This is a genomic window from Arthrobacter sp. 8AJ (assembly GCF_902506025.1).
Classification (GTDB): Bacteria; Actinomycetota; Actinomycetes; order Actinomycetales; family Micrococcaceae; genus Arthrobacter.
In genome coordinates this window covers 57,672-284,310 of sequence record NZ_LR733289.1, presented here as the reverse complement: position 1 = coordinate 284,310, position 226,639 = coordinate 57,672, and the positions used below count along the sequence as shown (strand labels likewise).

Annotated in this window: 210 protein-coding genes, 5 pseudogenes and 1 riboswitch (2 of these 216 only partly in view); of the genes and pseudogenes, 99 read left to right on the top strand and 116 right to left on the bottom strand. The window is 66.7% G+C overall.

The window, feature by feature from the left end; all coding sequences use genetic code 11:
- The 6 genes from BACI349Y_RS01335 to BACI349Y_RS01310 form a co-directional block, all read right to left on the bottom strand.
- A protein-coding gene (locus BACI349Y_RS01335) for an SGNH/GDSL hydrolase family protein (RefSeq protein ID WP_159629761.1) crosses the window boundary here: on the bottom strand, positions 1–509 show its 5' portion. Its footprint begins 355 nt before the window's first position; the window shows 509 of its 864 coding nt (coding positions 1–509); the start codon lies at positions 507–509; the stop codon falls past the left edge of the window.
- Positions 510–644: 135 nt separating this feature from the next.
- Positions 645–1,697 (bottom strand): siderophore-interacting protein, encoded by a 1,053-nt coding sequence (locus tag BACI349Y_RS01330; protein ID WP_159629759.1) that lies wholly within the window; start codon positions 1,695–1,697, stop codon positions 645–647.
- Positions 1,694–2,509, bottom strand: coding sequence for an ABC transporter ATP-binding protein (locus BACI349Y_RS01325; protein WP_236560685.1), 816 nt, complete (start codon positions 2,507–2,509; stop codon positions 1,694–1,696). Before BACI349Y_RS01325 ends, BACI349Y_RS01330 begins: the two co-directional genes overlap by 4 nt.
- 1 nt (position 2,510) lies before the next feature.
- The gene (locus tag BACI349Y_RS01320) at positions 2,511–3,548 is read right to left on the bottom strand and encodes a FecCD family ABC transporter permease (protein WP_159635024.1); all 1,038 of its coding nucleotides are present in this window, start codon (positions 3,546–3,548) and stop codon (positions 2,511–2,513) included.
- 56 nt (positions 3,549–3,604) lie between these two features.
- On the bottom strand, positions 3,605–4,687 hold the full coding sequence (locus BACI349Y_RS01315) for a FecCD family ABC transporter permease (protein ID WP_159629755.1): 1,083 nt from the start codon (positions 4,685–4,687) through the stop codon (positions 3,605–3,607).
- 10 nt (positions 4,688–4,697) lie between these two features.
- Complete coding sequence (locus tag BACI349Y_RS01310) at positions 4,698–5,786, bottom strand: iron-siderophore ABC transporter substrate-binding protein (protein ID WP_159629753.1); 1,089 nt, start codon at positions 5,784–5,786, stop codon at positions 4,698–4,700.
- A 357-nt stretch (positions 5,787–6,143) separates the two neighbouring features.
- Here BACI349Y_RS01310 and BACI349Y_RS01305 point away from each other — a divergent pair, with 357 nt between their 5' ends.
- Positions 6,144–6,638, top strand: coding sequence for an FBP domain-containing protein (locus tag BACI349Y_RS01305; RefSeq protein ID WP_159629751.1), 495 nt, complete (start codon positions 6,144–6,146; stop codon positions 6,636–6,638).
- A gap of 67 nt (positions 6,639–6,705) precedes the next feature.
- On the opposite strand, the gene BACI349Y_RS01300 is transcribed toward BACI349Y_RS01305, so the two are convergent.
- The 4 genes from BACI349Y_RS01300 to BACI349Y_RS01285 form a co-directional block, all read right to left on the bottom strand.
- Entirely contained in the window at positions 6,706–7,383 is a 678-nt protein-coding gene (locus tag BACI349Y_RS01300) for a hypothetical protein (protein ID WP_159629749.1), read from the bottom strand.
- Between the two features lie 185 nt (positions 7,384–7,568).
- Entirely contained in the window at positions 7,569–11,030 is a 3,462-nt protein-coding gene (locus BACI349Y_RS01295) for an ATP-binding protein (protein ID WP_159629747.1), read from the bottom strand.
- Positions 11,027–11,980, bottom strand: coding sequence for a DUF4194 domain-containing protein (locus tag BACI349Y_RS01290; protein WP_236560684.1), 954 nt, complete (start codon positions 11,978–11,980; stop codon positions 11,027–11,029). Before BACI349Y_RS01290 ends, BACI349Y_RS01295 begins: the two co-directional genes overlap by 4 nt.
- A complete protein-coding gene (locus tag BACI349Y_RS01285; protein WP_159629745.1) occupies positions 11,973–13,430 on the bottom strand; it encodes a DUF3375 family protein in 1,458 nt (485 codons plus the stop codon). The genes BACI349Y_RS01290 and BACI349Y_RS01285 overlap by 8 nt, the downstream gene beginning before the upstream one ends.
- 260 nt (positions 13,431–13,690) lie before the next feature.
- Here BACI349Y_RS01285 and BACI349Y_RS01280 point away from each other — a divergent pair, with 260 nt between their 5' ends.
- The 3 genes from BACI349Y_RS01280 to BACI349Y_RS01270 all read left to right on the top strand — a co-directional run bounded on the left by BACI349Y_RS01280 (position 13,691) and on the right by BACI349Y_RS01270 (position 16,968).
- The gene (locus BACI349Y_RS01280) at positions 13,691–13,993 is read left to right on the top strand and encodes a hypothetical protein (protein ID WP_159629743.1); all 303 of its coding nucleotides are present in this window, start codon (positions 13,691–13,693) and stop codon (positions 13,991–13,993) included.
- A 61-nt stretch (positions 13,994–14,054) separates the two neighbouring features.
- Complete coding sequence (locus BACI349Y_RS01275; RefSeq protein ID WP_159629741.1) at positions 14,055–16,055, top strand: acyl-CoA dehydrogenase family protein; 2,001 nt, start codon at positions 14,055–14,057, stop codon at positions 16,053–16,055.
- 64 nt (positions 16,056–16,119) lie between these two features.
- Positions 16,120–16,968 carry a hypothetical protein gene (locus tag BACI349Y_RS01270; RefSeq protein ID WP_159629739.1) on the top strand — a complete coding sequence of 283 codons (849 nt, stop codon included), beginning with the start codon at positions 16,120–16,122 and terminating at the stop codon, positions 16,966–16,968.
- Here BACI349Y_RS01270 and BACI349Y_RS01265 read toward each other — a convergent pair whose 3' ends face one another.
- A complete protein-coding gene (locus tag BACI349Y_RS01265) occupies positions 16,969–17,367 on the bottom strand; it encodes a YchJ family protein (RefSeq protein ID WP_236560683.1) in 399 nt (132 codons plus the stop codon).
- A 163-nt stretch (positions 17,368–17,530) separates the two neighbouring features.
- Here BACI349Y_RS01265 and BACI349Y_RS01260 point away from each other — a divergent pair, with 163 nt between their 5' ends.
- The 5 genes from BACI349Y_RS01260 (at position 17,531) to BACI349Y_RS01240 (ending at position 21,729) form a co-directional block, all read left to right on the top strand.
- Entirely contained in the window at positions 17,531–18,184 is a 654-nt protein-coding gene (locus tag BACI349Y_RS01260; RefSeq protein ID WP_159629737.1) for a hypothetical protein, read from the top strand.
- 39 nt (positions 18,185–18,223) lie between these two features.
- A complete protein-coding gene (locus BACI349Y_RS01255) occupies positions 18,224–19,228 on the top strand; it encodes an aldo/keto reductase family protein (RefSeq protein WP_159629735.1) in 1,005 nt (334 codons plus the stop codon).
- Positions 19,229–20,089 (top strand): SDR family oxidoreductase, encoded by an 861-nt coding sequence (locus tag BACI349Y_RS01250; RefSeq protein ID WP_159629733.1) that lies wholly within the window; start codon positions 19,229–19,231, stop codon positions 20,087–20,089.
- A gap of 86 nt (positions 20,090–20,175) precedes the next feature.
- On the top strand, positions 20,176–21,291 hold the full coding sequence (locus BACI349Y_RS01245) for a sulfite oxidase (RefSeq protein WP_159629731.1): 1,116 nt from the start codon (positions 20,176–20,178) through the stop codon (positions 21,289–21,291).
- Positions 21,292–21,345: 54 nt separating this feature from the next.
- A complete protein-coding gene (locus BACI349Y_RS01240) occupies positions 21,346–21,729 on the top strand; it encodes an RNA-binding S4 domain-containing protein (protein ID WP_142070227.1) in 384 nt (127 codons plus the stop codon).
- 16 nt (positions 21,730–21,745) lie between these two features.
- Here the strand turns inward: BACI349Y_RS01240 and BACI349Y_RS01235 are convergent, their stop codons facing one another.
- Positions 21,746–22,258, bottom strand: coding sequence for a hypothetical protein (locus tag BACI349Y_RS01235; RefSeq protein WP_159629729.1), 513 nt, complete (start codon positions 22,256–22,258; stop codon positions 21,746–21,748).
- A gap of 258 nt (positions 22,259–22,516) precedes the next feature.
- Between BACI349Y_RS01235 and BACI349Y_RS01230 the strand changes: the two genes are divergently transcribed.
- The 11 genes and pseudogenes from BACI349Y_RS01230 to BACI349Y_RS01185 form a co-directional block, all read left to right on the top strand.
- On the top strand, positions 22,517–23,692 hold the full coding sequence (locus BACI349Y_RS01230) for an HNH endonuclease (RefSeq protein ID WP_236560951.1): 1,176 nt from the start codon (positions 22,517–22,519) through the stop codon (positions 23,690–23,692).
- 46 nt (positions 23,693–23,738) lie between these two features.
- Positions 23,739–24,620, top strand: coding sequence for a cytochrome c oxidase assembly protein (locus BACI349Y_RS01225; RefSeq protein ID WP_159629725.1), 882 nt, complete (start codon positions 23,739–23,741; stop codon positions 24,618–24,620).
- A 209-nt stretch (positions 24,621–24,829) separates the two neighbouring features.
- The gene (locus BACI349Y_RS01220) at positions 24,830–25,366 is read left to right on the top strand and encodes a uracil-DNA glycosylase (RefSeq protein ID WP_236560681.1); all 537 of its coding nucleotides are present in this window, start codon (positions 24,830–24,832) and stop codon (positions 25,364–25,366) included.
- A 79-nt stretch (positions 25,367–25,445) separates the two neighbouring features.
- The gene (locus BACI349Y_RS01215; RefSeq protein ID WP_236560679.1) at positions 25,446–26,204 is read left to right on the top strand and encodes a phosphatase PAP2 family protein; all 759 of its coding nucleotides are present in this window, start codon (positions 25,446–25,448) and stop codon (positions 26,202–26,204) included.
- Positions 26,205–26,213: 9 nt separating this feature from the next.
- Entirely contained in the window at positions 26,214–26,864 is a 651-nt protein-coding gene (locus tag BACI349Y_RS01210) for a DedA family protein (RefSeq protein WP_159629721.1), read from the top strand.
- A gap of 41 nt (positions 26,865–26,905) precedes the next feature.
- Positions 26,906–27,616, top strand: coding sequence for a FadR/GntR family transcriptional regulator (locus tag BACI349Y_RS01205; RefSeq protein ID WP_159629719.1), 711 nt, complete (start codon positions 26,906–26,908; stop codon positions 27,614–27,616).
- A 30-nt stretch (positions 27,617–27,646) separates the two neighbouring features.
- Positions 27,647–28,693, top strand: a complete 1,047-nt coding sequence (locus tag BACI349Y_RS01200) for an asparaginase (protein ID WP_159629717.1) — start codon at positions 27,647–27,649, stop codon at positions 28,691–28,693.
- Positions 28,694–28,700: 7 nt separating this feature from the next.
- Entirely contained in the window at positions 28,701–30,122 is a 1,422-nt protein-coding gene (locus tag BACI349Y_RS01195) for an aspartate ammonia-lyase (protein ID WP_159629715.1), read from the top strand.
- 30 nt (positions 30,123–30,152) lie between these two features.
- Positions 30,153–30,350: pseudogene (locus BACI349Y_RS20475) on the top strand (amino acid permease); the annotation flags it as partial.
- A pseudogene (locus BACI349Y_RS01190) lies at positions 30,346–31,502 on the top strand (amino acid permease); the annotation flags it as partial. The pseudogenes BACI349Y_RS20475 and BACI349Y_RS01190, both read left to right, overlap by 5 nt.
- Position 31,503: 1 nt before the next feature.
- Positions 31,504–32,022 (top strand): annotated as a pseudogene (locus tag BACI349Y_RS01185) (amino acid permease); the annotation flags it as partial.
- Positions 32,023–32,109: 87 nt separating this feature from the next.
- On the opposite strand, the gene ggt reads toward BACI349Y_RS01185, so the two are convergent.
- Positions 32,110–33,942 carry a gamma-glutamyltransferase gene (gene ggt, locus BACI349Y_RS01180; protein WP_159629713.1) on the bottom strand — a complete coding sequence of 611 codons (1,833 nt, stop codon included), beginning with the start codon at positions 33,940–33,942 and terminating at the stop codon, positions 32,110–32,112.
- A gap of 88 nt (positions 33,943–34,030) precedes the next feature.
- Here ggt and BACI349Y_RS01175 point away from each other — a divergent pair, with 88 nt between their 5' ends.
- The 3 genes from BACI349Y_RS01175 to BACI349Y_RS01165 all read left to right on the top strand — a co-directional run bounded on the left by BACI349Y_RS01175 (position 34,031) and on the right by BACI349Y_RS01165 (position 37,043).
- Complete coding sequence (locus BACI349Y_RS01175; protein ID WP_159629711.1) at positions 34,031–34,978, top strand: L-lactate dehydrogenase; 948 nt, start codon at positions 34,031–34,033, stop codon at positions 34,976–34,978.
- A 122-nt stretch (positions 34,979–35,100) separates the two neighbouring features.
- A complete protein-coding gene (locus BACI349Y_RS01170) occupies positions 35,101–36,417 on the top strand; it encodes an ATP-binding protein (RefSeq protein ID WP_159629709.1) in 1,317 nt (438 codons plus the stop codon).
- A 77-nt stretch (positions 36,418–36,494) separates the two neighbouring features.
- The gene (locus BACI349Y_RS01165) at positions 36,495–37,043 is read left to right on the top strand and encodes a flavodoxin domain-containing protein (RefSeq protein WP_159629707.1); all 549 of its coding nucleotides are present in this window, start codon (positions 36,495–36,497) and stop codon (positions 37,041–37,043) included.
- On the opposite strand, the gene BACI349Y_RS01160 is transcribed toward BACI349Y_RS01165, so the two are convergent.
- Both BACI349Y_RS01160 and gluQRS read right to left on the bottom strand, forming a co-directional pair.
- On the bottom strand, positions 37,010–37,633 hold the full coding sequence (locus tag BACI349Y_RS01160) for an HD domain-containing protein (protein WP_159629705.1): 624 nt from the start codon (positions 37,631–37,633) through the stop codon (positions 37,010–37,012). The two genes, BACI349Y_RS01165 and BACI349Y_RS01160, sit on opposite strands and share 34 nt — an antisense overlap.
- Positions 37,634–37,642: 9 nt before the next feature.
- On the bottom strand, positions 37,643–38,542 hold the full coding sequence (gene gluQRS, locus BACI349Y_RS01155; protein ID WP_159629703.1) for a tRNA glutamyl-Q(34) synthetase GluQRS: 900 nt from the start codon (positions 38,540–38,542) through the stop codon (positions 37,643–37,645).
- A 327-nt stretch (positions 38,543–38,869) separates the two neighbouring features.
- On the opposite strand from gluQRS, the gene BACI349Y_RS01150 reads away from it, so the two are divergent.
- The 3 genes from BACI349Y_RS01150 (at position 38,870) to BACI349Y_RS01140 (ending at position 41,609) form a co-directional block, all read left to right on the top strand.
- Entirely contained in the window at positions 38,870–39,337 is a 468-nt protein-coding gene (locus BACI349Y_RS01150; RefSeq protein WP_201302486.1) for an Lrp/AsnC family transcriptional regulator, read from the top strand.
- Between the two features lie 482 nt (positions 39,338–39,819).
- Positions 39,820–40,950 (top strand): WXG100 family type VII secretion target, encoded by a 1,131-nt coding sequence (locus tag BACI349Y_RS01145; RefSeq protein WP_328699833.1) that lies wholly within the window; start codon positions 39,820–39,822, stop codon positions 40,948–40,950.
- A 56-nt stretch (positions 40,951–41,006) separates the two neighbouring features.
- Positions 41,007–41,609, top strand: coding sequence for a hypothetical protein (locus BACI349Y_RS01140; RefSeq protein WP_224027235.1), 603 nt, complete (start codon positions 41,007–41,009; stop codon positions 41,607–41,609).
- A 15-nt stretch (positions 41,610–41,624) separates the two neighbouring features.
- On the opposite strand, the gene BACI349Y_RS01135 is transcribed toward BACI349Y_RS01140, so the two are convergent.
- The gene (locus BACI349Y_RS01135; protein ID WP_082006995.1) at positions 41,625–42,080 is read right to left on the bottom strand and encodes an Lrp/AsnC family transcriptional regulator; all 456 of its coding nucleotides are present in this window, start codon (positions 42,078–42,080) and stop codon (positions 41,625–41,627) included.
- A 106-nt stretch (positions 42,081–42,186) separates the two neighbouring features.
- Between BACI349Y_RS01135 and BACI349Y_RS01130 the strand changes: the two genes are divergently transcribed.
- A complete protein-coding gene (locus tag BACI349Y_RS01130; RefSeq protein WP_159629697.1) occupies positions 42,187–42,828 on the top strand; it encodes a LysE family translocator in 642 nt (213 codons plus the stop codon).
- Positions 42,829–42,839: 11 nt separating this feature from the next.
- Here BACI349Y_RS01130 and BACI349Y_RS01125 read toward each other — a convergent pair whose 3' ends face one another.
- From BACI349Y_RS01125 to BACI349Y_RS01100, 6 genes and pseudogenes are all read right to left on the bottom strand, one after another.
- Positions 42,840–43,817, bottom strand: a complete 978-nt coding sequence (locus tag BACI349Y_RS01125) for a hypothetical protein (RefSeq protein ID WP_159629695.1) — start codon at positions 43,815–43,817, stop codon at positions 42,840–42,842.
- Positions 43,818–43,876: 59 nt separating this feature from the next.
- Entirely contained in the window at positions 43,877–44,269 is a 393-nt protein-coding gene (locus BACI349Y_RS01120) for a nuclear transport factor 2 family protein (protein WP_159629693.1), read from the bottom strand.
- Positions 44,270–44,309: 40 nt separating this feature from the next.
- A complete protein-coding gene (locus BACI349Y_RS01115; RefSeq protein ID WP_159629691.1) occupies positions 44,310–44,813 on the bottom strand; it encodes a DUF456 domain-containing protein in 504 nt (167 codons plus the stop codon).
- A gap of 103 nt (positions 44,814–44,916) precedes the next feature.
- Entirely contained in the window at positions 44,917–46,116 is a 1,200-nt protein-coding gene (locus BACI349Y_RS01110) for an NAD(P)-dependent malic enzyme (RefSeq protein ID WP_159629689.1), read from the bottom strand.
- Positions 46,117–46,405: 289 nt separating this feature from the next.
- Positions 46,406–47,014, bottom strand: a complete 609-nt coding sequence (locus BACI349Y_RS01105; protein WP_159629687.1) for a TetR/AcrR family transcriptional regulator — start codon at positions 47,012–47,014, stop codon at positions 46,406–46,408.
- A gap of 138 nt (positions 47,015–47,152) precedes the next feature.
- A pseudogene (locus tag BACI349Y_RS01100) lies at positions 47,153–48,435 on the bottom strand (MFS transporter).
- Between the two features lie 156 nt (positions 48,436–48,591).
- On the opposite strand from BACI349Y_RS01100, the gene rraA reads away from it, so the two are divergent.
- From rraA to BACI349Y_RS01085, 3 genes are all read left to right on the top strand, one after another.
- Complete coding sequence (rraA, locus tag BACI349Y_RS01095; RefSeq protein ID WP_159635009.1) at positions 48,592–49,053, top strand: ribonuclease E activity regulator RraA; 462 nt, start codon at positions 48,592–48,594, stop codon at positions 49,051–49,053.
- Between the two features lie 120 nt (positions 49,054–49,173).
- On the top strand, positions 49,174–50,838 hold the full coding sequence (locus tag BACI349Y_RS01090; RefSeq protein ID WP_159629685.1) for an MDR family MFS transporter: 1,665 nt from the start codon (positions 49,174–49,176) through the stop codon (positions 50,836–50,838).
- A gap of 230 nt (positions 50,839–51,068) precedes the next feature.
- Complete coding sequence (locus BACI349Y_RS01085) at positions 51,069–52,511, top strand: sugar porter family MFS transporter (RefSeq protein ID WP_159629683.1); 1,443 nt, start codon at positions 51,069–51,071, stop codon at positions 52,509–52,511.
- Positions 52,512–52,631: 120 nt separating this feature from the next.
- On the opposite strand, the gene BACI349Y_RS01080 is transcribed toward BACI349Y_RS01085, so the two are convergent.
- From BACI349Y_RS01080 to BACI349Y_RS01055, 6 genes are all read right to left on the bottom strand, one after another.
- Positions 52,632–53,858, bottom strand: a complete 1,227-nt coding sequence (locus tag BACI349Y_RS01080) for an MFS transporter (protein WP_159629681.1) — start codon at positions 53,856–53,858, stop codon at positions 52,632–52,634.
- Between the two features lie 46 nt (positions 53,859–53,904).
- Positions 53,905–54,345, bottom strand: coding sequence for a MarR family winged helix-turn-helix transcriptional regulator (locus tag BACI349Y_RS01075; RefSeq protein WP_159629679.1), 441 nt, complete (start codon positions 54,343–54,345; stop codon positions 53,905–53,907).
- A 41-nt stretch (positions 54,346–54,386) separates the two neighbouring features.
- A complete protein-coding gene (locus BACI349Y_RS01070; RefSeq protein WP_159635006.1) occupies positions 54,387–54,878 on the bottom strand; it encodes a GNAT family N-acetyltransferase in 492 nt (163 codons plus the stop codon).
- A 179-nt stretch (positions 54,879–55,057) separates the two neighbouring features.
- Complete coding sequence (locus BACI349Y_RS01065) at positions 55,058–56,221, bottom strand: mannitol-1-phosphate 5-dehydrogenase (RefSeq protein ID WP_159629677.1); 1,164 nt, start codon at positions 56,219–56,221, stop codon at positions 55,058–55,060.
- The gene (locus tag BACI349Y_RS01060; protein ID WP_159629675.1) at positions 56,221–58,281 is read right to left on the bottom strand and encodes a PTS mannitol transporter subunit IICBA; all 2,061 of its coding nucleotides are present in this window, start codon (positions 58,279–58,281) and stop codon (positions 56,221–56,223) included. The genes BACI349Y_RS01065 and BACI349Y_RS01060 overlap by 1 nt, the downstream gene beginning before the upstream one ends.
- A gap of 88 nt (positions 58,282–58,369) precedes the next feature.
- Positions 58,370–59,098: a TetR/AcrR family transcriptional regulator gene (locus BACI349Y_RS01055; RefSeq protein ID WP_159629673.1), complete on the bottom strand. Its 729-nt coding sequence runs from the start codon at positions 59,096–59,098 to the stop codon at positions 58,370–58,372.
- A gap of 161 nt (positions 59,099–59,259) precedes the next feature.
- Between BACI349Y_RS01055 and ptsP the strand changes: the two genes are divergently transcribed.
- The 3 genes from ptsP to BACI349Y_RS01040 are packed head-to-tail and all read left to right on the top strand — an operon-like array spanning position 59,260 to position 62,240.
- Positions 59,260–60,945, top strand: a complete 1,686-nt coding sequence (gene ptsP, locus BACI349Y_RS01050; protein WP_159629671.1) for a phosphoenolpyruvate--protein phosphotransferase — start codon at positions 59,260–59,262, stop codon at positions 60,943–60,945.
- Between the two features lie 42 nt (positions 60,946–60,987).
- Entirely contained in the window at positions 60,988–61,410 is a 423-nt protein-coding gene (locus BACI349Y_RS01045; protein ID WP_159629669.1) for a helix-turn-helix domain-containing protein, read from the top strand.
- An 11-nt stretch (positions 61,411–61,421) separates the two neighbouring features.
- On the top strand, positions 61,422–62,240 hold the full coding sequence (locus BACI349Y_RS01040; RefSeq protein WP_159629668.1) for an alpha/beta fold hydrolase: 819 nt from the start codon (positions 61,422–61,424) through the stop codon (positions 62,238–62,240).
- Here BACI349Y_RS01040 and BACI349Y_RS01035 read toward each other — a convergent pair.
- Positions 62,203–63,423, bottom strand: coding sequence for a PucR family transcriptional regulator (locus tag BACI349Y_RS01035; protein WP_159629666.1), 1,221 nt, complete (start codon positions 63,421–63,423; stop codon positions 62,203–62,205). The genes BACI349Y_RS01040 and BACI349Y_RS01035 overlap by 38 nt on opposite strands.
- 233 nt (positions 63,424–63,656) lie before the next feature.
- Between BACI349Y_RS01035 and ald the strand changes: the two genes are divergently transcribed.
- Positions 63,657–64,775 carry an alanine dehydrogenase gene (ald, locus tag BACI349Y_RS01030; protein WP_159635003.1) on the top strand — a complete coding sequence of 373 codons (1,119 nt, stop codon included), beginning with the start codon at positions 63,657–63,659 and terminating at the stop codon, positions 64,773–64,775.
- A gap of 79 nt (positions 64,776–64,854) precedes the next feature.
- Here ald and BACI349Y_RS01025 read toward each other — a convergent pair whose 3' ends face one another.
- From BACI349Y_RS01025 to BACI349Y_RS01000, 6 genes are all read right to left on the bottom strand, one after another.
- The gene (locus tag BACI349Y_RS01025; RefSeq protein WP_159629664.1) at positions 64,855–65,916 is read right to left on the bottom strand and encodes a Gfo/Idh/MocA family protein; all 1,062 of its coding nucleotides are present in this window, start codon (positions 65,914–65,916) and stop codon (positions 64,855–64,857) included.
- Positions 65,917–66,024: 108 nt separating this feature from the next.
- Entirely contained in the window at positions 66,025–67,740 is a 1,716-nt protein-coding gene (locus BACI349Y_RS01020) for an ABC transporter family substrate-binding protein (RefSeq protein WP_159629662.1), read from the bottom strand.
- A 49-nt stretch (positions 67,741–67,789) separates the two neighbouring features.
- A complete protein-coding gene (locus BACI349Y_RS01015) occupies positions 67,790–69,988 on the bottom strand; it encodes a dipeptide ABC transporter ATP-binding protein (protein ID WP_159629660.1) in 2,199 nt (732 codons plus the stop codon).
- Positions 69,985–70,974, bottom strand: a complete 990-nt coding sequence (locus tag BACI349Y_RS01010) for an ABC transporter permease (protein WP_159629658.1) — start codon at positions 70,972–70,974, stop codon at positions 69,985–69,987. Before BACI349Y_RS01010 ends, BACI349Y_RS01015 begins: the two co-directional genes overlap by 4 nt.
- A gap of 2 nt (positions 70,975–70,976) precedes the next feature.
- The gene (locus tag BACI349Y_RS01005) at positions 70,977–71,960 is read right to left on the bottom strand and encodes an ABC transporter permease (protein ID WP_159629656.1); all 984 of its coding nucleotides are present in this window, start codon (positions 71,958–71,960) and stop codon (positions 70,977–70,979) included.
- A 267-nt stretch (positions 71,961–72,227) separates the two neighbouring features.
- A complete protein-coding gene (locus BACI349Y_RS01000; protein ID WP_374114974.1) occupies positions 72,228–72,839 on the bottom strand; it encodes a TetR/AcrR family transcriptional regulator in 612 nt (203 codons plus the stop codon).
- 120 nt (positions 72,840–72,959) lie between these two features.
- Here BACI349Y_RS01000 and BACI349Y_RS00995 point away from each other — a divergent pair, with 120 nt between their 5' ends.
- The 5 genes from BACI349Y_RS00995 to BACI349Y_RS00975 all read left to right on the top strand — a co-directional run bounded on the left by BACI349Y_RS00995 (position 72,960) and on the right by BACI349Y_RS00975 (position 76,676).
- The gene (locus BACI349Y_RS00995; protein WP_159629654.1) at positions 72,960–73,517 is read left to right on the top strand and encodes an NAD(P)H-dependent oxidoreductase; all 558 of its coding nucleotides are present in this window, start codon (positions 72,960–72,962) and stop codon (positions 73,515–73,517) included.
- Between the two features lie 166 nt (positions 73,518–73,683).
- Complete coding sequence (locus BACI349Y_RS20205) at positions 73,684–74,325, top strand: GerMN domain-containing protein (RefSeq protein ID WP_236560677.1); 642 nt, start codon at positions 73,684–73,686, stop codon at positions 74,323–74,325.
- A gap of 72 nt (positions 74,326–74,397) precedes the next feature.
- Positions 74,398–75,690: an aminotransferase-like domain-containing protein gene (locus BACI349Y_RS00985; RefSeq protein ID WP_159629652.1), complete on the top strand. Its 1,293-nt coding sequence runs from the start codon at positions 74,398–74,400 to the stop codon at positions 75,688–75,690.
- 44 nt (positions 75,691–75,734) lie between these two features.
- The gene (locus BACI349Y_RS00980) at positions 75,735–76,163 is read left to right on the top strand and encodes a universal stress protein (RefSeq protein WP_159629650.1); all 429 of its coding nucleotides are present in this window, start codon (positions 75,735–75,737) and stop codon (positions 76,161–76,163) included.
- Positions 76,164–76,340: 177 nt separating this feature from the next.
- Positions 76,341–76,676, top strand: coding sequence for a hypothetical protein (locus tag BACI349Y_RS00975; protein ID WP_159629648.1), 336 nt, complete (start codon positions 76,341–76,343; stop codon positions 76,674–76,676).
- 22 nt (positions 76,677–76,698) lie between these two features.
- Here the strand turns inward: BACI349Y_RS00975 and BACI349Y_RS00970 are convergent, their stop codons facing one another.
- The 5 genes from BACI349Y_RS00970 to BACI349Y_RS00950 form a co-directional block, all read right to left on the bottom strand.
- Positions 76,699–77,316, bottom strand: a complete 618-nt coding sequence (locus tag BACI349Y_RS00970) for a phosphatase PAP2 family protein (protein WP_159629646.1) — start codon at positions 77,314–77,316, stop codon at positions 76,699–76,701.
- Positions 77,317–77,332: 16 nt separating this feature from the next.
- Positions 77,333–78,811, bottom strand: coding sequence for a dihydrolipoamide acetyltransferase family protein (locus BACI349Y_RS00965; RefSeq protein ID WP_159629644.1), 1,479 nt, complete (start codon positions 78,809–78,811; stop codon positions 77,333–77,335).
- A gap of 7 nt (positions 78,812–78,818) precedes the next feature.
- Positions 78,819–79,799, bottom strand: a complete 981-nt coding sequence (locus tag BACI349Y_RS00960) for an alpha-ketoacid dehydrogenase subunit beta (RefSeq protein ID WP_159629642.1) — start codon at positions 79,797–79,799, stop codon at positions 78,819–78,821.
- Positions 79,799–81,031 (bottom strand): pyruvate dehydrogenase (acetyl-transferring) E1 component subunit alpha, encoded by a 1,233-nt coding sequence (gene pdhA, locus BACI349Y_RS00955; RefSeq protein ID WP_159629640.1) that lies wholly within the window; start codon positions 81,029–81,031, stop codon positions 79,799–79,801. The genes BACI349Y_RS00960 and pdhA overlap by 1 nt, the downstream gene beginning before the upstream one ends.
- Positions 81,032–81,180: 149 nt before the next feature.
- Positions 81,181–82,299: a histidinol-phosphate transaminase gene (locus BACI349Y_RS00950; RefSeq protein WP_201302371.1), complete on the bottom strand. Its 1,119-nt coding sequence runs from the start codon at positions 82,297–82,299 to the stop codon at positions 81,181–81,183.
- A 107-nt stretch (positions 82,300–82,406) separates the two neighbouring features.
- Here BACI349Y_RS00950 and BACI349Y_RS00945 point away from each other — a divergent pair, with 107 nt between their 5' ends.
- A complete protein-coding gene (locus BACI349Y_RS00945; protein WP_159629638.1) occupies positions 82,407–82,832 on the top strand; it encodes a phage holin family protein in 426 nt (141 codons plus the stop codon).
- Positions 82,833–83,096: 264 nt separating this feature from the next.
- Complete coding sequence (locus BACI349Y_RS00940; RefSeq protein WP_236560675.1) at positions 83,097–83,996, top strand: hypothetical protein; 900 nt, start codon at positions 83,097–83,099, stop codon at positions 83,994–83,996.
- A gap of 29 nt (positions 83,997–84,025) precedes the next feature.
- Here the strand turns inward: BACI349Y_RS00940 and BACI349Y_RS00935 are convergent, their stop codons facing one another.
- Together BACI349Y_RS00935 and BACI349Y_RS00930 are read right to left on the bottom strand one after the other, a co-directional pair.
- Positions 84,026–85,285: a hypothetical protein gene (locus tag BACI349Y_RS00935; protein ID WP_159629634.1), complete on the bottom strand. Its 1,260-nt coding sequence runs from the start codon at positions 85,283–85,285 to the stop codon at positions 84,026–84,028.
- 86 nt (positions 85,286–85,371) lie between these two features.
- Positions 85,372–85,659: a hypothetical protein gene (locus BACI349Y_RS00930; protein WP_159629632.1), complete on the bottom strand. Its 288-nt coding sequence runs from the start codon at positions 85,657–85,659 to the stop codon at positions 85,372–85,374.
- A 203-nt stretch (positions 85,660–85,862) separates the two neighbouring features.
- On the opposite strand from BACI349Y_RS00930, the gene purB reads away from it, so the two are divergent.
- Positions 85,863–87,305 carry an adenylosuccinate lyase gene (purB, locus tag BACI349Y_RS00925; RefSeq protein ID WP_159629630.1) on the top strand — a complete coding sequence of 481 codons (1,443 nt, stop codon included), beginning with the start codon at positions 85,863–85,865 and terminating at the stop codon, positions 87,303–87,305.
- A 149-nt stretch (positions 87,306–87,454) separates the two neighbouring features.
- Complete coding sequence (locus tag BACI349Y_RS00920; protein ID WP_159629628.1) at positions 87,455–88,132, top strand: histidine phosphatase family protein; 678 nt, start codon at positions 87,455–87,457, stop codon at positions 88,130–88,132.
- Here BACI349Y_RS00920 and BACI349Y_RS00915 read toward each other — a convergent pair.
- The 3 genes from BACI349Y_RS00915 to BACI349Y_RS00905 all read right to left on the bottom strand — a co-directional run bounded on the left by BACI349Y_RS00915 (position 88,129) and on the right by BACI349Y_RS00905 (position 90,003).
- The gene (locus BACI349Y_RS00915; protein WP_159629626.1) at positions 88,129–89,097 is read right to left on the bottom strand and encodes a serine/threonine-protein kinase; all 969 of its coding nucleotides are present in this window, start codon (positions 89,095–89,097) and stop codon (positions 88,129–88,131) included. The two genes, BACI349Y_RS00920 and BACI349Y_RS00915, sit on opposite strands and share 4 nt — an antisense overlap.
- On the bottom strand, positions 89,094–89,369 hold the full coding sequence (locus tag BACI349Y_RS00910) for a hypothetical protein (protein WP_236560674.1): 276 nt from the start codon (positions 89,367–89,369) through the stop codon (positions 89,094–89,096). Before BACI349Y_RS00910 ends, BACI349Y_RS00915 begins: the two co-directional genes overlap by 4 nt.
- A 118-nt stretch (positions 89,370–89,487) precedes the next feature.
- Entirely contained in the window at positions 89,488–90,003 is a 516-nt protein-coding gene (locus BACI349Y_RS00905) for a MarR family winged helix-turn-helix transcriptional regulator (protein WP_159629622.1), read from the bottom strand.
- A 155-nt stretch (positions 90,004–90,158) separates the two neighbouring features.
- Here BACI349Y_RS00905 and BACI349Y_RS00900 point away from each other — a divergent pair, with 155 nt between their 5' ends.
- The 5 genes from BACI349Y_RS00900 to BACI349Y_RS00880 all read left to right on the top strand — a co-directional run bounded on the left by BACI349Y_RS00900 (position 90,159) and on the right by BACI349Y_RS00880 (position 95,343).
- Positions 90,159–90,662 carry a GNAT family N-acetyltransferase gene (locus tag BACI349Y_RS00900; protein WP_159629620.1) on the top strand — a complete coding sequence of 168 codons (504 nt, stop codon included), beginning with the start codon at positions 90,159–90,161 and terminating at the stop codon, positions 90,660–90,662.
- Positions 90,663–90,716: 54 nt separating this feature from the next.
- Entirely contained in the window at positions 90,717–91,151 is a 435-nt protein-coding gene (locus tag BACI349Y_RS00895) for an acyl-CoA thioesterase (RefSeq protein WP_159629618.1), read from the top strand.
- Positions 91,152–91,335: 184 nt separating this feature from the next.
- The gene (locus BACI349Y_RS00890) at positions 91,336–92,412 is read left to right on the top strand and encodes an extracellular solute-binding protein (RefSeq protein WP_159629617.1); all 1,077 of its coding nucleotides are present in this window, start codon (positions 91,336–91,338) and stop codon (positions 92,410–92,412) included.
- Positions 92,413–92,458: 46 nt separating this feature from the next.
- Complete coding sequence (locus BACI349Y_RS00885) at positions 92,459–93,523, top strand: ABC transporter ATP-binding protein (RefSeq protein WP_159629614.1); 1,065 nt, start codon at positions 92,459–92,461, stop codon at positions 93,521–93,523.
- On the top strand, positions 93,520–95,343 hold the full coding sequence (locus tag BACI349Y_RS00880; RefSeq protein ID WP_159629612.1) for an ABC transporter permease: 1,824 nt from the start codon (positions 93,520–93,522) through the stop codon (positions 95,341–95,343). The genes BACI349Y_RS00885 and BACI349Y_RS00880 overlap by 4 nt, the downstream gene beginning before the upstream one ends.
- Here BACI349Y_RS00880 and BACI349Y_RS00875 read toward each other — a convergent pair whose 3' ends face one another.
- Positions 95,344–96,405 carry an FAD-dependent monooxygenase gene (locus tag BACI349Y_RS00875; protein ID WP_159629611.1) on the bottom strand — a complete coding sequence of 354 codons (1,062 nt, stop codon included), beginning with the start codon at positions 96,403–96,405 and terminating at the stop codon, positions 95,344–95,346.
- Positions 96,406–96,462: 57 nt separating this feature from the next.
- Here BACI349Y_RS00875 and BACI349Y_RS00870 point away from each other — a divergent pair, with 57 nt between their 5' ends.
- The gene (locus tag BACI349Y_RS00870; protein WP_159629609.1) at positions 96,463–97,002 is read left to right on the top strand and encodes a TetR/AcrR family transcriptional regulator; all 540 of its coding nucleotides are present in this window, start codon (positions 96,463–96,465) and stop codon (positions 97,000–97,002) included.
- Between the two features lie 40 nt (positions 97,003–97,042).
- On the opposite strand, the gene BACI349Y_RS00865 is transcribed toward BACI349Y_RS00870, so the two are convergent.
- The 3 genes from BACI349Y_RS00865 to BACI349Y_RS00855 form a co-directional block, all read right to left on the bottom strand.
- Positions 97,043–98,230 (bottom strand): 4-hydroxybenzoate 3-monooxygenase, encoded by a 1,188-nt coding sequence (locus BACI349Y_RS00865; protein ID WP_159629608.1) that lies wholly within the window; start codon positions 98,228–98,230, stop codon positions 97,043–97,045.
- Positions 98,231–98,365: 135 nt separating this feature from the next.
- Positions 98,366–99,109, bottom strand: coding sequence for an IclR family transcriptional regulator (locus BACI349Y_RS00860; protein ID WP_159629606.1), 744 nt, complete (start codon positions 99,107–99,109; stop codon positions 98,366–98,368).
- A 110-nt stretch (positions 99,110–99,219) separates the two neighbouring features.
- Positions 99,220–100,296, bottom strand: a complete 1,077-nt coding sequence (locus BACI349Y_RS00855; RefSeq protein ID WP_159634991.1) for an FUSC family protein — start codon at positions 100,294–100,296, stop codon at positions 99,220–99,222.
- A 158-nt stretch (positions 100,297–100,454) separates the two neighbouring features.
- On the opposite strand from BACI349Y_RS00855, the gene BACI349Y_RS00850 reads away from it, so the two are divergent.
- The 6 genes from BACI349Y_RS00850 to BACI349Y_RS00825 all read left to right on the top strand — a co-directional run bounded on the left by BACI349Y_RS00850 (position 100,455) and on the right by BACI349Y_RS00825 (position 106,646).
- Positions 100,455–101,291, top strand: coding sequence for an amino acid-binding protein (locus BACI349Y_RS00850; RefSeq protein WP_159629604.1), 837 nt, complete (start codon positions 100,455–100,457; stop codon positions 101,289–101,291).
- Positions 101,292–101,543: 252 nt separating this feature from the next.
- On the top strand, positions 101,544–102,902 hold the full coding sequence (locus tag BACI349Y_RS00845) for an MFS transporter (RefSeq protein ID WP_159629602.1): 1,359 nt from the start codon (positions 101,544–101,546) through the stop codon (positions 102,900–102,902).
- A gap of 79 nt (positions 102,903–102,981) precedes the next feature.
- Entirely contained in the window at positions 102,982–103,665 is a 684-nt protein-coding gene (locus tag BACI349Y_RS00840; RefSeq protein WP_159629601.1) for a GntR family transcriptional regulator, read from the top strand.
- Positions 103,662–104,450, top strand: a complete 789-nt coding sequence (locus BACI349Y_RS00835) for an aspartate/glutamate racemase family protein (RefSeq protein ID WP_159629600.1) — start codon at positions 103,662–103,664, stop codon at positions 104,448–104,450. Before BACI349Y_RS00840 ends, BACI349Y_RS00835 begins: the two co-directional genes overlap by 4 nt.
- A 31-nt stretch (positions 104,451–104,481) precedes the next feature.
- Complete coding sequence (locus tag BACI349Y_RS00830; protein ID WP_159629599.1) at positions 104,482–105,912, top strand: amidohydrolase family protein; 1,431 nt, start codon at positions 104,482–104,484, stop codon at positions 105,910–105,912.
- An 8-nt stretch (positions 105,913–105,920) separates the two neighbouring features.
- Positions 105,921–106,646, top strand: a complete 726-nt coding sequence (locus tag BACI349Y_RS00825) for a maleate cis-trans isomerase family protein (protein WP_159629598.1) — start codon at positions 105,921–105,923, stop codon at positions 106,644–106,646.
- A gap of 6 nt (positions 106,647–106,652) precedes the next feature.
- On the opposite strand, the gene BACI349Y_RS00820 is transcribed toward BACI349Y_RS00825, so the two are convergent.
- The 5 genes from BACI349Y_RS00820 to BACI349Y_RS00800 all read right to left on the bottom strand — a co-directional run bounded on the left by BACI349Y_RS00820 (position 106,653) and on the right by BACI349Y_RS00800 (position 111,355).
- Positions 106,653–107,573, bottom strand: coding sequence for a diacylglycerol/lipid kinase family protein (locus BACI349Y_RS00820; protein ID WP_159629597.1), 921 nt, complete (start codon positions 107,571–107,573; stop codon positions 106,653–106,655).
- Between the two features lie 83 nt (positions 107,574–107,656).
- Entirely contained in the window at positions 107,657–109,030 is a 1,374-nt protein-coding gene (locus BACI349Y_RS00815; protein WP_159629595.1) for an NAD(P)(+) transhydrogenase (Re/Si-specific) subunit beta, read from the bottom strand.
- Positions 109,027–109,347, bottom strand: coding sequence for an NAD(P) transhydrogenase subunit alpha (locus BACI349Y_RS00810; RefSeq protein WP_159629594.1), 321 nt, complete (start codon positions 109,345–109,347; stop codon positions 109,027–109,029). The genes BACI349Y_RS00815 and BACI349Y_RS00810 overlap by 4 nt, the downstream gene beginning before the upstream one ends.
- On the bottom strand, positions 109,347–110,525 hold the full coding sequence (locus BACI349Y_RS00805) for a Re/Si-specific NAD(P)(+) transhydrogenase subunit alpha (protein ID WP_159629592.1): 1,179 nt from the start codon (positions 110,523–110,525) through the stop codon (positions 109,347–109,349). Before BACI349Y_RS00805 ends, BACI349Y_RS00810 begins: the two co-directional genes overlap by 1 nt.
- Positions 110,526–110,698: 173 nt before the next feature.
- On the bottom strand, positions 110,699–111,355 hold the full coding sequence (locus BACI349Y_RS00800) for a GntR family transcriptional regulator (RefSeq protein WP_159629591.1): 657 nt from the start codon (positions 111,353–111,355) through the stop codon (positions 110,699–110,701).
- A gap of 193 nt (positions 111,356–111,548) precedes the next feature.
- On the opposite strand from BACI349Y_RS00800, the gene BACI349Y_RS00795 reads away from it, so the two are divergent.
- On the top strand, positions 111,549–112,574 hold the full coding sequence (locus tag BACI349Y_RS00795) for an amidohydrolase family protein (RefSeq protein WP_159629589.1): 1,026 nt from the start codon (positions 111,549–111,551) through the stop codon (positions 112,572–112,574).
- Positions 112,575–112,596: 22 nt separating this feature from the next.
- Positions 112,597–113,280: a 4-carboxy-4-hydroxy-2-oxoadipate aldolase/oxaloacetate decarboxylase gene (gene ligK / locus BACI349Y_RS00790; RefSeq protein ID WP_159634988.1), complete on the top strand. Its 684-nt coding sequence runs from the start codon at positions 112,597–112,599 to the stop codon at positions 113,278–113,280.
- Here the strand turns inward: ligK and BACI349Y_RS00785 are convergent.
- Both BACI349Y_RS00785 and BACI349Y_RS00780 read right to left on the bottom strand, forming a co-directional pair.
- Positions 113,277–114,056, bottom strand: a complete 780-nt coding sequence (locus BACI349Y_RS00785; RefSeq protein WP_159629588.1) for an IclR family transcriptional regulator domain-containing protein — start codon at positions 114,054–114,056, stop codon at positions 113,277–113,279. The two genes, ligK and BACI349Y_RS00785, sit on opposite strands and share 4 nt — an antisense overlap.
- A gap of 95 nt (positions 114,057–114,151) precedes the next feature.
- Positions 114,152–114,991 (bottom strand): shikimate dehydrogenase family protein, encoded by an 840-nt coding sequence (locus tag BACI349Y_RS00780; protein WP_159629586.1) that lies wholly within the window; start codon positions 114,989–114,991, stop codon positions 114,152–114,154.
- Positions 114,992–115,126: 135 nt separating this feature from the next.
- Here BACI349Y_RS00780 and BACI349Y_RS00775 point away from each other — a divergent pair, with 135 nt between their 5' ends.
- Complete coding sequence (locus tag BACI349Y_RS00775) at positions 115,127–116,464, top strand: MFS transporter (RefSeq protein ID WP_159629585.1); 1,338 nt, start codon at positions 115,127–115,129, stop codon at positions 116,462–116,464.
- Between the two features lie 87 nt (positions 116,465–116,551).
- On the opposite strand, the gene BACI349Y_RS00770 is transcribed toward BACI349Y_RS00775, so the two are convergent.
- From BACI349Y_RS00770 to BACI349Y_RS00715, 12 genes are all read right to left on the bottom strand, one after another.
- Positions 116,552–117,364, bottom strand: a complete 813-nt coding sequence (locus tag BACI349Y_RS00770; protein ID WP_159629584.1) for an IclR family transcriptional regulator domain-containing protein — start codon at positions 117,362–117,364, stop codon at positions 116,552–116,554.
- A 35-nt stretch (positions 117,365–117,399) separates the two neighbouring features.
- On the bottom strand, positions 117,400–118,077 hold the full coding sequence (locus tag BACI349Y_RS00765) for a 3-oxoacid CoA-transferase subunit B (RefSeq protein ID WP_159629583.1): 678 nt from the start codon (positions 118,075–118,077) through the stop codon (positions 117,400–117,402).
- Position 118,078: 1 nt separating this feature from the next.
- Positions 118,079–118,765: a 3-oxoacid CoA-transferase subunit A gene (locus BACI349Y_RS00760; RefSeq protein WP_159629582.1), complete on the bottom strand. Its 687-nt coding sequence runs from the start codon at positions 118,763–118,765 to the stop codon at positions 118,079–118,081.
- Entirely contained in the window at positions 118,765–119,979 is a 1,215-nt protein-coding gene (locus tag BACI349Y_RS00755; RefSeq protein WP_159629580.1) for a thiolase family protein, read from the bottom strand. The genes BACI349Y_RS00760 and BACI349Y_RS00755 overlap by 1 nt, the downstream gene beginning before the upstream one ends.
- Positions 119,976–120,416, bottom strand: coding sequence for a 4-carboxymuconolactone decarboxylase (gene pcaC, locus BACI349Y_RS00750; RefSeq protein WP_159629579.1), 441 nt, complete (start codon positions 120,414–120,416; stop codon positions 119,976–119,978). Before pcaC ends, BACI349Y_RS00755 begins: the two co-directional genes overlap by 4 nt.
- Positions 120,413–121,231: an alpha/beta fold hydrolase gene (locus BACI349Y_RS00745; RefSeq protein WP_159629577.1), complete on the bottom strand. Its 819-nt coding sequence runs from the start codon at positions 121,229–121,231 to the stop codon at positions 120,413–120,415. Before BACI349Y_RS00745 ends, pcaC begins: the two co-directional genes overlap by 4 nt.
- A complete protein-coding gene (locus BACI349Y_RS00740; RefSeq protein WP_159629575.1) occupies positions 121,224–122,702 on the bottom strand; it encodes a lyase family protein in 1,479 nt (492 codons plus the stop codon). Before BACI349Y_RS00740 ends, BACI349Y_RS00745 begins: the two co-directional genes overlap by 8 nt.
- Positions 122,699–123,256 (bottom strand): protocatechuate 3,4-dioxygenase subunit alpha, encoded by a 558-nt coding sequence (pcaG, locus tag BACI349Y_RS00735; protein WP_159629573.1) that lies wholly within the window; start codon positions 123,254–123,256, stop codon positions 122,699–122,701. The genes BACI349Y_RS00740 and pcaG overlap by 4 nt, the downstream gene beginning before the upstream one ends.
- Positions 123,257–123,261: 5 nt before the next feature.
- Positions 123,262–124,134 (bottom strand): protocatechuate 3,4-dioxygenase subunit beta, encoded by an 873-nt coding sequence (gene pcaH, locus BACI349Y_RS00730; protein WP_159629571.1) that lies wholly within the window; start codon positions 124,132–124,134, stop codon positions 123,262–123,264.
- 58 nt (positions 124,135–124,192) lie between these two features.
- Positions 124,193–126,064, bottom strand: a complete 1,872-nt coding sequence (locus BACI349Y_RS00725; RefSeq protein WP_159629570.1) for a bifunctional sugar phosphate isomerase/epimerase/4-hydroxyphenylpyruvate dioxygenase family protein — start codon at positions 126,062–126,064, stop codon at positions 124,193–124,195.
- Positions 126,064–126,945 (bottom strand): shikimate dehydrogenase, encoded by an 882-nt coding sequence (locus BACI349Y_RS00720; protein WP_159629568.1) that lies wholly within the window; start codon positions 126,943–126,945, stop codon positions 126,064–126,066. The genes BACI349Y_RS00725 and BACI349Y_RS00720 overlap by 1 nt, the downstream gene beginning before the upstream one ends.
- Before the next feature lie 155 nt (positions 126,946–127,100).
- A complete protein-coding gene (locus tag BACI349Y_RS00715; protein WP_201302370.1) occupies positions 127,101–127,964 on the bottom strand; it encodes an IclR family transcriptional regulator in 864 nt (287 codons plus the stop codon).
- Positions 127,965–128,197: 233 nt separating this feature from the next.
- Here BACI349Y_RS00715 and BACI349Y_RS00710 point away from each other — a divergent pair, with 233 nt between their 5' ends.
- On the top strand, positions 128,198–129,517 hold the full coding sequence (locus BACI349Y_RS00710; protein WP_159629566.1) for an MFS transporter: 1,320 nt from the start codon (positions 128,198–128,200) through the stop codon (positions 129,515–129,517).
- Between the two features lie 119 nt (positions 129,518–129,636).
- Here the strand turns inward: BACI349Y_RS00710 and BACI349Y_RS00705 are convergent, their stop codons facing one another.
- The gene (locus BACI349Y_RS00705) at positions 129,637–130,722 is read right to left on the bottom strand and encodes an ATP-dependent DNA ligase (RefSeq protein WP_159629564.1); all 1,086 of its coding nucleotides are present in this window, start codon (positions 130,720–130,722) and stop codon (positions 129,637–129,639) included.
- Between the two features lie 52 nt (positions 130,723–130,774).
- Complete coding sequence (locus tag BACI349Y_RS00700; RefSeq protein WP_159629562.1) at positions 130,775–131,698, bottom strand: AEC family transporter; 924 nt, start codon at positions 131,696–131,698, stop codon at positions 130,775–130,777.
- 152 nt (positions 131,699–131,850) lie between these two features.
- On the opposite strand from BACI349Y_RS00700, the gene BACI349Y_RS00695 reads away from it, so the two are divergent.
- Positions 131,851–133,077, top strand: coding sequence for a pyridoxal phosphate-dependent aminotransferase (locus tag BACI349Y_RS00695; protein ID WP_159629560.1), 1,227 nt, complete (start codon positions 131,851–131,853; stop codon positions 133,075–133,077).
- Positions 133,078–133,201: 124 nt separating this feature from the next.
- Entirely contained in the window at positions 133,202–133,438 is a 237-nt protein-coding gene (locus BACI349Y_RS00690) for a hypothetical protein (RefSeq protein ID WP_141158887.1), read from the top strand.
- 28 nt (positions 133,439–133,466) lie between these two features.
- On the opposite strand, the gene BACI349Y_RS00685 is transcribed toward BACI349Y_RS00690, so the two are convergent.
- The 3 genes from BACI349Y_RS00685 to BACI349Y_RS00675 are packed head-to-tail and all read right to left on the bottom strand — an operon-like array spanning position 133,467 to position 137,089.
- On the bottom strand, positions 133,467–134,303 hold the full coding sequence (locus BACI349Y_RS00685) for an NAD(P)-dependent oxidoreductase (protein WP_159629558.1): 837 nt from the start codon (positions 134,301–134,303) through the stop codon (positions 133,467–133,469).
- The gene (gene ligM / locus BACI349Y_RS00680; RefSeq protein WP_159629556.1) at positions 134,293–135,705 is read right to left on the bottom strand and encodes a vanillate/3-O-methylgallate O-demethylase; all 1,413 of its coding nucleotides are present in this window, start codon (positions 135,703–135,705) and stop codon (positions 134,293–134,295) included. Before ligM (BACI349Y_RS00680) ends, BACI349Y_RS00685 begins: the two co-directional genes overlap by 11 nt.
- Positions 135,706–135,739: 34 nt before the next feature.
- Positions 135,740–137,089, bottom strand: coding sequence for an aminomethyl transferase family protein (locus tag BACI349Y_RS00675; protein ID WP_159629554.1), 1,350 nt, complete (start codon positions 137,087–137,089; stop codon positions 135,740–135,742).
- Positions 137,090–137,295: 206 nt separating this feature from the next.
- On the opposite strand from BACI349Y_RS00675, the gene BACI349Y_RS00670 reads away from it, so the two are divergent.
- The 7 genes from BACI349Y_RS00670 (at position 137,296) to BACI349Y_RS00640 (ending at position 144,975) form a co-directional block, all read left to right on the top strand.
- A complete protein-coding gene (locus BACI349Y_RS00670) occupies positions 137,296–138,393 on the top strand; it encodes a 4-oxalomesaconate tautomerase (protein WP_159629552.1) in 1,098 nt (365 codons plus the stop codon).
- 36 nt (positions 138,394–138,429) lie between these two features.
- Entirely contained in the window at positions 138,430–139,395 is a 966-nt protein-coding gene (locus tag BACI349Y_RS00665; protein ID WP_159629550.1) for a VOC family protein, read from the top strand.
- 46 nt (positions 139,396–139,441) lie between these two features.
- On the top strand, positions 139,442–140,932 hold the full coding sequence (locus tag BACI349Y_RS00660) for an aldehyde dehydrogenase family protein (RefSeq protein ID WP_159629548.1): 1,491 nt from the start codon (positions 139,442–139,444) through the stop codon (positions 140,930–140,932).
- A 120-nt stretch (positions 140,933–141,052) separates the two neighbouring features.
- The gene (locus tag BACI349Y_RS00655) at positions 141,053–141,949 is read left to right on the top strand and encodes a methylenetetrahydrofolate reductase (RefSeq protein ID WP_159629546.1); all 897 of its coding nucleotides are present in this window, start codon (positions 141,053–141,055) and stop codon (positions 141,947–141,949) included.
- 11 nt (positions 141,950–141,960) lie between these two features.
- Positions 141,961–142,833 carry a formyltetrahydrofolate deformylase gene (gene purU, locus BACI349Y_RS00650; RefSeq protein WP_159629544.1) on the top strand — a complete coding sequence of 291 codons (873 nt, stop codon included), beginning with the start codon at positions 141,961–141,963 and terminating at the stop codon, positions 142,831–142,833.
- A 39-nt stretch (positions 142,834–142,872) separates the two neighbouring features.
- Entirely contained in the window at positions 142,873–144,285 is a 1,413-nt protein-coding gene (ligM, locus tag BACI349Y_RS00645; RefSeq protein WP_159629542.1) for a vanillate/3-O-methylgallate O-demethylase, read from the top strand.
- Positions 144,286–144,354: 69 nt separating this feature from the next.
- Entirely contained in the window at positions 144,355–144,975 is a 621-nt protein-coding gene (locus BACI349Y_RS00640; protein WP_159629540.1) for a PadR family transcriptional regulator, read from the top strand.
- Between the two features lie 16 nt (positions 144,976–144,991).
- Here BACI349Y_RS00640 and BACI349Y_RS00635 read toward each other — a convergent pair whose 3' ends face one another.
- The 8 genes from BACI349Y_RS00635 to BACI349Y_RS00600 form a co-directional block, all read right to left on the bottom strand.
- Positions 144,992–146,248: an ABC transporter substrate-binding protein gene (locus BACI349Y_RS00635; protein ID WP_224023830.1), complete on the bottom strand. Its 1,257-nt coding sequence runs from the start codon at positions 146,246–146,248 to the stop codon at positions 144,992–144,994.
- Positions 146,245–147,351, bottom strand: coding sequence for a branched-chain amino acid ABC transporter permease (locus tag BACI349Y_RS00630; protein ID WP_159629538.1), 1,107 nt, complete (start codon positions 147,349–147,351; stop codon positions 146,245–146,247). Before BACI349Y_RS00630 ends, BACI349Y_RS00635 begins: the two co-directional genes overlap by 4 nt.
- Positions 147,351–148,232 (bottom strand): branched-chain amino acid ABC transporter permease, encoded by an 882-nt coding sequence (locus BACI349Y_RS00625; RefSeq protein ID WP_159629536.1) that lies wholly within the window; start codon positions 148,230–148,232, stop codon positions 147,351–147,353. The genes BACI349Y_RS00630 and BACI349Y_RS00625 overlap by 1 nt, the downstream gene beginning before the upstream one ends.
- Before the next feature lie 4 nt (positions 148,233–148,236).
- Complete coding sequence (locus BACI349Y_RS00620; protein WP_159629534.1) at positions 148,237–148,947, bottom strand: ABC transporter ATP-binding protein; 711 nt, start codon at positions 148,945–148,947, stop codon at positions 148,237–148,239.
- The gene (locus tag BACI349Y_RS00615) at positions 148,934–149,716 is read right to left on the bottom strand and encodes an ABC transporter ATP-binding protein (protein WP_159629532.1); all 783 of its coding nucleotides are present in this window, start codon (positions 149,714–149,716) and stop codon (positions 148,934–148,936) included. The genes BACI349Y_RS00620 and BACI349Y_RS00615 overlap by 14 nt, the downstream gene beginning before the upstream one ends.
- Before the next feature lie 134 nt (positions 149,717–149,850).
- On the bottom strand, positions 149,851–150,138 hold the full coding sequence (locus tag BACI349Y_RS00610; RefSeq protein WP_159629530.1) for a MoaD/ThiS family protein: 288 nt from the start codon (positions 150,136–150,138) through the stop codon (positions 149,851–149,853).
- Positions 150,131–151,240, bottom strand: a complete 1,110-nt coding sequence (locus BACI349Y_RS00605; protein WP_159629528.1) for a WD40/YVTN/BNR-like repeat-containing protein — start codon at positions 151,238–151,240, stop codon at positions 150,131–150,133. Before BACI349Y_RS00605 ends, BACI349Y_RS00610 begins: the two co-directional genes overlap by 8 nt.
- A 72-nt stretch (positions 151,241–151,312) precedes the next feature.
- Positions 151,313–151,513: a hypothetical protein gene (locus BACI349Y_RS00600; protein WP_159629526.1), complete on the bottom strand. Its 201-nt coding sequence runs from the start codon at positions 151,511–151,513 to the stop codon at positions 151,313–151,315.
- A 277-nt stretch (positions 151,514–151,790) separates the two neighbouring features.
- Here BACI349Y_RS00600 and BACI349Y_RS00595 point away from each other — a divergent pair, with 277 nt between their 5' ends.
- The 6 genes from BACI349Y_RS00595 (at position 151,791) to BACI349Y_RS00570 (ending at position 157,252) form a co-directional block, all read left to right on the top strand.
- The gene (locus BACI349Y_RS00595) at positions 151,791–152,540 is read left to right on the top strand and encodes a hypothetical protein (RefSeq protein ID WP_159629524.1); all 750 of its coding nucleotides are present in this window, start codon (positions 151,791–151,793) and stop codon (positions 152,538–152,540) included.
- Positions 152,541–152,645: 105 nt separating this feature from the next.
- The gene (locus BACI349Y_RS00590; RefSeq protein WP_159629522.1) at positions 152,646–153,401 is read left to right on the top strand and encodes a class F sortase; all 756 of its coding nucleotides are present in this window, start codon (positions 152,646–152,648) and stop codon (positions 153,399–153,401) included.
- Positions 153,402–153,481: 80 nt separating this feature from the next.
- Positions 153,482–153,991, top strand: coding sequence for a universal stress protein (locus BACI349Y_RS00585; RefSeq protein WP_159629520.1), 510 nt, complete (start codon positions 153,482–153,484; stop codon positions 153,989–153,991).
- Between the two features lie 298 nt (positions 153,992–154,289).
- Positions 154,290–154,649, top strand: coding sequence for a metal-sensitive transcriptional regulator (locus BACI349Y_RS00580; RefSeq protein ID WP_159629518.1), 360 nt, complete (start codon positions 154,290–154,292; stop codon positions 154,647–154,649).
- A 52-nt stretch (positions 154,650–154,701) separates the two neighbouring features.
- The gene (locus BACI349Y_RS00575) at positions 154,702–154,941 is read left to right on the top strand and encodes a heavy-metal-associated domain-containing protein (RefSeq protein WP_159629516.1); all 240 of its coding nucleotides are present in this window, start codon (positions 154,702–154,704) and stop codon (positions 154,939–154,941) included.
- A gap of 28 nt (positions 154,942–154,969) precedes the next feature.
- Positions 154,970–157,252 carry a heavy metal translocating P-type ATPase gene (locus BACI349Y_RS00570; RefSeq protein WP_159629514.1) on the top strand — a complete coding sequence of 761 codons (2,283 nt, stop codon included), beginning with the start codon at positions 154,970–154,972 and terminating at the stop codon, positions 157,250–157,252.
- 23 nt (positions 157,253–157,275) lie between these two features.
- Here the strand turns inward: BACI349Y_RS00570 and BACI349Y_RS00565 are convergent, their stop codons facing one another.
- Positions 157,276–157,548 (bottom strand): DUF2277 domain-containing protein, encoded by a 273-nt coding sequence (locus BACI349Y_RS00565; RefSeq protein WP_159629512.1) that lies wholly within the window; start codon positions 157,546–157,548, stop codon positions 157,276–157,278.
- A gap of 212 nt (positions 157,549–157,760) precedes the next feature.
- Between BACI349Y_RS00565 and BACI349Y_RS00560 the strand changes: the two genes are divergently transcribed.
- The gene (locus tag BACI349Y_RS00560; protein WP_110545130.1) at positions 157,761–158,024 is read left to right on the top strand and encodes a WXG100 family type VII secretion target; all 264 of its coding nucleotides are present in this window, start codon (positions 157,761–157,763) and stop codon (positions 158,022–158,024) included.
- Between the two features lie 104 nt (positions 158,025–158,128).
- On the opposite strand, the gene BACI349Y_RS00555 is transcribed toward BACI349Y_RS00560, so the two are convergent.
- The gene (locus tag BACI349Y_RS00555; protein WP_159629510.1) at positions 158,129–159,163 is read right to left on the bottom strand and encodes an EamA family transporter; all 1,035 of its coding nucleotides are present in this window, start codon (positions 159,161–159,163) and stop codon (positions 158,129–158,131) included.
- Positions 159,164–159,234: 71 nt separating this feature from the next.
- Between BACI349Y_RS00555 and BACI349Y_RS00550 the strand changes: the two genes are divergently transcribed.
- Positions 159,235–159,780, top strand: coding sequence for a CGNR zinc finger domain-containing protein (locus BACI349Y_RS00550; protein WP_159629508.1), 546 nt, complete (start codon positions 159,235–159,237; stop codon positions 159,778–159,780).
- Positions 159,781–159,822: 42 nt separating this feature from the next.
- On the opposite strand, the gene BACI349Y_RS00545 is transcribed toward BACI349Y_RS00550, so the two are convergent.
- The 3 genes from BACI349Y_RS00545 to BACI349Y_RS00535 all read right to left on the bottom strand — a co-directional run bounded on the left by BACI349Y_RS00545 (position 159,823) and on the right by BACI349Y_RS00535 (position 162,310).
- A complete protein-coding gene (locus BACI349Y_RS00545) occupies positions 159,823–160,200 on the bottom strand; it encodes a hypothetical protein (protein WP_159629506.1) in 378 nt (125 codons plus the stop codon).
- A gap of 99 nt (positions 160,201–160,299) precedes the next feature.
- Complete coding sequence (locus BACI349Y_RS00540; RefSeq protein ID WP_159629504.1) at positions 160,300–160,890, bottom strand: hypothetical protein; 591 nt, start codon at positions 160,888–160,890, stop codon at positions 160,300–160,302.
- 67 nt (positions 160,891–160,957) lie between these two features.
- A complete protein-coding gene (locus BACI349Y_RS00535; RefSeq protein WP_159629502.1) occupies positions 160,958–162,310 on the bottom strand; it encodes an MATE family efflux transporter in 1,353 nt (450 codons plus the stop codon).
- Positions 162,311–162,419: 109 nt separating this feature from the next.
- Here BACI349Y_RS00535 and BACI349Y_RS00530 point away from each other — a divergent pair, with 109 nt between their 5' ends.
- Positions 162,420–162,857 carry a DoxX family protein gene (locus tag BACI349Y_RS00530; RefSeq protein ID WP_159629500.1) on the top strand — a complete coding sequence of 146 codons (438 nt, stop codon included), beginning with the start codon at positions 162,420–162,422 and terminating at the stop codon, positions 162,855–162,857.
- Positions 162,858–162,989: 132 nt separating this feature from the next.
- Complete coding sequence (locus BACI349Y_RS00525; RefSeq protein WP_159629498.1) at positions 162,990–164,006, top strand: acyl-CoA thioesterase; 1,017 nt, start codon at positions 162,990–162,992, stop codon at positions 164,004–164,006.
- Here BACI349Y_RS00525 and dnaB read toward each other — a convergent pair.
- On the bottom strand, positions 164,003–165,388 hold the full coding sequence (dnaB, locus tag BACI349Y_RS00520) for a replicative DNA helicase (protein WP_159629496.1): 1,386 nt from the start codon (positions 165,386–165,388) through the stop codon (positions 164,003–164,005). The two genes, BACI349Y_RS00525 and dnaB, sit on opposite strands and share 4 nt — an antisense overlap.
- A 643-nt stretch (positions 165,389–166,031) precedes the next feature.
- Between dnaB and BACI349Y_RS00515 the strand changes: the two genes are divergently transcribed.
- Both BACI349Y_RS00515 and BACI349Y_RS00510 read left to right on the top strand, forming a co-directional pair.
- A complete protein-coding gene (locus BACI349Y_RS00515; RefSeq protein WP_159629494.1) occupies positions 166,032–166,349 on the top strand; it encodes a hypothetical protein in 318 nt (105 codons plus the stop codon).
- A 2-nt stretch (positions 166,350–166,351) separates the two neighbouring features.
- Positions 166,352–166,918 (top strand): hypothetical protein, encoded by a 567-nt coding sequence (locus BACI349Y_RS00510; protein ID WP_159634979.1) that lies wholly within the window; start codon positions 166,352–166,354, stop codon positions 166,916–166,918.
- Here BACI349Y_RS00510 and BACI349Y_RS00505 read toward each other — a convergent pair.
- The 6 genes and pseudogenes from BACI349Y_RS00505 to rpsF form a co-directional block, all read right to left on the bottom strand.
- Positions 166,915–167,541, bottom strand: coding sequence for an FMN reductase (locus BACI349Y_RS00505; protein WP_159634976.1), 627 nt, complete (start codon positions 167,539–167,541; stop codon positions 166,915–166,917). The genes BACI349Y_RS00510 and BACI349Y_RS00505 overlap by 4 nt on opposite strands.
- Positions 167,542–167,646: 105 nt before the next feature.
- Positions 167,647–168,494: pseudogene (locus tag BACI349Y_RS00500) on the bottom strand (PhzF family phenazine biosynthesis protein).
- An 81-nt stretch (positions 168,495–168,575) separates the two neighbouring features.
- The gene (rplI, locus tag BACI349Y_RS00495; protein ID WP_018769834.1) at positions 168,576–169,028 is read right to left on the bottom strand and encodes a 50S ribosomal protein L9; all 453 of its coding nucleotides are present in this window, start codon (positions 169,026–169,028) and stop codon (positions 168,576–168,578) included.
- Positions 169,029–169,045: 17 nt separating this feature from the next.
- Positions 169,046–169,285 carry a 30S ribosomal protein S18 gene (gene rpsR, locus BACI349Y_RS00490; protein ID WP_003800144.1) on the bottom strand — a complete coding sequence of 80 codons (240 nt, stop codon included), beginning with the start codon at positions 169,283–169,285 and terminating at the stop codon, positions 169,046–169,048.
- Positions 169,286–169,410: 125 nt separating this feature from the next.
- Positions 169,411–169,986 (bottom strand): single-stranded DNA-binding protein, encoded by a 576-nt coding sequence (locus BACI349Y_RS00485; RefSeq protein ID WP_141158852.1) that lies wholly within the window; start codon positions 169,984–169,986, stop codon positions 169,411–169,413.
- 72 nt (positions 169,987–170,058) lie between these two features.
- Positions 170,059–170,364, bottom strand: a complete 306-nt coding sequence (rpsF, locus tag BACI349Y_RS00480) for a 30S ribosomal protein S6 (protein WP_015939036.1) — start codon at positions 170,362–170,364, stop codon at positions 170,059–170,061.
- A gap of 386 nt (positions 170,365–170,750) precedes the next feature.
- Positions 170,751–170,902, top strand: a riboswitch (cyclic di-AMP (ydaO/yuaA leader).
- Between the two features lie 3 nt (positions 170,903–170,905).
- On the opposite strand from rpsF, the gene BACI349Y_RS00475 reads away from it, so the two are divergent.
- The 3 genes from BACI349Y_RS00475 (at position 170,906) to BACI349Y_RS00465 (ending at position 174,808) form a co-directional block, all read left to right on the top strand.
- Positions 170,906–172,009, top strand: a complete 1,104-nt coding sequence (locus BACI349Y_RS00475) for a glycoside hydrolase family 16 protein (protein WP_159629492.1) — start codon at positions 170,906–170,908, stop codon at positions 172,007–172,009.
- Positions 172,010–172,130: 121 nt separating this feature from the next.
- The gene (locus BACI349Y_RS00470; protein WP_159629490.1) at positions 172,131–173,324 is read left to right on the top strand and encodes a glycosyltransferase; all 1,194 of its coding nucleotides are present in this window, start codon (positions 172,131–172,133) and stop codon (positions 173,322–173,324) included.
- The gene (locus BACI349Y_RS00465; RefSeq protein WP_159629489.1) at positions 173,321–174,808 is read left to right on the top strand and encodes an oligosaccharide flippase family protein; all 1,488 of its coding nucleotides are present in this window, start codon (positions 173,321–173,323) and stop codon (positions 174,806–174,808) included. The genes BACI349Y_RS00470 and BACI349Y_RS00465 overlap by 4 nt, the downstream gene beginning before the upstream one ends.
- 12 nt (positions 174,809–174,820) lie before the next feature.
- On the opposite strand, the gene BACI349Y_RS00460 is transcribed toward BACI349Y_RS00465, so the two are convergent.
- The 7 genes from BACI349Y_RS00460 to BACI349Y_RS00430 all read right to left on the bottom strand — a co-directional run bounded on the left by BACI349Y_RS00460 (position 174,821) and on the right by BACI349Y_RS00430 (position 184,068).
- Positions 174,821–175,834, bottom strand: coding sequence for an aminoglycoside phosphotransferase family protein (locus BACI349Y_RS00460; protein WP_159629487.1), 1,014 nt, complete (start codon positions 175,832–175,834; stop codon positions 174,821–174,823).
- Positions 175,831–177,807, bottom strand: coding sequence for a dTMP kinase (locus tag BACI349Y_RS00455; RefSeq protein WP_159629485.1), 1,977 nt, complete (start codon positions 177,805–177,807; stop codon positions 175,831–175,833). Before BACI349Y_RS00455 ends, BACI349Y_RS00460 begins: the two co-directional genes overlap by 4 nt.
- A gap of 50 nt (positions 177,808–177,857) precedes the next feature.
- Positions 177,858–178,661: a glycoside hydrolase family 16 protein gene (locus BACI349Y_RS00450; protein WP_159629483.1), complete on the bottom strand. Its 804-nt coding sequence runs from the start codon at positions 178,659–178,661 to the stop codon at positions 177,858–177,860.
- 7 nt (positions 178,662–178,668) lie between these two features.
- Positions 178,669–180,882, bottom strand: a complete 2,214-nt coding sequence (locus BACI349Y_RS00445; protein WP_159629481.1) for a hypothetical protein — start codon at positions 180,880–180,882, stop codon at positions 178,669–178,671.
- Positions 180,883–180,957: 75 nt separating this feature from the next.
- On the bottom strand, positions 180,958–182,259 hold the full coding sequence (locus tag BACI349Y_RS00440; RefSeq protein ID WP_159629479.1) for a glycosyltransferase: 1,302 nt from the start codon (positions 182,257–182,259) through the stop codon (positions 180,958–180,960).
- Entirely contained in the window at positions 182,256–183,260 is a 1,005-nt protein-coding gene (locus tag BACI349Y_RS00435; protein ID WP_201302369.1) for a glycosyltransferase family 2 protein, read from the bottom strand. Before BACI349Y_RS00435 ends, BACI349Y_RS00440 begins: the two co-directional genes overlap by 4 nt.
- Positions 183,253–184,068 carry a glycosyltransferase family 2 protein gene (locus tag BACI349Y_RS00430; protein ID WP_236560671.1) on the bottom strand — a complete coding sequence of 272 codons (816 nt, stop codon included), beginning with the start codon at positions 184,066–184,068 and terminating at the stop codon, positions 183,253–183,255. The genes BACI349Y_RS00435 and BACI349Y_RS00430 overlap by 8 nt, the downstream gene beginning before the upstream one ends.
- A gap of 516 nt (positions 184,069–184,584) precedes the next feature.
- Here BACI349Y_RS00430 and BACI349Y_RS20430 point away from each other — a divergent pair.
- From BACI349Y_RS20430 to BACI349Y_RS00350, 16 genes are all read left to right on the top strand, one after another.
- Positions 184,585–186,828: a PKD domain-containing protein gene (locus tag BACI349Y_RS20430; RefSeq protein WP_201302368.1), complete on the top strand. Its 2,244-nt coding sequence runs from the start codon at positions 184,585–184,587 to the stop codon at positions 186,826–186,828.
- Positions 186,829–187,521: 693 nt separating this feature from the next.
- Complete coding sequence (locus BACI349Y_RS00420; RefSeq protein ID WP_159629477.1) at positions 187,522–190,209, top strand: helix-turn-helix transcriptional regulator; 2,688 nt, start codon at positions 187,522–187,524, stop codon at positions 190,207–190,209.
- Positions 190,210–190,359: 150 nt separating this feature from the next.
- On the top strand, positions 190,360–191,952 hold the full coding sequence (locus BACI349Y_RS00415; RefSeq protein WP_159629475.1) for a sugar transferase: 1,593 nt from the start codon (positions 190,360–190,362) through the stop codon (positions 191,950–191,952).
- 28 nt (positions 191,953–191,980) lie between these two features.
- Positions 191,981–193,123, top strand: coding sequence for a Gfo/Idh/MocA family protein (locus tag BACI349Y_RS00410; protein WP_159629473.1), 1,143 nt, complete (start codon positions 191,981–191,983; stop codon positions 193,121–193,123).
- Positions 193,120–194,112 (top strand): NAD-dependent epimerase/dehydratase family protein, encoded by a 993-nt coding sequence (locus tag BACI349Y_RS00405; protein WP_159629471.1) that lies wholly within the window; start codon positions 193,120–193,122, stop codon positions 194,110–194,112. Before BACI349Y_RS00410 ends, BACI349Y_RS00405 begins: the two co-directional genes overlap by 4 nt.
- A complete protein-coding gene (locus BACI349Y_RS00400) occupies positions 194,112–195,278 on the top strand; it encodes a DegT/DnrJ/EryC1/StrS family aminotransferase (RefSeq protein WP_201302367.1) in 1,167 nt (388 codons plus the stop codon). Before BACI349Y_RS00405 ends, BACI349Y_RS00400 begins: the two co-directional genes overlap by 1 nt.
- Positions 195,275–195,934, top strand: coding sequence for an acetyltransferase (locus BACI349Y_RS00395; protein WP_159629469.1), 660 nt, complete (start codon positions 195,275–195,277; stop codon positions 195,932–195,934). Before BACI349Y_RS00400 ends, BACI349Y_RS00395 begins: the two co-directional genes overlap by 4 nt.
- Positions 195,931–197,055 (top strand): DegT/DnrJ/EryC1/StrS family aminotransferase, encoded by a 1,125-nt coding sequence (locus BACI349Y_RS00390; RefSeq protein ID WP_159629467.1) that lies wholly within the window; start codon positions 195,931–195,933, stop codon positions 197,053–197,055. Before BACI349Y_RS00395 ends, BACI349Y_RS00390 begins: the two co-directional genes overlap by 4 nt.
- Positions 197,052–198,509 carry an oligosaccharide flippase family protein gene (locus BACI349Y_RS00385; protein ID WP_236560669.1) on the top strand — a complete coding sequence of 486 codons (1,458 nt, stop codon included), beginning with the start codon at positions 197,052–197,054 and terminating at the stop codon, positions 198,507–198,509. Before BACI349Y_RS00390 ends, BACI349Y_RS00385 begins: the two co-directional genes overlap by 4 nt.
- Entirely contained in the window at positions 198,506–199,774 is a 1,269-nt protein-coding gene (locus BACI349Y_RS00380) for a glycosyltransferase (protein WP_159629465.1), read from the top strand. The genes BACI349Y_RS00385 and BACI349Y_RS00380 overlap by 4 nt, the downstream gene beginning before the upstream one ends.
- Before the next feature lie 635 nt (positions 199,775–200,409).
- A complete protein-coding gene (locus BACI349Y_RS00375; protein WP_159629463.1) occupies positions 200,410–200,925 on the top strand; it encodes a glycosyltransferase in 516 nt (171 codons plus the stop codon).
- Positions 200,906–202,180 carry a hypothetical protein gene (locus tag BACI349Y_RS00370; RefSeq protein ID WP_159629461.1) on the top strand — a complete coding sequence of 425 codons (1,275 nt, stop codon included), beginning with the start codon at positions 200,906–200,908 and terminating at the stop codon, positions 202,178–202,180. The genes BACI349Y_RS00375 and BACI349Y_RS00370 overlap by 20 nt, the downstream gene beginning before the upstream one ends.
- Positions 202,177–203,058, top strand: coding sequence for a glycosyltransferase (locus BACI349Y_RS00365; protein WP_159629459.1), 882 nt, complete (start codon positions 202,177–202,179; stop codon positions 203,056–203,058). Before BACI349Y_RS00370 ends, BACI349Y_RS00365 begins: the two co-directional genes overlap by 4 nt.
- Positions 203,059–203,297: 239 nt before the next feature.
- Positions 203,298–203,906: a hypothetical protein gene (locus BACI349Y_RS00360; RefSeq protein WP_159629457.1), complete on the top strand. Its 609-nt coding sequence runs from the start codon at positions 203,298–203,300 to the stop codon at positions 203,904–203,906.
- Positions 203,907–204,015: 109 nt separating this feature from the next.
- Positions 204,016–205,239 carry an O-antigen ligase family protein gene (locus tag BACI349Y_RS00355; RefSeq protein ID WP_159629455.1) on the top strand — a complete coding sequence of 408 codons (1,224 nt, stop codon included), beginning with the start codon at positions 204,016–204,018 and terminating at the stop codon, positions 205,237–205,239.
- Between the two features lie 73 nt (positions 205,240–205,312).
- Positions 205,313–205,915 carry a hypothetical protein gene (locus BACI349Y_RS00350; protein ID WP_159629453.1) on the top strand — a complete coding sequence of 201 codons (603 nt, stop codon included), beginning with the start codon at positions 205,313–205,315 and terminating at the stop codon, positions 205,913–205,915.
- Positions 205,916–205,976: 61 nt separating this feature from the next.
- On the opposite strand, the gene BACI349Y_RS00345 is transcribed toward BACI349Y_RS00350, so the two are convergent.
- From BACI349Y_RS00345 to BACI349Y_RS00275, 16 genes are all read right to left on the bottom strand, one after another.
- Entirely contained in the window at positions 205,977–208,544 is a 2,568-nt protein-coding gene (locus BACI349Y_RS00345) for a WecB/TagA/CpsF family glycosyltransferase (protein WP_236560667.1), read from the bottom strand.
- 440 nt (positions 208,545–208,984) lie between these two features.
- Positions 208,985–210,286, bottom strand: coding sequence for a M18 family aminopeptidase (locus tag BACI349Y_RS00340; RefSeq protein ID WP_159629449.1), 1,302 nt, complete (start codon positions 210,284–210,286; stop codon positions 208,985–208,987).
- Between the two features lie 22 nt (positions 210,287–210,308).
- Positions 210,309–211,715 (bottom strand): amino acid permease, encoded by a 1,407-nt coding sequence (locus BACI349Y_RS00335; RefSeq protein WP_159629447.1) that lies wholly within the window; start codon positions 211,713–211,715, stop codon positions 210,309–210,311.
- A 271-nt stretch (positions 211,716–211,986) separates the two neighbouring features.
- Positions 211,987–212,880 carry an ABC transporter permease gene (locus BACI349Y_RS00330; protein ID WP_159629445.1) on the bottom strand — a complete coding sequence of 298 codons (894 nt, stop codon included), beginning with the start codon at positions 212,878–212,880 and terminating at the stop codon, positions 211,987–211,989.
- On the bottom strand, positions 212,877–213,803 hold the full coding sequence (locus tag BACI349Y_RS00325; RefSeq protein WP_159629443.1) for an ABC transporter ATP-binding protein: 927 nt from the start codon (positions 213,801–213,803) through the stop codon (positions 212,877–212,879). Before BACI349Y_RS00325 ends, BACI349Y_RS00330 begins: the two co-directional genes overlap by 4 nt.
- 144 nt (positions 213,804–213,947) lie before the next feature.
- Positions 213,948–215,444, bottom strand: coding sequence for a bifunctional phosphatase PAP2/diacylglycerol kinase family protein (locus tag BACI349Y_RS00320; protein ID WP_159629441.1), 1,497 nt, complete (start codon positions 215,442–215,444; stop codon positions 213,948–213,950).
- 22 nt (positions 215,445–215,466) lie between these two features.
- Positions 215,467–216,681: an MFS transporter gene (locus BACI349Y_RS00315; protein ID WP_159629439.1), complete on the bottom strand. Its 1,215-nt coding sequence runs from the start codon at positions 216,679–216,681 to the stop codon at positions 215,467–215,469.
- Positions 216,678–217,451 (bottom strand): DeoR/GlpR family DNA-binding transcription regulator, encoded by a 774-nt coding sequence (locus BACI349Y_RS00310; protein ID WP_159629437.1) that lies wholly within the window; start codon positions 217,449–217,451, stop codon positions 216,678–216,680. The genes BACI349Y_RS00315 and BACI349Y_RS00310 overlap by 4 nt, the downstream gene beginning before the upstream one ends.
- A gap of 49 nt (positions 217,452–217,500) precedes the next feature.
- Entirely contained in the window at positions 217,501–219,183 is a 1,683-nt protein-coding gene (locus tag BACI349Y_RS00305) for an ABC-F family ATP-binding cassette domain-containing protein (protein WP_159629435.1), read from the bottom strand.
- Between the two features lie 24 nt (positions 219,184–219,207).
- Positions 219,208–221,196 (bottom strand): penicillin-binding transpeptidase domain-containing protein, encoded by a 1,989-nt coding sequence (locus BACI349Y_RS00300; protein WP_159629422.1) that lies wholly within the window; start codon positions 221,194–221,196, stop codon positions 219,208–219,210.
- A gap of 72 nt (positions 221,197–221,268) precedes the next feature.
- Complete coding sequence (locus tag BACI349Y_RS00295; protein WP_159629420.1) at positions 221,269–222,711, bottom strand: phytoene desaturase family protein; 1,443 nt, start codon at positions 222,709–222,711, stop codon at positions 221,269–221,271.
- Complete coding sequence (locus BACI349Y_RS00290; protein ID WP_159629418.1) at positions 222,704–224,167, bottom strand: glycosyltransferase family 87 protein; 1,464 nt, start codon at positions 224,165–224,167, stop codon at positions 222,704–222,706. Before BACI349Y_RS00290 ends, BACI349Y_RS00295 begins: the two co-directional genes overlap by 8 nt.
- Positions 224,168–224,214: 47 nt before the next feature.
- A complete protein-coding gene (locus tag BACI349Y_RS00285; RefSeq protein ID WP_159629416.1) occupies positions 224,215–224,355 on the bottom strand; it encodes a hypothetical protein in 141 nt (46 codons plus the stop codon).
- Between the two features lie 336 nt (positions 224,356–224,691).
- On the bottom strand, positions 224,692–224,829 hold the full coding sequence (locus BACI349Y_RS20195) for a hypothetical protein (RefSeq protein ID WP_236560666.1): 138 nt from the start codon (positions 224,827–224,829) through the stop codon (positions 224,692–224,694).
- 152 nt (positions 224,830–224,981) lie between these two features.
- Complete coding sequence (locus BACI349Y_RS00280; protein ID WP_159629414.1) at positions 224,982–225,566, bottom strand: histidine phosphatase family protein; 585 nt, start codon at positions 225,564–225,566, stop codon at positions 224,982–224,984.
- Positions 225,563–226,639, bottom strand: the 3' portion of a protein-coding gene (locus tag BACI349Y_RS00275; RefSeq protein ID WP_159629412.1) for a CCA tRNA nucleotidyltransferase. The gene runs 432 nt beyond the window's last position; the window shows 1,077 of its 1,509 coding nt (coding positions 433–1,509); its start codon lies beyond the right edge, outside the window; it ends in the stop codon at positions 225,563–225,565. The genes BACI349Y_RS00280 and BACI349Y_RS00275 overlap by 4 nt, the downstream gene beginning before the upstream one ends.

Below are 226,639 nucleotides of genomic sequence, written 5' to 3'. Positions count from 1 at the left end.
GCGTCCAGGCACCAGTAGTCCACCAGCACGGCCCCGTATTTATCCGCGATGTCCCGGACCCGCTGGTTGTAATAGGTGTTGCGCTTCTTCAGTGGCTCCAGCAGAGCGGACACCTTGACGTCGAACCCCGTGAAGAGGACCAGCGTGGCCCCGGTACCGGCCAGCCGGGCCACCAGCTGTTCGTAGTCCGCCATGAGCGCCGGCATGTCGGTCTTCAGGTCCAGGATGTCGTTGCCGCCGGCGTAGAGCGTGACAAGCGTTGGCCGCATCTGCAGCGCCGGTTCCAGCTGTTCGTCGACGATGTGCCGCAGTCGTTTGCTCCTGATGGCCAGGTTGGCATATTTCCACCCTGGCTGCGCCTTGGCGAGTTTCTCGGCCACCCGGTCGGCCCACCCCCGCACCCCGTTGGGCAGCCGCTCATCCCGATCCCCCACCCCTTCGGTAAAGGAATCCCCAAGGGCAACAAACACCCGCCGCCCGGAGTCAGGAAGCAAGGGATCAGAGGGCACGCCACGAAAGTACCGGGACAAGTCAAAGGAATCACGACTCCGGGATGAACAGTAAGTGATGGCGCGTCCCGGAAATACCGGCAGGATCTGATGGGGCGTCCCGGAAAAGCCGGGAGGATCTGATGGGGCGTTTGGCTAGCCTTCGGCTTTGCCCTGCCGCCAGTACCCCATGAACGCCACCTGTTTCCGGTCGATGCCCACGTCCCGGACAAGGTACCGCCGCAGTTCCTTCATGACCCCTGCTTCGCCCGCCATCCAAGCGTAGAAGGGCAGGGCGCCGGCGGGCAGGTGCGGGTTCCTGGAGCCGCTGATAACGGAGGATTCCAGGCGCCCGGGCGTCTCCCACAGGATGTCTTCATCCACGTTGACGTCATCGGGCTCAGGCCCGGCGCCGCCGTCGTCCGCCGTGATGCCCACCCAGCCCGGCACGGGGACGGCTTTGCGCACGGCCTCATGCAGCAGCTGCCCGTGTGGCCGGGACCGCCCGATGGCGGCGCCGCGGGCGAGCCAGGTGATTTCGATGTCCGCCGGGGAGCTGAGTTCCAGGAAGTCGCCTGCCTGCGGGACTTCTAGGAGGGCGTGGCCACTCATGTATGGCGGGAGCGTTTCCAGGATCGCGGAGATGGCGGGGACGGCGGTTTCGTCGCCGGCGAGCAGGACGCGCTGGGCCATGCCGGGGCGCCACTCGATACCGGAATAGGTTTCGGCGGTGACGCAGTGCGCGGCGCGGTTGTTCGGGCCGATGAGGGTGAGCGGGTCCCCGGGTTTGGCCTTGGATGCCCAGTCCGCTGCCGGCCCGGCGTGCCCATCCTCGTCGGCGTGCATCACGAAGTCGACGTCGATCTCGGGGTACACCGCATCCAGCCGCGCCTCCCGGACCGTATAGGTGCGCATGGAGCCGCGCACGGCCGGGTCCATGGCCAACCAGTCCCGGTACCAGCCGGCGTGGGCGGTGTCGAAGGCGGGGACCGGCAGGACCGACCCGTCGGGGGCCTGCGATGGAATGACGAGCTTCACCCGCAGGTCCAGGGTGTGGCCGTGGACGCCGAAGTCACGCAAGGAGTAGCCGCCGAAGGTGATCCTGCGGAACGTGGGGCTCAGTTGCTGGACAGCTGAGACGGTCACCTCGAAGGCAAGGCTCATCGGCTGGGTTGCCGGCTGGGTTGCGGCGCTTTCCCGGGTCTTCATGAAACGAGCTCCAGTTCGGTGGTTGTGGCGTGGTGGCGGCCGATGGGAAGGATCAGCGGGGTACCGGAGACGGGGTCCGGGATGACGCGGCTCTCCAGGCCGAAGACGTCTTTGACCAAGTCCTCCGTCACCACGTCCTGCGGGGAGCCCAAGGCCGCCACGGCGCCGTCTTTCATGGCGATGACGTGGTCCGCGTAGCGGGCGGCCAGGTTGAGGTCGTGCAGGACGATGGCCACGGTGGTGCCGCGCGTGCGGTTCAGGTCCGTCACCAGGTCCAGGACCTCCACCTGGTGGGCCAGGTCCAGGTAGGTGGTGGGTTCGTCCAGCAGCAGGACGTCGGTTTCCTGGGCAAGGGCCATGGCGATCCAGGCCCGCTGCCGCTGGCCGCCGGACAGTTCGTCAACGTCCCGCCCGGCGAGCTCCAGCGTTCCGGTGGCTTCCAGCGCGCGCTGCACCGCGGCGTCGTCCTTGACACTCCAGCTGCGGAAGAAGCCCTGGTGCGGGTAGCGTCCCCGCCCCACCAGGTCGCGGACGGTGATCCCGTCCGGGGCGCTGGGGTGCTGGGGCAGCAGGCCCAGGGTGCGGGCCAGTTCGCGTGCCGGGCGGGAATGGATGTCCTTGCCGTCCAGGGTCACGGCGCCGCGGACGGGTTTCAGGAGCCGGGACAGGCCTCGCAGCAGGGTCGACTTTCCGCAGGCGTTGGCGCCCACGATCATGGTTACCCTGCCTTCGGGAATCCGGACGCTGAGCCCGTCCACCACGCAGCGCTGGTGGTAGCTGAGGGTCAGGTCCTTGGCTTGGAGAACTGCCACGTCAGGCATCCTTTCGGTTGGCCGTGACCAGGAGCCACAGCAGGAACGGGGCGCCGAGCGCGCCGGTGACCACGCCCACCGGCAGCACGGTGCCGCCCAGGAGCAAGGGGGCCAGGTTGGCGGCGAAGTAGTCGGCCGCCAGGACAATCAGGGCGCCCACCATGGCCGACGCCGGCAGGCTGTCTTTGCCTGTGAAGCGTCGGGCGATGGGACCGGCCAGGAAGGCGACGAACGAGACCGGTCCGGCAGCCGCCGTCGCCACTGCTGCCAGCGATACCGCGACGACCACCAGTGCCAGGCGCGCGGTGTTGACCCGGACGCCCAGGCCGGCGGCTGCGTCATCCCCCAGTTCCAGGATGCGGAGCGGCCCGGCGATAAGCCCGGTGGCGGGAACCAGGGCGGCGAGCGCAAGGAAGAGGATCCCGGCGCGGTCCCAGTTGGCGGAGTTCAGGGATCCGTTCAGCCAGACCAGGGCGTCGGCGGCCGTACGGATGTCGGCCCGTGTCATCAGGAAGCTGACCACGGCCTGGAGGGCTGCCGCGGTCCCCACACCGGCCAGGACCAGCCTGTTTCCGGCAGCGGTTCCCCTTCCGGATCGGCGGGCGCCGCGGGAGATCACGTAAATCAGGGCCGCCACGGCAAGGGCACCCGCCAGCGCCGCCCCGGACACCGCGGCACCGGACGCGCCGAAAACAACGATCGCAACAACCGCGGCCGCGCTGGCCCCCGAGCTGATGCCGATGACGTCCGGGCTGGCGAGGGGGTTCCGCAGCATGGTCTGGAACAGGCCGCCGGCCAGGCCGAACGCGATCCCGATCAGGGTGCCGATGACGGCACGGGGAAGCTTGTTCTCCATCACGATGAAGCTGGCGCCCGGAATCTTCGCGCCGCCAGTGAGGTGGTTGAGGACGATGGTGAAGAAATCCGGGATGGTCACCGTGTAGCTGCCCAGCAGGACGGATGCGAAGAACAGGAGCACGACGGCGGCAGCCAGCATTCCAGTCCGGTGCAGCCGCCTCCGTCCCCCGCGCTGCTCCATCACTTTTGGTCCTTTAGGACCGGTTTTGGCAGCCCTATCTGATAGCGCAACGCCGGTCACAGGCCTGCCCCTTTCCCGCGGCGGACCAGCCACACGAATACGGGTGCGCCAATCAGGGCGGTCATAATGCCCGCCGGGATTTCACCGGGAAGCAGCACCACCCGGCCAACGATGTCCGCGCCCAGCAGCAGCACCGGGGCGGCCACCAGGGACAACGGCAGGATCCAGCGGTAGTCCGGGCCGGTGAGGAAGCGGACCGCATGCGGGATGACCAGGCCGACGAAGCCGATGGGACCTGCCAGCGCGGTGGCCGTGCCGCACAGCAGGACCAACCCCAGGGCCACCACGGCGCGGGCCAGGCCCACCCGTTGGCCCAGCCCGCGGGCAACGTCGTCCCCCAAGGCAAGGCTGTTGAGGGTCCGCCCGGCCAGCAGCACAACCAGCGCACCCGCCGCCAGGAACGGCAAACCCGGCAGGAGTACCGGCCAGTCACGGCCCGCGATGCCGCCCACCTGCCAGAAACGGAACCGGTCGAGGGTGTCCTGGCTGGAGACCAAGATGACGTTCATGAGCGATGACAGCCCGGCGCTCAATGCTGCTCCCGCCAGCGCGAGCTTCACCGGCGTTGCACCCTCCCGGCCCAGCGAGGCGATGAGGTACACCACGACGGCGGCCGCGGCGGCCCCGGTGAACGCGAACCAGATGTAGCCGGTGAAGGTGGTGACGCCGAACAGGTAGATTCCGGCCACTACCGCCAGGGCAGCCCCGGCGTTGACACCGATGATGCCGGGATCGGCCAGGGGATTGCGGGCAACACCCTGCATCGCCGCACCGGCAAGGCCCAGCGCACCGCCGGCCAGCAGGCCCAGGACGGTCCGCGGGATACGGGCGTGCACCACGGCATGGTCCCCGTTTGCGGGATCGAACGCTGTGAGCGCCTGCCACACAGTGCCGAGGGGAACGTCACGGGCGCCCACGGCCAGCGATGTGCCGGCCAGGAGGACCAGAACGACGACGGCGGCCAGCAGCCAGGCAGCAGGTTTCCTTCCCCGAGCATCACCCCGGAGGGTGCCCGGGGCTGCCGTGACCGGCACCTGGGTGCCGTTGTCCGCTGCCGGAGGCACCGTCGTCGTACTCATGGAGGTGCGCCTACTTCACTGCGTCCGCTGCTGTGGCAAGCTGCGGGAGGAACGTGTCCAGGGACCACGGCAGGCTCAGCGGCGACGATGCCGAGATGGAAAGGGTCAGCATGTTGTCCGAATCGGCCACCAGGGCACCATTCTTGATGGCCGGGATCTGGCCGAGGAGCGGGTCCGCCTTGATGGCGTCGGTTGTGGAGGCATCCGGAACCCAGGTGACGAAGATGTCCGACTGCAGTTCATTGGCTTTTTCGGCGGACCACGGAATGTAGAACTCCTTGGAGCCCTTGGAGTTGTCCGCCACCACCGGGGCGAGGGTCATGCCGATCTCGCTGAGGAAGCGGGGGCGGTTGTCGTTGGCGGTGTAGACGTTCACGCCGTCGCCCTTGGCAGGCTCCAGGTTGCCGTAGATGAAGCTCTTGCCTTGGATCTGGGGGTACTGGGCCACCTTGTCCTTGACCGTCGACTCGGTGTCGGAAACCAGCTTGGCGGCTTCGGCGTCCTTGCCCAGGGCCTTGCCGATGATGGTGGTGGAGTCCTGCCAGGACGTCCCATAAGCCACCTCGGGGTGCGCCACCACGGGGGCGATTTCGCTGAGCTTCTTGTAGTCCTCTTCCGTCAGGCCCGAGTAGGCGGCGAGGATGACGTCCGGGCTGAGCTTGGCAATCTCCGTGAAGTTGATCCCGTCTGCTTCCGAGTACTGGGCGGGAGCCTTGGCCGAACCGAAGCCCGCGCCCAGTTTTTCCAGCGCGGCGTCCTTCCAGGGGGTGGAGCCCTTGTCATTGCCGCCCCACTCGTTCCTGGGGACGCCCACCGGAACCACGCCCAGCGCGATGGCGACGTCGTCGTTCACCCAGGAAACGGTGGCAACCCGGGTGGGCTGCTTCTCGATGGTGGTACTGCCGTACACGTGCTCGATGGTGACCGGGAACGCGGTGCTGCTGCTGGAACTGCCGGCATCCGCAACGGTGGTGGCGGGACCTGTGCTGCACGCCGACAGCGTGAAGGCCGCCGCAGCCAGCACTGCGGCAGCCTTTCCGGCCGAGGAAAACAGCGTTCGGCGGGTGGGCGCTGGTACGGGAAAGAGGGGGAACGACACGGGGCTCCTTGAATCGGACTGGTCAAAACTTAAGTAAGGCTAACCTATGTAAATGCGCATTACGCAACACTTTCATCACCTAATCCACCATCGTGATGAAAACCACATTCTGCGATTGGCTGCTTGGACAGGACCCGCATCCTTTGGCAGGATGGCCCTTGCTGGTCCGGCTTTTGAGACACCGGACGGCTGAACAGGAAAAGGACAACGGGAACGATGCGCACGCAGAGGGCCAACTGGGCCGCCGCTGCCGTGGAGAGCGGGGTGGCCGCTTTGGCCTGCACCGCGGAGACTGACTGACTCCCCCGTTACCCTTGGCCCGGCTCCGGGCTGCCCACCGTCACGAAAGTTTCAGCCATGCAATCAGTCACGTCCCAGCAAATCCGTTCATCCTTCGTCAACGCCAGCCGCTCGGAAGCTGCAAAGCTCACCCTGCCCAAAAACTTCGACTCGCTCGACTGGGGCAGCCTGGAATTCCTCGGCTGGCGGGACGAGAAGATGCCGCTGCGCGGCTACCTCGTGGTCCCGGGGCAAAAGGGCCTCACCGGGATCATGCTCCGGGCACCCGAAGGAGGGGCCAAGAAGAACCGGTCGGTGCTGTGTGAGCTCTGCCGGGATGTGTTATCCAAGGACGACGTCTTGTTGTGGGTCGCCAAGCGGGCGGGGCAGTCGGGACGGAACGGCAATACCGTCGGCACCCTGATCTGCGCCGACTTCGTGTGCTGCGGCAACGTCCGCAGGGAGCCGCCCGTCAATGAGATCAACCCTGATCCCGCCGCCGTGGTGGAACGCCAGATCAAGGGCCTGCAGGACCGCACGGCGCAGTTCCTGGCGCGCGTTCAGGCCAAGTAGGACTCCAGGCCACGTTGGCTGGCGAAGCCCCGATCACAGCCGTGATCGGGGCTTCCCTGCCTGCCGGTCAGCGGTAGGAGAAGCTCATCAGCACAGCCTTCAGCGCCTGGCCTTCGGCGCCCCAGTACCAGGCCTTCGCCGCGTCATCGTTGGCGAACGGCTGCGCGTCGAACAGGACGTCCGCGCTCACGACCCGGTCGCCAAGCAGCACCGGACCTTCCAGCATCTGTCCGTCCGGGGAAACAGGCAATCCAGCCGTGAGTTCCATGCGGTATCTTTCGGCGCCTTCACTGCGGTCTACAAAGAACGATGCATGCGGCGTGGGAACAGAATGGTCCCGGAGGCCCAGGACAGGGTCTGTTTCGATGACGGTCCGGGTGGCAGAGCTGGCGACGACGTCGGCGATTTGACCGTAGTAGATGTTGATGCGGCTGCTTCCTTCGGCATCGTGAACCGTGGCCGTTCCCACATACGGAGTTTTCGACGGCTCGAAAAGCTCCACCGTCCAGTCCGCCGGATGGCTGAAGGACAGCCGGCCATCGGGAAAGGTGAAGACGGCCGGCCCCGGGGGAACCGGGGAAGATGTGGCGGCGGGAACTATTGCCCGGCCAGGGTCCGGGGCCACGGTGGAAATGGCGGCGGACCCCGTGGATGAACCGCCATTCGCCGGGGTCCCCTCCGCACAAGCCGCGAGAGGGAGCAGCGCAGCAGCGAGCGCGAGCGGTGCACATTGCAGAAGGCGCATGGGAAGGCCTTTCAAGAGGACGCCATTGTTCTCTCTTGGAACAGCGCGGACCCAGCTTCCCGCAGTACCGATGGGATTTCTTCAGGCGAGGTGTGGTTGGTCATCCCAGAGTGGCACAACGAAAACACCGGCCACCATGGCGCGGCCAATAAGTCCACCAATTTGTTATTTGGCGTGGTGTCCGGTTACCGCAGGACGATGTCCACCGGGTTCGCCTCCGACCGCCATGCGCCCTCCTCGCCGGGGCGGGGACGGATCACCGGCGCCGTGAGGACACCGGAGCGGTTGGTGCGCCGGTCGCGGAGGATCTCCGTAACCGAGCCCAGGTGCCGGGACAGGTCGATCACGTTCTCCGGAGCCGCGAGCAGCAGCTGGAATCCAAATTCGTGCAGCGCCTTGATTCCGGCGCCGGCGAACTCCTCCGACGCGAGCACGAAGGCCTCGTCCATCATCACGGTGCCGTAGGTGGTGAAGCCCTGCTCGGCGATGCCCAGCTGGTAGCTCAGGGCCGCGGCCATGATGAAGGCGGTGAACCGCTGCCGCTCGCCGCCGGACATGGAGCCGGTGTCAGCGTGCATGAACACTTCGGTCTTCTTACCGCCACGGGGGCCGGTGACTTCCCGGTGCTCCTTGCACTGGATGAACAGGTGCCCGCGCACGTCCAGCACCTCGGCCCGCCACCTCCGGTCCTCGGGTGCCTGGGAGCCAAGCCGCTTCACCAGCGTCTCCAGGGATTTGTAGCGGGCGGTGAGCTCGCCGTCGTCGTCCCCTTCAGCGCCGGAACCCTCCGCCCGGCCAGCCTCCGTTTTGGCCGGCCGGCTGTGCCGGGCCTTCAACGCGTTCTGGATGGCATCCTTGAACTGCTTGGCCGTGGGTGGCAGCGTCTGCTTGATGTCCAGTTCCAGGTAGCTGCCCTCGTGGAAGTTCACCTGCGACAGGATGCCGTTCAGGGGCAGGATGCGGCTGGTGATGGAGCGGCGTTCCTCGTCCAGCAGGTGCAGCAAGGTACTGAAGGACTCGTGCGTGCGCTGATTGAAGAACTGGCGGAACTCCGCCTCCTGCGCGGGCAGGCCGTCGTTCACGATCGCGTGGTAGCGCGCCTCGAACTCGCTCGCGGCGCCGATGCTGGTGCCGTGGTCCGCAGAGATGGCGCTGCCCCACTCACGCACGAAGCCCTCGAAAATGCGGGTAAGCCGCTCCGCCGTCGCCTGCCCCCGCGACTCCGCGGTGTGCAGTTCGCCCAGCAGCGCGGTCCGCACCCGGTTGGCCAGGTTGTCCAGCTCGTGCATTTCCGTGATCTCGCCGAAGTCGGCGAAGTAGGGTTCCAGGGCTTTGACGGTGGCGTCCGACGGCGGCGCCTGGGCCAGGCGGTCGCGCGCGGCTTCCAGCAGGCTGTCGGCAGCCGTCAGCTGGCGGTCGAGTGCCTTGTATTCGCTTTGCAGGACCGCTGCGGACTCGGTGCTGGACTGGTGCTTGTGCCGGACTTCCTCGATGGTGGCACGCAGCGGCTCCAGGTCCGCCTGTGCCGCCAGGGCATCCTTGAGCCGCTGCTCGATCCGCGCCAGCTCATCGGCCGCCACCGCGGCAGACACCTGTTCCCAGGGACGGTCGTCTTCCGCGATCCGGCGCAGTGCGTCAAGCTGCCGGCTCATGCCCTGGTGCGAATCCTCGCGGCTTTGCGCCAGTTCGGCGGCTTTGGCCACTTCCTGCCGGAGGTCCTCCACCTGCCCGGCCACGAGCTCCAGCTTGGCCGCATTATCGAAGCCCAGGACGTAATCCTGGCGGCTGGTGAACCGGTCGTCCTTTTCCACCGTGTGCCGGTTGCGCTTGACCACGCCGCCCAGGCTGAGGCCCTTGTCCAGGGCGGCCAGTTCGTCAGGATCCTCCACGCAGGGGTAGGCGAAGTCGAGGGCGATCCGCTCGCGGACCCATTCGCCGGCTTGAGCAGCCGCACCTGAGGCGAGGATGTCCAGCTTGGTGAGCAGGTCGCCGTCGCGCGCGTCCTCCACGGCGAGCGCGCCACCGGCGAGCGGCTTGGAGACATCCACGGCCCGCAGCGCGCCGCGGACGTTGTGGTCGTTGAGGTAGCGGGTCACGGCGCCGAAGTGCTCGCCGGGAACCAGCAGGGTGGTGGCCAGGTTGCGGAGCGCCCGTTCGGCAGCGGGGCGCCACCGTTCCTCCCCTTCGGCGAGGTCCATGAGCTCGCCGGCGAAGGGCATGCGGTCCTCGGGGATGCCGGTTGCCGCGGCAATGGCGGCGCGGTTTTCAATGCTCGACGGCGGCAGCAACGATTTGCGCGTCTTCAGTGAGACGAGTTCCTGCTCAGCCGCGGCCAGTTCGCGTTTCCGGCTGGCGTGCGCGTCGAACGCCTCGAACCGCAGCTCCTGCAGGGCCTGCGAATCATCCTTCAGCTCGGCGGACCGGGCCGCCGCCTGCTCGTGTGCCTGCTCCCAGCCGGCGGCGCTCCACTCGAGCTGCAGGCCGGCGTCGGCCAGTGCCTGCTGGGCTGCCTCCTCCACCTGCTGGCGGAGTTTCAGGCCAACCCGGGCGTTCTCCAGCGACTGCTCAATGGCCGAGATCGCGTTGCCGCCCTGGTTGTTGTAGTCGGCCTCCAGCTCCCGTAATTCCTTGGCCAGGCCGTCGCGGACCGCACGCTCGGCGCCGAGTTCCTTGGCCTTGGCCTGCGCCAGCTCACGGAAACGGACCAGCGTCTTCTCGTGGACCGTTACTGACAGCTGCTGCTTGTACGCCTCGAATTCACCGCCCACCAGCTCCCGGAGCCGGTTCGCGTCCAGCAGCGACTGCGCGTATTCGCGGTTCAGCCCAGGGACAGGGGCCAACTGGTCGCGCTGCTGCCGGACATCTTCCAGCCGCTGGCGGATGGACATCAGGTTGCTGAACTCCTCCACCACGTCGTCCGCGGCGGTCAGCGTTGCCGGCGCGTCCAGGACCTGGTCGCGGAAGAAAGTGTTGACGCTGCCGCCAAGGCCCTTGCCTGCCTGGATCACACGCAGCAGGGGCAGCGCCTGGTCCGAGCTGATCCCCAGCAGCCGCCGGAACCGCTCCGCGAAGGCCTTGTGCACGTCGAAGACCTGGGCGTGCGGGAAGAGCGTCTCCAAGACGCCCTTGGTGAAGCGCTTGTCCGCGATACCCTCTACCGCTTCAAGGTCCAGGGGCACGTTGTCGATCAGGTAGAACCGGCCCACGCTGGACTCGGTGCCGTTCTTGGGCAGGTCGAACAGTGCCGAGACCGTCACCCGTGTGCCGGCGGCGTTGTCGAACGTCAGCGCGACGGCGGACCAGGTGGCACCCGGGCGCTGGAAGGCACTCGCTGAGCCCTCGCCCACGGCCTTGTCCCCCACCTTGCCGCGCATGTACGTGAAAGTGGTCCGCTTGTCCTCCACGGCACCCGAACGCTGCGCGGCGGCCTCATTCGACCTCGGCCGGGCATCGAACACCCGCAGCATTGCATCGAACAGCGTGGACTTGCCCACGCCGGAGTTACCCGTCAGCAGGGTGCCGTTCCGGTCCACGTGCATCGTGTGCGCGCCGTGGAACGTCCCCCAGTTGACCACCTGCACCAGCGCCAGGCGCATCTGCCCGGGGTTGGTCACGTCCCCCAACGGAAGCATGCTCGCGATCGTCACTGCCCTGCCTCCTTAGCTGTGGTTGGGAACGACGACAGCGCTGCCGCCCCCGCCCCTTCGCCGGGCGGCATTGGTCCTGCGGACCATGCGCCCGGCTCCGACAGGCCCGATGCCACTCCCGGGGCGGCAGCGCCGTCGTCGTCATTCTCGTCCCCACCTTGGGCGTCAAACTCCAACAGTGCTTCCGTGCCCGTGGCGTCGGCCGAAGCCGCTACCAAGGCCTCGATGTGGGCCGGGATGTCGCCGATGTTTTCGAACGGGAGGGCCAGGGGCAGGGCGTTGGAGATGGTGTAGACGTCGTCCAGTCCGGTGGGGAGCAGGAGTTGGCGGGCCAGGAGCTTGGTGATGGCGCGGGTGACCACGTCCGAATCCCGCAGGGCGTCCTGCTGGCCGGCGGGCTGGTAGTGCGCCACCAGGTCCGTGATTTCCTCGCGGGTGATGGTGGGGTCCGTCTGTGCCGTGACGTGCCGGTCCAGCAGCAGGCGCAGCCGGAGCAGCACGATGGTTTCCACCCGGCTGAGGGCGCGCTGCTGGCGCAGGATGCTGGACCGCGTGTTGCCGCCGATCACCTCCGGATCCACGGGGCGCAGGACGGCGATCTTCCGCTCATGGTCCAGCTGCAGGGTCAGGAACAGCTCGGACAGGCGGCTGCGCAGGATCACCTGGTTGTCCAGCAGCACCGTCCAGAGCTTTTCGTCCCGGCCGCCGTCAATGTAGGGGCCCTTGAGGAGCTTCACCAGGGCCTGCCGCACCTTCATCGACAGGACTCCGGTGTCGCCGGGGAACAAGGCGGCGCCGTCGACGAAGGTGTCGCGGGGTGAGACTGCAAAGGGGTACTCAGCGCCCGATGCCGCCTTGGTGTCAGCCTGCTCAACCAACGACTCCTCCAGGTGTTCTCCAGCCGGCGTTTCCGCGGACTCAACTACCGGCGTCGTGCTTTCCTCAGTCATCTGAATCCTTTGCGAGCGTGACCACCGGCAGGTAGGCCTTGCGGGTGGAGCCGTCTATCTGTTCGAAGTCCAGGCCATCCCAGGCGCCGCGGTTGAAGTCCGCCCCGGCGTGGAGGGCTTCCGACAGGAGGGCGCGGATGGTGTTGATGTGCTGCTCTTCGGGCGGCAGCTGGTGCCAGGCATCGGCAAGGGTTGCAGCTCCTGCCATGGCCGCCCGGACCACCGCCGGTTTGGCCTTGCCGGTCCTCGGCGAGCGCACCCGGTCCGAGTCCGTGAAGGCGATGGGATCGGCCAGGCGGGGCGGTGCCGCGAACTCGTCGGGATCGAAAAGCTTCACCATGGACAGGGACTCAAAGCCGGCGTTGTAGAGGACCGGCCCGGGGACCAGCCCAGGGCGTTCCCGCTCGTACGGCAGGGAACGGATGGCCTGCTCCGCTTCGCGCAGGACCTGCCGCAGCCGGACCGACTGGCGGAAGTCGTCGCTCTGGACGTAGGTGTTGAGGCTTTCGCTCAGCTTGCCGTAGATGCGCTGGATCTGGCTGTGCTGCTGGCGGAGTTCGGCCACCAGGTTCTTCAGCGTTTCCCGGTCGTCCGGCGAGAGGTCGTCGGCGAACTGTCGGCTCAGCACCTCGCCGATCGCCGACCGGAACCGCAGCTGCTGCTGCGGATCCTCCAGGAATGCCGTGAAGGACCGGAACGTCCTGCCCTCGGGACTTTGGCGGAGCCGCTTGTCGGCTTCCAGGACCTGCGCCATGGTGGCGCCCTTGGTCAGGGACTCCTCGATGATCTGGTTGCGGAGGCCGCCCACCAGTTCCTCGATCCGGTCACGCATCTTCTTGTAGTCCGCGGGCAGGCTGGCCGCCAGGTCCAGGATGTTTCCGGCGGCCTCCACCGCTTCATCGTCGTCCAGCAGGCCGTCGAACTCGCCGGTACTGATGTCCTGGATGAGCTGCTGCCGCTCTTCGATTTCCTCTTCGAGGGCTTCGAGCCGGGCGCTCTGGTCCGGGTTGGTTTCGTTGGCGAGCTTTTCCACGTCTCCCAGCAGGGTGCCCAGGCGGGACCCGTTCAGGGTGGACCGCTCGCTGGAGAGGCTGTCCAGGAAGGCGAGCACACGGGCCGCCGGCTCGGTTGCCTCGTAAACGATCTGGCCTGACTGGTTGCGGCGGGTCAGGAACTGCCGCCGGGTCCATTCGTCGCCAAAAGCCTTTCCGTTGGCCCCTCCTCCCAGCCCGGGATCCTGGCGGCGGAGCTCCTCAAGGAAGGAGTCGACGTCGGCATGGAATTCCTCGAGCGGAACCTGCGGCCGGGTGCGGGTGAAGGAAGCCTGGAGCACGGCAATCACCCACGGCGCCGAACGCGTCAGGGCCCAGGCAGGTCCCTTGGTGAGGAGTTCGAGGTCCCGGAGCCGGGCGCTGATGGCGTCAGCGGATGACCTGGCGGAGCGGGGCACACACTCTCCTTGGGCTGGTGGGCGGGGGCTGGGCAGGAGGTGGCCCGAAGTGGACCGACCGGAAAACTGCCAACTACAAGGTTAACGCAGGCCGCCGCGACCGCTTCGTGACCTACCTGCGGGTAGTGTTTCAATCCCGTATCAACAGTCACATCTGCCCCATCCAGCACTGGCTGGGCGTGCGGCCGTCCCCCTACGCTTCTGCTACTGGTCTTCGCCACCGCAGTCTTTTGCACAGCAACGTCGCAGCAGGGGGATTCATGCAGTTCGATTTAAGCTCAGTGGAAACAGCCACCTTGGTCTTCATCGGGACCCTGGTCTTTGGCGCATTATTGGCCGCCTTCGTCCTCACGGCCGGACTGGTTGCCCTGGTAGCGCTGGGGGCCGGCAAGCTCACCTGGATGGTGGTGGTCAATACCCTGATGGCGGTAGTCCACGGGATCAACTCCGGCTGGGACAGGCTGGTCCACCGCGCCTCGGCCGTCGAGCTTCCCGGCGATTTCCAGCCCCAGCCATCCCCTAGCACCGGAACCTACCCGCGGGTAATCTTGAGGGACAGCTGAAGGGTTCTCCAACCCGGCGGATCCATGGCTACACCGGCCAATCCGGCCAAGGAGATAACCCATGACCTCCGCAACTGACAGCCAGGCCAAAGACGCCCCGGCTGAAGAAACCCCCGTCCCCGCCGGAAACATCGGCGCCGGAGCTACCGCCGAAGATGCGCGGGCCGTCGCCGAGGCCGCCCGGGAAACAGGCTGGGACCGCCCCAGCTTCGCCAAGGGCCTCTACCTGGGCAATTTCGACCTGGACCTGGTCCACCCATGGCCCGCCGCGGACCCCGCCTCCGTGGACCGGGGCGAGGAGTTCATGTCCCGCCTCACCGAGTTCGCAAAAACCATGTCCGGGCGGGTCATCGAACGGGATGCGAAGATTCCGGACGACTACATCAAGGGCCTGGCGGACCTGGGTGTCTTCGGGATGAAGATCCCGGAGGAGTACGGGGGGCTGGGCCTCTCCCTGGTGTATTACGGCCGGGCCCTCGCCCTGCTGGGCAGCGTGCACCCCAGTCTGGGCGCCCTCATCTCCGCCCACCAGTCCATCGGCGTGCCGGAGCCCGTCAAGGTCTTCGGCACGCCCGAACAAAAGCGCGAGTACCTGCCGCGGTGTGCCGCAGGCGCCGTCACGGCCTTCCTCCTCACCGAACCCGACGTCGGGAGCGACCCCGCCCGCCTGGGCAGCACGGCAACGCCAACGGACGACGGCGACGCGTACCTTTTGGACGGCGTGAAGCTTTGGACCACCAACGGCGTGATCGCCGAACTGGTGGTGGTGATGGCCGTGGTTCCGGCGCACACCGACGCGCACGGCACCCGGCACAAGGGCGGCATCAGCGCCTTCGTGGTGGAGATGGATTCGCCCGGCATCACGGTGGAGAACCGCAACGCGTTCATGGGCCTGCGCGGCATCGAGAACGGCGTGACCCGCTTCCACCAGGTGCGCGTGCCGGCCGCCAACCGGCTGGGCCGCGAGGGCCAGGGCCTGAAGATCGCGCTCACCACACTCAACACCGGCCGCCTTGCGCTCCCGGCACTGTGCGTGGCCTCCGGGCGATGGAGCCTGAAGATTGCCCGCGAATGGTCCAATGCGCGCACCCAGTGGGGCAGGCCCGTGGGTGAACACGAGGCCGTGGGCAAGAAGATTGCGTTCATCGCGGCCTCGGCCTTTGCCCTGGACGCGGTGTTTGAACTGTCCGCCGAACTTGCCGATGCGGGGCAGAAGGACGTCCGCATCGAAGCGGCGCTCGCAAAGCTTTGGGCCACGGAGATCAGCTGCCGGATCGCGGACGAGCTGGTCCAGATCCGGGGCGGGCGGGGGTTCGAAACAGCCGAGTCGCTGGCCGCCCGCGGGGAACGCGCAGTACCGGCGGAGCAGCAGCTGCGGGACCTCCGCATCAACAGGATCTTCGAAGGGTCCTCCGAAATCATGCGGCTGCTGATTGCGCGGGAAGCTGTGGACGCGCACCTTGCCGCCGCGGGCGACCTCGCCTCCCTCGACGCGAGCCTGGCCGACAAAGCGAAAGCCGCCGTCGGCGCTTCCGGCTTCTACGCCAAGTGGCTCCCCAAGCTGGTGGCGGGCGCCGGCATGGACCCCCGCTCGTATGGCGAGTTCGGCAGGCTGGCCAGGCACCTTCGCTTCGTTGAACGCTCATCGCGGCGCCTGGCGCGGCAAACTTTTTACGGCATGGGCCGGTGGCAGGCCAAGCTTGAGCGCAAGCAGGCGTTCCTGGGCCGCGTGGTGGACATCGGCGCGGAACTGTTTGCCATGACTGCCTGCTGCTCCCGGGCCGAGATGCTCCTCAAGTCCTCCCCTGGCAAGGCCGCCGGCGCCTACGAGCTCGCCGACGCCTATTGCGAGCAGGCAAGGGTGCGCGTGGACGAATACTTCGACCAGCTGTGGCGGAACACGGACGACGCCGACCAGTCACTGACGCGCAAGGTCCTCGCCGGCGATTATGAATGGCTGGAAGTGGGGGTCCTGGACCAATCCGAGGGCACGGGCCCGTGGATCGCCGACGCTTCGCCCGGGCCTTCCGCCAAGGAGGACCTCCACCGGAAGTACCGGTAAAACTGCAGGTCACAAAATAGTAAGCACGCTTGCTATCACTCCGGGCGGGTGGTTGAGTTGAGCCATGAGCAGCTCAACGGACCCAGAGAACCTGCCTCCCCGCCGTGCCCGGGAGGACGAAACCACCCGGGGCGGAGGCCACCGGGAAGCAGCCGCGGACGATGCCGCCACGCGCTCGATGGACCAGGCACCGATCCGCCCCAGGGACCGCGACCGGGCCGTGGACCGGGACTATGCGGCGCCGACGGCCGAGCGGACGTACGCTCCTGCCCCGACCACGGCGACACCCGTGGTGGCACCCGCGGCGGACCCAACCCTGGCAGACAGGGAAACTGCCGTGGCGCGCCAGAAGGAGCGGTTCGGCGGCATCAAGGTTGGCTCTGCCTTCTTTGGCTGGCTGACCGCCACCGGAATGGCCGTCCTGCTGACCGCACTGGTGGCAGCGGCCGGGACCGCCGTGGGCCTCGCCAGCAACACCGACGTCAACCAGGCCGTAAACCAGGCCGCCCAGAACAGCGGCACGGTCGGTTTGGTGGGGATCATCGTCCTGCTGGTGATCCTGTTCCTCTCCTATTACTGCGGCGGCTACGTGGCAGGCCGCATGGCCCGCTTCAACGGCGTCAAGCAGGGGATCATGGTGTGGATCTGGGCCCTGATCGCGGCCGTTGTGGTGGCCATCCTGGGGCTCGTGGCAGGGCAGCAGTTCAACGTCCTGGCCAACCTGAACAGCTTTCCGCGCATCCCCATCAATGAAGGGCAGCTGACCACCACCAGCATTATCGCCGCGGTAGTGGTTGCGGCGGTGGCGCTCGTGGGTGCGGTGCTCGGCGGCCTGGCAGGCATGCGGTTCCACCGGAAGGTTGACCGTGCCGGATTCACCCCGGACAGCGAGTTTTACGACGACGAGGAGTAGTCAGGCGAGGATGTCGCCGTCCACGTACAGCCAGTGCCCGCCCTCCCGGACGAACCGGCTGTTCTCGTGAAGGACGCCGCGGTCCTTGCCGTGCCGGTAGAACGCCTTGAATTCCACGGTTCCCTCCGTGTCGAAGGGGCCCCCGTTCCCGGTGGCCACAATGTCCAGGCGGCGCCATTCCATGGCTGGGTCCAGGTCCAGGGCTGCCGGCGCGGTGGACGGATGGTGGGTGCGCAGAAGGTAAGCCTCGTCGAGCAGGGCAAAGGCGCTGTACCGGGACCGCATCAGCTGTTCCGCCGTGGCGGCCTCCGCCCGGCCGGAATGGAACCGGCCACAGCACGCCGCGTACGGATCTCCGGACAGACATATGCAGTTTGCGGAATCTATTGATGCGGTCACCCGGTGATGCTGTCATATCGGGTAACAGCTTCGCTACAACCTGGCACCGGGCCCTGCCCGCCCGGGCACGGCCGGACAAAAATCCGTATGGTGGAGAAGGAGCTTTGCGCCCGGCCTTATGCGCCGCACGCGGGCCCAGGATGTTGGCCAGAGAGGAGAAGACGTGGAGAACCCGGACACTCTCGTCCTCAACCTGACCTTCCTGGGCACGATGGGCGTGGCTCTCCTGATGTTCCTGGTCCTCTTCCTGCTCGGGGTTATTACCCTGGTCCTCGCGGGTCTGGGGCGCCTCACGGCCGTCGTGCTGATGACCCTGCTCGGGCGGGCGCCCGGCAAACGGGACTCCGCCGGTTCCGCCGGCGCACCCGCCCGGCAGCCCCGCCCGCGAACGACGTTCCGGGAACGTGCCGCCGCGCTGAAGCCGGGCCGGCTGAAGGAGTCGCTGCGCACCGCCGTCGTACGCCACCCGAAACTTGCCGCAGCCCGCCCTGAACCGCAGGTCCTCGCCGAAGACTGGGCCTCCGCCGTCGCGGAAGCCGACAAGCGCGCCCAGGCCAGGGCGCGGGCGGCTGCGCCGGAAATCAAACTGTACGTGCGGGATCTTCCGGATCCGGCCGTCCCCGCGGACAAGGTCTCCGAGGTAGCCCCGCTGGTGGAGTCCGCCCTGCACAACCACCGGCCGCCCCATGAGATGCCGCGGTCCTTCAAGAAGCCCCAGCCGCTGCATCCGCTGCCGCCGCTGGATACTGGGTCCCTCGTTTCGCTGGCCGGCCCGCAACAGGTACTCAAGGAGCAGCAGGCCAAGGAGAATGGCTAAGCCCTTACCCTGAGCAACCATGTGGGTTAGCGTGAACACATGGAATTCAGATACCTCGGAAACAGCGGCTTCAAAGTCTCGGAAATCACGTTCGGCAACTGGCTGACCCACGGTTCACAGGTGGAAAACGACGTCGCAACCCAGTGTGTGCGCGCCGCCCTCGATGCCGGCATCAGCACCTTCGACACGGCGGACGTCTACGCGAACACAGCAGCGGAAACCGTCCTGGGCCAGGCCCTGAAGGATGAGCGCCGCGAGTCCCTGGAAATCTTCACCAAAGTCTTTGGCCCCACCGGCCCCAAGGGCAAGAACGATCTTGGCCTGTCGCGCAAGCACATCATGGAATCCATCAACGGTTCGCTGCGCCGGCTGCAGACGGACTACGTGGACCTCTACCAGGCCCACCGCTACGACTTCGAAACGCCGCTGGAAGAAACCATGCAGGCGTTCGCGGACATCGTCCGGCAGGGCAAGGCGCTGTACATCGGTGTAAGCGAATGGACAGCGGAACAGCTCCGCGAAGGCCACAAGCTGTCCAGGGAACTGGGCTTCCAGCTCATCTCCAACCAGCCGCAGTACTCCATGCTCTGGCGCGTGATCGAGGCCGAGGTGGTCCCGGCGTCGGAAGAGCTGGGCGTGTCCCAGATAGTGTGGTCGCCCATGGCCCAGGGTGTCCTCAGCGGCAAGTACCTGCCCGGCCAGCCCGCCCCCGAAGGCACTCGCGCCACGGATGAAAAGGGCGGTGCCAAAATGATCCAGCGGTGGATGCGCGACGACGTCCTGGCAGCCGTGCAGGAACTGAAGCCGATCGCCCAGGAGGCCGGCCTCACCATGCCGCAGCTCGCTGTGGCATGGGTGCTGCAGAACCCCAACGTTGCATCCGCCATCGTGGGCGCCTCCCGTCCCGAGCAGATTGCCGACAGCGTGGGCGCGGCCGGCGTGAAGCTGGAGGCGGAGGTCCTCAAGCGGATCGACGACGCCGTCGGTGGCCTCGCCGAACGCGACCCAGCACAGACCAAGTCGCCGGCTACCCGGGAAGCCTAAGTGGCATCCCCGACGGAACTGCCGGACCTCGCTGTCAGCGGATCCACCGGAGGCCTGGGTGGAATGGTGGCACGGCAACTTGCCGCGTCCGGTTTCGCCCAGCGCCTGCTGGTGCGCGACGCCGAACGGGCCCCGCAGCTGGATGATGCGCATCCGGTGGTGTGTTCCTACGGGGACGGCGCCGCCTCCCGCCAGGCGCTGGACGGGGCGAAAGTCCTGTTCATGGTGTCCGCCGCCGAGGCCGAAGACCGGCTGCAGCAGCACTACGCATTCGTGGACGCTGCTGCGGCTGCCGGTGTGGAGCACGTGGTGTACACCTCCTTCTACGGGGCGGCACCGGATGCCACCTTCACCCTGGCCAGGGACCACTACGCCACCGAGGAGCGGATCAAGGCGTCCGGGATGGCGTACACCTTCCTGCGCGACAACTTCTACCTCGACTTCCTGCCGCTGATGACGGGCGACGACGGCGTGATCCGGGGCCCTGCCGGGGATGGTGTTTTCTCCGGGGTGGCGCGGGAGGACGTTGCCCGCAGCGCCCACGCCGTGCTGCGGGATCCCGCCATCCACACGGGCAAGACGTACGACCTGACCGGCCCGGAGGAACTGAGCATGGCGCAGGCTGCCGAGGTGCTGAGCGCCGGCACGGGGCGGCAGGTCCGCTACCAGCCGGAGACGGTGGAGGAAGCCTACGCGTCACGGGCTTCCTACGGCGCCCCGCAGTGGCAGCTGGACGCGTGGGTCAGCACCTACACGGCCATGGCGGCCGGCGAGATGGCAGGGCTTTCGCCGGATGTGCACGGACTGACCGGGCAGGACCCCATCAGCCTGGCCGAGTTCCTGACCCGGCCGGTGCTGTAGCCCGGTTAATTTCGTTGACGGGCGGGTTGGCCCGGCGTAGACCTGTGGCGGGGGGACTTTAGTCCGCCGAGCAGAATCGCACCGCCATGAATCCCAGCAACCAGCAGTCCACCCGGCAGGAGCCGGCGCCCGCTCCGGCGCCAGCCGCACAGCCTTCCTCCGGCCCTCTCACCCAGGAGGAACTGCAGCTCGCCGCCCGCAACCATTCCATGCCGCTGGAGGCACTACGCCGCGAGGTCACGCCGCCCGGACTCCACTACGTCCTCACGCACTTCGACATTCCCGACCTGGACGTTTCCTCCTGGCACCTGCGGATCGGCGGCGCAGTGGAACGTGCCCTCGAGCTGAGCATGGCCGCGCTTCGCCGCGACCCGGCCATCACTGTGCCCGTCACCCTTGAGTGCGCGGGCAATGGCAGGTCGCTCCTGGAGCCGCGGCCCCTCAGCCAACCCTGGGTCCTGGAGGCGGTGGGCACCGCACAGTGGACCGGCGTGCCGCTTGCCTATCTCCTGGGCAAGGCCGGTGTGCTGCCGGACGCGGCGGAGGTGGTGTTCACGGGGGCAGATGCCGGGGTGCAGGGCGGCGTCCCCCAGCGCTACGCACGCAGCCTGCCGATTCGCGAGGCCCTGCGTCCCGACGTCGTCCTTGCCTACAAGATGAACGGAGCCGTTCTGCCGCCGCAGCATGGTTATCCGCTGCGGCTGGTGGTCCCGGGCTGGTACGGGATGGCCAGTGTCAAGTGGCTGGAGTCCATCGAGGTGGCCAGGGCGCCGTTCACCGGGTTCCAGCAACAGGTTGCCTACCGCTACCAGAGCTCCGCGGACGACGGCGGGAGCCCGGTTTCGCGGATCAGGGTGCGTTCGTTGATGGTCCCGCCGGGGGTCCCGGACTTCTTCACCCGGCGGCGATTCCTCCGCGCGGGCCCGGTGATGCTGGAGGGCCGGGCATGGTCCGGGGAAGGTGCCGTGACCGCCGTCGAGGTGGGGATCGACGGCACCTGGCTGCCCGCCCACCTGGATAAACCGGCAGGTGGTTTCGCGTGGCGGAGGTGGAGCCTGCCCTGGGTCGCGGACCCGGGTGAACACGTCCTGGCCTGCCGCGCCACGGACATCACCGGCGCCACCCAACCACTGGAGCAGAACTGGAACTACCAGGGAATGGGAAACAACGTGGTGCAGCGGGTCACCGTGACGGTGGAGTGACGCTGGACCGGCTTCCCGGGGCGGCATCCCCTGGGGCTATACTCGGTGCCAATTATGACCAGCCTCCCATCTGCTCCCGCCAGTGTCCGAATCGATGCGTGGCTATGGGCCGTCCGCGCCTACAAGACCCGGTCTGCCGCCACGGCAGCCTGCCGCGCAGGGCATGTCCGGCTGAACGGCAATCCCTCCAAGGCGTCGGCAACACTGGTGACCGGTGATACCGTCACGGTCCGCATGCCAGGCTACGAGCGGATCCTTGAGGTGCGGCGGCTCATTGCCAAACGCGTGGGGGCCGAGGCTGCGTCGCACTGCTTCACCGACCACACTCCCCCGCGGCCCGTCCTTCCAGCGCTTGGGTTGCCGCAGCGCGACCGGGGCGCCGGACGGCCCACCAAGAAGGACCGCCGCGAGATGGAGCGGTTGCGGGGCCCTGCCTAGCGGACGTGCTGCCGCGTCAGGCACCCGCCTTGGTGCGTGCCTGCACCAGGTTGGCGAACGGCAACCGGCCATATTCCTCCACAAAGGCAGCGTGGTAACCCGCTTCCGCGCTGCTCAGCTGGCCGGCCGGAAGTTCCTTCCACGCAACGGCCAGTGATTCCGCGTCAGCGAGCTGCCAGACAAGCCGCCCGTCCCAGTGGCCGGGCGGCTTTCCTTGCCCAAAGTCAACGAACTCCTGGATCTGGCGCCGAAGCCCCCGGTTACCCTTGCTTCCGGGTCCGGCCTTTCCCAAGTAGAGAACGACCGCGGCGTCCACCCATTCGGTGGCCAACACGGCTTCGGGGAGGGAAGGGTCCTTCTTCTTGAAGACTCCGGCGGTGCTTTTCGTGAGAAAGCGCGCCTGGAAGTCTTCCGGCACAACGACGGCGAAGAGGCCTGTGCCCTGCGGAATCCTCATGGTTTCGAGGTTTCGGATAGGCCGGAATCCGGCGAAGCCTTCGACCTTCAGGCCCTTCCTGGTGAACTGCATAATTCATTGAACCGCATGGCACGGGCCATTGCTGCGTTTGCGTTTTCCACATAGGGACTTTGGGTGGCCGGGATTGTCACACCCTGCTGGAAGACTTTGGCTATGGAAGCGGTTTTGGAATCGGCGGCAGTACAACAGGGGGTGCGGTGCGCCGAACCTTCCAGTGTTGGTCCCACGCCATACCCGCCCGCCGTGCCTTCCATTGGGGATGTCCTGGACCTGCTCGCCCGGGTCCCGGTGCCTGCGGATGGTGCGGGCATGATCGAGCAGATTCGTGGGTTGGAGGATCTGAAGTCCTTGGCGGGTGCCCGGCAGGCTGATACCGCCGTGGCGTTTGATTTGTCCCAGCGGCGGGAGCAGGCCGCTGCCGGGGTTCCGGCCGCCGGGCAGGGTGCCGGGGTCGCGGCGCAGATCGCGTTGGCCCGGCGTGAGTCCCCGGCCCGGGGTTCCCGGTTGCTCGGCCTGGCCAAAACCCTCACCGGCATGCCGCACACGTTCGCCGCGTTCCGGACCGGCCTGTTGAGCGAGTGGCGGGCCACCCTGATCGTGAAAGACACCATCTGCCTGAGCACCGAGGACCGGGCCGGCGTGGATGAGGAACTCGCCGCCGACACCGGCGCCCTGAACGGCCTGGGCGACAGGGCCATCATCGCCGCGGTCCGCGCCGCCGCGTACCGGCGGGACCCCGCCTCGGTCGCGAAGCGCGCCAGCCGGGCCGTGGGCGAGCGGTGCGTGAGCCTGCGCCCGGCCCCGGACACCATGACCTGCCTGACCGCGCTGCTCCCCGCCGCCCAGGGCGTCGCCGCGTACGCCGCGTTGTGCCGGGACGCCGACACGGCCCGCTCGAACGGGGATCACCGGTCCCGGGGCCAGGTCATGGCGGACACCCTCGTCGAACGCGTCACCGGCACCCCCGGCGGGATCAGCGGGGTTCAGATCCAGCTCGTCATGACCGACCACACCCTCCTGCAGGCCGGCGCCGAACCCGCACGACTGCCCGGCTACGGCACCATCCCCGCCGAACAGGCACGCACCCTCGCCCTCACAGCTCCTGGTGAGACCGACTTCAACCTCTGGGTCCGCCGGCTCTACACCGCCCCCGGCACCGGCGAGCTGGCGGCCATGGACTCCACAGCCCGGCTCTTCCCGCCAGCACGGAAACGCTTCCTCCAAATCCGGGACGACACCTGCCGGACCCCCTACTGCGACGCACCCATCAGGCACCACGACCACGTCACCCCCTGGCACCACCGCGGACCCACCACCGCCGGAAACGGCCAAGGCCTCTGCGAAGCCTGCAACCACACCAAAGAAACCCCAGGCTGGGCCGCACAAACCATCCCCGGCCCACGGCATACGGTTGCAACCACCACCCCCACGGGCCACACCTACCACTCCACAGCACCACCACTCCCCGGCACCCCACCTGCATGAGGCACACGGTCATGCGGCTCTCAGGAACGGGGGCTAACCTTGGCGCGTGCCACCCCTTGAGATCCTTGTTTCTTCCTGGCAGTTCGACTGGGCCGCCGTGGCTTTCGCCGCCGCGGCCGGCATTCTGTACGGCTGGGGAATACGGTCAGCCGCGCGCCGGGGTCAGGGATGGCCAGTGTGGCGGGCGGTGGCGTTCTACGTCCTGGGTCTGGGCTCATTCATCGTCCTCACCTGCGGGTTCACTGGGGTATACGGAGCGCAGCAACGGTGGGCCTTCACCATCAAAATATCCCTGCTGCTCTTTGTCGTCCCGCTGCTGATCGGCCTGGGCAAACCGCTAACCCTCGCGCGGGCAGCACTGCCGGCCAAGGGCACAACAGCCTTGGACAAGGTCCTGTCCAGCAGGCCCGTACGGTTCGTCAGCAATTCATTTGGCGCGCCCCTGCTGGGACTGACCCTCTTCTCCACGTTCCTCACGCCGGCCTTCTTCACGCTGCGGACCGACCCCGCGGCAGGCGCCCTCCTCACCGTTGGCGTGCCGCTGCTGGGCATGCTGATGGCACTGCCGATCATCGAAGAGTCCGATTTCCAGCGCTCCAGCGCCTACCTGACCCTTGAATTCATGTTCGTGTTCATCGAGTTGCTGATCGATGCGGTCCCGGGCATCCTGCTGAGCCTCAACGGCCAGGTGCTCGACCACGTGATGTCCGTTCCCAACCCCCAATGGTGGTTCCGGGACGCTCTCCAGGACCAGCAGTTCGCCGGAAATTTGCTGTGGTTCATCTGCGAGGTGCTGGACCTGCCGCTGATCATCCTCATGTTCATCCGCTTCTCACGCAGCGACAAGAGGGAAGCAGGCGCCTTCGACGAACTGACCGACGAGCAGTTCGACGAACTTCAAAACCAGCACCTGCGTGGGCGGCAGTAACCATCCCGCGCCCGCTGCCCGGCACCGGGAAGGGTAGTGCGGAACTCGGTGTGTCCACCCTTTCCCGGGGAAGCGTAGAGTGACATAGGACGCCTGATTCTGGACGCCTCGCTGCCAAGGGAGAAATCGTGACGATTGATTGGGACGAAAAAAAGGCCCTGCTACAGGAACCGAATATCGCGAAGGTAACCCAACTTTGCGATGAGCTGATGGAAAAAAAGCCTGGTTCCACTGTCCCCTATATCGACCCCGTCCACGACGAGGACGAATGCAGGATCATCAGCCTCCAGGCCAGCCCCGGCAAAGGGACCGAGTCCGGGTTCGTCTCCCACAACAACGACGACGAAGCTGCCCGACGCGCCACGCAGATCTATGAGCTGGCCGAGCTGGACCCCCGCTACGTCATGCCGTGGAATGCCTACCCCTGGGTGCGTGAGAGCGGCAGCCCCTCCGCGCTGAGTGTCCAGGAAAAGACCGATGGGCTCCGCCCGTTCCGCCAGTTCCTGAAGATCAATTCCCGCGTTTCGGCCATCATCGCGCACGGCACGGACGCGTCCACATTCCTAACCCTCTTTGAGAAGACCTACCACTCATCGCTGAAGAACAGCGGCATCAAAATCTACAAGGCCTCCGCCCTCGGCGGCAGGGCCTTTGCTGTTTCCGAGGCCAAGCAGGAAGAGCTTCTCGCCAAGAGCGTCGAAACCTATCGTGACGCGATGCAGCGGGCGGGCATCCAGCACCTGTAAGGGAAAGTCACAGGGTTCTTTCAGCCACGCGGGCGCATACTCGTAGGTACCCGGACCGGCGAAAGAACCAGGCTGAACCTTGACGTCCCACACCAACCGCTCCCCCGGGGCGGCATCCCCAGCAGAGGCTGCCGCCGTACGCATGGCGGCCCTGCCCCAGCTCCGGCACTGGATTGCCGTGCCGGTCACGGCGGCTGTCTTGATCGTGGCCGCCGGCCTGGCCCTGCGGTTCATTCCGGCGCTGACGTCTGCGGACATGTCCGTGGATGCCGAGCTGAGCCGTGACCACACGGCGCCGCTGACGGGTGTGGCCATGTTCATCAATGTGGTGTTCAGCCCGGCAGGGGGCGTGCTGATGATCGCCGCCCTGTGCCTGTACCTGCTGCTGGTACGCCGGAGTCCTGTCAACGCGGTTGCCACAGGGCTCGTCGCTGCGGGAGGCTGGGTCAGCAGCGAACTGTTCAAAGTACTCGTGGCAAGGCACCGGCCGGACTCCACCGCCCTGTTCAACCCGCTGATCCCCGAACCGGGCACCGACAGCTTTCCCAGCGGCCACGTCGCACTGGCTTCCGCCCTGGCCATCGCCGTCTTCCTGCTGGCCCGCGGCACCAAGTGGCAGCGGCCCGCGGCCATCCTCGGAATCGTCGTGGCGGTTGCCGTCGCATTCTCGCGCGTCTACCTCGGTGTGCACTATCCCACCGACGTCACGGCGTCCTTCCTCACGGCAGCCACCGGTGCGGCGTTCCTGACGGGCTTGTGGAACCGGTTTGGCCTGGCGCTGCTGGCCCGCATACCGTTCCTGGCGAAGCTGGGCCCCGTCCCGGCACCCCAGGCCTGATCCACTGCCATGACGGGCTTCATTGACGGACTCCTGAACGTCAGCCCGCTTGTGGCGTACATCGCCGTCTTTTGCCTGGTGTTCGCCGAGGACGCCTTGTTCGTGGGTTTCGTCATCCCCGGTGAAACCGCCGCCGTCCTGGGCGGAGTGGTGGCCAGCCGGGGCGAAGTGCAGCTGGGCACCATGATGGCCCTGGTGGTGTGCGCGGCCGTCATCGGCGACAGCGTGGGCTACGAGGTGGGCAAGCACCTGGGCGGCCGGCTTATGAAGACGAGGCTGCTGGCCCGCCACTCCGGGAGGCTGGAAAACGCTCAGGACTTCCTCCGGCGCAGAGGCGGGTCCGCTGTGTTCCTGGGCCGCTTCACGGCATTTTTCCGCGCCGTCATGCCCGCCCTGGCCGGCACGTCCCGGATGCCCTACGGCCGCTTCATCGCCTACAACGCTGCGGGCGGCGTGGCCTGGGGCATCGGCTTCGTCCTGCTGGGCTTCCTCGCCGGCAACTCGTACGAGACCGTCGCCCAGGCAGTGGGCCGGGACCTCGCCGTCGTGATCGCCTTAGTGGCGGTGGCGGCGCTCGTCGCCTGGCATGTCCGTTCACGACGGCGGCAGCAACGGCGGCGCCCGGCCAGCCAAGGGCGGGACAAGGGCCCGTATTCATAGAAGGGTTTGACAGCAACTGTGACCAGTGCCATATTTAAGGCGTGAACCTGTCAGACAGCCGGACAGCAGGACAGCCTGCATCGTTCCGCCCCCTTGCCCGGCTGAGCGCTGCCGAGGCGGTGTTCAACGCCATCCGCCAAGACATCGAAACGGGCAACATCCCGGTGGGGAGCAAACTCAGCTCCGAGGCCACCCTCTCGCAGCAGTACGGAGTAAGCCGCTCGGTGATCCGGGAAGCCCTCCGCTCCTGCACCGCCCTGGGCCTGACGGTCACCCGGACCGGCAAGGGCACCTTTGTCATTGCCAGCAAGGTGGCCAACGACCTCACGTTGGGCCAGTACTCCGCCCGCGACCTTACCGAAGCCCGCCCCCACATCGAAATTCCCGCCGCCGGACTGGCCGCAGAGCGTCGAACGGAGGAGGAACTGGACACCCTCCGCCACATCATGGGTGCCATGGCCACCGAAACGGATCCGGAATCCTGGGTGGCCCTGGACTCCACCTTCCACGCCACCATCGCCCGTGCCAGCGGCAACAAAGTGTTCGCAAGCGTCGTGGCTGACATCCGGGACGCGCTGGCGCATCAATCCGAGACGCTGAACATGGTGGCAGACCGCCAACATGCTTCCGATATTGAGCACCAGCAGATCCTTGCCGCCATCGAGACCGGCTCCGCGGAAGAGGCCCGCGCCGCCATGGCCCACCACCTGGAGGCCGTGGGCGTGGCCCTGGACTCCATCCTCAACAGCTAGCAAGATCCAACCAACCCTCCCAAGGACCCCATGCCATCCCCCGTGTTTTCTGCTGCCCACACTGCTGCCCCGGCCGGGCTGTCCCTGCCGCAGCACACCCCACTGGTCGCCGCCGTCCGTGACGGCCTCGTGGAAAGTGTCCACTACGGCTCCGCGCTTGCCCTCGCGGCGGACGGCTCAGTGGCGGCATCGGCAGGGGACCCCCTGGCACCGTTCTACCCCCGGTCAGCGCTCAAACCCCTCCAGGCAGTGGCCATGGTCCGCGCCGGCCTTGAGCTTCCCGCCGACCTCCTGGCACTGGCCGCGGCAAGCCATTCAGGTGCGGCAGCACACCGCGACGGCGCGCTGCGCATCCTCGAAGTGCACGGACTTGCCCCCACGGACCTGGAGAACAGCACCGACCTGCCCTACGGCACGGCCGAACGGGAAGACTGGCTCAGCACCGGCGGCAGCGCTACCCGGATCACCCAGAACTGCTCCGGAAAGCACGCTGCCATGGTGGCCACCTGCCTGATCAACGGGTGGCCCGTCCAGGGCTATCTCGATCCCTCCCACCCGCTGCAGCAGCTGGTGGCCCGGACCGTCACCGACCTCACCGGCGAGGAGCCGGCCGCCGTCAGCACAGACGGCTGCGGCACTCCCTTGTTCGCCCTCACGCTGCGCGGCATGGCCCGCGCCTTCGGCCGGATCGCCCAGGCTGCAGCGGACGACGACGGCAGCCCGGAAGCCGCCGTCGGGCTCGCCATGCAGCAGCACCCCGGGATGGTGGCCGGGGACGGCCGCGACGTCACCGCACTGATGCGCCTGCTGCCCGGTGCCGTGGCCAAGGACGGCTTTGAAGGCGTGCAGCTGGTGGGCCTGCCCGACGGCGGTGCCGTGGCCGTCAAGATTTCCGACGGCGGCGACCGCGCCCGGATGCCCGCCACCGTCCGCCTGCTGGAGGCGCTGGGCGTGGAGACGGAGCCGCTTGCCGGCATCGCCACGGCCCCGGTGCTGGGCGGCGGCCACGAGGTGGGCCGGCTGCTGGCCACCGACTTCCTGAATCACCTGTCCGCACCCGTCAACGAAGCCCTGTAAGGACACCATGACAACCATCGAAACCGCCGCACCCGCACAGGTCCGGTCCGAGCACGACCTCCTCGGCGACCGGGACGTGCCCGTGCACGCCTACTGGGGCGTGCACACGCTCCGCGCCGTGGAGAACTTCCCCATCACCGGCCAGAAGCTGTCCTCCAACATGCACCTGGTCCGCGGGCTTGCCGCCGTGAAACTGGCCGCCGCCCGCACCAACCGCGAGCTCGGCCTGCTGGACGCAGAACGCGCCGACGCCATCGAGCAGGCATGCCAGGACGTCATGGCCGGCCGCCTGGCCGACCAGTTCGTGGTGGACGTCGTCCAGGGCGGTGCCGGGACGTCGTCGAACATGAACGCCAACGAGGTCATTGCCAACAGGGCCCTGGAAATCCTGGGACACCCCAAGGGCGACTACGCCCGGCTGCACCCCAACGACCACGTCAACCTCAGCCAGTCCACCAACGACGTGTACCCCACGGCCGTGAAGCTGGGCACCATCTTCGCCGCCCGGGAACTGCTGGCAGCCCTCGAAGAACTCGAGGATGCCTGCGCTGCCAAGGCACTGGAATTCCGCACCGTAGTGAAGATGGGCCGCACCCAGCTCCAGGACGCCGTGCCCATGACCCTGGGCCAGGAGTTCGGCAGCTACGCCGTGACCATCGGCGAGGACCGGCTGCGCCTGGCGGAGGCCGAGCTGCTGATCCACGAGATCAACCTCGGCGCCACCGCCATCGGCACCGGCCTGAACGCCCCTGCCGGCTACGCCGAGGCAGCCTGCCGGCACCTGGCGGAGATCACCGGGCTGCCCCTGGTGACCGCCGTGGACCTCATCGAAGCCACCCAGGACGTGGGCGCCTTCGTGCACCTGTCCGGCGTGCTCAAGCGCGTTGCCGTGAAGCTGTCCAAGATCTGCAACGACCTGCGCCTGCTCTCCTCCGGCCCGCGTGCCGGCTTCGGTGAAATCAACCTGCCGGCCGTGCAGTCCGGCTCCTCCATCATGCCCGGCAAGATCAACCCGGTCATCCCGGAGGTGGTCTCGCAGGTGGCCTACGAGGTGATCGGCAACGACGTCACCATCACCATGGCCGCCGAGGCCGGGCAGCTGCAGCTCAACGCCTTCGAACCGATCATTGTCCACAGCCTCCACAAGAGCATCTCCCACCTCGAGGCAGCCTGCCGCACCCTTACGGCCCGCTGCATCCGGGGAATCACCGCCAACACCGACCACCTGCGCCGCACCGTGGAGCAGTCCATCGGCCTGGTCACCGCTTTGAACCCCCACCTCGGCTACGCCACGGCCACGGCCATCGCGCAGGAAGCACTTGCCACCGGCAAGGGCGTGGCCGAGCTGGTCCTGGAACACGGGCTCCTCACCGACGCCCAGCTCCAGGAACTCCTGAGCCCCGAACGCCTGGCAAACCTCAGCAAGTAGTCCCCCAACTGCTCCCCGAAGGACACCCCCATGACTAATACTCCCCTTCCAGACCACTTGATTGATGGTGGTCACGCGCATGCGTCCGAGACTTCCCTGCACGCGGAGGACAAGGGTTACCACAAGAACCTGAAGCCGCGGCAGATCCAGATGATCGCGATTGGCGGTGCGATCGGTACCGGCCTGTTCCTGGGCGCCGGCGGCCGGCTCAACGCCGCGGTCCCTGCACGCGGAGGACAAGGGTTACCACAAGAACCTGAAGCCGCGGCAGATCCAGATGATCGCGATTGGCGGTGCGATCGGTACCGGCCTGTTCCTGGGCGCCGGCGGCCGGCTCAACGCCGCGGGCCCGTCCCTGGTCATCGCGTACGCGGTGTGCGGGTTCTTCGCGTTCCTGATCCTGCGCGCCCTGGGCGAACTGGTCCTGCACCGGCCCTCCTCGGGCTCGTTCGTTTCCTACGCCCGTGAATTCTTCGGCGAAAAAGCCGCGTTCGTCTCCGGCTGGTTCTACTGGATCAACTGGGCCACCACCACCATCGTGGACATCACCGCCGCCGCCCTCTACATGCACTTCTTCGGCAACTACGTCCCCTGGATGGCCGATGTCCCGCAGTGGGCCTGGGCACTGACCGCCCTCGTCGTGGTCCTGGCCCTGAACCTGGTCTCCGTGAAAGTCTTCGGCGAAATGGAATTCTGGTTCGCCCTGATCAAGGTCGCCGCCCTCGTCGCCTTCCTCATCATCGGCACCTACTTCGTCATCTTCGGCACCCCCGTGGACGGCCAGCAGGTCGGCATCAGCCTCCTGTCCGATAACGGCGGGATCTTCCCCAACGGCCTGCTGCCCATGATCATCCTCATGCAGGGCGTCCTGTTCGCCTACGCCTCCATCGAACTGGTCGGCACCGCCGCCGGCGAAACCGAAAACCCCGAAAAAATCATGCCCAAGGCCATCAACTCCGTGGTCTTCCGCATCGCCGTGTTCTACGTCGGCTCCGTGATCCTCCTGGCCCTGCTGCTGCCCTTCACCTCCTACCAAAAAGGCGTCAGCCCCTTCGTGACGTTCTTCGGCTCCATCGGCGTCCAGGGCGTGGACGTCATCATGAACCTCGTGGTCCTCACCGCAGCCCTGTCCTCCCTCAACGCCGGGCTCTACTCCACCGGCCGGATCCTGCGTTCCATGTCCGTCAACGGCTCCGCTCCCAAGTTCGCCTCCCGCATGAACAAGGCAGGCGTCCCCTACGGCGGCATCGCCATCACCGCCGTCGTCTCCCTCCTCGGGGTCCCGCTGAACTACCTCGTCCCGGCCGAAGCCTTCGAAATCGTCCTGAACATCGCCTCCGTCGGCATCATCATGACCTGGGCCACCATCGTGCTGTGCCANTCCACCGGCCGGATCCTGCGTTCCATGTCCGTCAACGGCTCCGCTCCCAAGTTCGCCTCCCGCATGAACAAGGCAGGCGTCCCCTACGGCGGCATCGCCATCACCGCCGTCGTCTCCCTCCTCGGGGTCCCGCTGAACTACCTCGTCCCGGCCGAAGCCTTCGAAATCGTCCTGAACATCGCCTCCGTCGGCATCATCATGACCTGGGCCACCATCGTGCTGTGCCAGATCCAGCTCAAACGCTGGGCCGACAAAGGCTGGGTCGAACGCCCCTCCTTCCGCATGTTCGGTGCCCCCTACACCGGCTACCTCTCCCTGCTCTTCCTCGTCGGCGTCCTCATCATGGTCTTCATCGACTCACCCCTGACCATGCTCGTCACCGCCATCGCGTCCGTCCTCATGGTCCTCGGCTGGTACGCCTGCCGCCACCGCATCCGCCAAATCGCCGAAACCCGCGAAGGCTTCACCGGGACGTCCCCGGTGGTGGCCAACGCGGCGGCTGACACCTTCAAGAAGTAACTGCCTTAAACGTCCGACGGCGGCACCTGGGTTCTGGAAGTCCGGAACCCAAGTGCCGCCGTCGGGGTTTAAAGGTGGCTCAGCCCGTCACTTGGACGGCTTGACCACCATGGCTGATCCGCCGCCGCGCCTGACCGGCTCGGCTGCGGCCAGGGTCCGTCCGTCGTCGAGGAACTCGATGGCGGTGGCGGCCCCGATCTCCGAGGCGGACGTGAACGAGTCACCCGACGGCGTCAGGATGTGGCCGAACCGGAACGTCAGGGCCGGGCCGTACTTGTCGATGAACGCCGGCTCTGCGGTTACCTTCTCGGTGTTCCGCTGGGAAGCCCGGGGGGCCGCAATGGCATCCGGGATGCTCATGCCCAGGTCAATGCGGTTGACGATGGTCTGCAGGACCGTGGTGATGATGGTGGAGCCGCCCGGGGAGCCCAGTGCCAGGAACGGCTTGCCGTCCTCGAGCAGGATGGTGGGCGACATGGACGACCGCGGCCGCTTGCCCGGCTCAATCCGGTTGGGGTCCTCGGCGCTGTAAACCGTGGAGAAGTCGGTGAGCTCGTTGTTGAGCAGGAACCCGCGGCCGGGAACAACCATGCCGGAGCCGCCGGTCTGTTCAATGGTCAGCGTGTACTCCACCACGTTGCCCCACTTGTCCGAGACGGTCATGTTGGTGGTGGAGATGTTCTCTGTGTCCTTCTCATCGGCGAGCGCGGCCGGTTCCGCCGGGCAGCTTCCGTCGTAGGAGGTGACGTTGCCGGGCTTCACGGGTTTGGGTGCCGCATGGTTGGGGTCAAGCTCGCAGGCGCGTTCCTTGCCGAAGACGGGATCGGTCAGCGATTCGGTGGGCACGTCCACGAAGGCGGGGTCACCCACATATTTTCCCCTGTCCGCGAAGGCCAGGGCGCTGGCCTCCAGATAGTGGTGCAGCACGGCCGGCTGGTCATTCTTCAGTGCCGGCAGGTCGAACACGTCCAGGATGTTCAGCGACTCCCCCACCGTGGTGCCGCCGCTGCTTGAAGGTGCCATGCCGTAAACGTCATAGCCGCGGTAGTTCACGTGCGTCGGGTCCTGGTCCAGGGCCTCGTAGCCGGCCAGGTCATCGGTGGTCATGGAACCCACGGGGACGGGGAGCTTGGTGTCCGGGGACTTGGGCGGGTTCTGGACCGTCTTGGCGATTTCCTCCGCGAGCGGGCCGGTGTAGAACGCGCCCATGCCCTTGCGGGCCAGCAGGCGGTAGGTGTCCGCGAGGTCGTGGTTCTGGAAGACCGAGCCCACTTCGGGCAGCTTGCCGCCCTGCAGGTACAGGTCCTTGGTGGAGGTGAAGGCCTCGAACCTCGCCTGGTTGTCTGCGGTCTGGCTGCGGAACGTCTCATCCACCACGAACCCGCGGTCTGCCACCTTGATGGCAGGTTTCAGTGCGTCCCCCAGGCTGATGCTGCCCCAGCGTTCCAGTGCCCGCTCCCAGGTGGCGGGCGTACCGGGAACGCCCACGGAGACGCCACTGGTGACGAGCTCCGGGGTGAACCGGTACGGCTTGCCGGTGGCGGGATCGATGAAGGCATCCTGCTTGATTCCTGCCGGCGCCGTTTCCCGGCCGTCGATGGTGCTGACCTTTCCGGACTTGGCGTCGTAGTAGACGAAATAGCCGCCACCACCGATCCCGGCGCTGTACGGCTCGGTGACTCCAAGCGTGGCTGCCGCGGCAACGGCCGCATCCACCGCGTTCCCGCCCTTGCGGAGGACCTCGCTGGCTGCCGCTGATGCTTCCGGGTCCACCGTACTGACCGCGCCGCCGTAGCCGGTGGCCGTGGGGTCCTTGTCTGTCTGCCGCGGATCGGCCGAAGCGGGGCTGATGGCCCCCGTGGTGACGCTCATCGCCAGCGCCGCAGTAACAGCTGCGAGCCGGCGTCCCAGATGTGGCATGGTGGCTCCTAAAGGGGATGTTGAGTGATGTGGGCCACGCTACTCTTCGGGTAGGACACACTCAACGACTCCGGGAAGGAAGGGCATCATGCCAGGATCCAAACTCGCGGTGGTGGGCGCCGGCAGCGTCGGCACTTCGCTGGCATACGCGGCACTGATCCGTGGTTCGGCCAGCAGCATTGCCTTGTTCGATGTCAACGCGCCCAAGGCGGAGGCGGAAGCCCTGGACCTTGCCCATGGCAGCCAGTTCGCTGCGGCGTCGGCCACGGTTGCGGGCGGCGGGGATATCGCTGTCACGGAAGGCGCCGACGTCGTGGTCATCACGGCCGGCGCCAAGCAGAACCCGGGCCAGAGCCGGCTGGACCTGGCCGGCACCAATGTGCGGATCCTGGAACAGCTGATGCCGCCGCTGCTTGAGCGGGCACCGGACGCCGTCTATGTCCTGGTGACCAACCCGTGCGACGTCCTGACGGTGGCGGCCCAGCGTATTTCCGGACTGCCCCCGCAACGGATCTTCTCCTCCGGCACCGTTCTGGACACGTCCCGGCTGCGCTGGCTGCTGGCCCGCCGGGCAGGGGTTTCCGTCTCCAGCGTCCACGCAAGCATGGTGGGCGAGCACGGCGACACCGAATTCCCGCTCTGGTCCGGCGCCACTATTGGCCCGGTGCCGATCCGCGAGTGGACAGAAGGCGGCGAGCGGATCTTCACGCCCGAATACCTCGCCGGCACTGCCACGGAAGTGGTGCAGGCCGCCTACAAGGTCATCGCCGGCAAGGGCGCCACAAACTACGCCATCGGCCTGTCCGGCGCCCGCATCGTGGAGGCGCTCCTGCGCGACGACAATGCCGTCCTGCCGGTTTCCACCGTCCTGTCGGGGCTTCACGGTATCTCCGGGGTGGCCCTGTCCCTGCCCAGCGTGGTGGGCCGCGGCGGCGTGCACCGCGTCCTGGAAACGCCCATGGACGACGGCGAACTGGCGGCACTGCGGCACTCCGCGGACACCCTGCGCCACACCATGGACGCGCTGGGCCTCTGAAAGGAAGTCATGCAACGCCGCCGCAACCCTCCCGGGCGACGGGTTCGCATAAGCTCACTTCCAGGTGCCAAACGCTGACCCGAACACGGCTGGCTCAACGACGAACCAACAGGAGTAGACCCATGACCAACTGGCGGATCAGGGATTTCCATTCGGCTGACCTGGACGGCATCCTGCACCTGTGGGAGACGCTGAAGGCCAACAACGTCGAGCCCGTCTACGCCCTCTCCGAGGTCCTCGCCTCCTGCGAGAAGGACCACGCCGTGGTGGCGGTGCTGGGTGAGCAGGTGGTGGGCGCCGCCGTCGGACGTGCCGCCCACGACCAGGGCTGGATCGTGTTCCTGGCCACCCTGCCCGAGTACCGCGGCCGCGGCATCGGCACCTCACTGTTGGCCGCCGTCGAAAACCGCATGGCCCCGCACGGCCTGAACAAGCTCTCGGCGCTGATGCCGGAATCCGAAACCCGGGTGGAGGCCTTCCTGGGCCGCGGCTTCGCGCTCAAGAAGAACCTCCGCTACTTCGAACGCACCATCCCGGTCCAGCGCCAGGAACTGGGCGCCCTCGGCCAGCTCGGCGGCCGCGTCCTGGCCCGCGACCTGTGGGAAAACGTGGCCGGCATGCGCAATGAAAAGGAACTGCTCGAACGCCGCCTGGTGCTTCCGCTCGCCGAGGCGGACCTGGCTGATGAATTCGGCGTGGTGCCGCCGCGCGCCGTCGTCCTGTTCGGCCCGCCCGGCACGGGTAAGACCACCTTCGCCAAGGCCATCGCGTCCCGGCTCGAATGGCCGTTCGTGGAAGTGTTCCCCTCCCGGCTGGCCGGCGATCCCCAGGGGCTTGCCGGCGCGCTCCGCGAAACCTTCCTGGAGATCGCCGAGCTGGAGCACGCCGTGGTGTTCATCGACGAGGTGGAGGAGATCGCGTCCCAGCGGGCCGGGGATCCGCCGTCGCCGCTGCAGGGCGTCACCAACGAGCTGCTGAAAATCATCCCCGCGTTCCGCGAACAGCCCGGCCGGCTCCTGGTGTGCGCCACGAACTTCATCCGGGCCCTGGACTCAGCCTTCCTGCGCCACGGCCGGTTCGACTACGTCATCCCCATCGGCCTGCCTGACCGGCAGGCGCGCGAGGCCATGTGGCAGCGCTTCATCCCCGCGGCCGTGGTGGACGCCGTGGACGTGGAGCTCCTAGTGGAACGCACGGAGGGCTTTTCGCCGGCGGACATTGAGTATGCCGCCCGCAGCGCGTCCCAGCGGGCGCTGGAGAAAGCAGTGTACGACGACGGCGGGCTGGCCTCGGGAGGCGACGTTTCGGTCCGGGAGGCGGTCCGGAAGGGTCCCTCAACCCAGGACTACCTCGACGCCATTGGTGATACCCGGACGACCGTGAGCGCCGAGGTGCAGGCGGACTTCCTGGAGGACATCGAAGCCCTGGGACGGGTGTAGCCTGCCGGCCTTCCGGCCGGGGCGTGGGGGACCTTTGCCTCTTTGCCCGGCTGCTGCGCACCGCCAAAGTGGTGCCCATGGCAAAGATCCTGATCCCGTACGGAACCTCGGAGGGCCAGACGGCCCGCATCGCCGACTACATCTCCGACGTGCTGCAGGCCCACGGCCACCAGGCCGACACACTGGACCTCAAGCACGCTGACCACGACCTCCCGGACGGCTATGACGCCGTCATGGTGGGCGCCTCGGTCCATGCCGGAAAACACGAAGGCTACGTGGCCGATTTTGTCCGCAGGAACTTGCCCGCCCTGCAGAACCTGCCGGCCGCCCTGTTTTCGGTCAGCCTCTCAGCCCACGGCGACCCGGAGGACGCGGAAAAGTACGTCGCGGAATTCGAGGACGGCACCGGCTGGCGGCCGGACAAGGTGGCGATGTTCGGCGGTGCACTCCTCTACACCCAGTACGGGTTCCTGAAGCGCATATTGATGAAGAGGATCGTCAGCAGCCAGGGCAGCCCGGATACCGATACCGGCCGGGACTACATCTATACGGAATGGGACGGCGTCCGCCGGTTCGCGGAGGAGTTCCTGGTCTACATGGAGCGGAATCCGGGTCCGGTGTCGTAGCGGAGGTTCTCGTAGTCAGTGTCGTCCGCCTCGTCCAGCTGCGCGTCGAATTCCTCCAGCAGCCAGGGATTGGCCCGCGACAGGATCTTCCGGACCTCGTCCACCTCCACGGCGGCATAGAGCACGGGCCGGGCATCCCGGTACTTGGTCACCGGAGGCTTGTCCGGCCACTTCGCCGCCAGCGCCTCGACACGCTCAGGCAGCGAGTTATGCGCGTTGTCGGCGATCTTGACCAAGGCGGCGTCATGGTCCTCGGCGATCTCACGGATGCCGGACTGGTAATCGTCGGGGTTGCTGTGCAACCGGTTGGTGACGCGCTCAATGATGTCCACGGAGCGCTCAGGGACGCCCATCTCCAGCAGGGCCTGCCGTGTCATCGGCGTGTCCTCGGCAATGTCGTGAAGGTAGCCCGCGATCCGGATCTCGTCGTCGAAGTCCGCCAGGGCATCTCCGACGGCCAGGACGTGGTCCCGGTAGGGCCGCTTCAGCTTGTCCTTTTGCCGGTTGTGGGCCACCTCGGCGAGGACTTTGGCGGTTTCCACCGTGAATGTTGGCGTCCGGCCCTGGGCCGGAATCTGCTCGTCTGACATCCACCAAGCTTAGCCAGCCGGCGGACGCTCCATCCCTGGCCACACCCAGGGTTCGCGGGGCAACTGTGCCGGGTCGAGGGCGTGCAGGGCCTGGTCCAGTGTTCCGGCGGGCAACCCCAGGGACTCCAGCAGCAGGTTCCGCACCTCCCGGGCTGTTACGCCGGCTTGGCCAAGGTCCGCCAGCGTGACCGCGCCGTCGCGCTTGGCCAGCCGCACGCCGTCGCGGTTCACCACCAAGGGCACATGCACATATTCCGGTACGGGAATATTCAGGAGGGAGGCCAGGTAGGCCTGCCGGGGCGTGGACGGGAGCAGGTCGTCGCCGCGGACCACCTGGTCAATGCCCTGCGCGGCATCATCCACCACAACGGCAAGGTTGTAGGCGGTCACGCCGTCGTTCCGGCGCAGCACGAAATCATCCACGACGCCGGTGAACGTCCCGTGCATGACATCCTGCACCGTGTAGTCATGAACGTCGGCGCGCAGCCGGATAGCCGCAGGCCGGGTGGACCGTTTGTCGTCGAGCTCTGCCCGGTCCAGGTTGCGGCAGGTGCCGGGGTAGGCCCCCTGTGGAGCGTGCGGCGCGGACGGCGCCTCCTGGATTTCACGGCGGGTGCAGAAGCATTCGTAGGTCAGCCCCGCCGCTTGAAGCCGGTTGATCGCCTCGGCGTAAACGGATCCGCGGCTGGTCTGTCGCACCACCTCCCCGTCCCAGGTGATGCCCACCGCCGCCAGGTCACGCAGCTGCACGGCTTCCGCACCGGCGCGGGCGCGGTCCAGGTCCTCCACCCGCAGCAGGAATCGGCGGCCGGTGGAGCGGGCGAAAAGCCAGGCGAGGATTGCGGTTCGAAGGTTCCCGACATGGAGTTCACCGGATGGGCTGGGGGCAAAGCGGCCGGCGGAAGTCATGGAACAACCCTAGACGGAAGCACACAAGAGCCCCTCAGCTACCGATGACTTCCGGGAACCGGGCGTCGGTAGCTCAGGGGCTCTTGCCGTGTTTGCAGAATGAGCGTGGTGTGAACAAGCCTCAATCAGCGGCAGCCTCCTTGCGGGAAACGGTGTCCAGGAGCCGGGTGGTGTGCCGGGGAACCTGTAGCCTGCGGGGGACCAGCGGTAGCTTTTGCCCTTGTTGCCACTATTCCAGCAGAAACCCTACAGTTGGGACAACCACCAGTACTTCAGTTGGTCAGACTGACCAATCCATGGAGTTCCCAGCGACAGGAAGTGATCAGATTGCAGGAACTGGACCCCACCGACCGGCGCATCCTCAGCGCCCTTGACGAGGATCCCCGGGTTCCCATCATGGTGCTCGCGCAACGCCTGGGCCTTGCCCGGGGAACCGTCCAAAGCCGGCTGGAGCGGATGGCGGCATCCGGAGCCCTCCGCCCCAACAGCAGCCGGGTGCTCCCAGCGGCACTGGGCCGCGGCGTGGCCGCCGCCGTGAGCGCTGAACTGGACCAGAGCCACCTCAACGAGGCCATCGCGGCGCTGCGCGACATCCCGGAAGTGCTGGAATGCCATGCCCCTGCCGGGGACACCGACCTGCTGATCCGCGTGGTGGCCAAGAGCCCGGACGATCTGTACCGGGTGTCCGAGGAGATCCGGCTCTGCCCGGGCATTGTCCGTACCTCCACGAGCATGTTCCTTCGCGAGGTCATCCCATACCGGACCACCGGGCTCCTGAAAGGCCGGCCGGAATAGCCGGCGGCCCACAGGGAACCTCTCCCCATCGCCGCCCGCAGGCTGCCCGGCTAGGCTGGCACGGAAGAGCCAACAGGGGGACAACATGGCGGGGAACTTTTACGGCGCGGATGTGGCGCAGCTGCGGCAACTGGCCAAGGAGCTGTCAGCCGGCGCCAACCGGCTTAATGCCCTGGGGCAGCAGCTCGGCAGCAGCATCGGCTCCGGCCTTTGGAAAGGGCGCGACGGCGACAGATTCCGCAGCGAGTGGACGGCATCGCACGCGAAACTGCTGAGGTCGGCCACGTCAGGGCTTGAATCGGCAGCCAGGACGCTCCTGGCCAATGCGGACGAACAAGAGAAGGCAAGCACCAGCGGTCCGGGCGGCGCCGGTGGGTCCGGAGCGGGCCGGTGGGGCCGGAGCGGGCGGGGCTGGCGGGACCGGCGGGGCTGGCGGGACCGGCGGGGCAAGCGCGCAGGACCTGACGGATATCCTCACCGCCATGACGCCTGCCGAGCGGCGCGCCTACCTGCAAAGCGACGAGTTCCGCCGGTGGGCCCAGGCAAACCCTGAAGCTGCCAAAGCCGCCATGGATGCCGCCGCGGACTCGGGCCTCATCAGCAAGAACTCCAAGGGGTACCAGGACTTCCTCAACGACTACTGGAACGGGCAGGCGATGCTGGCGATGGGCATCGATCCAGCCGACTGGGACACGTCCAAGGGCACGGAATACAACTGGGAGACCATCGCCAAGGTCTATGACTTCTACGGCCGCGCCTACCTTGCCAATCCCGACCTGCAGTGGGCAGGCATGGCCAACATGATTGGCCCGTCCTTCGCCGGCGGTTTCCGGGACATGGCCATGCTGCGGGACCTGGCCCAGCAAATCACCGACAACCCCGCCTCTGACATCCCGCTCCCGGTCCTTGACCAGCTGGAACAGCTCGCAGGCATGACGGACGACGAAATCCGTTTTTATGAGACCAGCATGCTGGACATGAACAAGGAAATCTTCCTGGACCAAGCCCGCCAGCACCAGGCGTACATGGACGGCGGCATCGCGGAGATCAACCGTCTTCGCGACTCGGGCGCCATCGACCAGGCCACGGCCAACGCGTGGGCGCAGATCGATTCCGGCGATCCCGGCCAGGTTCGCGAGGGCAACACCACACTCCTCTACCGCGAACAAAACGAAATCATCGCGGACGACTACGACGCCATGCGCAGCCACCCCGGAGGCGAAGCGGTTACGTACATGGTCACGCTCGCCGGGGAACCATCCATCCCGGGAGCCAGGAGCTACCCCGAGGTGTTTCCCTACACCTTCAGCGTGGAAAGCCCGGGGCCGGAAAACATCCCCTTCACCAGCTGGGACAATCCCGCCCAGTTCCGCACCGACTTCACCACCGGCTTCCCGGACGGAAACATCGCCAACGCGGACCAGCGCTGGAACCTCATCAGGCAGGACACCCTCCCCGCCTACCAGCACCTTCTGGCCACGGACCCCGAGGGTGCTGCACAGATTATCGGTTCCGATTTCAACGGGAGGGTGGCCCAATACCGGCCCACCAACAATATTCCCGGCATCATGGACCGGTTCCTTGACGGCTTCGACGCGGAGGTCCACCAGTGACTGCCACCCACCGCATCGCCGCACCCGGGCCGTGCGCCGCCGTCGCCAGTGCCCTGATGTCCCTCCTTGTCCTGACCGGCTGCCAGGCCGCCGCGCCGGCTCCGGCCGACCCCACCACCGCCACTTCATCTTCTGCAGGGAGCACCGTGAAAACCTCTTCGTTCTCCACCCTTGACGCCGCCGGTGTGGAAAGCATCCGCAACAGCCGGACGGCCCGCCTGGACATGAGCTCGGGGCGCCTTGAGAAGGAGGCAGTGCGGGTCACCAAGGACAGCTACGGCCCGGAGATCAACACCCGGGACTTAGGCAAGATCAGCCTCAGCATCCTGGCGCCCAGCGGTGAGATCACGGCCGAAACGGACCGGATCCGTTTCAACACCACGGACTCGCGCACGGATTTCAGCGAGGTGACCTACTTCCTCACCGCCGGCTCACCCGAGGAGTACTTCGAGCTGATCAGGGACGGCGTGCAGCGGTACGGGATAGCTGCGGATGCGGCCGAGGAATGGATCAGCAGCACCCAGGCGGACCCCGGCTCCAAGAGCGACTTCTCCATCACGCCCGGGACCGGCACCGGGCTGGTGGTGAACTACGATCTCCGCTACGACGGCAGCAAGGACACCCAGGTGATCATCGTCCACGTCCTCCCCGCACCCTGACCCGCCGGGCCACGCCTAGACCGGCGGTCCGGCGTTTGACTTCAGGTTCTTCATGACGAGTGTTGAAGTCAGCCGCTCGACGCCGGGCAGCGATGTGAGTTCGGTGTCATAGAAGCGCTGGTAGGCGGGCAGGTCCGCCGCGATGACCTTGAGCAGGTAGTCCGGGGATCCGAACAGCCGCTGGGCCTCCACGATGTTCGGGTTGTCCGCCACCCGGTTCTCGAAGATCTCCATGGTGGGCCGGTCCACCTGCCGGAGCGTGACAAACACGATCGCCTCGAATCCCAGGCCCACGGCAGCCGGGTCGACGTCCGCCTTGTACCCGCGGATGACTCCGGACTGCTCCAGGTCCCGCAGCCGCCGATGGCAGGGCGCCACGGTCAGGCCCACCTTCGAGGCGAGGGCGGTGGCGGTCATCCGGCCATCTTCCTGAAGGTGTCGCAAAATGTTTCTGTCGATGTTGTCCAGCACGCAATAAACATACTGCCTCTGCTGCGAGGCGCGCGAAAAAGGGACAGCACTTTTGGTGCCATTCTTCCTATGGTTGCTCCTGAGAGACGTTCGACAGGAGAAACCGATGAATCCGCAGCTGTTCCTGGCCTTCCTGGTGGTGGCCGCAGCCCTGGCCTGCACGCCTGGAGTGGATTGGGCGTACACCATCGCGGCCGGACTCCGGCAGCGCAGTTTCGTGCCCGCGGTGGCCGGGCTCTGCGGCGGCTACGTCCTGCACACCGCCCTGCTCGTGGCCGGCCTGGCCGCCGTGCTGGCCGGCATGCCCGGCGTCCTTGGCTGGATAACCCTGGCCGGCGCGGGGTACCTGCTGTGGCTCGGGGTGGGAACCCTGCGCTCCTGGCGCTGTGCGAGCTTCAGTGCGGATGCCGCCGTCGGGCCGGGGACCCAGCTGCGCACCTTCCTGCAGGGCATGGGCACCAGCGGTATCAACCCCAAGGGCCTGCTCTTCTATGTGGCCCTCATTCCGCAGTTCGTCAGCGCCGATGCGTCGCTGCCCGTGCCGGTGCAGTCGGGCCTCCTGGGCATGACGTTCGTGGCGCTGGCGGGCCTGGTCTATACGGTGGTGGCCCTGCTGTCGCGCACGCTGCTGCAGAGCAGGCCCGGCGCAGCGCGCGCGGTAACCCTGGCCAGCGGCATCATCATGGTGGTCCTGGGGACTGTGCTGCTCGGCGAGCAACTGTTGCCCTTCCTGGCCAACCGCTCATAGGCCAGCGGGTCCTAATCCCCGCTGAGTTCCCTCCAGTCCTGCTCCCAGATCCGGCGCATTTCCTCATCCTTGCGGATGGGCGCCGGAGCCTCCAGCTCCCGCTGGGGTTCAGGGTCACCGTGCCGGCGTCCCCAGTCGCGCGGATTCAGCGAGCGTCGGCTCGATTCCAGGACCAGCAGCGCCCGGTCCGTCAAGGCGTCATTGCGCAGCGCAAGGTGCGTCTTGCGGCGGCGGAGGACCTCGGCGATCGCCTGGTGGGCCGCGTCCAGCCGGCCTTCCCTCCGCAGGGCACGGGCACGGACCAGCAGCAGGGCAGCGGAGAGGTCGTCCGCGTTCAGCAGTCCCTCCGTCCAGTCGATGACCGTGCGGCTTCGGCCCAGGCTGAGGGCAAGGGAGCAGCGGGCCAGGGCCATGGGAAGCGACGGCGGCAGCCCGGTCAGCGAGTCGAGCGCAGCCTCGGTGCGGCCGGTCTCGCGCAGCGAGTGGGCCAGGGCCAGGAACACCGATTCCTCGCTGAACAGGACGGGGATCTCCACCCGCTCAGCCAGCTCGATCCGCGTGACGATCCTGGTGAGGTAGGTGGAGGAGTACCTGTTGGCTTCATCGTCGTTCCTGGTGGTGAGCCCCCGCTGAAGGAGCTCGGAAGCACGCAGATAGCCGCCGTGTTTGTACACCAGCAGCCCGGCCATCAGGTAGCAGAGCCCGGCCCATCCGGGGTAGGCGCGCGCCAGGGCGATCAGCCGTTCCGGCTCGCGGCTGGTGAAGACGGCTTCGTGGACCGCTTTGGCAGGCTTGGGCATCAGCCGCTTGAGCCGGGGCACCTCGCCGTCGATAGACAGCAATGCGGGGTTCCGCCCACCCAGGACACCGGTCAGCAGGCCACCCACTCCCCCGGCGAGATCATGGACCGGAGTGCGCAGCTGTGCCTGTCCGAAAGGTGTGAGATCGCGGCTGTCCCAGTAGATCGGTGCAGTCTCCCCGGCGCTCATCCTTAAATGCTAACCGTGAGTTCAGAGCCCCCCCCTCCCCAGTCCGGGCCCCAGGGCAGTCAGTTCCTGGCCATGAACCATTCGGTAAAGGCGGAGGCCCGGCCGGACCCGTCAAACCTGATGACCCACAGGTTGTCATACGTGGAGCGGCCGCCCGAGTACGCGGTGACGCCCTGGACAAAGGCCGTGTTGCCGTCGCATCCGAGCAGCTCCCAGCTGAATGTCCAGTCGGCCGGCTCGTCGCGTGCGGCGAGCCAGCCTTCGACGATCCCGTCGTCGCCCCGCCAGGGTTCCGGATCGTGGGGACGGGTTTCATAGACCGCGTCAGGGGTGAACAGGGCGCGGATGTCATCGGCGCCGTTGCTGTTCCAGGCCGCCTGGTACTTTTCCATCCAAGCGTGGACAAGATCCTCTGCCGACGCACGGCCTTTTGCTGAAGCTGGCTGGGTCATACCTAGGTTGTACCCGCGCCGCAGTGCCGGCGCAACGGCGTCACCCGTTGGCGGCTGCTACCCACACGCCGATCACCCAGGTGCTGGCAGCAAGGCAGGCGAGCCCGAATTCAGCGAGCATACCCACGCCGGTGGCCTTCAGGGCGGCCCAGCTGGACCTCGCCGCCGTCGTAAAGTTCCGCGTGCGGAGGAACTCGCTGGCCAGCAGGCCGGCAGCAAAGCCCACGAAGAGCCCCACCACGGGGATGATGAACATCCCCACGACGCCCGCCACCAAGGCCACCACGATGCTGCGGCTGGGAATGGCGTGCTGCTTGAGTTTCCTGCCGGTCAGGACGGCACCTGCCGTCATTCCCGCGGCGACGAAAATCATTGCCACCGCAAACACCACCCAGCCCGCCGTCCCGGCACCGCCCCAGATGGCCCACGCCAGCAGGCTGACACCGATCAGCACGCTCCCGGGCAGGACGGGAATGATCGTGCCGGCCACCCCCACCAGGATCGCCAGGCCGCACAGGATGGTCACCACGGTCTCGGAGCTCATGATGCCCAGTCTAGGTGGCCCGGTTCAGCGCCCTAAACGCCCGACGGCGGTGCCTCCTTCGGGGAAGGAGACACCGCCGTCGTGGTTCCGGAGGAAAGGAGTCCTACTCCGCTTCCACCGCTGCGGCGACGGCGGCGGTAACCGCCGGCGCCACGCGCGGGTCCAGCGGGCTGGGGACGATGTAGTCCGCCGACAGGTCCTCGGCGGCAAGCTCGGCAATGGCACGGGCCGCGGCCAGCTTCATGGCCGGGGTGATGCGGCGGGCCCCTGCGTCGAGCGCACCGCGGAAGATGCCCGGGAACGCCAGGACGTTGTTGATCTGGTTGGGGAAGTCGCTGCGGCCCGTGGCCACGACGGCGGCGTACTTCACGGCAACCTCGGGCAGGACTTCGGGGTCCGGGTTGGAGAGGGCGAAGACGATGGCGTCCTGGTTCATGGTGGCCAGGTGTGCCTCGTCCAGCTTGGAGGAGGAGACGCCGATGAACACGTCGGCTCCAGCGAGGGCTTCGGCGGGGCCGCCGGTGATGCCACGGGGGTTGCTGCGGCCGGCGATGTCCGCCTTCTTGCTTCCGGGGCTGGCGGCCAGGTCCTCCCGGCCGCTGTTGATGACGCCCCGGGAGTCCAGCAGGACCACGTCGGTGATACCGGCTGCGAGGAGGATTTCGGCGACGGCGATTCCTGCCGCGCCGGCGCCGGACACCACAACCTTCAGCCCTTCCAGGCCGCGGCCGGTCACCTTGGCTGCGTTGGTGAGCGCGGCAAGGGCAACGACGGCGGTGCCGTGCTGGTCATCATGCATGACCGGGCAGTCCAGGGCTTCGATCAGCTTTTCCTCAAGCTCGAAGCAGCGCGGAGCCGAGATGTCTTCAAGGTTGACGGCGCCGAAGCTGGGGCGCAGGCGGACCAGCGTTTCCACGATCTCGTCCACGTCGGTGGTGTTGAGGACCAGCGGGATGGAGTCAAGGTCGCCAAAGGTCTTGAACAGGGCGGACTTGCCTTCCATGACGGGCAGCGAGGCGCTGGCACCGATGTTGCCCAGGCCCAGGACGGCCGTGCCGTCGCTGACAACGACCACCAGGCGCTCGGCCCAGGTCAACGTGCGGGCGAGTTCGGGCTTGGCGTGGATGGCGCGGCTGACCTCGGCGACACCCGGGGTGTAGGCGATGGACAGGTCCCGCTTGTTGGACAGCGGAACAGTGCTGGTGACGGACAGCTTGCCGCCCTGGTGGGCGCTGAAGATCTCGTCTTCGGTCAGGGCAGTGGCTGCTGAGTTGTCGGCGGCGGTAATTGCGTCAATGGACACGTCGTTGTCTCCTGGTGCTTGCCGTGGGCGCACGGCACATGGGACTGGAGCCCGGCAGCGGGCCCAGCATGGAAAAGTAGTGCGACAGGAAACCCAGGGGTGGCGGGTCCGTGGGAACGCCGGGGATGTTTCCGCCCTGCCGCTCCTGTGCCTCCATGGTAGGCAGTCCCGAACTGCCCGGGTGGCACCTCTTGACAGCCCCGGCGTCTGAAAAACCGTTTTGGCAGCGGTTTACGTGGCCCGCATCACGTGATTATGGCGGATTTAATCAGCTTTTGGTCTAGACCAGTTACGCCGATCGACTCACTGTTAACGCGGCCTCGGCTCCCGGGGACAGCCGTCCGCAGGCCTTTTTGAGGTCTTCCTCCGCTTCAAAGAGCGACAGCCGGCGGTTCCGCACGGACTGGACCAGACCAGTGACCGTCAGGAGGAGGACCCGCGCTCCCACGGCGTCACCGCAGGCGCCGGCCACGAGCTTTTCGCTGAGTGCGTCGATCTCGCGCAGGAGGTCCGTGGTGTCTTTGTCCGGCAGGTACACGCCCCTGCTGAGGCATTGCTCCACCGCGGGCTGCATGACGCGCATATGGAAGATTTCCATCAGCAGGCCGGAAAGAGCGCGGCCCCGGAAGCGCGGGGACGAGCCGCGGGAACCTCCCTGCAGTTCGTCCAGCTGCTGCCGGTACAGCGCCAGCATCAGATGGGTGGGGGACGGAAAGTAGCGGTAGAGCGTGCCCAGCGGTACGTCTGCTTTTTCTGCGACCTGGGAGAGTTCCACGGCATCAAGCCCCGTGCGGGCAAACCCGGCAGCGGTATCAAGGATCCGTGCGTAGCGGAGGCGCTGGCGTGGAGCGGAAGGCCTGGCGGCCATGGGCGGATGGTCTGAAAAAGTCTCGGGCATCAGCATTCCGGGGTTGTGTCGTAGGGACTGCGGCCAGGAGCGCCCCCACTTCCGTACCGCCCTGCAGCCCGGTTCAACTATACGGCACAGGCACGTGACCTAATCAGTCAGCGGCCTTATCTTCAGGCCCCCAAGGGGTCAGTCGACGCCCCGGATCTTCACCACAAAGACCGCGCCCAGGAGTCCAATTGCCGCAGCGGTGAGGAACAGTGTCCGGTAGCCGCCCCAGTAGTTCACGGCCAGGAGCGCCAAAGCCGGAGCAACCACCTGCGGCAGCGAGTTGGCCACGTTGATGACGCCCATATCCTTGCCCCGGCTGACGGCGAAAGGCAGGACCTGGGTCAACAGGGCAAAGTCCACGGCCAGGTAGGCGCCAAACCCGATGCCCAGGACCGCGGCACCGGCCAGCGCACCGGGCCACACGGGAAAGAACGCCATGATGGCACCGGCCATGGCGATGGTGGCGGAGGATCCGATGACGAAGGGCTTCCGCCGCCCCACCCTGTCACTCCAGGGCCCAGCGACGACGGCCGTGATCATCACCATCACGGCATAGATGCCGGTCAGGACCAGCACCCCCATGGCGGGATCCCCGAAGTGGATGACGTCGCGCAGGAAGAAGAGGAGGTAGACGATGGTCAGCTGGTTGCCCACATTGACCAGGAAACGGGTCAGCCAGGCCCACGCGAAGTCCGGATAGCGACGGGGGCTGATCCAGAAGCCCTTGATGAAACCGAGGGGGCGGAAAGCCGGCAGTTCCGACCTGGGAAGTTCGGGGTCGTTACGGTGGAACAGGTACGGCAGCACGGAGAGCAGCAGCGCACCCGCGCAGAGCCAGTAGCCCACCATGAAGTTCCCGGAGACCACGGCGCCGAAGACCGCCCCCGTGAGGATTCCGAGGGTCTGGCCCATTGCCGCGAGTCCGCCCACTCCCCCGCGTTGGACCACGGGTACCCGGTCCGGGACGGCGGCGGTGATGGCGGCGTAGGCGGCGTTTGCGCCCAGCTGCACCAGGCACCAGAAGAGAACCATGAGCGCCACGGCACCCGAGAAGGACATGGCCAGCAGCGCCGCGGTGGCAAGCACTGCCCCGGCCAGCACCCACGGCGCCCGCCGGCCGAACCGTGACGTGGTCCGGTCCGACAGCGCACCGAAGAGGGGTTGGCCACCAGCGACACGGCGGCCCCGCAGGCCGTGACCAGGGACAGGATGGCTTCCTTGGCAGGCGCATCGATGCTGATGGCCTGCTGGCCGATGAAGACGTTGATGGGGCCGAAGAAGGCGGCGTTGATCCCCACGTTCACCAGCACCAGCCCGGTCACCCAGCGGGCAGTGACCCGCTCAACCGGTTCGGCGAGCGCTGCCGCCGGGGTTTGGGCCGCGAAGGTGCCGTCCGGCGCGGGCGTATTGGACACACTCATTGGTTTGGCTCCCCCTGGAACGGCCGGTTGGCGGTGGGATCAGACTATCGTTGGCGGTAACGCGCCGCCCTGTGCCGGGCGCCGAATGCGCACAGTCCACCATTACGCGAGGAGAGCCACGTGACCACACCAGCAGGAAACGGATCCGCTCCGGCCATGAACACTGCCGATCTCTACGACGAGCGCGGCGACGCACTGGCATCGGTGTCCCTGCAGTTCCAGTCCCTGGGCGGCCGGTCCCATTTCAGCGGTCCGGTCCGGACCATCCGTTGCTTCCAGGACAACGCCCTGGTGAAGTCCACGCTCGGCTCCCCGGGGAACGGCGCGGTCCTGGTGGTGGACGGCGGCGGCTCGCTGGGCACCGCCCTGATGGGGGACATGATCGCCGAAAGCGCCGTGGCCAACGGCTGGGCCGGCGTCGTCATCAATGGCGCCATCCGCGACCGGCTGGCAATCGCTGAACTGGACCTCGGCGTCAAGGCCCTCGGAAGCAACCCCAGGAAGAGCCAGAAGGCCGGAGCCGGCGAGATCGACGTGGACGTGGTGATCGACGGCGTGACGTTCCGCCCCGGAGCCACCGTCTGGTGCGATCCCGACGGCATCCTCGTGGAACCGTAGGGGCGGTTGGGCAAAAGCTTCAGCAACAAAATCGCACGGCCGGGAATAGAAAGAGCCGGTAAGATAGTTACTGAAAGCAACTATCGCTGCTTATATCCTTTTTCTTCCCTTGGAGCACCCATGTCCAAAGCCACTGCCGCGCCAGGCGCCGGAGAAACCCTGACACGACGCCAGATCGTCACCGTAATGGTGGGCCTGATGCTGGGCATGTTCCTGGCATCCCTCGACCAGACCATCGTCTCCACGTCCATCTACACCATCGCCAACGACCTGGACGGACTCTCCCTGCAGGCGTGGGCCACCACCGCCTACCTGATCACGTCCACGGTCAGCACCCCGCTCTACGGCAAGCTGAGCGACATTTTCGGGCGCCGCCCGCTGTACCTGACCGCCATCGCCGTCTTCCTGGTGGGCTCGCTTTACGCGGGGTCCGTGCACTCGATGACTGAACTGGCCATTGCCCGCGGCATCCAGGGCCTGGGCGCCGGCGGCCTGCTCGCCCTGGCGCTGACCATCATCGGCGACATCGTCTCGCTCAAGGACCGCGCCAAGTTCCAGGGCTACTTCATGTCCGTATTCGGAATCTCCTCGGTCCTGGGTCCGGTAGTGGGCGGCGCGTTCGCCGGTTCCGCCAACATCCTGGGCTTTGACGGCTGGCGCTGGGTGTTCTTCATCAACATTCCCATCGGACTGGCGGCCCTGACGGTGGTGTTCCTGTTCCTGCACCTTCCCGCCAAGCACCTCAAGCAAAAAATCGATTACTGGGGCGCGGCAGCGATCACCGTGGCCATCGTTCCCCTCCTCCTGGTGGCCGAACAGGGCCGCACCTGGGGCTGGACCTCGCTGAACTCCTTCCTCTGCTACGGCCTGGGCGTGGTGGGTATTGCCTGGTTCCTGCTGGCGGAAAAACGCGCCGGCGACTACGCACTCATCCCGCTGCGGCTCTTCCACAACGTCACGTTCGGCCTGTCCTCGCTGCTGAACTTCATCATCGGCATCGGCATGTTCGGCGCCATCGCCATGCTCCCGATGTACCTCCAACTGGTGAAGGGCCTCACCCCCACCGAAGCCGGCCTGATGATGATCACCTTCACGGTGGGCATCCTGTTCGGATCCATCACGGCCGGCCGCACCATCTCCGCCTCCGGAACGTTCCGCATCTTTCCCATCATGGGTACCGGAATCCTGACCGCGGCGGCCCTGGTGATGGGCTTCTCGCTGGGCGTGGACACGGACCTGTGGGTGCCGGGCCTGATTGCGGTGTTCTTCGGAGTGGGCCTGGGCTTCTGCATGCAGCCGCTCACGCTGGCCATGCAGACCTCGGTTCCGCCGCGGGACATGGGCGTGGGGACCTCCTCGGCAGCGTTCTTCCGCTCCATGGGCGGTGCCGTGGGAACCGCCGTCTTCATCTCCATGCTGTTCAGCCTGGCTGCCAGCCGGATCGCCGACAGCATGAAGGCCGCCGCCACGGATCCCGCCTACCTGGCCGTGCTCAAGGACCCCGCCGTCGCGTCGGACCCGGCCAACACCAAGCTGTACGACTTCTTCAAGAACGGTGCATCCAACGATTCCCTGAACGACACCAGCTGGCTGCACACCGCCAACAGCACCCTGACCAGGCCCATCACCGAAGGGTTCGCCACGTCCATCGACACGGTGATGCTGACGGCGGCAGCCCTGACCGGCCTGGCGTTCCTCATCAGCTTCGCCCTCCCCCGGAAGAAGCTGACCGACCAGAAAGCATCCCCGCAGGACAGGGACAGCATGGAGATTCCGGCGCACTAGCAGGTGCCCCGGCCCGGGAGCGCACTGAACGGACGACGACGGCGGCACGGCCCGCCGTCGTCGTCCGGCGTTTAAGGGGACAGTCGCTCAAGGGGACAAGGGGCGCCAAGTGGAACCTAAGGCGGTGACGTGCCACACTGTTTAGCGCGTGTGCGCCGGCCCCTTTGGCCGGTACCGCAGCCGACGACGTCCGCACCGCATCCATAAAACCCCCAAACCCAGGGAGAACCATGCCCACTGCACAGGAGCAGACCACCACCGGGATTCCGCGGCGGGTGATCTGGCTGGCGCTCGCGGGGGCGGTGGGCGGATTCCTCTTCGGCTTTGACTCGTCCGTGGTCAACGGGGCCGTGGATGCCCTGAAGGGCGAATTCGCGCTCTCCGAGGCCGTGACAGGATTCGCCGTGGCCATTGCCCTCCTGGGCTGCGCGGCCGGCGCCTTCCTGGCCGGCAAGGTGGCGGACCGGCACGGCCGCATTCCCGCCATGAAGCTCGGCGCGCTGCTGTTCCTGGTCAGCGCCCTGGGCACCGGGTTCGCCTTCGGCGTCTGGGACCTGGTGTTCTGGCGCCTGGTGGGCGGGCTGGGCATCGGCCTGGCGTCGGTCATCGCCCCGGCCTACATTTCCGAGATTTCGCCGCGGCAGGTGCGCGGCCGCCTGGCCTCGCTGCAGCAGCTGGCCATCACCACCGGCATCTTCGCCGCCCTGCTGTCAGACGCGCTCCTGGCCACCACTGCCGGCGGCGCGGACCAGCGCTTCTGGCTGGGCATTGAGGCATGGCGGTGGATGTTCCTCGCTGCCGCCGTCCCGGCCGTGGTCTACGGCTGGATTGCCTTCACCCTGCCCGAGTCCCCGCGGTTCCTCGTGTTCAAGGGCAAGGAGGAGGAAGCCCGGAAGGTCTTCGCCTCGATCGCCCCCGCCGAGGACACCGACCGGCACATCCGCGAGATCCAGGACGCCATCGAGGAAGACAAGGTGGCCGGCCAGAAGGGCTCGCTGCGCGGCAAGACCCTGGGCCTGCAGGCAGTGGTCTGGGTGGGCATCGTCCTGTCCGTGCTTCAGCAGTTCGTGGGGATCAACGTGATCTTCTACTACTCCACCACCTTGTGGAAGGCTGTGGGCTTCCAGGAGAAGGACTCCCTGGCCATCTCGGTGGCAACGTCCATCACCAACATCCTGGTCACCCTGGTGGCCATTGCCCTGGTTGACCGCGTGGGCCGCCGGCCCATCCTGCTGGCCGGCTCCGTGGGAATGGCCGTGTCCCTGGGCGCCATGGCCCTGGCGTTCTCCTCTGCCACCGGCTCCGGCGAGAACATCACCCTCCCGGGTGCGTGGGGTCCCGTGGCCCTGGTTGCGGCCAACGTGTTCGTCGTCAGCTTCGGCGCCTCCTGGGGACCACTGGTATGGGTGCTCCTGGGCGAGATCTTCCCGTCCCGGATCCGCGCCCGGGCCCTGGGCCTGGCCGCCGCCGCGCAGTGGGTGGCCAACTTCGTGATCACCCTCAGCTTCCCGGTCATGGCGTCCGCGTCCCTGCCGTTGACCTATGCGATGTACGCCCTGTTCGCTGCCGCGTCCTTCTTCTTCGTCATGTTCAAGGTGCCGGAGACCAACGGCATGTCCCTGGAGCAGGCGGAGACGCTGTTCGTGCCGAAGGGTTCGGCGAAGGCCAAGTAACGCCCCATCACATTCGGCAACTTTTCCGGCGACGCCCCATCAGCTTCCGCCGGAAAACATCAAACCCTCCATCACCTGGCGTGATGGAGGGTTTGCCGTTTATTGCCTGACGTGCGGCGGTTACACGACGTGCGGTTCGTGCGAGGACAGGTAGGCCCGGCCGCCGAACGCGACGAGGATGGCGATCACCATGGCCACCGCACCGGCGAAGAACGGGACCTGCGGGCCGAAGTGCTCGCCGAGCTGGGCCGCCGCGAACGGGGCCAGCGCGCCGCCCATCCAGCGGACGAAGTTGTAGCCGGAGGATGCCACCGGCCGGGGCGAATCCGAGACACCCATGGCCAGTTCGGTGTAGATGGTGTTGTTGACGCCCAGCAGTGCACCGGCAACGATCACCAGCACGACGACGGCGGGAACCGAGTGCCCGGCAGCCAGTCCCAGCCCGGCCAGATCCAGCATGAGCAGGAACAGCGTGCCCGTCAGGACCTTCACCGCGCCGAAGCGTGCCTGCAGCGGCGGGGCCACGAAGACCGAGAACACCGCCACGGCCACGCCCCACCCGAAGAAGACTCCGCCAATGCCGTACGCATCCATGCCCAGGATGAACGGGGTGAAAGCCAGGATGGTGAAGAAGCCGTAGTTGTAGAACAGGCCGCTCGCCGCCGTCGTCCGCAGTCCCTTGTGTCCCAGCGCCCGCAGCGGGTCGCGGAGGCGCACCTTGCGCTCAGGCAGCGGGGTCTTGGGCAGCAGGGCGATCAGGGCGATGAAGGCGGCGGCCATGAGGACGGCGGTGCCGAAGAAGGGTGCGCGCCACTGCCAGCCGCCCAGGAGGGCGCCGAGCAACGGGCCGAGGGAGATGCCCAGGCCCAGGGCGGCCTCGTAGAGGATGATGGCGGTCCCGGCGCCGCCGCTGGCCACGCCCACGATCACGGCGAGGGCGGTGGCCACGAAGAGGGCGTTGCCCAGTCCCCAGCCGGCGCGGAAGCCCACCAGCTCACCAACGCTGGCGGACATTCCGGACAGCGAGGAGAAGACGACAATGACGGCCAGGCCGATCAGCAGGGTCTTCTTGCCGCCGATCCGCGAGGACACAAAACCCGTGATCAGCATGGCCAGCGCCGTGACCAGGAAGTAGCTGGTGAAGAGCAGCGATACCTCGCTGGGGCTGGCGTCCAGGTTGGTGGCGATGGCCGGGAGGATGGGATCCACCAGCCCGATGCCCATGAAGGCGAACACTGCGGCGAGGGCGGTGGCCCACACCGCCTTGGGCTGCTTCAGGAATGAGGCCCTTTCCGCCTGCAGGGTTGATTCTGGTGCCGGCAGGGTTTCTGCGAGCTGGCCGTCCATGGAGGGTACTCCTAAGTTCGTGGCTAATTCAGTGTGGCTGGCTGGTTCAGTTCTGGAGGGATGCATTGATCTTGTCGATGACCGGCAGGGCCTCCGACAGGGCTTTACGGTCCTGGTCGGTGAGGGTGCTGAGGATGTCGGCCATCACCTGGTTGCGCCGCGTGTTTGCGGCGTCGACGGCGGCACGGCCTTGGGGGGTGAGGATCACCCGGACGGCGCGGGAGTCTGCCGGGTCGGGCTCGCGCCGGGCCAGGCCCGCGCGTTCGAGCTTGATGATCTGCTCGGTGGCGCTGGGCACGCGGACCCCGAGGTTCCGGGCAATTTCACCGACGCGCTGGCCTTCGCCGAGCAGCATCTTGAGCGTGCTGAGCTGGGCGGCGCTGAGTTCACCGTCCGCGTCGAGGCGCCGGACCAGGTAGACACTGTGGCGGAGGGCTTCGCGGAACCCGCTGGCGAGTTCCTGGAGCTGGGGATCGTTGGTATCCATCGTTAGGTACCCTAACATTTAGGGTACCTAACAGTCAATGCCTAGAGGGCCAGCTTCATGCCGACGTGGCTGGCCTCGAAGCCCAGCTGCTGGTAGAACCGCTGGGCTGCCGTGCGGCTTCGATGGGTGGTCAGCTGCATCAGGCTGCAGCCGCGCCTGCGGGACTCCCCGGCCGCCCAGCCCACCATCAGCTTCCCGAGCCCCTGGCCGCGGAGGGACGCGTCCACCCGGACGCCCTCGAGCTGCGAGCGCCAGGCACCCGTCCGCGAGATCCCTGGCAGGAAACTCAGCTGGAAGGTGGCAACTGCCGCGCCTGCGGCTTCGCCGTGAGGCACCAGTTCGCCCACCACCAGCAGATGGTTCCGGTCAGCCGCTATCGCGTCGAAGGCGTGCTCGTAAGGTTCCATGTCCTGCGCGGTTTCCCGCCCGGCGGCCAGGGCATCGTCGGCCAGCAGCCGCACCATGGCGGGCAGGTCGGCCCGGGTGGCGTGGCGGAGGCGGAACGTGCCGCCGTCGACGTCGGCAGTGAACAGGGCAGGAACGGCATCTTGGGCAGGAATCACCTGCCCAGCCTTGCACAGGAAGACCGCGACGCCGGCACCCGCATGGGTGCCGGCGTCGTGCTGATGCCGCGTTGCCGGAAATCCGGCAGGATCTGATGGATCGTTGCGTCAGGGGGTGCAGGAAGTGATGGCGCGCGTCCCGGGATGTGTCAGGCCGGGGTGCTGGCCAGCTCCGCCTGCCGCTCCTCCACCAGGGTGGCAACGGCATTGAACAGCGGATGGTCCTTCTCGAGCCCGGTGATTTTCGCCGTGGCATCCGCCGGGCCCGCGGAGGCCAGGATGGCTGCCAGCTCGGTAGCCTCGGCATCGGCGGGATCGGTGAAGCGCAGGGCGGCCGCGATGGCACCCAGCAGGGCCTCCGGCACGACGCCGCGTTCCGCCAGTTCCGCCGCCGGGCCGATGAACCGTTCGTGCCTGCTCAGCTTCCGCAGCGGGGCGCGGCCCACCCGGTTCACGGTGTCCGGCAGGTACGGGTTGGAGAACCGGACCAGGATCTTCTGGACGTAGGCCTCCTGCTCGTCGTTGCTGAACCCGTGCTTGGCCACCAGGAGCTGCTTGGTTTCCTCCAGCACCGCCCGTACGTCCTCGGCCACATCCTGGTCCGCCATGGCGTCCGAGATCTTCTCCACGCCCGCTTCGAAGCCGAGGTAGGCGGCAGAGGCATGCCCGGTGTTCACGGTGAACAGCTTCCGCTCGATGTAGGGCGAGAGGTCATCCACGAAGGTGGCTCCCGGAATCACCGGAACGGAATCGCCGAAGGCGGTGCGGTCGATGACCCACTCGTAGAAGGTTTCCACCGTCACGTCCAGGCCCTGCCCGGCCTCCTGGTTGGGCACGATCCGGTCCACGGCGGTGTTGGCGAAGACCGCCTTGCCGTCGAGCACTGCGGCGGTGACCCCGGGCTGCGAGGCAACCTCCTTGGCCAGGATGTCCGTGGCATTGATGGCGTTCTCGCAGGCCATCACCTGGAGCGGGGTGAGGCCCGGTTCCCTGGCGACGATGCCCTTGGCGATCACGGGCGCCACGAACTTCAGGATGTGCGGGCCCACCGCCGTGGTGACGGTGTCCGCCGTCGAGATTTCCTGGACCAGCTCTGCTTCCTGGGCGTTGGAGTTCAGCGCCCGGAAGTTGTCCACGGTGCGTACGGCGGGGTTCTCCCCCACCTCGTGCACCGCATAGCTGTCCGCCTGCGAGAGCCGGGTGATGAGTTCCTCCGCGACGTCCGCGAACACCACCTCGTAGCCTGCGTCATGCAGGAGCAGGCCCACGAAGCCGCGGCCGATGTTGCCGGCACCGAAATGTACTGCCTTCACTATGCGTTGACCTTTCCGAAGAGCTCCAGGACTTCGTCCTCGGACGTGGCAGCCTCCAGCCGGGCCACCTGCTCCTTGTTGGTGAACACCTTGGCGATGGAGGACAGGATGTGCAGGTGTTCGTTGTTGATGCCTGCCACGCCCACCACGAACTTCACTTCCTTGCCGTTCCAGTCGATGCCCTCCGGGTAGCGGATGACGGACACCGCGGACTTGCGGATGTGGTCCTTGGCGGCGTTGGTGCCGTGCGGGATGGCTAGGAAGCTGCCCATGTAGGTGGACACGGATTCCTCGCGCTCGTGCATGGCGGCAATGTAGCCCTCATCCACGGCGCCACGGGCCAGCAGGAGCCGGCCGGCCTCGTCGATGGCGGCGTCACGGGTGGTGGCCTTACCGGTCAGCACCACGCTCTCGCGGGCCAGGATCTCGGAGGTTCCGGTGGCGGCTGCTGCGCCGCCTGCCGTCGCTCCCGCGGCAGCGGGGGCTGCGTCCACCGGGGCATCGGCGGCGTGGGCACCGTGGGAGGTGCCGGCGTCGGTCGTTCCGCCCTCGGTGTTGCTGTCCCGGACCAGCTCGACGATCTCGTCGTAGCGGGGGCTGTTCATGAAGTTGTCCACCGAGTAGTGGACGGCGCTGGAGGTGACCGGCTTGGCGCGTTCGGTCAGGTCCTGGTGGGTGACCACAACGTCGTAGGTGTCGCTGAGGTTGGCGATGGAGGCGTTGGTGACCTTGACGTCGGGGAAGCCCGCTGCCTTGATCTTGTTCCGCAGCACCGAGGCGCCCATGGCGCTGGAGCCCATGCCGGCGTCGCACGCAAACACGATGTTCCGCACCGGGCCGGCGAGCACGCCCACTCCGCCGTGGCCGGCGGCCGCACCAGCGGCAGTTCCCGCCCCGGCACCGGTCAGGGTGGAGGCAACCGAGCTCTTCTTGCCCTTCATGGCCTCCATGCGGGCGGTGGCGTCGCCCAGGTCCGCCTCGTCACTGTGCTTGGTGGTTCGCAGGATGACGGAGGAGACCAGGAAGGAGACGGCAGCCGCGAGCACCACGGAGAGGATCACGCCGAAGTAGCTGTCGCGGGAGGTCTGCGCCAGGACGGCGAAGATGGAGCCAGGCGCGGCCGGGGCCACGAGGCCGGAGTTGGTGATGGCCAGGGTCGCGATGCCGGTCATGCCGCCGGCGATGGTGCCCAGGATCAGCAGCGGGCGCATCAGGACGTAAGGGAAGTAGATCTCGTGGATGCCGCCGAGGAACTGGATGATGGCAGCGCCGGGGGCGGAGGCCTTGGCGGCGCCGCGGCCAAAGAACGCGTACGCGAGCAGGAGGCCTAGGCCGGGACCGGGGTTGGCCTCCAGCAGGAACAGGATGGACTTGCCCTGCTCCAGGGACTGCTGGACGCCCAGCGGGGTGAGGACGCCGTGGTTGATGGCGTTGTTCAGGAACAGGACCTTGGCGGGTTCGATGAAGATGCTGGTCAGCGGCAGGAGGCCGTTCTGCACCAGGAACTGGACAAAGTTGCCGGCGGCCGTGCTGAAGGCGGTGACCAGCGGCGAGATGCCGTAGAAGCCCAGCAGTGCCAGCAGGGCGCCCCAGATGCCGGCGGAGAAGTTGTTGACCAGCATTTCGAAGCCCGGGCGGATCTTGCCGTCCCAGATGGAGTCGATCTTCTTCATGGTCCAGCCGCCCAGGGGGCCCATGATCATGGCACCGATGAACATCGGGATGCCGGCGCCCACAATCACGCCCATGGTGCCGATGGCCCCCACCACGCCGCCGCGGACGTCGTAGACCATCTTGCCGCCGGTGTAGCCGATCAGCAGCGGCAGGAGGTAGGTGATCATGGGGCCCACCAGGCCGATGTTGGGCTTCCCGCCGGTCTCACCGAAACCACCGAGCTGCGGAACAGGCAGCCACCCCTTCTCGATGAAGAGGGCGGTGATGATGCCCCAGGCGATGAACGCGCCAATGTTGGGCATGATCATGCCGGACAGGAATGTCCCGAACTTTTGGACGTGCACGCGCGCGCTGGTGCGGGGTTTTGCAACTGTCTCTGTTGCCATGTGATTTCCTAACCGTCATTCCTGCTGCTCCGCAGGATTGGTCCGATGATTACGACGACGTACTGCTGGGTAATGCGGGGTTGTGGGGCTATCCGGCCGGGCTGGTGGAGATCCGGTGCAGCCATTCGAGGAAAAGCTTGAGTTCCGAGCTGGAAAGCTGGTCAGAGTGCGAAGCCTGAAGTGCGGCGTTCAGGGCGATCGCTGCCACCACCACCGAGGACTTCCCGGTGCCGCCCGGGGCCGGGCCGCTGGCGGGCTCGGCGGACACCGCGAAAATCATGGCGTCCCGGGTCATGGTGGACAGTTCGAGGTTGCGTTCGGTGGCGGGTTCCGCAATCAGCATCAGCGTCACTCCCACGTTGGCCGCCAGGATGGACCTGGCCGCTTCCCTGGGCTGGACGTTCAGCTGGCCCGCCGCCGCTGCTTTGTTCAGCATCTCTTCCATCAGCGCCTCGGCATCCGCCACGATGGCAGGACGGCTTTCCGGACGGATGTTGCCGAACATGACCAGGTACAGCTCGGGCTGGTTCAGGCCGAACTGGACGTGGTTGTCCCACATTCTCCGGATGTCCTCAAGTGGCTGTCCGGAAGGGGCGAAATCCCTTTCGCCCGCGACATATTCCTCAAACCCTGCGGCGACGACGGCGTCGAACAGACCTTCCTTGTCACCGAAGTGGTGGTACAGGGTGGGAGCCGAAACCCCTGCCAGCTGGGTGATCTGGCGGGTGGAGACCGGAGCTCCGGCCGAATTTGCCAGCAGTTCCGCGGCAGCACGGAGCAGCCGCATTTTGGGGGGAAGCTGGCCATCCAAACTCATAACCGCTACCCTAGCACCTATAGCGTTGCTATATGAACTGAATCACATACAATTTTTTCAGGCACGTTTCCCGCCCCTGGACGTAGCAGTCCTCCGGCGGACCCGGCACGGCGCCGGAGAACTTGGCGGGCCTGTCTACCGGCAGAGAATGAGGACCTTCAGTGCAGAACTTCCCAGGAGTAGGCGTCAGCCCAGGCCGCGTCATCGGCACCATCCGGCAGATGCCCAAACCCATCAGTGAGCCTCCCGCCGGTGAACAGCTGGCTCCGGACACCACTGCCGAGGAAGCCACCGCAGCGCTGAAGGCAGCTTCCCAGGCGGTGCACGACGAACTGAAGGAGCGCGCCGCGCACGCCATCGGTGACGGCAAGGCTGTCCTGGAAGCCACTGCACTGATGGCCAAGGACACCATGCTGATCAAGGGGGCGGCCAAGCTGGTGGCCCGGGGTGTTTCTGCCGAACGCGCCATCTGGGAATCCGGCTCCTCCGTGTCGGAGATGCTGCACAACCTGGGCGGCTACATGGCCGAACGGGCCACCGACGTCCTGGACGTCCGTGCCCGGATTGTCGCCGCGCTGCGGGGCGTCCCCGCACCCGGCATCCCCGCCTCCAACACCCCGTTCGTGCTGGTGGCAGAGGACCTTGCCCCCGCGGACACGGCAACCCTTGACCCGAACAAGGTCCTGGCGCTGGTCACCGCCGGCGGCGGCCCCCAGTCCCACACGGCGATCATCGCCCGCTCCCTCGGCCTGCCCGCCGTGGTTGCCGCCGTGGGCGTCGACGAGCTCCCCGACGGCACCGAGGTCTACGTGGACGGCGCGGCCGGCAGCATCACCGCCGAACCTGACGAGACCCTCCGTGCCACGGCGGAAGCCTGGGCAGCCACGGCGTCGCTGCTGGCTGAGTTCACCGGCACGGGTACGACGGCGGATGGCCACCAGGTGCCGCTGCTCGCCAACGTGGGTGGCGGCAAGGACGCCGAAGCTGCCGCCAAGCTCGGAGCCCAGGGCGTAGGCCTCTTCCGCACCGAGTTCTGCTTCCTGGAGCGGGACACCGAACCTTCCGTTGAAGAGCAGGCGGCTGCCTACAAGAGCGTTTTCGATGCCTTCCCCGGCAAGAAGGTGGTGCTGCGTACGCTGGATGCGGGCGCGGACAAGCCCCTGCCCTTCCTGACCGATTCCACGGAGCCCAACCCTGCCCTCGGCGTCCGCGGCTACCGCACGGACTTCACCACCCCCGGCGTCCTGGACCGGCAGCTCGAAGCCATCGCCCTGGCCCAGCAGCAGTCCCAGGCCGACGTCTGGGTCATGGCCCCCATGATCTCCACCGCGGAGGAAGCCTCGCGCTTCGCCTCCATGTGCGCAGACGCCGGCATCAAGACCCCCGGCGTCATGGTGGAGGTCCCCTCCGCGGCCCTGACCGCCGAGGCCATCCTCCGCGAAGTCAGCTTCGCCAGCCTGGGCACCAACGACCTCACGCAGTACGCCATGGCTGCCGACCGCCAGCTCGGCCCGCTCGCCAATCTGAACACCCCCTGGCAGCCCGCGGTCCTGCGCCTCGTGGGACTGACCGTCGAGGGGTCCCGCGCGGAGGGCCACGACAAGCCCGTGGGCGTCTGTGGTGAAGCTGCCGCCGATCCTGCCCTCGCCGTCGTCCTTACCGGCCTTGGCGTCAGCACCCTGTCCATGACGGCGCGGTCCCTTGCCGCGGTGGCCGCGGTCCTGAAGACCGTGACCCTGTCCGAGGCCCAGGAACTGGCCAAGCTGGCCCTGTCCGCGCCGAGCGCCACCGAAGCCCGCGCCTGGGTGCGGGAAAAGCTGCCGGTCCTGGAGGAACTGGGGCTCTGACGCCCGCGGGCATGCCGGCCACACCCGGGATAGGCTACGTCCATGGCACTGATAGCCCCCCGCGTCACGGCCGGCCTGCCCGCCGGCGAGGCCCGCAGCCTGACGCGCGCCCTCGAGGACAGCAATGACATCACCGTGTTCGTGGACGGAACGGTCCACCGGCTGCCCGGACAGGCCAGGGACGCCGTCGTGGATCTCCTCGCCAGGCTGGGCCGCGGCGAAACGGTGACCGTGAGCAGCGTGGAGGAGATGCTGACCACCTCCCAGGCGGCCGAACTGGCAGGGATTTCGCACACCTACCTGCGCAACATGACGGACCGCGGCGAGATCCCGGTGGAGTACCGCGGATCGCACCGCCGGATCCGGACGGCCGACATCATGACGTGGCTCGGGAAGCAGAAGCTTGCGGAGCAAAAGCGCAAGCACGAAAAGGACGCCGGCGAGCACGCCGGCACGGCCGGGTAGTGCGGTCCCGCATGGCGTGGCCGCGGCGGCGGAAAGACGTTTCACTTCGCTCCGCCGACGTGGAAGCAAACGGTTTACGGGGCCGCATCTTCTGGGCTGACGGGACGCCCCCTCCCGGGCCGGACGCTGCCGGAGCACCGGCGGGACCCGCCTATGTCCTCATCCACGGCATCGGCGTCTCCCACCGCTACCTTCGGCGCCTCCACGGCGAACTCGCCACCGTTGCCCCTACCTATGTCCTGGACCTGCCGGGCTTCGCCGGGACACCCAGGCCGGAGCGGCAGCTGTCCGTTGCAGACTACGGCGCCTTCATCGCCCAGGCCCTGAAGGCAAGCGGCAGTGGCTCCTACATCCTGGTGGGACATTCCATGGGCGTTCAGTTCGCCATCGAGGCCGCCCTCTACGCCCCGGCGCAGGCTCACCGGCTGGTGCTCATGGGGCCGGTGGTGGACTCCCGGTACCGGAGCGTGTGGCGGCAGGGGCTGGCGCTTTTCCTGGACGCCCTCCTCCGCGAAAACGCGTCCTCCAACTGGCTCGTCTTCTCGGACTACTTCCGCTGCGGACCGCGCTGGTACTTCACCGAACTCCCCGTCATGATGGCCTACCCCACGGAGCGGCGGCTGGCCGGCATCAATGTGCCCGTCCTGGTGCTGCGCGGCAACCACGACCAGGTGGCGGGCGCCGACTGGTCGCTCCGGCTCTCGCAGGTGGTTCCGGAGGGAAGCTTCGCGGAGATCCAGCGCGCCGGACATGTGGTCCAGCACCTGCGTCCGCGGCAGGTGGCGGAGGCCATCAAATCCTGGGCCGCGCCGCCCACCGCCGCATCTTGAGGGCGGCGTGCAGTTCCAGCCGGGGCATCCCCTTGAGCGGGTCCACTCCCAGCAGCTGCCGGATCCGCCCCAGCCTGTTGTAGATGCTGCTGCGGTGCAGGTGGAGCTTGGTGGCCACATCCTGGACTGAGCCGTCATTGTCATAGAGCAGCTCCAGGACCGGAATCAGCTCGCCGTTGCGGTCGTGGTCCTCGAGCATCCGGAAGTACACCGACCCGGAATCAGCCCACGCCCCCACCCCTCCCCCGGCGGACGCGAGTAACTGGTACACGCCGGTGGCCCTGCAGTCCACCAGCTCGCCCAGCTGGGGATCCACCGCGGCGGCCTGGGCCGCCATCCGTGACTGCCGGTATGCCTCGGAGAGCTGGCGGGTCTTGGCGAAGCCTTCACTGATCCCCAGGATGATCCGGTGCACCGGGCGGCCGGAGCGCTTGGCCAGCTCCAGCTGGTAGTGCACCAGGACCTGTGCATGGTTGGCCCGGCCGGTCGATTCGCGGAACAGCACCACCGAATGCGTCTCCGTGCCGGCGCTGAAGAGGGCGGCGTCCACCCCCACCGTGGCCTGGAGTGCGGTGGACCGGTGGATCAGGGTGGACGCGATGGGGTCCGGGCCGCTGGCCCAGCCGTCCGCGTCCAGCACCGTGACCATCTGCCATGGACCCCTGCCCTGGACTTCCTTCCACCCGGCCACGGCGGCCACGGCATTGGGTTCTCCGGCACAGGCGGCCAGGAATTCCCGTTCACGGCCCCGCCGGAATTCGGATTCGGCCGTGTTCGAGTCGAGCAGGAGCCCGGACAGCAGCTCCAGCTCGTGGTTGACGCCGGGCAGTTGGGTGAGGATCGCCGTCGGGCTTTCCTCCGCCGAGTCCTGCTGCACCCAGAGGTAACCCACCCGGAAGCCGCGCACCATGAGCGGGACGCACACCCGGCCCAGCATGCCCAGGTCCGGGTTGGCCGGAACCACCACGGGCCGCACGGCAGTGGCAATGCCATGGGAGAGCTGCCATGCGCTCACGTCCGCCGGAACCTTCTTGCTCAACAGGAAGTTCACCCTCACGCGGTCGGCATGGGACTGGTTGGAGCTGTAGGCGAGCAGCAGTCCGTCCAGGTCCTCAAGGGACAGGCCACGGCCCAGCTTCTGCGCCACCTGTTCGACGAGCTGTTCCACACCCTGCTGCTGCATGGGCCAACAGTACTGCCCAGGTGGCCCCGCGGACGAACGGACATGAGGCGACACCTGACGCTTCAGGACTCGACAGGTGTCGAGATGAGGGATACAAAATCCGCGGAATGGCGCGGTTGGTCGTGCAGCGTCCGATGCAGTTCATGTCGCCTGGCTCACAGCGGGATTTATCGTTGAAACACGAAAATCCTTCCGCCTTTTCGGCCTACCGGCCCCAAAAACTGGAGCAGACGATGATCATCGGCGTCCCCAAAGAAATCAAGAACAACGAATTCCGCGTGGCCATCACCGCGGCAGGCGTCCACGAGTTCCTCACCCACGGGCACACCGTGCTGGTGGAGCGCGGGGCCGGCCTGGGTTCGGGCATCACCGACGAGGAATACTCGATCGCCGGCGCCGAGATCGTCAACGAGGCCGATGACGTCTGGGCCCGCGCCGACATGGTGATGAAGGTCAAGGAACCCATCAAGTCCGAGTACCACCGCTTCCGCAAGGGCCTGATCCTCTTCACCTACCTGCACCTGGCCGCCGAGCCGGAGCTCACCACGGAGCTCATCAACTCCGGCGTCACCGCCATCGCGTACGAAACCGTCCAGGAGGGCCGGTCCCTCCCCCTGCTGGCACCGATGTCCGAAGTTGCCGGCCGCCTCTCCGTCCAGGTCGGCGCCACCTCCCTGATGGCCCCCGCCGGCGGCAAGGGCGTCCTGATGGGCGGCGTGCCCGGCGTCCGCCCCGCCAAGGTGGTTGTCCTGGGCGCCGGTGTTGCCGGCACCAACGCCGCAGCCATGGCCCTGGGCCTGGGCGCCGACGTCACCATCCTGGACATCAACATCAACCGCCTGCGCGAACTGGACGCCCAGTACCAGGGCCGGTTGAAGACCGTTGCCTCCAACACGTACGAGATCGAAAAGTCAGTCGTTGACGCCGACCTGGTGATCGGTTCCGTCCTCATCCCCGGCGCCAAGGCGCCCAAGCTGGTCACGAACGACCTCGTGGCCCGGATGAAGCCCGGCTCCGTCCTGGTGGACATCGCCGTGGACCAGGGCGGCTGCTTCGAGGACACCCACCCCACCACGCACCAGGAACCCACGTACAAGGTGCACAACACCATCTTCTACTGCGTGGCCAACATGCCTGGCGCCGTACCCAACACCTCCACGTACGCGCTGACCAACGTCACCCTGCGCTACGCGGTATCCCTGGCAAACCTGGGCGTCAAGGCCGCCTTCGACCGCGACCCCGCCCTGGCTGCGGGCCTCAACATCGCCGCGGGCCACGTGGCACACCACTCCGTGTCCGAGGCCCACAACCTGCCCCTCGTGGCTGACTGGCACGAGCTCGTCTCCGCTTAAGGCCCCCCCTTCATCGATTGCTCCGTACTTGTCGTTTTGGACCCCCGGAACGACAACTACGGAGCAATCGATGAGTCATTTAACCCAGTTCCCTTGCCCTCTCAATAATTCTTAGGACCTCGACGGCATCCTCCGGGTTTACGGGGAGGGGCAGGGATGACTGTGCTCCGCCGTCGAGGATCCTGGCTGCCAGCAGCCGGTAGAACTCCGGGTAGTTCCCACGTTCGGTGGGCAGACGGTCCAGGTGTCCGTCGCGGCCCAGGAGCCCGGCCCACTCAGGCGCCTCCACGCCGTAGTCCCCGTCCAGCGGGCTGCCACCCGCCACGACGTAGGGCTCCTGCGGGTCCACGCCGTTCTTGGTGAAGCCGCCGATCGAACCCAGCACCCGGAAGCGCGGCCCCTGCTGGGCGCACAGCACGTTCATCGCCAGGTGGCTGATCACTCCCGACTGGTGTTGCAGGACCAGGAAGACGTCGTCGTCAGCCCGTTCATCGGACCGCCGCGCCTGCAGTTCCGCGTGGAGGACGGTGGCCGGGCCGAACAGATGCAGTGCCTGGTCGATCAGGTGGCTGCCCAGGTCGAACAGGACGCCTCCGCCGTCGGCAGCGGTGGCCCGCGCTTTCCAGGCTTTGGCGATGGCCGGGGACCACCGCTCGAACCGCGACTCGAACCGGGTCACCCGGCCCAGGGCCTGGGCCGCCAGCAGCTTTTGGAGGGTCAGGAAATCCCCGTCCCACCGGCGGTTGTGGAACACGGTGAGCACCCGGCCCAGATGCCCCGCCAACGCAATGAGTTCCTCGCCCTGCGCGCTGGTGACCGCGAACGGCTTGTCCACCACCACGTCCAGCCCCGCCTCCAACGCGGCCTTTGCCAGGGGGAAATGGGTCATGGGCGGCGTCGCCAGGACCACAAGGTCAAGGTCCGCTGCCCGCCTGACGACGTCGGCGCCGTCGCGCACCACCTCCACCCCGGGAAGCCGGGACGAGGCACTTGCCTGCCGCCCGGCGTCGGACGTTGCAACGACGTCCAGCGAGTAGCTGGTGTTGGCTGCCAGCAGCGGCGCGTGGAAGACGCTGCCGGCAAGCCCGTAGCCGACGACGGCGGTGCGGATGGTGCGGGGGGCGCCTTCAGTTCCGGTCATGGAAGCAACGCTACCCCCGGTCCCGCGTGGTTAAAACGCCTGGTTAAAAGAAGCCGGCACCCCTGGAAGACCAGGGGTGCCGGCTTGTCGATCGGGCTGCGGGGGGGGTTACTTCTTGACCCAGCCGATGGTGGTCCAGTCCGGGACCTGCGAGGTGCTCTGGAAGAGGGACGGACCGTAGTTGGCCAGTCCGGTGCGGACGAAGGAGATCTGCGGGCCGTTGAAGACTACGCCCATGGAGTAGTACTTGGCCATGTGCTCCTTCTCCACGTCCATGGCTGCCTTGTTGCGGGCTGCGTTGTCCTCGATAGAGGCGAGGTCGGCGATCTTCTTGTCCAGCTCGGCGTCGCCCAGCTTGTTCTCGTTGACCTTGGAGTCGTAGTACTGCTTGACGGCGTCGGTGGCATCCGGGCCCACGGTGTAGCCGGAGATGCTCAGGTCGAACTCGCGGCTGCCCAGCACCTTGCCGAAGTCGGCGGAGGCGCGCTGGTCAATGCCCACATCCATGCCGCCGGCCTGGAGCTGCTTCTGCAGGGTCTGTGCCACGGCCAGGGTGGTGGGGTCGTCGCCGAAGTTGCTGATCTTGAAGGCAGCGGGCTTGCCGTCCTTCTCCATGATGCCGTTGGCGTTGGCCGTGTAGCCGGCGTCGGTGAGGACCTTCTTGGCGGCATCGGCACCGGTTTCCTTGACCGGGTAGTTGTCCTGGTAGTACTCCGAGAACGGCAGGAGCATCATGGAACCGCTGCTGGGCTCCTCCCAGTTCAGGCCGTTGAAGCGGACCTTGCGGAGGGCTTCGCGGTCCACGGCAGCGAAGATGGCCTTGCGGACGTTGACGTCGGTGATGCGCTGGGCATTCAGGTTCAGGCCGCCGGCGAAGAGGCGCTGGCCGCGGCGGATGTCCGCATCCTTGGTGCCGTCCAGCTGCTTGTAGAGCGAGATGGTGTTGGCGGACATGGCATCGATCTCACCGTTCTTGAAGGCGGCGATCTGTGCGCTGGTTTCCAGCTGGCGGAAGGTCACGTTGGCCAGGACCGGCTTCTGGCCCCACCACTTGTCGTTCGGAACCATCGTGACCGTCTTGGCGGCGGTGTCGTACTGGTCCAGCTTGAAGGGGCCGGCCATCCACTCCGGGTGCATGTTGCCGTTGAAGCCCTCGTTGAAGATCTCCGGGGTGTTGACGGCCGGGTGGATGAGTCCGAAGAAGAGCGAATCCACGGGGAAGACCGGGCGGCTGGTCTTGACGATGACTTCCTTGTCGCTGCTGCCCGCCTCGACGGAGTCAACGAACTCATAGGCGCCCGAGCTGACGATGTCGTAGCCGGCATCCGGGCTCTTGAGGATGTTCCAGGTGTTCTTGAAGGCCTTGACGTCAATGGGCGTGCCGTCGTTGTAGGTGGCCTTGGGGTTCACCTTGATGGTGATGGTCTGCTTGCCGTCCTTGACCACGCTGTCCACCGACTCGCAGAAGTCCGTGTTGGGCGTGACCTTGCCCTTGAAGTCAACCTTCCAGCAGCCGCCGATGCCGCCGCTGTTCATCGCGACCGGGTTCATGGGGATCTGCAGGGCGGAGTTGTCCGCGCTGTTGCCGTTGTTGGAGAACCCGTTGAAGTCCGGGCCGATGTTGCCCAGCGGAAGGGTGACCTTGCCGCCCTGCTGAAGGTCGGACGCCGGCTTCTCGTTGATGCTGATCAGCTTGGACAGGTCGCTTCCGGATTCCTGTCCTTTGGCTGTTTCGGGGCCGCTGGCACCGCCACCGCCGCAGGCCGTCAGCGCCAGGGCCGCAGCAACGGCTGCAGCTCCGCCGATCCTGTTCAGTTTCCTCATGGTTTTCCCTTCATTGGTGCGAGTGGTGGTGCTTTGGGGTCGAAAAATCCTAGGGCGCATGGTGGTCTACCGGTTTGTGGACCACCAGCATGTCCTCGTCCAGCTCCCCGTCCGGGAAGAAGCAGGCGAACTGCTGGTCCGTCGCGGAGGACGCCGTTTCCAGGGGCGGTTCAAGGGTGAGGCACTTCTCCTGCTTGGCCGGCGGGAGTGCGGCGAAGACGGGACAGCGGGTGGCAAAATTGCAGCCCTTCGGTGCCTGCAGCGGCGAGGGCAGGTCGCCCTGGAGGATGATGCGTTCGCGGGTGCGTTCCAGCTGGGGATCCGGCACGGGGATCGCGGAGAGGAGGGCGCGGGTGTAGGGGTGGCGGGGGTTGTCGAACACCCGTTCCACGGCGCCGATCTCCACGATCTTTCCCAGGTACATGACGGCCACCCGGTTGGAGATGTGGCGGACCACCGAGAGATCGTGCGCCACGAGCAGGTAGCTCAAGCCCAGTTCGGCGCGCAGGTGGTCCAGCAGGTTAATGACGCCGGCCTGGACGGAAACGTCGAGGGCCGAGACGGGCTCGTCCAGGACCACCAGTTTGGGGTTCACGGCCAGTGCGCGGGCTATCCCGATCCGCTGGCGCTGGCCGCCCGAGAACTGGTTGGGGAAGCGGTTGACGTGGTCCGGCTGCAGGCCCACGAGCTTCATCAGCTCCATGATCCGCTTCCTGATCGCGGCCCGGTCCATGCCCGCGTTCTGCAGGGGCTCGGCAAGGACTTCGTACACCGTGAACCGCGGATCCAGTGCGCCCGTGGGGTCCTGGAACACCATCTGGAGTTCGCGCCGCATTTTGGCTTTGGTCCGGGCATCGGCCGCCTGCTTGTTGCTCAGGCCGCCAATCACCACCTCGCCGTCCTGGTCCGGGTGGAACTCCATGATTTCCAGGAGCGTGGTGGTCTTCCCCGAACCCGATTCGCCCACGATGGAGAAACATTCGCCTTCGCGGATATCGAAGCTCAGGCCGTCCACGGCCTTAACCGTGCCGATCCTCCGCTTGATCAGGGCGCCCCTGGTCAGAGGGAAGTGTTTCCGCACGTCCGTGAGCTGTAGGACGGTGGACCGCTCCTCCCTGGGAATGGCATCGAAGCGGGACACCGGCACGGGCGGTGCAGCGAATACGTCGTGCACATCCACGGTTCCGCCGAGTGAGCCGGACTTGATGCACGCCGCGCGGTGCCGGGCGCCGTCGTCAACGCGTGCCAGGGCGGGCTCACCGTCCAGGCACGCCTCCGAGGCCAGGGGGCAGCGGGGAGCGAACGAGCAGCCGGTGGGGGCGTGCAGCAGGTTGGGCGGCATGCCCTCGATGGGAACGAGCGAGGATTTCTCGGCCACATCCACGCGGGGCACGGCGCCCAGCAGGCCCATGGTGTAGGGCATCCGCGGGTTGTAGTAGATGTCATCCACGGCACCGGTTTCCACCGGCCTGCCTGCGTACATGACCATGATGTCGTCCGCCATCCCGGCCACCACGCCAAGATCGTGGGTGATCATGACCACCGCCGCGCCCGTCTCCTCCTGCGCCGTGTGGAGCACCTCCAGGACCTGGGCCTGGATGGTGACGTCCAGGGCCGTGGTGGGCTCATCGGCGATCAGGACGCGGGGGTTGTTGGCGATCGCGATGGCGATCATCACGCGCTGGCGCATGCCGCCGGAAAATTCGTGCGGGAAGGCCTTCAGCCTGTCCTTGGGGCTGGGAATCCCCACCATGGCCAGAAGTTCGACGGCGCGGGCTTCCTTGGCGGTCCTGCTCATCGTGGGGTGGTGGATAGTGAGCGCTTCGATGATCTGGGTGCCCACGGTGAACACCGGGGTGAGGGATGACAGCGGATCCTGGAAGACCATGGCGAGGTCGTTGCCGCGGTACTTGCACATGTCCTTGTCGCTGAGCCCCAGCAGCTCGCGGCCCTTGAGCCGGACGGACCCGGAGACCTGGGCCGTGGGCGGGAGCAGCCCCATGATGGCCAGGGACGTCACGGACTTGCCGGACCCCGATTCGCCGACGATCCCGAGCGTCTTGCCCGGCATCAGGTCGAAGTCGACGCCCCGGACGGCGTGTACGACACCGTTCTCGGTGTTGAAGCGGACGTTCAGGTCGCGGACGGACAGGACGGCGTCGCCGGGGGCGTGGAGCCCTGCCACGTGCAGGCGCTCCACGGCTGGACGTGATGGGTCCGTGGCTCCGGTGGTGGTTTCGCTGCTCATGCCGCCTTCTTTTCCGCGGTAATTTTCCGGGTTTTGGCTTTCTTTGCCTTGCCGCTGGAAGCGGAGCTGGGGTCAAAGGCGTCGCGCAGGCCGTCGTTCATCATGGCCAGGGAGCCGGTCAGCAGGAACATTACGGTGAGCGGCACCCAGAACATCCAGGGGAAGGTCTGCACCTGGGAGGTGGCCTGGCCGATCAGCACGCCCAGGCTCACGTCCGGGACCTTGATGCCGATGCCGATGAAGGAGAAGGCGACCTCGGCCAGGATGGCTGCGGTGACGCCGCGGGTGATGTCCAGGATCAGCAGCGAGCCGATGTTCGGCACCAGGTGCCGCCAAACGATCCGGCGCGGCGGGACACCCATGTACTGGGCCGCCTTGACGAAGTCACGCTGCATCAGCGACATGGACATGGAGCGGATCAGGCGGGCGGTGCCCATCCAGCTGAACACCAGCAGGACGATGATGAGCAGAAGCCACGAGGGCAGGTCGCGTTTCAGGCCTGCACCGCCGCCGCTGGTGGCTACAGCAACCACCAGGAGCGCCGGCATCATGATCAGCGCTTCGAGGATGAACAGCATGACCTTGTCCACCTTGCCGCCGAAGTAGGCCATGGTGCAGCCGTAGACCGCGGCAATCAGGACCGACACCAGTCCCACCACCAGGCCGATCAGGATGGAAATCCTGGTGCCCTCCACGGTCATGGCGTACAGGTCGATCCCTGCCTGCGACGTCCCGAGGTAGTGGTCGGCCGACGGGGGCATGCCGATGTTGAAGGGGTCGATGGTTTCCTTGTCCCATTGGGTGAAGAAACCGCCGATGAACGAGAAAACGGTCAGGGCCAGGAAGATGGCCAAGCCGGCCACTGCGGTCTTGTTGCGCAGGAAGCGGCGGAAGATGATGGTGGTTTTGCCAATGACGACGTCGGCGCTTTCCAGGTGCGCGTCCTGCGCCACTGCTGCCGGGTCAACGGCGTTCAGGTTGGTCATGGCTACTGCACCCGCACTCTCGGGTCGACAAGCGTGGTGGCGAAGTCCGCGAGGATGGCGCCCAGGGCGAAGATCACGGAGCCGTATGCCAAGGTGGCCGTGGCCGCGTTGACGTCCTGCAGCGAGATGGCGTCGATGCTCCAGGACCCCACACCCGGCCAGGCGAAGATCTTTTCCGCGAAGAAGCCGCCGGCGAAGATGGCCGGGATGGTGAAGGCGATGCTCTGGGCCACCGGAATGAAGGAGACGCGCAGTGCGTGCCGGGCAATGGCCTGGTTGCGGGTCAGCCCCTTGGCGCGTGCGGTGCGGACAAAGTCGGCGTTCACGTTGTCCAGCAGGTATTGCCGCTGGGCAATCTGGTACGCGCCCCACCCCACAAGGGTGATGGCAACCGTGGGGACTGCATAGTGGGCCAGCATGTCCACGAACTGGGCCCAGCCCGGCGCGATGCCGGGGGTGGAGATGCCGGTGACGAAGAAGATCCGGTCGCCCACGGATTCGTTGATGTTGATGGCGCCCAGCTGCACCAGGAAGTAGGCGATGGGCGCCGGCACGATGTACGCGAGGTAGCTGTAGGACGTGATGACCCGGTCCTGGAACTTGTACTGGCGTGCCGCCGAATAGACGCCGAGCGCGACGCCGATGACCAGGGTCAGGATGATCGATGCCAGGAAAAGCCGGGTGGAAATCCAGACCCGGTCCCCGAACTCGGCGTTGATGAAGGCGCCGTTGGGGCTGCGGCCCCAGTCCCAGCGGGTGACGATTCCGGTGAGCCAGTCAACGTAGCGCTCCCACGGGCTGAGGTCCGGGTCCAGGCCCTTCAGCCGCATGGAATTGGCCACCTGCTCCGGGGTGGGCCGGGGGATCCGTTCCTGCTCGAGCAGCGCCGGCTTAAGCGAGCTGACGGCCAGGAAGTAGCCGGCGGACGTGGTGAGGAAGATCATCACCACATACGTGATGCCGCGCTTGGCGAGGTACTTGAGCATGGGCGCTGCTGGATCCTTCCGTCTTCCCCGGACAAGCACGGGTTGTGCCGCCTCACCGGGTCCTGCACCAGCGGGTAGCTGGCCTCCCGCAGCCCTTAGGGCAGGTCCTGATGGACTATGTCGCGGGTCACATTCCAGAGGAAACTATCACAAGCCCCAACCCGAAAAGCGCGGGAATCCCCGGAAATTGGACGCGCCGTATCAGATCGTTATGAATAGTTCTGTGAAGCCCGCGTGACTGGACGTGGAGGAACGCCATCGCGTAACCTACGCGCCCGTGACAACCCGTGTCACAAGGTCGCGCCAGGATGTTGCCAGCCGTTCGCGTGTGACGCCATGTTCACGGATCAGGTGCAGGAGCCGCTCGGGATCGAGGGTGGCGTTGAGGGATCCGGCCATCAGCCAGGGTTCCGGGGAATCCATCCCGCCTTCGCGCAGCAGCATCTCCACATGCCGGTCCCAGAGGGCGGCGGCAGGTACTTCGAACTTTCCCCTGGAAGCATTTCCGGCAGCAAGCACCAGGTCCCCGTATTCCACCACGTAGGCGATCCGCTCGGTTCCGAAGGCGATCAGCCGGTCGAGCGGCGGAGCACCTGGCCCCAGTGGCGGCGGTCCGAACAGGAACCGGGCTTGAAACGCGGCCTCGGAGTCGTTCAGCAAGGTCAGCATCAACCCGGCCCGGCTGCCGAAGCGGCGGAAGACGGTGCCCTTGCCCACGCCGGCCTGTTCGGCCAGCCGGTCCATGGTGAGCGCAGCGGCCCCACCCTGCTCGATCAGTTCCCGGGCAGCCAACAGGAGGCGTTCCCGGTTGCGGGCAGCATCGCTGCGTTCCGCGGCCGTTACCGGGGTCATTCCCGGCCGCACTGGGATGGAACTCACACAGACAGTGTAAGCATGGGGAATATAAACGGACTACGGTCCGTTTAGTCTGGTGAAGGCTCCGCGAGCCTGAAGTTTGACCGATAGCGGCCCCCGCCGCTCCCCTAGCCAGGAGTTCCCATGACCAAGAGCACAGTACTTACCCTTGTCGGCAGCCTCCGCGCCGAGTCCACCAACCAGAAGCTGGCCGAAGCCATCCAGCTCAACGCCCCGGAGCAGGTGGACGTGGTGATCCACGAGAGCCTGGGCAACATCCCGTTCTACAACGAGGACATCGACGTCGAGGGCCAGGTCCCTGCCGCCGCCGCAGCCCTGCGCGCCGCAGCCGAGGAAGCCGACACCGTCCTGCTGGTCACCCCCGAGCACAACGGCACGGTTCCCGCCGCCCTGAAGAACGCCATCGACTGGCTGTCCCGCCCCTTCGGCGCCGGCGCCCTGGCAGGCAAGCCCACCGCCGTCGTCGGCACCGCGTTTGGCCAGTACGGCGGCGTCTGGGCCCAGGATGAGGCCCGCAAGGCTGCCGGCATTGCAGGTGCCCGGATCCTGGAGGACGTCAAGCTCGCCGTCCCCGGTTCCATGGTGCGCTTCGCCGAAGTCCACCCCAAGGACGACGCTGAGGTTGTAGAGCAGATCAAGGGCATCTTCGACACCCTTGCCGCAGCAGCTCCCGCCGCCTAGTCCCCCTGGCGCAGCGCCCGGCACGCAGCCCGCGTGCCGGGCGCTGCTGCATCCGGTGTTGCCGTGGCCAACTCTTGTCCCAACCGGTACCGTGCGGACATCTCCGCCGGCCGGCGCCGCCGTAGCGTTAATCCCCTGGACCTACCGGATCGGATTGCGGTGCCGCATGGCAAAAAGATGGAGCGGGGACGGGCGTGGGCGCGGTGCCCTGGCTGCGGTCGCCGGCTGCCTGGCGCTCCTGCTCTCCGGCTGCACGCCCAGCGGGGGCAGCGCCGGATCCAGCGGGGCCCCGCTGGCCCTCCTTCCCGCCACGGCGCCGGCCACCCCTTCCACCGGTACGGCCGGAGCGGCGCGGGAAAAACCGGACAGTCCCACGGCCCCTCCAGCCCCCGGCACCAACGCCGGGCCCGCGACTCCCCCGGTGACGGCATATTTCGTGATGGTGGACGACGGCGGCAGGCACGGTGTCCGCTTCGGCTGCAATGACAGCCTGGTTGGCTCCGCCCAGCCGGGAGGCTCCGGGGACGCCCGGCTCAAGGCGGCAATCGGCGCCCTGCTGGGTGGCGGCCGCCCGCCCGCGAACGCCTACAACGCACTGGGCTCTTCCCGGCTGACGTTCCTTTCCGGGAGCTTCGACGGAACCACCGTCACCGTTTACCTTTCGGGAACGCTGAACCAGGGCGGAACATGCGACCTCCCCAGGATCGAGGCCCAGCTGACCCAGACCGCCCTCGAAGCCGTAGGTGCCATCAGGGCCGACATCTACATCAACGGCGAAGGCCTGTCGGACTATCTGAGCCTGGATTAGCGCGCCGCCTGCCGTAAATCGCGTATAAACAGATGTTGCCTCGGAAGCAACAACGGGCTGTATCCTGACTCTGTGACCCACGAAACACTTGACGCCCCGGCCGGAACGCTGCCCGCCGAAGCCATCGATGCGATCGAGCGCGCGGCCACGTCCGCCCACCGCCACGAGGGACTGTTTTCCGAGCGGGCGGCCAACATCCGCCAGTCGGCCGTCCGGGATGTTTTCGACATCTCGCTGCGGGCGGGACTGGTTTCCCTGGCGGGCGGAAGCCCGTACCTGCAGTCCCTTCCCCTGGACCGCCTGGCGGCGACGGCGGCAAAAATCATTGCCGACGACGGACTCATGGCCCTTCAATACGGCGCCGGGCAGGGTACCGCGGAGCTCCGGGCACAGATCTGCGAGGTCATGGCCGCGGAGGGAATCCTGGATGCCCTGCCGCCGAACGTGGTGATCACGGCAGGCTCACAGTCGGCCCAGGACGTGGCCACCAAGCTCTTCTGCAATCCGGGAGACGTGGTCCTGGTGGAGGATCCCACCTACGTGGGCGCGCTGAACACCTTTGAGGCCTACCAGGTGCGGGTGGAGACCGTGGAGATGGACCAGTACGGCCTGGTCCCGGAGCTTCTGGAGGCGCGGATCGCGGCCCTGCAGCTTGCGGGCAAAAGCATCAAGTTCCTCTACACCATCCCCAACTTCAACAATCCCTCCGGGATCACGCTGGCCAGGGAACGGCGCCAGCAGGTGGTCGATATATGCCGCAGGGCGAATATTCTGGTCCTGGAGGACAACCCCTACGGACTGCTGCGCTTTGAAGGTGAGCCTTTGCCTCCCCTGCGCGCCGCCAACCCGGACGACGTCATCTACCTCGGCTCCTTCTCCAAGATCTTTGCCCCCGGCCTCCGCATCGGCTGGGCCCTGGTGCCTGAACACCTGCAGCGCCGGTATTACCTCGCCGCGGAATCGGTGACGCTCTGCCCGCCGGCCCTGAACCAGATGCTGGTCTCCGCCTACCTCCGCGACTACGACTGGAAAGGCCAGATCGAAACCTACCGCGGGCTGTATGCCGAACGCTGCCGCGCCATGCTGGCAGCGCTCAAGGAGTACATGCCGGCGGGGACCACCTGGACCAGCCCGCAGGGGGGCTTCTTCGTCTGGGTGACCCTGCCCGAAGGCATTGACACCTACCCGCTGCTGCACAAGGCGATCGATGCCGGCGTCGTGTTCATCCCCGGCGCCGCCTTCACGCCGTCGGACGAACCGTCCAACAAGCTGCGGCTCGCGTTCAGCGCCGTTCCCCCCGACGCCATCGCCGAGGGTGTGCGCAGATTGGCACCGGTGCTGCAGGAAGCCATGGCGGCGCTGTAGCGTAAGCCACACGAACGCCGAAAACCGAGCAAAGGAGCATGCATATGGGTGGAATCATCGTTGTAGGGGTTGACGGCAGCGAGACCGCGAAGAGGGCGGCGGAGTCGGCCAGGAACCTGGCTGCAGGACTGGGCGCTTCACTGCACGTCGTGTCAGCCTTCGACAGCGACCGGACCGAGGTCTTCGGCAGCGGCAGCGACCGGTGGATCGTGTCCGATGCCGACGCCGCAGAGCAGGTGGCACGGACCGTGGCTGAGTCGCTGGGCCGCGACGTCCCGGTCACCTATTCCGCAGCCCGGGGACGGCCCGCAGACGCCCTCATCAAGGAAGCCGTCCGCATGGATGCCCGCGTGATCGTCGTGGGAAACCGGCGCATGCACGGCATCGGCCGGGTCCTTGGCAGCGTGGCCAACAGCGTGGCCCACAACGCCCCGTGCGACGTGTACATCGCCAACACCTACGACGCCGACTAACGCGCGGAAGCCCTCCTGGGGTAACGCAGGACACCCCCCGTGGTGGCGGATATCGCTGCGGGGGGTGTCCGTTCTCACCGCAATATCAACAATTCAGCTGCTGGCGCAACGATAAAATTGGATGGGCCCCCAAAGGCGTGGACACTGCCGAATCCACCCCACAGCGAAGGGCTCCCCTTGATCACCTTGCAGCGCCGCCAGCTTGTTGGCCACGACATCCTCCTGGCCCGCCACGGCAACCACATCAGCTCCATGCGGGTGGACCGCAGCAATGACCGGGTGGTTGCGCTCCTTGATGACGGCAGCCTGGACAGCGCACCGAACCTCATCACCCCCGGGCTCCAGCTTCCGCAGACCGTGCGCAGCGTCCTGCGCGAGGACTGGAAGCTCCTGAGCGCCTGGGCCGGCATGGCCGCGCTCATGGGTGGCCTGATGACCGCCGCCGCTGTTGTGCTGGGAACCACCGCGGATCCGGCCATGCTCGAGGCTTTCACCGCATACGCCGCCTACTAAGCCCGGTTGGGAGCCTGAACGTTCAGGCCACCAGCCAGCCCTGCAGCACCCACCAGATCCCGGCCATCACCAGCCCCCCGAAGAGCGATCCGGCCACCACTTGGGCCAGGGAATGGGCCCGCAGAACCACACGTGACCAGCTGACTGCCGGGATCAGGAGCAGCAGCGGTGCCCACGCGGCGCCGAGCATCAGCACGGATACGACGGCGGCGCAGGACACGGCAGCGGCGTGGCCGCTCATCTTCCAAAACGGACTGACCACCGCCAGTACCGCCACGCCGCCCACCACCGCCAGGACCATCGCAAAGACGCTCTCCGGCGCATCCACGGCGCCCAGTACCAGCAGCCCTACGGCGATGCAGCCCAGCGCCATCAGCAGCACGGGTGCACGCTGCTTCCGGTCGCTTACATGGTGGTCCGTGACCTTGCCCAGCCTGACCAGGACCAGCAGCACCATCAGCGGAAGCACGCACACGAAGAGGGCCGCCAGCGCGCCGTAGCCGATGGTTCCCGGGAAACCCGGCTGGGCCAGCGGGCTGATCAGCAGCTGCAGGGAAACCACCACCGGAGGCTGGAAGACCTCCGTCAGCCACCTGGCTGTGCGGTTCCTGACCCGGATTGCCCCGTTGTCTATTGCCACGTCCTGACCCGGCGCCCTAGTCCAGGAGGAGCGCGGGCTCCTCCAGGATGGCTGCGACGTCGGCCATGAAGCGGGCGGACAGGTCACCATCCACCACGCGGTGGTCGAAGGATCCCCCGAGGGTGGTGATCCAGCGGGGAATCACCTCTCCGTCCAGGACCCAGGGCTTCTGCTTGATGGTTCCGAAGGCAACGATGGCCACCTCGCCCGGATTGATGATGGGCGTCCCGGTGTCAATGCCTAGGGCGCCGATGTTGGTGATGGTCAGCGTCCCGCCCTGCATCTGCGCCGGCTGGGTCTTCCCGGCCCTGGCCGTGGTGGCAAGGTCGTTCAGCGCCAGGGCCAGCTCCTTCAGGGACAGGTCCTGCGCATTCTTGATGTTGGGCACCATGAGGCCGCGCGGAGTGGCCGCGGCGATGCCCAGGTTCATGAAGTGCTTGACCTGGATCTCGGCGCTGCCGTCCTCGTTGTCCACCCAGGTTGCGTTCACGCTGGGGTTCCTTGCGGCGGCCCAGATGACGGCCTTGGCAAGGATGAGCAGCGGCGAGACCTTGATGCCCTCGAAGTCCCGGGAGGCCTTGAGCCGCTTGACGAATTCCATGGTGCGGCTGGCGTCGACGTCCACGAAGATGCTGACGTGCGGTGCCGCGAACGCCGATTCCACCATCGCCTTTGCCGTGGCCTTGCGGACGCCCTTGACCGGAATGCTTTCCACGCGCTGGTCCTGCGGCTTACCGGCCTTGCCCCAGAAACCGTCCGCCTTGTCCAGTTCGGCGTCGCGCTGCGCCTGGTAGCTCACCAGGTCCTCGCGCGTCACCTCTCCGCGGGAACCGGTGGCAACAACGTCGGCGAGATCGATGCCCAGGTCGCGGGCAATTTTGCGGACCGGAGGCTTGGCCAGCACCCGGTTGACCAGGCCCGTGATGGTGCCGCCAAGGGTTGGCCGGGTGTCGACGACGGCAGGTTCCGCGGCGGAAACCTCGGCGGCCGTGCGGGGCTGGACAGGTTCAACCTCCGGGGCGTTGACCGTCACGGCAGCCGCGGGTGCAGTCTTCCGCGGGCGCCGCTTGACGGCGTCGGCCTTGGGTCCTGAACCCACCAGGGGAGCGGCGGACGGGGTACCGGCACTCCCGGCCTCCCCCGCATCCGCTGAGAGCTTGCCGTAGAGCGGCTGGGCAGGAAATTCAGCGGGAGTAACGGCGGCGGGGACAGCCTGGGGCGCGCGGACGTCGGCGGGGGTCGGGTCCCCGGAAACGTCGTCGCTGACGCTGATGATGGCGGTCCCGACGTCGACAGTCACCCCTTCCTCCACCAGCAGTTCGGTGACTGTTCCGGCGAAGGGGGACGGCAGCTCCACGATCGACTTTGCGGTTTCGATCTCGCAGATGACGTCATTGACGGCGACGGTGTCACCGGGCTTGACCTTCCAGGAGACGACTTCCGCCTCGGTGAGGCCCTCGCCGACGTCGGGCAGGTTGAACTTGTTCAGGGTCATGGTGTCCTCAGTAGGAGAGGGCGCGGTCCAGCGCCTCCAGGATGCGGTCGATGTCCGGAAGGTAGTCTTCCTCCACCTTGGCAACGGGGTAGGGCATGTGGAACCCGCCGACGCGGATCACGGGCGCCTCAAGGGAATGGAACGCCCGCTCGCTGATCCGGGCTGCGATCTCGCCGCCGATTCCGCCGAACGTGGGAGCCTCGTGCGTGACGATCAGCCGCCCGGTCTTTCGGACGGAGGCGGTGACGGTGTCGAAATCGATCGGGGAGATTGACCGGAGGTCGATGACCTCGATGCTCCTGCCGTCCTCCTCCGCTGCGTTCGCGGCTGCCAGCGCCACGGGCACCAGGGGGCCGTAGGCCACCACGGTGGCGTCTGTGCCCTCACGAAGGACGTGGGCCTTGAACGGATCCTCCGACGGCCCGGGTGCCTCGACATCAACGTCGCCCTTGAGCCAGTAGCGGCGCTTGGGTTCGAAGACGATCACCGGGTCCTGGCATTCAACGGCCTGCTGGATCATCCAGTAGGCGTCATGCGGATTGGACGGGGTGATGATGCGCAGGCCCGCCGTGTGGGCGAACAGTGCCTCCGGGGATTCGGAGTGGTGTTCAATGGAGCCGATGCCCCCGCCGTATGGGATCCGGATGACCACGGGCAGGCTGAGGTTGCCGTTGCTGCGCGAATGGATTTTGGCGAGCTGGGTGGTGATCTGGTTGAAGCCGGGGAAGACGAAGCCGTCGAACTGGATCTCGCAGACCGGGCTGTATCCCCGGAGGGCCAGGCCGATGGCGGTGCCGATGATCCCGGACTCGGCCAGCGGGGTGTCCACCACGCGGTCCGGGCCGAACTCACCGATCAGCCCGTCCGTGACCCGGTAGACGCCGCCGAGCGGACCGATATCCTCGCCCATCAACAGTGATTTGGGGTGTGCGGCCAAAGTGGCGCGAAGGCCTTCGTTGATGGCCTTCGCGATGGTCATGGTGGTCATCAGTGGCCTGCCTTTGCTGCCTGCCCGGCGGACTCTTCCTCGCCGGCGAATCCTGCGCTGTATTCCTCGAACCACGCCAGTTCCTCGGCGACCAGCGGGTGGGCCTCCCTGTAGACGTTGGCGAAGGCCTGACGGATATCCGGGTTTTCAAGGTCGTGGGCGGTACGCCGGACGTATGCGGCCAGTTCGTCGCCGTCGGCCTTGACCTTGGCGAAGTAGGCGTCGTCCGCAAGGCCCTCGGCACGCAAATACTTCTCCAGGCGCGCCAGCGGGTCCTTGGCGCGCCAGGCGTCTTCCTCCGCCGACTGCCGGTACTTGGTGGGATCGTCTGCCGTGGTGTGTGCCCCGACCCTGTAGGTGAAGGCTTCGATGAGGACCGGCCCCTTGCCCTGGCGGGCGTGCTCCAGGGCCCACTCGGTAACTGCGTGCACGGCGATTACGTCATTTCCGTCGACCCGGATGCCGGGGAACCCGTAGCCCTTTGCCCGGTTGGACAGCGGAACCCGGGTCTGGACGTTGGTGGGCACGGAGATGGCCCAGTGGTTGTTCTGGCAGAAGAACACCACGGGGGCCTTGTAGGAGGAAGCGAACACCATGGACTCGTGGACGTCGCCTTCCGAGCTGGCACCATCGCCGAAGTACGCGATGACGGCGGCATCCGGCTCCCGGCCTGCCGCGTTAGATGCGGCGGCGAGCTTCTGGTCACGCTGGATCCCCATCGCGTAGCCCACGGCGTGGAGGGTCTGCGCAGCCAGGACCAGCGTGTACAGGTGGAAGTTGGTGTCCTTGGGGTTCCAGCCGCCGTTGGAAACACCGCGGAACTGGCGCAGGAGTTCGGCCAGGTCCACGTTGCGCGTAAGGGCCACGCCGTGCTCGCGGTAGGTGGGGAAGATGTAGTCCTGCGGCTGGCTGGCCCTGCCCGATCCGATCTGTGCTGCCTCCTGGCCGGTCAGCGGGACCCACAGCGCCAGCTGGCCCTGGCGCTGGAGGGCGGTCGCTTCGACGTCGAACCGGCGGATCGCGGCCATGTCGGCGTACAGGCCGCGGAGGGCCTCAGGGGTGAGCTTGTCCGCGTAGTCGCTGAAGACCGGATCGGTGCCCAGTTTCCCGTCGGGGCCGAGCAGCTGCACCATCTGGGCCGCGGGCTCGCCCATCACGGCTTCAGCATCGGCTTCCCGCTGGTCGTCTACCGCTGTTCCGTCGAACTCGGTGGAAGGCAGATGAGTGCCCATACCGTCTCCTTGCTTGCCGCATCCGGATGCAATGCAATGTCGCTGGGATATATGCCGTACGGGGAATACATTCCCGGCACGGCATATACATTGGCTTACTGATCCTAACTTTATCTTCGGTAAGTAGCGGGAGGGCTACTTGTTAAGTGCTAGGAAGTTGCCGGTGCCTTTGTATAGTCGGCACACAACTGGAGGAATCGGGTATTCGCTTCGGGTTCTCCGATGCTGACCCGCACGCCCTCTCCGGCGAATGCCCGGACGGACAGGGCGCGTGTCCCCGCCAGCTCTGCGAAAGCAGTACTTTCGGCGCCAAGCGCGAGCCAGACGAAGTTTCCCTGGGCATCCGGGACCGCCCAGCCCAGGTCCCGGAGACCCTCGGTTACCCGGGTCCGCTCATCCACGAGTTTTTGTACCCTTTCCACAACCTGGGCGTAGTTCTCAAGGGAAACGATTGCTGCCTTTTCGGCTATCTGGGATACCGCGAAAGGTGTTGCGGCGACCCTGAGGTACTGGGTCAGTCCGGGGTGGGACACGCTGTAGCCAACGCGCAGCCCGGCCAGGCCGTGCGCCTTGGAGAAGGTACGGAGCACCACCACGTTGGGATATTTCCGGTAAAGGTCGATCCCGTCCACGGCGTCCTCCGCCCTGACGAACTCCTGATAGGCCTCATCGATGACCACCACCACTTCTGCCGGGATGGAGCGGATGAACGCTTCGGTTTCGGCTGCAGTAAGGGCAGGGCCGGTGGGGTTGTTGGGCGTGCAGAGCAGGATGACTTTGGTGCGGGCGCTCACCGCAGCCGCCATGGCCTCGAGGTCATGCCGTCCCTCGGCGGTCACCGGAATGCGTACGCTCTCTGCGCCGGCCAGGCCCACGCTGATGGGGTACGCCTCAAAGGACCGCCACGCATAGATGACCTCGTCCGCTTTGCCGTCCTCGTTCTGGCCGGCAAAAGCAGCGAGGATCTGGTTCAGGGCACCCAGGCTTCCCGCTCCAGTGACGATGTCCTCCGCCGGTACGCCCAGGAAATCCGCGAGCGCCGCGCGGAGCTTGCTGCTCAGCGGGTCCGGGTACCGGTTGAAGTCCGTCTGGCCGGCGATGGCCTCGAGGACGGCCGGGATGGGCGGCAGCGGGTTTTCGTTGGAGGACAGCTTGTAGCTGGCAAGACCGCTGACGGCGGCCGGCGGTTTTCCTGCCGCGTAGCGGGGCAGCCGGTCCAGCACCGGGCGGGGTGCGATGCCGCCCGCCCTGGTATCAGATGAAGTCATGGCTCCTAGCCTACGTCCAAGGTCCCGTGGGAATCCGGGGGCCAGTCCCCGAAAAATCGGGGGACGCCGCCATCCTCCCCCATGGGACGGTATGGAAGCATGGTGCCATGGCTTCATTCATCCTTCGGGTCATCGTCAATGCCGCAGCCCTGTGGGTGGCCAGCTGGCTGCTGCCGGGAATGGACATCTCCAGCACGGCGGCATCTGATGCCGTAGCCAGGACCGGCATTTCGCAGGACACCGGGACGATCGGCATTGTCCTGGCCTACCTGTTCATCGGCCTTATCTTCGGCGTGGTCAACGCCTTCGTGCGGCCGCTGGTGCGGCTCCTCGCGCTTCCCATCACCATCCTGACACTTGGCTTGTTCGCCATCGTCATCAATGCAGCCATGCTGTACCTGACGGCCTGGATCAGCAGTTACACGCCGGTGCACCTCACGATCGATTCTTTCTTCTGGACTGCGCTGCTGGCCGCGGTCATCATCTCGCTGGTGTCCCTGGTGGCGGGTTTGCTGCCGGGCGGCAGGCGCTGACTCCCCGGCGCATCGCCCCTCTTTCGAAGAGCCCCTCCCCCGGAAAGCCTGCCCTCCCGAGTAGGAGGACGGCGGAGAACAGGTACCCCCTAGGTACCGCTCCCCGGGACAGCAGGAAAAACTCCAGTACCTGCCACCCATGACCCCCACGGGACCAGCCGCCTAGGCTGCAAACCGGGCCCCAAGAGGCCCGTTGCTGTCAGTTCCGGAAAACGGGGGCCCACCATGAAGCCCATAAGGTTGCTGCTCGCCGCCTGCCTGCTTATGACATGGCAGGCCGGCCCCGCCCATGCAGAATCGGACCCTGCCTTGCAGGGCGGCGGCCCTTTGGGCAATGACATCTCCTGGCCACAGTGCGGCTCTGATCTTCCGGCGCCCCCGGCATTTGCGGTCGTGGGCGTGAACGGCGGCCGCCCGGACACGGTCAACCCGTGCCTGGATGCCCAGCTGGCGTGGGCGGACCAGAGCGTGGAGTCGGCCGGTGGAACGCCGGCGGCGGTGTATGTGAACACGGCCGCGACCGGGCCCGCGGAGGGGTTATGGTGGCCGGCAGACAACACCTACGGTGGCGCCGCCGTCAGCAACCCGTATGGATTGTGTGACGGCACCGCGTCCCCGGCCTGCGCTTATGTTCACGGCTACGCCATGGCTGCCGTTGATGCCGCAATCCTGAAGGGGGTGGACGGCGGCGGGGTACGCCGGCTGTGGTGGCTGGATGTTGAAACCGGAAACAGCTGGTTATGGGACAAGGCAGCCAATGCAGCTGAGCTGGAAGGCATGACCGCCTACCTGCAGGGGACCGGCGCGGATGTGGGGATCTATTCCACTTCCTACCAGTTCGGCGAGATTGTGGGCGGGGTAAGTCCTGGCAGCAACCTGTACGCGCTCCGGAACTGGTTGGCCGGCCCCGATTCGGCCTGGTCCGCCAGGGAATATTGCGCGTCCGACCCCCTGACCCCGGGCGGGACCGTCACCACAACCCAGTTCACCGAGAACAACCTGGACTACAACTACCGCTGCCCGGGCGCCCCTCCGGCACCCGCTCCGGCGCCCGTTCCAGCACCCCCTCCACAGGCTGCCCCGCAGCCCTCCCCACCTGCCCCGCAACCCGAACAGCCCCGCTCCACCCGGTACGTGGAATTGCACGCCGCCCAGATTTCGTAACGGCGGCAACAGCCAGGGAGAATCAACACCTACCTGGCCCCCGGCTGCGGCCGCCCGGAAAAGGGATCCCTCCGGTCCATGGGCGGAGCGGGCGGCGGAGGCTTCGACAAGGAAAACCGGGTGGCAGTGGCAGCCCCGCCGGCACCGAGTACCCCGCCCAGTACCGCGGTGGACTGGACCAGCGACGGATCCTTGCTGGCGCCCACAAGCTCCGCCGCCTCCTCGTAGCCGGTCAGCCGGTGCCCGGGCCCCAGGCCGGCGTCTTCTCCGCCGCGCACGTACAGGTCATTGGTTACGGTCACGGTGACCTGGTTCCGGGCGTCCCGGTTGGGCAGGCCATCAGTGCCCGGCACCCAGTCCGTGCGGTGTTCGAGGTGAAGCGTGCTGACCTCCGGCGGGGGCGCGATGCGGGCAACGGGAGATCCGGCAGTCAGGACGTACTTCATGCGGTACTCCCTGAGGACGTCCTCGTCCGCCGCCAGGTTCATGGCATGGATGCCGCCCTGGCTGTATCCCACCGCCACCACATCAGCTCCCGGTTGCGCACCGGCGGCCCGAAGTGCCTGGAGGACAGCGGCATTCACCTGCTCCGAGTTGCTGCCCATCCCGTCGACAATGCCGGAAAGATCGAAAGGATTGGTGCCGTGGTCGGCGTCGTTCATCTGTGTCCCGGGAACCACCACGACGTAGGCCTTTCCGCCGCCGGTATCCACCTCGATAACTTCGATGTAGCCGCTGCCGCGCTCCTCAATCAGCCTGACCCGCTCAAGCAGCCCGGCGGGGGTGGCGTCGAGGTCGATGCGCAGGCGCTCTTCCTGCCTGACTGTTACAGGGCCTGGGCGCAGCGACGGGACGAGCCAGCCAACCGCCGGTTTGATGCCGGGAAGGACCGTCACGGCGTTCGCCAGCACTGATTCAGTGGCATCACCGTTCAGGAAGCCTGTCCGCCAGAAATCCACGTGCTTCTGCAGTTCCATGTCCGGTTCCGACAGACCCAGCATCCACTGCATATGGGCAGTGGATTCGGCCATTTCGTAATCCCACCTGCAGCTGCGCACCTGTCCACTGATCCGCTGCAGTTCCAGGCGGATTTTCAGGACCGCATCCCGCGCCTCCACCACCGCGATCAGCGCCGCGGAGCCTGTGGCGCGGGGCTGGTCCTGGTAAGGACAAAGCTCCTGCCAGGCCCCGAAAAGCTCCGCCTCAACGGCGGTGAGCCCCCTGGCGAGCCCATCCAGCTTCGCGGCCCCCGCCTCCAGCTCCTCCAGCTGCACCGTAATGCCGCCCACGCCTCCGGATATTGTCAGGATTCCGTCCGGAGGAGGCGGCGAAACATGAAGGGGACCGCCTGAGCCGGAGGGAGTTGCGTCCGCCATCAGAACCGTCCGTCAGCTGGACAATCGGCTGTCAGGGCTGCCTGGGCATGGACGGCCACCGCGGCAGAAGCCTCCCGGATCCGGTCCAGGGCCCGCCGTACTGCCACCGCCTGAAGGCTCACGGAATCCCGGTATGCCTGTCCGGCCGGCGACTGCCAGTCCTCCAGCTGGATCTGGTGAAATCCCGCCAGCACCTCTTCGGTCCGGTCCGAACACCGGGCCACCTTCCTGCCCACTTCCTGGACTGCGAGGCTGATGCCCAGCCCGCCACCCCATATCCCGTCCATCAAACCGTCCCCCCGTCCCAGCTTCCTGCCCGCCGTCCGTCCCGGCCTCCCCGGCCTCCCCGGCCGGACAATCCGCCCCAACCGCGCTGCTCCCAACGCTAGGCACGCGCCGCTGCCCACGTAAGCGCCGCCGTCGGCTATGTGCACAAGTAACGTGGACGATCCGCTTAAGGCGCTGCCGGACTTCATGAAAGAATCAGCACATGCCTGAAACTGCCGCCACAGCTGATACCCGTACGCCCTCAGGACGCCTGGCCCTCGCCGCGTCATCGGAAAAAATCGCTCTTGGACCCCTGGACGGCCGTTACCAGTCCGCCGTCGCGCCCCTCGTGGACTACCTGTCCGAGGCCGCCCTGAACCGGGACCGCGTGGCCGTGGAAGTTGAGTGGCTTATCCACCTGACCAGCAACAACGTCCTTCCCGGCGCCGGACCCCTGAGCGCCGAACAGCAGGACCGGCTCCGCGCCATCGTCACCGAATTCGATGCAGCGTCGGTGCAGGAGCTCGCCGACATCGAAGCCGTGACCGTGCACGACGTGAAGGCCGTGGAGTACTACATCGGCCGCCGCCTCCCTGCAATTGGCATTGAAAACCTGACCGCCATGGTCCACTTCGGCTGCACCTCCGAGGACATCAACAACCTCTCCTACGCGCTCGGCGTCAAGGGTGCTGTGGAGGACGTGTGGCTCCCGGCAGCCCGCGCCCTGGTGGCACAGATCAGCAGGATGGCGGAGGACAACCGGGCGGTCCCCATGCTGTCCCGCACCCATGGCCAGCCGGCCACCCCCACCACGCTGGGCAAGGAACTGGCCGTGATCGCGCACCGCCTGACCCGCCAGCTGGACCGGATCGCGAAGACCGAATACCTGGGCAAGATCAACGGTGCCACCGGCACCTACGCCGCCCATGTGGCCTCCGTCCCCGGCGCCGACTGGCAGCAGGTCTCCAAGTCGTTCGTGGAAGGCCTGGGCCTCACCTGGAACCCTCTCACCACCCAGATCGAAAGCCACGACTGGCAGGCCGAGCTCTACGCCGACGTAGCCCGCTTCAACCGCATCCTGCACAACGTCTGCACCGATGTCTGGAGCTACATCTCCATTGGCTACTTCGCGCAGATCCCGGTGGCCGGGGCAACCGGCTCGTCCACCATGCCGCACAAGGTCAACCCCATCCGCTTCGAGAACGCTGAGGCCAACCTCGAGGTCTCCAACGGCCTGCTGGACACCTTGGCCGCCACCCTGGTGACCTCCCGCTGGCAGCGCGACCTCACAGACTCCTCCAGCCAGCGCAACATCGGCGTCGCATTCGGGCACTCCCTTTTGGCCATTTCCAACGTGGCCAAGGGCCTGGAGCGCCTGGATGTTGCCGAGGACGTCCTGGCAGCGGACCTGGACACCAACTGGGAGGTCCTCGGCGAGGCAATCCAGATGGTGATGCGGGCCGAGGCGATCGCCGGCGTCGAAGGCATGGAGAACCCCTACGAGCGCCTCAAGGACCTCACCCGCGGCCAGCGCGTGGATGCCGCCCGCATGCAGGAGTTCGTGCAGGGCCTGGGCCTTTCCCCGGAGGCCGAGGCACGCCTCCTGGCTCTCACCCCCGGCCGGTACACCGGCATCGCGGACCAGCTGGTGGACCACCTGAAGTAGGCACTGCGCCAGCAGGCCTGCCGGAAGGGCAGGAATTTACGACGGCGGCGCCGGGCTCATGTGGGCCCGGCGCCTTGGGTGTGGAGCGGCAGCGCCACGGACAGTTCCGCTTTGCGCCCGCAACAAGCCGGGGGTGGGAAACTGGGAACATGAAGTTGCTCCTGATCCGCCACGGCGAAACCCCCGGCAACGTGCTGGGCCAGCTGGACACCGACCATCCCGGCCCCGGGTTGACCGAACTCGGCGAACGGCAGGCAGAAGCCATGGCGCGGGCCCTTGCCAACGAACGCATCGGAGCGCTGTACGCGTCCACGTTGATCAGGACGCAGATAACGGCCGCGCCGCTGGCACGCCTGCACACCCTTGACGTTGAGGTGCTTGAAGGGCTGCACGAAATCGAGGCCGGATCACTGGAGAAGCTCACCGACCACGAATCCCATAAGCGCTACATGGGCACCGTGATCTCCTGGGCTGCGGGCGACCTGGACCGGCGCATGCCCGCGGGGCCCGACGGCCACGCCTTCTTCGACAGGTTCGATGCTGCCATCGCGCTGGTGGCCGGGCGGGCGGAACGCCAGCAGCACGGCACCGTTGCAGTGGTCAGCCACGGGGCCGCCATCCGTACCTGGGCGGGGCTGCGGGCCGAGGGCGCAGACCACGAGTTCGCTGCCCGCCATGTCCTGGCCAACACCGGAATCGTGGCACTCGAAGGCAGCCTGGCGACCGGCTGGACCCTGATCCACTGGGACGGAAGCCCCGTGGGCGGCCTTGCCCTGGCAGACCCGACCGCGGAGGACCCGACAGGTCGGGACGTAGCCGCCCCCTAGGCCTGCTGCCGGTGGCGCCGCGATGGACGTGCCCGCAGCGCGGGACAAGGACGGGCGTCGATCCCGCCGGGCAGGCTCCCGCGGACCCCTTGAACGCCTGGGCTGCGGGACGGCACCCCGGGCACAAGCCGGGCTGCCATCGCTGCGGCATCTGCCGCCGTCGGCCGTTCCCGGGGATCCATGGCGGTAACGGACCGCAGCAGGGGCACCCAACCGCCGAGGTGGCCGGGGACGTCCGGGGACCGCAGGGTCCGGGCCACGAGGGATTCGATGGCGGTGCCGGGAAACGCCTTGGTGCCCGTGAGGAGCTCCAACAGGACCAGCCCCATGGCGTACACGTCCCATGACGGAGCCGCTGCCCCGCCGGATGCCTGCTCGGGACTCATATAGTGCACTGTGCCGGACGAAATTCCGGGCTCGGGCGCCGAGCCGGTGGCCGTGGCAATTCCAAAATCGATGATCCGGACGGGACTTCTCCGCAGGCCGCTCAGCATCAGGTTTGCGGGCTTGATGTCACGGTGCACAAGACCGTTGGAGTGAAGGTACGCGAGCGCACCGAACAGGCCGCGGGCCCAGAGGGCCACATCAGCGGGCGTGGGGCTTTCCAGCCGTAGGGTTTCGGACAGGGTTGCCCCCAGGGCCAGCTCCTCCACAAGATAGGGCCGTCCCGCATGGGTCCCGCCGCCGCCCACCACGCCTTGACCCAGCAGCCTCACGATGGATGGGTGGGTGAGGCCGGCGAGGACGGAAGCTTCGTTCCGGATCCGCTGATGCTGCTTCCGGCCGCTGGCTGCCGCGATCTTCACGGCCACCTCCGGACCGCCCTCAAGGTCCACCGCCCGAAAGACTTCGGCAGCTGCTCCCCTGCCCAGGCGTTCCCTCAGCTGGTAGCGGCCTGCCAGCGGCCCAGCGGCATTCAGCGACGAGTGCGGCAGCGCCGGCGCTGCCGTCCCCGTGGCGCTCATGCGGGAAAGGCTGCGGTATGGTGGGCGCCCCTGGAATCAGTTGTCCATGCATCGAGCTGGAACCCGCAGGCGCAACGCCACACAGGCGGAAGTTCGGTACTTCCGGCACCGGTTGGGGCGAAGGTGTAGCTGGCGCGCTCCCACCCGAGTGCCGGGGTCACCAGCTGCATCGGTGAACCGCAATGGACGGCGGCCTTTCCCTGCGGCGCTGTGGTGCCGTCCAGGGTGGATCGCGTCAGGTCCAGGAGCCCATCAGGGGTGGTCGCAGCCATGCCGGGCTCACGCGGTGAAACTTCGGTGAAAGAAACCAACACACTCACGACTCCGTTGGGAAGCAACTTTGGGAACAATCGTAAGCTTACATATAACTAGCTGAACTAGCTAGTCAGGCTAGTGAACTTTTAATTCCGCACTTTCGGCCGCCTGGAGCGATTCGGTCATGCGCTGGAGGAAGTCGACCACAGTCCGGGCCTCCTCTGCGGTCAGGCCTTCCGCAACCGCCATCATCCGGCGATGCATGGCACCAAGGGTCTCCCGGACCTCCTTGTCCGACTCCACCGTGGGGACCACCACCACGGAGCGGCGGTCGGAGGGGTGCGCCTCCCGGCGGACATGCCCGCTGGCCACCAGGCGGTCAATCAGCGAGGTGGTGGAAGCGCTAGTAATATTGAGGAACCGGCTGAGATCCTTGGGGACAACCTGCTTGCCAGACGCCTGGACCCTCAGCAGGTACCGCAGGGCAAGGATGTCCGTCTCGCCCATACCCATGGAATCCCTGGTGCTGCGGCGGATTTCGGTCTCGGCCGCCCGGTAGTCCCGGAGGGCCTTCAGTACCGCCGCACTGTAATCCAGTTGCCCGTCGGGTCCGTACCAGTAGCCGGATCCCTCGTTGCCCATAGAAGCCATGGGATCATTTTAGACCAACTGGTAACTAGACCACCAAGTAACTTCCTTTCCCGGCTGCTCCTGGCGTTATCCAGGTGCTAACCGCCAGGAAACACCTGCGTAACTCCCCGCGCCTAGCCTTATCAGGCATACCCCTCCGGCGAATCGAGGCAGATATGCAGACCAACCCCAGGCTCAACATCCGGCAGGTCTCCTGGTCGAATCCCGTTGGCGCGGACCTTCGCCGCGCGCAGCAGGCCGAACTCGACGCCCGCTTTGGCCGGCCCGACCACGAGCCCGGTCCGCCGCCGTCGGGAGCAGACTGCGCTGTCTTCCTGGTGGCATACGACAAAGGATCGGGGCAACCGGTGGGCTGCGGCGGGCTCCGGCTCCTGGATGGAACAACGGCCGAAATCAAGCGGCTCTACGTGCTGCCGTACACCCGGGGCTCCGGCGTTGCCAGCTCCATCCTCGCGGCACTGGAAGCAGAAGCATTCGGCCAGGGAATCACCAGGATCAAGGCCGAAGCCGGATCGGCACAGCCTGACGGCCGGAACTTCTACGAGAATTCGGGGTTCGAACCCATCCCGAACTTCGGGCCCTATATCGGCGTGGAGCACTCGCACTGCTACGCCAAGCGCATCAACGCCCACAGTGCCGCCCAGACCGCCATGGCCTAGCACCCGGTCCGTCACACTCGGATTGCGGGCAGTGGCTTCGGCTAATCTCGGCCTATGGAAACAGCAGACATCACCTTCCGGACCCGCAAATGGGTCCGGCCCGAGGACCTCAATGCCAACGGGACCCTCTTTGGCGGCAGCCTGCTGAAATGGATCGACGAAGAAGCCGCCATCTACGCCATCCTCCAGCTGGGAAACGGCCGCGCAGTCACCAAGTACATTTCGGAGATCAACTTCGTCAGCTCCGCGGTCCAGGGCGACCTGATCGAAATGGGACTGACAGCCACGCGGTTTGGCCGGACCTCACTGACCATGCGCGCCGAGGTCCGCAACATGATCACCCGGCAGAGCATCCTCACCATCGAGGAGATCGTTTTCGTGAACCTGAACCAGGAGGGCAAGCCCGAGCCGCACGGCTATACGGAAATCACCTACGACAGGGACAGGATCCCCACCCACCACCTCAGCGGGACCGCCGTCAAGGACTGACGCCGCCCACGGCCAAGGTTTTCCCCCGGTTCACGCCGAGGGCCCCCGCCGTTTCCCCGACTGGACCAAAGTGAGCAGCCGGGCTGTTTATCGAATCGATAGCTATAACAGCCCGGTTTTTGTCATGCCCGGCTATAGGCTGTGCGGACATGCTCCGATTCCAGTCCAGAAATGAGTCCTGATCGTGCGTACATTGAAGACTTTGGTTGCCGCCGCCGTCGCCGCCACCCTGCTCGCCGGCTGCGGCGGGGCTTCCACCCCGCCGGCTTCGACCGGTGAAGCCTCCGGGGCTCCGGCAGGAGCCTCCGGGGACACCCTGGTGATCTACACCAACTCCAACGGCGAGGGCCGGGGCGACTGGTTGGCCGCCAAGGCGGCCGAGGCCGGATTCAAGATCGAGATCGTGGGGGCCGGGGGCGCCGATGCCACCAACAAGCTCATTGCGGAGAAGAACAACCCCATCGCCGACGTCGCGTTCGGCCTGAACAACATGTACTTCTCGCAGGTCAAGAACGAGGGCGCGCTGGAGGCCTACCAGCCCGCGTGGGCGGGCGATGTGGACAAGGGCCTGGGTGACGGGGAGACGTACTGGCCCCTGGTGAAGCAGGCCATCCTCCTGGGCTACAACTCGGACAAGATCTCCAAGGACGCCGCACCGAAGGACTGGACGGACCTGTGGACCAAGGACGAGTTCAAGAGCCGCTACGAGCGGGTCACCGGCCTGGGCACGGCCACGGCGCAGCTTGTTTTCGCCGGCATCCTCTCCCGGTACCGGGACGACTCCGGGGATCTGGGGATTTCCGACGACGGCTGGAAGCAGGTTGAGCAGTACTTCAAGAACGGCAGCCCGGCAGTGGCCAAGACCGACCTGTTTGCCCGCATCGCCTCCGGCGACGTGGACATGGGCCAGATGCCGTCCTCGATCATTGCCGACCGCGAAAAGTCCTTCAAAGTGAACGTGGACACGGTCATTCCTTCCGTGGGGGTGCCGCTTGCCGTGGAGCAGATCGCCCTGGTGAAAGGCACCAAGAAAAAGGAGCAGGCGCAGAAGTTCATCGACTGGTTCGGCAGCGCAGACGTCCAGGGTGAATTCGCGCAGAAGTTCAACTCCATGCCGGTCAACAAGGCTGCCCAGGCAAAGGCCAATCCCGAGGTGGTGAACTTCTTTGCCGGCCTCAAGCAGCAGGACATCGACTGGGACTTCGTCCAGAAGAACATGGGCGCCTGGGTGGAGAAGATCGAACTCGAATACATGACGTAACCCGTCCCGCCAGCCGCCGTTCCCGCGTTCCATCAGACAGGTTGCCATGATCCGCTTGGAAAACATCGAAGTTACCTTTGGCGATTTCACCGCCATTCCGCATCTGGACCTGCATGTCCAGCCGGGTGAGTTCTTCACCCTCCTGGGGCCCTCCGGCTGTGGAAAGACGACGGCGCTGCGCACCCTGGCCGGCTTCATCCAGCCGGCCGGGGGTACGGTCCGGGTGGACGGGAAGGATGTGACCCGCCTTCCCAGCGACAAGCGGCAGGTGGGCATGGTGTTCCAGAACTATGCCCTGTTCCCGAGCATGAGCGTATGGGAGAACATCGCCTTCGGACTCCGGGTCCGGAAGGAAAAACCTGCCGACAGTGACCGCCTTGTGCGGGATATTGCACGGCGCGTGGAACTCAGCGACGAGCAGCTGGCGAAGAACGTGGCCGAGCTGTCCGGCGGCCAGCAGCAGCGCGTGGCTGTTGCCCGCGCCCTGGTGCTGCGGCCCAAGATCCTGCTGCTGGACGAGCCGCTGTCCAACCTCGATGCCAAGCTCCGCCACCAATTGCGCCAGCAGCTCAAGGACCTGCAGAGCGAGTTCGGCATCACCACCGTGTACGTCACCCACGACCAGGACGAGGCCCTTGCCATGAGCGACCGGGTGGCGGTCTTCAACAAGGGCGTGGTGGAACAGGTTGGGACGCCCCAGGAAATCTACGACCATGCCGCTACGGAGTTCGTCTGCAACTTCATTGGTGACAGCTCGGCCCTGACGCCGGACTTCGTGGCGGAGGTCAACCGGCTCTCCGGCGCCGGCCTCAGCACGGATGCCAGATCCTACCTGCGCGTGGAAAAGGCCTCCCTGGACCGGCCGGCGGACGGAGGGACCGCCGTCGGGCTTCCCGCCACCGTGGTGTCCCGGACCTACCACGGCCTGCACAGCCGGTATGTGGTCCGCAGCCATGGCGCGGACATCCGCCTCCTGGTCCGGGAAGACGGCGCCGCGCACCCTGAGGCCGGCACGGCCACAACGGTCTACGTCCAGCCCGGGCACATCCTCCAGTACCATCCGGGATCCGGTGCCGCGCTTGCACTGGACCAGGCGGTTGCCCTGCCATGAGCGGCAACAACGCGGTGCGCAGCATGGTCCGCTCCCCGTTCGTCGTGGTGGTGGGGGTCATCCTCACGTGGTTCATCGCCGCGTTCCTGGTATGGCCCAACATGAACATCCTGATCGCCACGTTCTTCCCCGACGGCAGCTTTTCGGGCCGTGCCGCGGAGAAGCTGTTCTCCTCCCAGCGGGCCATGAAGGCACTGGGCAACAGCTTCCTGCTGGCCGTGGCGCTGTCCGTCACCGTCAACCTGGTGGGCGTCTTCATCGTCCTGGTGACGCATTACTTCAGGATCCGGGGTTCGAGGATCCTGTTCCTGGGCTATGCCTCCACCTTCATCTATGGGGGCATCGTGCTGGCGGCGGGGTATAAATTCATCTACGGGGACAAGGGCATTGTCACGTCGCTGCTGGTCCGGGTTGTCCCCGGCATGGACCCCGGCTGGTTTTCCGGGTTCTTTGCCGTGCTGGCGGTCATGACCTTTGCCACCACCACCAACCACATGCTGTTCGTTGCCAACGCCCTCAAAGGCATCGACTACCAGACCATTGAGGCCGCGCGGAACCTCGGCGCTTCCACGTGGACCATCCTGCGGCGCATCGTCCTGCCCATGCTCAAGCCCACGCTGTTCGCCGTCACCATCCTGTCCTTCCTCACCGGCCTGGGCGCCCTCAGCGCCCCGCAGGTGCTGGGTGGCCGCGATTTCCAGACCATCACGCCGATGATCCTGACGTTCACCAACAGCCCCACCTCGCGTGACCTGGCGGCGCTGCTGGCCGTGATCCTTGGACTGGCCACCATGGTGATGCTCGCCGTGATGTCCCGGCTGGAGAAGGGCGGCACCTACTTTTCGGTCTCAAAGGTGTCTTCCGAGCTGCAGAAACAGGACATTGCCATCCCCGTAGCCAACGTGGCGGTGCACGCCGTGGCCTATCTCCTCTTTGCCGTCTACACGCTTCCCGTGGTGCTGATCGTGCTTTACTCATTTGCCGACGGCGCCGCCATCCAGACCGGACAGCTCTCGTTTTCCAACCTGACACTGGACAACTACGTCCGTGTCCTCACCCAGCAGTCCGGGCTGCGGCCGTTCATCGTCAGCGTGGTGTACAGCGCCCTGGCGGCCGTCATCGCCGTCGGCGGCCTGCTCTTTGTGGCCCGGCTGCTGCAGAAGTATAAAAACTGGGTGGCCTCAACATTTGAGTACCTGCTGCACATCCCGTGGATCCTGCCGTCAGCGCTGCTGGCCCTGGGCCTGATTGTCAGCTACGACCACCCCAATCCCCTGGTAGGCGGTGCCGTCCTCACCGGAACAACGGTGATCCTGCTCATCGCCTTCGTCACGGTGAAGATCCCGTTCACCCTGCGGATGCTCAAGGCATCCTTTGCCGCCGTGAACTCTTCCCTGGAGGAGGCCGCCGCCATTATGGGCGCCAAGACGCTGTATGTCTTCCGCCGGATCCTCCTGCCCCTGGTGCTTCCGGCGGCGGCAGCCATCACGGCCCTGAACTTCAACAGCCTGCTGGACGACTACGACACGGCGATCTTCCTGGCCCATCCGCTGGTGCAGCCCCTGGGCCTGGTGATCAAGGCGAACACCGACGGTGCCGAGGGCACGGAGGGCATCGCAAACACCTTTGTCTACACGGTGCTGCTGATGGTGATCACCGGGGTGACGATGTACCTCGTGTACGGCAGGTCAGGGCGGCGGAAGGGCAGGAAGCGTCTTCCTGCAGCTCCGGCCGGCCTGCAGGTTTCCGGCGCCGGACTTCCCGGCGCCCAGGCGCCGGGTGAGGACGACGCCACGCGCCCGGCAGCTGCCGTCCGCTGACTACCTCCCCGGACCGCTGGCGACGGCGGTCCGTGCGTTCCGCCGCCGGGCCAGGTTGAGCACGCGGTCGCGCAGCGGCTGGGCGCGGTCTGCCAGGGCTACACGCCCGAGTGCAGAGGAGGCCACGCTCACCGCGCGGGTGCGGAGTCTCCGTTGCTTGTTGTAGGCGCGCAGTGCCTGGTCCTGGCCTTGAGGCGCGTTGTTGAGGAGGTCGGCCAGTGTCACCGCGTCCACCAGCGATTCACAGGCGCCGCGGCCAAGGGTAGGCATCATGGCGTGCGCGGCATCGCCGATGAGCACCGTCCGGCCGCTGACGTAGGAGCGCAGATGCGGCACTGTCCACAGGCGCTGGACGAGGCATTCCTCCGGGGTAGCTGCCGCCAGGGCACGACGGATGGCAGGTGCGTGGCCGGAGAAGCGTTCCCGGGCCTGGTCCAGCGCCGACGCAACATCGATCCCATAGGGGCCCAGTCCTGACCGGTAACTGGCGTACCAGAAGGACCCGCCCCGGGCGGCGGCCATGCCGAACAGGTCGCCACGGCCCCAGTACTCGCCCACCTCGTCCGGAGCGACCGGCGTCGGGAGGGTTCCCCGGAGGGCAAGGTAGGGCGTCAGGCGGGCATCGGTGGCGCTGCCCCATCCCGCACGGCGAACCATGCTGTGGACGCCGTCGGCGCCCACCACCAGGCCGCCATCCGCGGGGACTGACTGCACGGCATCGGTGACACGGCGGACGGCGGCGGGCACGGCGCCATCCAGCAGCCGGATCAGGTCGATCCGGGAAATGCCGAACATCTCCCCGGCATCGACCGTGACCCACGGTTCACCCTGTGCATTGCGGACCGACCCGCTGCCCAGCACCGGGCTGACGGCCCGGGCCTGGTCCAGTATTCCCAGCCGGGCCAGGGCGCGCTGGGCGTTGGGCCACATCCCGAGGGCGTTGCCGACGGTGGGCAGTTCCGGCCGCTTCTCGTACACCGTCACGTGGAAGCGGCTTGAATCCAGGGCTGCCGCAAGGGCCAGGCCGGCAATGCCGCCGCCAACGATCGTGATCGTTTCCATACGCGCCATTTTACTACTTTTGTAGTGATCCGGAAGGGGTCCCACTACACTGAGTCCATGCCGGACCGACGCACCCTGTTGCTCGACGCCGCCCTGGCCGTGGTGGCGGACAAGGGCATGAAGGGGCTCACCCACCGGGCCGTGGACACCGCCGCAGGCCTGTCGGAGGGCACCACGTCCAACTATTACCGGAACCGCGCCGCCCTGGTTGACGCCGTCCTGGGCCGGCTGCTGGAGCTGGACGCCACCCTCCTCCGGGACCAGGGGCCTGCCGGTCCGCCCAAGGACGTGGGTGAACTGGCAGGCCAGCTCGCCTCCATGGTGGTGATGCTTGCCGGCCGGCACGCCGGCCTGACCCGCGCCCGGCTGGCACTTTCCCTGGACAAGCCGGACTCCGTGACGGCCGGCCACTTCCAGCTGGTGGGAGGCCTGGAACAGGCGCTTGCCGGGCTGGGAGTGCCGGACGCGCGGGCACGGGCACGGGATGTGGCCGACTACGGCGACGGGGTGCTGCTGCACCTGCTCACCGTCAGGCGGGACGAGCAGCCGGACGCTGCCGCCATCGCCGCCGCCGTCCGGCGGCTGGTGGGTATATAAGCCTCACCCGGCCGGCCGGCGTCGTCCTTCTCCGGATGCCCTAGGAGGAGGCGGGCCAGCCCGTGTAGGCCTCAGCCAGGTAGGCCCTGCCATGGCGGGAGGAGACCACGGAGTTCAGTTCGCCGAGCTGGCGGGCGCGGGAGAAGTCGTCCGCATCGGCCGGGGTGTGCAGCATGGTGGTCATCCAGTAGGAGAACTGCTGGGCCTTCCACACCCGGTCCAGGGCGCGGTCGCTGTAGGTGTCCAGGAGCCGGTCCGAGCCGGAGTTGTAGTGGCTGTCCAGCCCCTCGAAGAGGAACTTGACGTCGTTGATGGCCAGGTTGAGGCCCTTGGCACCGGTGGGCGGCACGGTGTGTGCGGCGTCGCCGGCGAGGAACAGGTTGCCGTGGCGCATGGGGGTGTGGACGAAGCTGCGGAACGGCAGGACCATCTTTTCCAGGACCGGACCCTCCTTGAGCTCGAAGCCGTTGCCGTTGACGCGGCTGCGGAATTCGGCCCAGATCCGCTCGTCATCCCATTCCGCCACGTTTTCCTTGGGGTCGCACTGGAAGTACATCCGCTGCACGGTTTCCGTGCGCTGGCTGATCAGGGCGAAGCCGTTGGCCGAGTTGGCGTAGATCAGTTCGTCGGAGCTGCGCGGCGCCTCGGCCAGGATGCCGAACCAGGCGAAGGGGTATTCGTGGAAGTACCACTTGCGGTGGGCCTCGGGGATCTGGAACCGGCAGTGGCTGCGCGAGCCGTCAGCGCCCACCAGGAAGTCGGCCTGGATTTCGAACTCGACGCCGTCGGCATCGGTGAACCAGACCGTCGGCCTGCCCTCCAGGTCGTGGACGGTGGTGTCGGTGACGCTGTACCGCACGTCGCCGCCGTCGTCCTTCCTGCGTGCGGCGAGGTCCAGGAAGACGTCCGTCTGCGGGTACAGCCACACGGACTCGCCCACGAGGTCCTTGAAGTCGATGCGGTGGCTCTCGTTGTTGAAGCGCAGCTCGATGCCGTCGTGCCGGTCGCCGTCGCGCAGCACCCGGTCCGAGACGCCGCTGTCCACCAGCAGGTTGACCGTTCCGTGCTCCAGGATGCCGGCGCGCACGGTGTGGGAGATTTCCTCGTGGCTGCGGATCTCGATCACCGTGGACTCGATGCCTGCCTTGGCCAGCAGATGGGAGAGCATCAGCCCTGCCGGACCGCCTCCCATGATGGCTACCTGGGTGGTGATGATTTTTCGTGCCATGGCTTTGTCTCGCTTCGTTGCGGGGCCCGGGAGTGGGGCCGGAATGGGTGCCTGGGTTCAGTGTGCGCCAGGCCGGGTGACCGGCGTTACAGGCATTCCGTTCAACGGATTCCGGGGGTGGTGTGAGGGGCCGGATCAGGCCTCGGCGAGGCCGCGGGCAATGCCGCGGGCCGCCGTCTGCAGCGCGGGAACCAGCGCCTGCAGCCGCATTTCCCGCAATGGAACCACGACGCCGAGAGACGCCACCGCGCGCCGGCGGCGGTTAAGGACGGGCACGGCTATGCCCCACGTGTCCGGGTCAACCACGCCCTTCAGCTGCGCGAAACCCTGTCGCGAAGTGTCCGCGAGCAGGGTCCGCACGTCATCGGCAGTCAGCTTTCCGTCGGGATCGTGGAACTGGCCGAGGTACTCGCTCTGCAGCGCCCTGTCCTGGTGGGCCATGAGCGCCAGGCCGGCTGACGAGATATGGACAGGCATTCGGCCTGCCACCTGGGCGCGGTTGGCCACCGAGCCGCGCCGGGAGAGCCGCTCCACGAAGAGCGCCTCCCAGCCGTCCAGTACAGCAAGGTTCACGTTTTGGTTCAGGACCTGCTGGATGTCCTCCATGAAGGGCATGGCGGCCTGGCGCAGCGCCAGAGCGGGAGAGGCGCGGTTCACCAGTTCCCAGAGCCGGAGGCCGGGACGGACCGTTCCCCCGGGGGCAGTCTCCAGCAGGCCATGCCCGGCGAGCTGGCCCACCAGTCGGTGCGTGGTGGTCAGGGGGAGGCCGGACCGCTCCGCAAGCTCCGACAACCGGAGATCGGCGACGTCCTGGGGGAAGGCGGAGATCAGCCGCACAATCCGGTCCACCACCGAATCGCCCGAGCTTGAGTTCGCCACGGCCGCACGCCCTTCCGTTGAATGGGAAGTCCAGCATACAGCGCCCGGCGGACCAAAGGCGGGACGAACCGAAGGCGGGGCGCACCCACAGGCGCTTTACCGGACGGCTGTCAAGCCGCCGTCGGGCCCTGCTCCGGCCTGCGCCGCAGGCGCCGCCACGCGCCGGGGGCGAGCACCACCGCGATGCCGACGGCGGCGCCAATGACGGTCTCGATGATGCGGTCCCGCAGCAGGATGGACGCCGAGGCGGGGACCACCAGGAGCGTGGACACCAGCGCGAGGGGTGTGACGAACACCTGGGCCACCAGGTACTGGCGGATGATGAACATCTCCGCGCCGAACTGGCAGAGCGCCATCACCAGCACCGTCTGCCAGGGCTGCAGGCCCACCAATAAGACGGCTGCCAGGACCAGCAGGCCCAGCACCGTGCCGATGATCCTTTGGATGCCGCGGCGCACCCGGTGCCTGGTGGTGTGCCCCACCAGTGGAACCACGGCGGCCACCATGGCCCAGTAGTTGTGGCCGAAGCCGAGCCGGCCGCCGGCCCACGTGGCCAACGAGCCGGCCAGGCCTGCCGCCACCAGGTAGCCGAAACCCTCAAGCCACGCCGTCCGCTTCTCCGCCGGGGTCCGCCGGATGCGGGGAGGCCTGGCCCAAGGGGTGCGGTGGCTGGGAAGGATCCGGGAGGAGAAGCCGATGAGCAGGGCGAACACCGTGGTGAGGACCGCGACCAGCATGCCCTGCCACAGCGGCGGCTGGTTGGGAATGGAGGCGATGGCGGCGAAGGCGAAGATGTGGAAGAGGGAGCCCGCCGGGCGCAGCCGCAGCCAGGAGATCGCCACCGAACACCCGCCGGCCACCAGGGTGGTGGCCAGGACCAGCAGCCAGGTGTGCGCGGCGGCATCCAGGCCCCAGGCTGGACCCATCCGGGCGGCGAGCGCGGCGAGGAGGATCACCAGCAGCATCAGCAGCCCGGCGCGCAGCTGCAGCACAAAACGGACGGCGTGCGGCTCTCCGCGGCCGTAGATTCCGGTGAAGGCACCGAACGACGCGAAGATTGCCAGGTCCAGCCTGCCCAGCAGCACCAGGGTGATCAGGGGCACGAAGACGCCGACGGCGCACCTCAGTGCCGGGTGGTGGTCCTTGTTGCCGGGGGCGATGCTGAACATCTCAGCAAGCATCTTCACGGGGGCAGCGCCTTCCTTGGGGGTGGATTCCGGGGTGGCGGCCGCGCTGACGTTCCTGGTAAATCCTACGGCCCGGACCCCCGGGACCGCCCGGCACGTTCCCATGAACGGAATCGGGAGGCAATGCGGCGGAAACAACGCCCCATGATGCTTGAGTCATGAAGCGCCCTCCGCACAACTCGCCCGCCGCTGACCTGAGCTGTGAAGTCTGCGGCCGGATGCCGGAACCGCCCAAGGCGCGGCTGACCCTGGCGAACGTGGCCGCCATGCTGCCCATCGAGCTCCTGGTGCATGCGCTGGTGGTGGAGACGCACCTCCCTTACGTGGCGAAGGTGCTGGTGCTGACCCTCACCGCCACGGTCCTGGTGATCTGGGTGGCCGAGCCGTCCGCCGCCCGGATCCTGCGCGGCTGGCTGCATGCCCCCGCGCTGCGGCACCGCCGCCGGCTGGCCGCCGCCCCGGCGCTGTGGCGGGCGCGGACGATGCTCCAGGACCAGCCGGGATCGCTGCAGCGGGTCACGCGGGCGCTGTCCCGGCTGGATACCAATATCCTCGGCATCCACGTCCACCCGGTGCCGGGAGGGGTCCTGGACGAGTTCGTGCTCTCGGCTCCAGGGACCGTGGGCGAGCGTGAGTTGCTGGCCGCGCTTGCCGACGGCGGCGGGAGCCGTTCGCACGTTTGGCCCACCACCGCGCTGGCCATGGCGGACGGGCAGACCAGGGCCCTGAGCCTTGCCTCGAGGATCGCGGCTGCACCGGAGGAACTGCCCCTGGCGGTGGCCGAGCTGCTGCACGCAACGATTGTGCCGCCGTCGGACGCCGGCACCAAAGCGGCCGACGACGGCACCCGGCTTAAGATCCCCACGGCCTGGCATGGCCCCATCACCTTTGCCCGGCCGGGCGAGCCGTTCACCCCGGCCGAATCGGCCCGGGCGCACCGGCTGGCGGAGCTTGCCGAGATCCTGTCCCACCGGCGCGAGGACTCCCGCGCCTAGGTCCACGGGCAGTCACAATCCGCTTGCAGGCCATCCGGGCTCATCGGACCACCAAACCCCTTGACAGTGGCGGGAGTCACTTCTACCTTTGATTTTGGGATCCCAAATTGGGATCCCAAAGAGTATCCGCTCCACGCTCCGGATCGTCCAGCGGCCGCTCCCCCTCCGCAGGCCGGCCCCATCCTGCCCGCGACGCACCACACATCTTTTCGAACCCTCCCCATCCGTAAACTTCCCCGTGAAGGAGAAGCTGTGTCCATCCCAAACACCGAAACAACGGCCACGTCCGACGAGGCCGCACCCCAAACCGCCGAACAATCCGGAAAGGGCGGAACGCAACGGCGCACCTCCGTCCGCTGGAAAATGTTCCTGCTCCTGCTCGTTCTGGTTTCCGTCAACTACATCGACCGCGGCTCCATCTCTGTCGCGCTGCCCATCATCCAGAAGGAATTCAACCTCGCTCCGGAGTTGGTGGGCCTGCTGCTGTCCGCTTTCTTCTGGACCTACGCCCTGATGCAGGTTCCCGTGGGCTGGCTGATCGACAAATTCGGTCCCCGCAAGGTCATGACCGCTTCCTGCATCGGGTGGGGTGCTGCCACAGCGGCGTCCGGCATGGCCGGCGGCTTCCTGAGCATGTTCATCGCCCGGCTTGGAATCGGCGTGACCGAAGCCGGCGTGATGCCTGCCGGCGGAAAGCTCAACGCAATCTGGATGCACAAGTCCGAACGGGGCCGCGGCGCCACCATCCTTGACGCCGGCGCCCCCCTGGGAGCAGGGCTGGGCGGCATCATTATCGCCGGCCTCATCGCCTCCACCGGCAGCTGGCGCTGGTCCTTCGTCATCGCCGGCGCCGCCACCGTCCTCATGGGCCTGGCCGTCTGGTGGTACGTCCGGGACAACCCCCGCCAGCACCGCGGCGTCAACGACGCCGAGGCCTCCTACATCGAAGCCTCGCATGCTGCCGAGGACGCCGAAGCAGCCATGGACGGCAGCAAGGGCAGGCGCGGCCTGCTCCCCTACCTGAAGTTCCGCTCCTTCTGGGCCATGTGCCTGGGCTGGCTGGGATTCAACGGCGTCTTTTACGGCCTGCTGACCTGGGGCCCGCTGTACCTGGCCCAGGCCAAGGGCTTCGACCTGAAGACCATCGGCTGGTCCACCCTGGTGATCTTCGGCGCCGGGTTCGTCGGCGAAATCGTCGGCGGCACCATCGCCGACAAGTGGCGCGCCTCGGGCGCCTCCGCAAACCTGGTCATGCGGACCCTCCTGGGCATCTCCAGCGCAATCGTCGTGGCGGGCCTGGTGGGCGTGACCGTTGTCCCGGACGCCACCACCGCCGTGGTCCTGCTCTCCGTGGTCCTGTTCTTCCTGCGCTGGGTGGGCCTGTTCTGGAGCATCCCCTCCATCCTGGGCGGCCGCACCAACGCAGGCGTCCTGGGCGGGGCCATGAACCTCAGCGGCAACATCTCCGGCTTCGTCACCCCCATCGTCGTCGGCCTGATCGTGGGAGCCACCGGCTCCTACACCTGGGCGCTGCTGTACTTCGTGGGTTCCGCCGTGATCATGGGCGCATCAGTGCTCACCCTGAACTACAACAAGCGGCTTCCTGTCTAAGCTGACCCTCGCAGGGAAACCTGCAAACACATGCCCCCGCAGCCGGGAGCAGTGCCGCACAAAATCCGAATGGAGCATCATGCTGACCGCAGAAGAGACCCAGGACAAGGACCGCCCCCTCCGCGAGACTGTCCGGGACACCCTCCGCACCCGGATTTTCGAAGGACACTACGCTCCCGGCACGCGGCTCGTGGAGCGCGACCTGGCAGCCGAATTCTCCGTATCCCGGCTGCCGGTCCGCGAAGCGCTCCGCATGCTCCGCCAGGAAGGCCTCATCAGCGACCGCGGCGCCCGCGGCGCCGAAGTCAGCAGCCTCAGCCCCAAGGACGTGGAGGACCTCTTCGACGTCCGCCAGTCCCTGGAGGTGCTGGCCTGCAGGCTCGCCGCCAAGCGGGCCACCAGGGACGACCTTTCCTACCTCGAGCGGCTGCTGGACAACGCGGAGGCGTTCCTGGCCAAGGGGGCGGTTATGGAGGCGCACCGCGCCAACAGTGAATTCCATGACGCCATCACCGCCATCGCAGACAACAACTTCCTCAAGTCCGCGCTGGAGCCCCTCCAGGGCCGCATGCACTGGCTGTTCCGGCACGTCAGCGACCTGCCCGAGCTCATCCGCGAACACCGCGAACTCTATGCCGCCATCGCCAGCGGCGATCCGGACAAGGCAGCCGCCCAGTCCGCCTCCCACATTGGAAAGTACCGGGACCAGTTCCCTGAGGACTTCCAAAAGACCGAACCAGAATTCCACCGGAAGAGAAAATGAAACTCCTGGTCATCAACCCCAACATCAGCGCAGATGTCACGGCGCTGATCGAATCCGAGGCGCTCCGATCCGCTTCCGCCGGCACTGAACTGCTTGTCCGGACGGCCGGCCACGGCGTCGAATACATTGAGACCCGCTTCGAATCCCTCATCGCCGCCGGCGCGGTGGCCGAAATCATCGCCGAACACACCCGCCCCGGAGCAGACCCGGTGGATGCGGTGGTGGTGGCAGCCTTTGGGGATCCGGGCATGCCGGCCCTCAAGGAACTGGCGGACATCCCCGTCATCGGCATCACCGAGGCTGCACTGTGCGCAGCCGCCCTGCAGGGCCACCGTTTTTCCATCATCGCCATCTCGGACCGGATCAAGCCCTGGTACCGCGAGTGCGTGGAGCGGTTCGGCCTGTTCGGCCGGCTGGCTTCCATCCGCTCCATCAACGACTCCCTCACCAGCATCGCTTCCGTGCAGCAGGATTTCCGGGAAACCCTGCTGGCGCTGGGCCGGCAGGCCGTGGCCGAGGACGGTGCCGACGTCGTGATCCTCGCCGGCGCCCCGCTGGCCGGGCTTGCCCGCGAACTCAACGGCCAGATCCCCGTCCCGGTGGTTGACGGCATTTCCGCCGGGATCCGCATGGTGGAGGCCGTGGCCGCACTGCAGTCCGGAACCCACCGCGCCGGTGCCTTCGCCCCGCCCCCGGCGAAGGACCGCAAGGGCCTGTCCGGCAACCTGGACGCGGCCCTCGCCGCACGCCAGGAACGCACCGGCACACCCCAGCCCACGGCCTGAACCACACGACCCAAACCCTAGGAGGACACCGATGTCCCACCAGCCAGAACTTGTCATAGCCAACGCCACCGTGGTCAACAGCGACGGCCGCCAGGAAGCCCACATCGTGGTTTCCGGAGGCCGGATCGCGGCCCTTGTGGACGCCGCCCAGCCCGCCCCGGCGGCGGACCGCACCATCGACGCCACGGGCAAGCTCGTGATCCCCGGCGGCGTGGACGGACACTGCCACGTGGCGCAGGTGACCGGCCGCTTCCGCACCCTCGACGACTACCGGACCACATCCACCGCAGCACTGTGGGGCGGCACCACCACCATCATCGACTTCGGCATCCCCCGCGACGCCCAGGAAACCCCGCTCGCCGCCGTCCTGCACAAGAAGGAACTCGCCACCCAGTCACGCTGCGACGTGGCCCTGCACGGCGCCGTGGTCAGCTGGGACGAAACCGTGCCGTGGCAGCTGGAGCAGTTGGCCGCCGAGGGCGTGCGTTCGGTGAAGATGTACACCACCAACCGTGGCACCACCATGGCCGACGGCGACACCATCCTGAAGGTGATGCGCGAAATGGTGCGGCTGGACGGACTGGCCTACATCCATGCCGAGCACGATCCCATCATCGCCGACTGCACCGAACAGCACGCCCAGGACGGCCGGATCGGCATCGAACACCTGCACCGGACCCGGCCCGAACTGGCCGAGGAGATCTCCGTCAAGGAAACCCTGGCCATGGCCGAATACACCGGCGCGCCGGTCTATTTCGTCCACCAGTCCACGCCCGGAGCCGTCGACCTGGTATCCCAGGCACGGGAACGCGGGCTCGAGGCCTACTCCGAGACCTGCCCGCACTACGTCACGCTGGACGACACCGTCTACGCCTCCACCTTCCCCGAGTGGTTCGCCTGCTGCCCGCCCATGCGCAGCGCGGAAACCGTGGCCGCCCTCAAGGAGCGGCTGGTCTCGGGCGCCATCCACACCATGTCCTCCGACCACTCCTGCTACGACCTCTCCCAGAAGCGCGAGCGCACCGATGACGTACGCGCCATGCCCCACGGGCTGCCCGGCGTGGAAACCCGGATGCCCGTCACGTTCACCGCCATGACCTCCGCCGGCGCCACCGTTGAGCAGTTCGTCAGCGCATTCGCTGCGGAGCCGGCCCGGATCAACGCCGTCCCCGGCAAAGGCCGCATCGCCGAGGGGTTCGACGCCGACCTGGTCATCTTCGATCCTGCCGAGGAACGCACGGTCAACGGCGCCGCCCTGCACATGGGAACCGACTTTTCACCCTTCGACGGGAAGGCACTCACGGGCTGGCCCGCCGTCGTGGTCTCCAACGGGCGCGTGGTCCTGGACGCAGACGGCTTCCACGACCCGGGCGCCGTGGGCCGCTTCGTCAACCGCAACGGCTTCCGGCAGCACCAGTCCGCCGCCGCCGACGCCTCCCACCTGCCTGCCGCCGTCTTCTAGGAGCCCCCATGCCCGCAACCACACGCCCCCGCCGGATCGGCATGATCGTGCCGTCCTCCAACACCTGCCTGGAACCCCAGACCTACCGCATCCTGGGCAGCCGCACGGATGTCACGGTGCACTTCACCAGGATCCGGGTCACCCGCATCGCCCTGGACGATTCCTCCAACCGGCAGTTCGACCCCGCCGTCATGGAGGAGGCAGCCAGGCTGCTGGCGACGGCGGATGTGGACGTGATTGCCTGGAACGGCACCTCGGGTTCATGGCTGGGGTCAGCCCACGACCAGGAACTGGCCGGCGGGATCACTGCCGCCACCGGGATCCCGGCCACCACCTCCACGCTGGCCTACCTTGAGGCCTTCCGGGCCTTCGGCACCGGGCGGATCGGCCTCTTCACGCCCTATACCGGGGACGTGAACCACCAGGTCATCGCGTCCTACGAGCGTGAAGGCATCAAGACCGTGGATCACCGGGCGCTGGGCCTGAGCGACAACGAGTCCTTTGCCCGGGTTACCGACGACGAGATGCGCCCCGGCTCCCTGGAACTCGCCGCCGCGGCCCCCGATGCGCTGGTGTACCTGTGCACCAACCTGTACGGGGCCAACATCACCGAAGAAATCGAGCACGCCACCGGGGTCCCGGTGCTGGATTCAGTGGCAGTCACGCTCTGGCACGCCCTGAAACTGGCAGGCGCGCCGCTGCTGGACGCGCGCTGGGGCAGGCTGCTGGGCTAAGCGGACCTACATCCGCAAGGTCAGGGCACCGGGCTCCATGGTCATGAGCACGTGCTTGCCCTCGCCCTCGTGGTCTCCGTCCAGCTGGTAGTCGTCCTTGTGCTCCAGCGTGATCTCAACGGTCTTGCCCTGGAAGTACTCCACGGCGGTGTCCCTGTTCTTGCCCTTGCCGATGATGCCGGCCAGCACGGACAGCCAGCCCAGCTTGCCGTGGTGCGGCGCCAGGACGGCAATGTCCAGCAGGCCGTCGTCCACCTTGGCGTCCGGGAAGATCTCCAGGCCGCCCTGGACCTTGCCGCAGTTGCCCACCATCACGCTGCGGACGCCCCGGTGCACCACTTGCTTGCCGTCGATCACCACGGTGGCCTTGACGGGTTTGCCGGGCAGGTTCCTGATCCCGGCGTCCACGTAGGCGAGCCAGCCCACCTTGTCCTTCAGGTCCTCATTGGTGTCCGCCATGATGGTGGCGTCGTAACCCATGCCGGCCATGACCAGGAACAGCTGGTCCTTATCCGGGTCGCTGCGGCGGGCGCGGACCACGTCGATCTTCCGTTCGGTACCGATCAGGGCGCCGGCCATGGCGCCGTCGTAGTCGGTGACGTCCATGCCCAGGTTGCGGGCCAACAGGTTGCCGGTTCCCAGGGGCAGCAGGCCCATGGGGGTGTCGCCGCCGGACAGCACCTCGGCGACGCAACGGACAGTACCGTCGCCGCCGGCCGCGATGACGATGTCCGCGCCCTGCGCCAGCGCTTCCTTGGCCTGGCCCACCCCGGGGTCCTCCTTGGTGGTTTCGAGCCAGATGGCTTCGCCCCAGCCGTTTTCCACGCAGTGCTTGGCCACCAGGCCGCGCACGTCGATGTCCACCGGCTTGGCGGGATTGACGATGATGGCGGCACGTTTGGGCGAAGTGGAGCTGGTCTCAGTCATGGCGTCCTCTAATGGCGAATGGAAAGCAGGCTTCTGAAAGAAGGGTATCCCGCCGCGGGGGCGGTCCGGCGCAGCGCGGCGGCCTACAACGCCTTGACCGCACCCAGCACCTGGGCAAGGGAGTCCTTGGCGTCACCAAACAGCAGGGAGGTCTGGGGCTCGTACAGCAGGTCGTTTTCGATGCCGGCGAAGCCCGGGCGCATGGAGCGCTTCAGGAACACCACCTGCCGCGCCTGGGCCACTTCCAGGATGGGCATGCCGTAAATCGGCGACCCGGAGGACGTCTTGGCGGCCGGATTCACGACGTCGTTGGCGCCTACCACCAGGGCCACATCGGTGGTCTTGAACTCCGGGTTGATCTCGCCCATCTCCTTGAGCGACTCATAGGGCACGTTGGCTTCCGCCAGGAGGACGTTCATGTGGCCGGGCATCCGGCCGGCCACGGGATGGATGGCGAAGTCCACCTCGATGCCCCGGGCTTCCAAGGCCAGCGCCAGTTCCGCGGCCGTGTGCTGGCCCTGTGCCACCGCCAGCCCGTAGCCGGGGACGATAATCACCCGCTGGGCGTACCCCAGCAGGACTGCCACGTCCTCCGGTGAAGACGAGCGGACCGGACGCCCGCTCACAGCCGTGGACCCCGCCGTCGAACCTCCCCGGAAAGCCCCGAACAGGATGCCCGCCACGCTGCGGCCCATGGCAGCCGCCATGGCACGGGTGAGGATGGTGCCGGAGGCTCCCACCAGGGTGCCGGCCACCACCAGCAGGACGTTGCCCAGCACCAGGCCCGATGCCGCGACGGCCAGGCCGGTGAAGGCGTTCAGCAGCGAGATGACGATGGGCACATCGGCGCCGCCCACGGGCAGCACCAGCAGCACGCCGGCGGCCAGGCCCAAGGCCAGCAACAGCGCCGCGAGCGGCAGCGAAGCGGTGAGGACCACGGCGATGCCGGCGGCGATAGCGGCCAGGAGGACCACAGCCATCACCACGGGAAGGCCCGGAAAGACGACAGGCCGGGTGGTCATCAGTTCCTGCAGCTTGGCGAACGTGACGCCTGATCCGGCGAAGGACACAGCCCCCACCAGGAGCGTGAAGACGATCGCCACCCGCATCCAGGGGTTGTCCGCATGCCCCAGCTCCAGGAGCGCCACCAGGGCTGCCGCGCCGCCGCCCACCCCGTTGAAGAGCGCCACCAGCTGTGGCATTTGCGTCATCTTCACCCGCCGGGCCACGGGCGCCGCCACCGCGGAACCCACGGCGATGGCGGCCAGGATCCAGGGGATGTTCTCCAGCCGGGTGGACAGGAAGACAGTGACGACGGCGATCAGCGCACCGAGTGCCCCCACCAGGTTTCCGCGGCGGGCCGTCCGCGGGGAACTGAGTCCGCGCAGGGCCAGGATGAAGCAGACCGCAGCGGCGAGGTAAAGCAGGGAAGTCCAGACGGGGTCGAGGAGGCTCATTTGCTGCCTGCCTTGGGCTGGGCGCCCGCCTTCACGGCGTCCTTTTTGCCGTGGAACATGTGCAGCATCCGGTCCGTCACCACGAACCCGCCCACCAGGTTGGCCGTGGCAAGGACGACGGCGAGCAGCGCCACCGCGAGCACCCAGGGGTCCGCTGCCTGGCCGGCGACAATGATGGCCCCCACCAGGATGATCCCGTGGATGGCGTTGGCGCCGGACATCAGGGGCGTGTGCAGGGTGCTGGAGACTTTGGAGACCACCTCGAAGCCAACGAACACCGCCAGCACGGTGATGGTCAGCAGCGCGATCCCGTCCATCAGCGCGCTCCTTCCTGCCCGGCCGCAGCCGTGGCCGTCCGTGCCGCCAGCAGGTCCGCGGTGGGCTGGTGCCGCACTTCCCCGGCGTGGGTGAGGCATGCGCCGGCCACCACTTCGTCACTGAAATCCAGCGCGAGGGTCCCGTCGCGGACCAGGAGGGCCAGCAGGTTGGCCACGTTCTTGGCGTAGAGGCGTGAGGCGTCCGATGCCATGGCGGAGGCGGGGTCTTTCAGCCCCACCAGGGTGATGTGGCCCGTTCCGTCGGCGGTGGGGATGGGGATGTCCCGGCCGGGCACGGAGCCCTCCACGTTGCCGCCGGACTCGGCGGCGAGGTCGACGACGACCGACCCCGGGCGCATGCCCTGCACCATCTCGCGGGTCACCAGGAGGGGCGCCGGGCGCCCGGGGACGGCCGCCGTCGTAATCAGGACGTCCGACTGCGCCACGTGGGGTGCCAACAGCTGACGCTGCCGCGTGCCGGCGTCGGAACTCAGCTGCCTGGCGTAGCCGCCGGCCGCTTCAGCGGTTTCGAGGTCCAGCCGGATAAAGGTGCCGCCCATCGAGGCGACCTCGTCGGCGGAGGCGGGGCGGATGTCGTTGGCGAAGACCCGTGCCCCGAGCCGCTTGGCGGTGCCGATGGCCTGCAGCCCTGCCACGCCGGCGCCGAGCACCAGGACGCGGGCCGGCGGGATGGTTCCCGCCGCGGTCATGTACAGCGGGAAGAACCGGGGAAGCCTGATGGCTGCCTCCAGGACGCACCGGTAACCGGCTACCAGGGCCTGGGAGGTCAGGGCGTCCATGGACTGGGCGCGGGAGATGCGGGGCACCAGTTCCAGGGCGAAGGAAGTCACTCCGGTGTCAGCGAGCGCCTGCACCGCGGGCAGTTCGGACGATGGCGACGCGAGGCCCACCGTCACGGCTCCCCTTGGCAGGGACGCGGCAGTGTGCGGGTCAAGGGGCCGGACGTGGGCCAGGACATCCAAGGCTGAGGTGTCCAGTACAGGGACGATGGTGGCGCCGGCCTGCTGGTAGGCGGGATCGGCATGTCCCGCGCCGTCCCCTGCCCCGGTTTCCACCAGGACGTCCAGTCCCATCCCCGCCAGCTCCCTGACAGTATCCGGAGTGGCGGCGACACGCCGCTCGCCCTCCCTGCGTTCCCGCGGAATCCCCAGTTTCACCCGCCGACTCCTCTTCCTGACGAGCTGTGCAGCGGCTCTGCTGCACGCAGTTGGGTTGAGTCTAGAGCGCGGCGGCCCTCGGCGGGAGTAGTCGGCGGGGAGCTTGTGGGTAACGATTCGCCTGTCAGCGCGCGTCCTCCCGGGGCTGGGCGTCCCTTGGCGCGGCGGGCGGGTTATTTGTTGCTGGCGCGGATGGCGTCCGCCACGCTTTCGAGATGGACGCGCATGGCCTCGGCGGCGGCGTCGGCGTCATGGGCGCAGACGGCATCGATGACGGCAAGGTGCTGCGGGAGCGAGACGGCCGGGCGCCCCGGCTGGCGCGCCAGGCGGAACTGGAAGCGGACCGCCTGTCCGCGCAGCCGCTGGATGGTTGCCGCGGCGGTCTTTTGCCCGCTCATGGCAATGATCTTTTCGTGCATCGCCTGGTTGCCTTCCGAGTAGGACTCGCGGTCTCCGCGGTCCACGGCGCCCTTCATCCGGGCTGCCAGTTCCTGCAGTTCGGCGATGTCGCTGTCCGTGGCCCGTTCGGCGGCCTTGCGGGCACAAAGGGCTTCCAGGGCTGCGCGCACCTCAGTGATCTCAACGGCCTCGTCCACGGAGACGGCGCGCACCCTGGCGCCCCGGTTCTGGACGCGTTCCACGAGGCCTTCAACGCTCAGCTCCGAGAGCGCCACCCTGATGTTTCCCCGGCTGGCTCCATACTCGGCGGCGAGGTCGCCTTCCACCAGGCGCTGGTTGGGGACCAGTTCGCCGCTGACGATGGCGGTGCGCAGCAGCTCCGCGAGTTCGGCGGCGGTGAGGGTCCGGCCCGTTCCGTCCACGGTCTCCACAGCCCACCATCTCCCTGTTCAGCCGGTTGCCAATTTTGCTGACAATTTTCCGGATTCAGCGTACTCCAGACCCGGCCGCCCGGACCCCGGGCTGACCATTGATTGTTAGCTATATTGCTGACAACATTTGCTTGTGCGGTTATCGAGTTAGCACGGCGTCGTTCTGCAGGCGCCCCTGCCAGGAGCATGCGCGATGATTATTGACATCCACGGCCACTACACCACGGCCCCCGCCGCCCTGGGGGAGTGGCGCGAGCGCCAGGTGGCAGCACTGCAGGATGCCTCGCCGCCGCCATCCCGTGCGGATGTGAAGATCTCCGACGACGACCTGCGGGCGAGCATCGAGGCGAACCAGCTCCGGCTCATGGACGAGCGCGGCATCGACCTCACCGTCTTCTCACCCCGGGCATCCTTCATGGCCCACCACATCGGATCCTTTGAAACTTCCGCCGAGTGGGCTGCCATCTGCAACGAACTCTGCTACCGGGTCAGCCGGCTCTATCCGGAGCGGTTTGTCCCGGCCGCGATGCTTCCGCAGTCCCCCGGCGTTGACCCGGCCACCTGCCTCCCTGAACTGACCCGCTGCGTGGAGGATTACGGGGCCGTGGCCCTGAACCTGAACCCGGACCCGTCCGGCGGCCACTGGACTGCCCCGCCCCTGACGGACCGGTACTGGTACCCGGTCTACGAGAAGATGGTGGAGTACGGCATCCCCGCCATGGTCCACGTCAGCACCAGCGTCAATCCCGCCTTCCACACGACCGGGGCGCATTACCTCAACGCGGACACCACAGCGTTCATGCAGCTCATCCAGGGCGACCTGTTCGCGGACTTCCCCACCCTGAAACTCGTCATCCCCCACGGCGGCGGCGCAGTGCCGTACCACTGGGGACGTTTCCGCGGCCTTGCCATGGCACTGGGAAAGCCCGCACTGGAAGAACACCTCCTGCAGAACGTCTTTTTCGACACCTGCGTCTACCACCAGCCCGGAATCGACCTGCTGCTGGAAGTCATCCCGACGCAGAACATCCTCTTCGCCTCCGAGATGATCGGCGCGGTCCGGGACATCGACCCGTGGACCGGCCACCACTTCGACGACACGGCACGCTACATCGACGACGCCGGCCTTGACGAGGCCGAACTGGGCGCCATCCAGGAACACAACGCACGCAACGTTTATCCACGCCTTGACGCCCTGCTCACGCAGCAGGGCCGGTGACATGCCTTCGGAGGGAACAATGATGCAGGAACTCGGCGTGGTCCACACCAATATCACCCGCGCCGGGGAAGACGCCGTCAAGGCCCTCTCCGCGTTCGGCGTCAGCACTGTGCATGAGGCCATGGGCCGCCTGGGGCTCATGCGGCCCTACATCCGCCCCGTCTACCCCGGCGCCACCCTGTGCGGCACCGCTGTCACCGTCCTGCTCCAGCCCGGCGACAACTGGATGCTGCACGTTGCAGCCGAACAGCTCCGGCCCGGAGACGTGGTGGTGGCAGGGTGCACCACGGAATGCGAGGACGGCTTCTTCGGCGAATTGCTGGCAACGTCGCTCCGGGCACAGGGCGCAGCCGGCCTGGTCATCGACGGCGGCTGCCGCGATGTCGCAGCACTCCAGGCCATGGACTTCCCCGTTTTCAGCCGCGCCATCAATTCCAAAGGCACTGTCAAGGCAACGCTCGGTTCCGTAAACGTCCCGGTGGTCTGCGCCAACGCACTGGTCACCCCCGGGGACGTGGTGATTGCCGACGTCGACGGCGTGGTGGTGGTGCCCGCCGCCCGCGCCGCCGAAGTAGCGGCAGCCGCCAGGAAACGCGAAGAGAACGAAGAAGCCAAGCGCGGGCGCTTCGCAGCAGGAGAGCTCGGCCTGGACATCTACAACATGCGCGGACCGCTTGAAGCGGCGGGGCTGCGGTACGTGGATTAAACGGCGCGGACGGCAGGGCCGCCGTAATCGAGTGCGATGCGCCGCGCGGCCTCCGTCAGCTGCGGAAGGACCGTTGCCTCGATATCCCGGGCCGCTGCCCGGTGTGTCTGCAGGGACACATTTGCCGCGGCAACAACCTCATTTCCGCGGCGGACCGGGACGGCCACACCGCGCAGGCCCTCTTCGAGTTCCTGGGAGACCATGGACCAGCCCCTGGTCCGCGCCGCTTCCACCTCTGCCCTGAGGTCCTCCACGCTGCCGATTGAGCGGTCGGTAAAACGGCGCAGCTGGACCGACCGGAGGTACTCCTCCAGCTGTGGACCAGGCAGTCCGGCAAGCAGGACGCGGCCCATGGAGGTTGCCCACGCCGGGAAGCGGGTCCCGACGGTGATGGAAACGCTGAGCAGCCCCGGAGACGGCACGCAGGCCACGTAGACCACGTCGCCGCCGTCGAGGATGCACAGGGCTGTTGTTTCATTGAGCTCCGCCGCCAGGTCCCTGAGATGGGGCTCGGCCACCCTGGGCAAGGTCAGGCCCGCAAGATAGGAACGGCCGACGTCCAGGGACCGGGCCGTGAGTTCGAAGGCCGGCCCCTCGGCGCGGATGTACCCAAGGTCCGCCAGGGTCAGCAGGAAGCGGCGGGCGGAGGCGCGGGTCATGTCCGTCCGGGCAGCAACCTGCGACACGGTCAGCCGGGGCTGGTCCGGAGTGAAAGCGAGCAGGACGTCGAATGCCTTCTCAACCGACTTCACGAAGTAGGCTGCCTGCTCCTCCATTGACGTTGCTGTTCCTCTCTGAACGGTTGGCATGCCTGCGCCGGCCTGCCGGCCTGCGGTGCCTGTTCGATCTTATCGTCCGGCGCGTCCGCCTTTCAGTGCTTTTCCCGGAGCTCTCCCAGGGTCTGCTCCAGCAGGTGGCAGGCCCGCCCGTCCAGGCCGAGGAGGGGCATCATGGCCACGGCTTGCTCACGGAGGTGGTCCCACCCATCGATGCACCGGACCCCCAGCTCCATGGCCCGCTCCACGCTGGCAGTGGCATGGCCGGCGTAGACGTAGTCGTAGAGCACAGCATCGGGGGCCAGCCGGGCTCCGCCCCAGACCGGACCGTCGGTGGCCTTTTTCCCGACAGGAGTCGCATTGACAATCAGGGACGCCCCGGGCGCCAGGTCCTGCGCCTCCTGCCAGGTGACGGCCCGGGCCTCGATGCCGAAGCCGTTGGCGAGGTCCAGCAGCTCCTCCGACGCGTGGGGATCGCGGTCCGCAATGGACACTCTTCCTACCGTGTCCTTCAGCGCGACCAAGGCCGCCCGGGCTGCTCCCCCGGCACCCAGCAACAGCGCGTGCCGCTGGTACCGGCCCTCCAGCAGGACGCCCACGGCGGTAACGTCCGTGTTGTGCCCCGCCAGCCGGCGGTCCTGCCGTACCAGCAGGTTGCAGGCACCACTGAGCTGGACGGGCCCGGTGGCTTCATCAGCGGTTTCCGCCGCCCAGTGCTTGTGCGGCATGGTCACGTTGGCCGCCACGATGTCCGGTTCCAGGAGCCTGCGCCGGACGGCGCCAAGATCGGCGTCCGGCGCCACGTCCCAGGCCTCATAGGTCCATCCGCTGCCGAGTTCCTGCAGGACCGGATTCCACAGGCCGGGGGACATGGCCTGTGAGGCGGCGGAACCGATCAGGACCAGCCGGGATGCGTGCCCGCGTCGTTCGGCCATGATGCACCTTTCCTTTTGCCGTTGTGATTGGCGTCACGGCCTAGTATCCTCTTTCTAGGCGCATTCCGCACACCTGTTCGCATTGCGTACAAATAATGACAGATCCCCACCTTCAGCGTGGAAGGGAACCCCACCATGACCCACATCGCAGCAGGAGCCCAGGCGCAGTCAACGCCTGAAGCACAACGCCAGCTCAAGCGCGCCCGGAAAGCCGCGCTGGCTGCCTTCCTTGGCGGCGCCCTGGAGTACTACGACTTCTTCATCTATGCCACCGCCGCGTCGCTTGTGTTCTCGAAGATCTTCTTCCCGGCCGGCGATCCCACGGTGGCCCTCATCGCCTCCTTCGCGACGTTCGGCGTCGCCTACGTCGCACGGCCCTTCGGAGCTGTGGTGTTCGGTCATCTCGGTGACAAGATCGGCCGCAAGAACACCCTGGTGCTCACCCTGGTGCTCATGGGCAGTGCCACTTTCCTGATCGGCGCCCTGCCCGATTTCAACGCAGCCGGCTACTGGGCCCCGGCACTGCTGGTGGTGCTGCGCCTGATGCAGGGCCTGTCCGCCGGCGCGGAAACCGCAGGTGCTTCCGCGCTGTCCACGGAGGAAGCACCCGAAGGCCGCCGCGGCTTCTTCGCCAGCTTCGCCATGAGCGGCATCTCCGCCGGCATCGTCCTCGCGTCCCTGGCCTTCCTGCCCGTGGCCGCCATGAGCGAGGCGGACCGCCTCGCCTGGGGCTGGCGGATCCCGTTCTGGCTCTCCCTGGTGGTCCTGATCGTCGCCTACCTGGTCCGCCGCTCGCTGGAGGAGCCGGAGGTCTTTGAGGAAAAGCACGACCACGGGGAACTGGTGAAGCTCCCCTTCGCCAAGATGTTCCAGACGCACCCGGCCCAGTTCTTCCAGGTGGCGCTGATGTCCTTCGAGACCGTCACCAACACGTTCATGCAGTCCTTCGGCCTGGCCTATGCGGTGTCGGTGGGCGTCCCCGCCTCCACCATGCTCTGGGTCAGCATCCTGGGCAACGTGCTGGCGATCGCCAGCCAGCCCCTGATGGCACGCTGGTCCGACAGCTTTGGCCGGCGCCCCATCTTCATCAGCGGCGTGCTCGGTTCCGGCGCCATGATCTTTGTCTACTTCTGGGTGATCTCCACCGGAAACATCCCCATGATCTTCCTGACCAGCACGCTGATCACCGCCGGCACCTACTCCATGTCCAACGCCATCTACCCGGCCTGGTTCTCCGAGCTCTTCAACGTCAAGGTCCGGTACTCCGGCATGGCAATCGGACTCCAGGTCGGCATCCTGTGCGCCGGCTTCACCCCGCTGCTCGGCACCGCCCTGGTGGGTGCGGACAAGGCGAACTGGGGACCGGCAGCCTGGATCGTGGCAGGTTCCTCGATCCTCGCGGTGGCGGGCGCCTGGTGGGCGCGCGAAACTGCAAAGACCCCGCTCCGCGAGCTGGGCAACCACGTAAAGTAACGGCCTTCGCAGCCACACCGCTTAACTGAAGAGGACGACGGCGGGAAGCACCCGCCGTCGTCCTCTTCAGTTAAGCTCCGGATAAAGTCAGCCGCGGGCAGTGAGGTCCGCGGAGATGAGCTTGGCCGTGGCCACGATCTCCTGCGCCACCGAAGCCAGGTACGCTTGCGGATCCGGCTTGGCCTCCACGGACTGGGCCTGCAGCGAAACGTTCACCGCCGCCACCACCTTGGCCCCGTCATAGACCGGGGCGGCCACGGACATGAGGCCAAGCTCCAGCTCCTGGTCCAGGAGGCACCAGCCCTGCGCCCGGACGGTGTCCAGCACCTTCAGCAGTTCCGGGACGGTGCCCAGGGCGCGGGGCGTCAGCGGCTTGATTTCGGCCGCCGCCAGGTACGCCTTAAAGTCGGCCGGCGGCAGGTAGGCAAGCAGCACCCGGCCCATCGACGTCGCATACGCCGGGAACCGGGTACCCACCGTTATGCCGACGGTCATGATCCGGCGGCTGGTCACCCGCGCGATGTAGGCGATATCCGTGCCGTCCAGCACGGCCGCGGACGTGGATTCGCCCAGTTTGAGGGACAGCTCCTCCAGGTGCGGCTGCGCCAGCTGCGGCAGCGACAGCCCCGAAAGGTAGGCGTAGCCCAGCTGGAGGACCTTGGCCGTGAGCGCGAACGTCTTGCCGTCGGTGCGTACGTAGCCGAGCTCCACCAGGGTGTGCAGGAAACGGCGGGCCGTGGCCCGGGTCAGGTTGGTACGCGAGGCCACCTCGGTGAGCGTCATGACCGGGCGCTCGGCGTCGAAGGCGCGGATCACGGCCAGGCCCCGGGCCAACGACTGGACGTACTGGTCGCTGGCCTGCGGGGCGGCCTGGGTATCTGTGCCTGCGGCGTCAATCATGGTTACCAATCCTAGGTGCGGTGACGGGCGCAGGCTCATCCGGCGGCGGGCGTGGCCTTGAGCGGGACGGGTACCAGGTCCTGGAGTTCCTCGAGGGTGCAGCCGAAGGTTTCACGGACGGTGACGCCGTCCGGGCCGGTGAGGAAGACGGCCTTGTCAGTGTAGACGCGGGTTACGCAGCCCACACCGGTGAGCGGGTAGGTGCAGGACTCCACGATCTTTGATGCGCCGTCGCGGGTCAGGAGGGTCATCATGACGAAAACGTCCTTGGCGCCGGTGGCGAGGTCCATGGCACCGCCGACGGCGGGGATGGCGCCGGGTGCGCCGGTGTGCCAGTTTGCCAGGTCACCGGTGATGGAGACCTGGAAGGCGCCCAGGACGCAGATGTCCAGATGGCCGCCGCGCATCATCGCAAACGAATCGGCATGGTGGAAGTACGAGGCGCCCGGGAGTTCGGTGACGGGGATCTTGCCGGCGTTGATCAGGTCATCGTCGATTTCGTCGCCCTTGGCTTCGGGGCCCATGCCGAGCATCCCGTTCTCCGTGTGCAGGGTGATGTTCTGGTCCTCGGTGAGGTAGTTGGACACCAGGGTTGGCTGGCCGATCCCCAGGTTCACGAAGGACCCGGACGCGATGTCCCTGGCCACGAGCCGGGCGAGCTCGTCCCGGCCCAGGGGGGTGGCAGAGGTCTGGAGGGTCGTTGCAGTGGTCATCTCAAGCCACCTTTCCTGCTGAGGCTGACACGGGGACCCGGACAACCGTGTTGACGTAAATGCCCGGCGTGACCACGTTCTCCGGGTCCAGCGCCCCGGTGGGGACGATCTCGGAAACCTGGACGATGGCTTGCTTGGCGGCCGCCGCCATGATGGGGCCGAAGTTCCGGGCGGTCTTGCGGTAGACGAGGTTGCCCTTTCCGTCGGCCTTGAGGGCTTTGATGAGGGCGACGTCGGCGTGGATGGGGGTCTCGAACACCTGGCCGCGGCCGTCGATGATGCGGGTTTCCTTGCCCTCGGCGAGCATGGTGCCGTAGCCGGTGGGGGTGAAGAACCCGCCGATGCCGGCGCCGGCGGCGCGGATCCGCTCGGCCAGGTTGCCCTGCGGCACCAGTTCGAGTTCGATTTCGCCGGCCTTGTACTTGGCGTCGAAATGCCAGGAATCGGACTGCCGCGGGAAGGAGCAGATCATCTTCTTCACCCGGCCTTCCTTGATCAGCAGGGCCAGGCCCTGGTCTCCCTGGCCGGCGTTGTTGTTCACCACGGTCAGGTCAGTGGCGCCGCAGTCCAGCAGCGCGTCGATCAGTTCGAACGGCTGGCCGGCGTTGCCGAACCCGCCGATCATCACGGTGGAGCCGTCCTTGATGCCGGCGACGGCGTCCTGGACCGAATCTACGAAGGTCAGCATTACTGGTCCTTTCCCGTGTTGGTTCCGGCGGCGGTCACGTTTTCGAGCACGACGGCCAGGCCCTGCCCCACGCCGATGCAGATGGCAGCGACACCCCAGCGTTCGCCGGAGGCCTGCAGGGACCGGGCCAGGGTGCCCAGGATCCGGGTCCCGGAAGCACCCAGCGGGTGCCCCATGGCAATCGCCCCGCCGTGCCGGTTCACGATCGAGTGGTCGACGCCCCAGGCGTTGATGCAGGCCAGGGACTGCGCGGCGAACGCTTCGTTAAGTTCGACAGCGCCCACCTGCTCCCAGCCGATGCCCGCCTTTTCGAGGGCCTTGTTCGCGGCCTCGACGGGGGCGTAGCCGAAGTACTGGGGATCGTTGGCGTGCGCGCCACGCCCGGCGATACGCGCCAGCGGGTCCAGCCCCAGCAGCCCCGCGGCCGCCTCGGACCCGATCCAGGCCGCGGAGGCGCCGTCGGACAACGGGGACGCGTTCCCCGCGGTGACCGTGCCGTTCTCCGCCCGGAACACGGTCTTGAGCCCGGCGAGCTTCTCCGCCGAAGAACCCGCCCGGATGCCCTCGTCGCGCACCAGGTCCGTGCCCGGGACCGGGGCGACCAGGTTGTCGTAGAAGCCCTCGTCCCAGGCGGCTGCGGACAGGTTGTGCGAGGCGGCGGCGAACTCATCCTGCGCCTCCCGGGTCACGCCGTACTTCTCGCGGAGCCGCTCGGTGGCCTCGCCCAGGGAAATGGTCCACTCCTTGGGCATGGCCTTGTTCACCAGGCGCCAGCCCAGCGTGGTGGACGCCAGGGTCATGTCACCGGCCGGGTACGGCTTCTCCGTCTTCGGCAGCACCCAGGGCGCGCGGGACATCGACTCGGCGCCACCGACGAGCATCAGGTCGGCGTCGCCCGCGTTGATCTGGCGGGAGGCGATGATGGCGGCATCCAGGGAGGAACCGCAGAGCCGGTTCACCGTGGTGCCCGGGATGGAAACCGGGAGCCCGGCCAGCAGCGTGCCCATCCGGGCGATGTTGCGGTTCTCCTCACCCGCCCCGTTCGCGTTGCCGAACACCACCTCATCAATCCGCTCAACATCAAGTCCCGGCGCCCGCTTGACGGATTCCTTGATCACGTGCGCGGCAAGGTCGTCCGGACGGACGGCGGCGAGGCCGGAGCCGAACTTTCCAAAGGGGGTGCGCACAGCGTCGTACACAAAAGCCTGGTTCATCGGGTGGTGTCCATTTCTCGAAAGACCTGTTGGGCGGTCTTGAAGGCGGTGTTGGCGGAGGGGACTCCGCAGTAGATGGCGGTCTGCAGCAGGATTTCCTTGATCTCATCCCTGCTGAGGCCGTTCCGGAGGGCGGCGCGGATGTGCATGGCCAGCTCCTCCCAGTGGCCGTGCGCCACCATGGCGGTGATGGTGACCGCGGAGCGCATCTGGCGGGTCAGGCCGGGCCGGGTCCAGATTCCGCCCCAGGCAATGCGGGTGATCATGTCCTGGAAGTCGTCGGTGAATTCGTCCTTGTTGGCGTTGGCCCGGTCCACGTGCGCGTCGCCCAGCACCTCGCGCCTGACCACCATGCCGCCGTCGTAGATTTCCTGGCTGGTGGCGCCGGGCTGGACCACGCCGTGGCGCTGCGCCCCGTCGTGTTCAGCGCCGCTCACTGGGCGGCCTGCCGTGATTCGGCCCAGCTGGCCAGGCTGCGCATCAGGTCCGCAACGTGTGCCGGAGCTTCGGCGGGTGCCAGGTGGGAGATGCCCTCCACGGTCACCGCCGTCGCGGTTCCGCCCCCGGCGGTGATTCCCGCTGCCACTTCCTCGGCCATGGCGGGCGTGGCGACGCCGTCCAGGGACCCGGCGATGACCTGGGTGGGGACGGTGATGCTGCCCAGCTCCTGCCGGACGTCGAATGCGGCCAGCGCCTCGCAGCAGAAGGCATAGCTGAACCGGTCGGCGTCGCGCAGGGCGTGCAGCAGGCGGCTGCTGAAATCGGGTTCCCGGTCCATGAAGCCCGGCGCGAACCAGCGCTCCGCGGACCCCTGGATCATGACCGGCGTGCCCTGGGTGCGGACGGTCTCGGCGCGCTCCAGCCACCCTTCGGGGGTGCCGATCTTGGCGCCGCTGTTCTGCACGGAAAGGCTCTTCAGCCGTTCCCCGTGCTTGATGCCCAGCTCAAGGCCGACGGCGCCGCCCAGGGAGACTCCTGCGCAGTGGAAGTTTTCACCGGGGGCGATGGAGTCCACCAGGTCCACGACGGCGTCAGCGAGCGCGGCGACGTCGAACGCTTCGGTGGCGGCGGGTGAGACGCCGTGGCCGGGAAGGTCCCAGGCCACCACGTCGTAGTCGTTGCCGAGCAGGGACGCCACCCTGTTCCACAGGATCGACGAGGTGCCCAGGGAGGGCCCCACCACCATCAAGGGGTGGTCGCCCAGGGGACGTTGCGGGGACAGCAGTGCTGCTTTCAAGGCCGGCTTAGCCACGGGAGGCTCCATTCGCGTCGGTGGTAGGGGAAGTGAATTCGGGAAAGGCGGCCAGGACGCGGCGGGCGATCTCCGCCGCCTGGCCCAGGTAGCTGGCGGGGTCCAGGAGCTCCTCCAGCCGGGCGTCAGGGACGACGGCGGCGGGGACGGCGTCCCGGAACAGCTTGCGGTAGGTGGCGGCTTGCTCCGGAGGGGGCGCCTGCAGCGTCTGGTCCACCACGTCCTGCAGCTGCTGCTTGCCGCTGCGGCCGTCCCTTTCCTCAAGCAGGGGGGCCACCGCGGCGCTGACGCCCTCAGCCAGCAGCAGCGGGCCGCACAGGTCAAGGTTGCGGCGCATGGCGTCCTGGAAAACCTGCAGCCCCCCGGCGAGTTCGCGGATGTGGCCAGCGGCGCCGAGGGCCAGGGCCAGCAGCTGGCGCAGGGCCGCCCATTCGGTGTGCCAGGCGCCGTCCGGGCGTTCGTCGTTGAAGTTGGCGGCAGCCACATGCAGCTGGGCGGCCAGCTGCGGTGCCTGCAGCGCGGCGCTGCGGACCAGGACGGACAGCACCGGGTTCTGCTTCTGCGGCATGGCGGAGGAGACGCCGCGCCCGGCCGCCCGCGGCTCGGCGACTTCAGCCACCTCGGGCCGGCTCAGGAACAGGACGTCGGCGGCGATCTTGCCGAAGGCGTCCAGCACGGATGCCAGCGCATGGCCCAGGGATGTGATGGCCAGGCGGTTGGTATGCCAGGGAGCCGCGGCCGGGGCCAGGCCCAGCTGGGCCGCCAGGGCGTCGGCCAGGGTAAACGGCGTGGCCTGGGAGCCATCCGTCAGCACGGTTCCGGCAGCGAGGGTCCCCGCCGCCCCGCCGAACTGGACCGGGAACTCCAGGTTTTCCAGTTGCCGCCCCGCGGCGGCCACGCCCTGGAACCATTGCGCGGCCCGCAGCCCGAAGGTGTAAGGCAGCGAATGCTGTGTCAGGCTCCTGCCCACGCACAGCGTGCCCGCATGCTGCCCGGCAAGGTCCGCGAGCGCCGTCGTGGTGCCTTTCAGGTCCGCCAGCACCGCGTGGACGGTGTTGCGGGCCAGCAGCATCAGGGCAGTGTCCAGCACGTCCTGGCTGGTCAGGGAGGTGTGCACGGCCTTCGCGGCACCAACTTGGGCGGCATCGAGGGCTGCCACGTTCTTCCGAAGGTCCGCCAGCAGCGGGATCACCGGGTTGCCGCCGCCCTGGGCGTGCAGCGCAATACCGGCCAGGTCGTAGCGCCCCGCCTCGGCGGCGGAGGCGACGACGGCGGCCGAACCGGCGGGTGCCAGCCCGGCCCGTTGCAGCACGGCGGCCCAGCCGGCTTCGACGGCGAGGATGGCCGCCAGCACTGCCCGGTCCCCCGTCAGCGCCGCCACCAACGGCGACGCTGAGACGGGGGTGAGCAGGCCGGTGTCGGCCTCTTCCGCGAAGGCGCGCAGGTCTCCCAAAGCGGCGGCGTGGGTCACTGGAAGTCCAGGAAGACCGTCTCGCCCTCACCCTGGAGGCGGATGTCCCAGGTGAGGCCGCCGTCGGGGTCGCGGCGGGCGATGAGCGTCTCGCGGCGCTCCGGCTCCAGCGAGCTCAGCAGCGGGTCATTGGCCAGTGCCTCGGTGTCCTCCGGCAGGTAGATGCGGGTGAACAGCCGGTTGGTCAGGCCGCGGGCGAAGAGTGCCACGGAAATGAACGGGGCCGCACCCGGCTTGGTGGGGCCGGGGTTGACGGTGGTGAAGGTGAAGACGCCGGAGTTGCCCACGGCGCCGCGGCCCCAGCCGGTGAAGGTGTAGCCGTCCCGGACCAGGGAACCGGTGCGCTGGACAACCTTGCCGTCCGCGTCGGGCTGCCAGATCTCCAGGATGGCGTCCGGGATGGTGTGGCCGGCGCCGTCGTAGACGGTGCCCTGCAGGCGGATGGAGCCCGGGAAGCCGGGGGGCAGGAGTTCGTTGTCCTTCTCGAACGGGAGCGCGTAGCCGTAGAACGGGCCCACGGTCTGGCCGGGGGTGGGTACCAGTTTGGTGCTCATCTTTCCTACTCCTCGTCGCCTGCGGCGCCAAGCGCCTCGTTTTCGGTCCAGGTCCGCTTCGGGCCGGTCAGGACGATGTCCCAGTTGTAGCCCAGGGCCCATTCGGGTTCGGTGATGCTGTGGTCATAGGTGGCAACCAGCCGGTCGCGGGCGTCCTGGTCCACGATGGTCTGGTAGATCGGGTCCAGCGGGAACAGCTGGTCGCCAGGGAAGTACATCTGGGTGATGATCCGCTGGGTGAACTCGGTGCCGAACAGCGAGAAGTGGATGTGCGCCGGCCGCCACGCGTTCAGGTGGTTCTTCCACGGGTAGGCGCCGGGCTTGATGGTGATGAACCGGTACGAGCCGTCCGGGCCGGTGATGCAGCGGCCGATGCCCGTGAAGTTGGGGTCGATGGGCGCGGGGTGCTGGTCACGCTTGTGGATGTAGCGGCCGGAGGAGTTGGCCTGCCAGATTTCCACGAGCTGTCCCGCCACCGGGCGGCCGTCGCCGTCCAGGACCTTGCCGGAGACGATGATCCGTTCGCCCAGCGGTTCGCCGTTGTGCTGGATGGTGAGGTCCGATTCCAGGGCGTGCACGTCCTGGTGCCCGAACGCCGGCGAGTACAGCTCGATGGTTTCCGGGTCCGCGTGCTGCAGGCTCTTGGTGGGGTGGCGCAGGATGCTGCTGCGGTACGGCGGGTAGTCCAGGCGCGGCTGGATCTCCGGCTGGCCGCCGTCCTTGAGGGCGCGCCGGTAAGCCTCGCCGATGGCGCTGATCTCTGCGCTGAGGTCCGCCTGCGACTCGATGGCCTTGTCCAGGGGCTGGTGGGCAGCCTTGGGTTCGGCCGGGGGCACGAGCTCCTCCGACTCCAGCTCGGCGTTGATGTCTTCCTTCACGGCTGGCTCCTTTCTGATCTGTTGGGTTTGTTGCGTCTGGGTACTGGGTGGTGCGGGTTTAGGTGGTGCGGTGCAGCGAGTCGTACTGGACGGCATGCCGCACCGGGGCGTTCGGGGCGCCGTAGCCGTCGTAGCCGCCGCGGCGTTCGACCATTTCGAAGAACACGCTGCCCACGGTGGCGGTGTAGAAGTGCAGGAACTCGCCCTCGGCATCCCGGTCGAACAGCAGGTTGAGTTCCTGCAGCGTGGCCAGGAATCCCGGTTCCAGGTCGAACCGCGCGTCCAGGTCCTCGTAGTAATTGGCCGGGATCTGCAGGAATTCCAGGCCGCGGTCCCGGGCGGCCCGGGCGGTGGCCACCAAGTCCTCCACGGCGAAGGCGATGTGTTCCTGATAGGTCTTGCGGGCCTGGTTCCGTGCCTGCTGGATGGGTGCCAGGTTGAGCACGAGCCGCACGGCGCCGTCGGAGGTCTGCATGACCTGGGACCGGACCAGGCCGTTGGGGCTGGGCACCTCGGCGAACGGCTGGGGCTCCAGGGCCAGGGCGCTGGTGTAGAAGAGGACAGCCTCGTCAAAGTGCTGCCACGGCTGGGCCAGGTTGACGTGGTCGATGACCGCCCTGGCTCCTGCCGACGGGTGTTCCAGCCCTTCCCCGAATTCGTGCGTCCACGCCGCGGTTCCGTCCGGGCTGCCCTGGCAGAGGAAGATCTCGGTGGAGTCCGGCGCGGCGATGCCCTGGAACACTTCCTCGTCCGCCTGGACCTTGCGGGCCACCACGGGGGCCTTGAGCTGCTGGGCGCGGGCGGAGGCGATCACGGGGGAATCAACGTCGAACCCCAGCGCGGCAATGGCCGGTTCCGCATGCTGCGCGGCCTGCTCGTTGATGATGACCCGGGCCTGCCCCATGGTCCACAGCTGGACGTCCTTGGTGCGGTGGCGGCCTTCGAACTGGAACCCGAGCTGGCCCAGGAGCTTCTCCAGCTGGGCGGTATCGTCCGCCTTGACCTCGGCAAAGTTGAAGCCGGCAGGTTCGTTGACCTTGGGCAGCGTGGCAAGTTCCATGGGATAACGACGGCGGAGCGCGGCTGCGTTGCCGGGCGCGGCTTCGGTGCCGGCGAGCCATTTGGCACTTTGCTCCTCCAGCCAGATCAGGGACCGCATGGCATCCACCGCGGTGCGCTCGACGTCCGACTGGCGGAAGACGTCGTTGAAGACCTCCAGCGACACGGGTCCGGTGTAGCCGGCGCGGACCACGTGGCCCATGAACTTGGCCAGCTCGAACTGCCCCTCGCCCGGGAAGACGCGGTAATGGCGGCTCCAGGACAGGACGTCCATGGAGAGCTTGGGGGCGTCCGCCACCTGGACGAAGAAGATCTTGTCCGGGTTGATGTCCTCGATCGGCGCCGTGTCCCAGTCGCGGGACAGGATGTGGAAGGAGTCCAGGCAGGTTCCCAGGTTGGGGTGGTCCACCATCTCCACCAGGCGGTAGGCGTGCTCGTAGTCGTTGACGTACTTGCCCCAGGCCAGGGCCTCATAGGCCACCTTGACGCCGTGGTCCCCCGCCAGGTTTGCGAGCTGTGCCAGTTGTTCGGCGCGGACGGCGTCGTCGTCAATGGTGGCGGTGGCAACGTTGGAGCACACCAGGATGGTGTCCATGCCCAGGCGGGCCATGAGCTTGAACTTGGCCTCGGCGCGGCGGAGGTTGGCCTTCAGCAGGTCCGGGGTGACGCCGTCGAAGTCGCGGAAGGGCTGGTACAGGTCCAGGCCGAGCCCCAGGTCCGCTGCCATCTTCCGCACGTCTTCGGGGCTGAGCGGTGAGGTGACCAGGTCCTGCTCGAAGATTTCGATGCCGTCAAAGCCGGCGATGGCGCAGGCCTGCATCTTTTCCTTCAGGGTGCCGGAGAGGCAGACCGTGGCGATTCCTGTGCGCATCAGGCGGCCACCTCCTCGGCGGCCACGAGCTCCAGGAAGTGCGAGCGCATGCGCTCCGGGTCGGCGTCCAGGCCGGTGAAGATCCGGAACGCGTCGGCGGCCTGGCCCACTGCCATCCTGCCGCCATCCAGGACCTCACAGCCCTTGGCGCGGGCGCCGCGGACCAGTTCGGTGTCGATCGGGCGGTAGACGATGTCCGCCACCCAGTGCCGGGGCTCGAGCAGGTCAAGGTCCAGCGGGACGCCGGGGTGGGCTGCCATTCCAACGGGAGTGCAGTGCACCAGGCCATCGGCCAGCGGCATCAGCTGCGGCAGCTCCGCCGTGGTGCGGGCCGTGACGGTGCTGTCCGGGAAAAAGCCCTGCAGCTCGGCAGCCCGTGCGGTGGCCCTGGCGGGGTCCATGTCCACCAGGTCCAGGGATTTAACGCCTGCGCTGAGCAGGGCATAGGCGACGGCGGACCCGGCACCGCCCGCGCCGAGCTGCACCACGCGGTCCAGCCGGGCGCCTGGAAGGCCGGAGGCGAGGGCGGCGGCGAAGCCGGAGAAGTCGGTGTTGTGGCCGATGAAGCGGCCGTCCCGGATGACCACGGTGTTGACGGCACCGAGGCGGCGCGCGTCCGGGCTGACCTCATCCAGGTGCTGCAGGACCAGCTGCTTGCAGGGATGGGTGATGTTCAGGCCGTTGAAGCCCAGGATGCGGGCACTGTCCAGGATGGCGCCCACCGATTCCCCGGTCAGCCCCAGTTCCAGCAGGTCGATGGGACGGTACAGGTAGCGCAGGCCCTGCACGTCACCTTCCCGTTCGTGCATGGGCGGCGTGAGCGATGGCGTAACGCCATCACCAACCAGCCCTACAAGGTAGGACTCAGTTCGATTGCTCATGCGTGCAGCTCCTTTGGTACGGCACCGGGCAGGCGCGGAACTCGGCCGCGCTGCGGGGTGATAGGGATTACGGTACAACAAATGTTCACTTATCGCACTATTGTTCTTCATGCGAACACGGTGTCGCCCCGGGGACGGTTGCTGGCCCCTTGGTGCTATCGCTGCGGCAGCCTGGCCGCCAGTTCGGCGGCGGCTTCCTGGAGCAGGGGAACGTGCGCCACCAGCCCCTCAAGGTCCAGCCGGAAGACCGGCACGGCAGTTGCCAGCGAGGCGAAGGCGTGCCCCTGGTCGTTGAGCAGCGGCACGGCCACGGCACGCATCCCCGCCTCGTTCTCCTCGTCCATGACGGCGTAACCCTGCCGGCGGACCTTTTCGATCTCAGCCCGGAAAGCGCGGCGGTCCGTCACGGACTTGTCAGTCAGCGCCTCCAGCGGGAGCTCCGCCAGTAGCTTCTCCCGTTCCGCATCCTCGGCAAAAGCCACCAGGGCCTTGCCCACGGCGGTGGTCGAGAGCGAGCCGAGGTGGCCGGGGTCACTGGTCACGCGGAAGGTCTGCGGCCCGTCCACCTTGCTGACGGTCAGGTGGTGCAGGCCGTCGCGGACGCTGAGGATGGTGGCCTCGCCGGTCTGCTCGGTGACACGGCGGAGAATGGGCATGGCCGTACCCGCGAAGCCATGGTGGTTGGAGACGCGCTGCCCCAGCTGGAAGATCCGCAGGCCCAGGTGGTAGCGGCGGCCGTCCGGCTCGTAGTCGACAAAGCCGTCGCGGGTCAGGGAGCCCAGCAGGCGGTAGGTGGTACTGAAGGGAAGTTCGGCGCGGCGGGAAATTTCTGCGGCACTGGCACCGCGGGGTTCATCACCCAGGAGGACCAGCAGCCCCAGGGCCTTGCCCACCATGTCCGTGCGGTCGGCGGGACGGGCGCCCACTTTGCCTTCCGGCGGCATGGCATTCACGGGCTCTCCGGCGCGGGCGGCGGCAGCGGATTCTTCATTGACCGCTGTGGTTTGGTTCACACTCATGCATTCGATGTTGCCACAATGTGAGAGCTATTTCTAGATGGTGATTATTTTCTTGACAGGTGACTGCCCTCACAGTCATAGTTTCTGTATCGCAAAAGTAGCTCCCACCATGTGGCTACAACTGCCGGGTCTTTGCACCGGACTCCAGCCGCATCCCCCGCCCGCACCAAGGCATCGGCGGCTGCGACCCCCCAGATCCATCCGCGACAATGTCGTCACACCAAAGGAACACCATGAGCAAGACACTTCCGTCCGCAGGGGCGGGTGCCCTCACCTCCGCCGGGACACCCAAGAAGGCCGCCCTCGCCAGCTTCCTGGGCAGCGCCGTCGAATACTATGACTTCTTCATCTTCGGCTCGGCCGCAGCACTGATCTTCCCCACGGTCTTCTTCCCCAACGCCGATGCCAACGCCGCCATCATGTCCTTCGCAACCTTCGGGTTCGCGTACGTGGCACGTCCCATCGGCGCCATCATCCTGGGCCACTTCGGCGACCGGGTGGGCCGGCAGAAAGTCCTGATGTTCACCCTGGTGCTCATGGGTGCTTCCACCTTCGTCATCGGCTGCCTGCCCGACTTCCGTACGGTCGGCTGGTGGGCTCCGGCGCTGCTGGTGCTGGCCCGCCTCTGCCAGGGCCTCTCCGCGGCAGGCGAGCAGGCCGGCGCCTCCTCCATGACCCTGGAGCATGCCCCGGACAACCGCCGCTCCTTCTTCACCTCCTGGACCCTCACCGGCACCCAGGGCGGCCAGATCCTCGCAGCCCTGGTGTTCATCCCCGTCCTGGCCCTGCCGGACGAGATCAAGTTCGGCATCGGCTGGCGCATCCCGTTCTGGCTGAGCGCCGCGGTGGTTGTGGTGGCGTTCCTCATCCGCCGCACCCTGCACGAGCCGCCCGCCTTCGAGGAAGCCCGGAAGAACGCACAGATCGCCAAGCTGCCCGTGGCAGACCTGCTCAAGGGCCACTGGCGCGACGTGCTCCGCGTGATCTGCTGCGCCTTCATCGCCGCCGTCTCCACCGTCTTCGGCACCCTGGCCATCAGCTACGCCAAGACCGTTGCCGGCGTGGACGGCACCACCACCCTGTGGCTGGTGGTTGCCGCCAACATCGTGGCCCTGGGCACCCAGCCGCTCTTCGGAATGCTGGCCGACAAGATCGGCCGCAAGCCCGTCTTTATCTACGGCGCCCTGGCCAGCGCGGTCCTCACCCCCGTCTTCCTGCTGAGCCTGGAGTCCCACAGCGTCCCGCTGATGTTCCTGGCCGCCATCGGCTACTTCTCGTGCGGCTACGCGGCGGCCAACGCCGTCTGGCCTTCCTTCTACGCCGAAATGTTCAGCACCAAGGTCCGGTTCTCCGGCCTGGCCATCGGAACCCAGCTGGGCTTCCTGATGGCAGGGTTCGCGCCCGCCATCGTGGCTGCCATGGGCGGCATCAAGCCCGGCGGCTGGGTCCAGATCAGCATCTTCACTGCCATCATCTGCGCGGTGGCCGCTGTCTCGGCCCTGACCGCAAAGGAATCCTTCCGGACCCCCACCAAGCAGCTCGGCCTGAAGTAGGCCGTCCGCCGCGTACAGACTGGCCCGGTTTTCAGGCCCTAAAGCCCGCCATTCCCCCACATGGCGGGCTCTCCGGCGTTAAAACTGGGCCAGTCCGTTAAGACTGGGCCAGTCTCCGGCTACCGCCCTGTCTCCAGCACCGAGGCGAGGTCGAAGTTCACCGGCTCCTCCAGCTGCGCGTAGGTGCAGGATTCCGGGTCCCGGTCCGGCCGCCAGCGGCTGAACTGGGCAGTGTGGCGGAACCGGTCACCCTCCATGTGGTCGTAGCGGACCTCCACCACCAGTTCGGGCCGGAGCGGAACGAAGGACAGGTCCTTGCCGGCGCTCCAGCGGCTCCCCTCCGCGTTCCGCGGGGTCCGCTCGCCTTCTTCCTGCTTGGCCCAGGCCCAGGGGTGGTTGTCGAAATCGGTCACCAGCGGCTGGAGTTCCTGGAACAGCTCCTGCCGCCGCTTCATCGGGAAGGCGCCGATGACTCCCACGCTGGCCAGGCCGCCGTCGTCCTTGTACAGCCCAAGCAGCAGCGAGCCGATGGTGTCCGGCCCGCTCTTGTGCAGGCGGTAGCCGGCCACCACGCAGTCCGCGGTGCGCTCGTGCTTGACCTTGAACATCACCCGCTTGTCGGGTTCGTACCGGCCGTCCAGCCGCTTGGCCACGATGCCGTCCAGCCCGGCCCCCTCGAACTGCTCGAACCAGTGCCCGGCCGTGTCCTTGTCCGTGGTGGCCGCGGTGAGGTGCACTGGTGCCTTGCTCGTGGCGAGCGCCTTCTCCAGCGCAGCGCGCCGCTCAGCAAAGGGCCTGCCGGTGTAGTCCTCATCGCCGAGGGCCAGGAGGTCAAAGGCCACAAAGCTTGCCGGGGTTTGTTCCGCCAGGAGCTTCACGCGGCTGGCGGCAGGGTGGATGCGCTGCTGCAGGGTGTCGAAGTCGAGCCTGTCCCCGGACGCCCCCACGAGGATGATCTCGCCGTCCACCACGCAGCGCGGGGGCAGGTTCTCCTTGAGCGCGGCCACGAGTTCCGGGAAGTACCGCGTCATGGGTTTTTCGTTGCGGCTGCCGATCTCCAGGTCATCGCCGTCACGGAAAATGATCGACCGGAAGCCGTCCCACTTGGGTTCGTAGCTGAGGTCCCCGCCGCCGGGAATACCGTCGATGCCGCTGACGGCCTTGGCAAGCATGGGCGGGACGGGCGGCATCACGGGAAGTTCCATGTGCCCATTCTTGCCCGGCCGGTGGCCCGGGCGGTAGGGCGGCGCGCCCGCTTCAGGCCGCCAGCAGCCACACGACCAGCACCAGCACCGGCGCAGCGGCGGCCGTGGAGAGCAGGATGGTTTCGCGCGCCACGGCCACGCCCCGCCCATACTTGCTGGCGAACAGGAACACGTTCTGGGCCGAGGGCAACGCTGCCATGAGGACCACGCCCAGGAGCATGTGGTGGTCCAGGTTGAACAGGAAACGTCCGACGACGAACGCCACCGCCGGCATCACAGCGGACTTCAGTGCCGTGGCAGTGAGGATTTCGGCCGTGTGGCCGCCGCTCCGGAGCATCCTGGTTCCGCGCAGCGACATGCCGAAAGCCAGCAGCACCACCGGGACAGCAGCACCGCCCAGCAGGGTGAGCGGCGCCATCACCGGGGCGGGCAACTCCACGTGGAACGCCGCCAGGACCACACCCAGGAGCGAGGCGATGATCATCGGGTTGCGGAAGGGCTGCGTGAGCATCAGCCGGGGCGAGAACCGGCCGGCTTCGCTGAGGTCAAGAAGAGTCAGGACCAGCGGGGCGAACAGGAGGAGCTGGACCAGCAGGACCGGGGCCACCGGGGTTGCATCCCCCAGGGCATAGAGCGTGATGGGGATGCCGATGTTGTTGGCGTTGACGTAGGAGCCGGCCATGGCACCCACTGCGGTCTCAGCCAGGGGCCGCCGGAACCAGATCCGGCTGGCGGCCACGTATAACAGCGCGGTGGCCGTCGCCGTAATCATGGCTAGCGGAACGTAAGCGGAAAAGACCACGGACAGGTCCGATTTCAACACCACCGTGAACAGCAGGACCGGGTTGGTGATGAAGAAGGCCGTGCGGGTCAGTGCGTTGATGGTGGGTTCATCGCCCAGGCCGCAGCGCGCGGCAACGTATCCGGCGGCAATGACGACGCCGATCACCGCCAGTCCGATCAGCACACCGCCCACGTGGGGTACTTCCTTCCCGTTCCGCCGTGCACCACCGCAGGAAGGCAGTACTACAAGTTCACAACTTATCGAATAAGGTGCGTTGTGCCAGCAGGCGTCCACGGAGTGGCCTCCCCCGCCGCCCGCCGTCGTGCTTTATGAAAAGATCAACCATGCGCGCCATGCAACACTCCAGCAAACTCCGGAACGTCCGCTACGAACTTCGCGGGCCGATCCTTGAGGCCGCCAAGAACATGGAGGCCGAAGGGCACCGGATCCTCAAGATGAACCTTGGGGACACCGCGCCTTTTGGGCTGGAAGCGCCCGAGTCCGTGGTGGTGGACATGATCCACCACCTTCGCGGCGCCCAGGGCTACAGCGATTCAAAGGGCATCTTCACGGCCCGGACCGCCATCTCGCAGTATTACCAGACCCGGGGCCTGATGAACATTGGGGTCGAGGACATCGTCATCGGCAACGGCGTCAGCGAACTGATCTCCATGTGCCTGCAGGCCTTCATGGAGAACGGCGACGAAATCCTGGTCCCGGCACCTGACTACCCCCTGTGGACGGCCGCCGTGACCCTGACCGGCGGCAAGCCCGTCCACTACGTGTGCGACGAGGCGGAGAACTGGTGGCCGGACATGGCCGATGTGGAAGCGAAGATCACCAACCGCACCAAGGGCATCGTGATCATCAACCCGAACAACCCCACAGGCGCCGTCTACCCCCGGCACATCCTGGAGCAGTTCGCCGGGCTGGCCCGGAAGCACAACCTGGTCCTGTTCTCCGACGAGATCTACGAGAAAGTGCTCTACGACGGCGCCACGCACATCCACACCGCCGCGGTGGCCGAGGACGTGTGCTGCCTGACGTTCAGCGGCTTGTCCAAGGCCTACCGGATGCCCGGTTACCGGGCCGGATGGGTGGCCATTACCGGCCCGCTGGCTGCCACCGCCGCCTACCGTGAAGCGTTGGAACTGCTCGCGTCGCTGCGCCTGTGCGCCAACGTTCCCGCCCAGCACGCCATCCAGACCTGCCTCGGCGGCTACCAAAGCATTGACGCGCTGGTGAAGCCGGGGGGCCGGCTGCGCGAGCAGCGGGACCTTGCCCACAAACTGCTCACGGCCATTCCCGGCGTCACCTGCGTCCCGGCGTCGGGCGCCATGTACCTGTTCCCGCGCCTGGACCCGGAGCTGTACCCGATCGAGAGCGACGAGAAATTCGTCCTGGACCTGCTGCGGGACCAAAAGATCCTGGTCTCCCACGGCTCGGCCTTCAACTGGCCTGCGCCGGACCACTTCCGCTTTGTCATCCTTCCCTCGGTGCTGGACATCGAGGAAGCCGTCCGGAGGATTTCCACGTTCCTGGCGGCCTACCGGAGCGGGGCCGTGGCCTGAAACCGCGGCGGCGCGAAGAACTAACCGGGCCCTAACCGCGGGGAAACCGGTACGCAACATTCCAGGCCCACACTTGGTAGTGCAGGCAAGAGCCGGCACCAGCTCCAGCCAGGAGGCCCCAGCGATGTTGAAGAAAGCGACCACGCATGTAACAAGAGTCCGCGCCCTGGACCAGCTCCACCGCGGCGATGAAATCGAAGCCCGCCTGTCGGTGGGGCCCTCCTACGACGACGTGGTGATCCGCCGCGGCAGCGTCCAGGAAACAGCGCCCGGCATCGGTGTGGTCTGGATCCTGGACCGCATCAGCGGCGTGCGCAAAGCAATCAATACGGACGAGTGCAGCGTCTGGCGGGTGGCATAGCAGGTCCGGAAGACGGTGGCGGGCGTAGTCAGGAAGGACTGTCCGCAACCTGTTCCTCCTCCGGCTCCTGCTGCCGGAATGCGAGCGAATGCAGCCACTCGATGCTGGCGTCCGTTACCGGATGGGCGGTCCCGAGCGACTCCAGGAAGTCCCGCACCTCAAGCATCTCTGCCTCCCTGCGGACGGCATGCAGCCGCGTGCCCTCAAGCATCCGCGCCACCAGCGCATCGCCTGACGGGCCAAGTTCCGCTGCAATCTGGCTGATGACCCAGTCTTTTGCCCCTGCTGCCTCGGCGGCCGTGACTGACTCCAGGACAGTGGCGGCCAGCCCCTTCATGAAGACGCTGCGGAGCAGCTTGCGGCCGGCCGCCGCTCCCGCTTCGCTTCCGGCGTTGGTGGCCGGGATGCCCCATCCGGTGAAGATGGCCACCAACGCGTCCGCCCCCGTGCCGCTGACCAGCAGGGGCGAATTGATCCGGCCCCGCGGAACGGGCGCCAGGACGGCGACATCGGCGAAAAGGATGCCGCTCCCGGCCGCCCGTTCCGCGAGCTGCCGCTTTTGGTCCGGTCCGGTGGTGTTGAGGTCCGCGAAGATGGCCACCGGGTCCATCGCGGCCAGCGCCTCGTCAAGGACGGATTCGGCGGCGCGGACTCCCACCAGGCTGATCACCAGGCCGGCGCCCGCCACTGCTTGACTGATGCCAGGGGCCCGCAGCACCCCGGGCGGGACTGCGTCGACAGCAGGGTCCGTTCCCGTCACCCGCAATCCACGGGCGGCCAGGTCCTGGGCGTAGATGCTCCCGGCTTCCCCCAGGCCCAGGACGGCGACAGGCCGGCCGGCCGTTCCCGCCGGACTACCGTGCACCGGCGGCCGCGGTCCGCCAGCCGCCGTGGTATTCGGTACGGGCGGTGACCGCGTAGGGCGCCGGGCTGACGACCGCCCGGACACTGATCTGTTCATGCGGTTCCACGGTGGTCTTGCGGGATCCGCCGTCGGGTTCGCCCCAGACAACCCGCACTTCGGTACCGATCTCCACGTTGGGGTCCACCGTGGCCAGCGAGAGGCCCCGGCGTTCATTGGCCGTCACGCCGGTGAAGAGCGACAGGCCCACCCCCGTCCCGTCGGCGTCGATGACGGAGTCGTAGTTGGACGACCCGTAGTTGGCGTTGGGGACGTCGAAGAACTGGTAGCCGGGCTTGTCGCGGTCCAGGAACGATGCCCAGATGGTGGCCAGGTCCTCATCGTTCCAGGCGAGGGTGACCTTTTTCCGCTGCGCGGCGGGGTCGATCTGCTGGAGGGCGTCCCGGCCAATGAAGTCGTGGTCGAATTTGACGAAGGAGCCGTAGCCCAGTTCCCAGGGGGTCAGGTAGTAGTCCTCGATGTTGCCGGAGACGAACGAGCCGGCGAGCGCGTTGACCGCTTCGTAGCTGGTGGCCGGCAGCCATTCACGGTAGGCGCGCTCGGCGTCGCTGCTGTAGATGGCCGGCAGCGGCGAGGGGATCCAGCCCGATTCGAGCGTGTTCGAGGAGTAGGCCCGCGACCCGCATGGTTCCAGCCCGAACTCAGCCCCGGCCTCGAGCACGGCATCCCGGATTTTTCCGTGCTGTTCGTAGGGTCCCCAGATTTCCAGCCCCGGGGCTCCCGCCATGCCGTGGCGCAGCGTGCGGACCTGTTCCCCGGCGATGCCCAGGTGGCCCATGTGGAAGAACTTCACCTGCTCCAGAGTCCCGCCGTTGAGCTTTTCGATGATCTGCCAGGCGCTGGGGCCCTGGATCTGGAAGCGGTAGTACTTCCGGCCGACAGCCTGGCCGTAGGGGCGTGACGGCGACCTGTCATCGTAGGTGCATTCGACGTCGTATCCGCCGGTTTCGGCGTGGAACTGGAGCCAGTTGGCGGCCGGCGCGCGGCCAACGTAGACGAACTCCTGCTCTTCCAGGTGGAACAGGATGCCGTCGCCGATCACCCCGCCGTTGGAGGCCGTGGGCACGAACTGCTTGGCGGTGTTCACCGGGAAGTTGGCGAAGCTGTTGATGCCCGTGTCCGAGAAGAGCTTCAGCGCATCGGGGCCCTTCACGAAGAAGTTGACCATGTGGTGGGACTGGTCGTAGAGCACCGCCGTTTCACGCCATGCGCGCTGCTCGCGCCGCCAGTTGGTGAACTCGGCGGGAACCACCGGATAGATGTAGGTGCCAAGTTGGGAATTGCGCAGCAGTTCGACGGTGCTGCCCGCCGCATCGAGCACGTCCTGCAGGGATTTCGGGGCCATGGGCTGTTCTCCTTCGGTTCAGGGGTGGCGCAGTTCAGTGGGTGGCGCGGTAACTCTCGCGTGCGTATTGCACGAAGGGAGCGGGGGCGACGGTGGCCCGGATGGGGACCTGCCGGTGGGGTTCCACCTGCAGTTTGGCGGAGTTGGGCTCTTCGCCCCAGAGCACGGTGACCTCGGCGCCGTCCTCCAGTCCGTCCACCGCCGCCAGGGAAACAAAGGAGTGCTCGTTGGCGATGTAGCCGCAGTCAAAGGACTGGCCCACCGTTACGCCGCCCTGGAGCACCCGGTCCACCTGGAACAGGGCGTAGCGGGCCTTGGGCATGTCGATGTACTTGGCGGGAAGCCCGGGACGCAGGAGGGAACCCATCACGTCCTGGACGTCGTCCGGGTTCCAGACGAGTGTCACCTTGCGGCGGGAGGGTGTGCGGGAGAGCGCCTCCAGGGCCTCACGGCCCACGAAGTCGTGGTCGAATGCGACGGAGCGGCCGTACCCGAGCTCGTACGGGGTCAGGAAGTAATCCTCGATGTCCGCCGAATCGAAACTCCCGCCGAGTGAACCGGCCGCTGACGCCGGGAGCCATTCGCGGTAGCCGCGCAACCGTTCGTCCGTAAAGACCGCCGGGACGGGCGAGGGCACCCACCCGGACTCAAGGTTCGCCGTCGAGTAGCCTTTAGCCCCCACCTGGGTCAGCCCGAACTCGCCGCCGGCCTGCAGCAACGCGTCCCTGACGCGTTCGCCCTCTGCCCAAGGGCCGAACAGCTCATAGCCGGGCTGCCCGGCCATGCCGTGCCGGATCGCCCGGACCTGCAATCCGGCGATGGGGAGGTGCCCCATGTGGAAGAAACCGAGCTGCGGCACAGGGGCGCCGGTGAGTTTTTCGACGAGGGCCAGGGCGGTTGGCCCCTGGAGTTCGTAGCGGAACAGCCGGGGGTCACCGGCGCGGACGATCGAGTTTCCGTCCCGGGAGACCTCAATGTCGTGGCCTCCGGTTTCGGCGTGGTACTGCACCCAGTCGATGGCCATCGGGTGGCCCACCAGGTTGAAGGACTGTTCGTCGAGGTGTGCCAATATGGCGTCGCCGATGAGCTGCCCTGAATGGTTCACCGCGATGAACTGCTTGGCACGGTCCACGGGAAAGTTCGCGAAAGAGTTCACCGCGAGCCCGCGCAGCAATCCTTCCGCGCCCGGTCCGGAGAGGAAGAGATCGGTCATGTGGTGCGACTGGTCCAGGAGGGCACAGGCTGTACGCCAGGAATTCTGCTCGGAGCGCCAGTTGCTGAACTCGGCCCGCACTGGAAAAACGTGGGGGCTGGCCGGGGAATCGCGTAAAAGCTGGACCGGTGAAGCCGCCTGGTCGAGCGCCTCCTGCAAAGACCCTGTCACTGCGAAATGCCTGTCACTGCGAACTCCATCGTTCGGTCCACGGCGAAAAGCAGCCCCGGACGTCCAGTACCAACACGATTGCTAACAAAATTGTATCGGATGTCTTGACCAGAGTTCCAGAGCGTGGTTTTCTGGCACTGTCCGCCGGAAAGGACTGACCATGGGCCGCCCAGGCACCATGCCCGCCGTGGAACGCGAGGGTGCATATGCCCGATACAGAGGGGATCCCCTGCCTCCTGATGCGGGGCGGGACCTCCAAGGGTGCCCTGTTCCTGGCGTCGGACCTGCCTGCCGACCCCGGAGAACGCGACGACCTGCTGCTGCGGATCATGGGCTCTCCTGATCCCCGCCAGGTGGACGGACTGGGTGGAGCGCACCCCTTGACCAGCAAGGTTGCCGTCATCGCGCCGTCTCCGGACGCCGGCGCGGACGTGGACTACCTTTTCCTCCAGGTCGCTGTGGACACCGCACTTGTCAGCAGCCGGCAGAACTGCGGCAACATTCTTGCCGCCGTCGGGCCCTTCGCCGTGGAACGTGGCCTGGTGCAGCCGGCCGACGGCCACACGGAAGTGCGCATCCGGATGCTGAACACGGGCAGCATGGCCACCGCACGGTTTGCCACTCCCGGCGGCGTAGTGGATTACGACGGCGGCCCGGCGGCAGGCGGTGCGGTGGCCATCGATGGCGTTCCGGGGACGGCGGCAGCCATCCGGCTCAATTTCGAGGGCACGGCGGGGTCTTCGACCGGCGCCCTGTTCCCCACGGGCAGGATCCTGGACCACACGGAGGGCGTGGACCTCACCTGCGTTGACAACGGAATGCCCAGCGTTTTGATGCGTGCCGCCGATCTGGGCATCACCGGGAACGAGGCCCCTGCAGACCTCGAGGCCAATGAAGACCTGGCACTACGGCTGGCCGGGATCCGCCTCGCCGCGGCGGACCTGATGGGCATGGGCGATGTCAGCGCCGCCACCGTGCCCAAGCTGGTGCTGCTGGCGCCGCCACGGGAAGGGGGCGCCATTGCCACCCGCACCTTCCTTCCCGTCCGGGTCCACACCTCCATCGGGGTGCTGGGGGCACTCACCGTCGCCGCCGGGGTCCTGGCCGAAGGATCCGTGGGCCATGACCTGGCCGCGCTCCCTTCACCGGGGGAACCCGTCCGGGTGGAACACCCCACCGGGCACTTCGACGTCGAAGTGGCCATCGATTCCACCCCGGACGGCTACGTCGTGACCCGCTCCACCGCCCTCAGGACGGCACGGAAGATTTTCGAAGGACGCGTCTTCCCGCGCCCGCGCCCCTGACCACTGCACAACGACCCCTTGAGAGAGGACAGCTTCATGACCGGGTATACCTCGTTCGACGTCGCCCACCTGGGAAACGTGGAACTGCTGACCCCCGTCTTCGAGGAAAGCCTGTGGTTCTTCCGCGACCTGCTCGCCATGCGCGTCGTGGCGGAGACCGGCAGCGGCGGCACGAAGTCCGCCTACCTGCGCACCTGGGACGAATACCAGCGCTACACCCTCAAGCTCACCGCCTCGGCCGATGCCGGCGTCGGGCGCACCACCTTCCGGACCACCAGCCAGGAGGCGCTGGAGCGCCGGGTCGCCGCCATCGAAGCCACCGGCCTGGGCATCGGCTGGGAAGAGGGTGAGGTGGGAACCGGGCCCACCTACTCCTTCCGGGACCCCGACGGGCACCTCCTGGGCATCTACTACGAAACCGAACGGTACGTGGCCACGGACGACAAACCCGCCCTGAAGAACCAGGCCTCGGCCTTCCCCGGCCGGGGCGTTAACGCCCGACGGCTGGACCACATCAACTTCCTGGCCAAGGACGTGGTGGCCAACGGGGAGTTCGTGGCCCACGCACTGTGCGGGCGGGAGAGTGAACGCATCCGGCTCGACGACGGCGGATATGCCGCCTGGTGGTTCCACTTCAACAACAAGTCCTACGACATCGTCTACTCCGACGACTGGCTCAAGCACGGCAACCGGCTCCATCACGTGGCATTCGCCCCGGATACCCGCGAGGACATCCTGAAGGCCGCGGACATCTTCCTTGAAAACGGCATCCACATCGAGTCCGGTCCGCACAAGCACGCCATCAACCAGACGTTCTTCCTCTACGTCTGGGAGCCCGGCGGCAACCGGATCGAACTGGCCAACGCCGGCGCCCGCCTGCTGCTGGACCCGGACTCGCCCGTGGTGGAGTGGAGCCAGGAGGAGCGCAGGAAAGGGCAGGCCTGGGGCATGAAAACCATCGAGACATTCCATACCCACGGAACGCCAAACATCCCCCAGTGAGAAAATTAAAGGATCCCGGCAGTACCGCACAGAGAGGTGCATCATCATGACCAACACAGTGGATACGTCCGCCCCGGTGACCACCGGCCTCTACATCGGAGGCTCAGAACGGCAGGCCGCCGCCACGATGGACATCGCCGATCCGGGCAAGCCTGGCACCATCGTGGGCCACGCCGCGGCGGCCGGCGCGGCCGACGTCCAGGACGCGATTGCCGCGGCAAAGGCGGCCTACCCCGGATGGGCCGCGCTGGGTGCACGGGAGCGCGCAGACCGGATGCGGCAGGCACTGGAGGGCATCGCGGATTTCCGTGATGAGGATGCCGCCATCCTCTCGCAGGAAAACGGCAAGATCCGCATGGAGGCCTGGGTGGACTCCCTGGTGTTCGAGATCAGGTGGAACCTCGCGCTGGAACTGGCTCCCGACGTCGACACCGCCAAGGTGCTGCCGCCCGCGCCCGGCATTCCCGTCTCCACCTCGGTCACCTTCCAGCCCCTTGGCGTGGTGACGGTTATCGTGCCGTTCAACTGGCCCATTGCCATTCTCGCGGCCTCGCTGCCGCACGCACTGCTGGCGGGAAACACGGCAATCGTTAAGCCGCCACCCACCGCGCCGCTGGCAACGACACGCGTGGTCCAGCGGATTGCTGAAAAGCTGCCGCCGGGGGTGCTGAACGTGGTGACCGGCAAGGACGCGGACATGGCTGCGCTCATCACCAGCCCGGACATCGCCAAGGTCTGCTTCACGGGAAGCGTGGGCGGCGGCAAGCGCATCATGGAAATGGCCTCAAAGTCACTCACCCGGGTAACGCTTGAACTCGGCGGAAACGACGCCGCCGTCATCCTCCCGGACGCGGTCCTCGATGACACCCACCTGGACCGGCTCTACGCCGCGATCTTCGATACCACCGGCCAGATCTGCATGAACGCGAAGCGGGTCTATGTGCACCGGTCGCGCCTGGACGAGGTGGTGGCCGGGCTCTCGCAGCGGCTGGAGAAGGCGGTCATTGGCTACGGGCTCGACGACGGGACCACCATGGGTCCGCTGCACTCCCCCGTACAAAAGGCCTTCGTGGCTGAGCTCATCGAGGAGGCCAAGGAGGCGGGCGCGGATGTCAGGGAATTCGGCACCCTTCCCTCGGACCCTGAACTGCACGGCGGGAACTTCCTGCGCCCGGCACTGGTCATCGATCCGGACCCCTCGCTGCGGGTTGTCACCCAGGAACAGTTCGGGCCGGTCATCCCCCTGATCCCGTTCGACACGGAGGACGAGGCGGTGGAGGCGGCGAACGCCACCTGGGCGGGGCTGTGCGGCTCGGTGTGGACCGCCGACCCGGCAGCGGCCGACCGCGTGGGCGGACGCCTGGTCTGCGGCTACGTCTGGGTTAACGACCACGGGGCAACCCGACTGGACCTGCGCGCGCCATTTGGCGGAATGAAGCAGTCCGGCATGGGCAGGGAACAGGGTATTGAAGGGGTCCGGGCCTTCCAGGACACCCGTGCCATCGCCCATCTGGAACCGGAGGCAGCACAGGGGTAGGCCCGGAACGGACGGCGGACCGGAAGGTTCCGGATTCCATCAATAGCTATCGACATTACCTATGCACATAGGTAATCTTGGAGGTGGGTGCACCGCTGCACCCGCCGAAAGGATGACCTGATGGCGACTCGAATCATGCCCGCCCCCAACCGGGCAGCATCCCTGGAACTCATCAACAACTTCTCGCTGGAGATGACCGGCAAGGACATTCCCGCCCTCATCGAAGCAAAAGACAGGATTCCGCCGGGCACCCGCATTAACGTCACCTTCCTCGGCAACGAGGACCTGGAGATGCGGGTGGCCGCCGCCAAGGCCGCCCGGGACCTGGGATTCATTCCCGTGCCGCACGTCTCGGCGCGCCGGCTGGCATCGAAGGGCGAGCTCGAAAAGTTCCTTCAGCGCCTGGCGGAAGTGGGCGCCGCCGAGCACCTTTTCGTGGTGGGCGGCGACCCCGCAGAACCCGAGGGCCCGTACGAAGACTCCCTGGCGCTGGTCAACACCGGCCTCCTGCAGCAGTTCGGGGTGCGGGAAGTGGGAATCGGCGGATATCCGGAGGGCCATCCCGACATCCGCAAGGAAGACCTTTGGCGGGCGCTGGAGGACAAGACCGCAGCCCTCGCCGCGCAGGACCTTGGCGCCTCCATCATCACCCAGTTCGCCTTCGACACCGAACCTGTGGCTGCGTGGATCGCCGAGGTCCGGGCCAGGGGAATCCAGGCACCGATCCGCGTGGGAACCCCCGGCCCGGCGGGAGTCAAACGGCTCCTGGGCTTTGCGCGCCGTTTCGGGGTGGGCGCCAACGCGATGATCGTGAAGAAATACGGCTTCTCGCTGACCAACCTGATGGGCGATGCCGGCCCGGACCGGTTCGTGAACGACCTGGCCGCCGTCCTTGCCGACCGTGCGCCCGGCCAGGACCAGCACCTCCCGGGGCAGGTTGGCCTGCACTTCTATACGTTTGGCGGCCTGCTGGCCACGGCCAACTGGGTCCGGCACTTCACCGCGGAAGAGGGCTAGGACGGCATCCGATGGTCCTGCATACTGAATCCCGCAAGGACCAGTCCTGCCTGATCGTCCACGGGCCGGACCAGCCGGGCATCGTGGCTGCGGTGGCCGCCCTGGTGACCCGCAACAGGGGAAACATCGTCTCCCTGGACCAGTACTCCAGTGATCCTTCGTCGGGCGACTTCTTCCAGCGGGTGGTCTTCAACCGGCCGGACCTGGCCGCCGCGATGCCTGAGATCGAAGCCGACCTCGCCAGGACCCTCACCCCGCTGGGGCTGTCCTGGACCCTGACCGACCGCTCCATCCCCAAGCGCATGGCCATCCTGGTATCCACCTCCGACCACTGCCTGCTGGAACTGCTCTGGCGGCACCGGAGGGGTGAACTGCCGGTGACCATTCCCATGGTGATCTCCAACCACACGAACACGGCCGAGGATGTGCGGGCCTTTGGCGTTCCGTTCTTCCACGTCCCCTCCGCCGGGCCGGACAAGGCAGCAGCGGAGGCCCAGATCCTGAAGCTGCTGGAGGGCAACGTGGACTTCGTGGTGCTGGCCCGGTACATGCAGATCCTGTCCCCCGGATTCCTGGACGCGGTTTCCGTGCCGCTGATCAATATCCACCACTCCTTCCTGCCTGCGTTCGTGGGCGCCGCGCCCTACCGCAAGGCCAAGGAGCGGGGGGTCAAACTGATCGGCGCCACCTCGCACTACGTGACCAAGGACCTGGACGAGGGGCCCATCATCGAACAGGACGTGGCCCGCGTAACGCACGGGCACTCCGCCCTGGACCTCCAGGCGCGCGGCGCCTACGTGGAACGCGCGGTGCTCTCCCGCGCCGTCCAGTGGCATGCCGAGGACCGGGTCATCCGGCACGGCAACCAGACCATCGTCTTCTAAAGACCCACCACCAATCCGATACAGAACAAGAGGTTCAACGTGGCACCGAAAAACCTGCAGGAAGTCCTCGACGCGTCGAAGGGGGCGGTTGACCTCCTCCGCAACTCCCAGATCGGCTCCTACATCTACCCGGTGGTCCCGGCCGACTTCCAGAACTGGATCAAGGAGCAGACCGCGTGGCGGCAGACGGCCGTGCTGTACGACCAGTCGCACCACATGGACAACCTGTTCCTGAAGGGCCCGGACGCGATCAAGCTGATCACCGCCACCGCCATCAACTCCACCGCCACCTTCCCGGTGAACAAAGCCAAGCAGTACGTGCCCACCACCGAGTCCGGGCACGTGATCGGCGACGGCATCCTCTTCCACGAGGCGGAGGACGAATACGTGTACGTCGGCCGGTCCCCGGCGGCCAACTGGCTGCTCTACCACGGCGAGACAGGCGGCTACCGGGACCTGGACATCACTGTGGACCGGCGCTCACCGTCGCGGCCGTACGGCCACCCCGTGAGCCGCCAGTACTACCGCTTCCAGATCCAGGGGCCCAACGCCTGGCAGGTCATCGAAAAGCTCAACGGCGGCGCACTGGAGCAGCTCAAGTTCTTCAACATGTCCACCATGGCCATCGCCGGCACCACCGTCCGCACCCTGCGGCACGGGATGGCCGGCGCACCGGGCCTGGAGGTGTGGGGACCGTACGCGGACCACGACCGCATCCGCGACGCGATCGTGGAGGCCGGAGCCGAGTTCGGGCTGGTCCCCGTCGGTTCCCGGGCGTACCCGTCCAACACCCTCGAGTCCGGCTGGATCCCGTCGCCGCTGCCCGCCATCTACACCGGCGAAGCGGAGCGCGGCTACCGCGAATGGCTGCCCGCTGACGGCTACGAAGCCACCGGGACCCTGGCGGGCTCGTTCGTGTCCGGGAACATCGAGGACTACTACCTGACCCCGTGGGAGCTGGGCTACGGCTCGTTCGTCAAGTTCGACCACGACTTCATTGGCCGCGACGCACTCCAGAAAATCGACCCCGCCGCCCAGCGCAAGAAGGTCACCCTGGCCTGGGACGCGGAGGATGTCACCTCCATCTTCGCGTCGCTGTTCAACGTGGACGGGCCCAGCTACAAGTTCTTTGACCTGCCCCTGGCAAACTATGGCTCGGCCAACTACGACTCGGTGGTGGACGCCGACGGAACGGTGGTGGGCTACTCGATGTTCACCGGCTACAGCGCCAACGAACGCCGGGCCCTGTCGCTGGCCACCATCGATCCCAACGTCCCGGAAGGCACGGAACTGAAGGTCGTGTGGGGTGAGCCGAACGGCGGAACCGCCAAGGCCGCCGTCGAACCCCATGTGCAGACTGAAGTGCGGGCCGTGGTCAGCCCCGTGCCCTACTCCACCGTGGCGCGCGCCACGTACCACGGCGGGTGGCGGACGAACTACCAGTCGGCCTAGGCTGGGGACCCCGGAGTGCGGGGGCGAGTGCGCCCCCGCACCTTCCTTGAGCCCTTGGAGGAGTACCGCATGAGCCTTCGGTACGCGCTGCTTGCGCTGCTGCGCGTGGGCCCGCTGTCAGGCTACGAACTGCAGAAGCAGTTCTCCATGTCGGTGGGGCACGTGTGGCATGCCCCCGACTCCCAGATCTACCCCGAGCTGCGCAAGATGGAAGCGGAGAACCTCATCGAGGGTGAGGAGCAGCCCAGGGGCCAGCGCGCCACGCGGCGGCTGTACCACGTGACGGATACCGGAAACCAGGCCTTCCTCGACTGGATGCAGACCCCCTTGGAGTACGCCCGGGTCCGCGACCCCGCCCACCTGCGGGCCGCCTACCTTGAAGCGGCGTCGCCGGAGGCCGCCCGTGCGTTCTTCCGCCGGCACAAGGAGCAATGGGAGTCCGAACTCGCCCAATGGGAGGGTGAGCTCCAGCGCATCGACCAGGTGGACAACCCAATGCTGGTGCGCCGCCTGGCCGTGACCGATCCGGCCGACCGCGAACGGACCATCGCTTTTAAAAGGTTCACCTACGAGGGCCTGGTGGACCGGGCGCTTGTGGAGATTGCGTGGGCCCGGCGCGGGCTGGAACTGGTGGACGCCCTGGAAGCTCCGGGCGGCACGAGGCCGGTGCCAAGCGCCGCCCGGAGCTGATCAGACCCGGGGCTGATCAGCCAAAGTTCTCGGCAGTTGCATAGCCCTTGCCGTTGTACTTCTGCACCACCACCGAGGACACGGCCGGCTGGCCATCCACCGTGGTGTTGACCGACGTGCCCTCCAGCATCAGTGGCGCCTTTAGGTCCTTGATATCCCGCAGCGCCGTCATGAAGCTGTCCCGCGTGGGCTCCTTCATGTTCTGGAACGCCTTTTCAAGAGTGGCCCCCACCATGTAGCTCCACATGCAGTGCGGGAAGGCCGGCATGTCCGGGTAGTTTCCGTACTTCTTCAGTTCGTCGAGGAATTTGACGACGTCGGGGTCCTTGGCGAACGCCGGGCTCTGCGGTGCCTTGGCAAAGGACACTGAGTAGATGCCGGGGTAGGCGGAGGCGCCACCCGGTTCGAGGATCGCTGTGGGGCTGGACGTGTTGGAGGGTAGGAACCAGCTGGGCTTCCAGCCGATCTGCTGCGCCTTCTGCAGCGAGGCGATGGTCAGCGGCGTGATGGACATGGCGTTGAAGAAGACATCCGCCCCGGAGGAGGCCAGCTGGGTGAGCTGGGCATCAACGGACGTGTCGGTGGCCTCATAGGTCTGCTCGCCCACCACCGAAATGTTGGACGCCCCCTGGATGGCCTCCTTGAAGCCCGAGACGTAGCCCTTGCCGTAGTCATCATTCTGCGACAGGATGGCCACCTTGTGCTGCGCCCCCGACTTCGCCAGGAGCTTTCCGAACGCGGCACCCTCATTCTGGTAGACGGGCACGAAGCCCAGTTGCCAGGGGCTCTGCTTCCGGTCGCTGAAGAGCGGGTCACCGGTCATCACCAGCACCTGCGGGACCTTCTGGCTGATGGCAGCGTCCCGGAACGCCCTGTTGGTGGGCGTCCCCAGGCCGGCGGTGGCGGCAAACACGTTGTCGGACACCATCTGCTGGAAGTTGGCCAGGGATTTTTGCGGGTCGTAGGCGTCGTCGTAGGACTTGATGTTTACGGTGCGCGTCTTGCCGTCGCCAAACTTCACCCCGCCAGCGGCGTTCGCGGCCCCGAAGTACGCCGAGACCCCGGCGACCGTGCACTTGCCCGGCCCGGCGGTGGCGCCGCTGAGCGGCGTGGTGATCCCCAGCGTGATCGCCGAGTCCGTGATCCCCGGGGAGGACGCCGAACCGCCGCCCTGGCCGCCGCTGTCACCCCTGCATCCGGACAGGGAAAGCGCGACGGCGGCCGTCACGGCAACGATGCCAAGGACCCCGCCGGGCTTCTTTCTCATCTTCATGGTCCATCCTGCCTCTCTGTTTGTTCGTGTCCATCCAGCGCACTGTCCGGTACCGGATGGTGCGCTGGAGCGTTCTGCTCGGAAGTCTGCGCTGGAGGGGCCGCGGTGGAACGGCCGGTGGAGCGGCCGCGGGCGGCATCGGTCCGGCGGGCCAGCCGCCGCACCACCCGGGGCAGGCTGACCAGGCCGCCGGGCAGCAGGAACAGCACCGCGAGGAGGATGGCACCCTGGCTGATGGTGGTGAGGTTGGGGTCGATGGCGTTGGTCAGTTGCGGGACGAAGACGTAGTAGGCGCCTCCCAGGAGGGAACCGGCGATGCTTCCGGCCCCGCCGATGACCATCGCGGCCAGGAGGCTGATGGAGTGGCCGAAGCTAAGGGTCTCAGGCGAGGTGTACTGCACGGCCGCAAGGTACAGGAAGCCGCTGGCACCGCCGAAGATTGAGGCGATGGTGAAGGCGAGGACCTTGGTCCGGTAGGGCGAAATGCCCATGGAGGCCGCAACGGCCTCGTTTTCCCGGACGGCCGCAAATGCCCGCCCGTACTTGCCCCGGACCAGGCTCCGCGCCAGCAGGAAGGCCGCGGCCGCCACCAGCAGGACGATGTAGAACTGCCATTGGTCGTTGTCCAGCCCGGACCAGTCCGGGGCGTCCGTGAACCGCGCGGAAATCCCCTGCGAGCCGCCGGTAAATTCGGAGAGGCGCTTGGCGAGGGGCACGCCGACGATCGGGAGGGCGATGGTGACCATCGCGATGGCAAGGCCGCCCAGGCGGGCGGCGGCAAGGGCCACCAGCAGCCCCACCACGCCGGCAACGGCGCAGGCGGCGGCGAACACCAGCAGGATGTTCCAGCCATGGTTGACGCCGTACGCGGTGACATAGGCGCCCAACCCCACGAAGAAGATCTGCCCGAGGTTGACCTGGCCTGTGTAGCCCATGACGATGTTCAGCCCGAGCACCGCCACCGCATAGACGCCGATACGGACCAGCGTCTGGTTCGCAAAGGCCGGCAGGGCCAGCGGGGCCACGATCAGCACCACGGCCACGACGGCGGCGAGGACAATCCGGACCCAAGGCCTGCGGGCGGTGGCGGCAACGGCGTTCATCAGACCCTCACCACGACCTTTCTGCCGAACAGGCCCTGGGGACGAACGATGAGGATGACGAAGATCAGCGCGAAGGGCACGGCGATTTTGAGGTCGTGGCCAATGAGGGGAACGTAGACGGCCACCAGGTTTTCCAGGACACCGATGGCCGATGCCGCCACCACGCAGCCGATGGGGCTGGTCAGGCCGCCGAGGATCACGGCTGCGAGCGCGTAGACCAGTGCGGTGTCCAGCATGCCGGGCGTGAGGGTCAGCTGCGGAGCCACCAGGACGCCGGCAATCGCCCCCAGGGTGGCGGCAAGTCCCCATCCCACCATGAGCAGGCGGCCCACCGGCAAGCCGGAAAAAGCGGCCGACGCCGGGTTGTCGGCAACGGCGCGAAGGGCCAGTCCCAGCTTGGTGCGCAGGAAGAGCAGCTGCAGGACCACCATGATCACCACGATGGTCACGGCGGTGGCAAGGGACCTGACGCTCACCACGGCCCCCAGGATTTCAACGCTGGTCAGCGGGAAAAGCGACGGGAAGCCCAGGTTGTTGTAGCCCCAAAGGACCGCGCAGATGCCGGTGACCAGGGTGAGCAGGCCGATGGTCACCACCACTGCGGTGTCCGGATCCCCCCGTTCAAACCGCCGGATCAGGAAGCGTTCCACCAGTGCGCCGAAGAGGAAGGACAGGACAATGGCAATGATGATGGCCAGGATGAGCGGCAGGCCGAGCTGCACGAAAACGTAGGCGATGTAGGCGGACAGCACGGCCATGCCGCCCTGCGCGAAGTTGATCAGGCCGGTGGCCTGGTTCACCAGCACGATGGCCAGGGCCAGGGCGGCGTAGATGGAGCCGGTGGCCAGGCCGTCGACGACGAGTTGGATGAAGGTTCCCATACGCTCAGCCCCCCAGGTAGGCGCGGCGGATTTCGTCCATGCCCTTGAGTTCGGCCGAGGTTCCGGTGAGGACGTTCCGGCCCGTTTCCAGGACGGTAGCGGTGTCCACCAAGGAGAAAGCGAGGTTCGCATTCTGTTCCACCACCAGCATGGCGATCCCGGATTCGAGCCGCAGCCGCCGAATGGCCTGGTAGACGGTCTTGGCGGTACTGGGCGCCAGCCCCAGCGAGGCTTCATCCAGGAGCAGCAGTTTGGGTTTGGCCATGAAGGCGCGGCCCACCGCGAGCATTTGTTGTTCGCCGCCCGAGAGTGCCGCTGCCCGCGAGCCAACCCTGTCCTGCAGTTGCGGGAACAGGTCCAGGCAGTAGTCAATGTCGCCGGCGATGGCCTTCCGGTCCTTGCGCAGGTAGGAGCCCACCATCAGGTTCTCGCGCACGCTCAGCTGGCCCAGGGTGCCCCGGCCCTCGGGTACGTGGGCTATGCCCAGCGCGGCCACCTGGTCCGGCCGCAGGCCCCGGATGTCCCGGCCATCGAACCTGATCCGTCCACCGGTCCTGACGCTGCCGCTGATGGCACGGAGCGTGGTGGTCTTGCCCGCCCCGTTCGCACCCAGGATGCCCACGGACCCGCCGTCCGGCACGCTGAGCGAGACCCCGTCCAGGACCTGCACGGGGCCGTAGGACGCTGTCACGTCCGTGAGTTCAAGCAGCGTCATCAGCGGCGTCCTTCCCAATGTAGGCCTCGATGACGCGCGGATCGGACTGGGCCTCCGCCGCAGTTCCCGACATCAGCTTCCGTCCGTGGTCCAGGACCACCACCTGGTCCGTGAGCGCGGAGATGAGTCCCATGTGGTGCTCCACGATGATGATGGTGACGTCCTGCTCGGCGCGGAGGCGCTTCACGGTGGCGATGAGTTGTTCAACTTCCCCGTGGGAGAGCCCGGCTGCCGGCTCGTCGAGAAGAAGCAGTGCGGGCCTGGAAAGAAGGGCCCGCCACAGCTCGATGCCTTTATGGAGCCCGTGGGATAGTTCGTCGGCAGGCACATCCGCCGCCCAGCCCAGCCCGGCCTTGGCGAGGAGTTCGAGCGCCTCGCTGCGGACGGCGCGCTCGGCCCGGACGGTGTAGGGCATCCTGAGCGCCCACGAGACCGGGCCGCCGGGCAGCCGCGTGTGCCCTCCGAGGAGCACGTTCTGCAGAACTGTGGCGTTCAGCTGCAGTGCCGGATGCTGGAAGGTGCGTGCAAGTCCAAGGCGGGCCATCCGGGACGGGGCGCTCCCGGAAACCTCGGTCCCGTCGATGGAAATCGAACCGGAGCTTGGCCGGTAATGGCCGCTGATGCAGTTGAACAGGGAGGTCTTGCCGGCACCGTTCGGGCCCACCAGGCCAAAGATCACGCCGGGCTCGACGTCGAAACTGACGTCCTGCAGCACCTTGACCCCGCCGAAGTGCAGGCTGACGTCCTTGAGGCTCAGGCTCGCGGCCACCCTGTACCTTCCTGTCGCATCATCGCTAGGAATGGGTGCAGTCGATCACCACTGCACGAAACCGACGGTACGGATCGCGGACGAAATTGTCAACGATTTTGGAATCGTTTGGCGGTCAGGACTTCGGGCGCGGCTTAGCCACCCGCAACGGACTGGATCACCAGCACTTCTTGGCCCGGTTGTACCTCGGTGTCCAGGCCCTGCAGGCGCCGGACTTCGTCGCCGTTCACATAGATGTTGACGAATTTGCGCAGGGCCCCGGTCTCGTCGCGGAGCCGCCGGCCCAGCACGGCATAGTCCGCGGCCACCGCGTCAAGCAGGTGTGCCACCGTCACCGGCCCGTCGGCCCGGGTGGACAGGACGGCCTGCCCGCCGGCCAGCGGCTGCAGGACACCGGGAAGCAGCAGCGAGATCTCAGGCACCGGCCACCACTGCCGCCCGGACGCAGAGGACGTCCGGCAGGTGCGATGCCACTTCACTGAAAGTCTCCCCTTCGTCCGCACTCGCGTAGACGGACCCGCCCCGGGTGCCGAAGTAGACGCCGGCGGGTTCGGCCGTGTCCACCGAGGCGGCGTCCCTGAGCACGCTGTTGTATTCGTGCCCGGGGAGTCCGGTGCTGAGCCGCTTCCAGCTGTTCCCTGCGTCGTCCGTGCGGTGGACGGCGAGCTTTCCGTCGGGAGGAATGCGTTCGCCGTCGGCCTTCAGCGGAACAACCCAGGCGGTCCCGTCCCGGCGCGGATGCGTCAGCATCACGAAGCCGAAGTCCGCGGGCAGGCCCTCGGCGATGGAGTTCCAGCTGTCGGCATTGTCGTCTGTCCGGTAGACCCCGTGGTGGTTCTGTGCGTAGAGGCGTCCTGCCACCGCGGCATCGGCAGCGATCTTGTGAACGCACTGGCCGAACTCCGGGTTTGGGTCCGGCATGAAGTAGGCCGAGATGCCCTTGTTGCGCGCTTCCCAGGACGTGCCGCCGTCGAGCGAGCGGTACACGCCGCCGGTGCTCATGGCGACGTGCACGGTTTCACCGGCAGGGTCCACCACGATGGAATGTGCCGCTGCACCGCCATAGCCGGCTCCCCATTCACTGCGGTGCGGGTGGTCCCACAGGCCCCGGTTCAACTCAAAGTGCTCGCCGCCGTCCGTGGACTTCCAGACAGAGATGGGCTCGGCGCCGGCCCACACCACCCCGGGACGGGACTCTGCGTCCGGATAGATCTGCCACACACGGTCCAGGGCGGCGCCGGTGTCCTCGGGAAACGTGATGGCACCATGTTCCGGCTCGGACCACGTGGCGCCCAGGTCATCGGAGTGTGCAACCGTGGGCCCCCAGTGCGGGCTGCGGACGCCCACCAGGATGCGGGTGCGGCCCTCCCTGGTATCGATTCCGATGCTGGGGATTTCAGCCATGAGGAAATGCGGGCCGGTGAAGGACCACTCCCGCCTGTCCCGGCTTGTGGCGAGCCACAGCCCTTTCTTGGTGCCGATTGCCAGGAGGAATGATTCTGCCGCCGTTGCCATGCGGACCATGCAACCACCGGAGCGGCCAGGGCGCAACGGGTACAGGCCCCCTTCAGCTCCCGAACTGCCGGCGGTCGGGGGTCAGTCCACGAATTCCGACTGGGTCTCGATGAAGTCCCAGTCCGCGGCAGTCAGTACAGCAGCGGGGTTGCCGGGGTGCGGACCGCCCGCCTCTGCGATCCCCTGGAGCACCGGAAGCGGCAGTTCCTCTGAATGGAGGTTTTGGCGCAGCCACTCCTTGCTGGCGAGGTCCAGGTCCAGCCACCACATGAAGATTTCCACGATTCCCCTCCTTGCTTCACTTAAAACGTTAGGCGCGGCCCACGCGGCGGACAAGGTCCCGGCGCGGAAGCAGGTGGCGCAGGCCGGCTTTAGGGTACTGGCAGGTAACTTGGCCGGCCTGCCCCGGTGAAAGACAAGTACCCCCTACTGGCGACTGCCCCGGGAGGCGCCCTTAGCCTGAAATCTCAAAGCAAGCTGACCGTGCTGCTGGGGCATACGGCGCCACCGCTGGCCGTCCCCCGCCACGGTCCGTTTCACGCACATATGGGGAGAAGACATGAAACGCACCTTAGCCACACTGGGGGTGGTTGGGCTCGGCCTGATCAGCCTCACAGCGCCTGCCATGGCCGCGGGAGAGAAAGTCACCGTTTGCCACAGCGACGGCAGCACCTGGGCACCTTTGGAATTCAGCATCAATGGGCTTGGCGGCCACGACCAGCATCCGCTGGACATCATTCCGCCGACGTCCAAATCGCCGGGCAAGAACTGGACCAGCGCCGGAAAGGCGCTCTACGTCGCCAAGTGCGCCCCGCTGCCGCCCGGCGAGGTGCTCGATCCCGTGGATCCGCCGGTCGTCGTCGATCCTCCCGTCACCCCGCCTGTCGTTACCCCGCCCGCCGTCGTCGACCCTCCCGTGGTCACGCCGCCAGCTGAGCAACCGCCAGCGGTGACTCCCCCGGCCAACGAAACGCCCGTCGTCGTGGACCAACCCGTGGAACAACCCGCGGTGCAGCCTCCGGCGGAGAGCCCTGTTGCGGAAACTCCTTCGGTGGTGCCACCGGCCGCGGTGGCACCGGCAGCTGTACCCGCCCAGGCAACGCCTGCCCAGCAGGCCGCCGCCGCTCCCAAGGCAGCCCCCGCCGCAGCGGCCGCCAGCGTGGGAACCAACCAGGGCTACAACGCCCAGACGGCTGTGGGCGCCGCTGACGGTGCGTCCGGCTGGCTTGCAGGTGTGGGAGCGCTGGCTGCCGCAGGAGCAGCAGTGGCAGTACGCCGCCGGCCACGCCCGCTGCACACCGCCGGCTAGCCCGCCATCCGCCACTTCCCGTGGCTTCCCGACAAGGAAGGCGTCCTGCCAGTGCCCGGCAGGGCGCCTTCCTTCCTTTCCACCGACCACCCGTGAGGAAATGCCATGCCACAGGACCGACGCCGGCACGCGGCGCCCGGGGGACGCATCGCCACCTGGCAGCGGTGGAACAGGGGCGATCTGGCCATCCTTTGCTGCGGCGTCCTTACCTTCCTGTCGTTTACGGCGGGCGCACCCCTCTTCCATGAGGCGCCCATGCTGACGGTCCCCGGCATCTCCACTTCGACTCTCGGCGTGCGCGCCCCCGCGGCGCCTGCCGGGGCAGCGGCCCCGATGGCGGAAACCGGTGTGCCACAGCCGGCAGCGGCGGCCGCCCAGGCTCCGGCCCGTCCGGCGGCGGCAACACCTGCCCTTCCCCCGGCTGCCCAGCCAATCCATATCCGTTACCCGGCCGCCGCCTTTGACGTAGCCGTCCAACCCCTGGACCTGGACGGAGAAGCCCAGGCCAGCCGCACCATAGAACCCCCTGCCACCAAGGACGGGTACTGGCTCACGGCCTTCGGAACCCCCGGGAAGGGCTCCGGCAACACCACCTACGTCATCGGCCACAGCTGGGAGGGCGCCGACGCCCCGTTCAACCACCTCAGTTCCGCCGCGGCCATTGGCGACCTGCTTGATGTCCAGACTCCGGCCGGAACCATCAGCTACCGCGTGGACAGCGTCACGACCTACCTGAAGTCCGGCCTCAAGGACAGCCCGGTCTGGGAGATGGTGCCCAACCGGCTGGTCCTCATCAGCTGCTACACGGAAGATCCGTGGGGCAGGAACGTGGTTGTCACCGCCTACCCCGCAGTTCCTTAGCCCCGGGGCCGGCGCTCCGGGACCTGCCCGGGCCTAACGTACCTGTTCAGGCGGCCTTGGGCGGGCGGACAATGGGCAGCATGACGTGGGAACATTTCGACGGGGCCCCGCTGCTGGTGGGGATCATGCCCAAACAGCACCCGGAGGTCATCCAGACCGCGGCCACCCTGGCTGCCCGGCTGGGCGCCCCCTTGGTCTGCGCGTACGTGGACGAAGCCAGCTACCTCGTGGAGTGGGATCCGGCCCGTTCCGCCCACCGCCTTTCCCGGCACCCGGACGCTGATGACGACATGCTGGAACTCGCAACGGAGCTCAAAGCACAGGTCCAGGCCACCGTGGACAAGCTGCCCGGCGGCCGCCCCCCTGACTGGTCCTTCCGCACCCTTACGGGAGATGCAGCCCGTGCGCTGGGACAGCTGGCCGCGGAAGTGGATGCCCCCATGATCGTCGTGGGAACCTCGGAACGTGGATTGTCCCATCGCCTTTCCGAGGCTTTGGGTGGGTCCGTTGGGGCGTGGCTCAGCCACCATCAAAGCCGGCCGGTGCTGGTGGTTCCCTACCGGATGCCCGCCCATGAGGACCGGCCATGACCGGCGCATCCAGGGCAAAATGCCTCCGTTCCGGGCGTGATTAAAGTAAAGCGAAAGTAGTTATTCGCGGTGCTGGCGCAGTCCCGTACCAGCCAGTAAGCTGATTCAAGCAAGGCCGATCCACCCAGGTGGAAGCCGGAATTGCCCAAGAGCTGCTCCGGAGTGCGTATCCCCCAATAACGCACTCCGGAGCTTTTTTGTGCCCTGACGGACTAAGCCTTGCGCGTGCCCCGACACTTCTGCAGATACCCCCAGGGGGTACTTGCATTGATACCCCCAAGGGGTATATGTTGGCTCCATGAACGCTACCGAAGAAGCCGTTGCGGCCGCCGAACAGCCGGCCGTGGAGGATGGCGCTGCCCCGCAGCACGGGTACACGGGTAACAAGGACGCGTACCTGCGGCGCCTGAAGCGCATTGAGGGCCAGGTGCGGGGCATTGCCCGGATGGTGGATGAGGACAAGTACTGCATCGACATCCTGACCCAGGTTGCCGCCGTCACCAAGGCCCTGCACGCCGTCAGCCTGGGGCTGGTCGAGGAACACATCGGCCACTGCGTGGTGGGGGCGGCCTCCGAGCCGGACCCCGACGCACGCGCAGAAGCCATCGATGCCAAGGTAAAGGAAGCTGCCGACGCCATCGGCCGGCTGCTTCGCTGACACACCCCCACACCAACCCGGCCACCGCCGGCACCATATGAAGGAGCAAGCCATGAGCACCACCTCACCCACCACCACAACCATCAGCGTCTCGGGCATGACCTGCGGACACTGCGTGTCGGCAGTCAGCGAAGAACTCGAAGCCATCGACGGCGTTGATGCAGTAGCCGTGGACCTGAACGCCGGCGGCATCTCCACCGTGACCATCACTTCAGGCAAGGAACTCTCCCCCGCCGAAATCGGCGAAGCCGTAGCCGAAGCCGGCTACCTGGTGGTTGCCAACGAAGCCTAGAAACCCTTCCACCACCGGAAAGCTGACAATGAGCCACCAGGAACTGCTCCACCCGCCGGGCACCCGCGTCGTCGAACTCGACATCGAAGGGATGACCTGCGCGTCCTGCGTCAACCGCGTGGAAAAGAAGCTCGGCAAGCTCGACGGCGTGGCTGCAACGGTCAACCTGCCACTCGAGTCGGCCTACGTCACGGTCCCGGACGGTGTCACCGACGAGCAGTTGGTGGATACGGTCAACGCGGCCGGCTACAAGGCCCGGGTACGCCAGCAGCGCCCCGCAGGCCCGGAAGCCGGCACCGCGGCTGAGCCCGCTGCAATCCCTGCATCCCTGCTCCGCCCGCGCCTCATCCTGGCCGCAGTCCTGACCGTCCCGGTGTTCCTGGTCAGCATGGTCCCGGCGTTCCAGTTCGCCAACTGGGGCTGGGTGGCGGCGGTGCTGGCGCTGCCGGTGGTCACGTGGGCCGCGTGGCCCTTCCACCGCGCGGCCGCCATCAACGCGCGCCACTTCGCCTCCACCATGGACACCCTGGTGTCCCTCGGGGTCGCCTCAGCGTACCTGTTCTCGGCCTGGCAGCTGCTGGCGGATCCCCGCATGACTGAGCACCCTGGCATGGAGGGCATGTCCGGCGGCCTGTACTTCGAGGTGGCGGCCGTTGTCACCACCTTCCTGCTCCTGGGCCGGTACCTGGAGGCCAATGCCAAGCAGAAGGCCGGTGACGCCCTCCAGGCACTGCTGAACCTGGGCGCCAAGGATGCCACGGTCCTGCGCAACGGCAAGGAAGAGAGGATCCCCGCCGACCTGCTGCAGGTGGGCGACGTCCTGGTGGTCCGCCCGGGAGAGAAGATCGCCACGGACGGCGTGGTGGTGGACGGCGCCTCGGCCGTTGACGCCTCGCTGGTGACGGGTGAATCAGTCCCCGTGGAGGTGGGGCCGGACAGCCGTGTCACCGGCGCCACCATCAACACGTCCGGCCGCCTGCTGGTCCGGGCTACCCGGGTTGGTTCCGAAACCACCCTTGCCCAGATGGCGCGGCTGGTGTCGCAGGCCCAGACCGGGAAGGCGCCCATCGCGCGGCTCGCCGACCGGATCAGTGCCGTCTTCGTGCCGGTGGTCCTGGCACTGGCGGTCGTGACGTTCGTGCTCTGGCTCCTCCTCGCAGGCCCCGCCGCTGACGGCGACAACCTTCGGCAGGCCTTTACGGCCGCCGTCGCCGTGCTTGTCATTGCCTGCCCCTGCGCACTCGGCTTGGCCACGCCGGTAGGCCTGCTGACGGGCACCGGCCGCGGCGCGCAGCTGGGCATCCTGATCAAGGGCCCGCAGGTCCTGGAGGACACGCGCACCGTGGACACCATCCTGCTGGACAAGACAGGCACGGTCACCACCGGCGTCCTGGCCGTGGACGCCACGGCAGCCTTCACCGGTTTCCAGGACCGGGACGTCCTCCGGCTTGCCGGAGCCGTCGAGGCAGCCTCCGAGCACCCGGTGGCCCGTGCCATCGCTGCCGCAGCTGCCGCGGTCCCGTCCACGGGCGCCACGGACGACGCCGGCGCGTTGCCATCCGTGCAGGGTTTCAGTTCCGCGCCGGGCGGCGGAGTGTCGGGAACCGTTGAGGGCAGGGCCGTGATGGCCGGGCGGCGCGGCTGGCTGGAGCAGAACGGGATCATTCTGGACGCCGCCCAGCAGGCCACGCTCGCATCGGCAGAAGAGGGCGGCGCAACGGCCATCTGCGTCGCCGTGGACGGGAAAGCCGCCGGAATCATCAGCCTCAGGGACACCGTCAAGGCGGGGTCCGCGGCCGCCGTCGACCGGCTGAAGGCACTGGGCCTGCGGCCCATCCTGCTGACCGGTGACAACGCCGCCGTGGCCGCCCGGGTGGCTGCCGCCGTCGGCATCGCTCCGGACGATGTCTACGCCGGCGTCCTGCCGGAAGGAAAGGTCGAGGCAGTACGGAAGCTCCAGGCCGGCGGTGCCACGGTGGCCATGGCCGGGGACGGCGTCAATGACGCTGCGGCGCTGGCGCAGGCCGACCTGGGAATTGCGATGGGATCGGGCACGGATGTGGCCATCGAAGCCGCGGACCTGACCGTGATGGGCAACGACCTCGCCCAGGTGGCGCAGGCCATTGAGCTGTCCCGGAAGACCCTGGGCACCATCAAGACCAACCTGTTCTGGGCGTTCTTCTACAACGCGGTGGGTATCCCGGTGGCCGCCCTGGGGCTGCTCAATCCGATGATCGCCGGCGCCGCCATGGCCGCCAGCTCGGTCCTGGTGGTGACCAACTCGCTGCGGCTGCGGAGCTTCGGCAAGTAGCCGCAGTCCCGGCGGGCGAGGGCTCAGGCCGCGCCGTACCGCACCGCGGCACGCGCCCTGGCCTTGGCTGCCTCCGCCTCCCTGTCCTTGGGCGGGGCCTGCGTCACCAGCGCATCCAGCAGATGCTGCGTGATGTGCGCGATCTCATGCACGGCGTCGTCAAAGGCCTCCTGGTTGGCCTTTGACGGCTTGGTGCTGCCGCTGATTTTGCGGACATACTGCAGGGCGGCCGCGTGCACTTCCTCGGACGTGGCATGCGGCTCAAAGTTGTGGAGGGTTCGGATATTCCGGCACATACCGCCATGCTAGGCTCTTCGAACGCCTGGGATCGACCCCTTTTTCTTCGTCCCGCCGCGGCGTCCATGGGGAGGCCTGCATGGGCAGGGCTGCCCATCGACACCGTTTTACGGGCCGGGGTAGGTTTTAGGCAATGGATCTTCCGGATGAGCCGGGAGGCCGAGGGGGATGCCGACCAGGTTCGGATCCACGTTCTAACAAGGAGAAACTGATGGCTATTTGGGGTGCAGACGTTGAGCAGCTTCGCCAGCTCGGCAGCAAGCTTCAGGCAGGGGCGTCCGAGATCGAGACGCAGAAGTCCACTCTCACCAAGGTTCTGAGCAGCACCAACTGGGAAGGCCCGGACGCAACCAAGTTCCGCAACGAGTGGTCCGGTACCCACACCGCGATGCTCACCAAGGTTGCCGAGGCACTGAAGGAAGCCGGCTCGCAGGCCAAGCGCAACGCTGAAGAGCAGAGCCAGGCCTCCCACTAGGCTTACCGCCGCTGGCGGGGGCAGGGACACCAACCGGTGTCCCTGCCCTTTTTTGTTGCATCTTTTGTGGCGTCCGACGGCGGCGCCTGGCTGTGCAGGTCCGCCTAGGGGACGGGTTCGACGTCGTTCGCGTGTTCCAGCGGTGATGCCGGAACCCCGGCGCGCTCTCCGGCGGCGGCGGAACCGGGGGCCTGCAGCTCATCCACCCGGACCAGGATGACGCCGCCGACGATGAGTACGCCGCCCAGGAGCTGGATGGCGCCGGGAAGTTCCCCGAGCAGCAGCCACGCCCACAGCACGGCGAACAGGACCTCGGTGAGCGACACGAAGGAGGCCACCTTGGAGCCGAGGGCCCGGGCGGCCATGATGCCCGAGGTGTAGGCCAGTACGGTGGCGAGCACCACCAGCCCGGCCAGGGATACCCACCAGGGAGTGGTCCAGGGACCAAGCGTGGTGTCCGCGGTACTGAACGCCATGGGCAGCAGGCCGGTGGCGGCAGCGAGCCACATGACCGCCGCGCCCGTCAGGAGACCGCCGGATGCGAGCACGATGGGCGGCAGGGTGTCGTTTTCCCTGGCCGTGATGAAGAAGTAGATGGCCAGGCAGACTGCCGCCGCCATGCCCCAGAGGACGCCCACCAGGTCCACTTTCACCGCTCCCGTGAGGTCAAGGACCAGCACCAGCCCGGCCAGGGACAGCAGTGTTCCGCCGGAGGTCAGCAGCCGGGGGCGCCGGCGGCTGGCCGCCCACAGCCACAGGACGATGATCACCGGGGCAAGGTACTCCAGCAGGAGTGCCACTCCCACGGACAACCGTGCCACTGCGTTGAAGTAGAACAGCTGGCAGGCCGCGACCCCGATGAGCCCGAACAGCATGATGGTGAGCCAGTTGTCGCGCAGCTGGTGCCAGCGGCCCCTAAGCGCCCAGGCGGCGGGCAGGGCGAGGATCAGGGCGGCACCCGTCAGGCGGGCGGTGACGGCCGCCCCCGGCGACCAGCCGGTTTCCAGCAGTGACTTGGCGAACGATCCGGACAGGCCAAAGACTGCGGAAGAGAAGAGCGCGGTCCCAATTCCGGAGGCCAGGAAGCCGGGCCGCCCGGTGGGAAGCCCCGTGGTGGTGTGGTTGTTGGCGGCAGGCAACGTCGCCTCCTGTCAGGAGTAAAATGGGGTAATGCCCATGACACTACGCCCGGGTGCTGTAAGGAGTCAACATGGTTTTCGCCCCTGACACTGAGGTGGCGCTGCGGACGGTGGTAAACCTCATCAATACCGCCGCGAATGGCAGGGAAGGACTGTCCTCGGTGGCGGACCTGGATGCCTTCCTGGCCGCTGAGGGGTTTTCCGGAGGGCGGGCCCGGGATGCCGCGGAACTGGAGAGTGTGCGGCAGCTGCGCCGTGAACTGGCGGCGGTGTGGACAGCAGATGAGGATGCCGCCGTTGACACCGTCAACCGGCTCCTGCGGGACGCGAACGCACTGCCTCAGCTGATGAAGCACGACGGCTGGGACTGGCATCTGCATGCAACGGCACCGGAGGCTCCCCTGGCGGACCGGATGAGTACCGAGGCAGCCATGGCGCTGGCAGACGTGATCCGCGGCAAGGAAATGGAGCGGCTGCGCACCTGCGAATCCGACGACTGCGATGCCGCCGTGCTGGATCTGAGCCGCAACCGGTCAAAGCGGTATTGCGACACGGGAAACTGCGCCAACCGGGCCCACGTTGCGGCCTACCGGGCCAGGCAGGCGGCCGCGAACTAGCAGGCCGGCGCGGCCAGCGTTCCGTTGCTCGCCGGTGTGGCCCTAGCGCTGGGGTGTGCCGTCGGCGCCGTCGCCGGATGCCGGCGGGTTCTGGCTGCCCGGAGCACCGAAGCCGTGGCCGGGCCCTCCGTGGGAAGATGCCTTGGGCGCCGAACTCAGGTTAACCCCCGAACCCTTGCCCAGGTGTTCGGCGTTCTCCTTGTAGCTCATCGAGAGCATGGCCGCGATCACCAGGGTCACGATGAAGGCGATGCCGGCCGCCGTGAAGGCGAGGTCAAAGCGGGGCGCCCGGGCGCTTCCCCCGGAGGCGAAGATCAACACTGCAACGAAGGCAACGACGGCCCAGAAGGCCGAAAACATCAGCGGCCCCTTCACCGAGGTCCGCAGCTTGCGCGGTTTTCCTTGATGCTGGTCAGCCACGGTGGTTCCTCCCTGCAGGCGGCGCACGGCCGGCCTGGTGTACGAATTGCGGTTTCGCACCCGATTTTCTACAGAAAGTAGAAGGGCGCTCCTCCTAGTTTACGGCTTTCCTGCGCCGCCCCGGGCATCGTGCCGCAGGGTCAGGCCGGACAGCACCCAGAGGACCCCGGAAATAATCGCCCCTCCACCGGCCACGCCCAGCAGGGCGTGGGCGCCGAGGTTGATGAAGAACGGCAGCAGCACCGCTGTTCCAATCCCGATGATCCCGGACGCTATCCAGTCGCGCGCCAGGACGTGGCGGCCCCTGTGCTGCAGGCCGCAGGCCAGCTCGAGGACACCGGCCACCCCCAGGCCCAGGGCGGCAATCACCCCGAACAGCAGGTCGCTGTGCAGCAGGAGCACCGCAAAGCCTGCGCCGGCCAGGACGGCGCCGGCGGCGGAAAGCAGCTTGCCGGGGAGCGACTTCGGGGCAATCCCCGCGGCAGGGATGGCACGGAGGGAAACCACGCCGGTGGCCAGGAGATACAGGCCGCCGGCCCAGCCCATGACCTCCACGGAAGGCGAAGTCCAAAACACCGTCACGGCACCGAATGCCAGGGCAGCAGCCGAGCGCAGCAGGACCGGCTTCCAAAGGTCGTTACGGGGGGCAGTTCCCGGGGCAGCGCCCGCAGGGGTGGATGGTTGCGTCACCGGTCCAGTTTAGTGGGGGCTGCCGGAAGGTCGAACCGGCACTGCACCCACTTTGCCTGCACTCAATTCAGGCGGAACCCAGGACCATCCAACGGTCGGACCGGGCGCGCACGCCCAGCGTGAGTGCCCGCGCGGCCATGTATCCCACGCCAAAAGCGGCCCACAGCCAGCCCAGCCCTGCGGCGCCGGTGGCACCGGAGAATGCCACCCAGGCCAGCAGCGGCACGTAGATGGCGATGTTCACCAGCCCGGCGAGGGCGAGGTACCGGGCGTCGCCCGCGCCGATCAGCACCCCGTCCAGGACGAAGACGTAGCCGGCGATGGGCTGCCCGGCAGCCAGGACCCAGAGGGCGACCGTGAGCGCCGACTGCACCTGGGGATCCGGGGTGAACAGGGCTCCTGCCCAGGGGGCAACCACGGCCAGCAGCAGGCCGGTCACCACGCCGAACCCCGCGCCCCATCTGATCATGGTGCCGGTCAGAAGCCTGGCCCTGCCGGCATTCGAAGCACCCAGCTCCTTCCCGATGAGCGCCTGCGCGGCGATGGCCAGGGCATCCAGGGCGAACGCCAGGAAGGAAAAAATGGTCATGGCCAGCTGGTGGGCGGCGAGGTTGACCTCACCCTGGGCCGTCACCACCAGCACCGTGGCCAGGATGGCTGCCCGCAGGCTGAGCGTGCGCAGCATGAGCCAGGATCCGACGCGGGTCATGCTGCGGATCCCCCGCCAGCTGGGGAGCAGGCTTACGCCGTGGCGGACGGCGTTCCGGCGCACCATCACCACATAGACCGCGGCCATGGCCCACTGGGCCACGCTGGTACCGATCGCCGAGCCTGCCACGGACAAGCCCAGGCCATAGACCAGCCACAGGTTCAACACAATGTTCACGCCGAATCCGGCCGTTGCCACCACCAGCGGAGTCCGGGTGTCCTGCAGCCCCCGCAGCACGCCGGTGCCGGCGAAGATCAGCAGCATCGCCACCAGGCCCGGCATGGACCAGCGGAAATAGTCGACGGCAAACGTGCGGGCACTGCCCTCCGCGCCCAGCAGGTCGATGAGCGGTTCGGCCGCGGCGAACCCGGCCACCGCCAGCAGTACGCCGAGGAGGGCTGCCAGCCACACGCCGTCGCGCCCCGCGGCCAGCGCCTTGCCCAGCTGCCCTTCGCCGATGGCGCGGGCCACGGCGGGTGTCGTGGAGTAGGCCAGGAAGACCATTAGTCCGACGGCGGTCTGCAGCACGGCTGATGCCAGCCCCACCCCCGCGAGCTGGGCGACGCCGAGATGCCCCACGATGGCAGAGTCCGCCAGCAGGAAAAGGGGTTCAGCCACCAGCGCCCCGAAGGCAGGGACGGCGAGGCGGAGAATTTCGCGGGCGGGGGCGCGGGTGCCGGCCGCGGCGGCAAGGGCAGGTTGTTGGGGCACGCTGCCAGCTTAACCGCGTCTGCCGGGCGGACCGCCTCCGGCATGACAAATCCCACAACCAGGGCAACTTAGTTGACACTTCAACTATATATCGGGAACAGTGGAAGGCATGAACAAGCAAGCACTGACCACTACTGCCCTTGCCGCCCTCCGCATCATCCTTGGTTTTCTCTTCGCAGCCCACGGCTGGCAGAAGTTCAACGAATGGACCATCGCCGGCACCCAGGCTTCCTTCGCCAAGATGGGCGTTCCGGCCGCCGACGTCATGGCGCCCTCCATTGCGGTCCTGGAACTTGCCGGCGGTATTGCCCTGATCCTGGGGATCCTCACCCGCGTGGTGGCCGCCCTCCTCGTCCTGGACATGCTGGGCGCCCTGTTCCTGGTGCATGCGCCTGCCGGCGTGTTCGCGGCAAACGGAGGCTACGAACTCGTGCTGCTGCTGGCTGCGGCATCCTTCGCCCTGGCCCTCACCGGAGCCGGACGGCTCTCCCTGGACCGCGCCCTCTTCGGCCGCCGCCCGGAGTCCCGCCTGGCGGTCCTCGCCTAGCGGCTCCTGCATGACCGAACGACGGCGGCAAGGCACCCACGGTGCCCTGCCGCCGTCGGACTTTTAAGCTGCGCCTTGGCTTTGTTGCAGCGCCAACCGGCCGGTAACCGGGGCCGCCAGTAGGATCGCAGCATGACTGAGTCCGGCCGTCGCAACTCCGTAACCCTCCGCTTCCTCGCCGCTCCCACCGACGTCGGGCACAGCGGCTCGGTGGATGCCGGCACGGTGCTCGAGTGGGTGGACAAGGCCGCCTACGCCGCCGCGGTGGGGTGGGCCAAGTCCTACTGCGTGACTGCCTATGTGGGAAACATCCACTTTGCCGATCCCGTCAACAGCGGGGACATGGTGGAGGTGGAAGCGACCATCGTCTATACGGGCCGGTCCTCCATGCACATCCACACGGTGGTCTCTTCCGGGGATCCGAAAGGCGGCCCGGCCACAATGCGCAGCCAGTGCATGGTGATCTTCGTGGCGGTCGGGGCGGACGGCAAGCCCATCCCGGTGCAGCAGTTCGAACCCGCCACCCCTGCCGAGATCGAGCAACGCGACCACGCACTGGCCCGGATCAAGGTCCGCGAGCAGATTGTGGAAGCCATGAACCGGCAGGAATATACGGACGCCGGTACGGCCGAACGCGTAACGCTGCGCTTCATGGCCGCCCCTACCGATGTGAACTGGGGCGGCAAGGTGCACGGCGGCATCGTTATGAAGTGGATCGACGAAGCCGCGTACGTCTGCGCGTCCCGGTACTGCGGCCGGGACACGGTGGCGGTCTTCTCCGGCGGCGTGCGCTTCTACCGGCCCCTGCTGATTGGCCATGTTGTGGAGGTCGAGGCGAGGCTGGTCTACACGGGGACCAAGGGCATGCACATCGCGGTCCACGTCCGTTCCGGCGATCCGAAGGGCCGGGAGTTGAACCTCACCACCTATTGCCTCACCGTGATGGTGGCGCGCGACGACGAAGGCAACTCAGTGCCCGTCCCGGCATGGGTGCCGGTCAGCGAGGAAGACAAGCGGCTCCACGCCCACGCCCGCGAACTCCTCGAGATCCGGGGTACGGCCCCGGGGAACCGCCTGCCGAACCATCTTCTCGCCGCAGCGGGACCTGCCGGCAGCGCCGCGTCCCGCTCCGGGAGCGAAGGCTCCTAAAAGCCGCCGCCACCGCCGGCGTCGCCCGCCATGTTGGCAAAGCGGGAGTAGTGGCCCTGGAACGCCACCACAATGTCCTTGGTGGGGCCGTTACGGTGCTTGGCCACCAGGATGTCCGCCTCCCCGGCGCGGGGTGATTCCTTGTCATACACGTCTTCGCGGTGGAGCAGGATGACCATGTCGGCATCCTGCTCGATGGAACCGGACTCACGGAGGTCCGACACCATGGGGCGCTTGTCCTGGCGCTGTTCCGATCCACGGTTCAGCTGGGACAGGGCGATCACGGGAACCTGGAGTTCCTTGGCGAGGAGCTTCAGCGCACGCGAGAACTCGGAAACTTCCTGCTGGCGGGACTCCACCTTCTTACCCGAGCTCATGAGCTGCAGGTAGTCGAGGATAACCAGCTTGAGATCATGCTGCTGCTTGAGGCGGCGGCACTTGGCCCGGATTTCCATCAGGGACATGTTGGGGCTGTCATCGATGAACAGCGGGGCATCGTTCATTCGGCCCATGGTGGTGGCAATCTTGGACCACTGCTCGTCCTTGATGGTTCCCTTGCGGAGGTCCTGGAGCCCAATGGTGGCTTCGGCGGACAAAAGGCGCATGGCGATCTCGTTCCGGCCCATTTCCAGGGAGAACATGACCGTGGAGAGGTTGTTCTTGATGGCCGCAGACCGGGCGAAGTCCAGGGCGAACGTTGACTTACCAACGGCGGGGCGTGCGGCGATGACGATCATCTGTCCGGGGTGGAGTCCGTGGGTCAGCTCGTCGAGTTCGTAGAACCCGGTAGGGACACCGGTCATGCCCTCCCCGCGGTGGCCGGACGCCTCAATCTCGTCCACCGTGGACTCCATGACGTCCTTCAGCACCACGTAGTCCTCGGCGGTGCGGCGTTCAGCCACGGCGTAAACCTCCGCCTGGGCCTGGTTGACCAGGTCCTCCACCTCGCCGTCGGAGCCGTAGCCCAGCTGGACGATCTTGGTGCCGGCGTTCACCAGCCGGCGAAGCACCGCACGTTCAGCCACGATCTCGGCGTAGTAGCCGGCGTTGGCTGCAGTAGGCACGGTCTGGATGAGCTCGTGCAGGTAGGCAGGGCCGCCGATCCTGTTGATCTCGGCACGCTTGGTCAGTTCATCGGATACCGTAACCGCGTCCGCGGGCTCCCCGCGGCCATAGAGGTCGATGATGGCCTCGTAGATGGTCTCGTGCGCCGGGCGGTAGAAGTCCTGGCCGCGGAGGATTTCAACAACATCCGCGATGGCGTCCTTGGACAGCATCATGCCGCCAAGAACCGACTGTTCGGCGGCGATGTCCTGCGGCGGCTTCCGGCTCGCGTCCGATCCACGGGTTGCCTCAACAGGGTCCAGATGCGCGATTGACAAAGCTGCCGTCCTCCATTTGTACCGGGCGTGCGGCCCGGTGGTCCATCCTGTTCACGGCCTCCGACAACCGGATCCGCCACCCATCCAGGTCTACCCGCAGGCCCTGACAATCAAGCTCCGGGGTCCGGAAACCAGCTCCGGGCCGGAGTTATCCCCAATATCCACAGCTTTTCCACAGAGAGACGTGGGAGGCGGCGCGAAGGGCCCCGAAAACCGAACCAGGGGACCCTGTTTCGACTGTGGAGAACAGGTACCCCGCTACGCTAGCCGCCACGGCGCCACCCGCAAAGCCAGCATGCCGCAGGCCCTGTGGATAACCTGTGCAGTATGCGGCATAGCTTGTGCACAGCCTGTGGGGAACTCTGTGGATACAAAACTTTTTTGGCCCGCTTTCAGCGTCTGACCTGCGGAAACATGAGGGCTTGCTTGTGGAGTAAATATTTCCTCCAAGGAATTTCATCCACAGGCGCTGAAGGGGATGTGCAGCGGCAGGAGGGCTGCAGGGTCCCTGGAGCGTCCCTCTCCGCAGGCCCGTGGTGCTCCTCATATTCCGTGCCGGAAGTTTGACTGCCGCGCGCCCGGCCCTGTATGCGCACACGTGAATATTGCTGTGGATAAACCCAATCTGGATTAAGCTCTACGTATGGGCGATCTCCTGCTGGTGCTGTTGCCGGCGATAGCTTTAGTGGCGCTCATCTGGGGCATTGCCACCGCACTGCGGCCGCGTGATGCGGGAACGTCGGAAGCCGACAAATACCAGCGCGAGCTTGCCGAGCGCTCGGCACGCCATTACGCAGCCCAGGTCCAGGCTGCCACCGCTGCCAGGGCCCGCCTGGCGGCGGCTACCCACCCCAGCCAGAACGCCCAGCAGCACAACCAGCAGCAGGAATATATCCGGGCGGGTGGCCAGCAAAGCAACCACACCTGGCAACGGCCAGGAAGTACAAAGAACGGCTCATGAAAATGGAATCCCTTGTGGCCCCGGTCCTCATCCTGCTCGCGGTGATTGCGGGGGTCCTGGTGGCATACAGCGCCGCCCGCAGGCGCAAAGCAGCGCGCGGCGCCGCCCCGTCCCAGCCCGCCGCCACACCCCAGGAACTGGCCCGGACAGCTGCCGGGCGCCTGACGGAGGAACAGCACCGGCGGATCTACGCCCTGATCGCACAGGGCCAGGCCATGGCCGCCATCAAGCTCTACTACGAGGTCACCGGTGAAGGGCTGCGGGCGTCACGCGATGCGGTGGGCGCGTTGGCGGCCCACCCCCAGCCCTACGTGGGCAAGGAGCCCGCACAGGTCATCGAAGAGGACGACGACGAGCCGCAGCGGTTCCCGTACCGTTACCGGGCGATCGCCAGCAAAGGCGACGTGACCCGGGAAGTGAGCAGCAACATGCTCAATGACGAGATCTACGGAAGGATCCGCACGCTGGCCCGGAGCGGCGACACCGAGGCGGCGGCCACGGCGCTGACGCGGCACTCCGATATCTCGCTCAAGCAGGCACGGGAATTCATCGCGCTGCTGGACGACTAGCGGGATCCGGAAATACCGGCCAGCAGCTGCTCGAACGGAAGGGATTCCAGCGGGGCGGACTTCCGGCCCGGCTGAAGCCCCTCCAGCAGGCGGGTGAACTCCCCGGCAGCACGTTCGATCCGGTCCGCGAGGGATGCCCCGCCTTCCTCGGCGGTTCCCCAGTCCTGGGGCCCAGCGAAGACGCCGGTGGCCGCAATGCGCGTCCGAAGGTAGCTGAACAGGGGCCGAAGAGCGTAGTCCAGGACCATCTGGTGCCGGTCCGTTCCACCGGTGGCGCCCAGCAGGACGGCCTTGCCATCCAGCGACTTGGGATCCAGGACGTCGATGAAGGACTTGAAGAGGCCACTGTAGGAGGCGCTGAAGACCGGGGTCACGGCGATGATTCCGTCCGATGCCTCCACACCCGCGATGACGTCCGCCAGCCTCGGGGCGGCGTAGCCGGTGACGAAGTTGTTGGCGATGTCCACCGCAAGGTCGCGGAGCTCGACGACGTCCACGGCCACCTGGTAGCCGCCCGCCTCAAGCTGCCTCGCGGCGGCCGCTGAAAGCTGGTCGGCCAGCAGCCGGCTCGATGAGGGGACGCCAAGTCCTGCGGAGAGGACGGTGATGCGGCGGGTTTCCATGGCATTCTCCTGGTGCTCGTTCAAATCATCATACATGCGTTTGCATCTATACCGTTGAACTGCCGCAGGTGGCGGAGTATTCCCGGAGGTTCTGCGGGACCCTGATCAGAGCAGGACGGTTCCCTGGATGCACGTGGTCGATTCGCCGCCCACCCAGATGTCCCCGCCCTCAGCGCTCACATGGATGCGCCCGGCCCGGCCCAGCACGGTCCCCTGCGAGGCCACGTACTGCTCCGGCGCCCTGCCGGTTCCCATCAGCCATTGGGCTGCACCGGCATTGAAGCTGCCGGTGACGGGGTCCTCCGCCATCGCGTCACCGGGCAGGAACGTGCGCACCTCAAAGTCGGCGCCGGCGCCGGGAGCGTGCGGCCCTATGACGCCGATCTTCAGGTCGCCCATGGCTGCGTGGTTCGGTTCCAGGGCCAGCACCTGCCCGGCGGACTCCAGCAGGACACCGATCCATTCCGGCCCGTTCACCAGCCAGCACGCGTCGACGATGTCGCCGGGGGCCACGCGCAGCGCCGCTGCCAGCTGCCGGCGGACGGGCTCCTCCACGGGGCCGGATCGCGTCAGGGGCGGCGCGGCAAAGCCAGCCTCCCGCCGTCGCGCTTGATCCGGACAAGCCCCGCCGCGCATTCCTGCACCACGCAGCCGTCGGACTTCGGCACCCCTCCGCTTTCCAGCCAGGTATGGGCAGAGCCCAGAGTCGGGTGGCCCGCAAACGGGAACTCCTCGCTCCCGGTGAAAATCCTGACCCGGTAATCGGCGCGGGGATCCCGGGGAGGCAACAGGAAGGTGGTTTCCGAGAGGTTGGTCCAGTTGGCGAAGTGCTGCATGGTCGCCGCGTCCAGGCCTTGGGCATCAAGCACGACGGCGAGCGGATTGCCACGGTAGGCCAGGCCGGCGAAAACATCCACTTGGTGGAAGGGGCGGGGGCGGGGGTTCGGGTTCACCGGAGCAGGCTACCACCGCACAAACGAAAGACCCCCGCCGCCGGAGTCCGGCGACGGGGGTCGTGACGTGGAGTGGGGAAATTACTTTCCTGCCACCACGTCCAGTTCGATCACAGCGGCAACGTCAGCGTGGAGGCGGACGTTGGCCTGGTAGGAACCGACCGACTTGATGTGTGCGGGCAGTTCAACCTTGCGCTTGTCGATCTTGCCAAGGCCAGCGGCCTCAACAGCGTCGGCGACGTCGCCCTGCTTGACGGTGCCGAACAGGCGGCCGGACTCGCCGGCCTTGACGACGAGCTTGACCGGCTTGGCGGACAGTGCAGCGGCCTGCTTCTGAGCATCTTCCAGGGAAGCGTGCTCGCGGGCGGCGCGGGCAGCCTTGATGGACTCAACCTGCTTCTCGCCACCCTTCGACCAGGTCAGGGCGAAGTTGCGGGGCAGCAGGTAGTTACGTGCGTAACCGTCCTTGACCTCGACAACATCGCCGGCAGCACCGAGACCGGTGACTTCGTGGGTCAGAATGAGCTTTGCCATGTTAGTTAATCCCTTCCTTAGCCGCGGCCAGCGCCGGAGTAAGGCAGCAGAGCAACTTCGCGGGCGTTCTTGATTGCCTGGGCGATCTTGCGCTGTTCCTGCACCGTGACGCCAGTGACGCGACGGGCGCGGATCTTTCCGCGGTCGGAGATGAACTTGCGCAGCAATGCTACGTCCTTGTAGTCGATGACAGTGATGTCAGCGGCCTTCAAGGGGTTGGACTTTGGTTTGGGCTTACGGAGTTCAGCCTTAGCCATCGTGGAGCTCCTATTCTAGGGAGCCCGTGGATATTGATCCACGGGATGGTGGTGGTCCGACGGCGGCAGTGCCTTGGGTGCGTGGCGCACCCGGGCAGTCCCGGCGCCGGGCCGTTATTTGGGTTTTAGAAGGGAGGTTCGGAATCGGGGCCGTTGCCCCAGCCGCCTGCGTTGGAGACACCGGGCGTAGCCCAGGGATCGTCCTGTGCAGCCTGCTGGTTGCCGCCGCCCCAACCTCCACCGGAGTTGCCGCCCTGGTTTCCACCAGAGTTGCCTCCTCCGAAGCCACCGCCGCTGTTGCCGCCGCCGAAGCCGCCGCCACCCTGTCCGCCGGAGCGCTGGGTGCGGTTGACCTTGGCATTGGCGTAGCGCAGGCTGGGGCCGATTTCGTCGACCTCAAGCTCGATAACGGTGCGCTTTTCGCCTTCTTTTGTTTCGTAGGAACGGCTCTTCAGGCGGCCGGTCACGATGACGCGCATGCCCTTGGTCAGGGATTCGGCGACGTTCTCGGCTGCTTCACGCCATACGGCAGCGCGGAGGAACAGGGTTTCCCCGTCCTTCCACTCGTTGGACTGGCGATCAAAGGTGCGGGGGGTGGAAGCGATGGTGAAGTTCGCTACTGCCGAACCTGACGGTGTGAACCGCAATTCCGGGTCATTGGTGAGGTTACCGATGACCGTAATGGTGGTCTCGCCTGCCATCTACTGCCTCCTTGTTCGATCCTGGGTGAAGAGTGCGTTTCCTGCGGGGTAAAGAATGAAGACGGTGCTGAATTACTCAGCAACAACCTTCTGCTCTTCGGGGCGGGTGATCTTGGTGCGCATGATGGTCTCGTTAAGAGACAGCTGGCGGTCAAGTTCCTTGGCGGTCTCCGGCTTGGCGGTGAAGTTCACCACGGCGTAGATACCTTCGGACTTCTTCTTGATGTCGTAAGCCAGACGGCGACGGCCCCAGATGTCAACCTTTTCGATGGTTCCACCATCGTTGGTGATGACGTTCAGGAACTTCTGAAGCGACGGCTCAACGGTACGCTCTTCGACCTCGGGGTCGATGATTACCATCAATTCGTAAGGACGCATATGTGAACCCACCTCCTTTGGGCTAAGCGGTTACGGCATTTCCGTAACAGGAGGTTCATTTGCGATTCCGTGCAATGCCTTGCCGCCGGAACGGAGGCAGGACGCAGCACAGACTTCAATATCTTAGTGCATTTGGACCCGATAGGCGATTCGCGCTTGACCCAAGGCTAGCCCCGGTGGAGGTGGGCAGCAGCCGCAGGTTCAGCCATGTGGAAAACCCTGCCGTCACTGGCGCCCATACCAATGCACTTTGCCGACAGGGGAGCGCCACGCCAACGCAGTGAGGTCCGTTACCTAATTGTGATTCGCAGACCCTTTTCGTGTACGGTCGTCCGGGGCCGCCCCCAGCCGGCTCCAGTCCCGGATGCCGCCCAACTCTGCCGCGTCTGTGATTATCACCAGATTCCAGGCAGAGGCGGGGGACCCAAGCGTCCCGGGCACGGCCACGCGCCTGCCCTTGGGGTGAAGCCGCAGCACGCGGCCGAATGCCCTCATTCGAACCCGACAGCTAACTCCGCAGGCGACGAGAGGTAGCATCCCCATGCCCGCACCCCGCAAAGGCAGCGCCAAACGAGCGCACCGTTATCAAAATGAGACAGATCACGCCCGGACATCCCCGGCCTTCAAGTCCGGTGCTCCGGCCCGGGCGCGCCGCCGCTGGCCCCTTGCCGCCGGTCTTGCCGCAGCACTCCTCGGAGCAGGTTCCCTTGGCCTGGGCCTGACCCACGGTGACGGAACCGCTGACGTGGCGCGGGTGGCGAGTGCAGAGGATGCCGGCAGCGCCGCACCCACCCAAACTCCGGACATTCCGGTCCCCGCTCCAACACCAGTCCCGGCAGTCGAGGCCGATCCTGCCGCCGCTCCTTCGCCGGCAGAGGCACCGGCACCTGCCCCCGCAGCAGTACCGGCACCCGCTGCCCCTGCCCCTCCCTCCGAAGCACCCATCGCTGTGGCGCCGGCGGCGGCACAGCTGGCCAGCACCGGGACGCCTGCGCCCGCCGGGGTCCCGGGGAACTGGACCATGACCTTCGCCGACGAGTTCAACGGGGCCGGACTGGACACCGCGAAGTGGTCCGGCTGCTGGTTCTCCCCCGGTTGCGGAACCATGAACAAGGTCTCCACCAGCCCGGCGAACGTCTCCGTGGCCAACGGGAACCTGGCCCTGGGGCTCAGCTCATCCACCTCCGGCGGACTGGTATCCACCAACCCGAAGGGCGGGGCGGGGACCGGCTTCCAGTTCACCACCGGCTACGTCGAGGCCAGGATCAAGTTCCCGGGCAACGCCAACGGCCTCTACAACTGGCCTGCCTTCTGGACCACCGGACAGTCGTGGCCGGCCACCGGCGAGAATGACATCGCCGAGGTCCTGCAGGCCAAGATGACCGTGAACTACCACTCCGGTTCCGGCTCCCACAACCAGGGCGGCGTGGGCAGCAACTGGGCCAACGAGTACCACACCTTTGGTCTGCACCGGATGGCAAACTCCTCGGACGTGTACTTCGACGGCGTCAAGGTCAAGTCCTACCCCACCGACGACGGAAATGCCCCGCAGTACATCGTGCTGAATGTCGGCGCCTCCTCCACGAACCCGGCCTACGGCGCGCCGTCCCAGATGATGGTGGACTACGTGCGCGCCTGGCAGTAGCAGGCCACGCACCCAGGTGAAAGGGCGACGGCGGGACCTCCCGCCGTCGCCCTTTTTCGGCTTCCCTCAAGGTTGCCTAAAGCAACCCTCCGGGCACGATGTGATCCAGTACACTCTTGCAATGAAGCTCCTGTACGTGACGGAAAGCGTGCCCAACCGGGATCCGGAACTGGGGGATGGAAGCTCGATGATCCCGTACGAAGTGATCCTGCACCTCCCCCCTGGCGTTGCCGTCACGCTGCTGACTTTCTCGGGTCCTGTTCCGGTTCCGGCAGAGATCAGGAACCGCTGCGATACCGTGTACGAACTGGCCCCGCGCGAGGAACTTTCGGCCTTTGCCCGCTCCATGGGCGGCCTCACCGGACTGGGAAAACACCGGCGGTCCACCCCCTCCGCCCGCGCCGCCGCGGCCCGGTTGTCCGCAAGTCGGGACGCCACCCTGATCCATGGCCCCCATGCCCTCTTCCTGTCCCACTGCGTCACCGGTCCCCTGGTGCTGCAGACAGTGGACCCCTGGTCCATCCGGGCCGGCATGGACACCGCCATCGCCCGTACCTTCCGGCCCGCCTACCGGCTGCGCGAACAATTGGCCGCCCGCGCTGAACGGCAGCTGCCCCCCCGGGCCAGGCTCCTGACCGTCGGAGCCCAGGACGCAGCGGCCTGGTCCGCCACGCTGGGCAGGCCGGTCACGAGCATCCCCAACGGCACGGCGGTGGCCACCGGTCCCCGCCGGGAGCGGAAAGCCCCCGTGGTGTGCTTCGCAGGCAGCCTGAACTACGCGCCGAACGTGGACAGCGCCACGGTACTGGTCAACAGGATCGCGCCGCTGGTGTGGCGGAAGGTCCCGGACGCCCGCTTCGTCATCGCAGGGCGGCGCCCCACACCGGCGGTTCAGGCGCTGGCCGGACCCCGGGTGGATATCCTGGCCAACGTGCCTTCCATCCTGGATGTGTTCCAGGGCGCGGATGTGGCGGTTTTCCCGGACGAACACGGCGTGGGTATCCGGAACTCCGTCCTGGAGGCCCTCGCCGCGGGGCTGCCCGTGGTGGCCACGCCGGTGGCCGCGAGGGAACTTCCCGCACATCCGCTGCTGGCCGTTCGGGACAGCCAGGACACCCTTGTCCGCGAGGTGGTGGAGCACCTCACCGCCCCCAAGCAACCGCCCGGGCCTTCCCACGGCGCGGCCGGAACGGCCGCCGCAGGCGCAGTCCGCACCTGGGACACCGTGGCAGGCGAATACCTGGCGGAAGTCCGTGCGGCCGTGGCCGGTTCATCCCCGGCGGGGGAGCTTACCCGGACGAACAGGCAACCATGACGTACGCGCCGGGGGAACTGGAGCGCAAGGGAGTCCGCGGAGCCCTGTGGCAGGGGCTGGCCTTCGCCTCGGGCAGGGTGATCGTGCTGGTGACCACGGTGGTCCTGGCACGGCTGCTCTCACCTGAGGAATACGGCCTCGTCGCCTTGGCGCTGGTGCTGATGGCCTACGCCGAGACCATCGCCGATGCCGGGGTGGGCCAGGCGTTGGTCTACCTGCCCAAGACACCGGTCATCGCCAGGTCGGCGCTGCTGCTTTCCGTTGCCCTGGGCGCAGTGCTGGCCGTGGCGGCCCTGCTCGCTGCTGACGCGGTGGAGGACCTCCTTGGGCTGGACGGCGTGGCCCCGCTGATGCAGGTCCTTGGCGTTTCGGTGCTTGCCACGGCCTGCGGTGCCGTCCCGGAAGCCATCATGCGCCGGGACCTGAAGTTCAGGCAGCTCACGGCGGCTCCGGTACTGCGCGCCGCAACCATGGGAACGGTGACCCTCTACCTGGCCTTCACCGGCCACGGCGCCTGGTCACTCGCCGTCGGAACGGCTGCCGGGTCGGTGGCCTATGCCGCCACCTGCTGGTTCCTGGTCCGCCGCGAGGCGCCCTGGCAAATCTGGCGCGTGAGCAAAAGCGCCATCGGGGAAAATGTCCGCTTCGGCGCCCCCGTCGCTGGCAGCACCATGCTTGCCCGGGCGATCTTCGACGTCGACTACCTGGTCATCGGCATTGTGCTGGGCGCACACGCCTTGGGTCTCTACACCCTCGCCTTCCGGCTGCCGGAGGCCCTGATCCTGAACGTGTTCTTTGTGCTGTCCACCGTCCTGTTCCCCCTGTACACGCAGGTCCGGGGCGACCGGCAGCGGCTGCGGGACGGCTACCTGAAGAGTGTCACCGTGCAGGCGCTCTACGGCATCACGGCAGGTGTGGGCCTGGCCGTGGTGGCGCCCGTCCTGGTCCCGGTCCTTTTCGGGCAGCAATGGGAGGAGTCGGTGACCCCGCTGGTATTCCTGGCCCTGTACGCGGCCGCCCGCTCCCTGGGCGCCGGTGCCAATGACGTCTACAAGGCGATGGGCCGGCCCGGTCTTTCCATCTGGATCTCCGTGGTCCGCCTGGTGGTCCTCCTCCCGGCCCTGGTCTTTGCCACCCAGTGGGGCATCGTGGGGGTCGCCTGCGCCCAGATGGTGGTGGCCGTGGTCTTCGCGTTCGGCATGCAGGCAGTAGCCGCCAAGGTCATGGGGACAAGGATGCGCCGGATGATGCGGGCCGCCACTCCGGGCCTGGTGTGCGGCGCCGCGGTGGGCCTGGTGGGCCTGGTCAACCTGGCACGGCATGCCCTTGGACCGGTCCCCACGCTGGCTGTCATGGTGGTGGCCGGAGTGGGCGCGGTGTACGCGGTGCTGCGGTTCGGCTACCGGGACCTGCACGACGAGATCCTGGGCCTTTTCCGGCGCAACCACGAAAACCCGGGAGCGGCGGAAAGCCGGACCTCCTAGCGGGTGGCCGCCCTACGCGGCTTCCACAACATGGCGCCACAACCAGAAGTCCCTGTCCGCCTGGAGGGCGGCCCGGACTTTCCCGTTTCCCTGCGTCGGATCAGCCTCCGCCTCCTGCGCCAGCCGGTCGGCGAGCGTGGCGGTGGACCGCGCCCACGTGGCGATGACCAGCAGCGGGAGGAGTGAGAGGTCCACTCCCCTCATGCCAAGGTGGCGGGAAAGCGGCTCCAGCGCCCAGCCGCCCTTGCCGAAGGCTTTGTCAAAGGCCGCCATCTGGGCCTCCCGGGCGAACGCCTGTTCACTGGATTCGCTCAAGTACTGGAGGTAGAACACCAGGTCGTGCCCGGGCACTCCATCCGTGAGCGACCGTTCCCAGTCCATGACCTGCAGGGCGCCGCCGGGTTTAACAAGGAGGTTCGGATGGCTCAGGTCGCCGTGTTCGATGACCGCGGGCAGTTGCGAGCGGCGCAGCGGGGCAAGGAGTTCGTGCGTGCGCCCAACGAGTTCGTTCGTCCGGGCATCCGGGCCGGCCAATCCTTCCAGGGCCGCCAACGGCGCGGCAACGGCGCGCTGGTACCAGTCCACGTTGCCGGCGGCGGGCTGCGTGCAGGGAAGTGCCCCCACGAACGCGGCCCCGGTGGCGACGGCGGCAGGAAGGTCCGCTGCCACCGTCCTGGGATCGAGCGGCAGGCCGGTCAGCGCGGTTTCGACCAGCACCGTGTACGGCCCCACGTCCCGGATTCCCACCAACCGTGGAACACCGGCGCCTGAGTCGCGGACGGCGGCGGAGAGCTGGGCCAGCATGGCCGCCTCACGGCGGACGCCGCTGTTGTCCCCGGGCTGCCGCGGCACCTTCACCACCAGGGCCGGTTCGCTGTGCCGGGAGGGGAACACCAGGGCCACCACGTGCCGGGAGGTTGCGAACCGCGGGGTCAGCAGCAGCGTCTCCCATTGTTTGCCCAGGCCGTACTGGTCCAGGGAGAACTCGTCGAAGTGGTCCCGCAGGAACTGGTCTATGAAGCTCATTGCGCCGCATTCCTCTCCGGAAGCCGCCCGGTGACGGTGCCCTCGGGGACCAGGAGGTCGAAGACGTGCAGTGCCAAGGCCATGTGCACCGCAGCCGCTTTGAGGGCCCCGAAGCGCACATCCTTGCGCAGGGCCAGGGTGTCCCGGATGGATACGCCGGACCGCACCGGAACCAGCCGGGCTGTCCGCTCCCGGTTGGGGGCGTTCCAGTACAAGGCAACGTCCTGGTACCCCCGGCGTTCCAGCGTCCGTTTCCACCCTCGCAGCGTCCGGGGTCCGGAACGCCGGAGCAGGGACCGGCTGGCCTCCACGCAGATCCAGCCTCCCGGTTCCAGCGCCAAGCCTGCGCTTTCGATCTGGCCGGGGCCCGGCGAGGCCAGCAGCACCACGTCGCACGTCCGGCCGCCAGGCCCGGTGTCCGGCTCGTCCAGCCGCACAGCCTGCGGGTCCAGCAGGCGCAGCGCCGATTCTGTTTCCGCACTCACCCTTCCGGCGAAGCCCAGGGTGCGCGGCTGCAGGACCGGAAGCAGGAACCGCCAGTCAAGGAGCCGCCACAGGTGCAGGGACAGGGCCTCGCCGGCGACGGTTTCCGCCGCGGCCGGGCTCTGGGAAGTGGGGCCGACGGCGGCGGTGCGGTGCGGGGCGCGTCCTGCGGTGGTTGCCCTCCCGGCAGCCGGGGAGCACGTGTCCCAGATGATGCCGGTAGCCACGCGCTGCACGGCCTCCACCGGCTGGGCCGCATCAACCACCCGGCTGCCGGGGAGCCGGCCCGCCAGCTGGAGGTAGTCGTTCCGCCAGGACTCCAGGAGCTCCGGGCTGTGTTCACCTTTCCGCTCGAACATCACCGCGCCGGGAACATCAAGCACCAGGAGCACGTCCGGGGCAGGGATGACGGCCAGGGCCAGGGCGTTGCTGATCCGCGCCAGGGGACCGCCGCCGGGGCCGGCCAGCAGCGCGTCGTACGCCACGCGGTCCATCAGCACCACCTTGCCCATGCGGCGGTAGAACCTGGCCAGGATCCCGCCACGGACCAGCCGGTACACCTTCTTGGCCGTCCTTCCGCCCGGAATCCGGTTGAGCACAGCATCAAAAGGCCCCGCGCCCCACAGGCCCATATATACGTATTTGGTGGGCAGCGGCACGTCGGCGTGGAGTCCGTTCAGCAGGGTGGTCTTTCCCGCTCCGTCCGGAGCCATGACGCCCAGCAAGGGAGTATGCCCCCGGAGCCGGGCGCCCGAGCGCCTCAGTGTCCGTCTGACCGCTTCCATGAACGCAGGGTTCGCCCCGCCGCTCCAGGACGCCCTCATCCGGGAGCCCATGGCGGGAGCATCCTCGAACCGGCCGGCGAGGACCAGGTTCAACATGTCGGTTGCCAGCCCCGCACCCACCCTGCGCCGGACCGACTCCGCAATCCTGCCGCCGTCGGCCGCCACCTTGGCAGCCGCCCGCGCAGCCTCCTGCCGCGCCGGCGTGATTCCTCCCTTGTCAATGAACAGATGCAGCAGCAGCAGCCAGGCCTGGTCCGCGGCGTCGGGCATCCAGTAGGAGCCATGCCGGATCCTGCGGCGCAGGCAGCGGGGCGCCCACGGGGTACGCCACTGCTGGCAGGAGCCGAATGCCAGGTCGGAGACGACGTCAAGCTTGATCCAGGCTCCGTCGCCGGGTGAGTAGCTGAAGTAGAACCTGTGGCTGCCGTGTCCCCATGCAAGGACCCTGCAGAACCCTGCTGCCGCCATCACGTCGTCGAGCCGGGAAAGGAGGTGCTTGTCCACGAGGATGTCCACGTCCCCCGCAGGCAGGGCCAGATCGTCCTCGCCGCGGAGCAGGAGCCACGGCAACCCGGTCCCGTCGAGGGTGTCGAAGACCGCTGCCACCCGGGGGTGGATCTGTTGCCTTCCGGCGACTTCGGGCTCCGTCAGGGCACCCGGGTGACCCAGCTCTTCGGGAACCGGAAGGTCACTGGTGATTTCCATGGTGCAATCCCCCAAATCGTCCTAAACCGCGGTCGCGGCACTTGGTTCGTTCACGGCGTGTAGGCATACTGGGCCACCCAATCAACCTGCAGGTGCCCTGCCGTGCCGGCGGCCGGAAAGGTTGCTTTGGCGTCATCGGCGGTCTCCGCCTGAAGGGTCCAGCGCATGGGCGTGTTCGGCACACCCTTGGGTTTGGTTGTCTGGTCCACCAGCCCGCCGTCCAGGAACCACCGGACCAGGCCGGGGCTCCATTCGATGGTGGCAACATGCCACTGGCCTGCGCGGGAGTCCGAGTACTTCTTGTCGGCGGGGTCGAACTCCATCCCGTCGGTGGTGCGGGTCCCTTTGATGGCGGAGTTCCCGTAGAGAGATCCGTCCAGGGCTCCTTCCGGCCAGTCGATCTCCCCTTCGTTCCAGTCGTCGCTGGCCGGCCAGAGAAGGAACGCGATCTTGTAGCCCGGGGTGGAGTCGTACCGGAACCTCACCGAGTACCTTCCGTACGTCTGGCCCGTATAGCCGAACGGAATGACGCTGGCCACCCGCGGCCTGCTGTCCGAGTAGTGCAGGTAGAAATCGAGGTAGCCGTCATGGACCGAAAGGACATCGTCGGGCGTGTACGTGCCAAAGCCCGACGAGTCGGAAAAACCGGAATATCCACGCATGTCCGGCCCGTACACCTGGCCCACGGCCCCCAGCGGGGCCGGGACGTCGAAGTCCTGGACCATGGTCTGCCGCCAGGACGGCAGATCCCCTTTCGGGGCCCCGGTAACCTTCGAGGAATCCGCGTGCAGGGCCAGCAGCGCCGCCCCGACGATGGACAACGACGTTACCGTGACGAGCGACAACTGGTACACCCGTCCGCTACTTTCCCCAGTCAGCACGTGAAACCTCGTAGATCCGCACCGACTTGTTCTCAAACACCAGCTCGGTGCCCCTGGCCACGTTCAGGTCATGCTCGAGCGGGACCAGGACATCCTTGGGGAACTGGCGTGGAACGCCGGTGGAGGTACGCTGCTGCAGGTCCGATACCACCACGAAGACCCGGTCCGAGGGGCGCAGCCTGGCTGCTGCCCGGGTCTTGTCCACGTAGGCCAGCATGTCATCCCCCGTGAACGGCTGGGCGGTGTTGTGCAGCTTCGACGCAACCGAAACAAGCTGCCCGGTGCGGAGGTAGAAGGCGTAGTGCGAGCCGACCAGCAGCGGCAGATGGTAGTTCGTTTCCACCACTGCGTCGCCCCGGCGGACGTTGGAGTCGAGCCAGCGGCTGGCCGATACGTCTGCGGCCGGTACCCGGACGTTGGCTTCATTCTGGAAGTACACGGCCGTGAACAGCACTGCCATGACCGAGATGGCCGAGGTTGCGCCTACGACGGCCTTCCTGCCCGGGAGTTTCCCGGACCAGAAGAGCCAGGCCGCGCCGATGGCGAGCCACGGAAGGGCGAACATGAAGACGCGGAGCCTGCCCTCGCCGCCGTAGGACGTGCCGAAGAGGCCAATGATGGGGGTTGCCGCAAGCGTTCCCACGATCAGGGTGGTGCGGACGTTGCCCCGGAGGATGTTGCGGATGAACCCCAACCCCGCAAGCAGGGCGGTGAACAGGGACAAAGCCAGTGCTTCGCGTGCCAGCCACCGTCCGGAGAGGAGGGACGGTCCCGGTGCGCCGCTGGAGGCTTTGTAGCCGGCGTTGGCGAGGAAATCGAAGCCGTTGAGCAGGCCGTACTTGTCCTTGACGAACTCGGCGTTGGGAAGGAGGTAGAGAAGGGCCATCAGGAGCAGCGCGGGCGCTACCCAGGCCGGCTTGAAGTAGCGGGCCAGGAAGAGGGGGAAGAGCCCCAGGATGGCCAGGTACGGGGTCAGCTGGTGGCTCATCACAATCATTGCCTGCAGGACCAGGACTGCGGCGATGGCCAGCGCCTGCTGGCGGCCGCTGTAGGTCTTGACCTCCTCCGGCTCGGGGGCCTCTTTTGAGAAACGGCCGGACAGCCGCTCCTCAAGCCTGAGCACCCAGGGGGCCGGGTTGCCGCGAAGGTAGGTGAGGATCAGCAGGCACATTGTCAGGTGCAGCGTGTAGGCGAAGGCCTGCGGCGAGTAATAGTTTTGGTTCAGCCAGTTGGAGAGGGCGAAAACCAGCGCACTCGTCCAGTAGATCCGCGGGTTCTTTGTCAGGGCCCGGGCGATGGCAAGCACCAGGGCGACGTTTATCAGCGCGAATACCGGCTCGGCCCATCCGGCGTAGGCCATGGCGTCCTTGTAGCCGCTGGATTCACCCAGGAACGCGCTGAACAGGAAGAAGCCGGGCCAGCGGTTGTAGATGTCGATGTCCGGGTCGAACTGGCCGGTGGTCTGGATCAGGTCCGTGACGGCTATGTGCTTGTAGGTCCAAGGCAGCCGCGGGACGTTGGCCAGCAGCCCGGCGGAAGAATAAAGGATGACCACCAGGCCCGTGATCGAGGCACCGGTAAGCCACCCGGAGTGCTCGCCCTGCCGGACGATGCTCCAGATGCAGAGTGCCACCACGAGGGCCAGCGCCACATACCAGGTGACAGGGAAGGCGGCGAGCAGGCCGAGGTCGCCGAGGTGGGGGTTTGTGAGCCCTAATGTAGCGGCCCACGTGACCATGGCGGCCAGGAGAACCAGCCAGGGTGCATAGGTTTTGAGCTCCGGACGTGGCAGCCGGGTTGCGGCAACCCGGGGGCTGGGTGGCCCCGGCACCAGGAGGGCGGCCGCGGAGGCCAGCATGATGCCGACGGCGGCGGGCCGGGGATTCCAGAGCTGGAGCCACCCCATGACGGCGGCGGCCAGGGCAAGTGCCGTGGCGCCGGCGACGACGGTGAAGATCAGGCGGGCCACCGGGTCCACATTCCGGACCCACCGCACCAGTGCCCAGCCCGGAATGAGGAGGCACACCAGGAGTTTGGCGCCCGCAATGGACTCGCCCCCGACGTCGAACAGGATCAGGACCGCCGTCACGGCACCGAGCAGTGCCAGGACGTAATCGGAATACCCTGGCCTGCGCCGGCGTGAAGGGCGGGAGTTCATCGGGCCGGACACGTCACCCCTGATGAGAAGCGCCATACTGTTTCAACTCCTGGATTGCTTGCCGCCGGTGGAGCGACCCTCCGCCAACGGCCCCGACTGTGGACTGTTGTCTTAGCTGCCCGCGGCAGCCCTGCGCGATTGCAGATATTTGTAGGGGCCCAGGGCCACAGCCAGAAGCTGCAGCCAGACGAGCCGGTCGACCTGGGCCTCCAGCGAACTGTGGATCGGCGGCCCCTGGAGCGCCGGCTGGCCGGCCTGTTGGCGCCGGTTCAGGAACTCGAGTCCAACGCCCCAGCTCCTGGCCAGGGCCAGCCTCGCGGTATGGGGGTCCATCATCACCTTCGTCATCCAGGCCCCGAGGCCGTTGCCGTAGCCCCGCGCCTGTACCCGCAGGTCTTCGAGGCCGTCCCGGTGTCGGTGCCAGACAATGGCGGCCGGCTGGACCACCAAAGCGTGCCCCGCGAGGATGACCCGGGTGAACATGTCGATGTCTTCGCCGCCGCCCGTGGGAGTTCCCACCCCCAGGGCGGGATCGAACCCGCCGAGGCGGAGTGCCGGCTGGCGCCGGAGGGCGAAATTGGCCCCCGTACCGAAAGCACCGGGGCTGAACGGGAACTTGGGGAGCGCCGCGGGCGGGTTGGCGAGCGAGTAGACCTGCGGAACCAGGCTCCGTGACCAGCTGACCTTCGAATCGAAATAGCCCTGGGTGGGCGTGCGGAGCTCTCCCGCGGGAACCAGCCCCGTAACGCATGCAGCCCCGGGAACGGCTTCGAAGGCGGCGGCGATCTCCCGCAGCCAGGACCTGTCCACCACCACGTCGTCATCGGTGAAGGCTACGACGTCTCCCCTGGCGTGCCGAAGGCCGGTGTTCCTGGCGTGGGAGAGGCCCGGAACGGGTTCGGTCACCAGCCGCACCCGCTGGTCCCTGAACTCGCGCCGGACCAGTTCTTCAGTGGCCTGCGTGGCGGGGGCGTTGTCCACCACCACCACGTCAAAGTGCGGGTAGTCCAGGGCAAGGATGGTCAGCAGCGCACCCCGCAACTGCAGGGTGCGGTCCCTGGTGCACACCACCACCGTGATGTGCGGGGTGGTCACCGCCGGCGCGAACGATGCGACTGGCGGCAGGGCCGCCAGGGCGTCCTCGAAGACAGTCCGATCCACGATTCCCGCCGGCGACGGCACGTCGACAAATCCCCGCACAGCCCCCGACGCACGCACCAGCAGCCGTGCCCGCTCGTATCCAGCATGGTTCTCCAGTTCAAAGCGCGAACAGTCCGCGAGGTCTTCCAGGTCCACCGACCCGATCCACCGCGCCCCCGGCCACGCCGGCGGCAACAGCGACTCCATGGCGGGCACCAGGATCAGCGCCTCGCCCTGGAGATCCTCAAGCACCTGGCCGGCACCTTCGCTCATTGCACTTCCCTCCACTGTGCGCCGGCCGGGACCAGGACCACGTCCTCTTCCTCCGGGCCCGTCCAATGCTGAAGCCGGCGCCCCTGGAAGTACCCGGCCGCGGTGCAGGCCAGGACCGCGATGACCGCGCCGGCACGGCCCAGCCCGTCGGGACTGCCATCGCGCCCCCACGACTTCAGGCCGGTGAACACGGCGCGCGGGAGCACGCTGCGGACGTAGCGGCGTTCCGGGCCGAGTGCCCGTTTGTGGCCCACCAACTGGCTGACCTGGGCTTTGGACAATCCCTCGGCCCAGGACCGGGACATCATGTAGCGCCATGTCCCACGGGATGCGGGAACATGATGGTGTACCAGCGCCGCGGGTTCATAGACGATCCGCGAACCCGGCAAACCCATCCGGGAGCGGATGCAGATTTCGGTCTCCTCGCATCCCAGTGGCAGCGTGCCTTTGCGGCCCAGCGACTGGTTGAAGCCGCCCACCTGGCGCAGCACCTCAAGCCGGAAGGACATGTTGGCGCCGATCACGTTGCGGACTTCCGAAGCGACGCGGGGCAGGCCGCGATGGCTGCAGCCCACAATCCAGTCCAGTTCCTCCGCGAAGTACCCCGGGCGGCCGGATTCCCACAGCGGGACCACCTTCCCGCCCACACCCAGGACATCCGGATCGTCGTACAGCGCAACCAGGCGTTCGAGCCAGTCCGGCGCCGCCTCGGCGTCGTCATCAAGGAAGGCGACGATGTCCGATTCGGCGAGCCCCACGCCCGTGTTGCGGGCCCCTGACAACCCGGGCAGGCCTTCGCTCTCAACCACCGTGACGTCGTCGACGATCTCGATGAGCCGCTCGTAGAGGTCCTCGTTGTGGTCGATGACCACCAGCACCTGGTCCGGGGCAAGCGTCTGGTTGCGGACTGATTCGATGACGTCGAGCAGCATTCCCCACCGCTCGGAGGTATACGCGCAGATCACCACTGTCACGGACAGTGGCTTGATGCGGTCAAGCATGCCGGCTCACCGCCGCGACGAGGGTGTCATGCTGTTTTACGGCCGGGGCGAGGACGCTGTGCGGATCCACCGGAAGCCGTGGGAAGTGGACGTTGGAGTAGGTGTACTTCACGCGGCGGAGCGCCTCCGGGCGGGCACCTGCCGTGGGTGCCTCCCACAGGGTGCATTCCCGGGCCAGCGTGTGCAGCACCCGCCACCCGTCGCGGAACGTCTGGAGGTTGGATGCTCCCGAAATCCGGTCGAGCTCAAGGCTGGGAACCTCGGCGATCCTCAGCCCGCCCTTGGCGGCCCTGACGATAAGTTCCGTCTCGATCTCGAAGCCGTCCGACTGCAGCTCCAGCACCTGCAGGCATTCCCGGCGGAAGGCGATGTACCCGTAGCAAAGGTCCGAGTAGTTGCTGTGCAGTACAGCATTAGCGAGTCCGGTCAGCGCCCGGTTGCCGGCCTTCCGCAGCCGGGTCAGGTCTTCCGACCCGCCGCCGGTGACGTGCCGGGAGCCCTTCACGAAATCAAAATCGTGCTGGAGGGGTGCAACGAACCAACCAATCTCCTGGGGGTCCATGCTCCCGTCCGCGTCCAGCATCACGATGATGTCCCCCTTGGCGGCGTTGAAGCCGGCGCGGAGGGCCACACCCTTCCCTTTGCGGGTTTCATTGACCACCACCACGTCCGGGCGGAGGGCCTTGGCCACTTCAACAGTCTTGTCCTGCGAGCGGCCGTCGACGATGATCACCTCATCGACGTAAGAGGGCATCCGGCGGAGAACCCAGGGGAGGTTCTTTTCCTCGTTCAGGGTGGGAATGACCACGCTGATTGAGGCTTGTGGAAATAAATGTCCCGGCTCGGAAAAGAGAGCTGGAAGTTGGGGGGAAATCGACAATTGCCTCACCACTTCATGACAGTTCGGATTCTTGACAAGGCCGCCGGCCGTTATGGCGGTGGCACTAACGCTTCATCCGGTCATGGTCTGGTCGCTGACCCCCCAGCAAACCGTCGCCAATCCTCTGGCCGTTCCGGAAGACTACCCCCTACCTAATGCGGGTATCACGAGTAGTAGGTACTCACTTTTTACCTGGGGTTTACCCCCTGTTAGGCAAGTAAAGGGCTTGGGGGAGGCCGAAAAGATTAGGTATAGGGGGAACCGGGTGCCGGGAAAACGTTAGGTAGGGGGATGGGAGAAACCCCTATTTAGGTATGGCACTTGCATTGCCCCAGCTCCTGTCCGGGCATACGCTTCTCGGTACTTGGGGGCTGAGAGCTCTTTGTGACTGGGCCAAACGGGCAGACGTTCCCCGAATTCTTCCTATGCCCCAGGAGTTCCCTTATGAAGCTCAGACGCAGACACTTTTTCAGCCGGACAGGCCAGGCCCTTGCCGTTGCAATGGTTCTGGCGGCCTCCATCCTCGGTTTGCCCGGTACGGCCTTAGCGGATCCCGTCTATGGCACGCAGAGCATTGCGTATTCAGGGGTGTCCAATCCGCCGACGTCGGACAAGCCGCAAAGCAAGCTGTGGTGGAATGACGGATCGTGGTGGGCCGACATGTGGAAGTCCGGCACCGGATGGAGCATCTACCGGCTGGACCGGGCCTCCAACAGCTGGGTGGACACCGGGGTGGTCAATGACACCAGGGGAAGCACCTTGGCGGACACCATGTGGGACGGGTCCCACCTCTACATTGCCTCCCACGTGGTGACCATCACCGGCGATGGAACACCCAAGCCGTCACTTTCCAACTCCTCGGCCAAGCTCTACCGGTACAGCTACGCCGGCGGCAAATACACGCTCGACAGCGGATTCCCCACCACCATCACCAACAATTCCAGTGAATCCATGACGATCGATAAGGACACCACCGGCCGGGTCTGGGCGACCTGGACGCAGGTGGCCGGAAACTCGACGTCGGGATACACCAACACCGTGTACATGAACGCCGCCACCAACAGCGGCGCCTCCTGGGGGACCCCCTTCGTCCTTCCCGTCAGCAACCCGAACCCCGCTCCGGATGACATCTCCGCGGTGGTGGCCTTCGGCAACGGGCAAGTAGGTGTCATGTGGAGTGACCACAAGGCCGACACCGTCTGGTGGGCCACGCACAAGGATTCAGATGCTGCCAACTCCTCCTGGAAACTGCAGCCGGCCCTGCGCGGCAACGGCCAGTCCGATGACCACCTGAACCTCAAGACGCTGCAGGCGGACACCACCGGCCGGGTCTTCGCGGCGGTCAAGACGAGCCTGAACGACATCTCCAGCGACAAGACGCTGCCGCAGCTGATCCTCCTGGTCTTCAAGCCCGGTACCGGAGCATTCACGCAGTCCACGATTGCCAAGACCGGCGACTGCGTCTCGCGGCCGCAAATCATCCTGGACACCCAGAACAACCTGGTGCGGGCGTTCCACACGGCACCGCCAACGTCGGTTTCCGGCTGTGCCTACTCCGGCGTCGCGGGAAGCATCTATGAGAAGACCGCGTCCATGGACAATCCCGTCTTCGGTTCCGGCCGCGGCACGCCCATCATGCAGGCAGCGTCGTCGTCGAACATCAATGACGTGACCACCAGCAAGCAGAGCGTGAACAACACCACCGGACTGGTGGTCATGGCCAGCGACAACGTGGCAAAGCGCTACTGGTTCTCGGACCGGTCGCTCGGCGGCACCCCGCCGCCCGCAGGCCAGGCTCCGGTAGCGTCATTCACCGCCAACCCGACGTCGGGTGCCGCGCCCCTGAATGTGGCCTTTACTGATACGTCCACCAATGCACCCACCTCGTGGGCATGGACCTTCGGCGACGGCGGCACGTCCACAGCACAGAACCCCAGCCACTCGTACACGACGGCCGGGACCTACACCGCCAAACTCACGGCGACCAATGCCACGGGATCGTCGTCGGCGACGGCCACCATCACCGTCGGCTCGGCACCACCGCCGGCAACCGGCGGCATTACCGTGGTGAGTTCCAGCACCTCCAACTCCGGGACTGCCGTGACCACTGCGTCATTGACGGTTCCTGCCGGTACCGCGGCGGGTGACGTCCTGGTCGCCTCCATCACCACGGACCTCAACCCGAACCTGACCGCCCCTGCCGGCTGGACGGCAATGGTCAATGCAAAATCCATCAACAGCACCTCGACCTCCGGTGCACGGGCGTTCGCGTACTACAAGGTGGTGGGTGCCTCGGATCCGGGAACGTACAGCTGGACGCTCAGTTCGGCGGCCAAGTGGGGTGGCGGCATCACCGCCTACCGCGGCGTCAACAACACCACGCCCCTGGACAGCCCGGTGGTGACCGCCGCTGACACCAGCTACTCGGCCACCAGCATCACGGTGGGCAGCATCACCACGGCCAGCAACGGCGCGATGCTGATTGGCGGGGTGGCCTGCGACTGCAGCGCACCCGTGGTCACCGCCCCGTCGGGCTGGACCGAACGCTGGGAGGCAGCGGCTGGGCAGATCGCGGAGCAGGCGGACAAACCGCAGGCAACGGCGGGGGCCAGCGGAACGGCCACGTGGACCCTGAGTGCCGCACGGGCTGTTGCCGCCTGGCGGACCGCCCTCAAGCCGGCGGCCTAGTGGAACCCATAACTGAATAGACAACTGAATGAATAACTGAACAAGGAGCGGCTCCGGCCCGCCGGCATGGCGGACCGGGGCCTATCCCCTTCTAAACACGGGAATTCGAAGTTATTTGCAATACCGCCGTTTGTGCCGCGACTTTAGTGGTCATCCGTGTCCGGCTAAAAATGAAAGTCTTCGCAAAGTCTTCCTGCCACCATTTCAAAAAATTGCCGTTCAGCATCCGCTTTGTGGGAGGAATTCCGCGCGTCAATCTTGAATTAAAGCTACAGGCGGGCCACAAAACCCAGCCCCTGAACGGGCTCCAACCGGCTTCCATGTTCCCCGCACCGGGAAAGGGCAGTACGGAACAATGCGGCAGCGGCTGCCGTGCGGGGCCGCCCAGTTGGCAAACTCCGACCTGCGTCCGGGCATTGAACCTATCCAGGGCGTACGCGAGAGAGCATAGCCCTCCTGTTCCGGCTTGGCGAGGGACTTTCGTCCCGGGTCGTGGTCCTGAATAACTGGACTGCAATCTTGAGCAAGTCGGAGATGAAATCTTGATGGAATTCAGCAGGTAACAAGCTGGTGCCAATGTTCGTTTCGGCACTATATTCGCATTGTCGGCTCAACCCGCGCTGGGGAGCGTGGGTCGGCATCGAATTGGTCAGTTCAAGAATGCGGTCTCCTTCTTCGACGAATGGGGACACCATGGCGCTTATCGGGCGGAGCAAAGAACTGGACCGCGTGCTTTCCGTGGTCCGGGGGCCCAAGGAAAGCACTCTGGCAGTCATCGGCCGGAAGGGCACGGGCAAGTCCGCACTCTTGTCCGAGATTCCCACCCTGGCGGATTACCGTACTGTGTTCCTGACCGCCAGCGCCGCTGAATCCGATTGGCCTCTGTCCGGGTTGACTGCCCTCCTGAACGGCATGGACGATCCCGTCCTGAACCGGATCGCAGATGAACTCCTCCGGGACACGGCCGGTGCCTTGAGCGTCCCCGCCGTGTCCAGCATGCTGCTCGAGGGCCTGCACCAGCGCTCGTCATCACGGACCATCATCGTGATTGATGACGCAGACCAACTGGATCCCGGCAGCCAGGCAGTCCTTGGGTTCCTCGCGCGGCGCCTGGCCGGCACGGACATCGTCCTGTTCGTCAGTTTGCGGGAGGATCTCCCGGAGGGCCCCTTCAGCGGCCTTCCCGGCCTGCTGCTCGCTCCGCTGAGCTACAGCGACACAGTGCGGATGCTGGAAAGCGTGCCCACGAAACGGACCACGACGGCGGCCGCCCACGCGGTTGCCGCAGCCACGTGCGGCAACCCGCTTGCCGCCGTCGAACTCTATGACCGGCTCATTGAACGTCATGCTGAGGGCAAGTACGCGCTGCCCGTCCCGCTGCCCTCCAGCGGCAGCTTTGACGCAGAGTACGCGGCGCTGGTGGGCTCGCTGACACCTGGCGCGCGGAACGTCCTGGACCTGCTTGCGCTGTCCTGCCGCAGCGACATCTCCACCATCGAGAAGATTGACCGCGACGTGTGGACAAGTGTGGATGAACTGCTGACCGCGGGACTGGTCAAACGGACCGGGCCACACCTGGGCATCGGCGACCAATTGCTCCGCGGTTACGTGTTCTCCGCCATGACACCCGCGGTCCGCACCGCCAACCACCGCGCCCTTGCAGAAGCAGCCGCCGACACGGACCCCTATGCCCGGCGCTGGCACCTCAGCTTTACGGCCCTGGAGCGCCAGACGCCTTTCCAGCTGCTCCGCCATGCCGTGGACCTGATCCGGGGCGGGGAGGTTTCCTTTGCCGTGGAGTACATCGAGCGCGCCCTCACCGTCAATCCGTGGGAAGCGGAGACGGCGGCCCGGCTCACGAGCGTGGCCGAACTGCTGTTCAACCGCGGTGAATTCGTGTATGCGCGGCGCTACCTGGAATGGGCGCAGCGGGTAACGCGCAATCCCGCCCTGATCCTGCGGCTGACCGGCTTGTCATTCGAGATCCAGTTTGCCCAGGGAGCCTCCGTCCGCTCGAGCATGGTGTTGCGCCTCGTCAAGGAATTCGGACAGCACGATCCGGCCTATGCCGCCAGCCTGCTGGCCATCGGGGCCCTCTACTATGCCGAGCGGTGGGAGCTGAAGGACGCCGCCGAGCTTCTCCACTTCGCCGGCGGATTCCAGGGGTCGGCGTCCGCCCAGTGCCTGGCCCTGGCCGACCGGGCCAAGGTCCTGATCGAATCCGTCAGCGGTGACACCGCAAACCTTGGGCGAAAGTACGATCAAACCGGGGCCACCCGCACAGCCGGCATCCTGGTGCAGGGGCGCGCGCTCACGTACGCGGAGCACTACGAGAGTGCCCATGAAGCGTTTGCCATGCTCCGCAGCTCCGCCGAGCCAGCCCACATCAACTGGCGGGAAACCGCAGCCCTCATGGCGGTGGACAACGAAATCCGGGCGGGGAATGTGCGCGCTGCCGTCAAGCTGATCGATGACCTTGAGCTTTCCGAGCCTGAAATCAAATACCACCGCGGGATGCGGTACTACTTCCGGGTGTGGCGCGCCTACGCCCTGGGCGATGCTGCACGGGCCCAGGTCTGCGCGGTCGAAGCCCAGCGCTACGCAGGGGCCGAAAGCCACCCGGCCATCATGGCCCAACTTGCTGCCTGCCAGGGCCACTTCGCCCTCCTGCGCGGGGACTTGGCAGAGTCTGTTGCCCAGTTGTCCCGGGCCGCCGAGATCGGCATGAAGTTTGGCAGCCCCACCCTGCTGCGCTGTGAGGCCGACCTGGTGGAGGTATTGATCCGCCTGAACCGGCACCGTGAAGCCACCCAGGCACTCCTGCGCCTTGAAAGCCGCTCCGTGGGTCTGCGCTCCCCCTGGCTGATGATGGTGGTGGCCCGCAGCCGCGCGATGCTGGCGGACGGCGAGCGGTCACTGCAGCTCTTCTGCCAGGCACTGGAGGGCAGGAACGGTCACACGCTTGAGCGGGCCAGGACGCTGATGTGCTACGCGGAGCGGCTGCATGCCTTTGGCCGGCTGCGGGAGGCGCGTGATGCGCTCCTGCGGGCGAAGGTGATGTTCGATGAGGCCGGCGCAGACGCATGGACCCAGCATGTGGATGCCCTCCTGCTGGACGAACGCGTGGAGCCCGTCCACCCGCAGGGCAATCCGGCCATGCTGATGCTCGCAGACCATGAGCGGGTCCTCGCGAAAATGGTGGCCCGGGGCATGCGCAACAAGGAGATCGCCGGGACGTTGTATGTGTCCGTGCGTACGGTCGAAGTGCGCCTCACGGCGATCTACCGCAAGCTCGGTGTCGAGTCCCGGGCACAGCTGACGGCACTCGCCACGGATAAGGGCTCGGCGGCCACGGAGCCGTACGTCCTGCCTGTTTTGTAGGAAAACCCCTGGATTTGCGGTAACCGCAGTTTCCACAGCCTTCCCCTGCAAGAGCCACAAAGGCCTTGCCCATCCCCTCAATACCCGGCCGTCTGCGGCTAACTTTGCTTCACGGCCAGAGGACAGGCGGCTACGCCGGAAAGGGTGACCATGGCAGAAATACCAGTAGCCAGGACCCGGCGCGCAGCGTTCGACTGGCCTGTTTCCCCCGCTGCTGCACAGCGGGCGGGAACAGGGCAGCAGGCGGCAGGGGAAAGCGCAGGAACCCGCTTTCCCCTGCCGTCGGCGGCCCGAACCTCCTTGGCAGTGAAAGTCCGGACCAGGAAGGCAACCGCGGCCTGGATTTCCACGCATATCAATCTTCTGAGGTGCACGGACGCCGCAGTGGTGATGGCCGCCGCCTACGCCGGCTTCCTCCTTTCGGAAGCAGGATTTTCGCCGGAGGGACCCAGGGACGGCGGAGCGGCTGCCGCGGCCGCGGCATTGACCGTTGCCTGGTTGGGCGCACTTGAGCTCTACCACAGCAGGGACCTCAAGGTGCTGGGCATCGGGGCCGATGAGTACAAGCGCGTGGCCTCGGCGACACTGCACATCTTCGGCCTCATGGCCCTCGCCGCGGTGGTGTTCTCCATCCACGGCGCCAGCGCGTTCGTGACCGTGTCCCTCCCGCTGGGCCTGGCGGCCCTGACGGTGAACCGCCACCTGTTCCGCCGCCGGCTCACCGCCGAGAAGGCAAAAGGCCGCCACCTCTCGCGCGCCGTAGTGGTGGGCGAACCGGAAGATGTCCGCTATGTGGTTCAGCAGGTCCGCAAGTCGGGAGCTGTATACGAGATCCTGGGCGCATGCCTTCCCGGGGCACGGCGGGGAGCCGGCCTGCGGGTGGAAGACGAAACAGTGCCCGTGCTCTCCTCCACGGACGCCATTGCCAGGACAGTCCGCCTGGTCCAGGCGGACTCTGTGATCATCGCCGGTCCCCTCCCGGGCGGCAACAAGTTCATCCGTGAACTGGGCTGGAAACTCGAGGAATCGTCCACCGAGCTGATTCTCGCGGCAACCCTGACCAACGTGGCCGGGCCCCGCGTCCACTGGCGGCCCGTAGACGGCCTGCCATTGATGCACGTGGACATTCCGCAATACACCGGAGCGAAGCACGCCTTGAAGCGGGTCATTGATGTCACGGCTGCGCTTGCTGCCCTCCTGGTGCTCTCACCCGTGCTCCTGCTGATCGCCTTGATCGTCCGGCTGGACAGCCCTGGTCCCGTGCTCTTCCGCCAGGACCGGATCGGCAAGGACGGCCAGGTCTTCGGAATGTTCAAGTTCCGCTCCATGGTGGTCGACGCCGAGGCGAGGCTGGCGGCCCTGAACCAGCAGAACCAGGGCGCCGGGGTGCTTTTCAAGATGAAGGACGACCCCAGGGTCACGAGCTGCGGACGCTGGATGCGGAAGTACTCACTGGACGAACTCCCCCAGCTCTGGAACGTGGTGCTGGGCGACATGAGCATGGTGGGGCCCCGGCCCCCGCTGGACCGTGAGGTCAGCGGCTATGAACGCCACACCCGCCGCCGGCTCCTGATCAAGCCGGGCATCACCGGACTGTGGCAGATCAACGGCCGCTCGGACCTCCCCTGGGAGGAAGCGGTCCGGCTGGACCTCTACTACGTCGAAAACTGGTCCCTCGCGGGCGACCTGCTGATTCTTTGGCGGACGTTCCGGGCTGTAGTCCGGCCATCGGGCGCTTACTAGCAAATCCACAAAATGGGAAGAAAGTGACATGAGAGCCTTCACCAATCCATTCCACGCCACCCAACCGCAACCTGCGCCCAAACTCCGCATCGCCGTCGTGGGTGCCGGCTACTGGGGACCAAACCTGGCGCGCAACCTCCAGGCCAGCCCGGACTGGGACCTGGTGGCCATCTGCGACCTGGACGTCGAGCGGGCGCGGAAACTTGCCGCCACGCTCGGGGACATCCCCTGCGTGGAGTCACTGGATGAGCTGCTGGACACCTTTGAGGTGGACGCGGTAGCCATCGCGACGCCGGCGCGCACCCACCACGGAACGGTCATGACGGCGCTCCGGGCCGGGAAGCATGTCCTGGTGGAAAAGCCGCTGGCAGACAGCAGGGAACACGGGCTGGAGATGGTGGCCGAAGCACATGCCAACGGGCTGGTCCTGATGGCGGACCACACCTACTGCTACACCCCGGCCGTCCTCAAGATGCAGGAACTGGTCCAGTCCGGGTCCCTTGGAGAGATCCTGTTTGTGGATTGCACCCGGATCAATCTGGGGCTCGTGCAGCCCGACGTGGATGTCTTTTGGGACCTCGCGCCGCACGACCTCTCCATCCTCGATTTTGTCCTCCCCGGCGGACTCAACCCCGCCACCGTGTCCGCCTTCGGTGCGGACCCGCTGGGAACCGGGCGGGACTGCGTGGGGCACCTGAATTTCCGGCTTCCCAACGATGCCACCGCCCACGTGCACGTGAACTGGCTGAGCCCCACCAAGATCCGCCAGATGGTGATCGGTGGTTCCCTGCGGACCCTGGTGTGGGATGACCTGAACCCCCAGCAGCGGCTTAGCGTCTATGACCGGGGCGTCAGCCTGGACCGGCAACCCAAATCGGCCGGGGAAAGAGCCTCCACCGCCGTTTCCTACCGCCTCGGCGACACCTGGTCCCCCGCGCTGCCCGAGCGCGAGGCCCTCGGCCAGGTGGTGGCTGAACTCGCGTCCTGCATCCGCAACGGCCGCGACGCCAGGACAGGCGGCGCATCCGGTCTCCGCGTGCTGTCCGTCCTGGAAGCGGTGACCCGCAGCCTGACCCAGGACGGGCGCCCCACTCCCGTGGCCGGTTCTGCCTTGGCCGCGACAGGCGCCGCGTTGGGTGGCTCCGGGGCCGAGTTGGAGGAAGCACTGTGAGCCGCCTTGAGGGGGCCAGCGTCCTGGTCACCGGCGGGGCGGGCACCATCGGATCCACTCTGGTGGACGCCCTCCTGGACGCCGGCGTGAGCCATATCGACGTGCTCGACAACCTGGTCCGCGGCAGGCTGGACAACCTGGCCGGCGCCATGGCATCCGGGCAGGTTGAGCTGGTACAGGGCAACATCCAGGACCGGGATCTGGTGCATGACCTCACCCGCGGCAAGGACCTGGTGTTCCACCAGGCGGCCATCCGCATCACCCAGTGTGCCGAGGAGCCGCGGCTGGCCCTGGAGGTCCTGGTGGACGGAAGCTTCAATGTCCTCGAAGCGGCCGCGGAGCACAAGGTAGCCAAGCTCGTGGCGGCGTCCAGCGCCTCCGTGTACGGGATGGCTGAAGAGTTTCCCACCACGGAACGGCACCACCATGCGAACAACGACACTTTCTACGGGGCAGCCAAGTCCTTCAATGAAGGCATGGCCAGGAGCTTCCGGGCCATGACCGGCCTCGACTACGTGATGCTCCGCTACTTCAACGTGTACGGGCCCCGGATGGACGTCCACGGCCTGTACACCGAGGTCCTGGTGCGCTGGATGGAGCGGATCATGGACGGGGAACCGCCGCTGATCTTTGGCGACGGACTCCAGACCATGGACTTCATCCATACCGCCGACGTCGCCCGCGCGAACGTGCTGGCCGCCGGCAGTGACGTCGTTGAAGGGACCTACAACGTGGCCAGCGGTACGGAAACCAGCCTGCTGGAGATGGCGCAGGCACTCCTGCGGGTCATGGGCTCCAGCCTCGCCGTGGAGCACGGGCCCGCGCGCCAGGTAAACAGCGTGGTGCGCCGGCTGGCTGACACCTCCGCCGCCGCCCGCGACCTTGGCTTCAAGGCCGAAGTGGAACTGGAAGAGGGACTGCGGCAACTGGTCACCTGGTGGCTGCCGCTGCGCGACGAGATCGCCGCTGCACGGAAGGTTGGTGCCTGATGACTGCTGAACCAGTTCTTGCCCGGATCAACGTCATGAAGCCCTGGCTCGGTGAGGAGGAAGCCCGGGCGCTGGCTGAGGTGGTGGCGTCCGGCTGGGTGGCGCAGGGGCCCAAGGTCAAGGAATTTGAATCGCGCTTCGCCGAATTCCAGGGAGTCCGCCATGCGGTTGCCACGTCCAGCTGCACCACGGCCTTGCACCTGGCGCTGGTGGTCGCGGGAATCGGGCCCGGGGACGACGTGGTTGTGCCGTCCCTGTCGTTCATCGCCACCGCAAACGCCGTGACATATGTTGGGGCGCGCCCGGTGTTCTGCGATGTTGACCCGGCCACCGGAAACGTGACCGCGGAAACCATCCACGCTGCGCTCACTTTGGACACCCGTGCCGTGATCGTGGTGGACCAGGGCGGCGTGCCGCTGGACATCGACCCCATCCGCGAGCTGTGCGACCGGCACGAAATCACCGTGATTGAAGACGCAGCATGTGCCGTCGGATCCACCTACAAGGGACGGCCGGTGGGTGCGGGCGCGGATGTTGCCGTATGGTCCTTCCACCCGCGCAAGATCCTGACCACCGGTGAGGGCGGCATGCTCACCACCAACCGGGCTGACTGGGCGGCCCGGGCCAGGACCCTGCGCGAGCACTCGATGAGCGTGTCCGCTGCGGACCGGCACGGTTCACTGCTCGCTCCGCCGGAGTCCTACCTTGAGGTGGGGTTCAACTACCGGATGACGGACCTGCAGGCCGCCGTCGGGCTGGTGCAACTGGGCCGGCTGCCGGAGGTGCTGGCACGGCGGCGGGACATCGCAGCGCAGTATGTTGCCGGCCTCTCGAGGGTACCGGGACTGCGGCTGGTGTCGGATCCTCCTTATGGCACCACCAATTTCCAGTCGTTCTGGGTGGAGGTCCTGCCGAACTTTGGGACTACGCGGGACGGATTGATGGAGCTCCTGGCGGAAGCCGGCATCTCGGCCAGAAGGGGGATCATGGCCGCCCACCGCCAGCCCGCCTACCGGTGGCGGAACGCGGGCCGGGCCCTGCTGCAGCAGACGGAGCGGCTCAATGACAGGACGCTGATCCTCCCCGTCTACCACGAACTCGACGACGAAGGGCTGGCCAGGATTATCAGCACCATCCGGGCTGCGGCCGCCGGGATGCGCACATGAGTGAGCTGATCCTGATAGCTGCCAGCGGCCTGGCCCGCGAAGTCCTGGCGATGGTGCGCAGCAGCGGCCAGTACGACGTCGTCGGCCTGCTTGATGACGACAAGGAAATGGCGGGCGTGACCGTGGAAGGGGCGCCCGTGCTCGGGACCATCGACGACGCCGCCAAGTACACGCACGCGTTCGTCCTGGTCTGCATCGGCTCCGGCCGGGTCCGTGAAGCTGTGGTGGAGCGGTTGACCGCGCTGGGCCTCACCGAGGCCCGCTACGCCATCGCCGTGGATCCCTCCGTCCAGTACCCCGAGGGGTGCCGTGTGGGGAGGGGCAGCATCCTGCTGCGGAACGTCACACTCACCGCGGCCGTCACGCTGGGCTCGCACGTGGTCGCCATGCCGTCGGTGACATTCACGCACGACGACGACGTGGCCGACTTCGCCACATTCGCTGCGGGAGTGTCGCTGGGCGGCGGAGTCCGGATCGGCCGGGGAGCGTACCTGGGCATGAACGCCAGCGTGCGTGAACGGACGTCCGTGGGGGCCTACGCCACGGTGGGTATGGGCGCGGCGGTCCTCAGCAACGTTCCCGATGGCCAGACGTGGGTGGGTGTGCCGGCGCACGAAATCAACGGGGAGAACTTCAAGTTTCGGGGGATGTCATGAGAACCGGGATAGACGTACAGACCATTCCACTGGTGGACCTCGCCGCCCAGCAGGCGGAGGTCCATGAGGAAGTCATGGCGGAACTGGCTGACGTCTTTTCCACGGCTTCCTTTATCGGCGGACCGGCCGTTGCAGATTTTGAGGCCGCGTACGCCTCGTTTGCGGGCGCCGGGCACTGCGTCGGCGTTGCCAACGGAACCGACGCCCTGGAACTTGCCCTGCGGGCCGGGGGTGTCTGCCCCGGCGGGGAGGTGATCATCCCCGCGAATACCTTCATCGCAACGGCAGAGGCAGTCAGCCGCATCGGGGCAGTCCCGGTACCCGTCGACGTCGACCCCCACTACCTTCTGATTGATCCGGACGCCGTGGCGGCCGCCGTCACATCCAGAACGCAGGCCATAGTGCCGGTCCATTTGTTCGGGCAGACCGCGTTCGTGGAGCGCCTGGTGCCCATCGCGCAGTCCTGCGGTGCCGTGATCATCGAGGACGCTGCACAGTCGCAGGGTGCAACACGCTTTGGAGCCCAGGCCGGTACATTGGGCGCGGCGGCAGGAACCAGCTTCTACCCTGGCAAGAATCTTGGCGCCGCCGGAGATGCCGGAGCGGTGCTGACCAACGATCCCGGCCTTGCGGCACGGGTCCGACTGCTGGGCGCGCACGGCAGCTCAGAAAAGTACCGGCATGAGGCCATTGGGTTCAATTCGCGGCTGGACACGGTCCAGGCAGTAGTCCTCAAGGCAAAACTTGCCAGGCTTCACGGGTGGAACCAGCGGCGGCGCGCAGCCGCGGAACGGTACGCGGCGCTTCTGGCCGGCGTGCCGGGGGTTGACATTCCGCAGGAGGCGCCCGGAAACGCGGATGTGTGGCACCTGTACGTGGTCCGGGTCCAGCACCGGGATGCGGTCCTCCGGGCGCTGCATGCTGCCGGGATCCACGCCGGCATCCACTACCCCGTCCCGGTTCACCTCAGCGAGGCGTACGCCGGCGGCACTCCCGGTTCGTTCCCTGTTGCCGAAGAAGCCGCCCGCCGGATCCTGTCGCTGCCGCTGTTCCCGCACATCACCGCGGACCAGCAGCAGCGGGTCGCAGAGGTGCTGGCAGATGCTGTGAAGACATCATGATGGAACCCGCGCCCCGCCCCGGAGCTTCCAGTGCATTCGGCTGGAGTGTCCTGAATACGGTACTTTCCCGGCTGGGCACGCTGGGCATCGGCATTGTCCTGGCCCGTGTGCTGGGACCGGAGTCATTCGGCACCTTCGCGGTGGCGCTGGTGGCACTCATGGCGGTGTTGAGCTTCAACGAACTCGGCGTTTCCCTGGCCATCGTCAGGTGGCCGGGAGATCCGGCCCGGATCGTGCCCACCGTCAACACCATTTCCGTGGCGGGAAGCACCTTGTTCTGCGGGGCGGCCATTGTTGCCGCCCCGGCTTTTACCGCCGCCGTGGGAGATCCACACGCCACGGACGTCATCAGGGTGTTGATCCTCAGCGTCCTGATCAACGGCGTGGTGGCTTCCCCGGCCGCATTGCTTCAGCGGGATTTCCGCGAAAAGACGCGGCTGGGGATCGACCAGGTGAATGTTTGGGTGGGGGCCCTGCTGTCCCTGGTCCTGGCTCTTGCGGGCATGGGAGCGATGGCGCTGGCCGTCGGCCGTGTGGCCGGCAGCCTGCTCGCCGCCGTGATGTTCCTTCGGGCGTCCCCGGTCCCCTACCGGCTGGGCCTGGACCGGGAGCTGGTCATGCCACTGCTCCGGTTCGGGCTGCCTCTGGCGGGCACGAGCATCATCTTCTTCGCCTTGGGCTACGCGGACCAACTGACCACCGGCGCCGTCCTTGGTTCCACAGCCCTCGGTTTCTACGTCCTGGCCTTCAACCTCTCGAGTTGGCCGGTCAGTATCCTTGCCCAGCCGCTGCGCCGCGTCGCACCGGCCGCCTTCTCGTCACTTCAGCACGATCGCGGACGGATGAACTCGCTCCCGGGCGCCATCTTCGCCATACTGACGTGCGCGGCCCTTCCCGCCATGCTTTTCCTGGTGGGCTGCGCCCAGCCTTTGATCCTATTGCTGTACGGATCGGATTGGCTGCCTTCGGCAGAAGTTCTTTCCTGGTTGATACTCGCCGCCTTCACAAAGATGTTCTGCGATCTTGCCTACGACTTCCTTGTGGTCCTGGGCCAGTCCGGCACTGTGTTCTATATCCAGGCAGGGAGCCTGCTGGTCCTTGTTCCAGCCCTGATCGCCGGATCAAAGCTCTTCGGGGTCCCGGGCGTAGCAGCTGCGCAGGCGCTGGTGACTGGCCTGGTTGTGTTTCCGCTGTACCTGCGCAGATTGCACAAAACCGGCCTGGACATCGGCGGAATGTTCAAGGGCATGTTTCTGCCGGCCGCGGTGGGGCTGGCCGTTGGCGGGCTGGCCTGGCTGGCAGCGACCCTGCAGCCAAATGCAGTTCTCGCCCTCATTGCCGGCGGCGCGGCAGCGGGCAGCGGCACGCTCTGGCTTCTCTACCTTCGCCGGGACCTCATCAGGAACCTCCGCAATGTCGGCTCTGCCCCGCTAAGAACAGCAGCGCTGTCATGAAAATTCTCGTTTTCCCCCATGACCTTGGCGTCGGCGGCAGCCAGACGAATGCCATTGAAATCGCTGCCGGCATTCAACGCCGGGGACATGATGTGGTCCTTTTCGGGCAACCAGGCGCATTGAACAAACGAATTGCCGGTCTCGGGCTTGAGTTTGTGGAGGCTCCCCGCCCTTCCCACCGGCCCACACCATGGATCGTCGGCGCTCTGATCCGGTTGGTGAAAGAGCGCGGCATTGACATCCTGCACGGATATGAATGGCCGCCGGCGCTGGAATGTCTGCTCGCCGCGCGGGGTTCCCGCGCTGTTGCAGTGTCGACAGTGATGTCGATGGCCGTTGCCCCGTTCATTCCCAAACAAATGCCCTTGCTGGTCGGCACGGAGGACATCCTCAATCGGGAACGGAACTTTGGACGCACCCGGGTGGAACTGATGGAACCGCCCGTCGACCTGGAAGAAAACAACCCGATGGTTGATGTAGGGGCGGACGACTTCAGACGCCGGTGGGGCCTCGAACGTGGCTCGTTCGTGGTGGCCACCGTCACGCGATTAGCAGCCGAACTCAAGCTTGAAGGCATCCTTTCTGCAATCGAAGCAGTGCGGCGGGTAGAGCCCGCACTGCGGATCCAACTGGTCATCGCCGGCGACGGCCCCGCCCGCCGTGAAGTCGAGTCAGCCGCATCCGTTGTCAACGCCGCTCTGGGCAGGGATGCTGTCAAACTGACCGGCCAGCTGACGGACCCGCGTCCGGCATATGCCTCCGCTGATGTGGTGATCGGCATGGGAAGCTCGGCGCTTCGGGCCATGGCGTTCGGAAAACCAACCATCGTCCAGGGTGAACGCGGTTTCTGGGAGTTGGTCACCCCCCAGACCCTTCCCTTGTTCCTGCGGCAGGGCTGGTACGGAGTCGGCGACGAACCGCTTTCTGCGTCCTCAAGCCTGGCTGGACTCTTGACCGCCCTGCACGCAGACCCGAAAAGACGCACAGCCCTCGGTGCCTTTTGCCTCAAGACAGTCTCCGACCGTTTTTCCCTGTGCAGGGCTGCTGAATTGCAGGAGGACTTCTACCGCAGAGCCTTGGAGGGACAACAGCAGAAAGCCGTGTTGCGGAACGACGCGGATGCCGCCCGCCGCTTCATTGCCCATCAGTTCTCACAGCACGCAAGGAGACTGTTCGGACCCGTTGCCCGGGACGACTTCAATGCGATGGAGAAGTTGTTGGCAACGCCTTCCGGTCATGGCCCCACCATCAGGGGACGGTCCTGATGGCACCCACTAAAGCCATAGTTTTCCTGGCCGGCAGCCGCTGGGAGGATGTCCAGGGAACCGACCATCAGCTGGCCCGTTCCTTGTCCAAATCCATCCCGATTCTCTGGGTCGACCCGCCCCTGCCACTCCACCTTGCCGTGCGTGGCCCGGATACCCTCAAACGCCCCACCGGGTGTTCGTCGGTGGCTCCCGGAATCACCCGCCTGCGCGTCATGTCAATGCCGGGGTTCACAAGACGGCCGATAGCGCCAACGGCCCGGTTACTTATGAACACGGCGATTCGGCGCACCATGCAGAAGCTCCACATCACCCCCTTAGCGACCTTGGTGCTGTCACCCTTGGCGCTTTTCCCGGCCGGCCTGCCAGGGGCAAGGATTTTGTATGTAACCGATGACTGGGTAGCTGGGGCGCCCCTGATGGGGTTGGACCGCGGCCTAGTACGGCGGACACTCGGGGGCAATCTCCGGGCGGCCCATTCGACGGTGGCAGTCTCGCCCGGCCTGGCTGAATATCTCGACCAGCTTCGGCCGGCAACGGTGAAGAATACGACGGTCCTCCCCAATGGCTGTCATATACCGGTACCGGGAGGAGAATCCGGGAACAGGACACCGACAGCGGTCCTGGCAGGTCAGTTGAACGAACGCCTGGACCTCTCGCTTTTAGAGGCACTGCAGGCGTCAGGTACGCAGCTGCTGGTTATCGGCCCCCGTACTGAACGGGACCTGGAAACTGGAAAGCGATTGGATGCATTCCTGGCGGCCAATAACGTTTCCTGGTTGGGAAAACTTCCATACTCCGATATGCAGGCGCATCTGGGATCAGCCCGGGTGGGGCTCACGCCCTACCGTGATACTCCGTTCAACCGGGCAGCGTTTCCGCTCAAGACCCTCGACTACTTGGCGTCGGGACTCCCCGTTGTGGCCACAGACCTTCCCTCAGTGCGCTGGCTGGATACCGACCTCGTATCCATCTCCACTGGACCGTCGCAGTTCGTTGAGCAGGTAAAACAGATTCTTCAAGCGGATCCCCATGCGTACCCCCCCGCCAGATACCGGGACTTCGCCAAACGCCACACATGGGACGAACGCGCCGCGCAACTGATACGGAATATTGAAGGGATCAGTGAGCATGCGAATCACACCCATTAAGACCGCGGCAGCCATCCTCGTGCTCATCAGCCTGTGCTGCTCCGCCTGCACTCCCAGCGCAGGCGCGCTCCCCTCCGCCGAACAAACACTCGACCTGAAGCGCATCCCGTGGGAAGGCGGACCCGACTACTGGAAAGCATTCGCCAAGGCTGATGCGGCCGGCTGGGACGATCCCGCCTTTTTTCCAATAGCAATTTGGTACAACGGCATCAGCACCGATGATGAAGTCCGCTTCGACAAAGAGCATGGAATTAACACCTACATGGGGATGGACAGCAGCACACCGTACTCCATATTCGAGCGTAATGGTGTCTTTTGGATTGGCGGAAAGCTCAACGAAACTTTCACGCCTTCCAGCAGGAATTGGGTAGGCGCATTACTGGATGATGAGGTCGACGGAAGGTTCACACCCGAAGAGGGCCGGAAGCACCTTGGACAATTGCGGTCGGCCGTACCTGCAGGGCTGTTCAGCTACGCCAATTTCACCAACATGGTGGTCGGCAACAACATGAAGGCCGCTGACGCGCAGGCATTCGTCAATGAGTTCACCGATGCGGTTTCCGTAGACATGTATTGGTACACCGTCCCTACCTGTGATCCTGCAACGTACAAGAACACGAACCTTGTTCCCGTAAGCCGCGAAGGCTGCCGAACCGCCTCCAGTTACGGGAAGACCTTGGACGCCCTGCGACTCCAGGACGCAGCAGACGGAAAGCTCCAGCCTTTATGGCAATTCATTGAGAACCTGAACGGCGGCCCGGGTGGCGGCAGCCACGTTGCAGACATAGCCCCCGACCAACTCCAGGGTGCCGTAATGAACTCCATCATTAATGAGGCAAGGGGAATCATCTATTTCAATCAGAGCCTCAACGGGCCCTGCCAAGCAGGGAGTGCCCTTCGTGCAGCCCAGGTTTCTCCGGGCTTCTGCGGTGCAGCCCAGATGGAAGCCATGCGGACAGTCAATTCGCAAATCCGCGAGCTCGCTCCGGTCATCAATACCCAATCCTTTGAATACGACTTTGGGGCCGGCCTGGACACGATGCTCAAGATCCACGATGGCTACGCCTACATGTTCTCGATGATTGGAGCAGACTCCCGCCCCGGCGATCGAACACTTGCGCTGCCTGGAGCGATCAAGGCTTCCTCTGCAGAAGTTCTGTTCGAAAACCGGTCCATAAACATCGACAGTCAAGGGAAACTCACCGATTCTTTCCCAAGGGAGTCGACCTATCACATTTACAAGGTGAAACTATGACCCGGGCAATCGATCACGTGTTTCTGACCCGCTTCAATCTTCCGTCTGCAGGTACCGAAAGTTATGTACGCGCCAAAGACGGGTGGCTCCGCCAGAGACTGGAACTGTTCGAGACCTTTTGCCTCCCTTCCGTACGGGCCCAAACCAGCCAGAATTTTCATTGGATCATTTACCTTGACCCCGAAAGTCCCTCCTGGCTCCTTGAACGGCTTTGTGAACTCAACGTTCCGCCGGTCTTTACCCCCGTATTCCGGACCGAAGTATCAGAGGATGACCGGGTACAGGATCTGGCAGCCGTCACCGGAGCCGCCGCCCAGACCCTTATCACGTCAAATCTGGATAACGATGACGGACTTGCGGCTGACTTCGTCGAACGCCTGCAAAAGCTCCCAATCAACCATTCAAGGGCAGCTGTCTACTTCACCAACGGTCTCATCCGCCAAGGTGGAAGGATCTATGCACACAAGGACAGGGCCAACGCCTTCTGTTCCGTACGGGAGGACTGGGATGATCCCCGGACGTGCTGGGCAGACTGGCACAATCGGCTGGGCCTCTCCATGCCCGTTGTTGAAATCGGCGGGCCGGCCGCGTGGCTTCAGGTCATCCACGGAACAAACGTAAGCAACCGCATCCGCGGACGGCGCATAAGTCCGGGCCCTGAACACACGTCGGCTTTTGGGGATCTATTGGTTGGTGTGGACAACCCAACAAAACCAGTCCTGCTGCGGGAGGCTTCCGTGGGCACCTGCCGCTGGGCGCGTGATCATGTGCGGTCGCTGGCACGGGACACCGTCCTTCTCCTGGCCGGCAAAGAGGGCCTGGACCGGTTGAAAACCCTGGTTCGTGCACAGGCCAGTTCCCTGGTTAGTCGTAAATAGGAAAGGAGCAAACCATGTTCTTACGTGACCTGTACGACAGCCTTAGGCGTCGGTGGTACATCGTAGCGGCAGGAATCTTGATAACAGCTGCCATGGCGGGACTGGCCTACGGACAGGCCCCGGTCAAATACGAGGCCTCGGGAAGTGTCGCCCTGGTACCGCCGGCAACCGCGGTTGTTTCGGGAGACAACCCATTTCTCTACATGGGCGGTTTGGAGCAGGCACTTGGAGTTCTGATAGTGAAACTGAATTCGCCAGAAGTCCAGCGCGAGGTTTCGGACAGTTTCCCCAACACCGAGTACACAGCCGCACGTGAACCCTCCACAAATGGTCCAATCGTCCGCATCTCCGTTACCGGCGGCAATTCCGATGAGACCCTCGGCGTACTCCGCCAGGTGCTCGCCGCGGTACCGGAGAACCTGAAGTCGCTGCAGGACGCACTTAATCTCAACGCTGCTTCACGAATGACCTCCCTGCCGCTTTCCCAGGACGACGAGGCAGTGGCCAACAACAGCGGCAGGAGTCGGATCCTCTTAGCCCTGGTGGCCGCCGGGATCGCTGGAACGGTGATCCTGACCGGTCAACTGGACAAGGTCCTTCTACGCCGGCGCCGTGACATGGTTCCCCGCAACCCGGGTGGACCTTCCGGGAACACGGTCCCCTCTTCACGGAACCATGATGTTGTGGTGGAAGGCCGACGACATGTTGGTGTGGGTGCAACGGGCAGGCGAAACCGGGCATCCGTACCAGTCCGGACGGGATCTGACCCCGGAGCCCAAGGCAGTTCCCGGCCGGTGGATGAAGGCTCTGTACACGGGCGGGAACACGTGAATGCCGCAAAGTCCTGAACGCACCGCACCCGGCAACGCCGCCGCACGGGCACGGTCACGCCCGGGCCCTTTGCGCAAAAGGGCCGGAGCGGGGTGGGACGCTGTCGATACCCTGGCGCTTTATCTTTTGGTTCTGCTTGCCATCCCGTCGAACCGGGCCATCGAGCCTCTGGGCGGGGCCGGCGTTCCGGCAGTGCTTCTCGCGCTGATCCTCCTTCCCTGGTGGGGCTGGTACACGGCTCAACGGGAGGTCGGACTGCTCCCCGCCCCGATCCAGCCGGTGCGGGTGGCCATGATGATTCTTCTGGTTTGCATCGTCGCGAGCTATGCCGCAGGTTCACAGCGTCCCCTTTCAGAACCCGAAAGCAATGCACTCAACCTTGGGCTGCTGAAGGCCCTTTCATTCCTGAGCATTCTGGCGGTTGCCAATGACGGCATACCGAGCAAGGAACGGTTGATCCATTTCCTCCGCTGGTGCTGTCTCCTGTGCGGCATGTACGCGGCCCTCGGGGTTGTCCAGTTCGTCACAGGCCAATCTTTCGTGGAGAGCATCTCCATTCCCGGGCTCACAGTCAGCGATTTCGGGGCTCTTCAGGAGCGGGGAGGCTTCAACCGGCCCTCCTCGACGGCGCGGAATCCCCTGGAGTACGCCTACGTACTCGCGATGTTCTTTCCCATCGCAGTAACACTGGCCTTGAACGACAAGAAACAGAACGTACTCATGCGATGGTTCCCGGTCGCCGCGATTGCCACCGCAGCCGCACTTTCCGTTTCCAGATCAGCAATTGTTGGAGTGGCCGTTGCGACGCTGGTGCTTGCTCCCTTCTGGACGCCCGGTGTCCGTCGAAAGGCTGCGGTCGCCGCGTTGGGGCTGCTCGGCGTGGTGTGGATCCTGGTGCCAGGCATGATGAGCACGCTGTTCAACCTGTTCGGCGACGACGACCCCGGCGTGGATTCGAGGACGGACAGCTACGCGGTTGTCTGGTCATTTTGGCAACTCGATCCGGTATTTGGGCGTGGTTTTGGAACTTTCCTGCCGGGGTACCGGATTCTCGACAACCAGTATTTGCTCACGTTGGTCGAAACGGGAGCCTTGGGGCTGGCGGCCCTCGTCGGCATTGCGGTTACTGCGTCGTTCGTGGCAATCAAGGCGAGAACAAGCTATTCGCACCCACTCTTCAGGAACCTTGGTCCCGGACTGGCCGCCAGCGTAGTGGCCGGAGTAGTGCTGACGGGATTCTTCGATGCACTGTCATTTCCCCAGGCCGCGGGTACACTCTTCCTGATCCTCGGACTTTGCGGAGCCTTCTGGCGGCTCAAGGATGCAATTCCGGGAGCCGGACATGGCTAGCCGGCCCCGGATGGTTGCACCCGATTGGGCTGTGCTGCGCCGGTGGCCCGCCGCCCTGGCCGTCCTCGCACTGATGCTGCCGCTCATCATTGCGGCGGGCCATGGCAAGGGCGTCTATTGGACTCGCGTGGACGTGGTCTTCCTGCCGCCTCCGGGGGCCGCTGCCGGCAATCCTCTTCGATCGGACTCCCAGGATGTTGTGCAGTTCGCCGCTGTAATCCAACGACGTGCCATAGCTAAGGGCGCTGAGCCAAACATTGACTTGAACGGGACCAGCCTTTTCGCGACCGGAATCCGGGAGGGGTACCGCGTGTATCAGCCCAACGCGGGAAGCCAATGGCAGCAGTCATTCAACCGGGCTGTGGTGTCCATCGAAGTTGTTTCGGAGGATGAAGCAACTGCGGCGCAGAGAGCCATGCAACTGGCGGACAGCATCACTTTGTCCGCAGGCCAGGAGCAGAAGGCACTGGGTGTGATTCCTACAGCCCGGATTTCCACGGAACTTTCCCCTTCCGTTCCGACCATCAGCTATCACGGTACAAACAACCCCGCCGCCATGGTTGCTCTCACTGTCCTGGCCTCTACACTTGCCGCCGGCGTAGCCTGCGCGATTGATAGGGCAAAGCTGAAAGTCCGGAACAAGCCGGCCGGAAAGAAGTTCACGGTGGACGTCTAACCTGGAACCAAGCGGGGAGGGGGTGTCAAACACACCCCCTCCCCGCTTCACATGGTTCCCGTCAACGGCTGCTGTCGTCCCGCTCCCAACGCGACCCGGGGCGCCGCCGCTGCGTTAAGCGTCCGGCAAGGGCAAAGAATGCGTAAACCAGCGCGTCCAGGGCGGTAGCCGGTCCTTTGACGGAGGCGGCCAATTCACGCAGCGTCCGGCCCGTCCGGGCACCGCCCATCCCCTTCAATTCGCTGTTTCCCCGGTATACCCGGCGGAGTGTGGATAGAAGCAACCTGGCGGAACGGGGCGTGCGGACAGTTACCGGAGTACACGCGACGACCACCTTTTCGGAGTCATTGAAGAGCCTGTCAATGTAGCAGTCGTCTGCGGTGAGGGAAGGGAATTCTCCCAGCCGCTCATGTCCCTTATGGTTCAGGCCGTAAACACCGGCACCCCACATGGATTCCGATGATTGCGGCAGACGGTTGCGGGCACGGTAGTAGGCACGGACTGCCCAGGAGGCTCCGGACGTGTCGTATGCAAAGGCCGGCCGTGCACAGAGCACTCCTGCGTCACCGGTAAGTGCGTTCAGAGTGGCCCGCAGCGCCTCAACGGGTACCTCGATGTCGGCATCCACATAGACGCGCGGCCAGCGTGTGGCGGTTCTGTCCGCAGCGTTGAGGGCAGCAACCTTGGACGCCTCACCAACTTGCAGGACCTGCACGCCGGGTGTCGAGCCGGCAATAGCTTCGGTGCCATCGCTGCAGCCGTTACACGCCACCACTACCTCCACCTGCCCGGTGGCTAAAGGCAGTCGGAGGGCCGCGAGAGTCCTGCCGAGCACCGAAGCCTCATTGTGTGCGGGGATGATGACCGCCCCAGCGGGAAAGTCTTCGGTCACGCCGCGGGATGGACTGTATGCGACGGCATGGGGAAGGTCCGCCCAACGGGATTCCTTGGCCACCAACCCCAGGATTCCCCTGTGTCCGGCAAGCGGTGCCCGCAGGAGTGCGGACAGAACGACGGCGGCACGGAACGCACGCGCGTAGCTCACGGTGTGGAACTTGCGGGCATAGCGGATCCGGTTCGCAGTCATCAGGGCATCGAGTGCTGGAGAACTTCCTGATCCCCCGCGGCAGTGCGTCATGGCTGCCAGGGGCTCGAACCAAATGGCAGCTTTCAGCTCGCGGACGCGGTGCAGGTAGTCCGTCTCCTCCGAATACAGGAAGTAGGTCTCGTCCCATCTGCCCACTTTCTCCACCACGTCGGCCCGGATCAACAGTGCCGCACCCGTGGCCCATTCCACCTTGTGCGGGTGAGCGTAGCTCTCAGCGTCGAAATCCATTTCGGATAGCCAGCCGGGACGGCCGGGGAATTTGCTGCCCAAGGTGGCGTCGCCGAGCGCACGCAGAATGCTTGGCTCCCGCCGAAGGGAGGGGTAGATCGTCCCGTCGTCATCGCGCAGAAGGGGTACAACAACTGCCGCGTCTGTCCTTGCCATCGACGCGCGGAGGGCCCGGACGGCGCCGGGTTGGAGACGGAGATCGGGATTTAGTACCAGGTAAGCGTCAGCAGTTCCGGCTTTCGCATAAGCGGCATTGATACCGCCCGCGTAGCCGAGGTTTCCTCCTGTGGCGAAGGCGGTGACCTCTGGGTACTGCTGAAGGCACAGCAGGGTCTCCGGGTCGGGCGAGTTGTCGGCTACCACCACCTTGATCGTTTGCTCTGCGGTTTCCTGAAGGAGGCTCTCAAGCATCCCGCAAATGTCGGTTCCGTTGTTGTAGGTGACCACCAGCGCCGCGATGTCGGCATGGTCGCTGACGGGTGTGAAGCCTGTGGGCCTGGAGGTTCTGGTCGTGGCGGCCCTGGCCGGGGCAGGGGACGCGGACGGAGCGCCGGGCACAAGTGCGGTGCTGTGTCGGCGGAGCTTCGCGTACGCTTCCGGCCCTTCAAGCAGATACCGCTTGGCAAGCCGCCGGGGCTCGATGGCCAACCGCCACGCCCATTCGAGTCCCATGTTGCTTAGCTGCGCCGGTGCGCGCCGGACGTTCCCGGCCAGGAAATCAACGACGGCCCCGAAGGCCAGCAGGACGTTGGCCCCTGTGAAGTGCCCGTACTCCCCTATCCAGAGTTCCTGCCGTGGCTTGCCCAGGCATACCAGCAGGATGTCCGCGCCCGCAGCGCGGATTTCGCGGCACAGCCGCCGTGAAGCGGGTTGATCTGTCAGGACCTTCCGGCTTGGTGCCCACCATCCGGCTACCTGCAGAAGCGGCCGGTCGGCTTCAAGCCGTGCCGCGACCAGGCGTTGCGCTTCCTGGCTTCCGCCCAGGAACCCGACCGAAAGCCCCAGAGCCGCCGCGGTGTCGAGAATCTGCTCGATCAGGTCACTTCCCGCCAGCCGGGGCCATCGTTGACCCGTCAGTGCCTCTGATCTGGCCACCAATGGTGCACCGTCCAACAGCGTCATCCATTCGATGGGCGCGACCTCCAGGGTGTTTGCCCACCGGCCACCCTCGCCGAAGTGGTTCAGGTGGTCCAGGTTTGCAGACAGCACACCCAGCGGCATTGGACCTCCGGCCAAAGCACGCTGCATGATCATCGCGACGGCCTCATCGCGCCCCATCAGGTCGACGGCCACGCCCCCCAGGTTTACCCTCGTGGGCTGGCTCGTGGCGGCCTCGGAACTTCGGGAGAAGGAGGCCCCGGAGGGCGGCTGTTCCACTGGATTGCCAGCCCCTCCAGGGGCAAACAAATCCGCCATCCCGAGCTGCTGGATTCGGCGGGGAAAGTCTCCTCGTGCAGATGTCATTCCGGCTCCATGGTCGCGGCCCACTCGCGAAGCGGCATGAAGAGGGGCTGCACTCCCCCGGCATGCCTGCGGGCCGCCCTAACGGCCCTGCTGTCGCTTACCTGGCAAGGCGATACCAGAAGGTAGACGTGAACGAGCCGGAACCTGGCTCAAGCACCCCGCGGGCATCTCCAATTCAACGCTAGGCAGGTCCTGGCAGCCGATCCATACGCTTGCCCCGACTATGTGGGTACCCGCACGGACCTTTGTGGTGCCACAAAGGAAAGGAACTACACCGCGGTCCGGAAGAACAGCTCCGTGACGGCGGCCAGGCGAAGGGGATCCTCCACGCCGCACAGCTCCCGGGCGGAGTGCATGGACAGCAGCGGCACGCCGACGTCGACGGTGCGGATCCCGAGCCGGGTGGCGGTGAGCGGGCCGATCGTGGAGCCGCAAGGCATCACGTTGTTTGAGACGAACTCCTGGTACGGCACCCCGGTTTCGCCGCAGAGCCGCGCCCAGAACGCCGCACCGAAGGCATCCGTTGCGTAGCGCTGGTTGGCATTGATCTTCAGCAGCGGACCGCCGTTCAGCACGGGGTGGTTGGCGGGATCATGCCGCTCGGGGTAGTTCGGATGCACTGCGTGGCCGGCGTCGGCGGAGAGACAGAACGACGCCGCCAGGGCCTGCCTCCGCTGGCTCACCGTTGCACCCAGTCCGTCGGAGATGCGCACCAGGATGTCTTCCAGGATGGGTCCGCACGCACCGGAGCGGGAGTTGGACCCGATTTCCTCGTGGTCGAAGGCAGCGAGCACCGCAATGGGACTGCCGGTGCCGGCGGAACCGGCGTGGGCAATCAGTGCCGCCAGGCCGGCGTGCGTGGCCGAAAGGTTGTCCAGGCGCCCGGATGCGAAGAACTCCCCCTTGCCCCCGAAAACTGCCGGTGCCTGTGTGTCCGCAATGACGACATCGTACCCGCCGATCTGCGCCGGATCGACGGATGTGCCGGCAACCGAAGCCGCCAGCACACCCAGCAGGTCCGAGTCCGTGGGGTTCCCCAGGCCCCAGACGGGGTTCATGTGCCGCTGTTTGTCCAGGGTGAGACCCTCGTTTACCGCCCGGTCCAGGTGGATGGACAGTTGCGGGAAGCGCAGCAGCGGTCCGGTGGCCGCGAGGTGCTCCGTGCCATCGAGCATCACCAGGCGGCCGGCGAGCCGGAGCTCGCGGTCCAGCCAGGAATTCAGCAGCGGTCCACCGTAAATCTCCACCCCGGCCTGCAGCCACCCGTGGGCGCCGGTGGTGGGTTTGGGCTTGAGTTTGAACGACGGCGAATCGGTGTGCGCGCCGAGGATGTTGAACCCCGTGGCCGGTCCCGCACCGTCCGGGACCACCCACGCGATCAGTGCACCGTCGCGGATCACGAAGAATGATCCGGCGCCACCCTCCCACGGCTGCAGTTCATCCAGGTGGACGAATCCGGCTTCCTCCAGCCGCCTGCCTCCCTCATGCGCAGCATGGAAGCTCGACGGCGATGCGCTCACATACGCGCCAAGGTCCTGGATGTGGTCTGCGGCAGAGGAAGGCAAAGGCATGGTCCCGAGTCTAGCGCCGCGCCTATTCTGCGGGCGCCGGAGCTGCCTCGGCTGCTACTGCGGACTGTCCGGCGGCTTCCGCGCCCTTCCGCCGGTAGCGGAGCACGCCCACTGCCACCACTACGGCAGCCAGTGCCAGCGAGAGCAGCAGGGATTCACGGGTGGATTCCACGATCACCATGCCGATGAGCAGGGCCACGATGCTGATGATGGCCGCCCAGGTGAGGTACGGGAACAGCCACATCTTCAGCTGCAGGTCCTTGGCTGCGGCACCCATCCGGCGGCGGAGGACCAGCTGCGAGGCCGAGATGACCAGCCACACGAACAGGGCAATGGCGCCCGAGGTGTTGACCAGGAACAGGAAGACGGTGTCCGGGGCAATGTAGTTCAGGCCAACCGTCACGAAGCCCACCACGGTGGAGGCGAGCACGGCGGCGGCGGGGACACCGCGGCGGGAGATGCGGGTCCAGGCACGGGGTGCGTCACCGCGGGTGGAGAGCGAGAACAGCATGCGGCTGGCCGTGTAGAGGCCGGAGTTCAGGCAGGACAGCACGGAGGTGAGGACCACGACGTCCATGATGGTTCCGGCGCCGGGGATACCGAACAGTTCGATGACGGCCACGTAGGGGCTCTTGGCCACGGAGGCGGAGTTCCACGGAAGCAGCGTGACCACGATGGCGATGGAGCCGATGTAGAAGACCAGGATGCGCCAGACAGTGGATTTCACGGCCTTCTTCACGGCGTCCACGGGGTTTTCGGACTCACCGGCCGCGATGGTGGCGATTTCTGCACCGAAGAAGGAGAAGACCACCACGAGGATTCCGGCCAGGACGGCTCCCGGGCCATTGGGCATGAACCCGCCGTTGTTGACCAGGTTGCTCAGGCCGGGTGCGGGGACGCCGGGGATGAGGCCGAGGATGGCGGCGACGCCAAAGATGAGGAAGAGGACGATGGCCGCGACCTTGATGGAGGCGAACCAGAATTCGAACTCGCCGTAGGACTTTACGGAACCGAGGTTGGTGAGCGTCAGCAGCACCATGAGGGCAAGGGCCCACACCCACTGGTCGATGCCCGGCACCCAGCGGTGCATGATGGCAGCACCTGCGGTGGCCTCGATGCCCAGGACGATGATCCAGAACCAGGCGTAGAGCCAGCCGATGCTGAACCCTGCCCAGCGGCCCAGCGCCTTGTCTGCATAGGTGGAGAAGGAGCCTGTCTCAGGGTTGGCTGCGGCCATCTCGCCCAGCATGCGCATCACCAGGATGACCACCAGGCCGGCGGCCGCGTACGCCACGAGGATGCCCGGGCCTGCCTGCTGGATGGCTGCCCCCGAGCCGACGAAAAGGCCTGCACCAATGACGCCGGCGATGGCGATCATTGACAGGTGCCTGGGTTTCAGGGACTTTGAAAGTTGCTGGTCAGCATGCATGGAAGCGCCGTCCTGTTGGGAAATAGCATGGGTTGAGCGACGTACCTTGGTGGACCACCGGTGGACCGTGTGATGCACCACATCGTCGTTTCACCCTAGATCCGCCATTATGCGCCTTGCTTTGTGCAGTCCAACAGATCTGATTCCCGCCAACAGGACGGCACTCCAAGCGGAAACACCCAGGAGCAATAAAAGTTGCCTTTCAGGCATATTTGTAATGTGCCCGAAACCACGCGCCCGGCGCGGGCGCGTGGCGGAAACAGGATTGGGGCTACACGTCCCGGCGTTTCAGCAGGACGGCTGCGAGCAGTACCGGGATGACCACCCAGGCGCCCAGGACTAGCACCGCCTGCCATACCTCCAGGGTGTCCGGAACGTGCTGGGCCGCCGTCAGCGGCTCAACGGTGTTGCCGGGCAGGTACTTGCGGGCTTCCTTGAAGAAGTCCCCGGGAATCAGCTGGAACGCAATGGGTGCCACGAAGAAAATGCCCACCAGGCTCATGATGCCGCCGGCCGAATTCCTGATCAGGGTGCCCAGGGCCATGCCGATGGCAGCCACAGCAGCCACATAGACACTGTTGACCAGGAGGAGCTTCACCGACTGCGAACTGCCCAGGTCCAGCTTGAGCCCATAGTTGTCCAGGATGGGCACCGCCGCCAGGCCCGCCACCCAGGTGGAGACGGCAGTGACTGCGAACGATGTCACCATCACCACCACCAGCTTGGCGGCGAAGGCGGGAAGGCGCCGGGGCACCGCAGCAAAGGTGGACCGCGCCATGCCGGTGGTGAATTCGGAGCTCATCAGGAGCACGCCAAGGGACCCCAGGATCAGCTGGGCAAAGGCGATGCCCGACGTGGGCACGCTGACGGCAAGGTCTCCGCCCTGGGCCGCCATCCTGGCCGCGGCCTGCGGATCCCGGTTGGCCGCATCCGCGAACTGGCCCGTCCCCCATGCTGAGAGGGCGCCGAAGCCAACCATGACCACAGCGGTGGAAGCGAGCAGGATCAGCGTGGAAAGCAGGCTGCGGAACTTAATAACTTCAGAGTTGAGGACCCGGACAAAGGTGGGGCCGGGAAGGGACCGTCCGGCGTTGCGGGCGGCGTGCCCGGCAGGGGAAGGCGCCGGCTCGCGCGCGGGCATGGATTCGGTGGTCGTGGAGCTCATGGGTGGCTTACCTCCGCAGCGGGCAGGGAGTGGTATTCGACATCGTCCTTGGTCAGTTCCATATACGCTTCCTCAAGGCTGGCAACAAGCGGCGTGAGTTCGTACACCATGACCTGGTTTTCAAGGGCCACGGCTGCAATGGTTCTAGGGTCCAGGCCCGTTACCTCGAGCAGTTCACGTTCCGGAACGGCAATGGAAGCACCCCGTCCGGCGAGCAGCTGGTGGAGGCGGTCGGGCTGGTCCGTGCGGACGCGGACCCGGGACTGGCCCTTGCCGGTGATGATGTCCTGGATCGGGGCGTCAGCAATGACCCGGCCGCGGCCAATGACGATCAGGTGGTCGGCCGTTTGAGCCATTTCGCTCATCAGGTGGCTGGAGAGGAACACTGTGCGCCCCTGCCCGGCGAGATACCGGACCAGGTTGCGCACCCACACCACGCCCTCAGGGTCCAGACCGTTGACGGGCTCGTCGAGGATGAGCGTCTGCGGGTCGCCCAGCAGGGCAGCCGCGATTCCCAGGCGCTGCCCCATGCCCAGCGAGAACCCGCCGGCCTTCTTGCGCGCCACCGCTTCCAGTCCGGTCATCTCGATCACCTCGTGCACCCGTGCTTTGGGGATGCTGTGGGTGGCCGCCATGGCCAGCAGGTGGTTGTAGGCGCTGCGGCTGGTGTGGACTGCCTTGGCGTCAAGCAGGGCGCCCACCTCCCGCAGGGGAGCCCTGTGCTGGACGTAGGGCAGGCCGTTCACCGTGGCGGACCCCGACGTCGGCCGGTCCAGGCCCATGATCATGCGCATGGTGGTGGACTTTCCTGCCCCGTTGGGGCCAAGGAAGCCGGTGACTTGCCCGGCCCGGACGGTGAAACTGACACCGGCTACGGCGGTTTTGGCACCGTAGACCTTGGTCAGCCCGTTTACCTCGATCATGAATCATCCTTTGAACGGCAGCGGACGGCTGCAGACGTTGTGGGGTGCGGTACCTTCCCCACGGTACCGAGCCCGCCGCCGCTTTTCGCCGCTTCTCAGGGATGATTCAGGGGCGAATCAGGGTAGGTCTCCATCCCGGCCCCGCTACGGACGGGGCGAATAGTAGGTCAGTGCCCGGGGCCGTACTTCATAGGCCACTTTGCGCACCCCGGCCAACGCTTCTCCGTCCACAGCCAGTGCCATCGGGGCGCCGCCGGCGTCGATCCGGACTTCCGTTGCCTCCCGGAGGTGCGTGATCCCGGAGCTTGCCACCGTTCCCGTCAGCACGGACCAGAGCAGGCGGAGCCGGGCAAAGCGTTCATCAGCGGTGATCAGGCGGACGTCCAGCACCCCGTCATCCATCACGGGCCGGATCAACGGCGCGTGGTCACGCGGGTAGAAACGGCCCCGGCCCAGGTAGGCGATCCATACCTTGTGCCGGACGCCGTCCACGGTCAGTGTGATGGGCGTGCCGGCCGCGAACGTCCGGAACATGGCCACGACGCCGGCCAGCGGCTTTCCCAGGGCCGGTTGCAGGTGCTCCCGCCTGCGCACAAAATTCGGGTAAAGGCCGACGCTGGAGGTATTCAGCATGACCATCTCCGACACTTCAGGGTTTCCGGGCAGCCCGCGTTCCGCAGTGACCACGCCAACGTCCGCCAGGGCAGCCTCGCCCTTGTTCGCAGCGTCGACCGCATCCTTCAGGCTTCCGGTTCCCGCGTCGCGCGCAAAGTGGTTGAGCGTGCCGCCGGGCAGGACCAGCAGGGGAATGGAGCGTTCGACGGCGGCGGCCGCCGCAGCGCCCACAGTCCCGTCACCGCCCCACACACCCAGGGCGCGGGTTCCGGGAAAGTCGGCAGTGGCGCTGATGCGCTGCACCAGGTCTTCGTCCGGCTGCACGGTATTTATATGCGCCTTTGGGAATACTTCCTGGAGCGCCGATGCGGTTTCCTCCTTAAAGGAGCCTCCGAGGGTGTTCACCACAATGCTGAGCCCCTCGCCGTCCGGAAGCGCTGGGGCGGTGGTCCACATACGCGTGGTCTGCGGGATGGGCGGCCGCACCGGCCACCAGTGGCGGGTTATGAGGGCAGCGCCGGCACCCAGCGCCGAACCGAAGAGGACATCCGAAGGCCAGTGCGCCCCGGTGTGGACCCGGGAGTACGCCACACCCAGGGCTGCCGGGGCCAGGGCGGCACCGAGGGCCGGACGCACCAGTCCGGCTCCCACCGCGAATGCCACGGCCGACGCCGAATGCCCGGACGGCATGGAGGAGCTGGTCGGTTGCGGGTGCACGAAGCGGAAGACGGGCAGATGCTCGGGCAATGGACGCGTCCGGGGGAGCAGCGTCTTGAACACCACGTTGGTGACGGCGGATGCCACGCCCTGGGCGATCAGGCCATGCACCGCCGCCCTCCGCGTCTTGCCAGGGAAGAGCGCCAGGACCGCGGCCGTTCCTATCCAGAGCTTGCCCTGGTTTGCCGAGGCGGAAAGGCGGCGGAAGAAATCGTCGTGGTTCCCTCCCGGCAAATTGGAAACATGCCCTAGAAGGTATCTATCGAGGCGGCTGATCCACGTCCGGCCCCTGCGCCTGGTGCTTTGCATGTGATCACCCTAACCCCAACAGCTACTGCCCTTCAGCGGACTCCGGCTCAACGCGCAGGGGCCTGGCCGCTCCCGCAAGGAGCAGAGCCACCAGGATGGGTGCCATGATTGCCAGCAGTGCCGTATGGATGCCGGTCAGGTCGCCGAGGTAGCCGAGCAGCGGCGGTCCGGCCAGGAACGATATATACCCCAAAGTGGATACTACGGAGACACGGGCCGCTGAGTGCTTCGGATCATCGGACGCGGCCGACATGCCCATGGGGAAGGCCAGGGCGGCACCTATTCCCCACAGGGCGGCACCGACGCCGGCCAGCCAGATATTGGAAGCCAGCACGAAAAGACCCAGTCCTGCGGCCGCCGCGGCCATGCTGGCGCGCAGTACCGCTACCCGTCCATATTTGTCGATGACACGGCCCCCGAGGAACCGCATTGCCGTCATAGCCAGGACGAACAAAGCGAACATGAGGGCGCCGGTGGATTCGGAGGTGGCGAGCCCGTCCACCGAGGCCTTGGCGATCCAGTCGTTGCCGGCGCCTTCGGTAAGCGTGGCGCCGAGAACCACCACACCAATGAGCAGGGTCCTGCTGTCCCGCCAGGCGGACGGTCCCTTGGCTTGTTTCGGCTCCCCGTCCACAGGGGCAGTTGAGACGTGGGGGAGGAAGTAGCGCGGCACCGTTAGCGCCACCAGCACCACCACGGCTGCGATCACCAGGAGGTGCAATGGCAGGTCCACGCCGAGGGTTGACAGTCCCGCCCCCACCAGGGCGCCTACGAAGGCGCCGCCGCTGAAGGCTGCGTGGAACTGCGGCATGACGGTCCGCCGGAGCTTGTGCTCCACGTCAGCCCCTTCGATGTTTTGAGCTACATCCCAGAGGCCAATTCCAATGCCGAAGAAGAACAGTGACACGGCCGTTCCGGGAATGGATGTCGCCAGGAGTGACATGGCGATGCCCACGCCTGCGGCCGCGGCCAGGAGTCCGGCAAAGCGCACCGTGTTGGCCGTTCCAATCCTGCCCACCACCAGGCCGGCGGTGGGCAGCGCGAGCAGGGAGCCAACGGCCGTGCACAGCAGCAGGGTGCCCATTTGGCCGGAGGTGATTTGCAGCGTCTGGGTGACGGCGGGGATCCTGGCCGCCCAGCTGGCAAAGACAAGCCCGTTGATGCCGAAAACCACGAATGTTGCCACAGCGGCAGCCTTCAGGCCTGCCTGCTGTTCCGTACCGGTGTTGGTGCTCATACGCTCACTACTTCCACTGAGTATTTTTCGAGTTCGGCATTGTCCTGTGCGCTGAATTTCCGGTCGGTCACGATGACGTCCACCCGGGCCAGGCCGGCCACGAGCACCCTGGCGTGTGCCTGCCACTTTGCAGCGGAAGCGGCCACCACCACCCGTGCTGCGGATTCCAGACCGGCTGTCTTGACTGCCGCATCGTCAAGGTCGTGGGCCAGGAGGCCGTCCTTGAAGTCCACGGCACAGGGCGTGAGCACGGCGGTGTCAAAGCGGAGCGACCTGATGTTCGACTCGGCCAGGGGTCCGCGGAAGCAGAGTTCACCGGGCACCACGCTGCCCCCGGGCAAGAGCAGTGCCGGGCGTGCGCCGTCGGTGGCCCCGCTCCCGGCCGCTGCATTGAGGGCCTGAAGGGACATGGGCATCAGCGTCAGTTCCCTTCCGGCCAGGGCCCGGGCCACCGCAGTGGCCGTGCTTCCGCTGTCCAACCAGACGTGTTCGCGGTCAGCCAGGAGGCCGGCAACCGCAGCCGCGATACGCATCTTGCCGTCCTGCTCCTCCAGCTCGCGCTGTCCGTAGCCAGGGTTCTGCCCCTGCCCGATCAGGCTCCTGGCGCCCCCATGAATCCTTCTCAGCACGCCGTGGCCGGCCAGTACCTCGAGGTCGCGGCGGATGGTCGCACCGGAAGCCCCGCAGGCCTGCATGAGCTCCTCCACGCTTGCCTTTGACTGCCGCCGGAGGACCTCGGCTATGGCCCGGTGCCGCTCATCGGTCTTCATGATCAAATGCTATCAATCGATGATCAGTTGATCATTAAGTGATCATGCTTCAGCGGGCTCGCTCTACCCGCTGCTCGTCCCACACCGGTTCCGGAGATTCGTACACTTTCCCGTCCGAGCCAAACACCAGGAACCGGTCGAATGTCCGCGCAAACCAGCGGTCGTGGGTGACTGCCAGGACGGTCCCTTCGAAGTGGTCGATGGCGCGTTCCAGCGCCTCGGCCGAATGCAGGTCCAGGTTGTCCGTGGGCTCGTCCAGCAGGAGCAGCGTGGCACCGCTGAGCTGGAGGAGCAGGATTTGGAACCGCGCCTGCTGTCCGCCGGAGAGGGATTCATACTTCTGTTCCGACTGCCCCGCCAGGCCGTAGCCGTCCAGCGCGCCGGCGGCCGCCTCGCGGCCCAGTCCGGACCGGTGTTCGTCCCCGCGGTGCAGGATTTCCAGCAGCGTCTTGCCCAACAGGTCCGGACGGACATGGGTCTGGGCGAAGAAGCCGGGCCGGATCCGGGCACCGAGCTTCACGGTTCCCTCATGCGGCACCTCGGCGATCTCCACGTCCGAGACCGGCAGGTGTTCGCGTTCAGGGTCGGTGCCGCCCGTAGCCAGCAGCCGCAGGAAGTGCGACTTGCCCGAGCCGTTGGAGCCCAGGACGCCCACGCGGTCACCGAACCACACTTCGGTGGAGAACGGCTTCATCAGCCCGGTCAGCTCCAGCCGCTCAGCCACGATGGCCCGTTTGGCGGTCCGGCCGCCCTTGAGCCGCATCTGGACGTTCTGCTCGATGGGCAGCGCCTCGGGCGGACCGGCTTCGAGGAACTTGGCCAGCCTGGTCTGGGCTGCGTGGTAGCGGTTGGCCATGTCAGAGCGGAAGGCGGCCTTGTTCTTGTACATGTTGACGAGTTCCTTGAGCTTGATGTGCTCCTCGTCCCAGCGCTTGCGGAGTTCCTCGAAACGCGCGTTCCGGTCCGCGCGGGCCTCCACGTAGGAGCCGAAGCCGCCACCGTGGATCCAGGCCGCGGCGCCGTTGATTCCGGGTTCGAGGGTGACGATGCGGCCGGCAGCGTTGTTCAGCAGTTCCCGGTCGTGGCTGATGAAGAAGACCGTCTTCTTCGACTCATTCAGCTTTTCCTCGAGCCAGCGCTTGCCCGGGACATCCAGGTAGTTGTCCGGCTCATCCAGGAGCAGGAGGTCGTCCGGGCCGGCGAAGAGTGCTTCCAGCACCAGGCGTTTTTGCTCCCCGCCGGAAAGGGTCGACGCCGGGCGGTGCTGGGCGCGGTCAAAGGGGAGTCCCAGCGCGGCCATGCAGACCTCGTCCCAGACGGTTTCGACGTCGTAGCCCCCGGCATCGCCCCAGTCGACGATCGCCTGGGCGTACCGCATCTGGGTGGGTTCGTCGTCGTGCTCCATCATGGCCAGCTCAGCCTCGTCCACCTCGCGGGCAGCGGCCGCCAGGGCCGGGGGAGCGGCAGAGACCAGGAGGTCCCGGACGGTGGAGCCGTCCCGGACCTGGCCCACGAACTGGCGCATGATGCCCATGTTGCCGGAGCGGCCAATGACGCCTTCGTCCGGAACCAGGTCCCCCGCGATGATCCGGAACAAGGTTGTCTTGCCTGTCCCGTTGGGGCCGATCAGGGCGGTCTTGGTACCGTCCGGAACCTTGAAGGTCACCCCGTTCAGGAGCTGGGTGCCGTCGGAGAGGAAGTAGTCAATGCCGGAAACGTCAATATGGGCCACGCCGTCAATCCTCCCATGCCGTACCTAGCCGGCGGCGGTGAGGAACTGCTTCAGGAGCGGGCCGGAGGTGGTGGCGCCCAGGCCGCCGTCCTCGACGAAGACGGCCACGGACAGGTCGCCGTGGACGGCCACGATCCAGGCGTGGGTCTTGGGCGGATTCTCCGTGCCGAACTCGGCCGTTCCGGTCTTGGCTCCCACCGGAGCCCCGGGGACGCTCGAAAGGAAGCCTGCGTGTCCGGAGGTGACCACGGCGCGCATCATGTCGGCCAGCAAGGCCGCCTCCGCTGCGGTGATGGGCTTGTCCGACGCCGTGGAGGGCGCCTCGGCCGTGGCCGTCGCCGTCGCTTCGGCGGCTGGAGCAGTGGATCCCGCCGTTGTCCCGGCGGCGGGAGCGCCGGCGTCGGGGTTCAGGACAAGCTGCGCAGAGACCGGCGCACCCTTGGCGACGGACCCGGCCATGATCGCTGCTGCCAAAGGAGAGAGCAGAACCTTGCCCTGGCCGATCATGGAGGCTGCGTGTTCCGTGCCCTGGGCCTGGCCGGGAACGGATCCCAGGAACGCCTCCGCACCAAGTTTGGGTGCCTCGACCGCCACTCCCATGGACGTGGCAGCCGCTTCAAGCTGGCCCTGTGAAACCGCGTCGCGCTGCGAGATGAAGGCGGTGTTGCAGGAGTGCGCGAAGGCGTCCCGGAGCGTGACGGCGCCCAGGGAGGTCTCGGGATAGCCTTCGGAGTTCTTGAAGGTCCGTCCGTCCACTGCGAGCGTTGGGGTGCACTGGACGGTGGAATCAGGCGTCATTCCGTTGCGGAACATGGCCAGGGAATCCACCATCTTGAAAATGGAGCCCGGGGCGTACTGCCCCAGCATCGCGGTGTTGTAGCCGTTGCTGCCGGGTCCCGAGGCCGCTGCCAGCACGGCGCCCGTGGAGGGGCGCAGGGCCACTATTGCCGAGGCCGGGCCTACTTTTTCGAGGGTGGTTTCAGCCAGCGACTGCAGCCGGGGATCGAGCGTGGTCTTCAACGGCGTCCCGGGCTTGGGCGCCACCTGGAAAAGGACCCGCCGGGGATCGGTACCCGCTGACTGGATTTGTTCCCGGGTCAGGTCTGCCCGCTGCGCGCGGATCACGACGGCGTCTGATCCGCGCAGCTGTTCGTCATACTGCTGCTGGAGCCCGCCGATGCCCGTCACGTCGCCGGCGGTCAAGGCACCTTTCGACGCGTCGATTTGTTCTGCGGTGGCTTCGCCAACCGAGCCAAGCACTGCGCGGGCAAACGTCCTGCTCGGGGCCAGGGGGATTGATGCCGGGATGCCGCGGGCGCCCGGAATGGCCGCGATCTGTTCGTCTGAGATGGTGCGGCCCTCTTCACGCAGCGTGATGGCGGGAACGAAGGCCTGCGCCCCTGCCGCCTTGACCTGCTGCACGTACGCGGCGGGGTCGACTCCCACCAGTGCTGCCAGCTTTCCGGCGGAATCGGCGGGGTCTGCGGCGCCCAGCTGGGGCTTGTCGATGCCCACATTCACCACGGGACGGTAGGTCACCAGCGGGACGTCTCCGGCGCCAAGGATGTCGGCGCGCTGGGGGGACTGGGATCCCTTGGTCACAATCTCGCTGTCCGCGAGGCCTGGTGCCAGGATGGCCGGGTCCCAGACGGTGAGCCATTTGTCCCCGGACTTCTTGAAGTTGGCCCCGATGGTGTACTTCCACTCGGCATCGCCGAACTTCCAGGTGTAGTTCAAGGGCGCGGACGCCTTGTCTCCGTCCAGCGTCAGTGCACCGGCCTGGACCTCGGGCTTTTGCGGGTCCAGGGCGGCAAAGACCTGGTGCAGCTGGTCGTTGGCGGCGGCGGCGTCCTTGCCTTCGAAAGCCACAGACCCCACGTCCAGCGCCGAGACCGCGCCGGCAAGCTGTTGTGCCGCGGCTTCCGCCCCGGATTTTCCGTCATCGCAGGCCACCAGCGAAGTACCAAGGATGAGTCCAGCTATGGCAAGCGAAAGTTTTGTTGATTTCCCCATCGCGCCATTATCCCCCGGCCCGGGCGCTGGAAATGCCATTCCCGGCGCCTGCACCGGCCGTCACTGGTACCTCTAGGAAAGCCCCAGATCCGGGACCGGCAGTTTGAAAATGTCCTTGAGGGCGTACTTTGCCGCGTGCATCCCGGGCATTCCCGTGACCCCGGGGCCGGGAGGTGTGGACGACGAGCAGAGGTAGACACCCAGCAGCGGGGTCCGCCACGGGACGGGGGACACCACCGGCTTCTGGATAAGCCCGCGGACGTCCATCACACCGGCGCTGAAATCGCCCCCGATGTAGTTGCGGTTGTACTCAGCCAACTCCGCAGCGGTGATGACGTGCGATTCCACCACCAGGTCACGGATGCCCGGCGCGAACCGTTCCAGTTGGGCCACCACCTGGCTGGTCATGTCCTGTGTTGAGCCGGAGGGCACGTGGCAATAGGTCCACAGCGTGTGCCGGCCCGCCGGAGCGCGGCTGGAGTCGAAGCGGGAAGGCTGCGCCACCAGCACGTAGGGCCGTTCGGGATGGCGTCCGGAACTGACCTCGTTCTCCGAGCGGGCCAGTTCTGCACGCGTGCCGCCCACGTGCACCGTGCCGGCGTCGGAAAGCCCGGCGGCCTGCCACGGCACCGGCCCGGACAGGATGAAGTCCACCTTGCAGGAGCCGTTGCCGTAGCGGAAGCGCTCCAGGGCCCGTCGGTAGTGGGCGGGAAGGGCGTTGCCCGCCATGCCGAGCAGCCCTGCGGGCGCCACGTCCAGGAGGGTGGCGCGGGCGGCAGGAAGCTGTTCCAGCCGGTCGATTGGGGTTTCGGTGTGGATCACCCCGCCGTGGGCCCGGATGTCATCGGCAAGTGCTGCCGCGATGGACGCCGAGCCGCCGCGGGGGATGGGCCATCCGCCGGCGTGCCCCAGGGCGCCGAGCATGAGTCCGGCTCCGGAGGCTGCGAGGGAGGGCAAATGGGAGATGGCGTGCGCGGCCACGCCGCTGAGGAGGGCAGGGGCAAGGTCGTCCCGGAACCTGGCGTTCCACAGCCCGGTCCCCTGTTCCAGGGTCCGCAGTCCATAGATCCCCGCCACCAGGGGGTTCCGGGGGATCCGGAGGAGCTGGTTCTGGGTGAAGTCCATGACATCGTCGATATGCCGGACCAGCGGTTCCATGAGCCGCCGGTAGGCGGGGCCGTCCTGGCCCAGCTCCGATGCCGTCCTGTCCAGCGATTTGTAGGCCAGCGCCGCGCGGCCGCCGTCCAGCGGTGACCCGAAGGAAATTTCCGGAGTGACCAGGTCCACCCGCCGGGGCAGCTCGAAGGCACGGAAGAAAGGGGATGCAATAGCCATGGGATGCACCGCGGAGCAGACGTCATGGAAGTGCTCCGGCTGCATCAGCTCCGTGGTCCGGGTTCCACCGCCAATTTTGGCTGCAGCCTCGAAGACCTCCACTGAGAGCCCGGCCCGCGCCATGACCGCTGCCGCCGAAAGTCCGTTGGGACCGGAGCCTACTACCGCGACATCAGGCATGGGACCTTGCTTTCGGAGGAAGGAGCGGGGTGCCGGGCCGGAATGGGTGCAGCCGGAACCGGTCCGGCGCATTCGCGAATGGGCCGCCGTGCGGGTCATCCAGGTGGTGCCGGCGGATGGGGTCGTACGCGGGCTCGTAGATATCCCAGACCACCCGTGCCATGAGGTAGCCCACCGCGGCCATGTGCGCGGCTACGGCGAGGACGTAGTAGGGCATGTCCAGGTTGTGCTGGGAGGAACCGGCGCTGGTCACCTGACCAAGGTACATCCAGATCGCGGCCCAATGCAGGGCTTCGATGCCCTGCCACACCAGGAAGTCGCGCCACCGCGGCCTGGCCAGGGCCAGCAGGGGAATGAGCCACACGACGTACTGCGGCGAATAGACCTTGCTGGTCAGGATGAAGGCAGCCACAACCAGGAAGGCGAGTTGTGCCAGCCGTGGGCGGCGGCGTGCCGTCAGGGCAACAGCGGCAATCCCGGCGCAGGCCAGCACAAAGAGTCCAGTGGACAGAACGCTGACGCCGTCGGCACCAGGCCCGGACCAGCCCAGCCGTTCAGCCACAAGGTTGTACGCGAACCAGGCTGAGCTGTAACCGGCTCCCCGGTCGGCGCTGTACTGGAAGAAATAGGCCCAGCCGGAGGGGTTGGCGACAGCGAAAGGCAGATTGACCACCAACCATGTGGCAGCCGCGCTGCCGGCGGTTACCAGCAGGGGGCGCCATCTTCCGGTGCGTACCGCAAGCAGCAGGATGGCCCCCAGCACCAGGAGGGGATACACCTTGGTGGCTGTTGCCAGGCCGATCATCACTCCGGCGGGAACGAGGCGCTGCCGGGCAAAAAAGTACATTCCCAACGCGAGCAGGCACGCAGCCCACAGGTCCCAGTTGATGGTTCCGGCCAGCACGATTCCCGGTGCCACCGCCACCATGGCCGCGTCCCAGGGACGCCGGCCGGGCATGCGGGCCGTCACCAGCACGGTGAGGATGGCAACCGCCGCCAGCAGGACGGCGTTGATGTCGAAGTAGGCCAGAGCCTGGGCGTTGGTATCTCCACCCGGCACCAGCCAGGCTGTCAGCCCCGCGATCAAACCGATGAGCACCGGGTATTCAAACTGGCTGCCGCTGCCGAGGATGGGAAAGAGTCCCGCCGCCATGCCGCGGTTCCGGAACAGCTCCGGGAAGTCCGAATAGCAGGTGGCATAGAACTGTGTGGGCGTCGCCCACCCGTTGACCCTGCAGTAACCCTTCAGCAGGATCCCCAGCAGGGCCGCCAGCGCCGTGAGGACAATGAGCACCCGCTCCACGGTGAAGATGCCCGGTGTGACCACGCCGGGATCAGCCCTGGTCCCCAGCGGGCCCCCGATCACCTCCGTGAAATTCCGCAGCAGGGAATCACTGCGGCTGGGCACCACGATGCGGGGCCGTCGTGCATCCTCCGGCGGCTGGGTCTCGTGCATGGAATCGAGCTTACAGCCGGCCCCTTCCCCCAGGTTGGGGCCGGCTGTCAGCGCAGTCCGCCCAACTGCTGGTGCATCAGCACGAACACGTCGTTCCGGTGCTGTTCCAGCAGGGCACTGTTCAAGGAACTGCGGCGCTGCTGGGGCCGGGACAGGAGTCCCAGGATTCGTCGTATCAAGGGAGTCACCTCCTTTCTTTGATAATCAGGAATGAAAAAGGGCACCACGAATCCGCACCGTTTTATGGCAAAAAAGAGCATGCAAAAACGGTGCGGGAATTCCACAAAAGGAATCAGTGAAAATTGCACGAATCAGCGCAATTAGACAGGCCGGCGTGAAAGAGGCTGTTGGGGAACTGCAAAAGCCGAATGCCAGTTTCTCCGGGCAAGGACCGTTTGAAGGCAGTGCACGTGGCTACGCCAAGAACTGCTTCGGGGAGTCAGCGGGGAACCGCAACGGTCTGCTGCCGGGAGGAACTGGCCGGATACCGCAGCGGCAGTCCCGGCGGGGAAAGCTGGTGCCGGTTAGCGGCGCCGCAGCAGGCCTGGGAGGGCGACGGGCCCGCCCATGCCGGCATTGACCGGGGCAACGCGCGCGGAATCAGCAAAGGCCGGGAACGCATTGATGGGGGCATTCCATTCGCCAGTCAAAGTCATCATCATCCCAACCTCCTTTTCTGCTGTCCGCTGCGTGGATTGCGATGCGGTCTGGAGCCCAGGTGGATCACCGTGGGGTCAGGAATAAAGGTACCGCAGGATTCCGTGAATTGCCAGCAATTTCCCGGAAAAGGGTAAAACTTCCCGAAAAATAAGTTTTAGAGGCCCCAGCGGACAATAGCGGGTGTCTTCTTATCCCATCCCAGGGTGCAGACCTTGGCCGTCCCCAGGACAAAGTGCCGCCCCTCCGTGGGAGGCAATTCCAGCCAGCGGGCGGTCAATATCCGGGAGAAATGCCCATGTGCCACGATCAGCACGTTATCCATCCCGGATTCCAGGATCCGGCCAATGATCTTGTCCGCCCTCGCGGCCACCTCGTCCAGGGTCTCGCCGTTGGGCACGCCGTGGGTCCAGATCAGGTAATCGGGGTTGTCCTTGCGGATCAGGTCGGAGCTGATGCCTTCGTAGTCGCCGTAGTTCCATTCCACGGCCAGCGGCTCGTGCCGGGCATCGGGGAATCCAGCCAGCTCGGCGGTTCGCCGTGCGCGCCGCAACGGGGAGGTGAGCACCAGGTCGAAATCGACGCCGTCCAGCACCTTGCGGGCCTCCACGGCCTGCTGCTCACCTTCCACGGTCAGCGGGAGGTCGGTGAGGCCGGTGTACTGTCCGCTCTTGGACCATTCGGTCTCGCCGTGGCGGAGGATCCAGAGCTGGGGGCGCGGGGCTAGGGCGGGACTGGTCACTTGGACTCCTCAACGGGTGAAGGTTCGACGACGGCGGGAGAGGCTTCGGCCCCGGGTCCTGCAGGTACTGATTCAGGCTGTTCGGCCCACCAGCGGAGCAGGCGCGCCTCCGCCTCCCCGGCGGGCAGCGGACCGTGCTCCATCCGTTCATTCAGGAGGAACTTGTAGGCCCGGCCCACCACGGGGCCCGGCTTGAGGTCCAGCAGGGCCATGATCCGGGCACCGTCCAGGTCCGGGCGCACCGCGTCCAGGGACTCCTGCTCACGCAGGGCTGCGATCCGTGACTCAAGGTCGTCGTAGGCAAAGGCCAGGCGTTCGGCCTTCCGCTGGTTCCTGGTGGTGACGTCGGAGCGGGTAAGCCGGTGCAGCCGCTCCAGCAGTGGCCCGGCGTCCGTGACGTAGCGGCGGACGGCGGAGTCGCTCCAGCCGGCGTCGCCGTACCCATAGAAGCGCATATGGAGCTCCACCAGCCGAGCTACGGCCTTGGTGGTGTCATTATCGAACCGCAACGCCTTCATGCGCTTGCTGGTGAGCTTGGCCCCCACCATGTCGTGGTGCCGGAAGCTCACCGCGCCGCCCGGTTCAAAACGGCGCGTAGCCGGCTTCCCGACGTCGTGCATCAAGGCTGCAAAGCGCAGCACGAAGTCCGGCCCGGGCACGGGCCCATCCGCGTCCGTTTCAAGCTCGGCTGCCTGTTCCAGGACCTGCAGGGAGTGCTGGTACACGTCCTTGTGCCGGTGGTGCTCGTCGGACTCGAGGCGGAGGGCGGACACCTCGGGCAGCACATGCTCGGCCAGCCCCGTGTCCACCAGGAGGTCGATACCTGTCCGCGGCCGGGCCCCGCAGACCAGCTTGACCAGTTCGTCCCGCACGCGCTCCGCGGAAATGATCTTGATCCGGTCGGCCATGCCCGTCATGGCATCCCGGACGTCATCGTGGACCGAGACCCCCAGTTGGGCGGCGAAGCGTGCGGCGCGCATCATCCGCAAGGGGTCGTCGGAGAAGGACGCTTCCGGCGCTCCCGGCGTGGCCAGCACGGAGGCGTGGAGGTCGCGGACACCTCCGAAGGGGTC

Excerpts from the sequence above, each read along its gene's own strand:
- BACI349Y_RS01330 (WP_159629759.1), bottom strand. The coding sequence starts at position 1,697 with ATGAAGACCCGGGAAAGCGCCGCAACCCAGCCGGCAACCCAGCCGATG.
- BACI349Y_RS01320 (WP_159635024.1), bottom strand. The coding sequence starts at position 3,548 with ATGGAGCAGCGCGGGGGACGGAGGCGGCTGCACCGGACTGGAATGCTG.
- BACI349Y_RS01315 (WP_159629755.1), bottom strand. The coding sequence starts at position 4,687 with ATGAGTACGACGACGGTGCCTCCGGCAGCGGACAACGGCACCCAGGTG.
- BACI349Y_RS01305 (WP_159629751.1), top strand. The coding sequence starts at position 6,144 with ATGCAATCAGTCACGTCCCAGCAAATCCGTTCATCCTTCGTCAACGCC.
- BACI349Y_RS01300 (WP_159629749.1), bottom strand. The coding sequence starts at position 7,383 with ATGCGCCTTCTGCAATGTGCACCGCTCGCGCTCGCTGCTGCGCTGCTC.
- BACI349Y_RS01290 (WP_236560684.1), bottom strand. The coding sequence starts at position 11,980 with ATGACTGAGGAAAGCACGACGCCGGTAGTTGAGTCCGCGGAAACGCCG.
- BACI349Y_RS01280 (WP_159629743.1), top strand. The coding sequence starts at position 13,691 with ATGCAGTTCGATTTAAGCTCAGTGGAAACAGCCACCTTGGTCTTCATC.
- BACI349Y_RS01275 (WP_159629741.1), top strand. The coding sequence starts at position 14,055 with ATGACCTCCGCAACTGACAGCCAGGCCAAAGACGCCCCGGCTGAAGAA.
- BACI349Y_RS01270 (WP_159629739.1), top strand. The coding sequence starts at position 16,120 with ATGAGCAGCTCAACGGACCCAGAGAACCTGCCTCCCCGCCGTGCCCGG.
- BACI349Y_RS01255 (WP_159629735.1), top strand. The coding sequence starts at position 18,224 with ATGGAATTCAGATACCTCGGAAACAGCGGCTTCAAAGTCTCGGAAATC.
- BACI349Y_RS01245 (WP_159629731.1), top strand. The coding sequence starts at position 20,176 with ATGAATCCCAGCAACCAGCAGTCCACCCGGCAGGAGCCGGCGCCCGCT.
- BACI349Y_RS01240 (WP_142070227.1), top strand. The coding sequence starts at position 21,346 with ATGACCAGCCTCCCATCTGCTCCCGCCAGTGTCCGAATCGATGCGTGG.
- BACI349Y_RS01235 (WP_159629729.1), bottom strand. The coding sequence starts at position 22,258 with ATGCAGTTCACCAGGAAGGGCCTGAAGGTCGAAGGCTTCGCCGGATTC.
- BACI349Y_RS01230 (WP_236560951.1), top strand. The coding sequence starts at position 22,517 with ATGATCGAGCAGATTCGTGGGTTGGAGGATCTGAAGTCCTTGGCGGGT.
- BACI349Y_RS01220 (WP_236560681.1), top strand. The coding sequence starts at position 24,830 with ATGGAAAAAAAGCCTGGTTCCACTGTCCCCTATATCGACCCCGTCCAC.
- BACI349Y_RS01210 (WP_159629721.1), top strand. The coding sequence starts at position 26,214 with ATGACGGGCTTCATTGACGGACTCCTGAACGTCAGCCCGCTTGTGGCG.
- BACI349Y_RS01200 (WP_159629717.1), top strand. The coding sequence starts at position 27,647 with ATGCCATCCCCCGTGTTTTCTGCTGCCCACACTGCTGCCCCGGCCGGG.
- BACI349Y_RS01195 (WP_159629715.1), top strand. The coding sequence starts at position 28,701 with ATGACAACCATCGAAACCGCCGCACCCGCACAGGTCCGGTCCGAGCAC.
- ggt (WP_159629713.1), bottom strand. The coding sequence starts at position 33,942 with ATGCCACATCTGGGACGCCGGCTCGCAGCTGTTACTGCGGCGCTGGCG.
- BACI349Y_RS01175 (WP_159629711.1), top strand. The coding sequence starts at position 34,031 with ATGCCAGGATCCAAACTCGCGGTGGTGGGCGCCGGCAGCGTCGGCACT.
- BACI349Y_RS01170 (WP_159629709.1), top strand. The coding sequence starts at position 35,101 with ATGACCAACTGGCGGATCAGGGATTTCCATTCGGCTGACCTGGACGGC.
- BACI349Y_RS01165 (WP_159629707.1), top strand. The coding sequence starts at position 36,495 with ATGGCAAAGATCCTGATCCCGTACGGAACCTCGGAGGGCCAGACGGCC.
- BACI349Y_RS01160 (WP_159629705.1), bottom strand. The coding sequence starts at position 37,633 with ATGTCAGACGAGCAGATTCCGGCCCAGGGCCGGACGCCAACATTCACG.
- gluQRS (WP_159629703.1), bottom strand. The coding sequence starts at position 38,542 with ATGACTTCCGCCGGCCGCTTTGCCCCCAGCCCATCCGGTGAACTCCAT.
- BACI349Y_RS01145 (WP_328699833.1), top strand. The coding sequence starts at position 39,820 with ATGACGCCTGCCGAGCGGCGCGCCTACCTGCAAAGCGACGAGTTCCGC.
- BACI349Y_RS01140 (WP_224027235.1), top strand. The coding sequence starts at position 41,007 with ATGTCCCTCCTTGTCCTGACCGGCTGCCAGGCCGCCGCGCCGGCTCCG.
- BACI349Y_RS01130 (WP_159629697.1), top strand. The coding sequence starts at position 42,187 with ATGAATCCGCAGCTGTTCCTGGCCTTCCTGGTGGTGGCCGCAGCCCTG.
- BACI349Y_RS01125 (WP_159629695.1), bottom strand. The coding sequence starts at position 43,817 with ATGAGCGCCGGGGAGACTGCACCGATCTACTGGGACAGCCGCGATCTC.
- BACI349Y_RS01120 (WP_159629693.1), bottom strand. The coding sequence starts at position 44,269 with ATGACCCAGCCAGCTTCAGCAAAAGGCCGTGCGTCGGCAGAGGATCTT.
- BACI349Y_RS01115 (WP_159629691.1), bottom strand. The coding sequence starts at position 44,813 with ATGAGCTCCGAGACCGTGGTGACCATCCTGTGCGGCCTGGCGATCCTG.
- BACI349Y_RS01105 (WP_159629687.1), bottom strand. The coding sequence starts at position 47,014 with ATGCCCGAGACTTTTTCAGACCATCCGCCCATGGCCGCCAGGCCTTCC.
- rraA (WP_159635009.1), top strand. The coding sequence starts at position 48,592 with ATGAACACTGCCGATCTCTACGACGAGCGCGGCGACGCACTGGCATCG.
- BACI349Y_RS01090 (WP_159629685.1), top strand. The coding sequence starts at position 49,174 with ATGTCCAAAGCCACTGCCGCGCCAGGCGCCGGAGAAACCCTGACACGA.
- BACI349Y_RS01085 (WP_159629683.1), top strand. The coding sequence starts at position 51,069 with ATGCCCACTGCACAGGAGCAGACCACCACCGGGATTCCGCGGCGGGTG.
- BACI349Y_RS01080 (WP_159629681.1), bottom strand. The coding sequence starts at position 53,858 with ATGGACGGCCAGCTCGCAGAAACCCTGCCGGCACCAGAATCAACCCTG.
- BACI349Y_RS01075 (WP_159629679.1), bottom strand. The coding sequence starts at position 54,345 with ATGGATACCAACGATCCCCAGCTCCAGGAACTCGCCAGCGGGTTCCGC.
- BACI349Y_RS01060 (WP_159629675.1), bottom strand. The coding sequence starts at position 58,281 with ATGGCAACAGAGACAGTTGCAAAACCCCGCACCAGCGCGCGCGTGCAC.
- BACI349Y_RS01055 (WP_159629673.1), bottom strand. The coding sequence starts at position 59,098 with ATGAGTTTGGATGGCCAGCTTCCCCCCAAAATGCGGCTGCTCCGTGCT.
- BACI349Y_RS01045 (WP_159629669.1), top strand. The coding sequence starts at position 60,988 with ATGGCACTGATAGCCCCCCGCGTCACGGCCGGCCTGCCCGCCGGCGAG.
- BACI349Y_RS01040 (WP_159629668.1), top strand. The coding sequence starts at position 61,422 with ATGGCGTGGCCGCGGCGGCGGAAAGACGTTTCACTTCGCTCCGCCGAC.
- BACI349Y_RS01035 (WP_159629666.1), bottom strand. The coding sequence starts at position 63,423 with ATGCAGCAGCAGGGTGTGGAACAGCTCGTCGAACAGGTGGCGCAGAAG.
- ald (WP_159635003.1), top strand. The coding sequence starts at position 63,657 with ATGATCATCGGCGTCCCCAAAGAAATCAAGAACAACGAATTCCGCGTG.
- BACI349Y_RS01025 (WP_159629664.1), bottom strand. The coding sequence starts at position 65,916 with ATGACCGGAACTGAAGGCGCCCCCCGCACCATCCGCACCGCCGTCGTC.
- BACI349Y_RS01020 (WP_159629662.1), bottom strand. The coding sequence starts at position 67,740 with ATGAGGAAACTGAACAGGATCGGCGGAGCTGCAGCCGTTGCTGCGGCC.
- BACI349Y_RS01015 (WP_159629660.1), bottom strand. The coding sequence starts at position 69,988 with ATGAGCAGCGAAACCACCACCGGAGCCACGGACCCATCACGTCCAGCC.
- BACI349Y_RS01010 (WP_159629658.1), bottom strand. The coding sequence starts at position 70,974 with ATGACCAACCTGAACGCCGTTGACCCGGCAGCAGTGGCGCAGGACGCG.
- BACI349Y_RS01005 (WP_159629656.1), bottom strand. The coding sequence starts at position 71,960 with ATGCTCAAGTACCTCGCCAAGCGCGGCATCACGTATGTGGTGATGATC.
- BACI349Y_RS00995 (WP_159629654.1), top strand. The coding sequence starts at position 72,960 with ATGACCAAGAGCACAGTACTTACCCTTGTCGGCAGCCTCCGCGCCGAG.
- BACI349Y_RS20205 (WP_236560677.1), top strand. The coding sequence starts at position 73,684 with ATGGCAAAAAGATGGAGCGGGGACGGGCGTGGGCGCGGTGCCCTGGCT.
- BACI349Y_RS00980 (WP_159629650.1), top strand. The coding sequence starts at position 75,735 with ATGGGTGGAATCATCGTTGTAGGGGTTGACGGCAGCGAGACCGCGAAG.
- BACI349Y_RS00965 (WP_159629644.1), bottom strand. The coding sequence starts at position 78,811 with ATGACCCTGAACAAGTTCAACCTGCCCGACGTCGGCGAGGGCCTCACC.
- BACI349Y_RS00960 (WP_159629642.1), bottom strand. The coding sequence starts at position 79,799 with ATGACCACCATGACCATCGCGAAGGCCATCAACGAAGGCCTTCGCGCC.
- pdhA (WP_159629640.1), bottom strand. The coding sequence starts at position 81,031 with ATGGGCACTCATCTGCCTTCCACCGAGTTCGACGGAACAGCGGTAGAC.
- BACI349Y_RS00950 (WP_201302371.1), bottom strand. The coding sequence starts at position 82,299 with ATGACTTCATCTGATACCAGGGCGGGCGGCATCGCACCCCGCCCGGTG.
- BACI349Y_RS00945 (WP_159629638.1), top strand. The coding sequence starts at position 82,407 with ATGGCTTCATTCATCCTTCGGGTCATCGTCAATGCCGCAGCCCTGTGG.
- BACI349Y_RS00940 (WP_236560675.1), top strand. The coding sequence starts at position 83,097 with ATGACATGGCAGGCCGGCCCCGCCCATGCAGAATCGGACCCTGCCTTG.
- BACI349Y_RS00930 (WP_159629632.1), bottom strand. The coding sequence starts at position 85,659 with ATGGACGGGATATGGGGTGGCGGGCTGGGCATCAGCCTCGCAGTCCAG.
- purB (WP_159629630.1), top strand. The coding sequence starts at position 85,863 with ATGCCTGAAACTGCCGCCACAGCTGATACCCGTACGCCCTCAGGACGC.
- BACI349Y_RS00920 (WP_159629628.1), top strand. The coding sequence starts at position 87,455 with ATGAAGTTGCTCCTGATCCGCCACGGCGAAACCCCCGGCAACGTGCTG.
- BACI349Y_RS00915 (WP_159629626.1), bottom strand. The coding sequence starts at position 89,097 with ATGAGCGCCACGGGGACGGCAGCGCCGGCGCTGCCGCACTCGTCGCTG.
- BACI349Y_RS00910 (WP_236560674.1), bottom strand. The coding sequence starts at position 89,369 with ATGGCTGCGACCACCCCTGATGGGCTCCTGGACCTGACGCGATCCACC.
- BACI349Y_RS00905 (WP_159629622.1), bottom strand. The coding sequence starts at position 90,003 with ATGGCTTCTATGGGCAACGAGGGATCCGGCTACTGGTACGGACCCGAC.
- BACI349Y_RS00900 (WP_159629620.1), top strand. The coding sequence starts at position 90,159 with ATGCAGACCAACCCCAGGCTCAACATCCGGCAGGTCTCCTGGTCGAAT.
- BACI349Y_RS00895 (WP_159629618.1), top strand. The coding sequence starts at position 90,717 with ATGGAAACAGCAGACATCACCTTCCGGACCCGCAAATGGGTCCGGCCC.
- BACI349Y_RS00885 (WP_159629614.1), top strand. The coding sequence starts at position 92,459 with ATGATCCGCTTGGAAAACATCGAAGTTACCTTTGGCGATTTCACCGCC.
- BACI349Y_RS00880 (WP_159629612.1), top strand. The coding sequence starts at position 93,520 with ATGAGCGGCAACAACGCGGTGCGCAGCATGGTCCGCTCCCCGTTCGTC.
- BACI349Y_RS00875 (WP_159629611.1), bottom strand. The coding sequence starts at position 96,405 with ATGGAAACGATCACGATCGTTGGCGGCGGCATTGCCGGCCTGGCCCTT.
- BACI349Y_RS00870 (WP_159629609.1), top strand. The coding sequence starts at position 96,463 with ATGCCGGACCGACGCACCCTGTTGCTCGACGCCGCCCTGGCCGTGGTG.
- BACI349Y_RS00865 (WP_159629608.1), bottom strand. The coding sequence starts at position 98,230 with ATGGCACGAAAAATCATCACCACCCAGGTAGCCATCATGGGAGGCGGT.
- BACI349Y_RS00850 (WP_159629604.1), top strand. The coding sequence starts at position 100,455 with ATGAAGCGCCCTCCGCACAACTCGCCCGCCGCTGACCTGAGCTGTGAA.
- BACI349Y_RS00840 (WP_159629601.1), top strand. The coding sequence starts at position 102,982 with ATGCTGACCGCAGAAGAGACCCAGGACAAGGACCGCCCCCTCCGCGAG.
- BACI349Y_RS00835 (WP_159629600.1), top strand. The coding sequence starts at position 103,662 with ATGAAACTCCTGGTCATCAACCCCAACATCAGCGCAGATGTCACGGCG.
- BACI349Y_RS00830 (WP_159629599.1), top strand. The coding sequence starts at position 104,482 with ATGTCCCACCAGCCAGAACTTGTCATAGCCAACGCCACCGTGGTCAAC.
- BACI349Y_RS00825 (WP_159629598.1), top strand. The coding sequence starts at position 105,921 with ATGCCCGCAACCACACGCCCCCGCCGGATCGGCATGATCGTGCCGTCC.
- BACI349Y_RS00820 (WP_159629597.1), bottom strand. The coding sequence starts at position 107,573 with ATGACTGAGACCAGCTCCACTTCGCCCAAACGTGCCGCCATCATCGTC.
- BACI349Y_RS00815 (WP_159629595.1), bottom strand. The coding sequence starts at position 109,030 with ATGAGCCTCCTCGACCCCGTCTGGACTTCCCTGCTTTACCTCGCCGCT.
- BACI349Y_RS00810 (WP_159629594.1), bottom strand. The coding sequence starts at position 109,347 with ATGGACGGGATCGCGCTGCTGACCATCACCGTGCTGGCGGTGTTCGTT.
- BACI349Y_RS00795 (WP_159629589.1), top strand. The coding sequence starts at position 111,549 with ATGATTATTGACATCCACGGCCACTACACCACGGCCCCCGCCGCCCTG.
- ligK (WP_159634988.1), top strand. The coding sequence starts at position 112,597 with ATGCAGGAACTCGGCGTGGTCCACACCAATATCACCCGCGCCGGGGAA.
- BACI349Y_RS00785 (WP_159629588.1), bottom strand. The coding sequence starts at position 114,056 with ATGGAGGAGCAGGCAGCCTACTTCGTGAAGTCGGTTGAGAAGGCATTC.
- BACI349Y_RS00780 (WP_159629586.1), bottom strand. The coding sequence starts at position 114,991 with ATGGCCGAACGACGCGGGCACGCATCCCGGCTGGTCCTGATCGGTTCC.
- BACI349Y_RS00775 (WP_159629585.1), top strand. The coding sequence starts at position 115,127 with ATGACCCACATCGCAGCAGGAGCCCAGGCGCAGTCAACGCCTGAAGCA.
- BACI349Y_RS00770 (WP_159629584.1), bottom strand. The coding sequence starts at position 117,364 with ATGATTGACGCCGCAGGCACAGATACCCAGGCCGCCCCGCAGGCCAGC.
- BACI349Y_RS00765 (WP_159629583.1), bottom strand. The coding sequence starts at position 118,077 with ATGACCACTGCAACGACCCTCCAGACCTCTGCCACCCCCCTGGGCCGG.
- BACI349Y_RS00760 (WP_159629582.1), bottom strand. The coding sequence starts at position 118,765 with ATGCTGACCTTCGTAGATTCGGTCCAGGACGCCGTCGCCGGCATCAAG.
- BACI349Y_RS00755 (WP_159629580.1), bottom strand. The coding sequence starts at position 119,979 with ATGAACCAGGCTTTTGTGTACGACGCTGTGCGCACCCCCTTTGGAAAG.
- pcaG (WP_159629573.1), bottom strand. The coding sequence starts at position 123,256 with ATGAGCACCAAACTGGTACCCACCCCCGGCCAGACCGTGGGCCCGTTC.
- BACI349Y_RS00725 (WP_159629570.1), bottom strand. The coding sequence starts at position 126,064 with ATGCGCACAGGAATCGCCACGGTCTGCCTCTCCGGCACCCTGAAGGAA.
- BACI349Y_RS00720 (WP_159629568.1), bottom strand. The coding sequence starts at position 126,945 with ATGAGCAATCGAACTGAGTCCTACCTTGTAGGGCTGGTTGGTGATGGC.
- BACI349Y_RS00715 (WP_201302370.1), bottom strand. The coding sequence starts at position 127,964 with ATGAGTGTGAACCAAACCACAGCGGTCAATGAAGAATCCGCTGCCGCC.
- BACI349Y_RS00710 (WP_159629566.1), top strand. The coding sequence starts at position 128,198 with ATGAGCAAGACACTTCCGTCCGCAGGGGCGGGTGCCCTCACCTCCGCC.
- BACI349Y_RS00705 (WP_159629564.1), bottom strand. The coding sequence starts at position 130,722 with ATGGAACTTCCCGTGATGCCGCCCGTCCCGCCCATGCTTGCCAAGGCC.
- BACI349Y_RS00695 (WP_159629560.1), top strand. The coding sequence starts at position 131,851 with ATGCGCGCCATGCAACACTCCAGCAAACTCCGGAACGTCCGCTACGAA.
- BACI349Y_RS00690 (WP_141158887.1), top strand. The coding sequence starts at position 133,202 with ATGTTGAAGAAAGCGACCACGCATGTAACAAGAGTCCGCGCCCTGGAC.
- ligM (WP_159629556.1), bottom strand. The coding sequence starts at position 135,705 with ATGGCCCCGAAATCCCTGCAGGACGTGCTCGATGCGGCGGGCAGCACC.
- BACI349Y_RS00670 (WP_159629552.1), top strand. The coding sequence starts at position 137,296 with ATGCCCGATACAGAGGGGATCCCCTGCCTCCTGATGCGGGGCGGGACC.
- BACI349Y_RS00665 (WP_159629550.1), top strand. The coding sequence starts at position 138,430 with ATGACCGGGTATACCTCGTTCGACGTCGCCCACCTGGGAAACGTGGAA.
- BACI349Y_RS00660 (WP_159629548.1), top strand. The coding sequence starts at position 139,442 with ATGACCAACACAGTGGATACGTCCGCCCCGGTGACCACCGGCCTCTAC.
- BACI349Y_RS00655 (WP_159629546.1), top strand. The coding sequence starts at position 141,053 with ATGGCGACTCGAATCATGCCCGCCCCCAACCGGGCAGCATCCCTGGAA.
- purU (WP_159629544.1), top strand. The coding sequence starts at position 141,961 with ATGGTCCTGCATACTGAATCCCGCAAGGACCAGTCCTGCCTGATCGTC.
- BACI349Y_RS00640 (WP_159629540.1), top strand. The coding sequence starts at position 144,355 with ATGAGCCTTCGGTACGCGCTGCTTGCGCTGCTGCGCGTGGGCCCGCTG.
- BACI349Y_RS00635 (WP_224023830.1), bottom strand. The coding sequence starts at position 146,248 with ATGAAGATGAGAAAGAAGCCCGGCGGGGTCCTTGGCATCGTTGCCGTG.
- BACI349Y_RS00630 (WP_159629538.1), bottom strand. The coding sequence starts at position 147,351 with ATGAACGCCGTTGCCGCCACCGCCCGCAGGCCTTGGGTCCGGATTGTC.
- BACI349Y_RS00625 (WP_159629536.1), bottom strand. The coding sequence starts at position 148,232 with ATGGGAACCTTCATCCAACTCGTCGTCGACGGCCTGGCCACCGGCTCC.
- BACI349Y_RS00620 (WP_159629534.1), bottom strand. The coding sequence starts at position 148,947 with ATGACGCTGCTTGAACTCACGGACGTGACAGCGTCCTACGGCCCCGTG.
- BACI349Y_RS00605 (WP_159629528.1), bottom strand. The coding sequence starts at position 151,240 with ATGGTCCGCATGGCAACGGCGGCAGAATCATTCCTCCTGGCAATCGGC.
- BACI349Y_RS00595 (WP_159629524.1), top strand. The coding sequence starts at position 151,791 with ATGAAACGCACCTTAGCCACACTGGGGGTGGTTGGGCTCGGCCTGATC.
- BACI349Y_RS00590 (WP_159629522.1), top strand. The coding sequence starts at position 152,646 with ATGCCACAGGACCGACGCCGGCACGCGGCGCCCGGGGGACGCATCGCC.
- BACI349Y_RS00585 (WP_159629520.1), top strand. The coding sequence starts at position 153,482 with ATGACGTGGGAACATTTCGACGGGGCCCCGCTGCTGGTGGGGATCATG.
- BACI349Y_RS00580 (WP_159629518.1), top strand. The coding sequence starts at position 154,290 with ATGAACGCTACCGAAGAAGCCGTTGCGGCCGCCGAACAGCCGGCCGTG.
- BACI349Y_RS00575 (WP_159629516.1), top strand. The coding sequence starts at position 154,702 with ATGAGCACCACCTCACCCACCACCACAACCATCAGCGTCTCGGGCATG.
- BACI349Y_RS00570 (WP_159629514.1), top strand. The coding sequence starts at position 154,970 with ATGAGCCACCAGGAACTGCTCCACCCGCCGGGCACCCGCGTCGTCGAA.
- BACI349Y_RS00565 (WP_159629512.1), bottom strand. The coding sequence starts at position 157,548 with ATGTGCCGGAATATCCGAACCCTCCACAACTTTGAGCCGCATGCCACG.
- BACI349Y_RS00560 (WP_110545130.1), top strand. The coding sequence starts at position 157,761 with ATGGCTATTTGGGGTGCAGACGTTGAGCAGCTTCGCCAGCTCGGCAGC.
- BACI349Y_RS00550 (WP_159629508.1), top strand. The coding sequence starts at position 159,235 with ATGGTTTTCGCCCCTGACACTGAGGTGGCGCTGCGGACGGTGGTAAAC.
- BACI349Y_RS00530 (WP_159629500.1), top strand. The coding sequence starts at position 162,420 with ATGAACAAGCAAGCACTGACCACTACTGCCCTTGCCGCCCTCCGCATC.
- BACI349Y_RS00525 (WP_159629498.1), top strand. The coding sequence starts at position 162,990 with ATGACTGAGTCCGGCCGTCGCAACTCCGTAACCCTCCGCTTCCTCGCC.
- BACI349Y_RS00515 (WP_159629494.1), top strand. The coding sequence starts at position 166,032 with ATGGGCGATCTCCTGCTGGTGCTGTTGCCGGCGATAGCTTTAGTGGCG.
- BACI349Y_RS00510 (WP_159634979.1), top strand. The coding sequence starts at position 166,352 with ATGGAATCCCTTGTGGCCCCGGTCCTCATCCTGCTCGCGGTGATTGCG.
- BACI349Y_RS00505 (WP_159634976.1), bottom strand. The coding sequence starts at position 167,541 with ATGGAAACCCGCCGCATCACCGTCCTCTCCGCAGGACTTGGCGTCCCC.
- rplI (WP_018769834.1), bottom strand. The coding sequence starts at position 169,028 with ATGGCAAAGCTCATTCTGACCCACGAAGTCACCGGTCTCGGTGCTGCC.
- rpsR (WP_003800144.1), bottom strand. The coding sequence starts at position 169,285 with ATGGCTAAGGCTGAACTCCGTAAGCCCAAACCAAAGTCCAACCCCTTG.
- BACI349Y_RS00485 (WP_141158852.1), bottom strand. The coding sequence starts at position 169,986 with ATGGCAGGCGAGACCACCATTACGGTCATCGGTAACCTCACCAATGAC.
- rpsF (WP_015939036.1), bottom strand. The coding sequence starts at position 170,364 with ATGCGTCCTTACGAATTGATGGTAATCATCGACCCCGAGGTCGAAGAG.
- BACI349Y_RS00475 (WP_159629492.1), top strand. The coding sequence starts at position 170,906 with ATGCCCGCACCCCGCAAAGGCAGCGCCAAACGAGCGCACCGTTATCAA.
- BACI349Y_RS00470 (WP_159629490.1), top strand. The coding sequence starts at position 172,131 with ATGAAGCTCCTGTACGTGACGGAAAGCGTGCCCAACCGGGATCCGGAA.
- BACI349Y_RS00465 (WP_159629489.1), top strand. The coding sequence starts at position 173,321 with ATGACGTACGCGCCGGGGGAACTGGAGCGCAAGGGAGTCCGCGGAGCC.
- BACI349Y_RS00460 (WP_159629487.1), bottom strand. The coding sequence starts at position 175,834 with ATGAGCTTCATAGACCAGTTCCTGCGGGACCACTTCGACGAGTTCTCC.
- BACI349Y_RS00455 (WP_159629485.1), bottom strand. The coding sequence starts at position 177,807 with ATGGAAATCACCAGTGACCTTCCGGTTCCCGAAGAGCTGGGTCACCCG.
- BACI349Y_RS00445 (WP_159629481.1), bottom strand. The coding sequence starts at position 180,882 with ATGGCGCTTCTCATCAGGGGTGACGTGTCCGGCCCGATGAACTCCCGC.
- BACI349Y_RS00440 (WP_159629479.1), bottom strand. The coding sequence starts at position 182,259 with ATGAGCGAAGGTGCCGGCCAGGTGCTTGAGGATCTCCAGGGCGAGGCG.
- BACI349Y_RS00435 (WP_201302369.1), bottom strand. The coding sequence starts at position 183,260 with ATGCTTGACCGCATCAAGCCACTGTCCGTGACAGTGGTGATCTGCGCG.
- BACI349Y_RS20430 (WP_201302368.1), top strand. The coding sequence starts at position 184,585 with ATGAAGCTCAGACGCAGACACTTTTTCAGCCGGACAGGCCAGGCCCTT.
- BACI349Y_RS00420 (WP_159629477.1), top strand. The coding sequence starts at position 187,522 with ATGGCGCTTATCGGGCGGAGCAAAGAACTGGACCGCGTGCTTTCCGTG.
- BACI349Y_RS00415 (WP_159629475.1), top strand. The coding sequence starts at position 190,360 with ATGGCAGAAATACCAGTAGCCAGGACCCGGCGCGCAGCGTTCGACTGG.
- BACI349Y_RS00410 (WP_159629473.1), top strand. The coding sequence starts at position 191,981 with ATGAGAGCCTTCACCAATCCATTCCACGCCACCCAACCGCAACCTGCG.
- BACI349Y_RS00400 (WP_201302367.1), top strand. The coding sequence starts at position 194,112 with ATGACTGCTGAACCAGTTCTTGCCCGGATCAACGTCATGAAGCCCTGG.
- BACI349Y_RS00395 (WP_159629469.1), top strand. The coding sequence starts at position 195,275 with ATGAGTGAGCTGATCCTGATAGCTGCCAGCGGCCTGGCCCGCGAAGTC.
- BACI349Y_RS00390 (WP_159629467.1), top strand. The coding sequence starts at position 195,931 with ATGAGAACCGGGATAGACGTACAGACCATTCCACTGGTGGACCTCGCC.
- BACI349Y_RS00385 (WP_236560669.1), top strand. The coding sequence starts at position 197,052 with ATGATGGAACCCGCGCCCCGCCCCGGAGCTTCCAGTGCATTCGGCTGG.
- BACI349Y_RS00380 (WP_159629465.1), top strand. The coding sequence starts at position 198,506 with ATGAAAATTCTCGTTTTCCCCCATGACCTTGGCGTCGGCGGCAGCCAG.
- BACI349Y_RS00370 (WP_159629461.1), top strand. The coding sequence starts at position 200,906 with ATGCGAATCACACCCATTAAGACCGCGGCAGCCATCCTCGTGCTCATC.
- BACI349Y_RS00365 (WP_159629459.1), top strand. The coding sequence starts at position 202,177 with ATGACCCGGGCAATCGATCACGTGTTTCTGACCCGCTTCAATCTTCCG.
- BACI349Y_RS00350 (WP_159629453.1), top strand. The coding sequence starts at position 205,313 with ATGCTGCCGCTCATCATTGCGGCGGGCCATGGCAAGGGCGTCTATTGG.
- BACI349Y_RS00340 (WP_159629449.1), bottom strand. The coding sequence starts at position 210,286 with ATGCCTTTGCCTTCCTCTGCCGCAGACCACATCCAGGACCTTGGCGCG.
- BACI349Y_RS00335 (WP_159629447.1), bottom strand. The coding sequence starts at position 211,715 with ATGCATGCTGACCAGCAACTTTCAAAGTCCCTGAAACCCAGGCACCTG.
- BACI349Y_RS00330 (WP_159629445.1), bottom strand. The coding sequence starts at position 212,880 with ATGAGCTCCACGACCACCGAATCCATGCCCGCGCGCGAGCCGGCGCCT.
- BACI349Y_RS00325 (WP_159629443.1), bottom strand. The coding sequence starts at position 213,803 with ATGATCGAGGTAAACGGGCTGACCAAGGTCTACGGTGCCAAAACCGCC.
- BACI349Y_RS00320 (WP_159629441.1), bottom strand. The coding sequence starts at position 215,444 with ATGCAAAGCACCAGGCGCAGGGGCCGGACGTGGATCAGCCGCCTCGAT.
- BACI349Y_RS00315 (WP_159629439.1), bottom strand. The coding sequence starts at position 216,681 with ATGAGCACCAACACCGGTACGGAACAGCAGGCAGGCCTGAAGGCTGCC.
- BACI349Y_RS00310 (WP_159629437.1), bottom strand. The coding sequence starts at position 217,451 with ATGAAGACCGATGAGCGGCACCGGGCCATAGCCGAGGTCCTCCGGCGG.
- BACI349Y_RS00300 (WP_159629422.1), bottom strand. The coding sequence starts at position 221,196 with ATGGGGAAATCAACAAAACTTTCGCTTGCCATAGCTGGACTCATCCTT.
- BACI349Y_RS00295 (WP_159629420.1), bottom strand. The coding sequence starts at position 222,711 with ATGCCTGATGTCGCGGTAGTAGGCTCCGGTCCCAACGGACTTTCGGCG.
- BACI349Y_RS00290 (WP_159629418.1), bottom strand. The coding sequence starts at position 224,167 with ATGCACGAGACCCAGCCGCCGGAGGATGCACGACGGCCCCGCATCGTG.
- BACI349Y_RS20195 (WP_236560666.1), bottom strand. The coding sequence starts at position 224,829 with ATGATGATGACTTTGACTGGCGAATGGAATGCCCCCATCAATGCGTTC.